The 208,444-nt window shown below is 45.0% G+C and carries 191 protein-coding genes, 2 pseudogenes, 2 riboswitches and 1 other annotated feature (1 of these 196 running past the window's edge); of the genes and pseudogenes, 41 read left to right on the forward strand and 152 right to left on the reverse strand.

What is annotated here, in order from left to right; all coding sequences use genetic code 11:
* From AC4PM4_RS23940 to AC4PM4_RS23955, 4 genes are all read right to left on the reverse strand, one after another.
* Positions 1-435, reverse strand: the 5' portion of a protein-coding gene (locus AC4PM4_RS23940; RefSeq protein ID WP_063562767.1) for a DUF6530 family protein. 45 nt of this gene lie to the left of the window's left edge; 435 of the gene's 480 nt are visible here — the first part of the coding sequence; its start codon is at positions 433-435; its stop codon lies beyond the left edge, outside the window.
* A 104-nt stretch (positions 436-539) separates the two neighbouring features.
* The gene (locus AC4PM4_RS23945; RefSeq protein WP_064637265.1) at positions 540-899 is read right to left on the reverse strand and encodes a GIY-YIG nuclease family protein; all 360 of its coding nucleotides are present in this window, start codon (positions 897-899) and stop codon (positions 540-542) included.
* Positions 900-934: 35 nt separating this feature from the next.
* A complete protein-coding gene (locus AC4PM4_RS23950; RefSeq protein ID WP_090951114.1) occupies positions 935-2,143 on the reverse strand; it encodes an MFS transporter in 1,209 nt (402 codons plus the stop codon).
* 427 nt (positions 2,144-2,570) lie between these two features.
* The gene (locus AC4PM4_RS23955; protein WP_491614720.1) at positions 2,571-3,791 is read right to left on the reverse strand and encodes an MFS transporter; all 1,221 of its coding nucleotides are present in this window, start codon (positions 3,789-3,791) and stop codon (positions 2,571-2,573) included.
* A gap of 233 nt (positions 3,792-4,024) precedes the next feature.
* Here AC4PM4_RS23955 and AC4PM4_RS23960 point away from each other — a divergent pair, with 233 nt between their 5' ends.
* Entirely contained in the window at positions 4,025-4,888 is an 864-nt protein-coding gene (locus tag AC4PM4_RS23960) for a helix-turn-helix domain-containing protein (RefSeq protein ID WP_063562771.1), read from the forward strand.
* A gap of 96 nt (positions 4,889-4,984) precedes the next feature.
* On the opposite strand, the gene AC4PM4_RS23965 is transcribed toward AC4PM4_RS23960, so the two are convergent.
* Positions 4,985-5,881, reverse strand: a complete 897-nt coding sequence (locus tag AC4PM4_RS23965; protein WP_491614721.1) for a cation diffusion facilitator family transporter — start codon at positions 5,879-5,881, stop codon at positions 4,985-4,987.
* A gap of 319 nt (positions 5,882-6,200) precedes the next feature.
* On the opposite strand from AC4PM4_RS23965, the gene AC4PM4_RS23970 reads away from it, so the two are divergent.
* Together AC4PM4_RS23970 and AC4PM4_RS23975 are read left to right on the forward strand one after the other, a co-directional pair.
* The gene (locus AC4PM4_RS23970; RefSeq protein ID WP_491614783.1) at positions 6,201-6,737 is read left to right on the forward strand and encodes a GNAT family N-acetyltransferase; all 537 of its coding nucleotides are present in this window, start codon (positions 6,201-6,203) and stop codon (positions 6,735-6,737) included.
* Positions 6,738-6,759: 22 nt separating this feature from the next.
* A complete protein-coding gene (locus AC4PM4_RS23975; RefSeq protein ID WP_072733252.1) occupies positions 6,760-7,578 on the forward strand; it encodes a MerR family transcriptional regulator in 819 nt (272 codons plus the stop codon).
* Between the two features lie 150 nt (positions 7,579-7,728).
* Here the strand turns inward: AC4PM4_RS23975 and AC4PM4_RS23980 are convergent, their stop codons facing one another.
* Entirely contained in the window at positions 7,729-8,601 is an 873-nt protein-coding gene (locus tag AC4PM4_RS23980) for a YitT family protein (protein WP_063562775.1), read from the reverse strand.
* A gap of 123 nt (positions 8,602-8,724) precedes the next feature.
* Entirely contained in the window at positions 8,725-9,081 is a 357-nt protein-coding gene (locus tag AC4PM4_RS23985) for a MerR family transcriptional regulator (protein WP_063562776.1), read from the reverse strand.
* A gap of 111 nt (positions 9,082-9,192) precedes the next feature.
* Here AC4PM4_RS23985 and AC4PM4_RS23990 point away from each other — a divergent pair, with 111 nt between their 5' ends.
* On the forward strand, positions 9,193-9,966 hold the full coding sequence (locus AC4PM4_RS23990) for an SDR family NAD(P)-dependent oxidoreductase (RefSeq protein ID WP_063562777.1): 774 nt from the start codon (positions 9,193-9,195) through the stop codon (positions 9,964-9,966).
* Positions 9,967-10,059: 93 nt separating this feature from the next.
* Here the strand turns inward: AC4PM4_RS23990 and nspC are convergent, their stop codons facing one another.
* Positions 10,060-11,187 (reverse strand): carboxynorspermidine decarboxylase, encoded by a 1,128-nt coding sequence (gene nspC / locus AC4PM4_RS23995; RefSeq protein ID WP_079693887.1) that lies wholly within the window; start codon positions 11,185-11,187, stop codon positions 10,060-10,062.
* Position 11,188: 1 nt separating this feature from the next.
* The gene (locus tag AC4PM4_RS24000; protein ID WP_491614722.1) at positions 11,189-12,427 is read right to left on the reverse strand and encodes a saccharopine dehydrogenase family protein; all 1,239 of its coding nucleotides are present in this window, start codon (positions 12,425-12,427) and stop codon (positions 11,189-11,191) included.
* Positions 12,428-13,337: 910 nt separating this feature from the next.
* Between AC4PM4_RS24000 and AC4PM4_RS24005 the strand changes: the two genes are divergently transcribed.
* Entirely contained in the window at positions 13,338-13,817 is a 480-nt protein-coding gene (locus AC4PM4_RS24005; protein ID WP_063562780.1) for an immunoglobulin domain-containing protein, read from the forward strand.
* 190 nt (positions 13,818-14,007) lie between these two features.
* On the opposite strand, the gene cydC is transcribed toward AC4PM4_RS24005, so the two are convergent.
* From cydC to AC4PM4_RS24080, 15 genes and pseudogenes are all read right to left on the reverse strand, one after another.
* Positions 14,008-15,741, reverse strand: a complete 1,734-nt coding sequence (gene cydC, locus AC4PM4_RS24010; protein WP_491614723.1) for a thiol reductant ABC exporter subunit CydC — start codon at positions 15,739-15,741, stop codon at positions 14,008-14,010.
* The gene (gene cydD, locus AC4PM4_RS24015) at positions 15,738-17,576 is read right to left on the reverse strand and encodes a thiol reductant ABC exporter subunit CydD (RefSeq protein WP_491614724.1); all 1,839 of its coding nucleotides are present in this window, start codon (positions 17,574-17,576) and stop codon (positions 15,738-15,740) included. Before cydD ends, cydC begins: the two co-directional genes overlap by 4 nt.
* Before the next feature lie 64 nt (positions 17,577-17,640).
* Positions 17,641-18,654: a cytochrome d ubiquinol oxidase subunit II gene (locus tag AC4PM4_RS24020; protein ID WP_063562783.1), complete on the reverse strand. Its 1,014-nt coding sequence runs from the start codon at positions 18,652-18,654 to the stop codon at positions 17,641-17,643.
* Positions 18,651-20,015, reverse strand: a complete 1,365-nt coding sequence (locus tag AC4PM4_RS24025) for a cytochrome ubiquinol oxidase subunit I (RefSeq protein WP_491614725.1) — start codon at positions 20,013-20,015, stop codon at positions 18,651-18,653. Before AC4PM4_RS24025 ends, AC4PM4_RS24020 begins: the two co-directional genes overlap by 4 nt.
* Before the next feature lie 583 nt (positions 20,016-20,598).
* Entirely contained in the window at positions 20,599-21,144 is a 546-nt protein-coding gene (locus AC4PM4_RS24030) for a TlpA family protein disulfide reductase (protein WP_491614726.1), read from the reverse strand.
* A gap of 32 nt (positions 21,145-21,176) precedes the next feature.
* Entirely contained in the window at positions 21,177-21,890 is a 714-nt protein-coding gene (ccmA, locus tag AC4PM4_RS24035) for a heme ABC exporter ATP-binding protein CcmA (protein WP_090807041.1), read from the reverse strand.
* Positions 21,883-22,704, reverse strand: coding sequence for an ABC transporter permease (locus AC4PM4_RS24040; RefSeq protein ID WP_491614784.1), 822 nt, complete (start codon positions 22,702-22,704; stop codon positions 21,883-21,885). Before AC4PM4_RS24040 ends, ccmA begins: the two co-directional genes overlap by 8 nt.
* A gap of 25 nt (positions 22,705-22,729) precedes the next feature.
* On the reverse strand, positions 22,730-23,305 hold the full coding sequence (locus tag AC4PM4_RS24045; RefSeq protein ID WP_491614727.1) for a nitrous oxide reductase accessory protein NosL: 576 nt from the start codon (positions 23,303-23,305) through the stop codon (positions 22,730-22,732).
* Positions 23,302-24,657, reverse strand: a complete 1,356-nt coding sequence (locus AC4PM4_RS24050; protein ID WP_491614728.1) for a NosD domain-containing protein — start codon at positions 24,655-24,657, stop codon at positions 23,302-23,304. The genes AC4PM4_RS24045 and AC4PM4_RS24050 overlap by 4 nt, the downstream gene beginning before the upstream one ends.
* A 189-nt stretch (positions 24,658-24,846) precedes the next feature.
* Complete coding sequence (locus AC4PM4_RS24055) at positions 24,847-25,500, reverse strand: response regulator (protein ID WP_063562787.1); 654 nt, start codon at positions 25,498-25,500, stop codon at positions 24,847-24,849.
* Positions 25,497-26,342, reverse strand: a complete 846-nt coding sequence (locus AC4PM4_RS24060; protein WP_491614729.1) for a sensor histidine kinase — start codon at positions 26,340-26,342, stop codon at positions 25,497-25,499. The genes AC4PM4_RS24055 and AC4PM4_RS24060 overlap by 4 nt, the downstream gene beginning before the upstream one ends.
* 28 nt (positions 26,343-26,370) lie before the next feature.
* Positions 26,371-27,099, reverse strand: a complete 729-nt coding sequence (locus AC4PM4_RS24065; protein ID WP_063562789.1) for a response regulator transcription factor — start codon at positions 27,097-27,099, stop codon at positions 26,371-26,373.
* 190 nt (positions 27,100-27,289) lie between these two features.
* Entirely contained in the window at positions 27,290-28,372 is a 1,083-nt protein-coding gene (locus AC4PM4_RS24070) for an ABC transporter substrate-binding protein (RefSeq protein WP_063562790.1), read from the reverse strand.
* Positions 28,373-28,473: 101 nt separating this feature from the next.
* Positions 28,474-29,241, reverse strand: a pseudogene (locus AC4PM4_RS24075) (ABC transporter substrate-binding protein); the annotation flags it as partial.
* Between the two features lie 84 nt (positions 29,242-29,325).
* Positions 29,326-30,087 (reverse strand): annotated as a pseudogene (locus AC4PM4_RS24080) (helix-turn-helix domain-containing protein); the annotation flags it as partial.
* 281 nt (positions 30,088-30,368) lie between these two features.
* Here AC4PM4_RS24080 and nrdI point away from each other — a divergent pair.
* From nrdI to nrdF, 3 genes are read left to right on the forward strand one after another with little or no spacing between them, the layout of a single operon-like run.
* Entirely contained in the window at positions 30,369-30,728 is a 360-nt protein-coding gene (gene nrdI, locus AC4PM4_RS24085) for a class Ib ribonucleoside-diphosphate reductase assembly flavoprotein NrdI (protein ID WP_063562791.1), read from the forward strand.
* Positions 30,715-32,799 (forward strand): class 1b ribonucleoside-diphosphate reductase subunit alpha, encoded by a 2,085-nt coding sequence (nrdE, locus tag AC4PM4_RS24090; protein ID WP_491614730.1) that lies wholly within the window; start codon positions 30,715-30,717, stop codon positions 32,797-32,799. Before nrdI ends, nrdE begins: the two co-directional genes overlap by 14 nt.
* Before the next feature lie 42 nt (positions 32,800-32,841).
* The gene (gene nrdF / locus AC4PM4_RS24095; protein ID WP_491614731.1) at positions 32,842-33,804 is read left to right on the forward strand and encodes a class 1b ribonucleoside-diphosphate reductase subunit beta; all 963 of its coding nucleotides are present in this window, start codon (positions 32,842-32,844) and stop codon (positions 33,802-33,804) included.
* 87 nt (positions 33,805-33,891) lie between these two features.
* On the opposite strand, the gene AC4PM4_RS24100 is transcribed toward nrdF, so the two are convergent.
* Genes AC4PM4_RS24100 through AC4PM4_RS24135 form a run of 8 tightly spaced genes read right to left on the reverse strand, consistent with a single transcriptional unit; the run spans position 33,892 to position 41,542 of the window.
* The gene (locus tag AC4PM4_RS24100; protein WP_491614732.1) at positions 33,892-34,935 is read right to left on the reverse strand and encodes a hypothetical protein; all 1,044 of its coding nucleotides are present in this window, start codon (positions 34,933-34,935) and stop codon (positions 33,892-33,894) included.
* Between the two features lie 12 nt (positions 34,936-34,947).
* A complete protein-coding gene (locus AC4PM4_RS24105; protein ID WP_244192953.1) occupies positions 34,948-35,739 on the reverse strand; it encodes an ABC transporter permease in 792 nt (263 codons plus the stop codon).
* 24 nt (positions 35,740-35,763) lie between these two features.
* Complete coding sequence (locus AC4PM4_RS24110) at positions 35,764-36,573, reverse strand: ABC transporter permease (protein WP_072733264.1); 810 nt, start codon at positions 36,571-36,573, stop codon at positions 35,764-35,766.
* Complete coding sequence (locus tag AC4PM4_RS24115) at positions 36,570-37,553, reverse strand: ABC transporter ATP-binding protein (protein ID WP_491614733.1); 984 nt, start codon at positions 37,551-37,553, stop codon at positions 36,570-36,572. Before AC4PM4_RS24115 ends, AC4PM4_RS24110 begins: the two co-directional genes overlap by 4 nt.
* A 58-nt stretch (positions 37,554-37,611) precedes the next feature.
* Entirely contained in the window at positions 37,612-38,787 is a 1,176-nt protein-coding gene (locus AC4PM4_RS24120; protein ID WP_063562798.1) for a radical SAM protein, read from the reverse strand.
* On the reverse strand, positions 38,759-39,865 hold the full coding sequence (locus AC4PM4_RS24125; RefSeq protein WP_491614734.1) for a glycosyltransferase family protein: 1,107 nt from the start codon (positions 39,863-39,865) through the stop codon (positions 38,759-38,761). The genes AC4PM4_RS24120 and AC4PM4_RS24125 overlap by 29 nt, the downstream gene beginning before the upstream one ends.
* Before the next feature lie 23 nt (positions 39,866-39,888).
* Positions 39,889-41,280, reverse strand: a complete 1,392-nt coding sequence (locus AC4PM4_RS24130) for a hypothetical protein (RefSeq protein ID WP_491614735.1) — start codon at positions 41,278-41,280, stop codon at positions 39,889-39,891.
* A complete protein-coding gene (locus tag AC4PM4_RS24135) occupies positions 41,267-41,542 on the reverse strand; it encodes an acyl carrier protein (RefSeq protein WP_064637210.1) in 276 nt (91 codons plus the stop codon). Before AC4PM4_RS24135 ends, AC4PM4_RS24130 begins: the two co-directional genes overlap by 14 nt.
* A gap of 349 nt (positions 41,543-41,891) precedes the next feature.
* Between AC4PM4_RS24135 and AC4PM4_RS24140 the strand changes: the two genes are divergently transcribed.
* Positions 41,892-42,770, forward strand: a complete 879-nt coding sequence (locus tag AC4PM4_RS24140) for an aminoglycoside phosphotransferase family protein (protein WP_491614736.1) — start codon at positions 41,892-41,894, stop codon at positions 42,768-42,770.
* A 510-nt stretch (positions 42,771-43,280) separates the two neighbouring features.
* On the opposite strand, the gene AC4PM4_RS24145 is transcribed toward AC4PM4_RS24140, so the two are convergent.
* The gene (locus tag AC4PM4_RS24145) at positions 43,281-44,174 is read right to left on the reverse strand and encodes an aldo/keto reductase (protein ID WP_491614737.1); all 894 of its coding nucleotides are present in this window, start codon (positions 44,172-44,174) and stop codon (positions 43,281-43,283) included.
* Between the two features lie 153 nt (positions 44,175-44,327).
* Positions 44,328-44,816, reverse strand: a complete 489-nt coding sequence (locus tag AC4PM4_RS24150) for a GNAT family N-acetyltransferase (protein WP_269055940.1) — start codon at positions 44,814-44,816, stop codon at positions 44,328-44,330.
* 159 nt (positions 44,817-44,975) lie between these two features.
* On the opposite strand from AC4PM4_RS24150, the gene xerS reads away from it, so the two are divergent.
* On the forward strand, positions 44,976-46,082 hold the full coding sequence (gene xerS, locus AC4PM4_RS24155; protein WP_063562805.1) for a tyrosine recombinase XerS: 1,107 nt from the start codon (positions 44,976-44,978) through the stop codon (positions 46,080-46,082).
* A gap of 203 nt (positions 46,083-46,285) precedes the next feature.
* Here the strand turns inward: xerS and mobB are convergent, their stop codons facing one another.
* Positions 46,286-46,831: a molybdopterin-guanine dinucleotide biosynthesis protein B gene (mobB, locus tag AC4PM4_RS24160; protein WP_491614738.1), complete on the reverse strand. Its 546-nt coding sequence runs from the start codon at positions 46,829-46,831 to the stop codon at positions 46,286-46,288.
* Positions 46,832-46,838: 7 nt separating this feature from the next.
* Positions 46,839-48,107 (reverse strand): molybdopterin molybdotransferase MoeA, encoded by a 1,269-nt coding sequence (locus tag AC4PM4_RS24165; RefSeq protein WP_491614785.1) that lies wholly within the window; start codon positions 48,105-48,107, stop codon positions 46,839-46,841.
* A gap of 173 nt (positions 48,108-48,280) precedes the next feature.
* Here AC4PM4_RS24165 and hlpB point away from each other — a divergent pair, with 173 nt between their 5' ends.
* Positions 48,281-48,571 (forward strand): HNH nuclease-like protein HlpB, encoded by a 291-nt coding sequence (hlpB, locus tag AC4PM4_RS24170; protein WP_072733272.1) that lies wholly within the window; start codon positions 48,281-48,283, stop codon positions 48,569-48,571.
* A 113-nt stretch (positions 48,572-48,684) separates the two neighbouring features.
* Here hlpB and AC4PM4_RS24175 read toward each other — a convergent pair whose 3' ends face one another.
* The 5 genes from AC4PM4_RS24175 to lpdD form a co-directional block, all read right to left on the reverse strand.
* Positions 48,685-49,431, reverse strand: coding sequence for a DUF4247 domain-containing protein (locus AC4PM4_RS24175; RefSeq protein ID WP_072733273.1), 747 nt, complete (start codon positions 49,429-49,431; stop codon positions 48,685-48,687).
* Between the two features lie 11 nt (positions 49,432-49,442).
* On the reverse strand, positions 49,443-49,949 hold the full coding sequence (locus AC4PM4_RS24180; protein ID WP_063562808.1) for a DUF4178 domain-containing protein: 507 nt from the start codon (positions 49,947-49,949) through the stop codon (positions 49,443-49,445).
* A 23-nt stretch (positions 49,950-49,972) separates the two neighbouring features.
* Positions 49,973-50,374: a DUF350 domain-containing protein gene (locus AC4PM4_RS24185; RefSeq protein WP_063562809.1), complete on the reverse strand. Its 402-nt coding sequence runs from the start codon at positions 50,372-50,374 to the stop codon at positions 49,973-49,975.
* Positions 50,375-50,469: 95 nt separating this feature from the next.
* Positions 50,470-51,141: a PspA/IM30 family protein gene (locus AC4PM4_RS24190; protein ID WP_024634017.1), complete on the reverse strand. Its 672-nt coding sequence runs from the start codon at positions 51,139-51,141 to the stop codon at positions 50,470-50,472.
* A 129-nt stretch (positions 51,142-51,270) separates the two neighbouring features.
* Complete coding sequence (gene lpdD, locus AC4PM4_RS24195; RefSeq protein WP_072733274.1) at positions 51,271-51,615, reverse strand: prenylated flavin chaperone LpdD; 345 nt, start codon at positions 51,613-51,615, stop codon at positions 51,271-51,273.
* Between the two features lie 147 nt (positions 51,616-51,762).
* Between lpdD and AC4PM4_RS24200 the strand changes: the two genes are divergently transcribed.
* Positions 51,763-52,551 carry a polysaccharide deacetylase family protein gene (locus AC4PM4_RS24200; protein WP_465116977.1) on the forward strand — a complete coding sequence of 263 codons (789 nt, stop codon included), beginning with the start codon at positions 51,763-51,765 and terminating at the stop codon, positions 52,549-52,551.
* Positions 52,552-52,683: 132 nt separating this feature from the next.
* Here AC4PM4_RS24200 and AC4PM4_RS24205 read toward each other — a convergent pair whose 3' ends face one another.
* From AC4PM4_RS24205 to AC4PM4_RS24215, 3 genes are all read right to left on the reverse strand, one after another.
* Positions 52,684-53,352 carry a 3D domain-containing protein gene (locus tag AC4PM4_RS24205; protein WP_063562812.1) on the reverse strand — a complete coding sequence of 223 codons (669 nt, stop codon included), beginning with the start codon at positions 53,350-53,352 and terminating at the stop codon, positions 52,684-52,686.
* A gap of 2 nt (positions 53,353-53,354) precedes the next feature.
* Positions 53,355-53,551, reverse strand: a riboswitch (cyclic di-AMP (ydaO/yuaA leader).
* A 285-nt stretch (positions 53,552-53,836) separates the two neighbouring features.
* On the reverse strand, positions 53,837-54,559 hold the full coding sequence (locus AC4PM4_RS24210; RefSeq protein ID WP_491614739.1) for an amino acid ABC transporter ATP-binding protein: 723 nt from the start codon (positions 54,557-54,559) through the stop codon (positions 53,837-53,839).
* Positions 54,546-56,003 carry an ABC transporter substrate-binding protein/permease gene (locus AC4PM4_RS24215; protein WP_491614740.1) on the reverse strand — a complete coding sequence of 486 codons (1,458 nt, stop codon included), beginning with the start codon at positions 56,001-56,003 and terminating at the stop codon, positions 54,546-54,548. Before AC4PM4_RS24215 ends, AC4PM4_RS24210 begins: the two co-directional genes overlap by 14 nt.
* 181 nt (positions 56,004-56,184) lie before the next feature.
* Here AC4PM4_RS24215 and AC4PM4_RS24220 point away from each other — a divergent pair, with 181 nt between their 5' ends.
* Together AC4PM4_RS24220 and AC4PM4_RS24225 are read left to right on the forward strand one after the other, a co-directional pair.
* Positions 56,185-57,360 (forward strand): M20 family metallopeptidase, encoded by a 1,176-nt coding sequence (locus AC4PM4_RS24220; RefSeq protein WP_063562814.1) that lies wholly within the window; start codon positions 56,185-56,187, stop codon positions 57,358-57,360.
* A 244-nt stretch (positions 57,361-57,604) separates the two neighbouring features.
* Positions 57,605-59,356 (forward strand): alpha-glycosidase, encoded by a 1,752-nt coding sequence (locus tag AC4PM4_RS24225; RefSeq protein WP_063562815.1) that lies wholly within the window; start codon positions 57,605-57,607, stop codon positions 59,354-59,356.
* 90 nt (positions 59,357-59,446) lie between these two features.
* Here the strand turns inward: AC4PM4_RS24225 and AC4PM4_RS24230 are convergent, their stop codons facing one another.
* The 3 genes from AC4PM4_RS24230 to glgB all read right to left on the reverse strand — a co-directional run bounded on the left by AC4PM4_RS24230 (position 59,447) and on the right by glgB (position 64,724).
* Complete coding sequence (locus AC4PM4_RS24230; RefSeq protein ID WP_491614741.1) at positions 59,447-61,153, reverse strand: right-handed parallel beta-helix repeat-containing protein; 1,707 nt, start codon at positions 61,151-61,153, stop codon at positions 59,447-59,449.
* A 74-nt stretch (positions 61,154-61,227) separates the two neighbouring features.
* Positions 61,228-62,670: a glycogen synthase GlgA gene (glgA, locus tag AC4PM4_RS24235; protein ID WP_491614742.1), complete on the reverse strand. Its 1,443-nt coding sequence runs from the start codon at positions 62,668-62,670 to the stop codon at positions 61,228-61,230.
* Complete coding sequence (gene glgB, locus AC4PM4_RS24240) at positions 62,667-64,724, reverse strand: 1,4-alpha-glucan branching protein GlgB (protein WP_491614743.1); 2,058 nt, start codon at positions 64,722-64,724, stop codon at positions 62,667-62,669. The genes glgA and glgB overlap by 4 nt, the downstream gene beginning before the upstream one ends.
* A 159-nt stretch (positions 64,725-64,883) precedes the next feature.
* Here glgB and AC4PM4_RS24245 point away from each other — a divergent pair, with 159 nt between their 5' ends.
* Positions 64,884-66,110, forward strand: coding sequence for a glucose-1-phosphate adenylyltransferase (locus AC4PM4_RS24245; RefSeq protein ID WP_491614744.1), 1,227 nt, complete (start codon positions 64,884-64,886; stop codon positions 66,108-66,110).
* A gap of 66 nt (positions 66,111-66,176) precedes the next feature.
* On the opposite strand, the gene AC4PM4_RS24250 is transcribed toward AC4PM4_RS24245, so the two are convergent.
* The 5 genes from AC4PM4_RS24250 to AC4PM4_RS24270 all read right to left on the reverse strand — a co-directional run bounded on the left by AC4PM4_RS24250 (position 66,177) and on the right by AC4PM4_RS24270 (position 71,714).
* The gene (locus AC4PM4_RS24250; protein ID WP_491614745.1) at positions 66,177-67,676 is read right to left on the reverse strand and encodes a sensor histidine kinase; all 1,500 of its coding nucleotides are present in this window, start codon (positions 67,674-67,676) and stop codon (positions 66,177-66,179) included.
* On the reverse strand, positions 67,673-68,371 hold the full coding sequence (locus tag AC4PM4_RS24255; RefSeq protein WP_063562821.1) for a response regulator transcription factor: 699 nt from the start codon (positions 68,369-68,371) through the stop codon (positions 67,673-67,675). Before AC4PM4_RS24255 ends, AC4PM4_RS24250 begins: the two co-directional genes overlap by 4 nt.
* The gene (locus AC4PM4_RS24260) at positions 68,364-69,578 is read right to left on the reverse strand and encodes a hypothetical protein (protein ID WP_143806499.1); all 1,215 of its coding nucleotides are present in this window, start codon (positions 69,576-69,578) and stop codon (positions 68,364-68,366) included. The genes AC4PM4_RS24255 and AC4PM4_RS24260 overlap by 8 nt, the downstream gene beginning before the upstream one ends.
* A 127-nt stretch (positions 69,579-69,705) precedes the next feature.
* A complete protein-coding gene (locus tag AC4PM4_RS24265) occupies positions 69,706-70,431 on the reverse strand; it encodes a phosphonate ABC transporter ATP-binding protein (RefSeq protein WP_491614746.1) in 726 nt (241 codons plus the stop codon).
* Positions 70,432-70,514: 83 nt separating this feature from the next.
* On the reverse strand, positions 70,515-71,714 hold the full coding sequence (locus tag AC4PM4_RS24270; RefSeq protein ID WP_063562823.1) for an MFS transporter: 1,200 nt from the start codon (positions 71,712-71,714) through the stop codon (positions 70,515-70,517).
* 201 nt (positions 71,715-71,915) lie between these two features.
* On the opposite strand from AC4PM4_RS24270, the gene AC4PM4_RS24275 reads away from it, so the two are divergent.
* Together AC4PM4_RS24275 and AC4PM4_RS24280 are read left to right on the forward strand one after the other, a co-directional pair.
* On the forward strand, positions 71,916-72,836 hold the full coding sequence (locus tag AC4PM4_RS24275) for an ArsR/SmtB family transcription factor (protein ID WP_063562824.1): 921 nt from the start codon (positions 71,916-71,918) through the stop codon (positions 72,834-72,836).
* A gap of 39 nt (positions 72,837-72,875) precedes the next feature.
* Complete coding sequence (locus AC4PM4_RS24280; RefSeq protein WP_072733280.1) at positions 72,876-73,640, forward strand: HAD family hydrolase; 765 nt, start codon at positions 72,876-72,878, stop codon at positions 73,638-73,640.
* A gap of 87 nt (positions 73,641-73,727) precedes the next feature.
* Here the strand turns inward: AC4PM4_RS24280 and AC4PM4_RS24285 are convergent, their stop codons facing one another.
* The 9 genes from AC4PM4_RS24285 to pdhA form a co-directional block, all read right to left on the reverse strand.
* Entirely contained in the window at positions 73,728-76,076 is a 2,349-nt protein-coding gene (locus AC4PM4_RS24285) for a type IA DNA topoisomerase (RefSeq protein ID WP_491614747.1), read from the reverse strand.
* Between the two features lie 125 nt (positions 76,077-76,201).
* Positions 76,202-76,669 carry a ferric iron uptake transcriptional regulator gene (fur, locus tag AC4PM4_RS24290; RefSeq protein ID WP_024633997.1) on the reverse strand — a complete coding sequence of 156 codons (468 nt, stop codon included), beginning with the start codon at positions 76,667-76,669 and terminating at the stop codon, positions 76,202-76,204.
* Between the two features lie 304 nt (positions 76,670-76,973).
* A complete protein-coding gene (locus tag AC4PM4_RS24295; RefSeq protein WP_024633996.1) occupies positions 76,974-78,461 on the reverse strand; it encodes a glutamate synthase subunit beta in 1,488 nt (495 codons plus the stop codon).
* A 625-nt stretch (positions 78,462-79,086) separates the two neighbouring features.
* Positions 79,087-79,575 (reverse strand): dihydrofolate reductase, encoded by a 489-nt coding sequence (locus tag AC4PM4_RS24300; protein WP_076289129.1) that lies wholly within the window; start codon positions 79,573-79,575, stop codon positions 79,087-79,089.
* 29 nt (positions 79,576-79,604) lie between these two features.
* On the reverse strand, positions 79,605-80,399 hold the full coding sequence (gene thyA, locus AC4PM4_RS24305; RefSeq protein WP_063562828.1) for a thymidylate synthase: 795 nt from the start codon (positions 80,397-80,399) through the stop codon (positions 79,605-79,607).
* 334 nt (positions 80,400-80,733) lie between these two features.
* Entirely contained in the window at positions 80,734-82,149 is a 1,416-nt protein-coding gene (gene lpdA / locus AC4PM4_RS24310) for a dihydrolipoyl dehydrogenase (protein ID WP_024630356.1), read from the reverse strand.
* Positions 82,150-82,152: 3 nt separating this feature from the next.
* Entirely contained in the window at positions 82,153-83,466 is a 1,314-nt protein-coding gene (locus tag AC4PM4_RS24315) for a dihydrolipoamide acetyltransferase family protein (RefSeq protein ID WP_491614748.1), read from the reverse strand.
* A 175-nt stretch (positions 83,467-83,641) separates the two neighbouring features.
* Positions 83,642-84,619 (reverse strand): alpha-ketoacid dehydrogenase subunit beta, encoded by a 978-nt coding sequence (locus tag AC4PM4_RS24320; protein ID WP_062325380.1) that lies wholly within the window; start codon positions 84,617-84,619, stop codon positions 83,642-83,644.
* 105 nt (positions 84,620-84,724) lie between these two features.
* Positions 84,725-85,792, reverse strand: a complete 1,068-nt coding sequence (pdhA, locus tag AC4PM4_RS24325; RefSeq protein ID WP_053780908.1) for a pyruvate dehydrogenase (acetyl-transferring) E1 component subunit alpha — start codon at positions 85,790-85,792, stop codon at positions 84,725-84,727.
* Between the two features lie 255 nt (positions 85,793-86,047).
* Here pdhA and AC4PM4_RS24330 point away from each other — a divergent pair, with 255 nt between their 5' ends.
* Entirely contained in the window at positions 86,048-86,782 is a 735-nt protein-coding gene (locus AC4PM4_RS24330; protein ID WP_063562831.1) for an alpha/beta hydrolase, read from the forward strand.
* A 158-nt stretch (positions 86,783-86,940) separates the two neighbouring features.
* On the opposite strand, the gene AC4PM4_RS24335 is transcribed toward AC4PM4_RS24330, so the two are convergent.
* Both AC4PM4_RS24335 and AC4PM4_RS24340 read right to left on the reverse strand, forming a co-directional pair.
* Positions 86,941-87,411 carry a low molecular weight protein-tyrosine-phosphatase gene (locus AC4PM4_RS24335; protein ID WP_491614749.1) on the reverse strand — a complete coding sequence of 157 codons (471 nt, stop codon included), beginning with the start codon at positions 87,409-87,411 and terminating at the stop codon, positions 86,941-86,943.
* A 1-nt stretch (position 87,412) separates the two neighbouring features.
* A complete protein-coding gene (locus AC4PM4_RS24340; protein ID WP_063563197.1) occupies positions 87,413-88,081 on the reverse strand; it encodes a trimeric intracellular cation channel family protein in 669 nt (222 codons plus the stop codon).
* Between the two features lie 187 nt (positions 88,082-88,268).
* Here AC4PM4_RS24340 and AC4PM4_RS24345 point away from each other — a divergent pair, with 187 nt between their 5' ends.
* Both AC4PM4_RS24345 and AC4PM4_RS24350 read left to right on the forward strand, forming a co-directional pair.
* A complete protein-coding gene (locus AC4PM4_RS24345; RefSeq protein ID WP_063562833.1) occupies positions 88,269-88,910 on the forward strand; it encodes a thiamine diphosphokinase in 642 nt (213 codons plus the stop codon).
* Positions 88,911-89,191: 281 nt separating this feature from the next.
* Complete coding sequence (locus AC4PM4_RS24350; RefSeq protein ID WP_053780904.1) at positions 89,192-89,692, forward strand: C40 family peptidase; 501 nt, start codon at positions 89,192-89,194, stop codon at positions 89,690-89,692.
* A 135-nt stretch (positions 89,693-89,827) separates the two neighbouring features.
* Here the strand turns inward: AC4PM4_RS24350 and AC4PM4_RS24355 are convergent, their stop codons facing one another.
* The 26 genes from AC4PM4_RS24355 to metH all read right to left on the reverse strand — a co-directional run bounded on the left by AC4PM4_RS24355 (position 89,828) and on the right by metH (position 117,249).
* Entirely contained in the window at positions 89,828-90,517 is a 690-nt protein-coding gene (locus AC4PM4_RS24355) for a winged helix-turn-helix domain-containing protein (protein ID WP_400345526.1), read from the reverse strand.
* Positions 90,518-90,690: 173 nt separating this feature from the next.
* Positions 90,691-91,740 carry a MoeB/ThiF family adenylyltransferase gene (locus tag AC4PM4_RS24360; RefSeq protein WP_063562835.1) on the reverse strand — a complete coding sequence of 350 codons (1,050 nt, stop codon included), beginning with the start codon at positions 91,738-91,740 and terminating at the stop codon, positions 90,691-90,693.
* Entirely contained in the window at positions 91,737-92,504 is a 768-nt protein-coding gene (locus AC4PM4_RS24365) for a thiazole synthase (RefSeq protein ID WP_063562836.1), read from the reverse strand. Before AC4PM4_RS24365 ends, AC4PM4_RS24360 begins: the two co-directional genes overlap by 4 nt.
* A gap of 3 nt (positions 92,505-92,507) precedes the next feature.
* Positions 92,508-92,711 carry a sulfur carrier protein ThiS gene (gene thiS, locus AC4PM4_RS24370; protein ID WP_063562837.1) on the reverse strand — a complete coding sequence of 68 codons (204 nt, stop codon included), beginning with the start codon at positions 92,709-92,711 and terminating at the stop codon, positions 92,508-92,510.
* The gene (thiO, locus tag AC4PM4_RS24375; RefSeq protein ID WP_491614750.1) at positions 92,708-93,937 is read right to left on the reverse strand and encodes a glycine oxidase ThiO; all 1,230 of its coding nucleotides are present in this window, start codon (positions 93,935-93,937) and stop codon (positions 92,708-92,710) included. The genes thiS and thiO overlap by 4 nt, the downstream gene beginning before the upstream one ends.
* Before the next feature lie 5 nt (positions 93,938-93,942).
* On the reverse strand, positions 93,943-94,512 hold the full coding sequence (locus AC4PM4_RS24380) for a thiamine phosphate synthase (protein ID WP_491614751.1): 570 nt from the start codon (positions 94,510-94,512) through the stop codon (positions 93,943-93,945).
* Between the two features lie 339 nt (positions 94,513-94,851).
* Positions 94,852-94,961: riboswitch (TPP riboswitch) on the reverse strand.
* Between the two features lie 133 nt (positions 94,962-95,094).
* The gene (locus AC4PM4_RS24385; RefSeq protein WP_491614752.1) at positions 95,095-96,645 is read right to left on the reverse strand and encodes an ABC-F family ATP-binding cassette domain-containing protein; all 1,551 of its coding nucleotides are present in this window, start codon (positions 96,643-96,645) and stop codon (positions 95,095-95,097) included.
* Positions 96,646-96,777: 132 nt separating this feature from the next.
* Positions 96,778-97,761, reverse strand: coding sequence for a hypothetical protein (locus tag AC4PM4_RS24390; protein ID WP_491614753.1), 984 nt, complete (start codon positions 97,759-97,761; stop codon positions 96,778-96,780).
* Positions 97,748-98,299 carry a hypothetical protein gene (locus AC4PM4_RS24395; protein ID WP_064637150.1) on the reverse strand — a complete coding sequence of 184 codons (552 nt, stop codon included), beginning with the start codon at positions 98,297-98,299 and terminating at the stop codon, positions 97,748-97,750. Before AC4PM4_RS24395 ends, AC4PM4_RS24390 begins: the two co-directional genes overlap by 14 nt.
* Complete coding sequence (locus AC4PM4_RS24400) at positions 98,296-98,694, reverse strand: hypothetical protein (RefSeq protein ID WP_063562842.1); 399 nt, start codon at positions 98,692-98,694, stop codon at positions 98,296-98,298. Before AC4PM4_RS24400 ends, AC4PM4_RS24395 begins: the two co-directional genes overlap by 4 nt.
* Positions 98,695-98,710: 16 nt before the next feature.
* On the reverse strand, positions 98,711-99,196 hold the full coding sequence (locus tag AC4PM4_RS24405) for a hypothetical protein (RefSeq protein WP_063562843.1): 486 nt from the start codon (positions 99,194-99,196) through the stop codon (positions 98,711-98,713).
* A gap of 55 nt (positions 99,197-99,251) precedes the next feature.
* Positions 99,252-101,318 carry a hypothetical protein gene (locus tag AC4PM4_RS24410; RefSeq protein ID WP_072733291.1) on the reverse strand — a complete coding sequence of 689 codons (2,067 nt, stop codon included), beginning with the start codon at positions 101,316-101,318 and terminating at the stop codon, positions 99,252-99,254.
* On the reverse strand, positions 101,308-103,134 hold the full coding sequence (locus AC4PM4_RS24415) for a pilus assembly protein CpaF (RefSeq protein WP_491614754.1): 1,827 nt from the start codon (positions 103,132-103,134) through the stop codon (positions 101,308-101,310). Before AC4PM4_RS24415 ends, AC4PM4_RS24410 begins: the two co-directional genes overlap by 11 nt.
* A 7-nt stretch (positions 103,135-103,141) precedes the next feature.
* Positions 103,142-103,972: a CpaE/TadZ family protein gene (locus AC4PM4_RS24420; protein WP_491614755.1), complete on the reverse strand. Its 831-nt coding sequence runs from the start codon at positions 103,970-103,972 to the stop codon at positions 103,142-103,144.
* Positions 103,969-104,682, reverse strand: a complete 714-nt coding sequence (locus tag AC4PM4_RS24425; RefSeq protein ID WP_064637143.1) for a hypothetical protein — start codon at positions 104,680-104,682, stop codon at positions 103,969-103,971. Before AC4PM4_RS24425 ends, AC4PM4_RS24420 begins: the two co-directional genes overlap by 4 nt.
* Positions 104,683-104,751: 69 nt before the next feature.
* Positions 104,752-105,774, reverse strand: coding sequence for an SAF domain-containing protein (locus AC4PM4_RS24430; protein WP_063562848.1), 1,023 nt, complete (start codon positions 105,772-105,774; stop codon positions 104,752-104,754).
* Positions 105,775-105,800: 26 nt separating this feature from the next.
* Positions 105,801-107,279, reverse strand: coding sequence for a serine/threonine protein kinase (locus tag AC4PM4_RS24435; RefSeq protein WP_491614756.1), 1,479 nt, complete (start codon positions 107,277-107,279; stop codon positions 105,801-105,803).
* Between the two features lie 179 nt (positions 107,280-107,458).
* Complete coding sequence (locus AC4PM4_RS24440; RefSeq protein WP_079693930.1) at positions 107,459-108,508, reverse strand: SAM-dependent methyltransferase; 1,050 nt, start codon at positions 108,506-108,508, stop codon at positions 107,459-107,461.
* A gap of 6 nt (positions 108,509-108,514) precedes the next feature.
* Positions 108,515-109,294, reverse strand: coding sequence for an ABC transporter ATP-binding protein (locus tag AC4PM4_RS24445; RefSeq protein ID WP_072733295.1), 780 nt, complete (start codon positions 109,292-109,294; stop codon positions 108,515-108,517).
* Positions 109,291-109,608 carry a thioredoxin family protein gene (locus tag AC4PM4_RS24450; protein WP_079693932.1) on the reverse strand — a complete coding sequence of 106 codons (318 nt, stop codon included), beginning with the start codon at positions 109,606-109,608 and terminating at the stop codon, positions 109,291-109,293. Before AC4PM4_RS24450 ends, AC4PM4_RS24445 begins: the two co-directional genes overlap by 4 nt.
* Positions 109,608-109,946 carry a cyclic-phosphate processing receiver domain-containing protein gene (locus AC4PM4_RS24455; protein ID WP_063562852.1) on the reverse strand — a complete coding sequence of 113 codons (339 nt, stop codon included), beginning with the start codon at positions 109,944-109,946 and terminating at the stop codon, positions 109,608-109,610. Before AC4PM4_RS24455 ends, AC4PM4_RS24450 begins: the two co-directional genes overlap by 1 nt.
* A gap of 20 nt (positions 109,947-109,966) precedes the next feature.
* Positions 109,967-110,815 carry a deoxyribonuclease IV gene (locus tag AC4PM4_RS24460; protein WP_491614757.1) on the reverse strand — a complete coding sequence of 283 codons (849 nt, stop codon included), beginning with the start codon at positions 110,813-110,815 and terminating at the stop codon, positions 109,967-109,969.
* Entirely contained in the window at positions 110,805-111,626 is an 822-nt protein-coding gene (locus AC4PM4_RS24465; protein WP_063562854.1) for an Fpg/Nei family DNA glycosylase, read from the reverse strand. Before AC4PM4_RS24465 ends, AC4PM4_RS24460 begins: the two co-directional genes overlap by 11 nt.
* A gap of 7 nt (positions 111,627-111,633) precedes the next feature.
* Entirely contained in the window at positions 111,634-112,443 is an 810-nt protein-coding gene (locus AC4PM4_RS24470; protein WP_491614758.1) for a TIGR01457 family HAD-type hydrolase, read from the reverse strand.
* Between the two features lie 353 nt (positions 112,444-112,796).
* Positions 112,797-113,735: a ribonuclease Z gene (gene rnz, locus AC4PM4_RS24475; RefSeq protein ID WP_400345546.1), complete on the reverse strand. Its 939-nt coding sequence runs from the start codon at positions 113,733-113,735 to the stop codon at positions 112,797-112,799.
* A gap of 73 nt (positions 113,736-113,808) precedes the next feature.
* A complete protein-coding gene (metH, locus tag AC4PM4_RS24480) occupies positions 113,809-117,249 on the reverse strand; it encodes a methionine synthase (protein ID WP_491614759.1) in 3,441 nt (1,146 codons plus the stop codon).
* 178 nt (positions 117,250-117,427) lie between these two features.
* On the opposite strand from metH, the gene AC4PM4_RS24485 reads away from it, so the two are divergent.
* Positions 117,428-117,973: a cupin domain-containing protein gene (locus AC4PM4_RS24485; protein WP_063562857.1), complete on the forward strand. Its 546-nt coding sequence runs from the start codon at positions 117,428-117,430 to the stop codon at positions 117,971-117,973.
* Positions 117,974-118,062: 89 nt separating this feature from the next.
* Here AC4PM4_RS24485 and AC4PM4_RS24490 read toward each other — a convergent pair whose 3' ends face one another.
* The 8 genes from AC4PM4_RS24490 to AC4PM4_RS24525 form a co-directional block, all read right to left on the reverse strand.
* Positions 118,063-118,737, reverse strand: coding sequence for a GntR family transcriptional regulator (locus AC4PM4_RS24490; RefSeq protein ID WP_491614760.1), 675 nt, complete (start codon positions 118,735-118,737; stop codon positions 118,063-118,065).
* 104 nt (positions 118,738-118,841) lie between these two features.
* The gene (locus AC4PM4_RS24495) at positions 118,842-120,473 is read right to left on the reverse strand and encodes an ABC transporter substrate-binding protein (protein ID WP_072733298.1); all 1,632 of its coding nucleotides are present in this window, start codon (positions 120,471-120,473) and stop codon (positions 118,842-118,844) included.
* A gap of 69 nt (positions 120,474-120,542) precedes the next feature.
* Entirely contained in the window at positions 120,543-121,412 is an 870-nt protein-coding gene (locus AC4PM4_RS24500; RefSeq protein ID WP_024630394.1) for a carbohydrate ABC transporter permease, read from the reverse strand.
* A gap of 12 nt (positions 121,413-121,424) precedes the next feature.
* A complete protein-coding gene (locus AC4PM4_RS24505; RefSeq protein WP_491614761.1) occupies positions 121,425-122,387 on the reverse strand; it encodes an ABC transporter permease in 963 nt (320 codons plus the stop codon).
* A gap of 544 nt (positions 122,388-122,931) precedes the next feature.
* The gene (locus tag AC4PM4_RS24510; protein ID WP_491614762.1) at positions 122,932-123,738 is read right to left on the reverse strand and encodes an HAD family hydrolase; all 807 of its coding nucleotides are present in this window, start codon (positions 123,736-123,738) and stop codon (positions 122,932-122,934) included.
* Positions 123,739-123,765: 27 nt separating this feature from the next.
* A complete protein-coding gene (locus tag AC4PM4_RS24515; protein WP_072733301.1) occupies positions 123,766-124,278 on the reverse strand; it encodes a hypothetical protein in 513 nt (170 codons plus the stop codon).
* 126 nt (positions 124,279-124,404) lie between these two features.
* Complete coding sequence (locus AC4PM4_RS24520) at positions 124,405-124,614, reverse strand: DUF896 domain-containing protein (RefSeq protein ID WP_024630398.1); 210 nt, start codon at positions 124,612-124,614, stop codon at positions 124,405-124,407.
* A 96-nt stretch (positions 124,615-124,710) separates the two neighbouring features.
* Positions 124,711-125,088 (reverse strand): LysM peptidoglycan-binding domain-containing protein, encoded by a 378-nt coding sequence (locus AC4PM4_RS24525; RefSeq protein ID WP_072733302.1) that lies wholly within the window; start codon positions 125,086-125,088, stop codon positions 124,711-124,713.
* A 304-nt stretch (positions 125,089-125,392) separates the two neighbouring features.
* Between AC4PM4_RS24525 and lexA the strand changes: the two genes are divergently transcribed.
* Entirely contained in the window at positions 125,393-126,019 is a 627-nt protein-coding gene (lexA, locus tag AC4PM4_RS24530; RefSeq protein WP_024630400.1) for a transcriptional repressor LexA, read from the forward strand.
* A gap of 112 nt (positions 126,020-126,131) precedes the next feature.
* Here lexA and AC4PM4_RS24535 read toward each other — a convergent pair whose 3' ends face one another.
* Positions 126,132-127,433, reverse strand: a complete 1,302-nt coding sequence (locus AC4PM4_RS24535) for an aldehyde dehydrogenase (protein WP_491614763.1) — start codon at positions 127,431-127,433, stop codon at positions 126,132-126,134.
* A 550-nt stretch (positions 127,434-127,983) separates the two neighbouring features.
* On the opposite strand from AC4PM4_RS24535, the gene AC4PM4_RS24540 reads away from it, so the two are divergent.
* Positions 127,984-128,643 carry a CatB-related O-acetyltransferase gene (locus AC4PM4_RS24540; RefSeq protein WP_491614764.1) on the forward strand — a complete coding sequence of 220 codons (660 nt, stop codon included), beginning with the start codon at positions 127,984-127,986 and terminating at the stop codon, positions 128,641-128,643.
* A 113-nt stretch (positions 128,644-128,756) separates the two neighbouring features.
* Here AC4PM4_RS24540 and glnA read toward each other — a convergent pair whose 3' ends face one another.
* The 20 genes from glnA to AC4PM4_RS24640 all read right to left on the reverse strand — a co-directional run bounded on the left by glnA (position 128,757) and on the right by AC4PM4_RS24640 (position 153,869).
* Positions 128,757-130,085, reverse strand: a complete 1,329-nt coding sequence (glnA, locus tag AC4PM4_RS24545) for a type I glutamate--ammonia ligase (protein WP_063562869.1) — start codon at positions 130,083-130,085, stop codon at positions 128,757-128,759.
* A gap of 129 nt (positions 130,086-130,214) precedes the next feature.
* Positions 130,215-130,628, reverse strand: a complete 414-nt coding sequence (locus AC4PM4_RS24550; protein ID WP_063563200.1) for a MerR family transcriptional regulator — start codon at positions 130,626-130,628, stop codon at positions 130,215-130,217.
* A gap of 83 nt (positions 130,629-130,711) precedes the next feature.
* Complete coding sequence (locus AC4PM4_RS24555; protein WP_400345728.1) at positions 130,712-131,965, reverse strand: methionine gamma-lyase family protein; 1,254 nt, start codon at positions 131,963-131,965, stop codon at positions 130,712-130,714.
* An 84-nt stretch (positions 131,966-132,049) separates the two neighbouring features.
* Positions 132,050-133,336: a GTPase HflX gene (gene hflX / locus AC4PM4_RS24560; RefSeq protein ID WP_024630468.1), complete on the reverse strand. Its 1,287-nt coding sequence runs from the start codon at positions 133,334-133,336 to the stop codon at positions 132,050-132,052.
* 115 nt (positions 133,337-133,451) lie between these two features.
* Positions 133,452-134,423 carry an AAA family ATPase gene (locus tag AC4PM4_RS24565; protein ID WP_024630469.1) on the reverse strand — a complete coding sequence of 324 codons (972 nt, stop codon included), beginning with the start codon at positions 134,421-134,423 and terminating at the stop codon, positions 133,452-133,454.
* A gap of 109 nt (positions 134,424-134,532) precedes the next feature.
* Positions 134,533-135,096, reverse strand: a complete 564-nt coding sequence (locus tag AC4PM4_RS24570) for a ribonuclease FAU-1 family protein (RefSeq protein WP_053780865.1) — start codon at positions 135,094-135,096, stop codon at positions 134,533-134,535.
* Positions 135,097-135,379: 283 nt separating this feature from the next.
* Positions 135,380-138,037 carry a transglycosylase domain-containing protein gene (locus AC4PM4_RS24575; RefSeq protein ID WP_491614765.1) on the reverse strand — a complete coding sequence of 886 codons (2,658 nt, stop codon included), beginning with the start codon at positions 138,035-138,037 and terminating at the stop codon, positions 135,380-135,382.
* Positions 138,038-138,205: 168 nt separating this feature from the next.
* Entirely contained in the window at positions 138,206-138,448 is a 243-nt protein-coding gene (gene hfq, locus AC4PM4_RS24580) for an RNA chaperone Hfq (protein WP_017687918.1), read from the reverse strand.
* Between the two features lie 234 nt (positions 138,449-138,682).
* Positions 138,683-138,904, reverse strand: a complete 222-nt coding sequence (locus tag AC4PM4_RS24585) for a hypothetical protein (protein ID WP_064637103.1) — start codon at positions 138,902-138,904, stop codon at positions 138,683-138,685.
* A gap of 235 nt (positions 138,905-139,139) precedes the next feature.
* Complete coding sequence (gene miaA, locus AC4PM4_RS24590) at positions 139,140-140,087, reverse strand: tRNA (adenosine(37)-N6)-dimethylallyltransferase MiaA (protein ID WP_371121627.1); 948 nt, start codon at positions 140,085-140,087, stop codon at positions 139,140-139,142.
* Positions 140,071-140,856 (reverse strand): class I SAM-dependent methyltransferase, encoded by a 786-nt coding sequence (locus tag AC4PM4_RS24595; RefSeq protein WP_063563082.1) that lies wholly within the window; start codon positions 140,854-140,856, stop codon positions 140,071-140,073. The genes miaA and AC4PM4_RS24595 overlap by 17 nt, the downstream gene beginning before the upstream one ends.
* Before the next feature lie 17 nt (positions 140,857-140,873).
* Positions 140,874-143,093, reverse strand: coding sequence for a DNA mismatch repair endonuclease MutL (gene mutL / locus AC4PM4_RS24600; RefSeq protein WP_491614766.1), 2,220 nt, complete (start codon positions 143,091-143,093; stop codon positions 140,874-140,876).
* Positions 143,094-143,114: 21 nt separating this feature from the next.
* Positions 143,115-145,919, reverse strand: a complete 2,805-nt coding sequence (gene mutS, locus AC4PM4_RS24605; protein WP_491614767.1) for a DNA mismatch repair protein MutS — start codon at positions 145,917-145,919, stop codon at positions 143,115-143,117.
* A 199-nt stretch (positions 145,920-146,118) separates the two neighbouring features.
* Positions 146,119-147,369: a putative amidoligase domain-containing protein gene (locus tag AC4PM4_RS24610; protein ID WP_256337911.1), complete on the reverse strand. Its 1,251-nt coding sequence runs from the start codon at positions 147,367-147,369 to the stop codon at positions 146,119-146,121.
* A 112-nt stretch (positions 147,370-147,481) separates the two neighbouring features.
* Complete coding sequence (locus AC4PM4_RS24615; protein ID WP_053780858.1) at positions 147,482-148,042, reverse strand: outer spore coat protein CotE; 561 nt, start codon at positions 148,040-148,042, stop codon at positions 147,482-147,484.
* A 75-nt stretch (positions 148,043-148,117) separates the two neighbouring features.
* Positions 148,118-149,095: an aromatic acid exporter family protein gene (locus AC4PM4_RS24620; protein WP_063563085.1), complete on the reverse strand. Its 978-nt coding sequence runs from the start codon at positions 149,093-149,095 to the stop codon at positions 148,118-148,120.
* 453 nt (positions 149,096-149,548) lie between these two features.
* Complete coding sequence (locus AC4PM4_RS24625; RefSeq protein WP_371121628.1) at positions 149,549-150,340, reverse strand: ABC transporter permease; 792 nt, start codon at positions 150,338-150,340, stop codon at positions 149,549-149,551.
* A 38-nt stretch (positions 150,341-150,378) separates the two neighbouring features.
* Complete coding sequence (locus AC4PM4_RS24630; protein WP_063563086.1) at positions 150,379-151,173, reverse strand: ABC transporter ATP-binding protein; 795 nt, start codon at positions 151,171-151,173, stop codon at positions 150,379-150,381.
* 30 nt (positions 151,174-151,203) lie between these two features.
* Complete coding sequence (locus AC4PM4_RS24635) at positions 151,204-152,208, reverse strand: ABC transporter substrate-binding protein (RefSeq protein WP_491614768.1); 1,005 nt, start codon at positions 152,206-152,208, stop codon at positions 151,204-151,206.
* 146 nt (positions 152,209-152,354) lie between these two features.
* Positions 152,355-153,869 carry a carboxypeptidase M32 gene (locus AC4PM4_RS24640; protein ID WP_491614769.1) on the reverse strand — a complete coding sequence of 505 codons (1,515 nt, stop codon included), beginning with the start codon at positions 153,867-153,869 and terminating at the stop codon, positions 152,355-152,357.
* Positions 153,870-154,094: 225 nt separating this feature from the next.
* Here AC4PM4_RS24640 and AC4PM4_RS24645 point away from each other — a divergent pair, with 225 nt between their 5' ends.
* From AC4PM4_RS24645 to AC4PM4_RS24660, 4 genes are all read left to right on the forward strand, one after another.
* Positions 154,095-154,658: a beta-class carbonic anhydrase gene (locus AC4PM4_RS24645; RefSeq protein WP_063563089.1), complete on the forward strand. Its 564-nt coding sequence runs from the start codon at positions 154,095-154,097 to the stop codon at positions 154,656-154,658.
* A 186-nt stretch (positions 154,659-154,844) separates the two neighbouring features.
* Positions 154,845-155,411, forward strand: coding sequence for a PadR family transcriptional regulator (locus tag AC4PM4_RS24650; RefSeq protein ID WP_063563090.1), 567 nt, complete (start codon positions 154,845-154,847; stop codon positions 155,409-155,411).
* A 99-nt stretch (positions 155,412-155,510) separates the two neighbouring features.
* Complete coding sequence (locus tag AC4PM4_RS24655; protein WP_063563091.1) at positions 155,511-156,014, forward strand: hypothetical protein; 504 nt, start codon at positions 155,511-155,513, stop codon at positions 156,012-156,014.
* A 5-nt stretch (positions 156,015-156,019) separates the two neighbouring features.
* Positions 156,020-156,298 carry a YxcD family protein gene (locus tag AC4PM4_RS24660; protein ID WP_024630486.1) on the forward strand — a complete coding sequence of 93 codons (279 nt, stop codon included), beginning with the start codon at positions 156,020-156,022 and terminating at the stop codon, positions 156,296-156,298.
* A gap of 152 nt (positions 156,299-156,450) precedes the next feature.
* Here the strand turns inward: AC4PM4_RS24660 and tyrS are convergent, their stop codons facing one another.
* The 4 genes from tyrS to AC4PM4_RS24680 all read right to left on the reverse strand — a co-directional run bounded on the left by tyrS (position 156,451) and on the right by AC4PM4_RS24680 (position 160,601).
* Positions 156,451-157,710, reverse strand: a complete 1,260-nt coding sequence (tyrS, locus tag AC4PM4_RS24665; RefSeq protein ID WP_063563092.1) for a tyrosine--tRNA ligase — start codon at positions 157,708-157,710, stop codon at positions 156,451-156,453.
* A 119-nt stretch (positions 157,711-157,829) separates the two neighbouring features.
* Positions 157,830-158,051: a binding site (T-box leader), on the reverse strand.
* Between the two features lie 100 nt (positions 158,052-158,151).
* Positions 158,152-158,601 (reverse strand): DMP19 family protein, encoded by a 450-nt coding sequence (locus AC4PM4_RS24670; RefSeq protein ID WP_488730358.1) that lies wholly within the window; start codon positions 158,599-158,601, stop codon positions 158,152-158,154.
* Between the two features lie 5 nt (positions 158,602-158,606).
* Complete coding sequence (locus AC4PM4_RS24675) at positions 158,607-159,083, reverse strand: Imm63 family immunity protein (RefSeq protein WP_176854450.1); 477 nt, start codon at positions 159,081-159,083, stop codon at positions 158,607-158,609.
* A gap of 48 nt (positions 159,084-159,131) precedes the next feature.
* Positions 159,132-160,601: a protein adenylyltransferase SelO gene (locus tag AC4PM4_RS24680; protein WP_400345748.1), complete on the reverse strand. Its 1,470-nt coding sequence runs from the start codon at positions 160,599-160,601 to the stop codon at positions 159,132-159,134.
* Positions 160,602-160,825: 224 nt separating this feature from the next.
* On the opposite strand from AC4PM4_RS24680, the gene AC4PM4_RS24685 reads away from it, so the two are divergent.
* Positions 160,826-161,266: a YhfM domain-containing protein gene (locus AC4PM4_RS24685; RefSeq protein WP_400345750.1), complete on the forward strand. Its 441-nt coding sequence runs from the start codon at positions 160,826-160,828 to the stop codon at positions 161,264-161,266.
* 147 nt (positions 161,267-161,413) lie between these two features.
* On the opposite strand, the gene AC4PM4_RS24690 is transcribed toward AC4PM4_RS24685, so the two are convergent.
* The 4 genes from AC4PM4_RS24690 to AC4PM4_RS24705 form a co-directional block, all read right to left on the reverse strand.
* The gene (locus tag AC4PM4_RS24690) at positions 161,414-162,730 is read right to left on the reverse strand and encodes a nucleobase:cation symporter-2 family protein (RefSeq protein WP_063563096.1); all 1,317 of its coding nucleotides are present in this window, start codon (positions 162,728-162,730) and stop codon (positions 161,414-161,416) included.
* 349 nt (positions 162,731-163,079) lie between these two features.
* Complete coding sequence (locus tag AC4PM4_RS24695; RefSeq protein ID WP_063563097.1) at positions 163,080-163,379, reverse strand: Dabb family protein; 300 nt, start codon at positions 163,377-163,379, stop codon at positions 163,080-163,082.
* A gap of 35 nt (positions 163,380-163,414) precedes the next feature.
* Positions 163,415-163,960 carry a PadR family transcriptional regulator gene (locus AC4PM4_RS24700; RefSeq protein WP_090807248.1) on the reverse strand — a complete coding sequence of 182 codons (546 nt, stop codon included), beginning with the start codon at positions 163,958-163,960 and terminating at the stop codon, positions 163,415-163,417.
* Between the two features lie 70 nt (positions 163,961-164,030).
* The gene (locus AC4PM4_RS24705) at positions 164,031-165,188 is read right to left on the reverse strand and encodes a YhgE/Pip domain-containing protein (protein WP_079693954.1); all 1,158 of its coding nucleotides are present in this window, start codon (positions 165,186-165,188) and stop codon (positions 164,031-164,033) included.
* Positions 165,189-165,285: 97 nt separating this feature from the next.
* Between AC4PM4_RS24705 and AC4PM4_RS24710 the strand changes: the two genes are divergently transcribed.
* The gene (locus tag AC4PM4_RS24710) at positions 165,286-166,539 is read left to right on the forward strand and encodes a cytochrome P450 (RefSeq protein WP_072733333.1); all 1,254 of its coding nucleotides are present in this window, start codon (positions 165,286-165,288) and stop codon (positions 166,537-166,539) included.
* A gap of 109 nt (positions 166,540-166,648) precedes the next feature.
* On the opposite strand, the gene AC4PM4_RS24715 is transcribed toward AC4PM4_RS24710, so the two are convergent.
* Complete coding sequence (locus AC4PM4_RS24715; protein WP_063563100.1) at positions 166,649-167,233, reverse strand: TetR/AcrR family transcriptional regulator; 585 nt, start codon at positions 167,231-167,233, stop codon at positions 166,649-166,651.
* 230 nt (positions 167,234-167,463) lie between these two features.
* Here AC4PM4_RS24715 and AC4PM4_RS24720 point away from each other — a divergent pair, with 230 nt between their 5' ends.
* From AC4PM4_RS24720 to AC4PM4_RS24730, 3 genes are all read left to right on the forward strand, one after another.
* Positions 167,464-168,588, forward strand: coding sequence for an NADH:flavin oxidoreductase (locus AC4PM4_RS24720; RefSeq protein WP_072733541.1), 1,125 nt, complete (start codon positions 167,464-167,466; stop codon positions 168,586-168,588).
* A gap of 205 nt (positions 168,589-168,793) precedes the next feature.
* Complete coding sequence (locus AC4PM4_RS24725; RefSeq protein WP_491614770.1) at positions 168,794-169,645, forward strand: AraC family ligand binding domain-containing protein; 852 nt, start codon at positions 168,794-168,796, stop codon at positions 169,643-169,645.
* Positions 169,642-170,565, forward strand: coding sequence for a DMT family transporter (locus AC4PM4_RS24730; protein ID WP_063563102.1), 924 nt, complete (start codon positions 169,642-169,644; stop codon positions 170,563-170,565). The genes AC4PM4_RS24725 and AC4PM4_RS24730 overlap by 4 nt, the downstream gene beginning before the upstream one ends.
* Before the next feature lie 95 nt (positions 170,566-170,660).
* Here AC4PM4_RS24730 and AC4PM4_RS24735 read toward each other — a convergent pair whose 3' ends face one another.
* A complete protein-coding gene (locus AC4PM4_RS24735) occupies positions 170,661-171,353 on the reverse strand; it encodes a pseudouridine synthase (protein WP_063563103.1) in 693 nt (230 codons plus the stop codon).
* Between the two features lie 159 nt (positions 171,354-171,512).
* Between AC4PM4_RS24735 and AC4PM4_RS24740 the strand changes: the two genes are divergently transcribed.
* The 6 genes from AC4PM4_RS24740 to AC4PM4_RS24765 all read left to right on the forward strand — a co-directional run bounded on the left by AC4PM4_RS24740 (position 171,513) and on the right by AC4PM4_RS24765 (position 178,032).
* Positions 171,513-172,382, forward strand: coding sequence for a hypothetical protein (locus AC4PM4_RS24740; protein ID WP_491614771.1), 870 nt, complete (start codon positions 171,513-171,515; stop codon positions 172,380-172,382).
* 71 nt (positions 172,383-172,453) lie between these two features.
* Positions 172,454-173,086, forward strand: a complete 633-nt coding sequence (locus tag AC4PM4_RS24745) for a hypothetical protein (RefSeq protein WP_491614772.1) — start codon at positions 172,454-172,456, stop codon at positions 173,084-173,086.
* 271 nt (positions 173,087-173,357) lie between these two features.
* On the forward strand, positions 173,358-174,566 hold the full coding sequence (locus AC4PM4_RS24750; RefSeq protein ID WP_063563106.1) for an MFS transporter: 1,209 nt from the start codon (positions 173,358-173,360) through the stop codon (positions 174,564-174,566).
* Between the two features lie 90 nt (positions 174,567-174,656).
* Positions 174,657-175,895 carry an aspartate aminotransferase family protein gene (locus AC4PM4_RS24755; protein WP_491614773.1) on the forward strand — a complete coding sequence of 413 codons (1,239 nt, stop codon included), beginning with the start codon at positions 174,657-174,659 and terminating at the stop codon, positions 175,893-175,895.
* Between the two features lie 278 nt (positions 175,896-176,173).
* Positions 176,174-177,223 carry a zinc-dependent alcohol dehydrogenase gene (locus tag AC4PM4_RS24760; protein ID WP_063563107.1) on the forward strand — a complete coding sequence of 350 codons (1,050 nt, stop codon included), beginning with the start codon at positions 176,174-176,176 and terminating at the stop codon, positions 177,221-177,223.
* Between the two features lie 71 nt (positions 177,224-177,294).
* Positions 177,295-178,032 (forward strand): HAD family hydrolase, encoded by a 738-nt coding sequence (locus AC4PM4_RS24765; RefSeq protein ID WP_072733338.1) that lies wholly within the window; start codon positions 177,295-177,297, stop codon positions 178,030-178,032.
* Between the two features lie 102 nt (positions 178,033-178,134).
* On the opposite strand, the gene AC4PM4_RS24770 is transcribed toward AC4PM4_RS24765, so the two are convergent.
* The 4 genes from AC4PM4_RS24770 to AC4PM4_RS24785 form a co-directional block, all read right to left on the reverse strand.
* On the reverse strand, positions 178,135-178,404 hold the full coding sequence (locus AC4PM4_RS24770; protein ID WP_491614774.1) for a YjfB family protein: 270 nt from the start codon (positions 178,402-178,404) through the stop codon (positions 178,135-178,137).
* A 229-nt stretch (positions 178,405-178,633) separates the two neighbouring features.
* Positions 178,634-178,894, reverse strand: a complete 261-nt coding sequence (locus AC4PM4_RS24775; protein WP_095205928.1) for a hypothetical protein — start codon at positions 178,892-178,894, stop codon at positions 178,634-178,636.
* Between the two features lie 33 nt (positions 178,895-178,927).
* Positions 178,928-179,788 carry a Cof-type HAD-IIB family hydrolase gene (locus AC4PM4_RS24780; protein WP_090951756.1) on the reverse strand — a complete coding sequence of 287 codons (861 nt, stop codon included), beginning with the start codon at positions 179,786-179,788 and terminating at the stop codon, positions 178,928-178,930.
* Between the two features lie 100 nt (positions 179,789-179,888).
* On the reverse strand, positions 179,889-180,377 hold the full coding sequence (locus tag AC4PM4_RS24785) for a GNAT family N-acetyltransferase (RefSeq protein WP_491614775.1): 489 nt from the start codon (positions 180,375-180,377) through the stop codon (positions 179,889-179,891).
* Between the two features lie 245 nt (positions 180,378-180,622).
* Between AC4PM4_RS24785 and AC4PM4_RS24790 the strand changes: the two genes are divergently transcribed.
* Positions 180,623-181,783 carry a S8 family peptidase gene (locus tag AC4PM4_RS24790; protein ID WP_072733339.1) on the forward strand — a complete coding sequence of 387 codons (1,161 nt, stop codon included), beginning with the start codon at positions 180,623-180,625 and terminating at the stop codon, positions 181,781-181,783.
* 121 nt (positions 181,784-181,904) lie between these two features.
* Here AC4PM4_RS24790 and AC4PM4_RS24795 read toward each other — a convergent pair whose 3' ends face one another.
* From AC4PM4_RS24795 to AC4PM4_RS24840, 10 genes are all read right to left on the reverse strand, one after another.
* A complete protein-coding gene (locus AC4PM4_RS24795; RefSeq protein WP_491614776.1) occupies positions 181,905-182,303 on the reverse strand; it encodes a RidA family protein in 399 nt (132 codons plus the stop codon).
* 313 nt (positions 182,304-182,616) lie between these two features.
* Complete coding sequence (locus AC4PM4_RS24800) at positions 182,617-184,059, reverse strand: 6-phospho-beta-glucosidase (RefSeq protein ID WP_072733341.1); 1,443 nt, start codon at positions 184,057-184,059, stop codon at positions 182,617-182,619.
* A 34-nt stretch (positions 184,060-184,093) separates the two neighbouring features.
* Entirely contained in the window at positions 184,094-186,004 is a 1,911-nt protein-coding gene (locus AC4PM4_RS24805; RefSeq protein WP_063563112.1) for a beta-glucoside-specific PTS transporter subunit IIABC, read from the reverse strand.
* 366 nt (positions 186,005-186,370) lie between these two features.
* A complete protein-coding gene (licT, locus tag AC4PM4_RS24810; RefSeq protein WP_491614786.1) occupies positions 186,371-187,210 on the reverse strand; it encodes a BglG family transcription antiterminator LicT in 840 nt (279 codons plus the stop codon).
* 687 nt (positions 187,211-187,897) lie between these two features.
* Positions 187,898-188,203 (reverse strand): hypothetical protein, encoded by a 306-nt coding sequence (locus AC4PM4_RS24815; protein WP_063563113.1) that lies wholly within the window; start codon positions 188,201-188,203, stop codon positions 187,898-187,900.
* Between the two features lie 21 nt (positions 188,204-188,224).
* Entirely contained in the window at positions 188,225-188,785 is a 561-nt protein-coding gene (locus AC4PM4_RS24820; RefSeq protein WP_491614777.1) for a DEAD/DEAH box helicase family protein, read from the reverse strand.
* A gap of 179 nt (positions 188,786-188,964) precedes the next feature.
* Complete coding sequence (locus tag AC4PM4_RS24825; protein WP_090807274.1) at positions 188,965-190,053, reverse strand: acyltransferase; 1,089 nt, start codon at positions 190,051-190,053, stop codon at positions 188,965-188,967.
* Between the two features lie 151 nt (positions 190,054-190,204).
* Entirely contained in the window at positions 190,205-190,732 is a 528-nt protein-coding gene (locus AC4PM4_RS24830) for a GNAT family N-acetyltransferase (RefSeq protein ID WP_491614778.1), read from the reverse strand.
* A 49-nt stretch (positions 190,733-190,781) separates the two neighbouring features.
* Positions 190,782-191,177 (reverse strand): VOC family protein, encoded by a 396-nt coding sequence (locus tag AC4PM4_RS24835; RefSeq protein ID WP_079693971.1) that lies wholly within the window; start codon positions 191,175-191,177, stop codon positions 190,782-190,784.
* A gap of 176 nt (positions 191,178-191,353) precedes the next feature.
* Complete coding sequence (locus tag AC4PM4_RS24840) at positions 191,354-194,065, reverse strand: family 78 glycoside hydrolase catalytic domain (protein WP_491614779.1); 2,712 nt, start codon at positions 194,063-194,065, stop codon at positions 191,354-191,356.
* Between the two features lie 137 nt (positions 194,066-194,202).
* On the opposite strand from AC4PM4_RS24840, the gene AC4PM4_RS24845 reads away from it, so the two are divergent.
* On the forward strand, positions 194,203-195,084 hold the full coding sequence (locus AC4PM4_RS24845; protein ID WP_491614780.1) for a helix-turn-helix domain-containing protein: 882 nt from the start codon (positions 194,203-194,205) through the stop codon (positions 195,082-195,084).
* 31 nt (positions 195,085-195,115) lie between these two features.
* On the opposite strand, the gene AC4PM4_RS24850 is transcribed toward AC4PM4_RS24845, so the two are convergent.
* The 8 genes from AC4PM4_RS24850 to zwf form a co-directional block, all read right to left on the reverse strand.
* The gene (locus tag AC4PM4_RS24850) at positions 195,116-195,709 is read right to left on the reverse strand and encodes a 5' nucleotidase, NT5C type (RefSeq protein WP_063563119.1); all 594 of its coding nucleotides are present in this window, start codon (positions 195,707-195,709) and stop codon (positions 195,116-195,118) included.
* Between the two features lie 124 nt (positions 195,710-195,833).
* Positions 195,834-197,297, reverse strand: coding sequence for a glycoside hydrolase family 1 protein (locus tag AC4PM4_RS24855; protein ID WP_063563120.1), 1,464 nt, complete (start codon positions 197,295-197,297; stop codon positions 195,834-195,836).
* Between the two features lie 59 nt (positions 197,298-197,356).
* Positions 197,357-199,276, reverse strand: a complete 1,920-nt coding sequence (locus AC4PM4_RS24860; RefSeq protein ID WP_491614781.1) for a beta-glucoside-specific PTS transporter subunit IIABC — start codon at positions 199,274-199,276, stop codon at positions 197,357-197,359.
* 144 nt (positions 199,277-199,420) lie between these two features.
* Positions 199,421-200,263 (reverse strand): BglG family transcription antiterminator LicT, encoded by an 843-nt coding sequence (gene licT / locus AC4PM4_RS24865; RefSeq protein WP_062328359.1) that lies wholly within the window; start codon positions 200,261-200,263, stop codon positions 199,421-199,423.
* 374 nt (positions 200,264-200,637) lie between these two features.
* Positions 200,638-201,738 (reverse strand): metallophosphoesterase, encoded by a 1,101-nt coding sequence (locus AC4PM4_RS24870; RefSeq protein WP_274570567.1) that lies wholly within the window; start codon positions 201,736-201,738, stop codon positions 200,638-200,640.
* Positions 201,739-202,024: 286 nt separating this feature from the next.
* The gene (gene gnd / locus AC4PM4_RS24875; protein ID WP_064637026.1) at positions 202,025-203,443 is read right to left on the reverse strand and encodes an NADP-dependent phosphogluconate dehydrogenase; all 1,419 of its coding nucleotides are present in this window, start codon (positions 203,441-203,443) and stop codon (positions 202,025-202,027) included.
* A gap of 60 nt (positions 203,444-203,503) precedes the next feature.
* On the reverse strand, positions 203,504-204,169 hold the full coding sequence (fsa, locus tag AC4PM4_RS24880) for a fructose-6-phosphate aldolase (RefSeq protein ID WP_063563123.1): 666 nt from the start codon (positions 204,167-204,169) through the stop codon (positions 203,504-203,506).
* Between the two features lie 42 nt (positions 204,170-204,211).
* Positions 204,212-205,729 (reverse strand): glucose-6-phosphate dehydrogenase, encoded by a 1,518-nt coding sequence (gene zwf, locus AC4PM4_RS24885; protein WP_063563124.1) that lies wholly within the window; start codon positions 205,727-205,729, stop codon positions 204,212-204,214.
* Positions 205,730-205,841: 112 nt separating this feature from the next.
* Between zwf and AC4PM4_RS24890 the strand changes: the two genes are divergently transcribed.
* Complete coding sequence (locus AC4PM4_RS24890) at positions 205,842-206,729, forward strand: LysR family transcriptional regulator (protein WP_063563125.1); 888 nt, start codon at positions 205,842-205,844, stop codon at positions 206,727-206,729.
* A 108-nt stretch (positions 206,730-206,837) separates the two neighbouring features.
* Here AC4PM4_RS24890 and AC4PM4_RS24895 read toward each other — a convergent pair whose 3' ends face one another.
* Both AC4PM4_RS24895 and AC4PM4_RS24900 read right to left on the reverse strand, forming a co-directional pair.
* Positions 206,838-207,509: a hypothetical protein gene (locus tag AC4PM4_RS24895; RefSeq protein WP_072733353.1), complete on the reverse strand. Its 672-nt coding sequence runs from the start codon at positions 207,507-207,509 to the stop codon at positions 206,838-206,840.
* Positions 207,510-207,679: 170 nt separating this feature from the next.
* Complete coding sequence (locus AC4PM4_RS24900; protein WP_063563127.1) at positions 207,680-208,264, reverse strand: cupin domain-containing protein; 585 nt, start codon at positions 208,262-208,264, stop codon at positions 207,680-207,682.
* Between the last annotated feature and the right edge of the window lie 180 nt (positions 208,265-208,444).

Below are 208,444 nucleotides of genomic sequence, written 5' to 3' on the forward strand. Positions count from 1 at the left end.
CTCGCCAATCATTTCATCGTCATCACTCAGAGCTTGGCTGAAAAGCTTAATATCTTCATTTATTCTCTCATTGTCCGTACAGATCTCCACGGACATTGCATCCCCTTGCAGGCCAACACGATCGATGACAGGCTGCTCTGGGTCATATAAATTCTCATATCTATAGGCCTCGCGAAAATGTTCCAAAGACCGACAGATCAGAATGGACAAATCCAGCACGCGATGGAGAGGCAGTTCCTCAGATTGTCTGGACCACTTTTCTCCAGTGTATCTCCATACTTTCGCTGAAATATCAACCTTTCCTCTATCGTTCCACTGGGCCAATCCCAGGGAAAGACCTTTTGCGTCCGTGTTTCCGGCCATTCGGCCATCAACCTTTTCATAATTATCCGAGACGATAACAGGTTTATGTTTTAACGTTGTAGGTATTTTCAATTACATTCCCTCATTCCGTTTACCTTTTTACTAATTTACTAAACGACGGTTTCATCTTATCTTGATTTTCACTGTTAGTCAAATTCGTTTCCTGTTACATTATTTTAATTCTGCGGAGGTCTATTATAGCCCTTGTCTCCGTAAGGTTGTAACTTCTGAAGCCACGGCTTCAGGATTTGTTTTTGTTCCCAACGTATATCCGTCACCTTATCGATGTCCTTCTGTTCCAGTACCTCATAAGTGAATGCGTCTTCTCCGAATTCTCTCCACTCTTTTTGTAACTCGGCATTTGCAAATCTTCCTTGATCCAGTTGCATCTGCAGCGTAAACCATTTGTTTTTCAAGTTGGGATAGCTGTCGATATAGATTTTACCGTTTACTTTGTTTTTAATTTGGGCTACACCCATATACGTCTTAATCTGCTTATATTCCTCCAGCAGCTCCCTGCGCTTGTTCATATCCATGTGTCTCTCTCCTTATCGTTTCGATTCCCTTTCCGTCATGATGATGGAGTTTCCTCGGCTTTACTTCTCCTTTCAATGACTATAGGGAGCAATAATAACGCACCGATTATCACAAAAACACCACTTGCTATAAATACACTAAACAGGGAAAACGTATCTTTGAGATATCCGGAGGTAAGCATACCAATCACCATCATTCCCATAAAAATCGGCATGATCGCTCCGGACACCCGGCCAATAAATGCCCCTTCCGTATTCCGCACAAGAAGCGTCTGAATTCCCCCCTGAATACACGGGAAGAACAAACCGCTGATGACGAGCAGAATAATGGTTAACCAAATTTGTGTTGATGCGCCCATTCCAACCGTACAGATCGCACTGACAAGTAAGCCGACTAAAAGCAATAGCTGTGGCTTTACTTTTTTAGCGATCGCCATGATCACAGCACCTCCGACCAACATGGCCGCCCCATTCGCCATCACCAGCCATTGTAAGAACTCTTTGTCCTGACCCAAATTTTCAATGACAAGAAAGAGCTGAAGCGGTTGAGTTAGTCCTGATGCCAAACCAACTGCCGAGAAGGTTAATCCAAGTGTTCTTAAGGATTTATTCGCCCCGATATAACGCAGGCCATCCGTGAGCTCTTTAAGGAAGCCGCCACTATTCCCTGATTTCTCCTCCTCTACATCTCGGGGAAGCGATAATAATACGAGCGAAGAGCCCAGAAACATAACTGCTGTCAGGATGAGGGATACGCTAATGCCAAACTTAATGAAAATAAACGTGCCGATGACCGGCCCCAAAACCATAAAAACAGCAACAAGCGTTTGGGACATGGCCATGACACCCTGCAATTGTTCGGCTGGTACATGCCGTTTGTACAGTTTCATCGCCGAAGGCTGAGAAAACTGTGACAAGCTGGCAGAAACGAAAGATCCAATCAGAAGTGCAATCCATCCACCATTCATGACCGCAAGCAATACAACACCAACGGACAAACCTGAGAATAAATCGCTCCATACCATTGTTTTTTTCGGCCGCCATCGGTCGGCAAAGGTACCGCCAATCAAGCCAAATATAAAGATCGGTGAGAATTCCGCTACCGAAATCAGTGAAATATCAACGGGATTATTATGCGTCAATTCGGAAACATAAAGAAGAACGGCATAATTCCGGATCCAGATTCCGAGCTGCAATAGAACTCGGGAAAGGATAATTGTTCGAACATATGGATTGGCAAACATTTTAATACCCCATATCCTTTAAGATTTTTGCTAACGTGCGCAGCCGTTCCCTATTCATTCCATCATAAAGCAACGGCTTCTTTCATTTTCCCCCTCCTATCCATCAACTTTTCATTTAGTAATTTACTAAATTACTAATTTACTAAATCACGGCTTCATTCTATACAGGATATCTCCCTTCGTCAACCGTTTTTTGAATGCTTCCTTTTCACTTGTGTTTTTTGAACAATAAAATGATGGATGGGAAAAAGGTGCTGTTCATCTCATTTCTACTGTAATTTTTGGGTAAGAAATGTATCCAAAAAAACAAAAAAGCCGCTAAAATTAGCGGCTTTCCGTGCTCGAACATGTATGATTATGTCGTTTCAATTTGCTACCTCAATGAAAATTCACACTTATGGAGCGAAGAAGTAGCCTTCAGGATTTACTAATTAGTACTTGGAATCGAGTAGTCTACTATAGGAGCGGTGGCTGCTTCCGGTTTCAATTGAATGGATCGCTGGCAGATCGCTGTGATCCCAAAAGCCATCAGAGCTAGGATCACAGCTACTGGTGGTACCCACTTCACACCCCCTAAACTGACAGCAAGTCCGCCAACTCCGGAACCGATGGCTATCCCCACATTTGCCGCCACGGGCAGCAGCGTGGACGCGAACGGTCTGGAATTTGGAGCGATCGCTCCGGAGACGTCGAACAGATAGAGCTGGGACGCTGCGCTCATGGATGATGACAGGCAACCGATCAGGAACAGGAACGCCAAGCCCAGCCATAGATGAGACACAGTGAAGCTGAGTCCCAAAAAGATTGCAGCTTGAATGACGAAAAGCCACTTGAGCTTGGGCAAGAAATCTCCTTTGGCTATTTTGGCACCAATCCAATTGCTTAGTATGCTGCAGGCACCGTATATGAGGAGTACAGCGCTAATCCAACGTGTAGGTATACCCATGGACTGTCCCAGTAACGGAGTGATATACGTAAAGATTACAAAAATACAACTGTTTCCAAGAACCGGAATCAAGCAGGCGAGCAATATACGCGGCTTCATAAATAGCGCCATCTGATCACTGAATGAACCGGCAATGGTCGTTGTTTGTCGCGGAAGAATCCGGAACATGAATATGAATGGCACGACCCCGATGCATGCCGTAACAACAAACGTCATGGACCAGTTCAGATGCTGTCCGATGAAGGTTCCGAGCGGGACGCCAAGCACATTGGCAATGGAAAAGCCACCCAGTATCCAGGCGATCGCTTCCCCTCTCCGTTCCCGGTTAACTGCATCGCTTGCAATCGAGATCGAAAGCGATATCGTAAGTCCGCATGCAACAGCTGAAGCGATCCGAATAACCATCAAGGAATAGAACGTCGTTGAGAACATGGTAAGTACGTTTAAGGCAAGCACGACTGCAAACCCAATTAAAATGGAGTTTCTTCGAGGAATTTTGGCCAAGAAAGCAACAGCAAACGGTGTTCCGATCGCATAGGCAATGGCGAAGCCCGATACGAGCGCACCTGCGGCAGCCAGCGATACTTTCATATAGGTTTCGATTTCCTTCAATACGCCTACAATCACGTATTCGGTTGTTCCCAATACAAAGCTAACTAAGGTAAGTGTTAAAATAAGTAAATTTTCTCTTTTTCTAGTCAAAAATAAGCCCTCACAATTCTCTCTAATGTTGCAAGCGTTTCATTTTCTTAAATAGATTCCATTCTTAACAAATTTTGCTTTCACATCCCTTCAATTCGATATATAGTACATATTATTGAATAGTGAAATTGTACTGTTAGACATGCTAGGCGACAATCAAGGTTGTTGTGATCTTCATCCAAAACATTATGTATGTTGTCATTTCAGCATAGAATCTTGAAGGGAAGACATTAATGAATACACGCCATGAGCCTCACCGACTACATGAAGATCAAGATTGCATTATTATTTATGTAGGGAAGTTGGCAGACAATCCGCATTGGAGTTTTCCGACCCACAAACATGACGATTTGCATGAGATTATTTACGTTAATGAGGGTCAGGGTTCGTTCACGATTGATGGGACAAAGCACTCAGCACGAAAAGGAGATCTTCTTGTATATAACAAAGGAACACTTCACGAGGAAAAATCGGACCCGGAATTCCCCTTATCCACCTTTTATTGCGGATTTCGTTTCAAAGAGGGTACCCGTGCCAACAACGATTGGATTATTCCTCCCGGTAGCGAGCCAGTTGTTCGTGCCAATCGTTATTCGGAAGAGATCCGTTCGTTAATGCAGACCATGTTCAATGAATTTTCAATCCGGGAAGAAGGATATGACTCTATTTCCCATCATCTGCTGAATGCCGTTCTGCTCATTATCGATCGCATGTCTCACCATCAGCGCACAGCTAGTGAGATCGTTCGGAATAATACCCTCGCTGAAAGCATCAAAGACTATTTGGATACGAACTATCGTCAAAATATTAAGCTGAAGGACTTGGCGGACCAATTCCATATCGATTTCTACTACTTGATCCATATGTATAAAAATTGCTACGGTACCTCCCCCTATCATTACCTCATTCAGCGAAGAATGGGAGAAGCGACCCGATTGTTGGTTTCGACCAAGAAAAAAGTATGGGAAATCTCCAAGTTGGTCGGGTACGAGAACCCAAACTACTTTACAATTTTATTTACCAAAACGGTGGGTGAATCTCCGAGAAGTTTCCGCAAAAGATATCAAAAGGACATGTTTGGTGACCCTTCCAACTAAAAAAACAGGTAGCCCGAGGGCTACCTGTCCTGTCATACGTCAAGAAGAGACTATGTCCATGTTTACCGGCAAGTTCTTTTATATGCCGCTTATGTTTTATACTTGACCCACTTCGCTAGGGGCTTCGTCTGGTTCAACGTGAACATGAACAGTGTACACATCATGTTCTCTTAACAATTCGTCTTCTACATTTGTTGAAATATCATGAGCTTTCTGAAGATCCAAATCCGATCGTACAAGAATTACCACATCGACAACGGCATTATTACCGTAATTCCGGGCTCTTAAGTCTTTAACCGCCTCAACGCCATCTACATTGGCAATTGTACTCCTGTATTCCTTGATGAGCTCTTCATCAAATCCATCTGTAAGATGGTGTGTTGCTTCACGAAAAATGTCCCAAGCGGTTTTACATATTAGAAAGCCCACTGCTACAGCTGTTAATGGGTCGAGCCATGGCAGGCCAAATTGGGAACCAATAATCCCTATCACTGTCCCTATACTAACCCAGGCATCCGAGATATTGTCTTTTGCAGCTGCCATAACCGCCTGGCTCTTGATCTTCAAAGCAAGTCTTTTGTTATATCTGTAAACCAGATACATCACAGCGGCACAGAAAATGCCTGTCCATGCTGCGATGATGTCTGGAGATTCGCTTTTCCCCTGGAATACGGATGTAATAGCTTCGTATAACACTTGAATCCCTACTGCCATCATTATAAAAGAAGCAACCAGTGAGGCAACGGTCTCTGCTTTCCAGTGTCCGTATGTATGATCTTTATCAGCTGGACGCTGAGCAAGTCTCAGACCGATAAGAACCGCGATCGAAGCTATAATATCGGTAGCATTGTTTAACCCATCGGCTTTCAAAGCCTCAGAATTAGACATAGAACCGATCATCATTTTAATTGCAGTCAAACAAATATAAGCAATAATACTGATGATTGCTCCCTTTTCACCCAATTTTAAGTTGTCGTACTTTATTTGCTCCACGAAAAGTAATCCCCCTGATTCCAACTGTTTTCTAGCACTTTACGATGGTATCATCACGGTGTTGTGTGGGTCTAGAGAAACGTTTTGAACCAAGTAAAACAATGTCTGTACAACGAAAGAGTTTGACCTCGGCCAAAAAAAGTTGCGATAAGTAAACTTTTAGATATTGTGAATCGCCCCCCTTATCCACTCACAATGCTCCTCTTCACTTCGGTCTGCCCTACCTTTTCCGCCATATTGCTTGACTCTGGTATCGTACCAGGGTTTATCGTTGGTTTATAACAAATAACGCTTTACAAATCAGGAGTGGATGAAGTTGATGTTACAAAAACGGTTTGACCAAGTGTTTGAAATTATGAAGCAGTCGTTTCCCGAAGCTGAATATCGGGAATATTCAGAACAGAAGAAGTTACTTTCCAATTCGAGCTATCGCCTTCTCACAGAGAAGAATGAACAGAATGAAGTGATTGGCTTTCTCGCAGGCTGGGAGTTCGAGTCGTTCAGATATATAGAGCATTTGGCTGTTTCCTCGAACATTCGTGGAGGCGGCATAGGCAAGCGGTTAATGGAACGTTACATGAAGCAGACCGCCAAGCCGGTTATATTGGAAGTTGAATTGCCAGAAGATGAGATGAAGCGGAGAAGGATCGGATTTTACGAGCGTCTGGGATTCTGCTTGGGAGATCATTCTTATGTTCAGCCGCCTCTTCGTGCTGTCGGGCAGGAAACCCTCTCATTACAGATCATGAGTTATCCAGCAAAGTTGAACCCAACACAATTTGAAATGGTGAAAAAAATGCTGTATAAGGAAGTGTATGGCGCGCCTTCAGCATACGCGCACGCATCTAATAATTAAGTGTAAACGAGGAAGAAAACCGATGAAAAACGATTATAAAATCAATGAAATTTCGAAGCTTTACGGAATAGGTGTTGACGCGCTGCGTTATTACGAAAAATTAGGGTTGCTGGTGCCTCGGCGAGACGGAAACGGGTATCGTCTGTATAGCCTTCAAGATATGTATAAACTGAATATCATCCGGGATCTGCGCCAGTTGGATTTTACCATGCAACAGATCAAAGCGTATTTGGATCAGCAAAGTGTCGAAAATACGCTTGAATTGTTATTGACTGAACAGGAACTGATTAAGGAACAAATTGCGAAGCTTATAACTACGCAGCGTATTATTCAGGGCAGAATCAAGGTATTGACTGACGCAAGCAAAATTCAGACAGGAGTTTTCTCCATCAAAACGTATCCCGACCGGCCTTGTCTGCAACTCAATACACGCATAACTAGGGATGAGGAGATGGATTATGCCATTAAGAAGCTGCACCAAAAGCATAAAAGTCACATTCCGGACTTTGGAAACCAATTATATGGTGCATCCGTGTCCCTTGAGGAACTAAAGCATGGTGTGAGGGATGTTTTTAACTCCGTCTTCTTTATCTTTAATCCTGACGAAGCCGGAAAGATCGATTACGATTACAACCTGCCAGCTGGTGAGTATCTATCCCTTTTTTATCGGGGTAACTACCGTCAAAGTTATGAAAAAATGCTTGAGGTCGTTGCACATGCCAACGAAAAAGGGCTCCGTGTAATGGGTGATCCTTTTGAGATTTATGAAATTGATAATCGTGATACGATCATTACCGAGCAATTTCTGACTGAAATACAGTTGAGGATTTGCAAAGAATGATAAATTTCAAAGGGTAGAAATTATTGAAGTTATTGGATCGAACTTGACACAATAACTTCTACCTTAAAACAAAAAAAAGCCGCTATATTAGCGACTTTTTGTATGTTATATGCTTTTCTATGCGACAGTAACTCATACTCATTTTAGTGATTAGTGAATATCTTTCTTTTTGAAATTTCCGCCCTTAACTTCGGCTACATCGTAAACTACAATAAAAGCATTGGGATCAATTTCGTGAATGATATCCTTGATTTTGCTTTCCTCCATACGGTTGATTACACAGGTAATTTCTTTAAATTGTTCATTGGTATACCCGCCGTAAGCATCGGTATAAGTTGCTCCACGACCTAACCGGTCACGAATGGTTTCGACCATGATCTCCGGTTGATTGGTGATAATTTTAAAGGTTTTGGAGCCGCTCAAACCTTCTTCAACAATATGTATCACTTTGGAAGCGATGTAATAAGCAAGTGCGGACAGGATCGCCCCTTGAAGACCAAATACAGTTGACACGACAATAAAGACAAACATGTTCAAGAATAAGATTAGATCACTGGTTCCAAAAGGTAATTTTCGTGAAAGCAGGACAGCCAACATATCGATTCCATCCAATGCCCCACCATTACGCAACGCCAAACCCATACCAAAACCGATGATAATCCCGCCCACAACGGTAATTAACAATGTATCCCCTTGAATAATCGTGGGTACATGGTGCATAAGGCTTGTACCCACAGCTAGCGAGGCAATACCGATAATGGAATAAATAGCAAAGCTCTTACCTATTTGTTTGTAGCCTAACCATACAAATGGAATGTTGATGATACCAATCAGCATCCCTAACGGTAAACCAAACAGTTGTGAGCCAACGATACTAAGACCTGTCACACCACCGTCTGATACATTATTTGGAATTAATACAGCTTCCAGGCCATATGAGGTGATAAAAGCCCCAATCATAATCAATAAAACTTTGGAGATGATTTTCAGTTTGTTCGATTTTTGCACGTTCCTTTGATTCATTCCTTTTCCCCCTTGATGAACAACCATAAAAAATAGTCTATAACAAAATTCACTATTTTGGCAATAGATCGTCATATATGTAACCACTGAATTCGCTCTGCTCGTTTCTTCGATCAGATTACATTATTTCCCGATTAATGCTCGATATGCCGTAATTTTATTCTCCAGCATCTGATCTGCTGAGTGAAGTGTGTGCATCTGCTGTTGAATCGCCTCTTTGTGCTCTTCCAGCAATTTCAAACGCTCTGCAGCCGTATGCTCACCTTCCTGAAATAACGATGCGTACTTTTTGATGATAGCGATCGGCATTTGAGTCTCTTTTAGTTTGATTACAAATTGCAGCCATTTCAGGTGCGATTCGTTGTAGCGTCTGTCTCCACTAGCATCACGGAGCGGTACGATAATCTGCTCCTTCTCATAATAACGCAATGTGTGGGTACTGATACCGAGTAGTTCAGCCACTTCACCGATCGTGTGCATGGTGATCCTCCCTTCTATATTCCGCTTGACTTAGAGTAAGCTCTAATCAGTATAATCAACTCGTACTCATATCACAATAAATAATGAACCGAAGATCCAGGAGGAATATCTATGAAGTATACAGTGATTACCGGTGCCAGTTCGGGCATTGGCTATGAAGCAGCTTTGGCTTTTGCGGCTCGCGGCAAACATTTGATCCTGGCTGCACGCAGAACCGACGAATTGGAGAAGTTAAAATCAAAAGTAAGTGAAATTGATCCTGATCTGGACATTGTCATTCGCACGGTGGATCTGTCCATCGCTGCCAATGTCCATGCATTCTATGAAAGTCTCCATCATTACTCTATCGAGACATGGATTAACAACGCAGGGTTCGGAAATTTTGCTTCGGTTGGTGAACAACATCTACCTAAAATCGAACAAATGCTTCATCTGAATATAGAGGCATTAACCATTCTTTCTTCCCTGTATGTGCGTGATTATGCAGAGGTTGAGGGCACACAGATCATTAACATCTCCTCTGGAGGTGGATATACGATCGTGCCGGATGCAGTAACCTACTGTGCAACAAAGTTCTATGTAAGTGCCTTTACGGAAGGGCTCGCACATGAATTAAAAGGCAAGCATGCTGCAATGCAAGCGAAAGTGCTCGCGCCCGCTGCAACGGAAACGGAATTTGCGGAACGTGCTTTTGATCTGGACCAGTTCAAATATGAGGGCCGTGTTCCCCAATTTCATACAGCAGAACAAATGGCTGGATTCTTGCTTGAATTATATGACAGCGAAAGCGTCGTCGGTATTGTAAATGGATTAACCTATGAGTTTGAATTGAAAGAACCGATCTTTCCGTATGCCGCAAGAGCAGCCTCGAAACCCAACGATTAATCATAAAAACAGCCGTTAACCCATCCTATGTGAAACGTCAAAAGGGAACCTGTGATCAGGTTCCCTTTTGCTCTTGCTATATCTATAAAAGTATTAAGCCAATCTCATTTTGAAGTCCTGATAGCCGAACTCACGAACCACTTCGCAATCGCCATCTTTTCTTTTCACTGCGATGGCTGGCAGCGGCATGCCGTTAAATGTATTGGTTTTGACCATGGAGTAGATCGCCATGTCCTCAAATACCAATCTGTCACCCGTTTTGAGCGGTTGATCAAATGAATAATCTCCGATCACATCACCTGACAGGCAAGTTTGTCCCCCCAGACGATACAGATGGGCTTTCTCCCCTGCTTCTCCCGAACCGATAAGCGGCGGGCGATACGGCATTTCCAGCACGTCTGGCATGTGGCATGTGGCCGAGGTATCCAGAATGGCAATGTCCATACCGTTCTTGTGGAAATCGAGCACAGACGTCACCAGGAAGCCCGCGTTCAGCGCAACCGCTTCGCCCGGCTCCAGATATACCTCCAGGCCATATTTTTCCTGCATGCGTTTGATGCAAGCTTCCAGTCTTGGAATGTCATAATCCTCGCGTGTGATGTGGTGTCCACCGCCGAAGTTGATCCATTCCATTTGTGGCAGCCATTGTCCAAACTTCTCTTCTACCGCATTCAGCGTCGTTTCCAGATCATCTGAATTTTGCTGGCACAACGTATGGAAATGCAGTCCGGAGACTCCTTCCAACAGCTCTGCACGGAAATCCTCTTGTTTGGCACCAAAACGGGAACCAGGAGCACATGGATCGTAAATCTCATGCCCCTCCTGAGTAGAGCATTCAGGGTTAATACGCAGGCCTACTTTTCGACCAGCCTGAAGCGCTTTGCCCTTAAATTTCTCCAGTTGGGAGAAAGAATTGAAGATAATATGATCTGAAATCGAAAGGATTTCATCGATCTCATCTTCGCGATAGGCCGGGGCAAAGACATGATTCTCTTTGCCCATCTCCTCATGACCCAGGCGGGCTTCATACAGCCCGCTTGCCGTTGCACCACTCAAATATTCTCCAATGAGCGGATACATCGTGGTCATGGAAAATGCTTTCTGAGCCAGCACGATTTTGGCTCCTGTACGTTGCATGACACCGTTCAGGATTTTGAGATTTCTTTCGATAAGTCCTTCGTCAACAACAAAACATGGTGTCGGTAATTGCTCAAACCGCATCTTAACGAACAAGCTCCGATTCTTTGGCTTCTTCTGGCAGTTCGTCAACGAGTACTGGGTTGAAGTCTTCAACCCATGGGAGACCCCATTTGTTCAACTCTTCCATGAATGGATCTGGGTTGAACTCTTCAACGTTGTATACGCCTGGTTTGTTCCATTTACCAGTCATCACCATTGCTGCACCAATCATGGCTGGAACACCTGTTGTGTAAGAGATAGCTTGGGAACCAACTTCTTTATAGCATTCTTGGTGATCACAAATGTTGTAAACGTAGTACGTTTTATCTTTGCCGTCTTTTTTACCTTTGAAAATGCAGCCGATGTTCGTTTTGCCCACAGTACGTGGTCCAAGGGACGCCGGATCTGGCAGTACCGCCTTCAGGAATTGCAGCGGAATGATTTGTTTGCCTTCGTATTCGATAGGTTCGATCGAAGTCATGCCCACATTTTCAAGTGCTTTCAAGTGCGTAAGGTAGCTTTGACCAAATGTCATGAAGAAACGGATGCGTTTCAGACCAGGCATGTTTTTAGCCAGGGACTCCAGCTCTTCATGATAAAGCAGGTACATGTCTTTCTCGCCAACTTCTTTGAAGTCATAGACACGTTTAATTTCCATTGGTTTCGTTTCGATCCATTCACCTTTTTCCCAGTATCTTCCTTTAGCCGAAACTTCGCGGATGTTGATTTCAGGGTTGAAGTTGGTTGCGAACGGATAGCCGTGATCTCCACCATTGCAGTCGAGAATGTCAATATATTCAATCTCGTCAAAGTAATGTTTCAGAGCATAAGCAGAGAATACACCAGTAACACCTGGGTCAAATCCACTGCCAAGCAGAGCTGTAATTCCCGCTTTTTCAAAGCGCTCTTTGTAATCCCATTGCCATTTGTATTCGAATTTTGCCGTATCTTCCGGCTCATAGTTCGCTGTATCCATGTAGTTCGTTTTCGTTGCAAGGCAAGCATCCATGATTGTCAGGTCTTGGTAAGGCAATGCCAGGTTCATGACGAGATCCGGTTTAACTTCGTTGATGAGGGCGATCAGTTCGTCAACGTTGTCGGCATCCACTTGAGCTGTCGTAATTTTTGTTTTGCCGCCGTCCAGCTTGGCTTTAAGATCGTCACATTTGGATTTCGTACGACTTGCGATGCAGATTTCCTCGAATACTTCGCTGTTTTGAACGCATTTATGAACTGCTACTGAAGCTACGCCGCCGGCGCCGATGATTAGTGCTTTTCCCATTTTCCATTCTCCTAACCCAATATGAATTTTTTTAAAATTAACTTCATTATTTTTCTCATTTTTCAACTTTTCGCCCGTTCTGAACCAACAAAAAAAGCAAGGTGAAAAATGCCCCAAACGCGCATCATCACACTTGCTTGTCGATATACATCATTAAAAAGACGCAAAGTTCCCATAACTAAAAAAGTTCAAAAGAACTCCTCCAGCGGAAAGCTTCTTCATGTATATCAATATCAGATCAGAGTCTATATAGCAAATAATTCGCCTTTACCACTCTTATTGACCGTTTCACAAGTTGATGTGCAGATGCACTGGTTGTAAAGTAACCAACTTATAAAATTTGAGCTTTTAACTCAATCAATAAGGCAACATAAGTTGCCAATCGGCGTTTGACCCGGCTGTCCGTATGGCCTTAACTTCCTTAAGAGAAGTGGTCAAAAATTATCTGCTGGAAAGACCTGATTTATGTTGATATATCTGCTTTCCAAAATCACAGGTCTTACAATATCAGATACATTAAAAAAAATCAAGCGATCTCTAAAAATTTATTTATTCATCATTTTGGAACACACATTTCGCTCTTAGGCATATCTGATTATAATGGCAAATCTTTAAATAGTTACTGCCTAATGTATCCAGCTCTTTCTCAATTTTCAAACTGACATGTCAGCGATAACGATGTGTAACAACGATGTGTAACATGGAAGTTGGATTATCCTAAAATAGATTGATTTAGGTAGAATAATCCTTTAGTTTTGTATGTCGAATATAAGTTATTACGAGAAGTTTAGAAAAAAATATAAAGCTCCCAAAAATATTTTCTTTCTACTTGAAATTTTATACATTTTTGATAGATAGATATGATATATTTGGTATGTAATTTAAAATATATCCCAGAAAAGAGGATCTTATGAAAAAAGCTGTTTTGCTGTTTGCTGCAATTTTCATGTTTTTGCTTTCCAGCGCTCCATCAGCATCTGCAGCTGGAGACCGCCTCATTTATGACATCATGTATAACAATTCGATTCCACTCGTATCCAACAACGTCAGGTTTTCACTGCAATACAGCGTCTACGGCGACCTACAGCTCTGGGATAACCGCACACACACGATGTTATGGAACACCAAGACCAATGACACGAGAATAAATCATTTCAAGATTGATTATTGGAGTGGAAAACTAGTGCTCCAGGATCCCCAAAACACACCTTACTGGACGTCAGACAACAAGGCATGGTCTACATCGTACTATGGAGCGGACAATCTGCCACCCAACCTCAGGGGTAACGTGCTCATCGTTCAAAACGACGGCAATTTGGTTCTGTACAATACAGAAACACCGAGTGCAGGCTGGTATCCTGTCTGGGCTTCCAATACAGGAGGCCATTAAGGTCTATTGTACTGGAGTACAAGCAGTTTATCGAAGCTTCAATTGACTGATGCTTACCCTCATTTCTTTACGGTAATATAAATACACTCCACACAGTATAAACGTGTGCGAGTGTATTTTTTTGTAATGTGAATGTTTAAACTGCAATGACGCATACTCTTTCATTCGTATCTGTGTGTATCTTACTCTCTTACACTCCAACTTCTCCGATCATTTGCCGCTCAATCTTCTTCATCTCATAAAAATAACCTTTTTGCTCCATTAACTCCGTATAGGAGCCCGCTTCCACTACCCTTCCCTGTTCCATCACCACAATCCGATCCATCTCTTCAAGGCCAGTAAGCCGATGACAGATCAGTAGAAGCGTATCCTCGGCTGCTTGTGCATAGAGATGTTTCATCACACGTTCTTCTGTAACGTAATCCAGTGAGGAAGTAGGTTCGTCGAGAAGCCATAATCGTCCCTTGCGAAGCATGGCCCGTGCCAGAGCCAGCCTCTGCTTCTCACCGTCCGACAGGTTTTCCCCTTTTTCATAGACTACATCAGTCAATGATGTATTGGGCAGTTGCACTTTTGCTAGCACATCCAATAGTTGCTCGTCCGAATGTTCATCATCATTCAACAGCAGGTTATCCCGGATCGTTCCCCGGAAGAAATGACTTTGCTGCAAGACAACATTGGCCGTTTGCCAAATGCTCGCCTCATCCAGTTCCTTCACCGAAATGTCATTTAAACGGATCTCCCCTGTTGTAGGCGTTCGCAGTTTAAGCAGTAGTTCAATAATCGTTGATTTGCCTGATCCGCTCGGTCCGACAATCGCCGTTTTGGAGCCGGGTAAAATATGCAGCGAAATGTCCTTTAACGCCGGTCTCCACTCCCCTTCATATTGAAACGTAACATTGGAGAGATCAAGCGAAACAGCCTGATTGCCAGATAACGCGCCTTTGGGCTGCGTAGACACAGACTGCCTATCAGAGGTCTGTATGGTTTCCGTCAGTCGCTTGGCTGCGTGTTCGCTATCCTGCTTATACAAAGGTAATGTCGCCATTGCCGCAGCCTCTTCGAAAACGGTTAGTGAGGCCATAACCAGCATTGCAAGAAACACGCCAGCAAGCGCTCCATCCATAATCAGATAAGCACCAAGTGTCAGCACGCCCCAGGAAATAAGGAACGTAACCAAAGCATGCATGGATTGCCCACGCAGTAGGTGTCCGGCAGCCCGTTGCTGCTGGACCGTCAACGCAGCAGAAGCCTGCTGCAGCTGTTGCTCCCGTTGAGCCAGTTGTCCGTACACTTTCAAATCCCGGAACCCATACAATACTTCGGTGACTTCTGTGGAAAGCAGCGCCCGTTGCTCGCGAACGTGTCCATGTATTTTCCGCTGCTTAAGCAAGACTATTCCCGGTACAACCAACGCCGTTATGAGCATACCTAATACAAACAGCCCCGCAATCCAGAATGAAAAAGTAGAAGTAAACAACACTGTCGCCAAAAAGACCATGACAACAATGATCGGTGGGTAAGCGACGCGCAAAAAATAATGTTGCAGGCTCTCCACATCCCCAACAATGCGGGCTAGCAGGTCTCCACTTCGCTTTTTGTTCAATATACCCGGCGTCAAAGGAATGAGTCGGGCAAAAAAGGATGTACGCAAACGGCTAAGCATGGAGAACGTCGCCCTGTGGGAATACAAGCGCTCTCCGTATCGGCTCGCCGCCCGAAGCAGTCCAAGCAGCTTGACCAGCGAGGTGAGTACAATTAAGGTGTACAGCGGTGGCGCAAAGACCGTTTGCGAAATCAGATATCCGCTCGCCGAGAAGAGGGCCACTCCTGCTATCCCGGCAATAAACCCACCTAGAATGGAAAGGATAATATCCTTGCGCTCCTGAATCATGGCTTTGGACAAAATCGCTAGCTCATTCATGCCAAGCCCCCCTTTCGTTGAACATCAATCATCTCGGCATACTGGGGTAGACGCACCATAAGCTCTTCATGGCGTCCCGTATCCACCAATACACCATCGTCCATAAACAATATGCGATCGGCATGTTGAATCGTATATAATCGGTGTGCCACTGTAATCATCGTCGCGGTATCTGCCAATGTGGCAATGGAACGTTGCAGTATCTGCTCCGTGCGCAAATCCAGTCCCACCGTAGGTTCATCAAACAAGATGATGGAAGGCCGCTTCAAAAAAGCTCGTGCCAAAGCAAGTCGTTGCTTTTCCCCACCAGACAGTCCTCGACCTCCTTCACCAACCAAGGTATCGAAGCCATGCTCCAATTGGGCAGCAACTTCAGCAAGCCCGGCATCCTCTGCCGCCTGCTCAATTTCAGTCCTGGACACGTTCCGGCCCGCACCAATCGCAATGTTCTCAGCAAATGTACCTGCAAAAATATACGGATGCTGTGTAATGTAGCTCACATGTTCGAACCATGCAGACTCATCATAATCGGAAAGCGGTTGTCCATCTACCAGAACCTCTCCTGATGCTGGTTTCAACAAACCCGCAATGAGATGGAGTAACGTCGTTTTCCCTGAGCCGCTTTTGCCGACAATGGCAATGTGTTCTCCCGGATCAAGCTGTGCTCGACCAGTCTTAAGCTCGAATAATTCGGGAGCATACCGAAATCGGAGATGGTTTAATATTATGGACGGCGGCATGAAACGGTCATTGGAAAGGTCCATTTGAAAAGTCCCTATCCTGTTCTCCCTTTCAATCCGCTCCATGTTAACGACCTCGTCAATTCCATCGGATGTACCTAATCCTTCTTTGCTATCTGCCGATTTGTTCTCCCCAGCTGTTTCCTCAAGCATCTGCTCTACCTTACGAACCGCTCCCATACTTGTTCGCCCGCTGTGAAAAGCTGTTCCCGTATTTTTCAACAGACTGTAGAACTCGGGAACGAGCAGCAGCACGAGAAACGCAGTGTGGAACGACATCGATTTGAATACAAGCAGCTGGATTGCTAGTTCAAGAGCAACGATACCGATGCTAAGCATTACAATTGATTCCAGCATGAACGTATTGGTAAACGCAATCCGCAAAATGCCCATCGTGGCATCGCGGTACCCCAGGCTGGTGCGTTCAATCTCCTGCTGCTGACGGTGAGCCCGTCCAAATATTTTCAACGAAACCAGCCCTTGAAGAGAGTCCAGGAACGTACCGGAAAACTCGGCCAGCTGCGCATATTTCTCCTCTGATTTGTTCTTCGTCTTCAGTCCCACCAAAATCATGAACAAGGGGATAAACGGGGCCGTAAACAGCATAATGAAGCCTGAATTGGCATGCTGCATAAACGTTACCACCAAAATCAGAATTGGAATGATGGCAGCCTCCATCATACGCGGCATATACAGACTGAAATAACTGTCAGCCTCATCCACCGCATCCAGAGCAACACTGACCTTACCGCCTGTTTGTCCACGAAGGGTTGATGGCATCGACGCATGGGTCAAATTTTGCAGCACGGCTGCCCGCATATTCGTCTTCGCATAGGAAGCCATATGCAAACCAACTTTTCCGTTCGCATAAGACAACCCTGTACGTACGACCATGACAGCCATGAGTATCCCGAGCAGCATGACGACCGACGAAAGGGAAGCCTTCTCCACGAAAATCCGTTGTACTGCTTCAGCAAGCAGCGCAGCCTGACTTACAATCGCTGCACCCAGCGCAAGTGAAATCACTGCAAGGAGCACGAGTCGTTTTCGTTGCCCAGACATTTGTTGAGAGATCAGGCTTGTTTTCCTCTTCATGTAAGCTCTCCTCCTTTCTATGAACCTGTGAGATTACTCCCTTACATCGCATAATGAATTCAATTTATTTTTTTCCCTTTACATAATCCGCATCAAACAGAAACAGTTTGAAAACCAGAATCAAGGAAGGAATCAACATACACATGCCACCGATAAACACAACCACCAGTGCGAAGCCCATCGCTGGTGAGGTTACACTGTTTTGAATTGTAATGAACGGATCAAGGATATAAGGATATTGACCAATTCCGTAAGCGAAAAAGGCACAGAAAAATTGCAGCATGATACATATAAACGCTAATCCGTAGCGGCGTCCGTTATAGATCAGCCACATCGCAATCATGAAGAAGGCAACGGAAAGCGCAAGTAGCCACCATAAATCCATCATATTTTGAAAATGTCGCTCATTGTGCTGTCCCAAATAAATAAATGCAGTCAGTGCGATGATAATCGTCGGTGTGCTCCAGAACAGGGCATAGGTCCGTACCAGCTTCAATGCAGAGTGATCCTCTGCCCGCGATGCATAAAAGGCTAGAAATGAGCTGCTAATGAACAATACGGACACAATCGCCAGTCCAACAATGCTCCATGATAACGGATTGGTAAACAGCGTCCAGTAATCCAGAGAAACCGTCGAACCCTGCTTCACGATAAAACCACCTTCAGACAGCGTTAGCGCCACTGATAGCGAAGCTGGAATCAGCAATCCTGAAGCTCCATATAGAAACAGATACACGATGTTATTTTTGGAACCATAGTTCTCAAAGGCATAAAACGACCCACGAATGGCGAGCAAAATGACCGCAATGCTTCCCGGTACGAGCAGAGCTGATCCGTAATAATACGCCGTGTCTGGAAAGAATCCAACGATGCCAATATAGAAAAAGACAAAAAATACATTCGTAATCTCCCATACCGGTGATAAATAACGGGAGATCAGACGATTAATCAAGTGATCCTGTTTCGTCAAGCGTGCATAAAAGGCAAAGAAACCCGCCCCGAAATCAATGGAGGCAACAATTAAATAGCCATACAAGAACAGCCAGAGTACCGAAATGCCAATCAGTTCGTAACTCATGTACGCTCACCCTTTTCTGTAGACGGATTGCTCTTCTCCTTCATCCATTTCTCCATCTCGACTTCTGCCGGATTATTGTTGAACAAACGTCTTAGTACGAGAACACACATGACTCCCAGAACGATGTAGAGAAGCAGGAAGAAGAAAAAGATCATTCTGATGTTGGGTGATGAAGTGGCTGCTTCCTCCACACGCATATATCCTCGGATAATCCACGGCTGTCGTCCCAGTTCAGCATAGAACCAGCCCAGCTCAACTCCGAGAAAAGCCATCGGTGCGCCTAGCGCTATGATCCCAAGCAGCCACTTATTCAGCTCATTGCGCTTTTTCCAGAATACAAACAGGAAATACAGAACTGAAATAGCCAGCAGCGTAAATCCGATTCCGGCCATTAAATCAAACAGGTAGTGAACGAGCAGCGGCGGCCATTCGTCCTTCGGAAACTCCTCCAGTCCGGTTACCTCTGCATTAAAGTCACTAAAGGCCAGGAAGCTGAGCAGTTTCGGCAGGTGAAGAGCTCCTATAATTTCATGCTCTGCATTCAGCCATCCCAATAAAATCAAATCTGCGCCACTTTCTGTCTCAAAATGCCATTCTGCCGCTGCAAGTTTCTCCGGCTGATGCTCGGCCAAAAACTTGGCGGACACATCTCCCGCTAACGTGTTCAGTAAGCCGAACAGCAGAACCACCGCCATCATGAGATTCAAGGCTTTTTTGTGGTATGCAGATGCCCCTTTTCTCAGCAGCGAGAAGGCTGCAATTCCGGCTAACAGGGCAGCTCCTGTCAAATATGCTGAGCTTAATACATGAAACACCTTGGAAAACGTCGCCGTATTCAGCATCGCCTCCACTGGGTTAACCGCTGTGAATTGGCCTGCTTCCATGACAAAGCCTCCAGGCTGGTTCATGAAGCCGTTCACCGTCGTAATAAACACAGCCGACATGCCTGCTCCCGTGACGATTGGAATCGTCAGCAGCCAGTGAATGTATGGATTTTTGAATCGATCCCACGTATACAAATAAATGCCCAGAAAGATCGCTTCAAAAAAGAACGCAAACACCTCCATGAATAACGGAAGTGCAATGACATTGCCTGCCAGTTTCATAAAATTCGGCCACACCAGGGCCAGTTGCAGTGAAATCGCTGTACCGGTCACCACACCAACCGCCACAGAAATGACAAACCCTCTTGACCACCTCTTCGCCATCAGTGTGTAATGGGGGTCCTTCTTGCGAATCCCCATGAATTCTGCAATTGCGATCATTAGAGGTATACCGACGCCAAGTGTCGCAAAAATAGCGTGGAAGCCCAGCGTCATACCTGTCACCAGCTTGCTCCACATCACCGTATCGATTGCCATTGTTTACTGCCTCCTTTCAAACTCTGTTCGATTTTCGTACTGATTTGAATCTTTTAATTATTAGGTCAGTCAGCCCTTGGACTGCGTTCTTTATCAGGTTGATAGAAGCCCCACTAGACTGGTTCAGAGTTTATCTACAAACCGTTCCTCCATCGTTGTATGTACAAAGAGAATTTTTTCACAAAGTAAGTGACGAAGGAGCTTTACCACACCATCATTGTGCATTGCTACACATAGTTATTGGACTGAGCATGGGTTGGCGAGCTGTGTTTTACCTGATACTGAAGGGCCAAAGTACTTAACAGGACCTAATAGTTAAAATTATTATATCTTTGTGAATTAGCAATTCAATCACTGACACGTCTTCGTCCCTAAATGTTCAAGAAAGGATCAACTCTTTCTGACAACTCGGTGAAAAGCATAAAAAGCACCCAAAGGGGCTATTGATTCATTAGGCACAACCGTGGTATTGCGATTTTCAATTCTACTATGCTTGCAAGATGTTCGGGAAAAATAAAACAAAAGAAGCCGCTCGTATAGTGAGCGACTTCTCGACTTTTTTTGTTCATAAGTCTGCAAAGCTTCAATTCCGTTGCTGTACGGTCTCCTCCAGCCATTGCTGCAAAGGAATATCCTTAGTCAACTCACCGAGCAAAATGTGACTGAATATACCTTCCTGATCTATGATCATGGTCGCTGGCAACCCGGTGATACGATACAGACCGGAGACCTTTCCGGTCACATCAATGATAACAGGGAAATCGAATTGCTGTTTCTCCATAAATTCACGAATGGTGCCCTTCGCTTCCCCCACGTTGACAAACAGAGCCTCTACATCGTTTTGATACGTCTGAGCAATCTGCTTAATCTTTGGCATTTCCCTCACACAGGGCGTACACCATGAAGCCCAGAAGTTAATCATGACGACTTTGCCCCGATAATCGGAGAGCTTCACCTGTTCTCCGTCTGAATTAACCGCAGTGAATTCAGGAGCAGTTGCACCGGCTTCAATGGCACCGGTTATTTTGGGCTCGGATGATGAAGTCCCCTGGTAAATTGCCCACACAGCGGTCAGTAAAGCAGCCATTCCAATCAGGATAGTAAGCAAACTTCTCATTTTCGCACTCATTTTTTTACTCTTTTTTTCCAATAAATTCACCTTCATTTTAAGCCAAGACTATGATGAAATGCAGCATGAAGCGACCCGAACTGTTGACGAAAGTCCTCAGTAGAGCCATCTCCCACATTACGTCCTTGGTTCATAAAAACAATGTGATCGGCAACATCATCTGCGATCTCAAGCTGGTGGGTGGAGAACACAACCATATGCCCTTCCTCCTTGATCTGTTTTATCAGATTTGCAAACTCCTGCATCCAGAAGGGGTCCAGTCCATTCGTCGGCTCATCCATGATCAGCAGCGGAGGCTTGGACAGCAGAGCCTGGGCAAATAACACACGCTGCCGCATACCTTTGGAAAAGGTCGTGACCCGTTTCTTTTTTTGATCGGCCAAGCCTACCATGGTTAGCACTTCCGTTACTCGCGCTTTAGGCACTTTCCTTAACGCCGCCCAGAACTGGAGCGCCTCCTCTGCCGTCAAACCCTGGTTGAAATGATAATCATCCGGCATATATCCGATCTGTTCCGAATATCGCTTTCGTTCTTTGGACCAGCGCATATTGTTTACAATGATTTCACCCGAGGTAGGTTGAAGAATACCTGCAAGCATACGCAGAACGGTGCTTTTTCCGGCCCCATTTCCGCCGCATAAGGCAAGCACATGACCGGAAGAAACGCGAAAGGATATATCTTCAACAATCTGTTGTTTTTTTATGGATTTACACAGTCCAACAATCTCTGTTTCCACGTTATCCATGGGAACGTCCCCTTTCCCATATCCCGTATACTGCCACGATAGAACATGTAATCCACAGCAGACATATCCCCATAAAGATCCAGCTCCCGCTCGATGGATGTACCCAATCTACCCACTGATAATATTCAGGTCCCAGTATCGAGCCCCCGCCAAGTTTGATCAACACAAACAAACGTACCAACTCAGCCGGATTGATGAAGGTTAGAACGGTGAGTAAGGGTTTTACCCACTGATACGGCATGAGTCCCAGCACGGAAATTAGAAGCGTGGGCCACCCGATCACAGCAAAAAACCAAACGGATACCGATATCGTTAACGCTTGCCAGCGATTTTTGGATAACGAACCGATGAACAGTGCAATAGTCAGAAATAGCAACACCAGTCCGCAGGAGAATACCAGAAACAAAAGATATGTCTTAACATCTAAAGGGCTACCCACCCATCCGCTAAGAAGTCCCATCAGGCCATATCCGAATGTAACTATCGTCATTAATACAACCGACAGCCCCAGATATTTGCCAACAATAAAAGACATCGTGCCAATGGGGTAAGTGGACAACAGCTGCCAGCTGCCCTCTTCCTTTTCAGAAGTCAACGAGAACGAGCCCAGAAAGAGGGTCATCAGCGGCAACAGATAAAGAATAAGATTTAACATGGAACCTGTAGTGCCAGAGTATCCTGCTACAAAATTCTGAGAATTGATGATTAACAAACTCAGACTAAACACGCAGAAAAGAATCAAAAATGAATATGACCATGGGTTGCGAAATCCCATTTTCATTTCTCGTCGAACGACTTGTACCATATCTCCCATCATGCATCACCATCTTCATTGGTCATTACTTGTGGCCTGATTCTTCCGTTGATTCGCTTTCCCCATGTGTTTCTTCATGCATGCCTTCACCCATCCCCTCTTCGGAATGCCCATGCTCACCCATCATATCCATCGTCTCTGTGTTTTGTTTCCAGTCGTGGGAGGCAAGGTCTTCAGCGGTCATGATCGTTCCTACACCCTGCTCGGCAACAAAAGCTTCGGCAGATGGTTTATCCTTGAAATTGAGGATGCCGTAAGCCATCGGTGTACGCAGTGAAGCATCGTATACATAAGTGGCTTTGCTGTACTCAATCCATTCCTTGTCATTATAATCACGAACAAAATCCATTCCGATGTTATCTGTTCCGTTCTCTTCTTTCCACTGATGCATACAACCAATGTCATCAAATTTATAATTTTTACCGTCTTTCGTGGTAAGCTGCGTGGCATAGGCATCATCTTTCACCTGCATTTTGCAAATGGCACAGATATCCACGTCTTCATTGATAGGCAATGCCTCGTATTTTTTTCCGCAAGCTGTTAATAACAGCACCCCAAAGAGAAACACCATAACTGTTTTCCAATGTGTTTTCATTCTCATTTTCGTAATACCCCCATATTGATCATAATAAAAGTGGCCAGGCCCAGCAGAATGCATCCGATGATCCAAACCCCGGTTATCTCTTTGACCACTTGTGTACCTACCTTCGTCGTCTGTGATACCGCTTCCATGCTCATTAATGGCGATCTGTCGCTTGTCCACTCTGCCTTGCCTTCCGTAAACAAGTTGCTCATAAAGATCATGCCTGGAGATTGAAAGAAAAGCTGATAGGCCGAATTCCGGTTGACCACTTGCTCATAAAAAGGATTAATTCCATAGGACAGTTCACTAATTCCATCATCGTTCAGGTCAAGACCTTGAAAGGAATCCCAGAAGTTTTCCTTCATCTCATTGTTACGGCTGTCCATCGCTGAAGCTTCAATCACATTCGAAACAAATTGGTTTCTGGTAAACTGATTATCCTCCGCAAGAACGAGCTGAATTCCGATGAAATTCCGGAGCACCGCATTGCCGCGAATTTCATTTCCTGAGGATTCAGCAATGTTCATGCCAACACGGTTACCTTCCACGACATTGTTATGAACCGAGGATTGCTGTACGTCATACAACAAAATCCCTTGTGAATGCACATTTTCGTTCTGTTTGCGAAAAGAGTTTCCCGATACGACCGTATTCTTGACGCCCATGACCATGGCTCCGGTACTGTTGTTCTCTCCCACATTGTCCACAATAGAAGAGCCATCGATATACATACAATGAATTCCATACCTGGTATGTAACAGCGTGTTACCCTTAACCGTAAGATTGCGACTGTTCTCCAGATATATACCATCCCGCATGCCCGTAATTTTGTTGTCTTCGATGTGGGTACGATGGGAATTGTACAGATCAATGCCATTCCCCTTTTGACCACTGGAAGCAGACTCCGGTCCAGCCCATGAAATGGTATTGCTATGTATGAGCCCATCGACGGAACCCCGCAGCACGATTCCAAAACTTTGACTCTGAATATCCAGGCCCGTGATCTCTACTCGATCTCCTTCAACCTGAATCGCTGCAGTGGGTTCATTTGTTAAGTGTCGTACCGTGAAACCCTGCAATGTCACTCCATCTGAACGAATGGTAATGGTGGATTCAGCATCCGTATTCAATACCAATACGGATGAGTCCCCTCGAATGGATATATTCTTGTCTATACTTACGGGACCAGAATAAATACCCGTCTCAAGTACAAGCACTTCTCCAGGTCTAGAACCATCAATGATTGGCTGGAGTGGAATAGCATCTTTGGTTTCAGGAGCAGCATTTGCAGTGTCCAGCGGGTAAGATAGCGGGATCAACAGTATCCCTATAAGCAGCAATATGCTCAGGACAATCCGTTCGCGAAACATCATAACCTCCTTCATGAAACACACTGCTCATAGTGTACATAAAAACAAATTTTTACCATATAGCTCAAGCTAGCTATAGAGCTGGACGTTTTGTGTCCAAATTGTGAGGTCATTGTGGTAAAAGTAGAAAAATCACATCCACTTAACATGAAAATAGAAAGAACACACGGATATAGTAAAAAAAGCTTATTACAGACGATTATGGTCTGTAATAAGCCCTTGCTCCAATGCGTAACGTGTCAGTTGAACACGATTTTGAACCTGCAGTTTTTGCAAAATGTTTTTTAAATGATTCTTGACGGTATACTCTGAAATTGTATAATTCACAGCGATTTCTTTGTTCGTCCATCCTGCAGCCACGCCATACAGAATATCCTTTTCCCTTGTCGTTAGTGGAACGTCAGGTTCTTTTTTCTCCGTGAGTGAGACATCCTTCAGGATTTGGTAAGCCACCTCGCGGCTCAATGGAGCTTCTTCTGTAACGATGGAATGAAGATATTCCAGCCACATGGAGGGTTCAAGGTTTTTGAGCAGATAACCCTGAGCTCCCCGTTTCAACGCTTCCAGAAGGTGTAGTACATCATCCGAGACGGTAATCATGACAATTTTCACATAAGGAAACGCCAATTTGATCCGCTGTGTTGCTTCAAGACCGTTCATAATGGGCATCTGAATGTCCATGAGGATTAGATCGGGAAGCCACTGTTCTGTATAATCAATCGCTTGTTGACCGTCCGACACGACGCCAATCACTTCGAAGCTGGGGTCCATGGATAAAATTTCACATATGGCTTCTCTCGCATGAGCGTGATCGTCTACAACAAGTACGCGAGTATGGCTCATAACATCTCACCATCCTTTGAAAATTCGACAACAGTAAGCTGCTGTTCCCTTCGGAATTGCATGTTATAGTTCAGCTCATTCATCCGCTCTCTCATGATTTTCAGTCCATATCGATCCTTTCGTTCAAAGGGATTCATCTCAAATCCTTTTCCATTATCTCGAATCGTGATATTCCAGCACTTCTTGTGCCCTTTTCCCTGAATCCATCCTTGAGAAGCAGATGAGTGCTTTTGAATATTAAAAAGAGCTTCCCGAATACAAGCGAGCAGTTCTACTTTCTCTTTGTCAGTAAATGCATCATCCGGGATGCTCCAATCCAGTTCGATTCGGACGGGGATATCTTTGGCAATTCTTCGAATTTGACCAAGTAGTGTGACCGATTCGTTCGTAGTGAAGGTATTGTCAACGTTAGGATCATAACGTAAATCGGCAATGGCCTGACGCACATAACGATTGACTTCATGAACCGTTTTCTTGATCGAATACACATCGTCCAACTGTTGATCCAACTTGGCTTGTTCCTCTAAACGCCCCACTTTTACCGATAATAAAAAAAGGGATTGGGCGATTCCATCATGGAGTTCCTTGGCCATCTTTTCACGAGATTCCAATGCGGCTTTGGCTTCACGCTCATGCTCCAGCTCTTTTTGAATACGTTCCAACATCAGAAACAGCCGAGTTAACAACGTTATACTCACGACATATACAATGACAGGCGTAAGCCAGTTGCCCAAATTCATTGATATGTAGGGGAGCAGAAACTGATGTCGTACATACTCCCACAGTCCAACGGTCAAGGTGGGAATGAGCAAGATCATCCACTTGATTTGTTTGTAAGACATATTCTCCTCCTGAACTGCAAGATAAGAATCAGTGAGGCAAACGAAGAATATAACCGAACCCCCACAGGGTTTGAATCAGATCTTCCCGATTCGGCACATACTCGGATAGTTTGTCACGCAACCGTTTCACATGGGTATCTACAGTCCGATAATCCAGATCTTCCTCATGCTCCACTTTCCAAACAATTCTCAGCAAATCCTGCCTAGAGAATGCGATTTCCGAGTGTGTCGCCAGATGATAAAGCAAATCAAATTCTTTGGGAGTCATATGAATCTCCACTTGTCCTACTGTGACTCTACGGGAAGTTGGATTGATTAGAATGGAGGAAATCAACACCTCGCTCGCTGAATGATCTTTTGGCGCAGGTTCGATTAATCCGTTATAACGAGCCATCATAGTTTTAATACGTAGCACAACCTCCCTCGGACTGAATGGTTTCATGACAAAGTCATCCGCCCCTGCTTTGAAAGCTTCAAGCCGATCAGTTTCTTCTGACTTGGCTGTCAGAAACATGACGGGTATGCTTAAGTTGGTCCTAAGATAATGGCATATTTCAATTCCCTTAATATCGGGAAGAATCCAATCGAGAATGATCAAGGCATAAGAACCGTGATGAAGCTGCCCAAGGGCTTGCCAGCCTAGCGAAGCCTCCTCAACGATAAATTGTTCTTTCTCCAAATACATGCGAAGAAGTCTTCGGACCCGTTCATCATCATCTACAATCAATATTCTATTTTGCTGCAGGGTCCCGTTCATGTCTTACCTCCAAATCTTTGCGATATTCTGATTATTTTCTTAGTTTCTCATTGTAAAGCCTCAAGCCAGTGAGTGAACTTGATGTAATCAGCATACCTTCAACGTACTCAAAAGGCATGACTCCATAGAGCCATGCCTTTAATAATCTATCTCTGAATTGTAGACAATGTATGAACGATTATGTCCAGGCTTATTTCTTGCCGGTGACGGCTGCTACCACATCGTCTGCCACCTTGCCGTCTGCAATTGGGCCGGACATCATCCAATGTCTGGCTGACACTTTGAACACATGGTTGTCCTTCACAGCAGGCATCGTTTTCCATACATGAAGTTTCTCGACTTCCGTTGCAACGGCACTGTTCTCATTGAACTCTTCTTCCGTGCTAATCGATCCTCCGTAGATGGCAAACACATAATCAGCTCCAATAGAAGGCAGCTTCTCTAGAGATGTAGTGACTCCCCAATCGTCCTTAGTATCCTTCTGGAATGCTGCAACGCTTTCGTCTGGATTTAACCCCAATTCAGTGTAGATAAGTGGAGCGAAGCTCGGAAAGAACACCTGCAGATCCTTGTCCGATGGACGCATGAAGACAACTGTTTTGTCCGGGCCCACAGCCGAAATGATATCTTCCTTGGCCTGTTTCAGTTTGTCGGTGTTCGCCTGAAGCACCTCCTGTGCTTTATCTTCCAAGCCCGTTGCCTTGCCTATTTCCACAATGGTTTTCTCCCAATCATCCGGTGAATAGGCAATGGTTGGCGCAATCTTGCTCAGTTCCTCATACGCTTTGTCATCAATGGCGTTTCGCTGAACCACGATAAGATCGGGCTGGGTTGCCAAGATGGCTTCCAGATTCGGATTGAAATCCGCATTTCCAGCGAGTGGGATGTTCAGTGCTTTGAGCTGGTCATCCAAGTAGTAGCCATCAAAGTCGTATGCATAGACCATCGGTACACCCAGGGACAATGTAAGATCCTCTAGACCAAATACGGCAACACGTTTTGGATGCAGCGGAACTTCCGTTTTGCCCATGGCATGTTCGATGACCTGAGTCTGAGGCTCTTCGGCAGTTTGAGTCGCTGCGCTTGCGTTTGTCTTGGTCGTTTCTGTTGTGGCTTGCTCCCCTGCTGTATTTGTTTTATTTCCGCAGGCAACAACCATAAGTGAAAGAACCAATAGCAGGAGCATCAATCCTGCAAATCCGCGTTTCCTTCCATGTGTAGCCTTTTTTGAACGATCTCTTCTAAAGAGATCATTATTTTCTGTATGAGACATGAGTTCCCCTCCGCATTTCTGTATTGAGAATGATTATCACATGATGATTATACAGATGTTCCTCAGCGAAGAAAATAGAAGAAGATGTCTACTTTCGCCCATTACCGGGCACTAAATAGCAAGTTTACTTCCTGAAGCAGAAGTTCATGCCGATTGGCTGTATGTTCCAGGATCGGTTCGCTTAACCAATGTCCTCCCTGTGTCAGAAAGACTTGTCGGTTTCGTACGGCATGCAGCTGTTTCCAGCTTTCCGCATGTTGAAGCCTCTCCCACACCATCTGGGAATGATGGTCCTTCATAACACTCACGATGATGACGTCCGCATCGAATGCAGCAAGCTGTTCGGCTTTCACGTATCTGGTAAATTCGATCTGATCCACACCCGAAGCCGCGGCAATCTTCAAATCGTCATAAAATACGGTTCCTGCTCTTCTACCCCAGATCTGAATGCCCCGGGGAGACACACTTAATGCGATTAGCTTACCTTGCTGAAACGAATGAGGAATATAATGAAGAACCGTTTCCACCTTTTCCTCATATCGAAGAAGCCATCTTTCACTTTCATTCTCCCGATCCAAAAAACGGGCTGTTCGCCGCAGATGTTGCCGCCAATCCTCTCCGTGCCAACTTAGAAACAACACCGGTGCGATGTGCCGCAGCTTCTCTTTCTCCTCTTCGGGGATCATCTCGTCCAATGCAACAATCCGGTCTGGCCTGGCCCGCATCAATGCTTTGAGGTTGAAATCATAGTCGTGGCTGAGTGCTACCTTGACATCATAACGATATTTCCGACGGTAATCATCTGTCCAAAACTGATCAATGGGCGCTGCGAAGGGGATGATTTGTAGGGTCAGCAAATGCCCGATATTGGGCCAGCTGTACGCGGCTGTTTTGCATTTCCTGTTCGCAATATATGTACGAGGCGGTAATCCCACCTGCTTTTTGAATTGGCTGCTGAAATAGTGTTGGTCCTTGAAACCTGCCAACAGAGCAATGTCCTTCAGTGGTTGTCCTGCTTCCATCAGACGTTTGGCCTCGTTGGTGCGAATCTCTGCCAGATAGTCCATCGAACTCTGACCGAACTTCTCTTTGAATGATCTCATGAAATAATAGCGGCTCATGCCCGCTTCATCGGCCAGGTTCTCGACTGTGATTGTATCCTGATAGTGATGCAGCATGTATTTCCGTGCTCTCTCGAGTGCGTTCTCGTGTTGGTTCTGCTTCTTGAACAGAAGATGCAGCAGGTCCTGGAAACCTGCTTGGCTTGCGAAACGATCTGTTGAATCACCGGTATGCCAGTAACAGACGATTTTTTCGCAAAGTTGCTGCACCTGTGCATCTGGAAACGTGATTGACCTACCAAGCTCCGTCAACAAATGCTCAGAGGACACCTTCTGTCCTTCATATGGAATGATGCCGATATGAATCCGGTATATGATCTGCTCTCCATCCGTTAAATAAACGGTCTCGACCCGTTGGCCTGGTAATACTAAATGGGCACTATTTGGAACGAACGGATGCGGTATGCCATCAATGACGATTTTGCCGTGACGATTTGCAGCAACAAGAATGACATGATCTGGTGTTTCTTCGTATACCAAACGATAGGCCTTGTCGACCGAATCCTTGAATACGTTCTTTAATCCATACCATGCGAGATCTGCTGCTGTCTGTCCTTCACCCTCTGGGTGATTTTGTTGTAAATGTGTCATCATAGCGCATCCCTCTTTTCGAATCTTCTTCAAAATTCTAAATGATAACAATTCTCAATGTCAATCATAATTCTCTCATGCACCAAATATCGTGTCTTCGAATATGGATATCTACTAAGCCACAAATTTTTTAAACCTAGTAATAGAGCCCATTCATCCGGTTTTTCACAAAATTGATACCGATAAGCATTTGACAAAGCTATATATTGATATAAAATTAAGAAATAGATCTATATATAGTGTTTGTTTTTGATCACCTTTCATTTGTCAAGGAGGATATGATAGTGCTAATTGTGTATGATTCTATAACCGGGAATGTTAAGAGGTTTATTTCCAAGCTTCAACTGCCGGCTGTTCAGATTCAGAATCAAATGACGATTGATGAACCGTACGTACTTGTGACATATACAACAGGTTTTGGACAGATACCTGATAAGGTGTCTTCTTTTTTGCAAAAAAACTCTGCATACCTGATTGGCGTGGCCGCCAGCGGTAACCGTAACTGGGGTGAGCGTTTTGCCAAAAGTGCAGATTTAATATCTGCATCTTATAACGTCCCGGTTATTAGTAAATTTGAATTATCGGGCTCCAAGAGAGATGTGGAGTATTTTGAACAGGAGGTGAGCCGCATTGCGTCATATTGAATTAAATAACATGCTGCTAAAGCGCGACTCTGATGGCTTCTTCCAGTTACATAAGGATAAAGAGGCTGTAGAGGAGTTTATGAAAGAAATCAAAGATAGAAGTATGGCGTTTGCCAACATTGATGATCAAGTCAAATTCATGATTGAACATGATTATTACGAGGATTTCTATGCTTCCTATACAGCTGACCAAGTTAGAACCGTATTTGAAATTACGCGTGGCTATCAATATACCTTTCCTTCCTATATGGCAGCTTCTAAATTCTATACTGATTATGCATTGAGAACGTATGACCGCAAAACATACCTTGAGCAATATGCGGATCGAGTAGCAGCCGTAGCACTTCATCTGGGTCAAGGACACTTTGATACGGCTTGTTTGCTGTCTCGTTCTATGATGGAACAGCGTCTTCAACCGGCAACCCCTACTTTTCTAAATGCGGGAAAAAGTCGGCGCGGTGAACTGGTTTCTTGCTTCCTGCTTGAAATGGATGATTCACTGAACTCCATAAACTATGTACTAAACACTTGTATGCAGTTATCCAAAATCGGTGGTGGAGTGGCTGTCAACCTGTCGAAGTTGCGTGCTCGTGGTGAAGTCATTAAAGGGGTTGAAGGTGCTGCTAAAGGCATCACGCCTGTTCTCAAGCTGATGGAAGACGGCTTCTCCTACGCTGATCAGATGGGTCAACGTAAGGGGTCTGGTGCAGCATACTATAATATTTTCGGTTGGGACGTTATGGAACTGCTGGATAGCAAAAAGATTAATGCGGATGAGAAAATCCGGCTGAAAACTCTCTCTATCGGACTTATTGTCCCTAATCGTTTCTATAAGCTGGCTCAAGATAATGAGCCCCTGTACCTCTTCGCACCTTATAGTGTCTACAAGGCGTATGGAACACATTTGGATGATATGGATCTGGACGTGATGTATGATACCTTGCTGGCTGACGACCGCGTGAAGAAGAAAAAATCGCTCAGCGCACGGGATATGCTGACCAAAATAGCGATGACTCAACTTGAATCCGGTTATCCCTACATCATTAATAAAACCAATGCCAATCAAGCACATGCCTTGAAAAACGTAGGACAAGTCAAAATGTCGAACCTTTGCACAGAGATCTTCCAGCTCCAAGAAACTTCTGAAATTACAGACTATGGTCAACCGGATATTATTCGCAAAGATATCAGCTGCAACCTGGCCTCCCTCAATATTGTTAATGTTATGGAGAGTGGCAAGATCAAGGAATCCGTTCATGAGGGAATGATCGCACTAACCTCCGTCAGCGACATGACACATGTAGCCAATGCTCCCGGTGTGGCAAAAGCCAATTCCGAAATGCATTCCGTTGGCTTGGGTGCCATGAATCTGCACGGTTACTTAGCCAAAAACAGGATTGCTTATGAGAGCTCGGAGGCCAAGGATTTTGTACGTACCTTCTTTATGACCATGAATTATCATTCTCTGGAGAAAAGTATGGAGTTTGCAGAGCAAACGGGTCAACGGTTCTATGGATTCGAGCAATCGGACTATGCGACTGGGGTATATTTTGATCGTTATGTGACTACGGATTACCGTCCCACCACATCGAAAGTACAAGAATTGTTTAACGCCATTGCTGTTCCGTCTCCTGAAGATTGGAACCTGCTTAAGTCTAAAGTGATGACAAATGGTCTCTATCATGCCTATCGCATGGCTATTGCTCCAACGGCCAGCATCTCTTATATCCAAAACGCAACATCCAGTGTAATGCCCATCGTGGAACAAATTGAGACACGGACCTATGCCAATTCAACCACGTATTATCCAATGCCCTATTTGCAAAAGGATAATGTCTTCTATTACAAGTCAGCGTATCAAATGGATCAATTCAAGGTAATTGATTTGATTGCGGAGATTCAGCCGCATGTGGATCAAGGCATCTCAACCATTCTGCATGTAAACAGTGATGTATCCACGCGGGAGTTGGCTCGCTGCTACCTGTATGCTGCTCATAAAGGGTTGAAATCTCTGTATTATACAAGAACCAACAAGCTGACGATGGAAGAATGCATTGCTTGTTCAATATAAATAATTTCCCTTTAGGGTATTACGATTGGAGTTTGATATACCATGCCGGCAATTCAAGCTGTGAACTGGAATCGAGCGGATGATGATTTCACACTGATGTTCTGGAATCAGAATATTATGCAATTTTGGACCGATGATGAGATTCCTTTATCCGATGATAAAATGACCTGGGGCATGCTCAGTGATATAGAAAAAGACGCTTATATGAAAGTCTTGGGCGGCTTAACCCTTCTGGATACGATCCAGGGTGGTGTAGGTATGCCGCAGATTATGGAGCATGTCGATGGACTGCAACGCAAAGCCGTACTTAGTTTTATGGCGATGATGGAACAAATTCATGCGAAATCATACAGTAGTATTTTCACCACATTGGCATCAACCGAAGAAATTGACAGTGTATTTAAATGGGTGGAAGAAAATCCATATCTGCAAACCAAAGCGACGATTATACGTCAGTATTACATGAATATTGAAACTTCAAAAGATCTGTATATGGCAATGGCTGCATCCGTTCTTTTGGAAAGTTATTTGTTCTACAGTGGATTTTTCTATCCACTCTATTTAGCCGGACAAGGCAAACTTACATGCAGTGGTGAGATCATTGATCTGATTCTGCGGGATGAAAGTATTCACGGTGTATATGTGGGGGTGTTGGCCCAGGAAATATACGCAAGCTTTGATGAAACGCAGCGGAACGATGTGTATCAAGGTTTGGTTGATCTAGTACAGCTTCTTCATCAAAATGAGTTGCAATATACGGAGGAATTATATACACCTATTCATTTGACCGAAGAAGTGGAAACCTTCCTTCGTTATAATGCTAACAAAGCCATGATGAACCTCGGTTTTGAGCCATTATTTGAAGACGAGGAAGTTAACCCGATTGTGTTAAATGGAATCAGTACACATACCAAACAGCACGACTTTTTCTCTAAAAAAGGCAATGGGTATATTCGTACTCTGAATGTAGAACCTCTGACGGATGATGATTTCAAGTTTGAATAAGTCATAAAGAATCATAATAAGGCTAACGTGTAGTCCATGAATATAAATAAAGAAGGCTGTTCCTCCCCGAGGAATAGCCTTCTTTATTTACTTTTCGAGCAACGAGATCAGTCTTTGCAGCAGAACAGGCTCTTCCTTGCGGAATTGCTCCAACCGGAGTCTTACCTTCGCAAACACTGCTTTGTCTTCACGCATTTCATGACGGATGTATTGATCCCTTAGCTTCATTCCCCTGGTGGTTATATCCTGATAACCATTCACAAGTTCTTCGTCGTAAGGGATTATCCCCTCATCGATCAAATAGGCAATCCGTTCACTCATCATTTTTTTGTGCTCCCAGAGCACATGAAGATGCCTCACATCGTTACGGTCACCGAGACGAGGATCGTTGCTCTCTACCGCATCATAGTACATTTGCAAATAGTCGTAGACGTCAATTCCGAAAGCCTGTTCGTCATCAGGAATGTAATTAATGCGATTCAGATGAGTCTCACCGTTCAGGTAATCATGCAGTTGGTCGAGTGCTACGATTCTATCGAAAGGATAAGGAGAATGCGGCTCGTATTTGTAAAAATAAGTGTGATGATCCGCGGTGAGTCCCTCTCTGAGCAGATGTCTCATGGAATGGATAGCATCAAGGAATTCCGTGAACGGAATCTGTACATTGCGGTAAACTCCCGTATGGTCGAACATGGAAGCATCAAAAATGCGTTTGTCCCAATCAAAACCGTACAGAAAAAGATGATGCGGAAACGGTTCCTGCTGATAGGCCGCCGCTGGTGGTAGCTTCGCTTCGTCCAAAAACACGATGCAATAATAGCCGCTACGAATCTGATCCGCGAAAAATTGGGGCCAGGCGTCCAGCGCCAAATGCTCCAGAATTGTATAATTCACAGAGCATGTGAGTAGAAATGGATTATTGAAATTCAGTTCGTTGGGTTGGCCCCGGAAAAAGTCGATATAAAACTGTCTGCCATCATCCAGAAAGGTTTTCTTGCAGGACAACTGAATGAAATTGCTGTAATACCAAGGAATTGTTTCCTCATGTGCACTGGTAATCGAAAGCGTGTAAGCCCACCTCAGAAATCCTTTAAGCGGCGGATTTAACACGGGCAGCTGAACAGCATTCATTCTTTCTCCCCCTTAACTGCTTGCACTACTATATCCCTTTACAGCCTGTTTCCAGAGCAAACGTATAACTGTGAAGAGTATAAGCGAAGCGACCAATGCCAGTCCTGTATAGAGCCAGCTGAGCTGTCCTAGCAGGAACATCGGCCCGAAATTGGTAATCAGGAACAGCGGAATGACAAAGGTACCAATCCGCCGGACCCAAGTTGGGTATATTGCCATTGGAAAATTGTTGGCATCCCAGGCGGAATGGGCGATCTCCGATGCAGAACCCGTCTGAACGAACCGAAATGACAGCAATGCAGGGATAATCATTAGACAGTATGTGATGATAACGGACACGAATAACAGCAGCATAAACCCGGCTAGCTGGAGAAACGTCAGGGGTATGTCCATAGCATGCCAGCCAATACCAACCATGACGAAACCAACTAAAATATCAGGGATTGGCAGGGCCAGATCGACATAACGCAAAGAAGCCATGAATTGAAGAGAAACCGGCTTCGTTAACATTAGATCAAGTGAGCCGTCCTTAATATATTCCGGAATTTTCGTAAAATTGGTGAAAAACAGCCCGACATATATTCCTGTCACTACGGTGTGCATGCCTATAAATAGTAGCAGCCCTTCTGGCGGTATGCCGTCGACGTGAAGATCGGTGCGGAACACGACGAGTACATATAACAGTTTGGCGAGCAGGTAGACGGATTCCACCAGCAGGCTCATCATGAAATTGCCTCGAAACTCCATCTGGGCAATGAGACAATTTTTGATGAACATGCCATACAAATGTGCGTATTTTCTCATGGCTCTAAACATATGGAATCTCCGCTACCCCCCAACCGCTGAATATTTCTTCATGGATATGCGCCACGTTAGACGGGATAGCCATAAGAACAGGAGTATCCACCCCAACTGGATGAGCAATCCTTGATACATCGCCGCCACTTCCGTTTTGCCGCTGAGCACATTGACCGGAAAATAAATGGTATACGGAAACGGCGTGTACTGAAGTGCCTCCACTATCGAATCCCCGAAAATCTCCAACGGAAACATACCTCCGCTCAGAATGTTCACGAGCAGACTCGTAATGACGAAAAAATAAGAGATTTCATTTAGATAAAAAGCACTTGCACAGATGCAGTAGGAAATTAAAAAATTGAGCAATAGCGCCCCCGACAACGTAACGACGAACAAGATTAGCCGTATGACCTGGAACTCAAGCACACCACCGGCAGATGATATCCAGATAATCCCGACAAGCAGCACAGCTGTAACGCCGTAATAGATCGCCTTCTGTCCGAAAAAGGATACTAGTCGATATCCGAAGTAACTAACCGGTTTGATCAAATACTTGTTGAGACCGCCGTTCTTGATGTCATCGACAATCTGGTGCTCGAACTGGGTAGCGATCAGCTTGGAAACCAAGCCCGCCAAGATCGTATACAAAATAATTTGATTATATGAATACGAGAATAGCGCCGTTTCGCCGGAATGTTGGTACACCGCTGTCCATATAAAATACTGGACAAGAATCGGAAACGCGGCTCCGAGAAGACCGAGAAAGAAGTGAAATCGGTATTCCATCGATTGCTGCACACCCATCGAAAATACAGCCGTATACAATTTGCGTCCATTCATCCGACGGATTCCTTTTGGTAGAGCATCGATATACTCTCCTCGATCGGCACATCCTCAATCGTCCAGTCAACGATTGGAAACGAATCGAGCATAGCACGCGACACTTCTTTTAGACGGTGTTTGGGCAGTTCCAGAACAACGCTGTAGTCGTCTGCGCTGATCATTTTTCCGAATTTGGCCAGCCGCTGCTCGGCAACCGGTTCCGAGAACTGCAACTTTACAATTTTGTGCTCGCCAAACAGATCATTAATCTTATGAAGATCTCCGTCATACAGAAGACTTCCTTCGTTAATAATGATTGTCCGTTTGCACAGGTCCTCCACGTCCTTCATGTAATGGCTCGTCAGCAGAATCGTGGCGCCAAACTGCTCATTATAGTATTTCAGAAATTCCCGCACCCTCTTCTGAGAGGGGAAATCCAGGCCGATCGTTGGCTCGTCAAGATACAGCAGCTTTGGTCGGTGGATCAGAGCGGCGATTAGCTCCATTTTCATACGTTCACCCAAGGACAGCATGCGAACCTGTACATCCAGCAAGTCTTGCACATCAAGCATCTCTGATAGTTCGGCAAGACTTCGACGATAGAGATCATCCTCGACGTCATATATACATTTGTTCAAATAAATCGAATCGCTCGCAGGAAGGTCCCACCAAAGTTGATTTTTCTGACCCATTACAATGGAGAACAGTCGTTTGAATTCGTTCTTTCGCTCCCAAGGTACAAAGCCAAGTACGTCGGCTTCTCCGCTTGTGGGATATAGAATGCCCGACAACATTTTGAGCGTTGTGGTTTTACCTGCTCCGTTCGGACCCAGAAATCCAACGCACTCTCCGGGGCCGATATCGAAGGAAACGGATTTAACCGCTTCCTTCACAAGTGATTTACGAGCAAATAAGTTTTTCAGTGAATGTTTGAGTCCTGCTTCTTTCCGGTAATATATGAACGATTTGTGCAGTTCCCGTACACGGATAAAGTCCATCCCCGCTCCTCCTGAATGATTGCATGTTTTCCCTTATTGGCGGCTAAAGTTAAAGCGATTAAACTCCGTTGTTATACAGAAGCACGCATTTGGAGCAAATCGGTGTCAGACCGCAGGCCAGAATCTCGCGTTGTTTTCGCAGATCCTCACCGTGGAAAATATCGGCCACACTTTCTTCGTATAAATTACCGACACTGAATTCCGGAAAAAATTTGCATGGATTGACCTTACCGTCTGGCATCACGTCCATCCGGTTCGAGATCGAGAAACACTTGGTCCGATTCATGGCTGGCTTTTCGCTACCTCGAATAAAACCTTCTACCTCTTCGGGCTCCAGCGCAGGCTGATAGCGGATACGTACATTCCACACTCGTGAATTGACTCGTTTAAATTCCTCGATTAATGTGTCGAAACGGTCCGGTGAGATGTGAAACGTGAAAGAGTGCCAGCTATTCTTGTGGTCACTCGCAAAGCGGGAAGCAAGGTGTGGAAAGTGTGCATCAAAGTAGGTGTCCATTTTTTCCGCCGTATCGGAAGGGATGTACCATGGGAAGCAGAAGTACACGGAATCAACGCCCAGCTCTTCAAAGAATTCCATCAAGCTATACAGCTGATCGACCATCTGGTCATTTACTGTCAGGGCTACGGACACTTTGCCTTTGTACAAGCCCTGCTTTTGCAGATCCAACAGCAGCTGTATGGCGTGAATCACTTTTTTGAAAGTGCCTTTACCCCGAATCGCGTCATTCTCCTTCTCGAATCCTTCCAGGCTGACCAGCATGACTAAATTTTTAGACATTTTCAAAATGGAATCCAGCTTTTGTTCAATGAGAATCGCGTTTGTGCAAATGGTCGTATGCCGGTCTTCCTTAGCCAGCAGTTCTGCCAGTTCATCGAACTTAGAGTAAAATAGCGGTTCTCCGCCCCACAGGAACACACGTGATTTGCGTTCTCTCGTTTCGGCGAGCAGTTTCTCCACGACGGGAATCTCGATTTCGTCTCTCTTCACTTCACTGGCAAAGCCGTGATGGAAGCCATCTGGATTCCATTCAAAGCAATGCTTGCAGCGCAGGTTACAGCCGTTATTAAGCTTGATTCCGATCTCATAAGGCACGGGTGCAGCATACGTCGGGTCCTCCCGGCGTTTCCTTCCCGTTTCCGCGAGTGGAACGAGGGTTCTTTTCATATTTTGGAATGTCAGCTTATCAAACGTAACTGCTGTTTTCGGCTGCATGCGTTTTCCTCCCCAAATGATTGATTTTTGATCGCTGCTCCAGTAAACGTTCGTACATTTCTTCGAGATGTTGTTCCGAGTAATCTAGGGCTTTCCATTCCGCAAATCGGATACCGAAACCACAGGATTCCCAATACTTTGAATTCTGAAGCTCATGGTCACCAAACGGCTCTAACATGACAAAAGGTATTCCGTAGGACAACGAATCGTTCAGTGTCGCTCCTCCGGGCTTGCTGATAATGGCAGCGCAATTGCGCATCAGATCCGTGTAAGCAGAGTAATCACGGAGCGGAATTGCCCGAAGAATGCCCTCTTCACGCACATATCGGTTCATTGGTGGAAACGAATGCCGCCCCTGGGCATCCCGACTCCACGGATTCCATGAAACCTCTGTTCCGAAGTAGCGTGTGCTCCCATCGTCCTCCTCCACCTCGGAAGGATCGTAGACGATCACATCCAGCAAATAACCAAATTGACGAAGCTCTGCAATCGTTGACGCGTATGTTCCTATCCCCCAGCCGCCGCCATGGATCAGAATGCGCCCGTCACGCTGTGCATAAGCCAGAAGCTCCTTTTCATCTGAGGCAATATAGAAGTCTGGAGACAACCTTGAAGGCTCGTAAAGCCAAACGTTCTCGTAGTACGGATACAAGGACTTGTGTACCTTAAACGATGGCGTATCGCACACGTCCAAGCGGATCAGTTGAATATCCAAAGGCGTGTGCGCAATGGCTTTGTACCTCTCCAGGATCGGAAGCCAAAAACCGGTAAACACAGCAAAATGAGATACCCCATCACGTATCCATGAGTCCAACAGGAACTGGACTTCCGCTTCATTCAGGGAAGAGTCTACAGGCTTGGCCAGTTTATGCCCCATAAGGGCAACGGAGAAATCGGCATGAAATGCTTTTTTGGTGGAATTAATCTTGCACCTGATTTCTTCATGATACAGGTTCTCCAGAACGTGAACGTCCGTTCTAACACCTCTATCTTGCAGGTACGTGTTTAGATGCATAGCCGGAATGTATGCACCAAGCGAATTGCCCGACGCAAGCAGGGTAACCGAAGATGAATTCATGCGCAGCCTCCGCATTCCAGAATTTAGTTGTACACTTTAATCGACAAGTCAGCGAGTACCTGCCTCAGACTTATGATCAGTTCATTACGATGTTCGTCATCACGGCCCACGACCGAGATATACAATCGTCCCTTCGGCATACCCCGATGGCTCTGGATTCCCTCGGATATACGCCGAGAGGTCAGAATATCATTCACCATTACGGTGTTAGATGAAATAGGCATAATTCCGTACTCACCTTTCCCTTTGAATAGAAGACCGGATACATGCAAAGCGTCCAGCAAACTTCCAAACGTAAAGCCTTCAGGTAGACCGAGAGACAGAAAGGTAAGCAGGCCGCTATGGCCGTACGTTTCCCAGCCTTTATCGAGATATGCATTAATGAGACCCATGGACTTGCGTGCGTTAATCTCGACAATGGGTACGATATCGCCGCCTTCCAAAATCATGGAGTCGAAACACACGAAGCCGTGGTATCCGTCCTCGAATAATATCCGAAGTGCCTTTTCCATCGTATCAAAATAACCTGCGTGCTCCAGCAGAAGGAGCAAAGCCTCATCTGCTCTAATAGACCCGCCGTAATTCTGCTGCTGATTCAGCATACGCTGAACCGAAAGGAAATCCCTCTCACCGCTCTTATGAATGAACCAATGTGAGCTGAAATCGATCTCTTTTCTCAGCAGTGGTTCCAACAGGAATTGCGAGCGCAATCCTCTTCTCTCCTGCTTATCCAGATGCTCTGCTATCCTTCGCTGCATGGCTTCATTTTCAATGAGCATATTGCCCTTGCCGGAAACACCGAATGGATCTTTCAGCAAATACGCCCCTCGCTTCAGTAACGTATTTCCGACAGCCTGTACTTCTACTACATTGTTCACTTCTGTGCCATAACACTTTTCCCCGATCCTGGTCAGCAGTCGGTTGGAGTAAAATTTGGAATTTACATACTTAACCGTCTCAAGGTCGGGCAAAGACCCCAACGACCCTTCGGCACGCAGGTACTCCTCCGTATCAGCCGTAATGGCATAAGGAGAGAGCTGTTTTACGTTGTGGGTCAACATCGCTTCACGCTGTTGATCGTCTGAAGCAAGACTGAACATGCACTGCTTAAAAACGTCCGGTTCGGGTAAGGAACTCTGTTCATCGTTCAAATCAAAGTGGTAACGGCTATGAAAGGAAAAACCTAACCCGTTCAGATACTCGTACAGCTTTGGATCAATTTTGCAGCGGGTGTAGAGGATATCGTCAGGCCCACAAAATGGAAATAACAGCTCGTCCATACACAGGACAATGGATTCCCTGTCCTTATCAGGCATAGCAGGTAGCTTGGCTAAGTCCGGATCCCTCCACCGCGTTTCGGGATCAAACGTCCCCAAAACGATCGTTGGAATTACCCCGGCCTCACTTCTGGACATCTTCGTACAATGATTGCTCTTGAGACTGGCAGCTTTTCAGAAAGGTTATAAATGTGTCGATCGATTGGAGATGCTCGTAATCGAATTCGTCATAGTCAATGATTACGTTTAACTGATCCTCGACTTTGAGCATAAACTGGATCATTTGCAGAGAATCGAGACCAATATCGTTATTCAGTTCCGTTGCTGGGGATAGGGATTGGCGTAGTTCCGGTTGGTCTTCTTTGATAGCGCACAAAATATCTACAATTTTATCGTACATGACTACACTCCTTTAAAGTGATAATTGTGTGAGGTACAACCGAAATTATTACGCTTACATATGCATTCAAATCAAACCTAAATTCGGTTTTGATTTCTCCTCCCTCTTCCAAAGTTACAATTATTATCTTTATAATGACATTTTATGTCAAGGGATAAAAACCTATGATATTCTACTCATAACAGGGCTTCTACCAACTAAAAAATCGCTAAATATAAGGGTTTTTCCGGGTCTGCCCTCCTCATTTGGTTTTAGACGATTTTCTCCCTTTGATAAGATCAAGACAAATTGTTAAAATTTATGTACTAACGTTAGAACCCATCCATTTAATAGAAAATGAGGCGAGAACATGATTGAAATTACGATTGAACTGGTTCGTCAATTAGTCGATAGTCAATTTCCGAAATGGAGAGGCTTAACGATAACACCCGTAGAAAAAAGCGGGCACGATAACCGCACCTATCGATTGGGAGACGAAATGACAATTCGTTTACCCAGTCATGAACGTTACGCCTCTGCTGTAGAAAAAGAACTGACGTGGCTTCCAGTTTTCAAGCCTCTTCTGTCCTTGCCCATTCCAGCTCCCATTGCAAAAGGTGAACCTTCGGACGACTATCCCCTTCCCTGGTCGATCAACCAATGGATCGCAGGCGAGACCGTCACGCATACCAACGTAATCGACCTAAGCGTTTTTGCAGAAGACCTCGCTAAATTTCTGAGAGAACTCGAAGCCATTGATGCTAGTTACGGCATACCCGCAGGCATTCAAAATTTTCATCGCGGCGGGAACTTAGCGGTTTACGATACAGATACAAGGACTGTCATTGGAAAGGTATCCGGCGAATACGATCCAAAGCTTATGACTGAAATATGGGAGCTTGCCCTGGCAACGAAATATCAAGCGGCACCGTTATGGCTCCATGGTGATGTTGCGGTAGGTAATCTGCTCGTGCAAGATGGACGACTATGCGGAGTCATTGATTTTGGAACTACGGGCGCGGGCGATCCTTCTAGTGATCTTGTGATGGCATGGAACTTTTTTGATGATGTAAGTCGTGATATATTCTTAAGCTCCATGAATGTTGACCAAGATACGGTTAATCGTGCCCGTGGCTGGGCTTTGTGGAAAGCACTCATCTCCTACCATTGGAATGAACCAGGCTCGGAAGCCTCGAATTGGGGAAAGCATGTCATAGATGTCATTATTCGTGACTATAAATCGCTCTAAACATATGAGCCAACCAAAACCCTATGCAGGGCGCACAGCCTCGCGTAGGGATTTCTTTCTGCTTATCCGTAGATTTGTTTTGCATTTTATTTTAGCCATGCCATTTATCCTCGAAATCATCTGGCAATATTAATTGCAAATCAGTGTTGACATGAAGCCGAGGATAAGGAAGTTCGTTATAACGAGCTGGTGAGATGGTGTAATGGAGATGCAGGTATGTACAGGGGAGCGTAAATTGATTTTTCTATTGTGAATTTTTCATATGTTGAAATAATAATATACTGTGCGAAGATAAGGTGCCGTGAGTTAACATTTGAAGATACACGTTTAAATTCCCCCTTAATTCTTGGATGGAAATATGGCGGAAGCACCCCCTCCCTATGGAGATAGCCAGTTCGCTTTTATTGTTGTGAATTTTTCATATAATGAAAATATAAGGTTGTTGCGAATAAAAAAAGCCGCCTTTGAGGCGACTTTAGGATAATCACGCTATTTTTATAGCTGAAAGAATCAAGTTCGTCCAGTCCAGTCAGTTCCCGCTATTTCTTTCCAACGTTCTCTAATCTCGCCATATAACTCCTTACTCAGAGCTCCCTTGGCGACAAGATCGGCATTTTGCTGCCAACGGTTAGGTTTTGCTGTACCCACAATCGCCGTGTCTACCCCTTCTGTACTGAGCGTAAAACGTAATGCGGTTTCAACGGCTGCTTGTGCATCTTTGCCCAGAAAACCATACCCAAGTTCGCTCAAACGTTTCCAATATACAAAGGCATATGCTTCTTCCGGAAGCGAGTCATACGTCCATGCCGCATTGGCAATGGGCCGTTTGGCAATAACCCCCATATTTCTCTTTCTCGCTTCAGGCAACGTCAGATCGATGGCTTCCTGATCGGCAATGTTCAGCGAGGTTTCCAAGCTGTCGAACACGCCTGTCTGAATCGCATAAAGGGCATCCGTCGTATCGCCGCTATATCCAATAAACCTTGTTTTCCCAGCTTCCTTGGCTCGTTGCAGCACTTCTATGACTGCTCCTTGCCGAAGTACTTCTTCAGAGCAACTATGAAGGTGAATTACATCAACGTATTCCGTTTTTAGTCTTCTAAGGCTACGGTCAATCGTTTGCTCTAATACTTTGGCGTCCCAATCTGGGCCATCTACCCCAGCGGCATGTCCACATTTGGTAAACAAATAATAATCGTCTCTGCGATGTGACAGCACATCTCCAATTAACTCTTCACTATCCCCATAACATTCAGCCGTGTCAATGACGTTTAACCCTGCATCCAACGCACTGTTAAGCAATGTTTCTACATCTGCTTTGGATACGTTCTTGCCGATCTCCGCCCCACCAAACCCAAGTGTACTTACTTTCATGCCAGTGTTTCCGTAATTACGCAGTTCCATGGATCATTTCCTCCAAGCTTCGTGAATTTGGTTACAGATAATGAAAGTACATATAGTACAAATTAGTCTTCGGTATGTATTACCCTTATGTTGGGTATTACACCCACTTGTTCATCTTACTTTATTTCCCCCAACACAGATACATCCGTTGAATCAGGTTACGAAGAACTGACTCGGGTTCCCCAGTTCAGGATGAAATTTCTCACGAAAGCGGCCTCCCGTGTATTCCCCTATGATTTTCCGCCAGAATGCTTGAGCAATGACATTGTTGCGAACCTGGGTTACTTTCCACCTTCCCGGAAAACGTTCAAACAGCTCATAAGCTGCCCCGGTACCCACTCCACTACGCCGGTATTTCTGCATTACAAAAAACTCGGTCAAATAATAGTCATTATCTTTGCTGCCTGGTTCGCAACGTTCTACTAATGCAAACCCGGCGGGTGCCTCATCACTCGTAATCAAAAAAGGAAACTTACGGTCTTCCTCTGACCAAAAAGCGTCCAATCCGGGATACTCCGGGAAAACACCGTTACCATCCACATCAATATTCAGATATTTTGTAAAATCATATAGATAAAATTGCATTAAGTGCCGAATCACCTGACTGCGTTCCCGGGGAACCAGCTCTATTTTTATATTCATCCGGTTCACCTCCTCTGCTCTACTTATAACTCATACTTTAAAGCTTTACACCGCCAAGGGCAAGGAAGCATGAATCTGCTTATTCCGGTTCGGAGAACAGGCTGTGACGATTTAAATATGGTAAAATAGGATATAGCATACTTTAGAAATTATTTTATCATGGGGGTGCCGAACTTGACCAATGTGCAAAAAGAGATTGACCGACGCAAGCTGGATGACAAACTGCCTTCCATGCCTTGGTTCGTTCAGCAATTCATTGACTATAAATTACCCGACTTATCTCCTTCTACTTTGCTTGAATATTTAAGAGATTATGAAGCCTTCTTTGGCTGGTTACGCGCAGAAGGATTATCCGAGGCAAGCTCTAATAAGGAAGTTACATTGCTTGAACTGGAAGTCCTTCGAATGGAATCAGTGACATCATATCGATTATTTTTGGCCACCAAGCGTGAAGGAGCCAACTCCAGAATCACGGTTTCCCGTAAACTTTCTTCTCTGCGTTCGCTCTTTCATTATTTAAGTCAGATTGCAGAAGACGAAGATTTCTATCCCCTGCTGAAACGAAACATTATGGCGAAAATTGAGATCAAACGTACCCATAAACCCAAAGATACAGCAGCCAAACTAAAGGGTAAACTTCTGGAAGAAGAAGAGTTACTGGAGTTTATCGGATACATCCTTGAAGGATATGCCGTGGATATGGAAAAGAACAAACAGGCGATTTACTCACATGAGCTAAACAAAGAACGGGATGCCTGTATCGCCAGCCTCATTCTGAATTCGGGTTTGCGTGTATCTGAAGTGGTGAACCTGAACGTGGATGATCTGGATCTCAACAATAAGCTGCTGTATGTATATCGCAAAGGTAATAATGATGAGACATTTAAGACGCCCGTGTATTTTAGAGAACAAGCCAAGGATGAACTCGCAACTTATATCAATCTGCGCCAGTCACGTTACCGCACACCCAAACGGGAAAAAGGGTTGTTTATCGCTCTTCGCAATGGAGATTCCGAAGGAAGTCGGATGACCAAACGGGCCATACAGGCCATGATCATGAAGTACGCCAAACAATTCGGGAAGCCGTATCTGACTGTGCATAAATTGCGTCATTCTTTTGCGACCGACTATTATTTGCAAAATGATATCTATAAAACAAAAGAACAGCTTGGACATGCTTCTACGGAAACAACCGAAATTTACGCGCATCTCACGGATAAAACGATGTCTGAAGCAATTGAACGTCGCACAGACGATGGGATGTAGCCTATTTATACACCTCAGCAAGCCGATTCATTCGATTCGTTTAGATTCGTTAGATTCTTTACAAGGTAACTTAAAAAAAGCGATTCTTTCAGGAGAATGTCCTGCGAGGATCGCTTCTTTATATTTATTTCTTCGCAAAATTAATGAAAACATACTCTTTTCCTTACATTTCATATCATCAAGTTTACATAATAATTATTTCGTCATAATTTTCTTTTCTCTTCATGACCCTCAAACGAAACCAGCCATCTTGCTATATCCTGTGTTTCATGGACAGAATGCCACACGAGGCCCTCTCTTTCCTCCATACATTCACTCTTGTCATGCGTCAGCCATGAAACAACCCCGACCACATCCTGTAACGTCTCTAATAGAGAGAGGTCTTTCTCTTCACGGACCATGACCAATTTGGGGTATGGCGCTTGTTTGTATCCCTCAATGAGAATCCAGTCGTACGCTGACAGATATTTTATCATGTCTTCCAACGGAATCGCTTGTCTTTCAATGAGTGCAGTACGTTTCTCCGACATGACAACGACTGCATCGGCCCCTGCTTGAGCAAAGCTGTAGGAATCGGTTCCTTCGTGATCCATCTCAAAATGATCATGTCCATCATGTTTTATTACAGCCACTCTTCGTCCAGCAAAGGTAAGGCATCGGGTAAGTGCAGCAATTAAGGTGCTTTTGCCTGTGTTCTTATATCCAACAATCTGCATGATATATGGTGAAGTGCTGCTTGTTTCAGACATGTATGACCTACCTGACATGACCTGTGGGAAGTCTGAGAATTCGAACCTGTTCACCAGCAGGAATGCCTTTTTTCTCGGGCGGAACAACGATTAGGCAATCGCTATCTTTAATGGTGATCATAACACTGGATTCGTCCACACGCGAGGCAGAAGGTTTAGCATACACCATTCCGTTACGTACCTCTGTCCGTCCGCGTACAAAGCGCGTGAAATTGTTGACTTTTGTATAGTCATCATCCAATATGGCTGTCCATTCCTCCAAATATGGATGAGCATCAGCCTGCATCGTACGAATCGTTGGCCGAACAAACAATCCAAAGCCGACAAAACAAGCCCCCGGATTGCCAGAAAGCGCAAATAGCAGCTTGTCATTAACCACAGCAGCCGTCGTAACACTGCCGGGACGCATAGTCACTTTGTTAAACAGCATCTCCATATTCCCTTCCCGAACCAGGTCACCCATAATATCATAATCTCCTACGGATACCCCACCTGTTGTGACCACCATATCATTATGTTCAAGCGCTTCTGCAAGCTTCGTACGTGCCGTATCCACATCATCTGCAATCGAACCATACATAACCGGCTCGCCCCCCGCTTCAACGACCAGAGAACGAAGCATATAGCTGTTACTGTTCCGAATACGCCCGGGTTGCAACGGCTCGTCCACTTCCAACAGTTCTGTACCTGTTGCAAAAATGGCTACCTTGGGGCGTTTGTATACAGGCACTTGGCCTACGCCGAATGTTGCCAGCACGGATTGTTCACCTGCCTGAATGATCGTTCCTGCCTCAAGCAGCAATTGCCCCTCATGAACTTCCAATCCAATTGGCGTAATGTTGGCCTCCGGCTGAATCTGGCGCTTCAGGGCAATCCATTGTTCCCCATGCTCTTCTTTACTTTCAGTCATCTCCATCATAACAACTGCATCTGCACCTTCCGGCACCTGAGCTCCTGTCATGATTCTAGCAGCTGTACCAGATGTAATTGTAAGATCCGATGTATACCCGCAAGGAATTTCATCAATGATACGGAGCCAAATCTGCTGTTCGCTGGATGCTTCAATCGTATCCGAACTTAGAATCGCGAACCCATCCATTCCGGAACGACGAAAGAATGGGTAAGGATGGGGAGCATGAATTGTATCAGCAAGCGTTCGACCATGTGCTTGCTCAAGTGTTACTTTTTCTATTGCACCCGAACTGACATGAGCAGCAACTTTCGCCTGCGCGTCCGGTACTTGTATAGCTTTACGGATAAATTTCGCAGTCGTCATATCCGCTGAATGTGAATTTATTTTCAATGGTAATAGAACCTCCCTGGGTCATTTGTTCATATTTAAAAAGTGTAGCCCGAAAGCTAGGTCATGACAAGTACTCTCTAACAACCCATTCACATGAAAGACGAATGGACAGACCATAATATGTAAGAGAAAAGGAGCTGAACTATATGAATCAACGATGCGCTTTATGTGGAAGGGAGCCTGTCGAGACAACAGTCCATCACCTGACACCGAAAGAAATGGGCGGAACGCACATGCCTACTGCCGATCTGTGTATCCCTTGCCACAAACAAATTCATTCTCTGTATACCAATCGAGATATTATTACCTTAGGTTTAACTGAAATACAGGCACTAAGGAAAGATGAGCGCATCGCGCCTTATATCCGCTGGATTCGCAAACAACCTGCCACAACCATTCCTCGTGTTCGAAAGTCCCATCATGTCCGCAAATCGTAAAACAAAAAGAACAGCGTCCAAGGTCACTTTCAGTGGCTTAGCTCGCTCCACCTTACCTTTTCACTGTTCTTCTGCGAATGATTTAATATTGCGGGCCCGAGTCATGATTAATGCTACCTACGCCTCATGATTCGGCCGCCGCCAACCCTTGTTTTGGGCTTTTTATAGGAGCTCTTCGGTGAATCAAACAATCCTCCAAGGCCACCACTGCTTTTATTACGATCAATTGTGCCTTTGCTTTGTTCCTTATTTCGGCTGAATAATCCTCCACCGGAGCCTACACTTGAATCCTTATCGCTGCCACGGCGGGTAATCGACCCCTTCCGGTCAACGGTAATCGGTGGAGCAACCTTTTTATCTTTACTCGTCGGTGTCCGATAAGAACCTTCACTTGGTTTGTACGTGTCCTTGTTCGTATAACCACGATACGTACCGGACCCTCTACCCCCAAACGAATCAAACAAATTACCAATTAATGTTGCGGTTAAGTAACCTTGCAAAAAGGACGAATCATAATTCTGCCGAACATATTCTTTGGAATCCACTTCAACCAAGGTGTCTTCCGCTTTATTCGGGTCTTGCTGCAAATGATAATACTGGTCCTGATATACCAGGAACATCCGCTCTGTATTTTCCGCCGAGATCTGATCCGGCTTCCGCTGTTCAGATAATTCCTGAGCGACCTCTGGAACGGTACGATCGGCAGCTCGGTACACATAGGATGTCGTGTTACCACTGCCGCTGACCGATTCAAGCGGATATGTGTCCTGAACGGAAGGTGCTCCGCACGCGGACAGCAGCGACATCACAAGGCTGAGGACCAGCATTAATTTTAATCCATGTGCCAAGCGCTTTTTCATTGGAACCTCTCCTAGCTCGAACGAATCACTTTGATATCCGCAGGAAGAATGGACTCACCCTCATACAGCGTAAATCTTCTGTCTTGCCACTCCACACGCAAAAGCATATTATCATCAGACTGATATTGCCATACTAATTGTTCCCCAGCCTGACCATAGGGTGTCCTGCCTGCAGTGGTTACCATTCCTCCGTATTCTTCCTCCAGATGATACGCACGTCCATCCAGATCCAGCAATGTGGGCACCTCATCCGGTGCATCGAGACGGCCATCAATGGGTGTATAGAGGGCATACCGGGTCATTTCCCGTTCTTCAATATGCAAATGTCGGATTGCCGTACCATCCTGCAACGTGAGGACAGCCGCATTCCGCGCTCGATGATGTACCCGCCCAACCACTTCATAGGTGACCAGCGAAACCTCACAGATATCACCTGGTGCCAGCTGAAGCATTGTTTTCTCTGCCTTAGGCGGTTCAGGTTTGGCTATTATTCCTTTAATCCGTTTCCACACACTCATACCCATTACTCCTGTTCTTTATCTTATAAACAAGCTGCAATAATTAATGCGCCCACGATATGTAGTGCACCCGAGAACAAACCGTAACCTGTCTTGCCCTGCTGTATTCCCGTATCCAGATCCAGGTTGGCCCATCTCCGAATCATAAAGTGAACCACACTCTCCAGAATTAGCAAAATGATAAATGAAACAACGGATACCAGCAACGCTTCTCCAAGATGACCCGCTGTCGAAATGGAGGTGGCGAGTACATATCCCTGAGCAAACAGCTTCATAACCATACGTGTTGTAACGGCCATATTGCCTGCCTTCACTTCGGCAAAATCCTTATACTTCGTGAACAAAGAATCCACATACATTAAGACAAACAGCAAAACCGAACCCGATAACGTCCAGACCAGCATTGCCAAAATGTTCAAATCCATTTACATAGCCCCCACATCTCAACATGAACCGCAATTAAAAGCGAAGGAGAAACGCTGGTCTCTCCTCCGCTGGTGCCCCTGCTTGCTTACAAGGTTTAGTTCTTATTTTCGTATTGCTTCATCAATGCTGCCAGTTCATCCTCAACAGCCTGATCCTTGCCCAGCTTCTCGAACTCATCATCCAGCGATTTTCCTTTGGACGACATCTCATTGCTAGCTTCAGCCTGAGCTTCCATCTGCATCATTTTTTCTTCCATACGCTTCATGCCGGCACTTGCAGTATCGGAGCCAAATCCGTTCAGCGCCTTGTTGATTTCGGTTTGAGCTTTTGCAGCGTTGTAGCGCGCAACCAATGTTTCACGTTTATTTTTCATTTGGGTCAATTGTTTGCGCATTTCGTCCAGCTTGCCACGAAGGTTATCGGCAGAAGCCTTGTTTTGATCATAGCTTGTTTTGTATTCAGCCATCTTCTCTTCAGCCACTTTTTTCTCTTCCAGTGCCCGACGAGCCAAATCCATATTCTGTGCACGCGCTGCTGTATGTGCTTGCTCCTCACGTTTCTTCACGAGAGCTTCCTGTTCTTCGAACAGCTGCTTGAATTTCTTCTCAATAGCGATCTGTGCAGCAACAGCTTTCTCCGCATCTTCCAGATCTTCCTGCATATCTCGGATATATTGATCCGTCATCTTGATCGGATCTTCTGCCTTGTCAATAATAGAGTTAATGTTAGACATTGTTAAATCGCGCAATCGTTTGAAAATGGACATTATGGTATTCCTCCTAGTCGATAGTTCATCCTTGTATATAAACATACATACGTGGCAATGTTCTACTCGTTTCAATTTTAACAAAAAAAATCATAAAAAACGATTTTAGCCTACTTAGCGTCCATCGAACTATTGAATCAGTTGACTAGTTTGGCACAGCTCCTCATCAAGCAGCTTCTCTGCAGTCTGCACAATCTCATCAATCTGCATGCGCGTAATTGCATCAAAGTGAATCCCCATAATCACGGTCACGGTTACTTTTAAATGTAGGGCGGCCTTACGTGCGAGCCTTTCACACAGCTCTTGCTCTTTATGCCCCGGAATATGCATCGTAGCCCCGCTTACCCGCTCACGGTCCGGATAAAAGGTTGCTACTGCTCCAATATGTGATCTGCCTCCAGTTACCATAAACACCTTGTCTTCCCCTGCCTCAATCACCTGTAAACGAACGGAATTTAAATCGTATGTACTCATCCTGCTCCACCTGTCCTTTTCTATATATATGGTGGAATTATGGCTCCGATTTAATGAATCAGCAATGAAACATCTCACAATATGCATAAATACGGATGGCCCCGGGCATACCAAAGAGAACGCAATTTGGGAAAAGGAGGCACTAACATGCGTATACGCCTCATAATGTTATCCATCATGGTCATTCTTCTGGGGGGAAGTTACGCTCCTGCTCAGTTATGGGCTTCTTCAAGTCCGCAAACCGAACCTGCTTCGAAGTCTGATTCTTCCGAAGAAGAACAGTTGACTCTGGGACAGCTCAGACAAAAATATGCGGATACGTTCAAAACCAATGGCCCCTCAACAAAAAAGGTCGCTCTGACTTTTGATGACGTACCTGATCCACGGTTCACCCCGCAGGTACTGGATATTCTAAAAAAATACAAGGTACGGGCTACATTTTTCATTGTGGGAAATCGCGCTGAGAAACATCCGGATTTAGTGAAACGCATGGTGAAGGAAGGGCATATTGTTGGCAATCACAGCTACAATCACCCGGAGTTCAGTAAATTGTCCATGAATGCATTTCGCAAACAAATCTTACATACCGGAGATATTATTCGTAATCTGGCGGGCTACACTCCCAAAATGATTCGTCCACCTTATGGCGACATTAATGAGCAACAGCTGCAATGGGCGGCCAAACAACATTACAGCATTGTGAATTGGAACGTCGATTCCCTGGACTGGAAGGGCCTCTCCAAAGAGGAAGTCAAACAAAACATCCTGTCGGCCGTTAAACCAGGTTCCATTGTTCTGCAACATGCAGGAGGCGGTGTCGGATCGAAGCTGAGTGGTACCATCGAGGCGTTGCCTGAAGTTATCGAGGAATTGCGAAACCGCGGGTACGAGCTGGTGACTTTGGACGAAATGCTGGAACTGCCAAAGGGTAAATAGGTCAAGATCCCTGAAGTTGGATATTCAAAAGGGTGTTCTTCCATCACATTATTGTGATGGAAGAACACCCTTTATTGTTTAATTTAGATATAGTTGGAGTCACATATGATGATGTGCAGCTACGCTTTGATTTTATTTCAAAATGTAAAGTTCAACATCCTGAATACCAAATGTGCTCACGGATTGCTTGCTGCCAGGAATAAAGATATCGATCTTGTGACCTTTAATGGCACTACCCACATCACGAGCCGTTGCGACAAATGCCTGTTTTGGCAGTCCGGGATGTGTATGACCTGTCACCAGTACCTTTGTACCCAATGGAATGATACTCGGGTCTACTGCAATGGTACCCAATTCAAGCGGATTACCGAAGTAATCCACAGCACCCCATCCTCCATTTTCGGAAGCGTCTGCGGAGTATGCTGTTGCTTTGACGTCGACAGCTTTGCTGTAATCAAACGTTTTACCCCAGGCTTGTACAACTTTACTATCTGCATTAACGTCAAGGCTTGCGGCAGTTACCGTTTTGGCCTCCGTTTTAGCTGCTGCAGCAGAAGCTGTGTTCGTTGTTTTACCAGGGATCGTAATTTTCAAACCACCATAAATGTTGTAAGCTGAAATGTCATTGTTAGCTTTAATAAGAGCGTTAAGTCCAACTCCATATTGTTTGGATAAGGTGTAGAAGGTATCCCCCTCTTTGGCCACATGAACTGAATCAGCATGAGCCGGAACGGCCTGAATGAGCATTGCTGCTGTCAGCAAAGCTGTTGCTGTTTTGGCTATACGTTTCTTGTTAATCATGGTCTTCCTCCCTCATTATGCCTGCGAAGTTAGTTGTCGGATTCGGATGGAGGAAACCACCCTATAGGTTCAATTACATTAATAATTTATGTAGCCCTAATTCACCCCAAGCCGTGTGCAAATGATTCTTCCCCAAGCACACTCTGCATCGTTACATCCCCCACACTCCCAACTCCGGAAGTTTCGGCAGGAACAAATATATCACAACTTTGTAACCAAGAGTCGTAGTAAATGTTACCATCTGGCTAATTCACTTCAATATTTTTGCTGAATTCAAGCGACTTTTTCAAAAAAATGTCTATTTGAGCTTATATCGTTGATGACAGAAACGTTACTTTTTATGTAAATCCGTGCGTATTCACACGCAACAAAACAATCCCTGCCGACAGGTCGCCGACAGGGATCTATGAGGGAATAAGAATTCTCATCCACAGTATATATTTTGCATTTTCATCCAATTCATCCTAATGATGACTCGGATGTATTAGAGCACTTTAGCAAGGAAGTCACGTGTACGTGCATGCTTAGGCTCACCAAACACTTCAGCAGGTGTTCCTTCTTCTACAATAACCCCACCATCCATAAACAGGATGCGGTCCCCTACTTCGCGTGCGAAGCCCATCTCATGCGTTACAATAACCATGGTCATGCCGCCCTCTGCAAGCCGCTTCATGACATCCAGTACTTCACCGACCATTTCAGGGTCCAGTGCTGAAGTAGGCTCGTCAAACAGCATGACATGCGGCTGCATCGCAAGCGCTCTTGCAATAGCGATCCGTTGTTTCTGTCCTCCGGACAGCTGATTAGGATAAGCGTCTTTTTTGTCAGACAGGCCAACCGTCTTCAGCAAATCTGCGCAGATTAGTTCCGCTTCCTGTGCAGATTGTTTTTTCACTTTAATGGGAGCAATCGTAATGTTCTGCTGCACCGTTTTGTGCGGGAACAGATTGAAATGCTGGAATACCATCCCCATTTTTTCACGAGTTGCATTAATGTTGTGTTTAGGGTCAGTGATCGAAACTCCCTCAAAGTCAATCTCACCGGAAGTAGGCTGCTCCAATAAGTTAAGACAGCGCAAAAAGGTACTTTTCCCCGATCCGGACGGACCGATGACCACGACAACCTCGCCTTTACCAATTGTTACGTTAATGCCCTTGAGCACATCGTTATTTCCATATGATTTGTGTAATTGTCTAACGTCTATCACTTGCACTCAACTTCCTTTCCAGTCGACCCAGCAGCTTGGACAAAATGAACGTCAGCACAAAGTAAATGGCCGCTGCAATCAGGAATGGATTCATTCCTTGGTACGTAATGTTTTTGACTACACTTGCCTGGTACATAATGTCCACCATACCAATAACCGAGATGATGGAAGATTCCTTGATAATGGTCACGAACTCATTACCGATCGCCGGCAACACCGCTTTAAACGCTTGTGGAAGCACGATGAAGCGCATTGCCGCACCTCTGCCCATTCCCAGGGAACGAGCTGCTTCCAACTGGCCTCGATCCACACCCTGTATACCAGCGCGGAAAATCTCGGCAAGATAGGCACCACTATTAATGGATAGTGTGATAATTCCCGCCTGAAGAGCCGAGAAATTAATTCCAAAGGTCAATGAAACACCGTAATAGATAATCATCAATTGCACCAGCATTGGCGTCCCACGAATGAGCTCAACATAAGCTGTTCCGATCCAGCGCAAAATGGCGATGTCATGCAGACGGAACAAACAGATGATCAGACCGATGATAACACCGAAAAATACACCAAGTGCAGAAAGCAGCAATGTGTACCCTAATCCCGTGGCATAAAAGCTTTTGTATTGCCAAAATACTTCAAAAATATTTTGTTTACTCTTCTCTGCCATCAACTGGCTTGCCTCGGTAACCAACTGATCGATTTTATTTTCGCTTTTCAGACGTTCGAGCGTTCCGTTCACTGCATTCAGCAATTCCGTATTGCCCTTACGAATCCCGATTGCCGCTTCGGCCTGCTCTTCATCCGGAATAGCCGGTGCTAATCCAATCACATCATCCAGATAACCGGCAGCCACCGTATCTTCAACGATCGCAGCATTTACACGATTGGTCTGCAATTGCAGCACGATATCAGATATTTTATCAAGTGCTGTCAGTTTTGCGCCTGGGATTCCCTGGCCAATCGTTTCCTGAATGGAGCCTTTTTGAACACCAATTTTTTCATTTTCCAGATCAGCCATGGTTGGATATTTATCTATATCCGCATTGCGAATCATGATAACTTGCTTTGATTTATAATAGGTATCGGAGAAGTCAATGCTTTGTCTACGATCATCTGTTGGCGTCATTCCCGAGATGACCATATCCACACGACCACTCTGCAACGCAGGAAGAAGTCCGTCAAAACCCATATCCTCTATTACAAGTTCTGCGCCAAGATCGGCAGCAATTTCTTTAGCAATCGAAATATCAAATCCGACAATTTGGTCTTTACCATCAATCACTTTATGGAATTCATATGGTGCAAAATCGGCACTTGTACCGAGCACCAGCTTTTTACTGCCTGAATTGCTTGTAGTTCCCGTTGCCAACGCAACAGGTGCAACCGTAGTAAGCAAGACCACAAGAGCTAGCAGCATCATGGTGTAACGACTAATCAATTTCAACCCTGTTCTCCCCTTATAATACTTTGTATGCTTTCTGTTGTTGATGCCTGAGTCATTATAAAGTAGAATGCATGATTATGCAATGAATTTCGACATTACAAATCCTGACTAGTTTCTGAAAAATAACCGCAACTATGATATAATTATTGAATTATTTTCATTTTTGCTTAAGGAGTCCACCATGACACATACCAAAACACAAATTTTAACTGTAATTGATCAATATGCTTCCCGTTTTAAAGAGATTTCATCATACATTGGTGCCAATCCGGAACTTGGTAACGAAGAATACCTCGCCTCTGCTCGGTTAAAAGAAGAACTTGCCTACCACGGTTTTTCCGTAGAAGCTCCTGTTCTTGGCTTAGATACCGCATTCATCGGTACGTATGCTGCATCCAAACCAGGTCCGACTATTGCCCTGTTATGTGAATACGACGCACTTCCGGAAATCGGTCATGCTTGTGGACACCATCTAATCTGCATGATGAGCCTCGGAGCTGCGGTAGGTCTGAAGTCCATACTGGATGAAGTGGGCGGAACATTAAAAGTATTCGGTACACCAGCGGAAGAAACGCGTGGCGCTAAAGTTCCTATGGCTGAAGCAGGTTTATTTGATGACTGTGATGTCGCGCTAATGGCTCACCCTTACTACGCCTATGAGAAATCTGGAAGCTCCCTGGCTATTGATGCCGTACAATTTGAATTCCATGGGAAATCTTCACATGCTGCTGCAAGTCCACATGAAGGCATTAATGCCCTAGATGCGGTGATCCAGACATTTAATGGCATTAATGCGTTCCGACAACAAGTGAAAAGTACGGTTCGTATTCACGGTGTTATCAATAGCGGAGGACAGGCAGCCAATATCATTCCTGACTATGCTTCAGCCCAATTCTATGTACGTGCCTCGACGAGAAAAGAGTTGAATATTCTCACTCAACGCGTAATACAGATCGCGGAAGGTTCTGCTCTGCAAACCGGATGCCGGCTTGTTACATCTAATTATGAGACTTCCTATGATGAGATGGTCACGAATGAATCATTATCTGCTGCTTTTAGTACTAATCTGCTTGAACTCGGCATTTCTCAAGAGGAGATCGTGAGTGGGAACGACCATGGTTCTATGGATATTGGTAACGTATCCTTGCGTTGTCCTGCGATCCATCCTTATATCCGTGTTGTGGACGAAGTTCATACGCTTCATTCCATTGAATTCCGTGATCTGGCGCTTCAGGAACGGGCCTTGGATGGTATGATCCTTGGAGCCAAGGCACTTGCTGCAACTGCTTATGATGTTCTTACACAGCCTGAATTGCTGCAAACCATTCAAACAGAGTTTAAGCAAGCAAGTCGCTAAGTTTTTCGCAAAATGCTGCGTCTTAACAGTAGGGTGTTCTGCAGGACCTGCATTTGGGGTCTTAAGGAGCGCCCTTTTTGTTATCATAAATACGTATATACGGACACAAGCTGGAAATGCTGTGAAAAGAAAACGTTGAAAAATGTTGAAATTTTTACATTTAGCGGCTGTACTTATGGTTCACATGCTGTCTAACTTGGTTATTTATAGCTATAACTTTATCTTAAGTTCAGGAGGTGTTGTCATGCTGCTCGAAGCGATGTACCACGTTCCCCGCGATAAATGGGCTTATGCTTATAATCCCTCGACGATTCACCTGCGTGTACGAACGAAGAGAGACGATGTACAATATGTGACTGCACTGACTGGTGATAAATACGATTGGAATGGAACCTATAAGGAAATTCAATTGGAGAAAGCGGCTTCCGACAGTATGTTTGATTATTGGGAAACGGCAGTTAAGCCCAAATTCAAGCGTCTGACTTACATCTTCCGTATCACCGCCGGTACCGAAAATATATATCTGGCTGATAACGGAATTCATTATGCTCCCCCGTACCCTACCGGAGGATATTATGAATTTTCCTACATTCATGAAATCGATGTATTTAAGGTTCCCGAATGGGCCAAAGAAGCCGTGTTCTACCAAATCATGACCGAAAGGTTTGCTAATGGCAATCCCGACCTGAACCCTGAAGGAACCCAGGAATGGGGTGGCCGACCTGAACTGGATAACTACTTTGGCGGAGACCTGCAAGGTGTGCTCAATCACCTGGATGATCTGACTAAACTCGGTGTTAATGCCATTTACTTTACCCCGCTGTTCCAAGCAAACTCCTACCATAAATACGATACCGTTGATTATAAAAAAGTAGATCCTCATTTCGGGGATAATGAAATGCTCAAAAAAGTAGCAGAACAATGTCATCGCCGCGGAATCCGTGTCATGCTTGACGCGGTTTTTAACCATTGCAGCGAAGACTTCCCTCCTTTTCAGGATGTCCTGAAGAACGGCAAAAACTCCAAATATGCAGACTGGTTTCATATCAATGAATATCCGGTACAGATCAAGGATGGTATCCCAACCTACGATACCTTTGGGTTTTATGGCAATATGCCGAAGTTCAACACGGCCAATCCCGAAGTAAAAGACTATTTGCTTGATGTGGCTGAATATTGGATCAAGGAGATCAAACTCGACGGTTGGCGACTCGATGTTGCCAATGAAGTGGATAACCATTTTTGGCGCGATTTCCGCAAAGTGGTCAAAACCGCCAATCCAGAAGCCTATATTGTAGGCGAAGTATGGAGTGATTCCCTGACCTGGCTCATGGGAGATCAATTTGATTCCGTGATGAACTACCCTTTTGCTGACAAGGTGCTTGAGTTCTTCTGTGGTTCTATGGATGGTTATAACTTCGCTAACGAGATGGGATCACTCATTATGCGTTACCCGCAACAGACGAATGAAGTCATCTTCAACATGCTGTGCAGTCATGATACCCCACGTCTGCTTACTCGGGCTGGAGAAGACAAACGCAGATTAAAATTGTCGGTTGTGTTTCTTTTCACTTATATTGGTACACCCTGTATATTCTATGGGGATGAGGTTGGTATACGCGGAGAGAGTGACCCGGATTGCCGTAAATGCATGCAATGGGATCCTGCCAAGCAAGATCAGGAGCTTTATGACTTCTACCGCCTGATGATTGATTTGCGGAAAAGTAATGAAGCTCTGCGTAAAGGTCGCTTCCGTTTTTTGAAGGCGGATCACAATGATCCATGTATCATTTATGAACGTATGGATGACACTCTTCACTTCACAGTGTGGATGAACAATACTCCGCAAGAACGTACCCTGTCACATCCGATGGAAACCAAGGACTGGAAGGATGCACTAACCGAAGATGCTGTTGTTCCCACCAATGGAATGATGAATATTAAACTTGATCCTTACGGATACCGTATTTTGTATAGACAATTGGAACCGAGTTAACTAATTTTCAGAAAACTCCTGAAATATTGAATAACTCTTTAATAATCATTGGATACTTCAGGAGTTTTCTAACGAAAAACTGAACTAAAGCTATAACTTCGTCGTTTTTAAATCCCCTTTTGCATCTATAGTTATTCTCCATCGTGTAGAATTCGGACCAAGCATGACAATTTCATTTACTAATTGATATAACGTTCCATTATTATCTTTAACCAGATCAACCACTACGTTTTTCCCATTTGTAAAGGGACTTGCGCCAAAGAGATAACGTCCCGTCGCACTTGCCGCAACCATCAGCATGTTATCTCTTATGATGTTTCCCTCCACCGTATTATTAACAATATCCAGATGCACTGCCCACCATGTCCCCTCATATTTTAAACGATTTCCAGTTATGATATTGTTCGAGCCACGTAATTGTATACATGTACCTTTTCCTGCAACTGAATTATGAGAAAAGGTACAATCATTATGCAAACTGACCATTCGGTCAGGATTGGTCGTCTCAAAGCCAGGCTCAATGATGTTGCTTGATGCAATCACTCCATTGGCAATATCCATGGCTATGCCCGCTTGGGCAATGTAATTACCTTTTACGATAATATGACCATCCGCGACAATTCCCCAGTGTTTTCCTCTTGGAATGATGATGTTGTCAGATATGATTCCGATGTCCATGCCTTCTGCACCTGCACTGGTTTTCGCTTCAATCGCAGCAGTAGCACTTGGTCTTAAAATGGTGTCGATCAGGTTGCCCTGGATTACAAACAAATGGTTGCTCAGACCGTTGGGATTGTATCGGGAGGGAAAGAAAGATACCGAAATGACAGAAGTGATCTTGATATCCTTAAATACATTGGAGGTTACAAAGGCACCTTCGAAACCGATAAGCCCCACGCCAAATGCTGTTCCATTCAGGCTGTTTCCATGTATATACAGATTTTTGGCTCCAGTCTCGCCTCCCTCATTGTTACAGGTAATCCCGCCGCCTACTGAAGGCATATTACTCACTTGTTGTCCGCCTGAAAAAGCAGCATAATCTGGATCACTGGATAATACAGGAGTGTGCAGAAAGTTATCGGTGATCGAAACATGCCATGTTCCCTTGACCAGAATGCCATCCCCAAGATATCGGTAACAGTCATTCTCACGAATCACCACAAAAACCAAATGACTCCGAACTGCAATCGGTTCTTCTCCCAAGTGATGAAGTTTATTGTTTCTTATCACGACATTTCGGGCGGGATTGTCTTGACTGCTGGAACCATTGACTCCAATGCCATCGGTAAATTTACTAATATCGTTATTTTGCAACAATACATTGCTTGAATTCTCGATGTATAAACCTGTCTTGTTTTTACTCCAAGCTGCTTGAGTCGTACGAACCAAAGTCACGCCACTAATCTCTACATGATTGCTTCCTTCAATTCGGATTCCCTGATCGGAAACCTCCAATATTGCTCCTGGCAACGCCTTGATGATGACAGATCTTCCACTAAACGTATAGAACCAGCCCGCCTTGACAACTTTATAGTGCCCTGGCGTAAATAATAAAACATCACCATCCTGTGCCGAGTCAAAAAAAGCTTTGATCTGGGCTGTCTGATCGCTTCCATCTCCCGGAGCAAAACTCCTCACATCAATAAGGCTGCCCGTCAGCGTGGATTGCACAGCGGCGATATTCCCCATGATCTGGCCAAACATTTCATTCATTTTAACGGCATTATACCCGTCGGTACTGCTTAAAGCCTGCAAATTAGGATTGTAAGTAGAGGTAAAATTAATGTAGTTGTTCATTTTAAATTCGCCTCCTCCTTATGATCGTACAAAAAAGCCGCAGTACGAATATACTGCGGCTCATTTGTGCAAATCTATTTCACAGATTCAAGCATTATGCGTCGATAAATATCCATATACTCTTCAGCTGAGACGTTCCAGCTGTAGTCTCCGCTCATTGCATTTTTCACGATCTTTTTCCAGTGCTCTGGCTGACGGTAAAATTCTTCAGCACGGCGAATGGTGTTCATCATATCATGGGCGTTAAAGCTGGTGAAAGAGAATCCATTCCCCTCACCGCTAAATTCATTGTATGCCTGCACCGTATCGTTCAGACCCCCTGTTTCCCGGACAAGTGGTACACTGCCATAACGGAGTGCAAGCAACTGGCTAATGCCACATGGCTCGAACCTTGATGGCATCAAGAACAGATCACTTCCGGCATAAAAACGGCGGGATAACCCATCATTGAAGGTGATCTGAGCAGACATTTTCAGCGGATAACGATTCGCTGCCTCACGGAACCAGTGCTCATAAGCCGGATCCCCGGTACCCAATACTGCGAATTGAATGTCGTCATAGTACAATAATTCATCCAATACACGACATACCAGATTCAAACCTTTGGAATCCACAAGCCTTGTAACCATCACCATAAGTGGAGCATCCGGACGTACAGGCAATCCTAATTCCTTTTGCAGCTCGATCTTGTTCTCGATTTTCTTGGACAGGCTGGTTCTGTATTTAACCGCAATTTTATTGTCCGCTGCCGGGTTGTAACTCTTGGTATCAATACCGTTGACAATCCCACTGAAACGATCGCCCAATGAACTGAGCAATCCATCCAGACCATAGCCATAATAGGAGGTTTGTACTTCCTTGGCGTAAGTAGGGCTGACGGTCGTCACATGATCCGCAAAAACGATTCCAGCCTTAAGGAAATTGACATTGCCATAATATTCTGCCCCGTCCACCGTAAAATACCGATCATCCAGCTCAAGCAAATCACTGAATAAATCATGTGGAAACACACCTTGATATAACAGGTTATGTATCGTAAAAACGGTTTTCATCTCACTATAAAAGGGATCATGAGCAAAGTGAGCCTCCAGCAGTAAAGGAATCATACCCGCGTGCCAATCGTGACTGTGCAGCACATCCGGCTTGAATTCAATTTGTGGCAACACCTCGAGAACAGCACGATTGAAGAAGGCAAAACGCTCCCCGTCATCCATATACCCATACACGCCATCCCGTCCAAAATAGTATTCATTGTCTACAAAGTAAACAGGAATCCCGTCATGAACCAGCATCTCTATTCCACAATAAGGTCTGCGCCAACCAAGAGGAACATCTGTCGTGATCACAGGCTCCATCGCCTCTTTATACTCATCCGGGATGCCCTTGTATTTGGGTAAAATGACACGAACATCTGCCCCACTCTTCTTTAGTGCTTGTGGTAATGCGCCTATGACGTCAGCAAGGCCTCCTGTTTTGATAAATGGATGTACTTCAGCAGCAGCAAATAGAATATTCATGCCTTCGTCCTCCTTTTGGGTTTAACTATAGTGCTTTCTTTTGTTTTACTGGTTTTAGTGGTACTGGCTTTTGCTCTGACGGATTGAACTTCAAGGGGCAGTGCATCCGTTTTCCGACGTGTGTTCTTTTTTAAAATAACTACACTTAGCGGTGGCAAAACAACTTCCAGACTATGTGGTTGCCCATGAAAAGGAATCTTTTCTGTAGTAAGCTGCATATCATTGATAATGCCTGATCCGCCGTAATCGGAATGATCACTGTTCAGTACTTCGGTATACATACCGGGACGCATGACACCAATCCGGTAACGCTCCCGCTTGACTGGCTGAAAGTTAATGAGCACAAGGAGTGTATCCGCAGATTTTTTTCCTTTGCGCACATATGAAATGACACTTTGGTCCTGATCATCCGGAGTGATCCATTCATAACCGTCAAAGGAATGATCAAGCTCCCACAAAGCTTTTTCGCCCAAGTATAGCTCGGACAGATCCCGTTCAAACTTGTGGAGTTTACGGTGACTGTCATAGTTCAGCAAAAACCAGTCCAGTTGATCTTCATCTTTCCATTCGATAAACTGGCCGAATTCTCCACCCATAAACAGCAGTTTCTTGCCTGGGAATGTCATAAAGTACCCCATGAAGGCACGCATGCCGGCAAACTTCTGCTCGTATGTTCCTGGCATCTTGTCTAGGAGCGACTTTTTGCCATGAACGACCTCGTCATGAGACAGAGGAAGCACGTAATTTTCAGCAAAGGAGTATACGACTGGGAATGTCAGCAAATGATGTTTGGAAGGACGTTCGTGAAAATCCGATTCCATGTAATCAAGTGTATCGTTCATCCAACCCATGTTCCATTTGTAGTTGAACCCTAATCCACCCTGATCTACTGGCGAAGTAACCATCGGCCATGCACTGGATTCTTCTGCCATCATCAGAGCATAGGGAAAGTACTTGAAGACCGTTTCATTCAACTGCTGCAAAAAAGCAACAGCTTCCTTGTTTTCCAGGCCACCTTCGTTATTCGTTCGGTATTGTCCTGGCTGCTTTTCGAAATCCAACTTAAGCATACTGGTTACCGCATCGACCCGAAGTCCGTCGAAATGGAACATCTCCATCCAATACAACGCATTAGAGATCAAAAACGAACGAATTTCAGGTTTAGAGTAGTCAAAGCTGAGTGTGCCCCAGCCTGGTCTCTCTGCTAACAGTGGATCTGCATATTCATACAAGGGCGTTCCATCAAACAAACGCAAGCCATGAGCATCCTTCGCAAAATGTGCGGGGACCCAATCGAGCAAAACGCCTATTCCTGCCTGATGTAGAGTATCAACTAGATACATCAGATCTTTAGGCTGCCCGTAACGGCTGGTTGGCGCAAAAAATCCTGTGTTTTGATACCCCCACGATAGGTCGTAAGGATGTTCACTTAGTGGCATCATCTCAACATGGGTATATTTCATTTCCAATAAATAAGGAACAAGCAAGTCCGCAAGTTCACGATAACTGTAGAGTGTGCCGTCCTCTTTCCGTTTCCAGGTTCCAGCATGCATTTCATAAATATGTAGAGGTTTGTTATAAACGCCTCGTTGTTTGCGTCTCCACGTGCCATCATTCCATTTGTAACCTTCGATGGAGCTGGTGACCGATGCCGTACGCGGACGAACTTCAGCCTGGAAAGCATAAGGGTCAGCTTTAAGCAATTCGGTACCCTCTTCCGTTAATATACGGAATTTGTATAATGTTCCTTCACTGATTTCCGGAATAAAACGACTCCAAAATCCAGAATCGGGTATCTTATATAAAGGTTCCTGTTCACCTTTCCATCCATTACGGTCTAAAGCCAGGCCTACTTCTGTGGCATTCGGAGCCCACACGGTAAAACGATACCCCTGACGATGATCTTCGATCGCAGGCTGTGCGCCCATTATTCGATAACTGTGATGAAGGTTTCCTTCATGAAACAAATAAATGTGCTCCGGCGAAATTTCCGGGTTTGTTAACGGTTGAATGGCCAAGAGATCACCTTCTTCTCCAGAAAATAGATATAACATTAACCATTACCCCATTCTAGCCAAGTTGAAAAGAAAAATGCGGTGTGTAAAAAAATGTTGTAATTTTTCAGGATTTTTACAGTATACATCGTTTCAATAGCTCCGCATTGCGTTTATGTATGTACTACACTGGACAAATATCTTGGGAGGGAAACGATTATGTTTAATAAAGATTGCATCGCTATGCTGTTGGCGGGAGGAGAAGGGAAGCGATTAGCCCCTTTAACCTCAAGTATCGCAAAACCCGCTGTACCGTTTGGCGGGCACTACCGGATTATCGATTTTCCTCTCAGCAACTGCGTAAACTCAGGCATCGACACTGTAGGTGTTCTGACGCAGTATCAAGCTGATTCATTACATGATCACATTGGTGGAGGAGAACCTTGGGGACATGGTACTTCAAGTGAGGCAGGAATTTCCTTACTTCCATCTTATCATACAGGAAATGACGAATACTTGGGAACCGCGGATGCTATTTATAAAAATATTGACTATATTGACCAACAAAACCCCGAAAATGTTCTAATTTTGTCGGGTGACCATATCTATCATATGAATTATCGTGAAATGCTGGAAGCTCATACAGCGAATCAAGCGGTAGCGACGATCTCCGTTATGGAGGTTCCGTGGGAGGAAGCCCATCGCTTCGGCATTATGGCAGCGGATGAGAATCTGAGAGTTACCGAGTTTGCCGAGAAACCGGCCGAACCGAAAAGTAATTTGGCTTCCATGGGCATTTACATGTTCAAATGGGAATACCTGAAGCGCCACTTGCTCGAAGATGCCGCTAATCCGGAATCCAGCCATGACTTCGGTAAAGATGTGATTCCTCAAATGTTGAATGAGAATACGCCTCTCTTCGTATATAACTTCAATGGTTATTGGAAAGACGTGGGTACCGTGAAGAGTTTATGGGATGCGCACATGGATCTGCTTCATAACGATGAAGACTGGAGCCTGCAAAAAGAAGACTGGCCGATGTTTACTCGTGACTGGAGAACTAAACCAAGTGCATACAAAGCACGTCATACACGTGCTGAGCTCCTGCACTCCATGATCCATGAATCCTGCTCCATTGATGGCCGGGCTGAACGTTCTGTTATTTTCTGCGGAGCCGAAGTTGGTAAAGGTTCTGAAGTTAAAGACAGTGTGATTATGCCAAATGCACGGGTAGGTCGCGGTGTTCACATCGAACGCGCCATCATTGGCGAAGGTGCCATTATTAAAGACGGTGCCATTGTCAAAGGTACGGCGGATGAAATCGTGGTTGTCGGACCAAATGAGATTGTCTCCGCCAAACCGGCTGTACGTACACAACCTGTACGCATGCTGAAAGATGTTTATGAAAAAAGTGGGCGTCTGCGCGCTGGTGAACTTTCTTCATAATCTTAAAGAAAAGGCGAGCCATATATGGCTCGCCTTTTTGGTGCGAAAACAATCTTTATGCAAAAATCAATTTTTTTTCGGATCAGACTCACCTTGAGTTAACTTCGTATCGAGAGTCACTTCGGCTTCATCATTCTGCATTATGGATTCCTCCACCGTCTCTTCCTCCGGTAAAGCTGGTAATGTCACCGTAACAGTTGTTCCCGTTCCGAGTTCACTTTGCATGATAATTGTTCCCTCATGCAGTTCTACCAGTTCCTGCGTAATAGCAAGCCCGAGCCCTGTTCCACCGTTCTGGTGATCGACCTGGAAGAAGCGATCACGCACCTTGATTAAATGCTCTTCACTGATACCAATACCCGTATCCTGCACAGCAGCTATAATCTGTCCGTCTTCTTCTTTGACCGATAAAAAGATCCATGAATTCTCATGGGAGAATTTGATCGCATTGTCTACAATGTTCAGGAAGACTTGTTTTAGTCTGTTACCATCCCCAAAAACATTGAAAGCACGATTTTCATCGCTTTCCAACTTGAGATGTATCTGTTTTTGCTCAGCTTTTGCCCAAACATTCAACATAGTTTCCTGAACAATCTCACGAATGCTGACGGTCCCTTTCACCAACTTCATCTGATTTTGCTGCAATTTGGAGAAATCGAGCATCTCTTCTACTAGTCCGATCAGACGCTCCGTTTCTTTAGAGATAATACTCATTCCAATCCTCGTTTCATCCGGATCGTATCCACCGGAGTCCAGCGTCTCACTCCACCCTTTAATACTGGTCAGGGGCGTTCGCAATTCATGAGAAATGGAAGAAATAAAATCGTCTTTGATCTGATTGCTGCGCACAATTTCATGTGCCATAAAATTCAGAGTGGATGCCAGTTCGCCTAATTCATGTTTGTAGTTGCCCTTAACTCTCACATCCAGACGTCCTCGGGCCATCTGAGCGGACACTGCCGTAATATTGTTAATCGGTCGTACAATGGAATTGGCCATACCTATACTAATAATCAAGACAATTGCCAGTACGCCAACACCTACTGCAATCGCAAGCATCCCCATGAACAATAACTTGGAATTCACATTTTCGAGCGATGTTAGGTATCGAATAACATACGTATTTTCGCCGCCTAGATCAAACTTGTGGGAAACGGCCATGACCTGCTCTCCCGTGGCGGGTTGTCTGCCTACCCAACGTCCCATACCGCCATTTAACGCCTGTTGAATATCACTCGTTTGCAGAACGGCACGGTCAGATTCAAATGCAGTCGAACTCGCTAACACATGACCGTTCAGATCCAGAATCTCAAGTTCTGTATTAGATAATTCCAAATTAACAAGTAGTCTGGACAGGTTATTTCCATCTTCCGAATTACTCTCACGAGCTAGAGGCTCAAAAAAATCCTTCGAATTGGAGATATGGGTACTGATTGTATTGTAGATGCTCTCATAATAATATCGTTGCACCGCCAGCATAAATACGAATTCCACCAACAGCAGAGCCAGAAAAACTACAATGAAGTAATGTAGTACAATCTGCCGTGTGATGCCTTTTTTGATCATTGATCCCGGCCCTTCCATTTGTAACCGTGACCCCATACAGTCTGCAGGTATTCAGGTTCGGAAGGATTGTTCTCAATTTTCTGGCGCAAGCGGCGAATATTTACGTCTACGATTTTGGGATCACCCATATACTCTTTGCCCCATACGTGATCCAGCAGCACATCTCGACTAAGCGGTGTGTTTTCCTTTTCCAAGAAAAATTGAATCAAGGAAAATTCGGTTGGTGTTAACTCAATTAATTCATTTTGTTTCTTAAATTGCTTGGAGATTAGATCCAGCGAGAACGGCCCTGATTGAAACGTTACCTTTGCAGCCGTCTCCCGGTGAACATTGACCCGGCGCAACAAAGATTGTATACGTGCAATCAGCTCGGTTGGACTAAACGGCTTACTTACGTGATCGTCCGCGCCAACGGAAAGCGCATATACCTTGTCCTGCTCCTGTACTTTGGCTGTGAGGAAAATAATTCCCAGACGTTCATTCGTTTCACGAATACGACGACACACTTCAAATCCGTCAATTCCAGGAACCATAACATCCAGCAAAGCCAAGTCGATATCTGGTACGGATTGCAAAATGCGAAGCGCCTCGTGTCCATCTCCAGCTTCAAGCACTTCAAACCCATTTCTTTTCAAATTAATAACAATAAAACTGCGGATGGATTCTTCATCCTCTAGAATAAGTACTTTACTCATTAAGTTCTTCCTTTCTATTCAGTTGCGGTATATTGTCAAGCAATCCATCATCGGCATCCAGTTGTGCACCGCGGGAAGCAATGACCCGATCATTCGTTCGGGTAATCTCTTTCCAACTTTTTCCTTTTTCCTGCTCCCACTGAGAAAGGGTGAAATATTTTATTTCACCTACGGTTTCATCCGTATCAATCATTTTAAAACGAATGTATTTTTCTTTTTCCGATTTAGTATCAATGGTAATCTTCCCATACCACTCTGCCTTCAGATTCAAGTGGAATAAGTCAGCATCATCCCGATATTGGAATGAGACAAATTTCTTATCATCCTTGCCATCCCATTGATAAAAGGTATAGAACCACATCCGGGAATCAAATACGTAATGTTCCCAGCCTTTAGGCGTTTCCTTCAAGCCAAACTCAATAATACCATCATTGTCGACATCACCGCTTAAAATTTTGTCATCTCTGTAGGTTTGATCAGGCGATTTAAAAGCATTCACTAACTTGTTATCTTTTACGTATATGATCTGTGAGAATGTACTACGGTCATCCAGCTCTGAATCCAGTACAATACCCACTTTATCTTTGGCAATCTGACCACCGAGAGCATTATATATCTCTTTCACAGTATAGTCCGTCTGCATTCTGTCAACTTCCTTGAAACTTCCTTCGTCGTACTGATACAACGCAATAGATGCAAATCCGCTATTGTTCAGGGATACGATTGCGAAATCATTTTTCTTGTCCCCGTTTAGATCGAGGGTGTTCCCTTGAACATCATCTATAATATATTGATTATACGGAACACCACCCAACACTTGTTCAAGTGCTCCAGCTTTATAAGAATAAGCAGTTAATGCTTTCTGTTCTTGTAAACTTACACCCAAGATAATATCCGGATTCCCATCATTGGTAATGTCCAAAACTTTGAACGATTGCAGTTCATTCCCCGGAACATCAAATGTCAACTTCTTAACCCATGAATCCCCCTGCTCTTCCAACAACATTCCATGAATTCGCACGTTCTCATTCGGGGTCTCATAGAAAACGATGGCTTCCCGAGTACCATCTCCGTTTAGGTCTTCAACACGAATCATACTGGTATTATTCATGTCTTTGGGGCGAATCAATTTGCTTTCGGGTGGCTGTTCCCGCTGAACCACATTTAATAATTTTTCCTTGTCTGTAGACATCATTGGTTTTCTCATCAAACCCTTAGGATCGCTTATGACAGTACATCCGCTAAGGACTGAACCGAGCAAGATACTTACTGCTCCCCCCGCTAACAGGCGCCCCCACCGTGAATTAAGCAAATTCATCACTCTTTTCAATAGTTTAAATCATATTTTTTTCTTGCTGTGTCAACCGACGTCCACGTATATCAAAAGCAATCTTGCCTTCTGCAAGACCCCAGATGCGGGTCGCATGTTTCTCTGCCATCTCAATCGGCAATACTGCAATTACGGTAGCCCGTTCCTCTTCGCACAATTTGCGCAGTGTTTCCAGCACCGTATCTGCGGTATGAGGATCAAGTCCGATGACAGGTTCATCCGCCAAAACAACTTTGGCACCATGCGCCAGCGCTCGGGCAATCGCAACACGCTGCTTCTCGCCACCGCTGAGTTTCTCTGCCGTCTGGTGTGCTTTATCCAGCAATCCGAGCCCTTCCAGATAATCCATCGCACCCATATAATCATCGGAACGAACCATACCTGTTACCATTCTCCATAGAGGAGTTTGACCAGAACGACCGATCAATACATTTTTCAAAGCTGTACGTCTCGGATACAATTGCGGATTCTGTTCCAAGTATGCCCATTCCCGTTTAATTTTCCGTTTTCCAGACCAACCTTCTTTTATAATCTCGGCGCCGTCCACCGTAAATCGACCACTGTCCCATTTTTCCATCATAGAAAGACATTTAAGCAGCATGCTTTTTCCGCTGCCACTTGAGCCCACTACACCAATCATTTCTCCCTGTTGCATATCGAATCGTATATCCCGCAGAACCGGAACCCGGTCCGCTCCAACGGATTTGCTTAAACCCTCAACTCTGATCATCGCGATGTCTCCTCTTGTCCATGTTTTTCCCTACTACTAGTGTACTCGGAAATGGACATCAATTTCCATGCGAACACCAGCTTCTATTTTACCACAGATTCGAGCATAGGTTTACGACGAAATAATACACCTGCTGCACCAAATAGAAGATACATGAATCCAAGCAAAATAAACATGCTTCCTGGTGAAATCCAGTTAATCACTTGCCCTCCCAGATTCGGTCCAATGATGCTTCCAATTGTAAAATGAAATGAGGCCACTACGTTCGCTGCAGGCAGCAGCACTTTTGGCAAAATATCTGCGGCATAGGCCAGGCCAAGCGAGAAAAATGAACCTACCAGACCTCCTGCTATGGTCAACAGCACAAGTGTCCACCAGAAATGTGTGCCGGCCACAGGAACCAGCATGAAGATGATACCTCCTGTAATACCAGCAAACATTAACGTTTGCTTCCGACCATAACGATCACTCAACATACCTAGAGGTAATTGCAGAAACAGACCACCTATTCCGACAAAAGGCAGCAAGGACGATATCTGATTGGCATCCAGACCAATACGCAGCCCGTATACTGGAAAATTGCTGTTCATCCCGGCTTCCATGTACCCGTACAATAACGCAGGCAACAGCGCATACCATGCCCAGGCCAAGCTGCGTCGGAAACGGCGTTCAGGCAGTTGTCCATGTTCGGCCTTTTCCGGCTTCGTATCGGGAAGCTTCATTAATACAAGCATAAGTACCGCAGCCATACATACGAATAATACCCAGAATGGAACGGCATCCCCAAACCCGAGCAGCTTGATTCCCAATGGGCCAATACTGAATCCTAAACCATAAGACATACCATATAAAGAGATGTAACGTCCGCGTTTTTCGGGTGCGGTCACCAGTAGTACCCATAGCTGGGCAGAATAATGGAGTGCACTATCACCGATTCCGACGACGAGACGCAAAATAAACCAAATTTTGATATCCGGAAAATAAGGAAATAGAATCAGGGGAATCATGACAAATAACAGTCCGCCGATAATCAGCTTTTTGAAACCAATAGCTCCCAGCAGTCGTTCCGCCACCAAGGTCATGGCAAAAGATCCAACGTACAATGCGGCTGCATTCAATCCGTTCAAACCCGGCGAGACTCCTTTTTGCTCCAAGAAAATGGAGAGCACCGGCAATAAAAGTCCCTGGCTGATCCCCGCCACAACAATAACGGTAATCAGAATGAGATAGTTTGATGTAGAATGTGATAATTTGGGGGTGGTTATAGATGACACAAAAATCATTCCTCCTGCAAGCATACAAAGAAAAATCGCCATCACTGACGACCTTTCGCATGTTATAACTATTCTATTGATCATGTATGGTTACGCCAGGCGTTTTGCCCTGGACTTGAACATTATAGTGGACAACGCCCTGCAAAACAAGCCATAATAGTACTTAAGTCGCTGCGTACATTTAGATGTGACGGGAGGATTCTGCATCATATGGCTTATCATGTTAAAATCGATGTTTCACCGATATATGAAATGCTCAACAGCTTTTTGGTATATGTAACGAAGAAGTGGATTCAACATCTGGATGTTGGCCCTGAATGGATCATTGAGGTGGAAGGCAAACTAAGTTCCAATGTTCGAGCAGCGCTCGCACCTGCTGCCACCTGGCCTTTTGATGACTTTGATGTATTATTTGCATGGGCGGCCTATCGGAACACTTCTAATGAGAATATTGATTTTCTGGATATGCTTGCTGGACTAACAGCCGAAGAGCTGTTCGCACGCGTATCTGTTCTGCTACCCCATCTTACAATAGAAGAATCTACACGTATTCGGGATAGCTATGTGCCACTTTTGCGACTCTGGGATCAGCATTACTGCCAGAATATGAGTGAGGATTATCGTACCTGGCTGGAGGAAGACGCTGAAGAGAAACGGGTACTGCTTGAAAAAATGGGGCCTGAACTCCTTATTGAATACGCTACTGCGGGTGTTCTGGTTGAACCGATGCCTGGACTGGATGAAGTTATCCTGTTTCCAACCGTCCACAACCGCCCCATTAATATGTACTGCTTCTATGAGGGCATGATGATCATGCAGTATCCTGTAGACGCACCCGAAGAGGATGAAGACCAACCACCAACCTGTCTGCTTCGTTTCACACATGCCCTGGCTGATCCGGAAAGACTCCGTCTTCTACGCTACGTGTCAGGTGAACCGAAGTCACTCGCTGAGATGTGTGAGGAGCTGGGTAAAGACGAGGATATGGTTAAAGATCAGGTTATGGCACTGCGCATCGCCGGACTGCTGCGAACCCATCTGCTCGGCAGTAATCGCAAGGAGAAATACAGTATTCGACCAGATGGCGTATCTGAATTGAATATGTTCCTGGAATCTTATATTCGCATATAAAATATGAACAACTGTGCTGCTGCAAGGAGTGAATTGGATATGAAAATAATAAAACAACATATTTTGTTTGATCTAGATGATACACTCGTGTATTGTAATAAATATTTCAACCTGGTGCTTGGTGAATTCTTCGAGAACATGCAGGAGTGGTTTGATGGACATGCCCTAACGGTTCAACAAATTAGGGAGAAACAGCTGGAGATTGATGTAACCGGGGTCAACAAACTGGGATTTGCAAGTCACCATTTCCCGCAATCCCTTATTGATACCTACCGTTACTTCTCCCAGAAGTTCTCAAAGCCAACCTCTCATCAAGAAGAGTCTTACCTCACCAAATTGGGAATGAGTGTATATGACCAAGAGGTTGAACCTTATCCTCATATGGTCGAAACGCTGGAGAATCTTAAATCAGCTGGACATGCCCTCTACCTGTATACAGGTGGAGAAACCGTAATTCAGCAGCGGAAGATTGACCAGATGAAGCTCTCGGCTTATTTCGATGACCGGATCTACATTCGGCAACATAAGAACATTGAAGCGCTCGAAGGCATTCTTTCAACTGGACCGTTTGAACGTCGTGCAACTTGGATGATTGGAAACTCACTGCGCACAGACATCATGCCAGCAGTGACGGCCGGCATCCATAGCATATATATCAAACAGCCGAACGAATGGCAATACAACATGGTGGAGCTTCAACCTAATCCAGAGACATCGATGTATACCATCACCGCCCTGGAAGAGGTACCGAAGGTCATCCATGAAAATATACAACAGCAGCAACAGAAAAGGACCCTTGGATAAGGGTCCTTTTCTTATTTAATTCTAATAGGATTTGGCGCTGGTATATCAGCCTTCACGTTCTTCTTTCTGCTTTTACATCCAATAAACTTATGCATCCTGCTTTTCCGCAGATAGTTTGCCGGTTACATTATCTTGCAAAATAATACGTGCCTTCACCGTACTTCCGTCTTTTCGTTTAAAAGCCAGTACCTGAGTACTGCCCTTTTCAATCAACGCTTTTAACATCGTACTGGTTATTTTCTTGCCGACGTACTCTTTCCATATGACAAAGCCGCAACCTTCCTTAAACCTTGTACAGCCATAACCTTTCTTGCCTTCAATAATCTGACCGGTGCAACCCGGTGAAGGACAGGATGCCAGCGTTTCACGAACGCCCGGTTGACTGGAAGTCGAAGTTCGCGTTTGTGCCGTTGAGTTCGCAACACTGCCATTTCTGGATGACGCTCCCGACGTTTGACGTGAAGGCTTCGAACCTGCAATGGTACTTGAGCCAGTACCTGATGTCTTGGTAGAAGTAGTTCTAGTGCTGGTTCTCTGGGTTTTGGCTCCTTTGCCTTTACCCCGTCCCCCACGTGTGTCTTCCCCAAAAGCATCCGCTGGTGCGGGTGCCTGCACACGTACTTTATCAATAATGGACATCGTAAATTTTTTGACGTTCTCCATAAACTTATCCTGGCCCGCTTCACCTTTGGAAATTTGGTACAATCTTCTTTCCCATTGGCCCGTCATTTCAGGCGAGGTTAACAGATCTACGCCTGCCTTACGGATCAATTCGATGGCTGTCCGACCCTTCAACGTCAATTGCATCTTTTTACCCTGCATCGTAATGTAACCCACGTTTTTGAGTCGTTCGATCGTTGCCGCACGAGTCGCAGGTGTACCTAATCCACTGTCCTTCATAGCATCACGGAGCTCTTCATTCTCGATCTGTTTCCCTGCACTCTCCATTGCTTTTAGCAACGTTCCCTCAGTATAACTCTTGGGAGGCTGTGTCGCCTTCTCCTTGAATTCACTCTTGGTACATTGAACAGGCAATTCAGGTTGAACGGCAAAGGCCTTGTCCGTCCATTCCTCTGCTTCCTCTTCTTCGTTGCTGTTTTTCTTTGTCTTTTTCTTGCCTGTCTGCTCCTGATCCGAAGTTCCCAGTACCACCTTCCACCCCAGTGACAGCAGTTCTTTCACAGATGTCTTGAACTGGTGCTTCTCAACATCAGTGAGCACGGTATGCTGCTTATACTCTGCTGGGGGATAGAAATGAGATAAGAAACGTCTTACGATCAGATCATAGATATTCTGTTCATCCTTGGATAACGTACCCGGTCGTTTCAATGTAGGCAGAATCGCATGGTGATCCTCAACTCTGGATGGGTTACATACACCCTTGTTACCTTTATGAACAAGTTCAGGTTTCGCTCCTTGCGCCAGTTCACTATAAGGTCCATTTTTAAGCAGATTCAGCGTTTTGTGCATACCTTCAATATTCTGTTCCGTAACATAGTTTGAATTGGTCCGTGGATAAGAGATCACTTTATGTTTCTCGTAAAGCGCCTGTGCAATATCCAACGTTTTCTTCGCTCCATATCCATACTTGGCATTTGCTTCACGCTGCAAAAGGGTCAGGTCATACAACCGGTATGGATACTCCTTGGTCTGTTTTGCTTCGTACTTGGTAATTTGTCCCGTCTTCCCCTTCACACTGGTCGCAATCGATTCAGCAACGGCGGGGTCGGTCAGCTTGTCTCCTTGACGTAATCCCCTGTACTCCACTCCTTCCTGACGAAACCAAGCGGCTACTTCATAAAAGGTCTGGGACTGGAACGCTTCAATCTCGATTTCCCGATCATAGATCAAGGCCAGTACCGGAGTCTGCACCCGGCCTACAGAGAGCAAGGCATTATGTCGAGTAGTGAAAGCCCGGGATGCATTCATGCCAATCAGCCAATCCGCTTCACTACGAGCCCTGGCAGCATGGGTCAAATTCTCAAATTCCGAGGCATCTTTCAAACCGTCAAAACCACGTTTAATACTCTCAGCGGTCAGGTCCGATATCCACAGCCGTTTGACAGGCTGACGCAGCTTCAACTGTTGTTGAATTAAGGCAAAAATATACTGTCCCTCTCGCCCTGCATCACAAGCATTAACGATGGCCGATGCCCTTTTTGCAAGTTCTCCGATCATTTTCAGTTGATCTTTCGTTCTGGGGTTGGGTACAATCTTGAACTGATCCGGAATGATCGGCAGGTCGCCGATATTCCAGCGCTTGTACTTTGAATCATAGGCATCCGGTTCAGCAAGTCCCAATAGATGACCAATCGCCCAGGTGATAATGTAATGCTCACCTTCCAAATAATTGCGATTGTTCTTGGCTCTTGGTTCTATGACGGCGGCAATGGTTCGGCCCATGTCGGGCTTTTCCGCAATAACCAGTGTCTTCATCCGTCCATCTCTCCTCCTTCACCGTCCAGATGACGGCAAAAAGGGGCCTTCCGCCCACGGAAGCCCCTTGCTTCTGAAACTTATTATATCAGATTTTGGTTGCGGGAGCATCCTCCCCATTGGATTTACCCTGCTGCCTGTTCATTCAAAGCCTGCTTCGCTCTGCACTCTTTGCATACGCCCTGAAAATCAAGTCGATGGTCTGTAACGGCAAAGCCGTACTGACGCTCGATTTGTTGTTCCAAACGAAGCAAACCATCCTCCATGATTTCTTCTACAGTGCCACACTCTGTGCAAATCAAATGATGATGGTGATGTGAACCATCCGTACTTCGCAGGTCAAAGCGCGCAGCACCGTCCCCAAAGTTAATCTTTTCTACGACCTGTAGGTCACTAAGCAGTTCTAGCGTACGATATACCGTAGCCAAGCCAATCTCGGGGAATTGTTCCTTGACTAGCAGAAATACTTCCTCTGCGCTAAAATGATCCTTCTCATGCTCAAGTAACACACGTACCGTAACTTCTCGTTGCTGTGTCAGCTTATACCCTTTTGCAACCAACTGTTTTTTAATGTCATCAATCTGTTCTGAAATGGATTTGTCCCGGTTACTTGCCATAAAGATTGCACCTCCGGATATTATAATTTCACAATTCGTGTAGTTTTTAATTAAGTGTCATTACGTTTCTTATTTATAATCATTATAATGTAATAATAAATCTTTATGAGATAAAAAGCAATGCTATACCTCACAGTTGTCTAAAATAATTGTAGCTGAACGTCTCATGTTATCTTAAAAACAACAAAAAAACCCCGCTAATTGCGAGAGTTTTATTGAATCAGTTATATATTTTATTAAAAAAATTGCAAATCCATATACATATACGGCTCATTATTCTTTATACGAGAACTGTAGCACCCATCAAGTATTTGTCCACTTCACGGGCAGCTTCACGGCCTTCATTAATTGCCCATACAACCAGACTTTGACCACGACGCATGTCACCTGCTGCAAATACTTTATCCACATTGGTATTGTATTTTCCGTAACGCGCCTTAACATTGGTACGACGGTCTGTTGCAAGTCCGAGTTGCTCCACAAGAGTCTGTTCCGGTCCGTCAAAACCGATAGCAATCATGGCCATTTGAGCTGGGAAGACGCGCTCTGTACCTGGAATCGGCTGATAGATCTTACGTCCCGTCTCATCTACAATACGCTCGATTTGAACGGTGTGAAGTTCTTTGAGATTACCCTCGTCGTCACCCACAAATTTGGTCGTCATGATGGAGAACTCACGCGGATCGTCACCGAACAATGCTTTCGCTTCTTCCTGTGCATAATCAAGAGTATATACGTTCGGGAATTGTGGCCAAGGGTTGTTAATGCGATCACGTTCCATAGGAGCCTGAGTATGTGTACCAAATTGTGTAATGCTTCGACAACCATGACGAAGTGATGTAGCTACACAGTCGGAACCTGTATCCCCGCCACCGATGACGATAACATCCTTGTCCTGTGCTGACAGGTAGTTACCATCCTCAAGGTTGGAGTCCAGGTAACTTTTGATGCTGCCATTCAGGAAATCCATGGCGTAATGTACGCCTTTCAAGTCACTGCCTTCAATGTTAAACTCACGTGGTTTGGTTGCACCGCCGCACAGGACAACCGCATCATAATCATCCACCAGTTGCTGCGCAGCAATATCTTTACCGATCTCCGTGTTTGTTACAAATTGAATGCCTTCTGCTTCCAACAAATCAACACGACGCTGAACGACGTTTTTGTCCAATTTCATCGTAGGGATACCATACATCAGCAAACCGCCGACACGGTCGGAGCGCTCGTATACCGTTACCGAGTGACCTGCTTTATTTAACTGAGCTGCTGTAGCCAGTCCTGCTGGACCTGAACCTACAACTGCTACACGTTTACCCGTACGTTTCTCCGGTGGCTGGGGAACTACCCATCCTTCTTCAAAACCCTTTTCAATAATGGCTTCTTCAATCGTTTTGATGGTTACAGGTTCACCGATCAGTCCCACTGTGCATGAACCTTCACAAGGAGCAGGACAGACACGACCTGTAAACTCAGGGAAATTATTCGTTTTGTGCAGACGATCAAGCGCCTCTCTCCACAAACCACGATACACCAGATTATTCCATTCTGGAATCAGGTTATGCACAGGGCAGCCCGACGTTCCGCCAGTCATATCTATACCTGTATGGCAATACGGGGTACCACAATCCATGCATCGTGCACCTTGTGTTCTGAGCTCTTCTTCAGCCATATGTTTATGAAACTCTTCCCAATCCTTAACCCGCTCCGCTGGTTGGCGGTCCGCAGGTAGCTGCCGTTTGTATTCCATAAATCCAGTAGGTGTAGACATCTTACGTTTTCCCCCATCCGTTCTTGTCTTAATCCCTTCATCTGCATGGTTCTATATGAAATGGATTACTCATGTTTGAGTTTTTGTATATTGTATCACAAAATCTTCTCGAAGATATTTCAATTATAGTAGCACTTTGCATGCTGAATATTAAATGGATTATCCGAATAATTATTTGTATTTTATACATCATATCGTCCAAGTCTACCCATGGTCAATACCCTTAAAATGGTTATTTCTAAGGTTTGGCTGTACAAAACCAGACGTTTAATTGATGAAAAAACGGACGAAACGTCATTTAAATGTGAGGTAATTTGTCATTAAAAACAACAATTTATGCTGTTTTAGGCTGCCAAATCCGAACAATAACTGATTTTAGGGCTTTACAACGGTGAATTCCCACAATTTTTATACTTTTTTACCACAGAGTGATTAAGGGGATATGTATTGCATTCATTTTTTCGTTATTTTTACGTCATATTTATGTCATTTATATGTTAATTCGTATTTATTTCATTCTATTTCTAAAAGAAAAGACGCTGTTCACGAATATTTCGCAAATCAGCGCCCCTATACTTCGTAAATAGCATATGTTTGGGCTCTTCTACTTCATCTTATGACCCTTTTACCGTTTTCGTTCGTAGAACTCAAACGTATATGCATAAACATTTTTTTCATCTTGCTCGCCTTCAATCTGTTCTGTTAGCTCCCACTCCGACCAATCCACTTCCGGGAAAAAGGTATCCCCCTCAAAATTCTCATGGATTTTGGTCACCACCAGACGATCTGCGAGCGGCAAAAACTCACGATAGACCTGGGAACCGCCAATGACGCAGAGCTCTTCGCCTTTTGTAACTTCCAGACCCTCTTCAATCGTATGCACCACTTCAGCCTGATTCGCTTGGTAGTTCAGATCTCTTGTTACAACAATATTCCGACGTTGCGGAAGCGGCTTGCCTCCAAAGGACTCCCATGTGTTACGTCCCATAATAATCGTTTTGTTCAACGTACGTTGCTTGAAAAAGGCCATATCTTTAGGCAAACGCCACGGAATGGAATTATTCAATCCAATGACACCATTCTCGCCCATCGCCCATACAAGTTCAATGCTCAAGATTTCACACTCCTTCAATCCGTGTCTGTTTATACGGCAATCGGGGCTTTAATACCCGGATGATGCTGATAGTTCTCAAACTCAAAATCATCAAACGTATAATCGAAAATGGAATCCGGCTTGCGCTTGATTACCAATTTAGGCAACGCGAATGGTTCACGCTCCAACTGCGTTTTCACTTGTTCCACATGGTTTGAGTAGATATGAACATCCCCACCGGACCAGATGAACTCTCCCACTTCAAGATCACACTGCTGCGCAATCATATGTGTCAGCAGCGCATAGCTGGCAATGTTAAATGGCAACCCGAGGAACGTATCTACAGAACGCATGGTAAGCATACACGATAGTTTACCCTCAGCCACATAGAACTGAAACGCGAAATGACAAGGAGGCAATTTCATGTTGTTAATCTCCGCCACATTCCAGGCACTAACGAGGTGACGCCGTGAATCTGGATTATTCTTGATCGAATCAATAACGGCAGCAATCTGATCGATCTTCTCCCCGTTTGGTGCTTCCCAAGTACGCCATTGTGATCCATATACCGGACCTAGGTCGCCATTTTCGTCAGCCCAATCGTCCCAGATCTTCACGCCGTTTTCCTTGAGATAGGATATATTCGTATCCCCGCTCAAAAACCACAACAACTCATGAATGACTGATTTCAGATGGATTCGCTTAGTTGTTACCAGCGGGAACCCTTCGGATAGGTCGTATCTGAGCTGTCTGCCAAATACCGACTGTGTTCCAGTTCCGGTGCGATCTCCCTTATGCACGCCAGTATCCAAGATATCCTGTAATAAATCGAGATAGTTTTTCAAATTATATTCCCCTCGCACTTCTAATTTCATAGCAATAAAAACAAACAAGAACATTCACACAACTGGTGTTTGCTCCAATTTGCCTTATTTTAAAAAAAACAGCATCGACCTAAGCCCTCCGCTGTCATATTGGTTGTTACAGTGTACCACATTAAGCTTCTGATTGCATGGTGCTTAATTGATTTAAGTGCTACTGAACCTCATTAATTCATGTCATTAACAGGCTCTCTCTTTAGGTGTTCACATAAAAAAAGGGACAGACAACGCTGTAACACGTTATCCATCCCTTCTTGATTTACGTATAATGCCGGACGAATCCGAAGCTTAGACGATATTAGCGGGAAATGATGTGGATCGGATGACCCATAACCAGTTCCGCAGCTTCCATCACGATTTCACCCAAAGTAGGGTGAGCGTGAATAGTCAGCGCCAAATCTTCCAGAGTAGCACCCATTTCAATTGCGAGACCAAGCTCAGCAATCAGGTTGGAAGCTTCCAGACCTACGATTTGGCAACCCAACACGAGGCCGCTTTCTTCGTCAGCAACGATTTTCACGAAGCCTTCAGCGTGGTTCAAAGATACAGCACGGCCATTACCCGCATATGGGAATTTGCCAGCTTTTACTTTGTAGCCTTTTTCTTTAGCTTCTTTCTCAGTGTAACCTACGCTGGAGCACTCAGGATCTGTGAACACAACTGCAGGCATACATTTGTAGTCAACTACAGATGGTTGTCCTGCGATCGCTTCAGCAGCCACTTTACCTTCATAAGAAGCTTTGTGGGCAAGTGCCAGACCGGATACGATATCACCGATTGCAAAGATGTGAGGAATGCTAGTACGGCCTTGGTGATCAACTTTAACGAATCCACGCTCGTCAACGTCTACGCCAATCAGGTCCAGACCAAGCTCTCCGTCTGTATTTGGACGACGTCCTACAGTAACCAGCAGGTAATCTGCAGTTACTTCTTTGGATTCACCATTTACGGAATATTTAACAGTTACATCTTTATCCGTTTGCTCAGCACTCTCAGCTTTTGCACCCGTTACGATTTCGATGCCTGTTTTCTTCATGTTTTTAGCTACGAGGCTAGTCATGTCTTTATCGAAACCTGGCAGTACAGTATCCAAACCTTCGATGATTGTTACTTTAGCACCGAATTTGGAGTACATTTGACCAAGCTCAGCACCGATATAACCGCCACCGATAACGATCATGCTTTTTGGAACTTCAGGCAAGTTCAGAGCTTCTGTTGAAGACAGAATGCGTCCGCCAAACGGGAAAGGTTTCAGTTCGATTGGACGGGAACCTGTTGCAATGATTGCATTTTTGAATTTGTAACGTGGAGACTCGTGATCGTTAAATACACGAGCTTCGTTTTCGTTAATGAACATGCACTCACCGTTGAAAACTTCAACTTTGTTGCCTTTGAGCAAACCAGCTACGCCGCCAGTCATTTTCTTAACAACGCCGTTTTTGAATTCTTGAGTTTTGCTGAAGTCCACTTTTACGTTCTCAGCAGAGATACCAAAAGCTTCGCCGTGCAATGCAGACTCATATTGGTGTGCAGCCGAGATCAGGGCTTTGGATGGAATACATCCGCGGTTCAAACAAACGCCACCCAGTTCGGATTTGTCTACGATCAATACGCTTTGGCCCAGTTGAGCAGCACGGATGGCAGCTACATAGCCACCAGGACCCGCACCAATTACTAATGTGTCGATATTGAGAGAAGCGTCGCCTACTACCATATCTTACACCTCCATAACAAGCAGCTCAGGGTTAGCGAGCAGCTGTTTAATGTAGTTCATAAAGTTTTGTGCTGTTGCGCCATCGATGATACGGTGGTCAAAGCTCAGGGAAAGAGCCATTACAGGTGCTGCAACAACTTCGCCATTTTTAATAACGGCTTTTTCGCTGATGCGTCCAGTTCCGAGAATTGCAACTTCAGGGAAGTTGATGATCGGAGTGAAGAACATACCGCCAGCAGAACCGATGTTACTGATGGAGATTGTGCTTCCTCTCATTTCGTTCGCGCTCAATTTGCCATCGCGGCCACGAGCTGCCAGATCACGAATGGAATCAGCGATCATCCAGATGGATTTACGATCAGCATCTTTGATAACAGGAACGATCAAGCCGTTGTCTGTATCTGTAGCGATACCGATGTTGTAGTATTTTTTGTATACAATTTCATTAGCTTCTTCATCAATCATAGCGTTCAATGCTGGGAACTCACGGGAAGCAGCAACCAGAGCTTTAACGATGAATGGCAGATAAGTTACTTTTGTACCTTTTTTCTCAGCGATAGGTTTCATGCGAGTACGGAAAGCAACCAGTTCAGTTACGTCCACTTCGTCCATGATTGTAACGTGAGGTGCTGTGTAAGCCGATTTAACCATCGCATTGGAGATCGCTTTACGGATACCTTTGAATGGTACGCGCTCTTCTTCCACACGTTGATCAGCTGCAGCAGCTGCTGGTGTTGCGGATTTTTTCTCTTCTTGAGCCGGAGTTTCGGAAGATGCCGCTGCGGAAGAACCGCCACCGTTTTTGAAGGATTCAACATCTTCTTTGGTAACTTTACCGTTGTTGCCAGTACCGTTAACTTGAGCGATGTCTACGCCTTGTTCGCGAGCAAATTTACGCACGCTTGGTGTTGCCAGAACGTCTTTGGCAGGTACTGCCGGAACGCTGTTGTTTCCGCCTTCTTTAGCTGCATCCGAGCTGGAAGCTGCTGCGGAAGAACCGCTTGTGTCAGCTCCACCTTGAGCTGCATCTTTTTCTTGTTCGCCTGCAGGAGCGTCGTCTTGCTCTGGAAGCTCACCTTCAGCGTCGATGATTGCAACAACTTCGCCAACGTGGCAAACTTGACCATCTTTTGCGAATACTTCTGTTACTGTGCCGTTAACCGGACAAGGTACTTCAACGACCGCTTTGTCATTCTGTACTTCCATGATGATGTCGTCGTCAGTTACTTTGTCACCGACTTTGATGTGCATCTTGATGATTTCGCCTTCGTGAAGGCCTTCGCCCAGTTCAGGGAATTTGTATTCAAATTTAGCCAACTGAAAAACCTCCTTGATTATGTCTCAATCCTGAAAACAACCCTTAACTCCAAGAAACAACCGTTACTGCTAATGCAATAAACTGTTACTCAAGGGGCTAATGGCTGTTTACAGTGCAGCTTGCGCTGCGGTGTGGATCACCATACTGCGCCTTGCGGCATGTCAGATGATTAAATTAGAAATTTACGACTTTGTTAACCGCAGCAACGATACGTGCTGGGTTAGGAAGCCATGTATCTTCGATTTGTGCAAATGGATATACAGTATCCGGACCAGCTACACGCAGAACCGGAGCTTCCAAGTGCAGGATTGCTTTTTCATTGATTTGTGCAATGACTTCAGCTGCAACACCTGCGCTCTTTTGAGCTTCCTGTACAACAATTGCACGGTTTGTTTTCTTAATGGAAGCAACGATAGTGTCGATGTCGATCGGGCTAACCGTACGAAGGTCGATAACTTCAACTTTGATTCCTTGTTTTTCGAGCTCTTCTGCTGCTTTCACAGAAGTGTGAACCATCATACCGTAAGTAATGATAGTTACATCAGAACCTTCACGAACAACGTTCGCTTTGCCCAGCTCAACTGTGTAATCTTCTTCAGGTACTTCTGCACGGAATGCATGGTACAAGTTCAAGTGCTCCATGAAGAATACAGGGTCGTTATCGCGAATAGAAGCGATCATAAGACCTTTTGCATCGTAAGGGTTAGAAGGCACTACCACTTTAATACCCGGAGTTTGCGTAAGCAAACCTTCAAGGGAATCTGTGTGCAATTCTGCCGCTTTTACACCGCCACCGAATGGTGTACGGAATACGATTGGAGAATTATATTTACCGCCGGAGCGGAAACGCATACGAGCTGCTTGAACTACCATTTGGTCAAGGGCTTCGAAGATAAAACCAACGAATTGGATCTCGGCAACCGGACGGAAACCTTGAACACCCAAACCAACAGCCAGACCGCCAATAGCGGACTCAGCGAGTGGAGTATCAAATACACGCTCTTCGCCAAACTCTTTTTGCAGACCTTCCGTTACACGGAAAACGCCGCCTACATTACCTACGTCTTCACCGAAAAGCAGAACGTTAGGATCACGTTTCAACTCAACGCGAAGCGCATCACGGATTGCTTCTTTCATGTTCATTTGTGCCATTTGCTTCATTTCCTCCTTAAACATTGACAGTTCACATTTGAATTCATACATGTATACCGGGACACCGGAACCCGTCCCGGATGTTTATGCTTTATCGGAAAAAACTTATTGGAAATCAGCTTTTTGCTCTTCCAAGTGCTTAGGCGTTTGTTCGAACATGCTGTCGATCAAGCCTGAAATCGTCATTTTCTCGGTTTTTTCCGCTTTTTTGATCTCTTCGTTCACTTTTGCTTTTGCTTCTTCTTTCACACGTGCTGTATCTTCTTCAGTCCACAGACCTTTTTTCTCCAGATATTTAGCAAAACGTGCGATTGGATCTTTAGCATTCCATTCAGCCTCTTCTTCTTTTGTACGATACTTAGAAGCATCGTCAGAAAGGGAGTGAGGACGGAAACGGTAAGTTACTGCTTCGATCAGAGTTGCGCCTTCGCCGTTACGACCACGTTCAGCAGCTTCCTGAACCGCTTTGATAACTGCGAAGATGTCCATACCATCAATTTTAACACCTTTGATACCTGCTGCTACCGCTTTGTGAGCGATGGACAGAGCTGCCGTTTGTTTAGCAAAAGGAGTTGTGATGGCATAACCATTGTTTTGTACGAAGAAAATAACAGGCAATTTGTAAACACCAGCGTAGTTCAGACCTTCATAGAAGTCACCTTCTGAAGAACCACCATCACCTGTGTACGTAATTACAACTTGTTTTTGTTTCTTCAGTTTGTAACCCATAGCAATACCCATTGCGTGCAGGATTTGTGCACCAATGATGATTTGCGGCATCAATACATTAACGCCATCCGGAATTTGTCCACCATGTTGGTGTCCACGGGAGTACAGGAACGCTTGATAAAGAGGAAGTCCATGCCACACGAGTTGCGGAATGTCACGATAGCCAGGACATACAAAGTCTTCTTTTTCAATTGCAAATTCACTACCAACCATTGTAGCTTCTTGACCAGATACTGGAGCATAGAAACCAAGACGACCTTGACGGCCCAGGTTTACTGCACGGTCATCCCAAGTACGGGTAAATACCATGCGATACATAATTTCTTTTAATTGATCGTCGGAAAGCTTAGGCATCATGTCTTTGTTAACGATTTCGCCGTCAGGAGACAGCACGGACAGAGCTTCTACATCCTCCGTATATACTTCATAAGGAACCTTGCTCATTTTTTTCTTCACCTCAACAAAAAATTTGAATATCAAGTTCCGCTGTTATAATATTATTATACACCTGTTTCACTGCATACGTCAAAGATATCCGTAATTTTTTTATGTTTCCTTCCGGATTGTATGTATAACAGGGGCTTAATATTGGTATAACAGCATAATACATGTTTGCGTATTTGACCTATCCCCGCACAAGGTTAATCTTACCGTATTGCGCGGTCGAATGCAAAAATTAACCGAGAAAGGTGACGTTTTATGACGGATTCCCGCTATTTGAAACGCACGATTGTAAAGGAAGAGATTGAGAGCCGCTATCTCGGAGAGAAGCGCACATTACGAATTTATCTTCCCCCAGGCTATAACGAATTGTTATCTTACCCTGTCGTATATTGTCAGGACGGTGAAGAATTTTTCAACTTTGGACGTATCGCCACCACTGCCAACCGCATCATTCTCGACGAGGGAGCCGAACCTTTCATTATAGTAGGAGTTCAGGTTGACGTGTCTGTAAGAACTCAGGAATACGCCCCTTTCGGCGATCGGTTCAAGGCGTATACCTCATGCTTCGCTGAAGAGATTATTCCCTATGTAGAAGAGAAATATCCTGTGCGCCGCTCTCCGCAGGAACGTGTTCTTGCCGGAGACTCACTGGGTGGCAGCGTTTCGCTTCATCTTGCTCTACTCTATCCAGACCTGTTTACACGTGTCATCAGCATGTCTGGAGCTTACTACTCCGCTTCCCAGGAAATCTACGCTGCAGCTGAAGACTTGTCCTGGTTATCGATCTGGATGATTGTTGGTTTGCAGGAGACTGCCTTTGAAGCCGATACCGGCACATATGATTTTGTTCAATTAAACCGGGATACCCGTGATTTGCTGGAAAAACGAGGTGCGCTTGTCTCCTATCAGGAGAAAGACGGGCATCACCAATGGGGATTCTGGCAGAACGAGCTGCCGGAAGCATTGCTTTACTTTCTTCAAGAAAATTAATTCGATTATTGAACAGGCGGCTGAAATGCCGCTTTTGTTTTACATTCACATGGTACCGCTTACATGAACGTTCAAAAAAGAAGCAGGCTCACCTGCTTGTCCGTTCCAGCTTCTTCTCTTGTATCACACAAGTCATTCCTAGAGAACACCACCGATTGTTATATCAAAGAATGTTCCTTTTCAATCCGATCCATCAACACGCCGCAGCCTGCATCAACCAGCCTGTATACTTCTTCAAAATTCCCCGTATAATACGGGTCGGGTACTTCACGGAGCGTCTCGTTCGGCAGCAGATCCATCATCTTGATAATTTCCGCATCCTCACCACCTGTTACACTTCTTACGTTAGCTGCGTTGGAATCATCCATGCATATAATGTAATCAAAATGTGTGAAGTCCGCACTCGCAAATTGCCTTGCCGCCATGTTGGCATAAGAAATTTGATATGAATCCAGCAATGATCGTGTCCCCTCATGCGGAGGTTTGCCAACATGCCAGTCTCCTGTACCTGCTGAGTCCACTGAAATCTGCTGATCAAGTCCTCTTTCACTCACTTTATGACGGAGGACAGCCTCAGCCATTGGTGAGCGGCATATGTTGCCTAAACATACAAACAAAACGTTAATCATGTTATTCCCCCTTACTCAAGGTGCGGTTAAGTGGCGCTGGTGCTGTCTGAGGTTTCACACTCTCCGTTTGTACCAGAGAACGACGAGGCAGCTTCCATTTATAATGAACAGAACACATTCGGAAGAACACAACTGCGGCGAAACATATTAACAGCCCAACGTTGGTTGTGAACCATCCCATACCTATGGCAAAACCAGCTGTTATTGCCCACACGGCATAAATTTCATCACGCAGTACCAATGGCTTCCTGCCAGCCAGCAGATCACGAATGATTCCTCCGCCTATACCGGTCATCACTGCGGCTACAATAACCGCACTAATGGGATGTCCCATATTGGCTGCGTATAACGCCCCTTGAATCGCAAATGCTGCAAGTCCAATCGCATCGAACAGCGCTTCTGTCCGCTTCCAGTGACCAATCCACTTAAGAGGTAGTACGAAAGCAATCGCTACAGATATAAGGGCGAGCATAATCAGCATTCCCTGGCTCCACAGCATCGTTACGGGTACACCAATGAGAACATTACGAATGACTCCGCCTCCAAATGCGGTCACGAGTCCCAGTACCAGTACACCCAAAATATCATATTCCTCTTCCATTGCCACGAAAGCGCCGGACATTGCAAATGCAATGGTACCTATAATGCTGAATACTTCAAAAATGTGCAAGTCCAACCTGTTCAAACCTCACTTTTCAAGTCATCTCCATGTTGCTCTACCCATTGTATCCGCGCATGCCGAAATTGTGCAACCACATTTTGTGGATTATACTGGTTTTGTGAATGATTTTTGCATCATTCTAACACCTTAATTAGAAGTGAATTGTTTCTTTATTGATTAGGAAGGATGAAATAGAATGACTAAGAAACGTATTGTTATTTTTACAGGGGGAAACCTCTCTCCTCAATTTCTAAAAGAAATCGGTAAGGATGACATCATTATCGCAGCTGATCGTGGGGCGTTGTTCTTAATAGAACATGGGATTCAACCACATATCGCAGTAGGTGATTTTGATTCCATTACCGAGCAGGAACGGGAGAAGGTACGAGATAACAGCGAACGGATAATCACCTGTGATCCTGTGCATAAGGATTTGACCGATACCGAAATGGCATTTGAAACAGCATTGGATCTTGAGCCTACTGACATTCTTATGTTGGGCGCAACGGGCACACGCATGGATCATACACTGGCTAACGTACATATTATGGTCCGCGCTATGCAGCATCATATTTCCTGTACTCTGCAGGATGAACACAATTATATGATGCTAACGACCTCCGAAGCTTTTGTGGAAGACCGCGGATATGAGTACATCTCCCTGCTCCCACTTACTAATGAAGTAACAGGTATCACACTGGAAGGTTTCATGTACCCGCTAGATCAAGCTACTATACGCATGGGACAATCTTTGGGGATTAGCAACAAACTGCTCGGAAAGTCTGGCACCGTCTCTATTGATAGTGGGTTATTACTCATTATTCAGAGCAAAGATTAACCTTCCGCCTATACTTATTACGTTTTTGTAACCTATGATTTAGATTAAAAATAAGAGCATAAAACAACAAAGACCCTTGAATATCAAGGGTCTTTTCTATTTTTGTAACATTCGAGCTTCGTCAATGATTAATTTTTTGACATTTTTAATGGTATTTTAATAAACAAACCCAAACCGTTGCGGCCCTAGGGAGAATCAGGTTCCATCCAATTTCTAGGCTGTTACAAAGCTGTTATACTCGCTCTAGCAACTAAACGAAAACGAATTTTGGAGGTACTCACATGAAAACAAACATCTTTGTCCAAAAGGCCGTAACCGTCGGGTTGTGCGCTACACTAGGTTTTGGAGCTGTATTAATGACTAATGCACCTGTCGCACAGGCAGCAAGCGCTTCTGTATCCACAGGACAACAAATCGTGAACTATGGTAAAACCTTTACAGGAACTCCATATAAATTTGGTGCGTCAACTTCTACAACCAAAAATTTTGACTGCTCTTCTTTTATGAAATACATCTTCAAAAAGTATGGTGTAGACCTGCCACGTACATCCGTTAAGCAATCCCAAGAAGGTGTAGCTGTTTCCAAAGCTAATCTGCAAGTGGGAGATCTCGTCTTCTTCTCCAGCGGTAGTCGCTCTACAGGCTCCAATATTACTCACGTAGGCGTATATGCAGGCGACGGAAAAGTTCTGCACACGTACGGATCACCAGGTGTAACTCTCTCCGACTTGAACTCGGGGAACTGGAAAAAAACATATATTAAAGCTCGCCGCGTACTGTAGCTCATATTCCGAAAATAACGAAGCGAGTAGGGCCGGATCTGATGATCCGGTCCTTTTATATTTACCCAATGAAGTTCTCTCTCCAAACAGGAGTTATGTGGAAAACAGGAACTATGTTCGGTGATACGACCTCTTTTATTGAGTATGAAGCATATAACCGATGCCACGAACGGTATGAATTAATTTGACACTCCTCCCCTTATCCACCTTCACTCGTAAATGTTTGATATATACATCCACCACATTAGTATCCATTGCAAAATCATACCCCCATACTTCCCTTAAAATAACGCTCCGGGGACACGCCTCATTCACATGACGAGCCAAAAATTCCAGCAATTCGTATTCTTTCGGAGTTAATACCAGATATTCGCCTGCACGACTTACACGACGTGAACGCAGATTGACCTTGAGGTCATGTACTACAATGACTTCTTCATCTTCCTGTGAAGCATGCGAGAACACACGTAAAAGATTCCGTATTCTGGCCATCATCACATTACCGTGAATAGGTGCTTCTATCACATCATTAGCGCCGTAATCGAGTAATTCCACAATCAATTCAGGCGATATCTTGGGAGTTATCACAAGTAATGGGGAGGTGACACCTACGTGCACAAAAGACTCTAGTCCATTTTTCAGGGTATCTTCATGACACCCTTCATTCATTAATATGATCATATTAAGATTCGTGAGTGTTAGTTCAGAAATACGGTTCAGATCTGTCCATTCCATTTTCTCAACTTGGTACCCTTCTGCACACAGTATGCCTTGAATAAAAGAAACCAGATCGCCCCTGCCAACCAGTAATATGGATGTTTTCATTTTTTCACCCGGCCTGTCTTGTACGCTGCTACATTTGTTGGTTTAAACTACACTTGGTCTCCACATCCTTGTGACCACTGTGCATCGCAGCATTGTTGTATGTTTATCATGCCGTAAAATGAAAAAGTCCATTCCCGGAAGGAACGGACGCGGAACATTCATTTGATTTTTCTCTAACCAAAGTACCGGTGAACCAGCGTACGCGCCTCTGCCGTGTCTTTTGTTCCATGAACAAGGACACGACCATCCTGAAAAATGACCATCCTGTGCGCTCCCGTTGTAAAAGAAACCAAAAATGGATTAACCTCCACTTTGCCTTCATCCAACTTGCCGAGACGATCAGCCGTATGTTGTAAATCCAGATTCATTCGCCGTGAAGGGCGAATCTGTACCGTATCCCTACCACATAATACGTCTGTTTTTTCCAGGTTTGAGGCAGAGAGGTACGGATAGTTAGCCTTTACTCCGCAGGAAGGACAATCTTCTTTTCGGGCACCGTCGACGTTAATGGATATGTATTCATTTCTCCACACATCGAATGATAACAACTTGCGTCTCAGTGCACCTGAATTACCACTGAGAAGCTTCATTGCTTCGGCAGTCTGATTAGCCGTAACCATCTGCACCGCCTGAGGGATAATGCCTGATGTGTCACAGGTATCCCCACCTAACGGAACCTCACCCAACAAGCAGTTTAAACAAGGCGTTTCTCCAGGCAGAAACGTGTAGGTAATTCCATAACTGCCCACACATCCTCCATAAATCCACGGAATACGATACTTCTGAGACATATCATTTATTAATAGCCGGGTATCAAAATTATCTGTTGCATCCATGATCAAGTCTGCGTTCTGAACCAGTTCTTCCAGTTCATCTACTCTGACGTCCATCACTTTGCCTACAACCTCAACGTTAGAATTAATGTCAGATAGGCGCTTTTTCGCTGCCATCGCTTTGGGCATTCGCTGAATGGCGTCTTGCTCAATATATAATTGCTGTCGTTGTAGGTTGCTCCACTCCACATAGTCACGATCTGCAATAGTAATATGGCCAATTCCTGAACGTACCAATGTTTCCGCAATACCCGTACCAAGCGCGCCCGCTCCAACAATTAATACTTTGCTGTTATTCAATCTATGCTGACCTTCCTTACCGATAGGTGCATACCGTTCCTGTCTGGAATAGCGGTCTCCCTGTTCAGAAGATCGTGTCTGATTAGTCATGTATGAATCATTCCTTCCGCCGGACTACTAGCTGCTGCATAGCGCTTAACGGGAATCATGCCTGCCTCATAAGCCAGTCTGCCTGCTTCAACCCCCATTCGCATGGCCTTCGCCATCTTTACCGGATCTCCTGATCCGGAGACAGCCGTATTCAACAATACACCGTCAGCTCCCAGCTCCATCGCATGAGCAGCATCTTTAGGTGCTCGAAGTCCTGCATCCACAATAACAGGAACGACGGCTTGTTCAATAATAATCTCCAGATTATAGGGATTAATAATTCCTCTCCCCGCCCCTATGGGTGAAGCCCCAGGCATAACAGCATGTACGCCGAGTAGTTGCAATCGCTTGGCCAGAATAACATCGTCCGAGATATAAGGCAGTACCGTAAAGCCCTTTTCAAGCAAGATCTCGCAAGCTTTATAGGTTTCAATTGGGTCAGGAAGTAATGTGATTCCATCGCCGATAACTTCTACTTTTATCATATCACAAAGTCCTGAAGCCCGAGCTAGTTCAGCGATTCGCACAGCTTCCTCTGCTGTTGCAGCACCCGCTGTATTGGGAAGCAGGGTATATCTTTTCAAATCCAGTGTGTCCAGAAAGTGCTGTTTGTTCCGATCTTCCAAGTTCAAACGCCGAACCGCGAACGTTAATACTTCCGTACCGGAGGCTTCAACCGCCTGGCTCTGCACTTCCAAGTCCGAAAATTTGCCTGTACCCAGCAGCAATCTAGACTCAAACGTATAATTTCCAATCCTCAACATAATTCAACCGCCTCCCACAAAATGTACAATTTCAATTCGGTCTCCGTCTCTTAACGCCGTCGTTTCATGATATTCCCGCGTTAAAATTTGCCGATTCAATTCAACCACGACGGTTTTTACTTGTAAATTAAATGAATGGAGCAATTTGTCCACACGATTTAAGCTATCTTCAATTTGCATGGTTTGTCCGTTGACAATGATGTTCACTGCAACATCTCCTTTATGTTCAAACGTTCTGGGCAAAGGTCCTGAATCCCCAGTTCTTCCGAGGTTTTGCCACAAATCAAGTCAGCCATGAGGCTGCCTGTAATTGCACTAAGCAATATGCCGTTACGATAATGTCCAAAAGCAGCGAATAAACCAGGAACACTTTCACAAGCCCCTATATACGGCATTCCATCCGGAGTCGAAGGACGTACACCAGCCCAGGCTCGGATAAAATGTGCTTCCTTCATGCCAGGTACCCAGTTTGTTGCAGCTGCAAGCAGCTTCTGAATGCCTTGTACCGAAACTTTCATGTCTGTTCTTCCAGGAAGGCTTGTTGCACCGATCCATACTTCTCCATTGGCTTTGGGAACAATATATATATCCTCTGCATACACCGTTTTGTCTGGCCTGTACCCGGCATGGTGGGGAGAAAACTGCACAGCTGCAATCTCCCCCTTTACTGGTAAAACAGGCGATTTCAGACCCACATGTCTCATCAATTCTTCACCATGTAACCCTGTAGCAATAATTACATTTCTCGATGTCATCGTTCCTATTGAAGTCTCGATTCCTTGCACACCATTCACATCCGTATGCAAACGGACATCCTGTACACCTTCCATCACCCTTGCACCCATGGCTTGAGCAGATCTGACATAAGCCTGCGTTAAGTTGACAGGAAGAACCTCGCTCTCGGAAGGTCTGTAATATGCTCCATACGTATCCCTGTTTAACCATGATGCTTCCTGCTGGACAGAAATACGATCCCACCAAATATGTTCTGTAGATAAGGTAGACGATCGATTATTTTTGTAACTGCTGACTTCACTGTATGAACGAAAAGGAGTAATAAAGCCATGCTGTTGCAGCCCCATTTCCACTCCGCTAAGCGAACTGATCCGTTCCTTCTGCTCATGAAGCAAAGCTCTGCTCTGCCGTGCAAGCTTTGCCATTACAGCATGAGTGAATTCCTCACTATCAGCCGCAAGCATGCCTGCGGCTGCACAGGAAGTTCCCCCAGCGATCCGCGCCCGCTCAACCAAAAGAACGTCATGGCCTCGAGTAGCGAGTTCACATGCGATGGCACATCCGATAACTCCTCCACCTACAATAATGGTTTCTGCATGAAGCTTGCCTCCAACTTCCGCTCCAACTTTACTTCCCGAAACTATTCCTGGATGATAGCCTGAACGATTCCTGCTTCGACTTCTTGCTTCCTCTCTCAAGATCTTCATCTCCTTGGTCCGGCGTACTTGTCTGAATCCGTGATCGCCTGTCGCAATGAAGCGGCAGCTACTTCCGGCTTATCGGTCGTCCAAATCGTTGAAATTACAGCGGCTCCTCTAGCACCAGCAGTTCGAATGGCAGCAATATTCTCAGGACTAATCCCGCCAATCGCGATCACGGGAATCGAAACATTAGAGCATACCTCAGCTAACGCACTTAGCCCTCTGGGTTCGCAATTCGGTTTACTATTTGAAGCATAGACATGCCCATAAAAGAGATAATCCGCTCCCTGTTCTTCTGCAACTTTTGCTTCTTCCAGAGAATGAACCGATATGCCTACGCGCAGCCGATCGACTCTCCTCAACTCATCCTTATCATAGCTGCGAGTAACTGCTTGACCCCAATGCACACCACCAATTGAAGCATATTGATCCAGCTGATCTGAGCCATTCATAATGATTCGGTCAGATGGAACACCTTGTGTTTTTAGACCTTGCGCCCAATACATCTGTTCTTCAAGGGTCAGCTTTTTTTCCCGAATGTGGATATAATCGACCCACCGCCATATACCCATAGCAATATTCAGAAAAGAGCCCAAGTCTCCTGTACCTGGTGAAACCACATGCAGTTCGAATGATCTTGTTATTACATGTTCGTGGAAGATTACCGTCCTATTCGCCCTCCTCTTGCATGATTTAAGCTGATATACAACAACAAAAAAGCCACTCCCGTAGGGGAGTGGCCACGAATTTAAAATTCATGGATCAACTGAATGACTGTCGCATGCAATTACTCTATACATAACGCACAACAACTATAGAAACCATCCATAGTCGCAACGCTGTATACATAGAACTGCATGATTCATCTTGCAGGCCATATCGCAAAGTCAACGATAAAGCTCTTTGTCATTAGCTGAAACGCGCCACTTCCCTACGCTGGTATGATCCAGATCAGGTACAAAGGGTCCGGAATCGCATTCTTCCATCTCAGCCGCATCGTGCGGCCCCCCTAGTGTTCATATGAAGCTGTAGCCTATGTTACCATAGACACCTTTTTTTGTCACCGTACATTTCCATGAATTACGTTGTTCACCATTGCTGAAGTCATGTAGTTAACGAAGTTGCTGTTTCTGGTGCAAAGAATTTCGTAGAAACTATTGTTTGTCGGACCAAGCTTCAACATCCCACGTTTTGGTTACCCAACCTTCATAAAATTCAGGTTCATGGGATACGAGCAGCACGGTACCCTTGAATTCCTGCAGGGCACGTTTCAGCTCTGCTTTAGCGGTTACATCCAAATGGTTTGTGGGCTCATCGAACAAAATCCAGTTACTTTCACGCATCAGAAGCTTACATAAACGAACCTTGGCTTGTTCACCACCACTAAGCGCGTTAAGCGGGCGGGTGATATGCTCATTTTTTAATCCACAACGTGCGAGATGGCCCCGGACTTCATTCTGTGTCAGATGAGAAAACTCATTCCACACATCTTCGATCGGGGTAATATTACCTGCACGTACTTCCTGTTCGAAATAGGCTGTTTCCAGATAGTCCCCCAAGAAAGTCTTACCGCTAATAGGTGGGATTTTCCCCAAGATCGTCTTGAGCAGTGTGGATTTACCTACACCGTTACATCCAACAATGGCAATTTTCTCGCCACGCTCAATCGTCATCGTCATTTTAGGCAATAATGCATATGAATATCCGATTTCAAAATCAATACCCTCAAAGACGGTTTTACTACTCGCCCGGGCATCCTTGAATTTGAATGTGGGTTTGGCCGCTTCGTCTGGACGATCAATCCGTTCAATCTTGCCGAGCTGCTTCTCACGGCTCTTGGCACGACCGGAAGTGGAAGCGCGGGCTTTGTTCCGCTGAATGAAATCTTCCTGCTTCTTGATAAACTCCTGCTGTTTCTCATAAGCATCAATATGTTGCGCCTTATTCATGTCGGCCATTTCAAGGAATTTGTTATAGTTCGCTGCATAACGCGTCAACTTGGCAAATTCCAGATGATAAATAACGTTAACGACCTCATTCATAAACTCTGTATCATGCGAAATCAGAATAAACGCATACGGGTAATCCTTCAGGTAACGCGTCAGCCATTCAATGTGTTCCACATCGAGATAGTTCGTCGGCTCATCCAACAAAAGAGCTGTGGGTTTCTCCAGTAAAAGCTTGGCAAGCAATACCTTCGTACGCTGACCACCACTAAGCGCGGCCACATCACGATCTAGACCGATGGCGGACAATCCAAGTCCATTCGCCATCTCTTCCACTTTCACATCGATCAGATAAAAATCACCTTGCTCCAATTGCTCTTGAATGTCACCCATTTCTTCCAGCAACAATTCGAGCTTGTCCGGATCGGCGTCTGCCATCTGATGCGTGATAGACATCATTTCTTTTTCCAACTCAAGCAAGGGCAGGAACGCATCCTTAAGCACATCACGAATCGTTTTTCCAGGCGTGAGCTTGGTATGCTGATCCAGATATCCATAACGAACTTTGGGGGTCCATTCGACCTTCCCTTCGTCCTTTAACAATTTCCCGGTAAGAATGTTCATCAGTGTGGACTTACCCACACCATTTGCACCAACAAGACCTACACGCTCTCCGGCAAGTAAACGAAAAGATACATTTTTAAATAACGTGCGGTCTCCAAAATTGTGACTCACGTTCTCTACTGACAATAAACTCATAAGATGAGGTTGCTCCTATCTATTGGACATTACTATCGTTCCGAAACCCTATTTTAGCACAGGTGTCGCCTTTTCTGAAAGTAATGTAAACATCTCATGCAACCTCGCTTTTATATTACAAACAAACTGCCTTTAATTTATGGAACAGTTATACTCAAAATAACCTTGTGCTGCCGCTTGTTTGGCATTTGTAAACACTTCTTCGGCTCTGTAACCATTGCTACATGTGGAAGGGTAATAGTATTTAATTCCACTTACAGGATCAACTCCGCCAACGATCGCTGTTTTCTTCACCAGTCTGCCACCACCAATGGCATAATTGTTAATCTTTTGGTTACCTACAGGTATTCCCTGAATAAACGCCATCAGCCCCGTATCATTAATCGAATTGTACCAGTCTTCCTGAGAAATCAAAGGCATGGTAAAGGTGTAGGAAACACCATTCCTTCTTGCAAACTCATTATGCCGGTTAATAACATCTGCCAAATCTTCCTGCACACTTGTCACGATCCGGCCTCGTCTGACCTGCTCAAACGTCTCGGCATTCTGAAGCAGAGGGATTTGTGTGCTGGAGGCCAGTTCTTTCTGGAAACCCTCAACCCACATGCCCAAGCCTGCATCATAGGCATACACATACCCATCGAGTGTGAAGTTAATACTGCTACCATTTGAATCAGAATATGTATAGGGCTTTTTAGGACTCCAAACTTGCCGGAATGAATCTTCAAGATCACCTGTCATCTCAGTTTCGTTCGCCAAAATGTAATAACCATCATAATCCAGCACGACCATTGCAGGAATGTAATTAAACATGGCCCGTATAGCAGCAGGATCATCCTGAATCCCCATATTTAGCGCCAGTGTTTGGGTAAAGGTAGTCAAGGCAAGCTCTTTGTCCGCTTTTACAAATTTGGTCGAATCATACCCTGCTTCATCGTCTTGCTTCTCATTTTGATGCATCACAGCCCCTGCATCCAGTACGGCAGTCTGAAGTGCCATCTTATATTGATTGCTTAAATATTGAGCCTCTTGGGCATTGTCTGTATTGTGAGAAATAACCCAGAATATAGGTAAAAAGATAAGCACAAACACAATAGAAAGATCAGTAATCTTCATTGAGCACCATACCCCCATATGTGGTAAACACGGCTGCAGCCTGTGCAGACCCGTTCAACCACTCACGAATCAACATGGCAGGTGTGCGATTGGTATTTTTGACGGTTACAGTGAAGAAATCCCCCATTGCCAGTGTATATCTGCGCCCAGGATCGTCTAAAGCTAGCACACCGGACGAAGGAAACAGCTTTGCTTTAATTTGGGCTGAATAATAGCCATCTTGTACGGTTTCATAGGTGCCAGAAAATGTGCTCTGATCCATCGGATCTGAGTAATGAGGAACATATTTTTTGTGCAAATGCTCCATGGAAATCTCATAGGCATTCCCCGTTCGGGCCATCTGTTCTTCGAATTCTGTATACATGACAGGGGATATGTATCCCTTTGTTCTGACTGCATCAACAAAACGGGTAACCGTCTGAACAACGGTCATGCGTGCCATGTCATCCTGTCGATCTGCAGTCTCTGCTGCCGGATATACATAAAGCAAAATCACTGCCAGCAAAACAGCAAGCAGCTTGGACGCAGCGTTAATCAAGGTGTACTGGCCTCCTTCCAAAATGCAATCTTCAGCAGTTCGCCAGCCTCACTTCTTATGAACTCGGGTCTATACGAAGCAGCAAGCTGGACAGGAATGGTTCCTCTTCTGTTTACAAGGGGATCAATGACATATGCAATCCCGTCCACCTCCACGCTGACCGTTGTCCCTGTCATTTGCCTCACAGTGTGTAACACTTCCGCACCACTATAACGGATTGGCTCACTTATACGCAGAGTGGTATTCAGCCGTCCTTCCATGTCTGCTGTTGTCTGCACCAAGTGATTCAAAGCGTCTGAAAGAACCCTAACATTCTGCTGCCCGTACAGGCAGGCTGTCACAAATAGGACAACCGCCGTACAGAACAACATGAGCTGCTGTGTATTCTGGGACATGTTAAACCAACTCCTGTCAGGATTGCTGGAAAATAAGCCCTCTTACCACATTGGATCTGTCTTTTACGATAATTGCTTTGAATTTACCACTTGGATTGACATATTGGTTGTCTTTTTCACTCATAGTTTGATTAATAATACCTACTTTATCATCTGGAGAAATCACTGAACCGTAATCTGCGTTATTGAGATCCTGGGATATGTTCAACTGATTGCCATACCATTGACCCCCCTTGTTTTTACCTGTAATAACTTGAATACCGAACTGATCCTTGTCCGCATATTTACGCAACGCGTTTGTGACTTGTGATCCGCTAATGGTTGTTCCGTCATACACGGTAAATGCAGCTTGGGACAACTCGGTCTGGATATCGGCAAAATTGTTCTGTGCCGTTTTGGTTGCCTCCTGAGCCGAAATAAACAATAGAACCACAATCGTAATAAGGGCGATGGTCAGAAAGATGCCTGCTGCCACCTTTAAAGCACTTGATGCATTGTTCATGATAAATCCTCCTATATCGTTTTTAATTTATTTCAGACTGTGACGTACATGGTCGTTACAGTTTCTGAATCTGTTCATAATAAATGTTCATTTGAAGGAAACTCATGCCTACCAGCGGAATGACCAGATAGAGGAAGATCAGGGCATACATCGGTGTAAACCCGATCATTCTTCCCCATGATGCTTTAACATCAATCATCTTGGTGTATTCCTGCTTCCGTTGTTCAAAATAAAAGGCCATCATACTATCCAGATCATCAAATGCCTCTCGAATCGAAATTTTCCCAAGTGCAAGTTGCAGTTTTTCAACCAAACGCTGAAATTCAGGCAGACCTGCATCTTCTTTCAATTGTTCAAGTGCATGCTCCGGCCCATGTTCAAAGTGCAACAGACATTTTTGCAGTGGTCTTTTGAAAATAACAGCAAAGCGATTGAGCCATTCCAGTATTTCCTCTACAGACATACGGTCCATCTCTCGCAAGATTGAGATAACCGTCTGAAACTGATAGATTTCATGCCTCATGTCCATGCTTCTCATCTTGCGCTGGAACATCATGAGCCAGATCGGCATGTGATAACCCGCTAAACCTATCATCATTGCAATAATTAACTCCCACCAGTGGAGATATTGCTTGTTGTAACCTTCCAGCTTCTGCAGGATGCGTGCGATAGTTTCAGTCTGTGCATCATGCTCCAGTGGAACGGGATTTACGGACTGCAATGCATTGGATATCTCATCAAAAGTTGCTCCTCGCTTCATTTCGATGCGCTCGAGTACAGCTTGATCCAAGCTTGTCTTCTCGGTAGCCTGCTTCAACTCCGCCTCTCCCATCGCGCCAAACATCCGGTCATCTCTCACAGGATCATGTAAAATATGATTTCGTTCAACCTGATGCAGCAGAAAGACACATCCAATGGTCAGCACAAAACAACTTACAAATAACATCAGCCTTCGTATCGCCAGCCATTCATATTTCAGTTCCGAGCTACTTTCCCGCATCAGTCTTACGGTTTGACTGTAATTGGTACTGCCAGGTTTGGCCACGAACAACATCGCGACTTTACGAATGAACGTCTGCCTGTATAGGAACTGATCGATTCTGGAGTGTTTGCGCCCTGTCCGATAGCGGGTTTCATCATATTGCTGAAGTCTTTGCAAAAGCAGGTAGGCAAGTATGATAATGACATAGATCGATATTTTGGTTACAAACCCGATTTTGCTGCGATAAAATTCATCCATAGTCGGAAAACTTCCTCTGGCCCAACGTTCGATTGGAGCTGTGAATAGAACGGGGGCCAGGGCGATGATATTCAACCCTTTTAACAGATAGTCCAATTTGTCCCGCCGCAAAATCTCCAGATGAATTTCCTGTGTCAGATTCCCCAAGCCTTTCAAGTAAATCGAACCCTGTGCTCTATCTTTATCCCCGAACTCCATCACCATATATGAAATACCGGCAAAACCTTTAAGAAAGCGATTTGGCGCAATCTCATAATACCGTTCCAAAGCTTCGTTCGGATCCGGAGAAGTCAATGCTTCATAGATCAACAGCACTTGCTCGGCAGCCTCTCCTTTACCTGCTTCCGCTGCTTCATAAAGTGCCTCCTCTACCATTCCATGCTGATGATACCGATGTCTCACGTCGGCAAACAGGTCCAGCATCTGTACCAACAGTCGCTTCTCCATACGATTCAGACACATATCCAGTACAAGGCTGTTTAGAACTACAGCGCAGAGTACCGACAATATAACAAAGGCGATACCCGGCTGCATAAGGAAAAGGATTACACTGATACTCCCGTATCCTCCGAAGATAATTAGAACCACGTTCATAGTCATTCGTCTTAATGCTGGTTCGTCGCCTACATGCCGGAATGAGATTCGTTTCTGTACTTGTAAAATATAAGCAGAGAATAGCGGCACTTTCATGCCCCACCGATAAGACTGTAACAGGACCGATCCCCACCGCAGCGTACGAGTGCCGTTTAGCGTAGCGATCCCGATAGATTTACTTGCATTGTCTCCTCCTCTGTGACGTAACAGGTTCAGTACAAGTAGCGTGATTATCAGGCCACCTGCACATATCCCCAACACCAACAGAAGAGCTATCTTAACGGTCATAGGTATCACCCCAATGTTGCTTGATGAACTGTTCGAACAGCGCAGCGTCCTGCAGTGTCATCTGATCCCGCATATCCGTAATGCTTCCTATGGAGATCGGAGCTGTGATGACGTAATTGCCATCCTTGTACTCGATCACATTGCGAAACGTAAATCCCGCCCGTTCCTCCACGCTATCCCCTTTATTCGCACGTGGCAGACACTCCGTAATTCGTTCGATATATCTTCGTCCCTCTGCGTCCTTTTTCATATGTACATCGAAATTAATGACACTTACTACTTGCTCCTCGGCAATATGTTCATGTTGGAACATACCTGTTTTGAGCAGTGAATTACGGAGGGAGAAAACCAAATCACGAAACGTTTTGGCATGATGGGTAAACAGGGTGAACAGACTGGCAACCTGGGACATCTGAATCATCCATGCGGCTACTTCGTCACTTGCGACCTCACCGAGAATATTTACAGTACCATCCGTCTTTTTCTGTAAGTCCAGTCCCTGTTGACCTGAGATGTGCTCCGTCTCCCGGAAGCTTAGTATGTTACGCCGACTGTATATACGCCGAAGCTGTAACTCGAAAGCCATCTCCTGTACACGCAGGGTATACGAAGCGTAAATATGCTTCACCATTGCCATAAGTAGTGTCGTTTTACCCGATCCCTGTGCTCCTGTTACAGCTGTGATTCGACTACCTTTCATCAAATATTGCAGCAAAGTGATTGGCAGATCTGCGTTGTTACCAGTAATCAACTGTTCCAGTGAAGCATTGGGAATATCAAATTTCCGGACAAAGAATGCCCATGATTCGGCAAAGGGAGGACGCACAACAACGACACGTGATCCATCCTTCATCTCGTTCACCTTGTATCCATTTGCTTCCGAAAGCTGTCCCGGATAGTTGTATTTATAAATATTTTGACATACCCTCTTCAGTTCACGGATATTGCCAAACGACAGGAAGGACAGATGAATGGACTTACCTTTATAGAAAATCCAGACACTTTCCATTCCAGTAAGTGGTTCTTCAAGGGGAGCATCTTCAAGTCCATCCGTGAGCAGATCATTCCACGAAGCTGGCTGCCGTAGCCCCATATCCTGAAGGGCATCCAACATGCCACTTACACCACCACTAACGCCATCTATTCGTTGATCTCTTATTTCATCAACCACCGAGAAGCCTTTGTAATGCTGGTAGATGCGTTGAACAATGATATCTGTTTTTTCTCTGAAGCCAAGCTCTCTATACTCACACTCAAACACATATCGGATGTCCTCCTCGGAGATATAGTAACTTCCTCCGTCGTCTGCACCTTCACCCAGCCTCAATCTGCCAAGATCATAAGTGTCAATCATGCGTGACAAGGCATCGACACCAAATTGCTGCCGGTATAGATAAAACACGATTTCGAATTGATCCTGAACCGTCAGCAACTCAGCTTCTCCAAAATATATGACCTCATCGATATTTGACTTATTCAGTCCTATACTGCGAGTAAGCAGATCACCTATCAGATTTTTGACATATGTTTTGTCACTAATGCTTCCTGATACACAACCTTTAAGCGCCTTGCGCATCTCGGCACGCTGATTGATTCTTCGGCGATATTCTTCTTCATGCAATCCTGCATCAGCAAGTTGACTATGACTAAGCTCATGAAGCGAGTTCTTTACTTTCTCTGTCAGCACTTCAATCGTGAAGGATTCGCGCTCAGGAGCACGGTTATTTTTTTCACGATGGGAAGCTCTGTATTTGAACCAAACATACGCAAGACATAACAACAAAATTAAAATTAACCATAGGGTATTCCAGAGCATCAGATGTTCAGGCTCCCCTTTCCAGCCTTTTTAGTACGGTACGCATCCCTGCCCCATCCATAATAAGACGAGCGAGTTCAGCCATACTTGCGGCAAAGCTCCCTTTACGAATATCTTTATTGTTGCTCAGACCTTCCAATTGCAAGTACGCAGCCGCATCACGACGATTGAAGGCATCCAGAAATCCGGTGGTATAAGGCAACACTGATATCGAGCCCTTGTATCGAAAACGCCGACGAATATTGGTGATGGTTGTGCGTGAATGAGGATCATACTTATTCAGCACGATGTGCAGTTTCTGATCACTCATGCTCTCGGGTCTGATTTTTTCAAAAAAATACTCCAGATCCCTCATATTTTGATTCAGGCTCACCACAACATAGTCCGCTTGATCCAGCAGAACCTGATCACTAGTGCCTGCGCGATCTGCATCGAGAAGAACCAGATCATAATATTCATTGGCTACGTGCAACAGCCTTTTTAATGTCTCCACATGCTCTTCTGTTGAACGTTCCAATCGATTAATTCTGCCAGTCAACAAATCCAGACGGTCATTGAGGAGCGGCTTGGTGTAGTCCCTCAAATTATGCTTGTTCAGACTCCCGCTGATATGCAGCCGTTCCACAGCATCCCATCCCCCCTCCTCGAATGTAAATACGGATCCCGTGTCCTCTATTTCTTTAGGTGGGAGGGCAGCTTCTGTGCTGCTCCCGACAGGACCTGTATTTACAAGCAAAATTCTTGTCCTATATTGAAGGGCCATCGCATAGGCGCCGATCAACGCACTTGAGGTGCTGCCTGTTCCTGCAAAAGGACTCCAAAACGTAATGGTGCTCATGCCCTCATCCTTTCTGCTTCTTTAATGGCCCGGCGACTCTGGACATTTTCCCATCCGGTCAACTGCTCCACTAACCTGCATAGCGATTTTTTATAGTTCCGTGACAATGGCCCCAGGCGAATACGGCGATGATGCTCATTTTCCAGTTTGACCGCTGCAGTCAGTTCATCCCAAGGCAACATCAGCGATTCCCCTGTCCATACAAATGGACTACCTTCCAGATACGCCCACAAATATCGAGCTTCCAGTTTGCAATCAACGGCATTAATCAAAATGCGCTGAAATGGTAGTTCTGCTGGTAGGGACTGCTCTTCAAGCAACCGCTTGAGCCAGCCTTTGCCCCGTTCCAGATTGTAACGTTCATAATCACTGACCCAGACACGGATATCTGCCGTGAGCCATAGATCACGTGACGCAAAGTGTGATGTTTCCATGTCGTAAAGGACGTAATCATAACTCTCCAATTTCTCGCCACTCGCTTCAAGATGACTCTCAACCGCTGTTGAAGTTACGAACTGACATGCGATATCAAAACCTTCAAATTCTGTAATACGCAGAGATTGCTGACTTTCCCCAACGCCGTATCCATATTTCTGCTGTAATGTTCCATCAACAAGCAAGACACGTTTACCGGAGGACGCCAGTATTTTGCAAAGGTACAGCATCAGGTCATTCTTCTCGCATAACCCAGCAAAGATCCATGTTTGCATAGCTATCGAATCTCCTTTTAATTTCTTTTAAACGTTGTTACATGAATAATAAATGGTTTTTCCTGCTTTTTACTCCCCGCCCGTCAGCAAGCTTTTCTGCTCATCCGCACTTGAAGCAGATGCTGAAGAATCATTGCTCCCTGTACCCGTCGTTCCGCCGCTACCAGAACCATCATTCCAGATGACCCCATCAGTAGATGAAGAGTTATTCGCTCCAGGGCGACTATTGTATGAAACGGAGGACTGTGCAACGTCCTGCTCCACACCTTGGGAGGGCGCTGAGATGGATGCGGCGAGTGAGCTTTCTAACGAACTCCGTACTTGCCGCGCTAACTCCACTTCAGCCCGACGTACAAGATTAGGATCACTCTCCAGCAGTTTTAACACTTCATTGTTAGCAGGGTATGTCGGAATCGCTGGTGTCTGGAACTGTGGTTCTACATAGGTTAAGGCATAGATTGAAGCTTTATGTAAATAGGCATCTACAATTGCACTTGAAAGGGAAAGGATCTCCTCCTCCGTCATCGTAATCCATAGTGTAGCTGCATTTAATCTTTGGACTTTCTTTTTGGACAGGAGAATGTAGTCTTGACCCGTTGGAAACTGAATACGAATATCAATGATGTCTCCCTTAGCAAGTGAAGAAGGTAATAACACAACCTGTAGTTCACGATTCCTTAGATCCGGCGGTGCCGGGGTATCTTCATACACCATTTCAGTTGTAATGGCTGTTCCCTTTTTTAATTCTATTTTCGCCACTTGACCATCCATCTGCTTGGAGCTGGACCAAAGATTCCTTGGTGCCTGTGCATCCGGAACGGCTATGAGTTTGATATCCTCGGGCAATATCGACTCTCCTGCTTCAACATCCCGTATTGTCACCCATCCCTGTGCCCCCGAGTTCCATTGTTGCATCAATTCAGCTTCTTTTTGTTCGTAGGCTGATGAGTATCGGGCCTCCACTTCAGACCTCGTATCACTCATGGTTTTGACATTGTAAATGACATATGCCCCAAACAACAAACCGATTGCTCCTGCTCCCGTCAATCCAGCGTAAATCAGTTGGCGGCTTTGTTTTCTTAATTTAGACAAAAGAGGCTCTCCTTTCGCAATCTCTTCTAATCATGTACTCTTTTTCTTGCAAAGAAAGAACGTTTCTTGGGTAGCTGCCCCATCATATGAGTCAGAATATGAGCAAAAACCTTATCCATCTGCGGTTCCCGATCAAAGGGATCGATATGTAAAGGCAGACCGTAGACACTGGAAGTGTCCAACGTTTTGCGCATGCGCTGAACTGCGTCAGCTGCTGCGAGTGGCAGGCAGTAGATCCATTTGTCTCTCGGGTACCGGTTGTGTGAACGGACAAAAGATCCAATCTCAGCTTGTCTCCATTCGGCACCGGAACCTATAACAATGGGCAAGTCAGCTCTGAGAAATTCTTCAAGCCGGTTCTGATCCTGACCACTGCCCAGATCCATCACAATGAACTGATAGCTGCCTCCCAATAAAGACAGGATGTCTGCACGTCCCGATTGTTTCCAGTAATGTACACCATCCACTGCAAACTGTCTGCCTGCTGGCACGGGTTTACCTGCATGCGCGACTTGTTGAATCCGTGCAAACGATTGGGAACGTGGCGACATCTCGATTATAGCCACTTTGAAGTTCTGCCGCTCCAGATAGTGACTGATGGCTATGGCCGTATGCGTAACCCCAACTCCGGATGATGCCCCCGTCAAAGCGATCACTCTAGTCCCTCCGCTTATCGTCACCGTCGTTTCTGAACCACCAGCCGCTATTCCCGGTCTGCGCAGCAGCTCCTTACGAACTTCATCAGCCGATTGAAAGCGCTCATTCGGGTTCAGTCGCAACAACCTTCTCGCAACGGGAATATAGGTACGTGGAACATCACTGCGAATGGAGCTCTCAACTCCCTGAATCCATTCCGTATACACTCCACAAGTCATGAGATAGAGTAGCAATGCTCCAAGCCCGTACAGGTCAGAACGCGCATCAGTCTGTCCTGAACCATATTGTTCTGGTGCAGCGAAGCCGGCCGTTCCCAATTTAACCGTATCATCGACTCTTTGTGCTTTATAGCTCCGCGCTATTCCAAAATCAATCAGTCTCACTTCATGTTCCGGTGTAATCATAATGTTGGATGGTTTCAAATCCCGATAGATGACAGGTGGGTCCAGATTGTGCAAATAACCTAATACATCCAGCAGCTGAAGCACAAACTCCGTCATATGTTCAAGCGGAATCTTCCCCCGACATTGCTTGAAATAGTCACTAAGTGTCAATCCCTCAATGTACTCCATAACAAGATAGGTATACCCCAGCTCATCCGGTACAAAAAAATCTACGATTTGCGGTAATCTGGGATGCCTCAGAGATGTAAGAAGAGCAGCTTCTGACTCCATACTGCCTTCGTATGGCATCGCCGTCACGCTTTCTTTGATCGCCCAGGTTTTGCCTGGCAACTTCAAATCCTCTGCTTCATATACATGACTCATTCCACCCGAACCGAGAATGGACACGATACGGTACCTTCCCCCCAGCAGGCTTCCACGCTCGAGCCTAGCCGGATGTCTCATATAGACTCCTCCTTGTGTGCATAACAAAAAAGGGAAAGCTTCACCGAAGCGGAACAGACCGGAAATCCGGACTCTTCGCTTCGGGATGCTTTCCCTCAACTTGTTATGGTTAATATTGGTATCATTATAGTATAGGCAATAAGGTATTGTAAAGCATAAAGTTTAATGCCTTTAATAACTTAATACTTAATCATATATAGCGTGATTTCTTCACGGTTGTGAAACAACTGTTTGGAACGCTGAATCTGCATCCGGGAGCGCTCAAATGTATCGATGACTTCTTTAATCAAAGCGAGCGGCTTCTTATGCAATAACTTCACCGTTACAACCGCTGTTCCCCCTGATTGAAGACTGTATAACAGATCCGATATAAGACGGCTCATCAGCTTGGGGCTCCAGCTCATATCACATACGAGCAGATCGAATTCCCCTTCGCGGAAACGTACATCACCGGCATTTTTTTTCAAAAAGGTCAGTTTGGGCGATTCCAGCAGGGTCGCATCCATCTTGGCCGGATCAACAGCTGTAACTTCAAGCCCGCGCTCAAGCAGGAAAGAGGTCCATCCACCTGGTGCAGCACCGATGTCCAATGCTTTGTGAAAAGAAGTAAAGTCGATGCCAAATGTCTGCTCCGCTTCAAGCAATTTGAATTTGGCGCGGGAGATTTGCCCCTCTTCCTTCTGAAAACGAACTGCTCCGCCACTCCAGTCCGATAGATTTTGATCAGGTCTGGATACACCGGCATAAAACATGTCATCTGTTACGAAGACAGATATAACATGATCCGCATCACGAACAACCCACTCACACCCAAGATCATCCAGCTTCTCAGTCAATAGCTGTTTCAAAGAAGCAGCGTTCTCCTGCCAGAAGGCACCTTCGGTTTTACGAACTTGTAATGTAACTTTAGTGCCTGTTAACTCCGTATGGTTCAACACAAATGAAATCAATTTTTCCATTGCTTGCGCTGAATCTTCCGTATTTTCCTGAAATTGAACAGGTTGAATATGACGTAAAAACGTCGGGCTTTCTTCCAAAAGCTTGATCGCTACCTCTTCTTCCGCAATCGGAAGACCGGCAAGCAGAATCTCACCTGGTACGAGTACCGTGCTCTTTACTGCCCCGAACGTACGGCGCAATTCCTCCTGAGCATAGGGCGCAAAACCATGATTGGCTGTGCAAATAAAACGGGAGAAGTCTCCTTCACCCCAAGATGACTGTGTACTCAAAATGTGTTACCCTCCAGAACGTACGCGAATCCAGGGACGTCCATCATCCCACTGGATATCAACCGGAACATCGTACGTATGCTTAATTGTATCTTGTGTTAAAACTTCATGTTTGGGCCCTGCCGCAGCAATACGTCCATCGCGGATCAAGGCCACGTGTGTGAACAAAGGTACGATCTCTTCGACGTGATGAGTCACATAAACGACAGTGATATTTCGCTTACGCAGTCGATCAATTTCGGCCAACATTTTCTCGCGTTCATACAGATCGAGTCCGGCACAAGGCTCGTCCATAATCAGCAATTTGGGATCTGCCATCAATGAACGAGCCAGCATTACTTTTTTGCGTTCCCCTTGAGAAAGGGTGCCGAGCGGATGATTAGCCAGTTTTGCAAAGCCCATTTCATCAAGCAGGTTCAATGCTTTGGCCTTCACATCATCCGGGATCGTTTGATAGAAACGCAAAAAAGCATAAGCTCCTGTTGCGACAACTTCCCACACCGGATCTCGAGGTGTCAGTTTCTCAATCAATGTCTGACTGATATAACCAATTTCTTTCCGAACCTCCCGCACGTCACATTGACCATACAGATTGCCCAATACTTCAATGCGCCCCTGACTTGGAAACATATATCCATTCATCATTTCTAGCAGCGTTGTTTTACCTGAACCATTACGCCCAAGAATCACCCAATGCTCGCCTTCTTTAACATGCAGATCGACGTCATCCAGAATCTGATTGTCTTCCCTTCTAAGAGAGACATGCTCCATCGAGATTACACTCATTTTAGCACCGCCTTTCGGATTTCCCCTAACAGATGCTCGACAGAGTTCATCCGATAGACCATTCTGGGCACATCATGTTCTCCATCAAACAGCATAACCGCAGGCACGCTCGAAATCTGAAACTGCTGCACTAGATCCGGGATATCGTGAATATTCATCTCGGTCAAAATCCCTTCGGGCAGCAAATGTTCGGCGATCTCAAGCATTCGACGTGCTGCTGCGCAGGTTCCGCATAGCGGGGTAAAGATAAATACAGCCTGAGGCATGCCTTCCCATACACCACGCATTAACATTTTCGTTGTAATTGGCTTCATCAGCTTTCTTCTCCCGCAGCAACACGCAGCATAACCTCACCCGACATCGGACCATTATGGACGGTAACAGAGTCTGGTTTATTGCTGTACAACAATTCGTACATCTGACGTTTGCCATACATGCTGGACGTGTGCAAATAGATCTGGCGTGGAAACAAACCTTCCCGGACGATCGAAGCAGCAACTTCTCCGCCATTCGGTGAATCTGGACCCAGTTCAAAATCCAAGGATAGAATGTCCACGTCACCTTCTCTAAGCAGCATCAGGCATTCTTCTGCATTGGTAGCCAGAACAAACCCTTTCGGACATGCCCGGTAATCATCCAAAAAAACATGCATTACAATCGCTCCTCTCCCATTTAAAGCCAGGAACGCATGAGTTCAATGTCACCACGGTGTGTTCCATCTTCGCCTGATTCTGTTTCCAGGACAACTACCGCTTGCTGAAATTCAGGCGCACATAACAGTTCCTGCATCGCTTTTTTCCCTATATAACCCTGTCCAATCCGTGCATGTCTGTCCTTGCATGAACCGGAAGGATATTTCGAATCATTAAAGTGAACAGCCGCAAGAGCATCCCAGTATCCCAGCAGTCTGCCTTTCTCCAGCATGGATGCCTCATTGCCTGACGTCCACATGCCTGAAGCAAAAGCATGACACGTGTCAAAACAAAAAGCAACATGTTCAGGATACCGGCTTAGCTTACGAATCTGTATCAACTCTTCCATCGTCGTACCCATGGGACCATGATCCCCAGCCTGATTTTCAAGCAGAACCTTAGCCTGTCCATCCCAATCTGCTAAAGCGGTATCCAGACAGGATATGAGATTCTGATATCCTTCAAGTGGTTCATTGCTCTTGAGATGCCCAAAATGGACTACAGTCCCTACTGAACCGCAGGCATCTGCAATATGCAGATCATTTTGTATCGATGCGATGGTTGCATGAAAACCCGCCTCTCCTCGGGTTTTGCCCAAAGCTGGATTCGTGGGATAGGGTGAGTGGGCAATGGAAGATATCCCCTGCTTCTCACACCAATCCCGACACTGTTCAGCATCTTTGAGGTCCAGTTCTTTCAAGCCAAGGCTCCGCGGGTTCTTCGGAAAATATTGAAATGCCGTAGCCCCCATCTCATATGCTCGCTTGGCTGCCTGAAGAAATCCACCTCTGGTGCTGACATGTGCCCCGATTCCGCTTTTAAGCCTCATGCTGGCAATCCGGACAGAAGAAAGCCTTCTTGCCCGTAATTTCCACGCGAGCTATCGTTCCCCCACAACGAGGACAAGTTTCCCCTTCACGATCATACACTCGGCACTGCTCGTCAAAACTTCCCGTCTTGGTATCTCCCTGCATCAACGGCATTTCCATATAACCGCCTTCCGAAGCAGCTTCCCGCAACACGGATTGCACAGAATGGTACAAACGTGCTGTGAGTTCAGACGAAGCAGCAATATTTTGCGTCTTGGAGCTTGGTCTCAGGCCTGCTGCAAATGCAATCTCATCCGAATAACAATTTCCGATGCCAGCAATAATGTGTTGATTGACCAGTGTAGTTTTGAGTGTACCCCGGCGTCCTTTCAAAAGGGCAGCAAAACGTTCTGCATTCATGCGCCGATCAAGAGGTTCAGGTCCAAGGTCAGACATGGCCTCTTCCGTCTCTTTGGAAGTAAGCAGATGCAGATATCCTAAACGGAGCCCAATAAAGAATAAAGTATATTCTCCAAACTGAATTTCCACTTGAGTGGAACGATCAGGACGTTCAGCTTCTGTGCCCCAGAAAATCATTCCGCCCAGCATAAGGTGCAGCACAAGCCGCTTGCCATTAGCCAGATGAAAAATCAAATGTTTGGCCCGGCGCTCTACAAATATGATACGATTGCCTGTCAGTTCACGGGTGAACACATCAGGATCCGTATTAATCGACTTTTCACGGTTAACCACCACACCTGTAATCGGCAAATCGAGTATTTTCTCGGACAGCAAGGTCCGGTAGTTTTCCATTTCCGGCAATTCCGGCATCGTACATCTACCCCTTCTTGGATGCTTGGCTTGTCGTCTGCGACAGCCACTCAATCAGTTTATGCAAATCTTCAAACACATGATCAGGACGAACCTTGGTCGCCTGGATGTGGCTATCCATATTGTCCCGTGTCGTTATTCCAGTAAGAACCAGCAGGGTCTCGCAACCCGCAGCTGCTCCTGCCGCAATATCTGTACGCATATTGTCTCCGATTACAGCAACTTCATCAGACTTTAAGTTCAATCGGCTAATAGCCGACTTCATAATAATACTTGACGGTTTGCCAATGACGGTAGGATGAACTCCGGTTGCTGCTTCTATCGCTGCCCCAATCGTCCCCGCTCCCGGCGTAAGCCCATCATCAGAAGGTAGCTGCAAATCAGGATTGGTCATGACAGATTTAGAGCCGCCATTGATCCAGCGAAGTGCTTTAGTCAATTTATGATAGGAAAATTCACGATCAATTCCTTGTATAACGTATTCAGGTTCATCATCTGTTAGTGTAAGCCCTGCAGCTTCTATCGCTTGCAACAGCCCTTCTTCTCCGATACAAGCCACTTTCGCACCCGGAGACTCTTGGGCCACGTATTCCGCAGCCGCCACCGCAGAAGTACATACCTGAGATGCATCGGCGGGGATACCCATCCCGTTCAGATGATATGCCACACCTTGCGGTGTACGAGAAGAATTATTAGTCACAAACAAATAAGGCATGCCTTGTTCATTCAATGTCTGAATAAGTTTATCGGCTCCTTCGATACGATGTCTGCCATGATAGAGCGTACCATCCAGGTCGATCAGATAGGCCTTAATCATATACAGCACTCCTTTCTTTATTCCATTAACATTTCATGTCCTTAACCATTTGCATCGAACTTCAATGCTAACCTATGTATACAGTACATAAAAATGGCTTGCTCACATCTGCACGCAACACGTCGAACCGAATCGAACACGGACGTCTAGCCCCGCGCGTCTTCTGTACAAGCTTGTCATTTCCTGCGCTTTCCCGGAAAATAATTGAATCATTTCCCTGCTCATATTGCCCATCCTACACGCTTTCCGGCCAGATTGCAAAAGGGACCTCGGGAGTAACTTCCCCTCAGTCCCGTGCAATTAACGGCTTGTTCTCCCGTCTTGTTTGGCTGTACTGTTTCGCACATCCACCATTAGGATTCGCTCTTACGGTGAACAACTGGAATCAGCTCGTGTTCAATCGCAAGTTTCGTATTTGGGAATATCGACTGCGCTTCTTCCAGAAGTGGCTGCAACTGATCCTCATCTTTGTAGCGAGAGCTAAAATGGGTCATGATCAGCTGTCCTGCATCTGCCGCTCTCGCCGCCTCAGCCGCTTGCTTCGAAGTACTATGATAGTACTCATGAGCCGTATCAGCCAAATCATGCAGAAACGTGGCTTCGTGTACAAGAACATCCGCATTTAGTGCAAGTGGCTGTACATTGTTACATGGGCGCGTATCTCCCAAGATGGTAATGACCATCCCTCGCTTGGGTGCACCCAACACATCTTCTGGGCGAAGGAAGTCCCCGTTGTCGAGGGTAATCGTTTCTCCCCGCTTCAAGCGACCAAATAGCGGCCCCGGCTTCAAGCCATACTCAGCCAGTTTTGCAGGGTCCAAGCTGCCTGGACGATCCTTTTCGGTAATCCGATACCCGTAACTGTCGATACGATGTTCCAGCAACGCAGATTCCACAATGAAGCTCTCATCTTCGAAAAGCACTCCGCCTGTATGTTCTACAATGCTTAGATCATAGTTTAGACGTGACTGGCTCAGCTCCATGGTTGTCATGATCATTCGTTCAGTTCCTGGCGGACCATACACCGTTAACGGTGTAGTGCCACCCTGATATGCTCTGCTGGAGAGCAGACCTGGAAGTCCAAATACATGATCTCCATGTAAATGGGTGATAAATATTTTCTCCAATTTGCTCAATTTAAGCGGAGAACTTAAAATTTGATGCTGGGTTCCTTCCCCACAGTCAAACAACCACAATGCTCTGCGCTCATCCAACATGCGCAGCCCTATGGAAGTTACATTCCGCTGAAGCGTAGGTACACCAGCGTTAGTTCCCAGGAAATATAGTTCCATCTGGATCGCACCTCTTTCTGCTGCCAGCAAAAAGCCTCCGACAATGCGGAGGGCTTTGCCTGACCTTTTACTTTTAAGCCTTATCCACGTTAAAATACTTCGCTTGCGGATGGCTGAAAACCATCGCCGATACGGATGCTTCAGGTTCCATCATGAAACCTTCAGTCAATTCCACACCAATATCCTCAGGCTGTAACAACTTGAACAGTGGCCCTTGATCTTCCAAATCGGGACAAGCCGGATATCCGAATGATACCCTAATTCCCTGATAGCGTGCTCCATGACGTTGCTTCATGGTCATCTGTGCTGGATCCGGGAATCCCCAGATATCTCTCATCATATGATGAACGCGCTCAGCTAATCCCTCTGCTACTTCAAGCGCTACGGATTGCAGAGCATGTGAGCGAAGATAATCACCTTGCTCCTTCCAAGCTGTCGATAACTCCCGTACACCGTGCCCAGCCGTTACGACCATGAAACCAACGTAATCCATTTGTCCGGATTCCACTGGCTTCAAGAAATCGGACAGACACAGGTATGGTTCAACTTTTTGACGAGGGAACGTAAATGTATGCAAGATATTACTTGTATTCTCCGGGTCATAGATGATGACGCTGTTACCGCTGGACTGAGCCGGGAAGAAACGATACATCGCATGCGCCTGAATAATCCCGTCACGAACAGCTTCCTGCATAATATCATCCACTACCGCTTTCAGGTCAGTGGCTTTTCGATCACCCGAAGCAAGTAGCTGCTCTACTGAGCCACGCAAACCAAGATGGTGACCTAGCAACATCTGCATGTTCACATACGGTAATATGTGTGATAGCGGATAGTTCCGCATAACATGTCGCTCCAGATCCGGTGGAACGAGAACCGGGTTGTCTATTGCGATATCCGAACGCTCTACCCGAGTTAGCTCGGGAAGGGATTTAACAGTTTCTGCGCCAGCTGCGTCAGCCTCTTTTTCAGCGTCCATCTCCAACTGCATCACTTCTCGAGTACTTGGGTTCATCAGCTTGTTGGCCAAATCCAGACCGTCCATCGCATCTTTTGCATATACAACCATGCCGTTATATTCCGGGCGTATACGATTCTTGGTGAATTTGCGTGTCAATGCCGCTCCACCAACCATAATAGGTACATCAATTCCTGCTGTGCGTAAGTCCTGAGCTGTAAGAATCATCTGTTGCGCCGATTTTACCAACAGACCGGATAGACCGATCGCATCGACTTTCTCTTCTCTGTATGCCTCAATAATTCGCTCTGGTGGTACTTTTATACCCAAATTAATGATCCGGTAACCGTTATTGGAAAGGATGATCTCCACCAGGTTTTTGCCGATGTCGTGTACGTCGCCCTTAACCGTCGCTAGAATAATCTTTCCTTTAACAGACGTCTCATTCTTCTCCATGAACTGTTCCAAATAAGCTACCGAAGCCTTCATAACTTCCGCGCTCTGAAGCACTTCTGCTACGATCAGCTCATTATTGTTAAACAGTCGCCCTACTTCTTCCATGCCCCGCATCAACGGGCCATTGATTACTTCAAGGGCTTTATATTTGGCGAGTGCCTGCTCCAGATCGGGCAGCAAACCTTCTTTGCTTCCTTCAACAACATACGATGCGAGACGTTCTTCCAACGACAGGTTAGAAATCTTTTCTTTTTTCTCAACCTTTTTGTTACGGAACGCCGCTACGAAGGCAGCTAGTGTTTCGTCATTCGTATTATATAACAGCTCTTCCGAGAGTCTGCGCTCTTCTGCCGGAATGGATGCATAACGCTCTAGCTTCTCTGTGTTAACGATGGCATAATCGAGACCTGCTTTGGTACACTCATATAAAAATACAGAGTTCAGCACTTCACGCCCTGCTTCAGGCAATCCAAATGAAATGTTACTGATTCCCAGTATCGTATGACATTCAGGCATCGCTTCTTTAATGACACGAATACCTTCGATTGTTTCTTTGGCCGAACCGATATACTGTTCATCGCCCGTCCCTACTGGAAACACCAGGGTATCAAAAATCAGGTCTTCTGCTTTTAATCCATATTTGTTCACCAGCAAATCGTAAGACCGCTTGGCTACCTCCAGCTTGTCCTCACGACTAATGGCTTGACCGCGTTCATCAATCGTTCCGACAACGACAGCACCGCCGTATTTATGCAACAACGGAGTGACCAGCTCGAACTTTTCCTCGCCGTCCTCAAGGTTAATGGAGTTAATTATCGCTTTACCCTGAGAGTATTGCAGTGCAAGGTCGATGACGGCTGCATCTGTCGTATCGATCATCAGTGGCACCTTTACTTTTTTGACAACAAGTTCAAGGAACTTCTCCATGTCTTCGGCTTCTTCACGGTCCGGGTCTTGAACACAAACGTCGACAACATGTGCCCCATTTTTCACCTGAGCCCGAGCAATTTCCGAAGCTTCTTCATATTTCCCTTCAACAATAAGACGCTTGAATTTCCGTGATCCAAGTACGTTCGTACGTTCCCCAACCATGTAAGGGCGATTGTCCTGTTCAACGTAGACTGGATCAATTCCCGACAATGCTGGTGGATGTGTTCCGTTCATTTCTCTTGGAGGGTACTTGGCAAGTGTATCCCGCATTGCCCGAATATGTGCAGGTGTTGTTCCACAACAGCCACCCGCGATATTCAACCAGCCCTGTTCGGCAAAAGCACCGATCTTCTGAGCAAGCGATTCAGGCGATTCATGGTAATTACCATTTTCATCCGGAAGCCCTGCATTTGGATAACAACTTACTGCAACTGAAGCCATTCCGGAAAGCGAGCGAATATGGTCACGCATGAATTCCGGACCTGTAGCACAGTTTAGTCCAACTGAAATTGGGTTAAGGTGTTCTAGGGATATATAAAAAGACTCAATGTTCTGACCAGCGAGGGTTGTACCCATCGGTTCGATCGTTCCTGAGATCATCAAAGGAAGCTTGATACCACTTTGTTCGAATGCCTGTTGAATTCCAATGCTACCTGCTTTTACATTAAGCGTATCTTGTGAGGTTTCGAGCAGCAACGCATCAACGCCTCCCTCAATTAAAGCAAGCGCTTGCTCAAAATAACTGTCGATGAGCTCTTGAAAAGTTACGCCGCCTGTTACTGACAGCGTTTTGGTTGTAGGTCCCATGGCACCTACCACATAACGTGGAGACTCCGGTGTCGAAAATCGATCCACGGCTGCTTTTGCAATTCTGGCTGCTTCGAGATTAATTTCACGTGCACGGTCCTGAATGTCATATTCAGCAAGTACAACAGAAGTTGCACCAAACGTATTTGTTTCAATTAAGTCAGCACCGGCTTCCAGATATTCCTCATGAATACGCTGGATTAGCTCTGGACGTGTAAGTACAAGCATTTCATTACAACCATCTAGGTCTTCTCCGCCAAAATCTGCGCCTGTGAGATCTACTTGTTGAATCATGGTCCCCATTGCACCGTCGAGGATCAATATTCGTTGTTTTAATGCATCATGTAGGCTAAGCTTGTCCAATATCGTCACCTCCGCAAAACGTTAAATCTTAGTTTAACAGAAACTAACTTAATGTGAAAGATCGGGTTTGATCAGTCCTTTGGCGGTTTTTATGAAGGTAGAATGAATTTGTGAATCGACAAAAATAGCGGAATCCGATATAATAGCGATTAAACCAAGTGGAAAAGAGGGAAAGAACATGGCTGAAATTGTAATCCGAAATACGAACGAACGTATCACTGGAGACGAAAATGTTCGAAATTTCTTAAACAAATATGAAGTACTATTTGAAAAATGGGACGCGTCCAAATTAAAAACTGATCTGCAAAACAACTTTGGACTCACCGATGAACAAAAAGAAGAAGTACTAAACACATTTGACTATGAAATCAGAGACTTGGCTGCACGTCGCGGGTACCAAATCTGGGATGTAATCACGCTGTCTGAACAAACACCAGATATTGAAGAGAAGCTTGCAAAATTCGAAGAGATTCATACTCATGCTGAAGATGAGATCCGTGCTATTGTAGCCGGCAAAGGAATCTTTGTCATCAAAGCTACAGATGATGTAGGTTACTTTAATGTAGAATTGTCTCCTGGAGACGTTATCTCGGTACCTGAGAACACCCCACACTTCTTCACTTTGATGGAGAACAAACAAATCATTGCCGTGCGTCTGTTTATTGAAAAAGATGGCTGGATCGCAGATCCTTACCCAGATCCAACGTTTATCAAACAAGCCTAATAAGCAAATTCTATTATTTGCTCAACAAACCCCTGTTCAATTCGAACAGGGGTTTCTGCATATTCAGATAGTATACAACATTAGATGTTCTATATAAAATAATGTGGATATTTTGCCTTCATCTTCTCTTGTTCAACAACAACTAGTCTGAGATGAGCTTCCATAACCTCAACAGCTCGCTCGGTTTCACGTTCCGTGATAAGTCGGTATATTTCTTTATGTTGTGAAATAATTACCTCTGCATCGGAATCTTCAGACAAGCGTAATAAACGAAGGCGATTAAAGGGAATATTGAGCTGCTGTAGCATTTTCCAACTTCTCATTTTTCCTGTGCCTTGAAACAATATCTGATGAAACTCTTCATCCAGTTCAAAAAGCCGATAGAAATTATTTTTCCCTATACATACTTCCTGCATGGCAATATTGGTTTCAAGTCTGAATCTGAATTCTTCCGGAAAAAAAGCACAAGCCAGAGTGACAATTTCCTTCTCCATCTTCTCTCTCATAAACCGGCCTTCTTCAACATGCTCCAGATTAATATGGGAGACAATGGTTCCACTCTGTGGAATGATATCCAGTAATTCTTCCTCGGCAAGCTTCATGAAAGCTTCACGTACTGGTGTTCTGCTTACTTGCAACTCATCCGCAATTTCCTTCTCGGAAATCTTGGTACCAGGCTCAAGTTCAAGGTGCAGAATTCGTTCCTTTATCAGATTGTATGAATAAGCCCGGGTCGAACCTCTAATCTTTTGATTAAGTGACATTCCTTAACCTCTTCCTCTCAGCCATATTCATCCATCTTAGCACAATTTGCCGTTCCACTTAAATTCCATTAATGAAACGGCAATGGGCAAATTTCAGTTTATATCTATTGTTGCTTGTTTTCTTTGTACTTCTTATATGTGTCATTGGAAAGCTGCATATACTGAGGCAAGCCTTGGCTCTCCAGCTCTTTTACAAATGCATCAAACTCAGAAAGTTTGCGTTCTCCCAAAATGAATTTAAGCGTATTTTGATCCGAAAAATCCTTAAGCGGTGTGCTAAGCAGTGTCACCTGTTCACGATCGATATCCGAGTAAGGAATTGGCGGCTCCGCAGGAACCACTTCTTTGATATCTTTCATGTCTTGCTGGAATTTCAGTTCTTCCTCACTAAACATGGAGTGCAACAAATCTGTGGTTCCTCCATAGGCAAACACACCACCGGAGAATCCATAGTCGATGCGCAAGTCCTTTGTGCCTTTTGGATTCAATCCGTTATAGTTCACATCTTCGGCCAACTTACGAACGCCATCCTGTTTGGTGAAGGTTTCGCCTTCTACACCCCATTTGGCAAATTCTTGACCTTCATCACTATAGTATAACCAGTCAATAAATTGCATGGTTGCTTTGAAATTCTCGTTGTCTTTAATTTTACCGGAAATCATGACACCGTTTTCAAGTCTGGAGCCGGACATCAATTGACCTTTTGGACCACCAGGAACTGTAATTTTGGCGATGGAGAAATTTCCTTCTCCCAACGTTTTATTCATGTCATTACGATGAAGCACTACCGTTTGCGAGTTACCATTAATAATGAAGGATTTTCCAGAAACAAACTTTTGAATAGCCTGGTCATCGTCCTGGGTGAAGCTTTCTTTATCCAACAGCCCCTCCGATACAAGCTTGTTAAAGTAAGTTAACATTTCCTTGTATTCCGGCGTAGTCGAAGTGTATACAAATTCATCTTGATCTTCTTTATACGTTAAACCATTGCCAAATCCCCACCCAGCTTTCGTTCCAAAACTGGTAGCAGCAATATTCAAGGTACTGTTAAATTGGAAACGATCTGAGAACGGAACGGAATCTGGATAGATTTCTTTTAGCTTTTTGGCGGCATCATACAATTCGTCCCATGTCTTTGGAATGGCAATGTTATTTTTCTCAAAAATATCAGTTCTCACAATAAGGGTATAGTCCGGCCAAACCTCTTCATGTAAACCTGGGAGTACATAATATTTCCCATCTTCTTGTCGAAGACCCTCAAGTTCATCCTGAAGTCCCCATTTCTCAACCTTATCTTTGAAATTGGGCATCAAATCAACATAATCACTCACTGGCAAAATCGCACCAGAGGATACAAAAGCAGATTCTTCACCCGGATAGGTTTTCGGAATAACCAGAGGGGCATCTCCAGAGCTGATCAGAAGGGATCTTTTCTGGGGATAGTCACTCATCGGAACGATGGTAGGCTCCAGCGTGACTCCGGTTTTTTCCGTGATTTTTTGGAACAGGAGCCAATCCTTTTTGTACGGGTATGCTGGCTGGTCGCTGTACAGAATAGATAGATTAAATGGTTCAGCGGCTTTGAAGGTCTCTCCTACACCATAGGATTCCATGGCCCCCTTGGATTCTGGTTCAACTTTCTCTCCACCAGCACCGCTGCTACATGCTGCCAGAACGACACTCATCATTGTTGCCAATACCATCTTGCCTACAAGCTTACGTGGTCTATGTTTCATTCATTTCTCCCCCTGCATGTGGTTTAGATTGGCCTTACAATCAAGATGTTGAACTATATCGGGTTAGGATTACTGTTTAACAGATCCCAACATGATACCGGTTACAAAGTATCTTTGAACAAATGGATAAATCGTTAAAATAGGCAAAATGGTGAGTACCATCGTGACCGATTTGATATTTGCAGAAATTTGAGTCAGATTATCCGCTGAAGCACCAGCCGAAGCACCTCCCGTTGCACCTGCAATCATGTTGCGCAAGTAGATCGTAACGGGAAACAGTTCCTTTTTGTCGAGATACAGGAAGGCAGGAAACCATGAGTTCCAGTGTCCCACAGCGTAAAACAGAACCATCGTTGCCATGACAGCTTTACTCAACGGTAGAATGATCCGTAACAAAATGCCATACGTATTCAAACCGTCAATGGCTGCCGCTTCCTCAAGCTCCTCAGGCATGTTTTCGAAAAATGATTTCATAATTAACATGTTATAAATGCTGATTGCCCCAGGCACAACCAGTGCCCACATCGTGTTATTGAAGCCCAGAGAGTTAATCAGGACATAGTTAGGAATCAAACCGCCACTGAAAAACATCGTGAACACGGCGAACATCGTCAAAAATTTTCGTCCCATCAATCTTTTCTTGGATAAGGCATAAGCGAAGATGGTCGTCATGAACATGGAAATCAAAGTACCTACAACGGTATATATAATTGTGTTTTTATAGTTGGTCCAGAACATGCTGTCGCGAGAGATGGTCTTGTAGGTTTCTACATTAAACCCTCTTGGGATAATGCTTACCTTGCCTGAATTGATATAAGCCTCGCTACTGAAAGATTGGGCCACGACATTCAGAAACGGATAGAGCGTGATGAATACCACAAGCAGCAAAAAGATGGCATTGAAAACTTTAAATACTTTGTATGATTTTGATTCCAGCATATTGCTCCTCCTTTACCACAAGCTTCGTTGTGTCAGTCTGCGTGAAATGGCATTAACCGAGAATACCAGGATCAGTCCAATAATGGATTCGAACAAACCAATGGCGGTAGCATAGCTGAAATTGCTCGACTGCAAACCTACCCGGTACAGATAAGTAGAAATCACGTCAGATGTCTCGTAGATCAGCGGATTGTAAAGGAGCAAGATTTTCTCAAATCCAACCGCGAGGAAATTACCCATATTCAAAATCAGCAATGTAACGATCGTTGGCAAAATGCCCGGTATGGTTATATGGAGGGTTTGCTTCCAACGGTTCGCACCATCGATCCGCGCAGCCTCATACAAAGAATCATCAATTGTTGTCAATGCAGCTAAATATAGAATGGCTCCCCACCCCATACCTTGCCAAACCTCAGAGGTGATATAGATTGTTCTGAACCATTCCGCACGCTGCATGAAAGGAATGCTGTCACCAGTAAAGAATGAAACCATTCCATTAATGGAGCCATTAACTGCCGTTAATTGCAGAATCATTCCGGCAACGATGACGATGGACAAGAAGTGCGGAAGATAAGATGCGGTCTGCACAAACTTTTTGAAACGTTTGCTTTTCACCTCATTCAGCAGCAATGCAAAAATAATCGGAACTGGGAAGGTGAAAAGTAACGCAAGTCCACCAAGCATAAGTGTGTTCCCAAATACTTTCCAAAAGGTTGGGTCTTGAATGAACATCTGAAAATACCTGAATCCAACCCACGTCTCTCCAAAAATACTGCCTCCCGGTACAAATCGTCTAAATGCGATTACATTACCGAGCATGGGCCCATATTTGAAAATAATAAGATAGATAATTGGAAGAATTAACAGTGAGTACAGCTGCCAATCTTTGCGAAGCAGAGCTGTAACAGTTTTTAACCTGCTTTCTTTACGTAAAGATGTCATCGATAGCGTCGTTTTAGCGGTTTCCGACTCCATATGTTATTTCACTCCGATCCTAAGCTTGATAAAATAAAAGCGTTTTCGATCAATTCTTATCATCTCTTCTTTTTGTAGAAGACAAGTAATCAGATGAACTTCACCCCCACCAGTAGAATAAAACAAATAATGTAAGCGATATCAATTATGGAGATCACTAGAGACACATATTGGTTAAGATGCTTATCCTCATTTTCTTACTAACCACTTCATGTTGTATTTCCAGAACTAAATGGTTACTTCGATTATGTAAAGCGCTTACAAACAATGTGAAAATTATAGCGAAAAACTCCCGCTTCCACTTCATTCAAGTAAGTCAACAGATATTCGCTACATTCATTCGCATACTAGTCATACTAGTATGTTAGTTATATTCTAAATCAGCAGTTCTATAATTTCAATAACTTTTAATAAAAAATTTCATCTTTTGTTATTACGGTATAGTTCAAGCTGTCCCAACACAAAAAAAACATTGTTAGGTTTTATGGATAAAATACATCTCATAAAACCTAACAATGTTTGAGTAGTACACTAAAAATACGATTTATGATGCACTCATTGAGAATTCAGCAATGATTCGTTCCAATTCGGATAAATGCTTGATTTGATGGTCAGGCACATACGATTCGGTATTCTCTTTATTCTCACGGTTAATCCAAACAGATTGAATACCTGCAGACAATGCTCCACGAATATCAGTCGTAAGCTTATCTCCAACCATCATACTCTCCTCAGGTTGCACTCCCAGCTTACTCAATGCGTGCTCGAAGATCGAAGGATCAGGTTTGCCTTTACCGAACGAACCCGAGATAATAATTTCGTCAAAAAAAAGAGCCAATTCAGGAACGCCGTCAAGCTTCTCTTGTTGTAAAGCAGGACAGCCGTTGGTTAAAAGCAAAAGCTTGAACTTCCCTTGTAGATGACTCAACGTTTCCATCGTTTCTTCATAGACATGGGGTCTTGATCTCCGCTCCGCCCCAAATTGTAAGGCGAGTTGTTCCGCCAGATCTTCACGATCAACACCCAACTTTAACAAGCCACGACGCCATGACTCTTTACGATATGCGGGTGCAAGCTGCTCCAACTGGCGAAACTCCGGCTGATCCCCACCCGTGAAGTTAGCCCAAAGACCTTCAAACGGGTTAATCCCAATCATTTTGGTAAACGAAAAAGTTTCATAAGACTCATACAGATTACGTGCCTCATTACGAACAGCTTCTTCAAGGTCTTCGGGTTTAACGCCCGTCTCTTGAGCTGCGATCAAGCAAGTCTCATGAAAGGCCTCTCGAACACTGCGCTCATCCCACAGTAAAGTATCATCTAGGTCGAACAAAATCGCTTTTAACGCCATTTCGGTCATCTTCCCCTTTATGCAAAATTACTTTTTCTCGTATGTTTCCACGGTGATCTGATGTGCTTTGGCGAATTTCAGAAGACGTTCAGTAATTGCATCAGTATCATAACGATTCAGTAGTTTGGTAAATACCCATCTCTTACCTCGTGCATTATGCTCAATCACAACCGTACCTGGCTCAATTCTGAATTTCACGATATCGTCGACTCCAATTGAACGCTCACGGTTCCCTTTTGTCGTCAAAATCCGGTTACTTCCTATTTTGACATAAGGACGACGGAGCATGAAGATGACTGCCAAAAATACATACAGCAACAAGGTCACCCAGTCCCAAGTGGTCATCGGAGCTTTGACAAGAAATGTACTCATAAAGAGGTACAGGAATGCTAGTCCGATCAGAAAAATAGGAAACAGAAGACTGCGTCCTTTAAATACGTCCTCACCTGGTGTGCCAGAAACCGGTTTACCGCTTTTTTTACGTTGCTGATTCAACTGCTTAGAATTTTTTCGAACCGTTCTCTCGAACGAACGCGACATGAGAATCCCCCTTAGATGTTCTTTGTATCGGCTTACATAACTGCAAACCAACATTTCCCCCTATAATTTGCAACCTCTAGATAACAGGAAAAAACCTAAATATCATAATGATATCATTAGGTTTCCTTAATGTTTGAGTTTGCCTTGGTGGCCTTGATCGTTCTCATCATCTACAATTTCAATCGTATCCAGTTGTTGTCTGAAATTGCTTCGAATGTTATTCAAATAGATTTCTCTAAGTTTGGCACGTTCAGCGAGCTCTTCCTCTGTCAATCCAGTGGATTTTTGCTTACGGGCCAATTCATTAATACGTGCTACCAGACTATCTATATCCAAGCTTGTCCCCTCCAAAAATACAAAGTCATATTAACTTTGACATGTTAAGGGCAGCTTGTCAAGCTGACACGCATTAGCGCGTGTGGATATGCAGCTTTAATCTGTGAATTGAGGCAGTATTAAGACTTGTCCCACCTGTATTGAAGTTGAATGAAGTTGATTCACTTTCTTGATTGCTTCTATATATACACGTGTATCCATTGTTTCAGGTTTGTGATCCAATGATATACTCCATAGTGTATCTCCTTGTGAAACTGCCATCTTCCCTCCAGGCAATAAATCGTTCTCATTGCCAGCGAACACAGTGAGTACTGTACTGCATCCAACCAGTATAATTAAGCTTACGATTATTAATTTCAAGACCCAAGTTGGGACATTACCTTTTGCAAAAACCTTCTTAAAATTCCTTATGTTAGTTTCAACCACTTCTGAACGCACCGGTTCGTAAATGCTTTGATAAGTAGAATATCTCATTAAATATCGACCCCCAAACGTTTGTTCCTATCCGTTGAAATCAATATAACACGAACACTTGTTTTGTACAATAACTTTTTAGAACAATTGTTCGCTTTTTTTGTTGCATCCTACATTCTATTATCTTTCTTCTATTGTATTGGAATTGTCATTTGCAGTATTTGATTAGACTAAAAGAAAATTTTCATCTTAATTCGCAAAAAAACATTGATTTTATGGCATTTTATTTAGAACTTATGTTTGTACGAACGGAGGTTCTATGTTATAATTTTCCCAAACGTTACTAAAATGGGGTTGATACGGTATGTCGAAGATATCCAGCAGGCAACAGGCTATTCTGGAGTTTATACGCAATGAAGTCCGGTTGAAGGGGTATCCTCCTTCCGTACGCGAAATTGGTGAAGCCGTTGGGTTGGCTTCCAGCTCTACAGTACATGGACATCTGGATCGTTTGGAGAAGAAAGGTCTGATTAGACGTGACCCAACCAAACCAAGAGCCATTGAACTTCTCAGCCAGGAAGAGTCAGAGCATTCACATCAGTTTGCTCACAGCGTTGCTCGCATTCCTGTCGTGGGTAAAGTTACTGCAGGGGTTCCGATCACAGCAACAGAAAATATCGAAGATTACTTCCCTCTTCCTACGCATTATGTAGGCGAACAGAAAGTATTTATGCTTTCGGTCGTGGGAGACAGTATGGTTGAAGCAGGCATTGTTAACGGAGACTATGTTATCGTACGTCAGCAGCAAACTGCAGATAACGGCGATATCGTAGTAGCCATGACTGAAGACGATGAAGCAACGGTAAAAACGTTCTACAAAGAGAAAGATCATATTCGTCTTCAACCGGAAAATTCGACTTTTGAACCGTTGCGTTTGAAACACGTTAGCATCCTGGGCAAAGTCATTGGCCTTTTCCGTGATATTCATTAATATGTATTGAAGTTGTACAGAAGTCTCACAATAAGATACAAAAAGAGGTTGTCCCGTTCAACGGGACAACCTCTTTTTTCTTATACAACTTATATTGTTCTACGTTAGTAGATTATTCGCTGCGTTTAAGAATGCTTTTATGATGAGAGAACACATCAAAACTCTGTTGACCATGGTAGGAACCCATTCCACTTTCTCCTACGCCGCCAAACGGAAGATAATGTGATGTCATATGAGACAATGTATCATTAATGCAACCACCACCAAAAGATACTTGATTCAGAACCTGATTCTGCAGATCCTCATCCTGAGTGAAGAGATATAATGCCAGTGGTTTTGGACGGCGAACAATCTCATCTAGCATGGGATTGAGGTCGGTATACTTAAATACAGGAAGAACTGGACCAAAGATCTCTTCTCGCATCACTGGGGATTTCCAATCCACTTCGCCCAGTACTGTTGGTTCAATGAGCAGCTGATTACGTTCAGAACGTCCACCGATCATTGCTTTGCCATCTTGGAGTAACACCGATAAACGATCAAAGTTACGTGCGTTGACAATGTGCGGGAAATCAGCATTTCTCATCACATCGTCTCCAAATTTATCCTGAATTTCTGCACCGATCAATTCCAATAATTTGTCATGTACTTCCTCGTGCACAAGCAAATAGTCTGGAGCGACACAGGTTTGCCCAGCATTCAGGAATTTACCGCGCACAATGCGCTGAGCTGCCAGCTTCAAATCTGCATCCTGGTGGACAATGACCGGACTCTTACCACCTAGTTCTAACGTAACTGGAGTCAAATGCTCAGCAGCTGCCTTCATAACAATGCGGCCAACACCTGTACTGCCTGTAAAGAAAATATAATCAAACTTTTCTTTCAACAATGCCGTACTCGTCTCGACTTCCCCTTCCATAACTGCCAGGTACTCACTAGGAAATATCTCATGAATCAAATCATAAGTCAGACGTGACACGGCTGGGGTTAATTCAGACGGCTTAATAATGGCACAGTTACCCGCAGCAATGGCTCCAATTAGAGGCCCGAAAGCCAGTTGGAACGGATAGTTCCATGGTGCAATAATAAGAGCAACTCCATAAGGTTCAGGATAAATTAAGCTTGTTCCATCAGGTATAGCAGAATTTGTAGGCACAGGTTTTGGTGTAGCCCATTCCTCCAAATGTTCCAATGCAAAATCCAGTTCACCCAACACGATCCGAATCTCAGAGCCATAAGCCTCTGTTTCAGATTTATTTAGATCCGCACGAAGTGCGTCAAGAATACGTTGTTGATATTTCTCAATTCCCTGTCTTAATTGCTGAAGAGCACGAATACGGTACTTAATAGACTTAGTCTGACCTGTATAAAAAAATGTCCGCTGTTCGGCAACCAGTTGCTTCTCTTGTTCCATATTAACATCTCCAATTAATTGTTCAAAATTTAATTTCTAAAAACATAAATGAATTATAACGCAATTATATGAAACTATCAACATATAGATACTGTAAAAACAGAGCAAACAATTAAAACGCACTCTCGCTTCAACGATCTGATCATAATTTAATTAACCATTCTATTTCTTATTGACTACATAAAAAGCCTTAACACTAATATGCCAAAAATTTATGCTACGAATGCCAGCTTCCTCTTTACATTCTTATTCCAGTCCCCGTTTTAGTCCAACATGATGTATCCATTCTTCCAAATGGTGGGCACGTGTTCTGTCTATATTTACTCTTCCTGAATTTTTTCTTCATTATATACACTTTGAGGGAGGATACTTACTGACATCTCTTTATCAGAATAGGATTGACAAAAAAAGAAGTGATTGCTACAATGGCCCTCATATCAAAAGGAAGGATGATTCAGATGATTCGTCGTCTAAAAAAACTAAAGAATGTAGCTACCGCATCACGCTTCTAAGTTACTCAGAAATAAAACTTAGAAGCGAGGAAACTAAAATGAATATAAACCAATTTAATCACTGGTCTGAAATTAAGTATTTAAAGGATATTGTAACCAATCCATTAATTGAAGTCGGCGATTACTCTTATTACTCCGGTTATTATGATAACCATTCATCTTTTGAAGACGGATGCGTGAGATATTTATGGGGAGATGACAAATCGAGAAGCTTATTCAACCCCATTGAGGAATTTGGATGGCAAATAGATCGATTGATTATTGGTAATTATGTATGTATCGCAGCCGGTGTCGTTATTCTTATGGGAGGAAATAACAATCATCATGCGGAGTGGATCACTGTTTATCCGTTCGCTGATCAAATTAGCCATTCCTTCTCACCCAAAGGAGATACCATTATAGAAAGCGATGCCTGGATCGGCATGAATACAATGATTATGCCTGGTGTTACCATTGGTGAAGGTGCGATTGTTGCAGCAGGCTCAGTTGTAACAAAAGATGTCTCCCCTTACACGATAGTAGGTGGAAATCCTGCAAAAGAGGTAAAGAAGCGTTTCTCAGAAGAAGAAATCATGAAGTTAAAAGAAATGCGCTGGTTTGATTGGAAGAGAGAATCAATTGAAGCAGTCACTCACTTACTTTCTAGTTCTTCTATTGATGAGTTATATGAGCATTATTTATCAGAAATTAAGGACTGAGCTCCTATAGACATAAAGCTAGGTAGAATAATATTCTACCCTAGCTTTTTTTATATCTCCTTGCCCATAAAAAGAAAAACCCCTCAGCGCTAGAGCGCCAAGGGATTCAGCTATTAGTACAACGTGATATATTGATCGCGTTCCCATTGGTGGACTTGTGTACGATACATGTCCCACTCAATTTCTTTCAGCTCGTAGAAGTGAGCCAGGGCGTGGTCGCCAAGAGCATCACAGATAACTTCGCTGCGGATCAATTCATTCAATGCTTCTTTCAGGTCAGCCGGCAAGCTTGGAATGCCTTCTTCCACACGCTCTTCTTCTGACATGATGTAGATGTTACGGTCAATCGGAGCAGGTAAGGAAAGCTCACGTTTGATTCCGTCCAGACCTGCTTTCAATAAAACAGCCAAAGCCAAGTATGGGTTAGCAGCCGGATCCGGATTACGAACCTCAACACGTGTACTCAGACCACGGGAAGCTGGAATACGGATCATTGGACTACGGTTACTAGCAGACCAAGCTACATAACAAGGTGCTTCGTAACCTGGTACAAGACGTTTGTATGAGTTCACAGTTGGGTTCGTAATTGCTGCAAACGCACGCGCATGCTTCAAAGTTCCAGCCATGAAGTGACGTGCAGTTTTGCTCAGACCCAGTTCGTCCGACTCGTCTACGAATGCGTTCACTTTGCCTTGGAACAAGGATTGGTTACAGTGCATACCGGAACCGTTCATACCAAACAGTGGTTTCGGCATAAAGGTAGCATGTAGACCATGCTGACGTGCAATCGTTTTAACAACGAGTTTGAACGTTTGGATCTGGTCTGCTGCTTTTAGAGCATCAGCATATTTAAAGTCGATCTCATGCTGACCTGGAGCTACCTCATGGTGGGAAGCTTCGATCTCAAAGCCCATTTCTTCAAGTGTGATAACAATGTCACGACGACAGTTTTCACCAAGATCCGTAGGCGCTAGGTCGAAATATCCACCTTGGTCATTCAGTTCGTTAGTCGGGTTTCCTTTTTCGTCTGTTTTGAACAAGAAGAACTCTGGTTCAGGACCGACGTTGAAGGAAGTGAATCCCATTTCTTCGGCTTCTTTCAGGTTTCGTTTCAAGATGCCACGCGGATCTCCTGGAAACGGATTACCATCCGGAAGATATACGTCGCAAATCAGTCGAGCAACACGGTTCTCGGCTACCCAAGGGAAAATCAGCCAAGAATCGAGATCCGGATAGAGGTACATGTCGGACTCTTCAATACGCACATAACCTTCAATGGAAGATCCATCAAACATCATTTTATTGTCCAGAGCCTTAGTAAGCTGGCTCACAGGGATCTCAACGTTTTTGATTGCTCCAAGCAAATCGGTAAATTGCAAACGAATGAATCGTACATTTTCTTCTTTTGAGATACGTAGTATGTCTTCTTTAGTAAAACTCACGATACCCTCTCCCTTTCTTCTCTGCGTATTTGGCTTGCCTGTTATATTTGTACATTAGAATATCGCATGGGTCAAGGAGTCCTCCTACCCAAAAGCAGGATTTCCCCTGACTTACGAGGTTATACGAACTTATTTTTTATTAAAGAAACGGGAAAGCTCTCCCTGGATGAGAGATACTTGTCCAGGTCTCTTACCTGACACCAGTTGTTGTTTAAGCAGACGGTGTAGTTGGGAGTCCGATAGTTCTCTACGTTTCACTTCCGTATCGGCTGTAATAACAGTCGCTTCTTCTGACTCTTTAGATACAGGATTCATCACTTGTTTAATGCCTGCAATGTTAACTCCTTTTTCAATCAGAGCCTTGATTTCCAGCAATCGTTCTACGTCATTGAAAGAGAACAAACGCTGATTACCTGACGTTCTCGCAGGAACAATCAAACTGTGCTGCTCATAATAACGAATCTGACGCGCGGACAGATCCGTAAGTTTCATTACAATACCTATCGGGAATAAGGCCATATTTCTGCGAATTTCGTCACCCATCATTCATCAACCTTCCAGTCATCTATTCTTCACTCTATTGTACATTTAGTTATTACTAAGTGTCAATGATGTGTTAGATAAACTCACAATAATTTGCGTTCTTTCATGGTCTGTAATGACATCAAAACGCCATATTTAACATGAGAGTACGTTAAACCGCCCTGCATATAGCCAATAAAAGGCTCACGGATAGGCGCATCTGCCGACAATTCAAGGCTCCCACCCTGTATAAACGTACCTGCCGCCATGATGACAGGGTGCTCGTAACCCGGCATGTCCCAAGGTTCAGGAACTACATGGCTATCTACTGCAGCAGCCCGCTGTATCCCTTGTACAAAGGCAATTAAATGCTCGGCCGAACTGAATTGAACAGCCTGAATCAGATCTGTACGCATCTCGTTCCATGCCGGTTTGGTTACAAATCCGGATGCAGCAAACATCGCCGCAGCGAATGTGCTCCCTTTAACGGCCTGTCCTACAATTGTCGGAGCCATGTAAAGTCCTTGGTAGATGCCACGAGTTGTTCCCAACATCGCGCCAACCTCACCGCCAATTCCAGGAGCAGTCAAACGATAGGCAGCCAATTGCACGTACTTTTCCTTCCCGCATATGTATCCACCGGTTTCCGCTAGACCTCCACCGGGATTTTTAATCAGTGAACCTGCCATCAGGTCTACCCCGATTTCAGTTGGTTCACGTTCCTCCGTGAATTCACCATAACAGTTATCCACAAATATGATGACATCTTCCTTGATCGCCTTTACACGTGTAACCATATCAGCGATTTCTTCAATACAGAAGGAAGATCTCCAATCATATCCTCTGGAGCGTTGAATACCAATGACTTTTGTCGCTGCATTGATACTTTTCTCTACCGCCGCCCAATCTACTCCGCCATCTTCTAACAGACCCGTCTCTTGATAGCCAATTCCGAAATCCCGTAATGATCCTGTTCCATCACCAGGCTTGCCAATGACTTTATGCAATGTGTCATAGGGCTTACCCGTAATGTACAACAACTCGTCACCTGGACGAAGTACACCGAACAAAGCTGTAGCAATAGTATGTGTACCTGATGCAAAATGGGGACGCACCAGTGCCGCCTCTGCACCAAACACATCGGCATACACTTCATCAAGCACCTCACGCCCGCGATCGTTATAAGCGTACCCCGTTGAACCCGCAAAGTGAAAATCACTGACTTTTCTACGCTGAAAAGCATTGATTACTTTCCATTGGTTATGATCGGTGATCCGGTCAATCTGTTGCAATTGCCCCTCAATCTGACGTTCAACCTGTCGTTGAAGTTCAATAATCTCTGAATCAAAGCTTACCATCTTGCTTCATTCCCCTTCATAGCACGAATCTGACGTCAAACATCAATTATCGTGTCAACTTATCATACAAATATGTCATCGATGTTACAGTTGTATGAAATCTTCAAGTAAATAACCGAATTTCTCATATTCGCCTTTTTGCAGTTCCACTTCATAAATTACATCATTATCTTCAAATGTGGTCTCAACAACATCGCCTATTTTGTAAAGTACAGATGTAAGATCGCCACGCTCAGCCGGAATACGGAACCGTTTGGTAGCGCCAGTCAATTCAGCCTGGATAAGCTCACGAATTTTCAGCAAGTCATCTGCATCCAGAGCGCTCACTTTGATATGTTCTTTATCCAAAGGAAGCATCTCAAGCTGCTCCGGTGTACAAGCATCCTTTTTGTTATACAATACCAATTGAGGCTTGTCCCCTGAACCCAGTTGCTGCAAAATCGTGTGTACAGTTCTCATCTGGTCTTCACGCATTGCAGATGATGCATCGACCACATGTAATATAAGGTCCGCTTCATTCACTTCCTCCAGCGTTGCACGGAAAGCCGCAATCAGATCATGAGGAAGGTTTTGTATAAACCCAACCGTATCTGTGAGTACGATTTCTTTACCACTTGGCAGTTCCATCGTCCGAGAGGTTGGATCCAGTGTGGCAAACAGCTGGTCTTGAATATACACATCTGCCGCCGTTAATTGTTTAAGCAAGGTGGACTTACCCGCATTCGTATAACCTACAAGGGCTACCTGAACGATCCCCGTCTTTTTGCGACGTTCCCGGTGCAGCTTGCGATGACGTGTCACTTCTTCCAGATGACGCTTCAAGTCATCTATGCGGCCACGAATATGTCGACGATCCGTCTCCAGTTTACTTTCACCTGGACCCCGCGTTCCAATTCCGCCACCAAGTCTGGACAAATTTTTTCCGTGACCCGACAAACGTGGTAACAAATAGCTCAACTGAGCCAACTCAACCTGGATAATACCTTCTCTTGTGTTGGCGCGCTGCGCAAAGATATCCAAAATCAGCTGGGTGCGGTCAATAATTTTGAGATCCAACGCTTCTTCCAGGTTACGAACTTGAGCACCGGACAGCTCCTGGTCAAAAATAGCTGTTGTTGCTCCCATTTCCTCAGCCACTGCACGAAGTTCTTCCACTTTCCCCTTACCTATGAACCATTTGGTGTCCCGGGTTTTCAGGTTTTGTGACAATACACTCAGCACTTCTACGCCTGCCGTCTCGGCAAGTTTTACCAACTCCTCAAGGGAGTACTCCGGGTTAATACCCGAACGTTTGACCTCATCGGTAACCAGACTCACCAACACGGCGCGATCCTTCTTCACCATATCTGTATCATGTGTTCCATTTGTCATCGTGTATATTCACTCCTTCTACTACGTTTCCGCATATATTCTGTGCCACCTTAGATGGCATGCTTTAAGCCGAACCGGTTAACCCGGCCGGCTGCGTTAAAAATTATATTATCGCTTACTTTTGCTCAAACTTCAAATCCTCTGTGCGGATGGTCATCAGCTCTAGTTTTCCCGGATTTCCCTGGGTATACTGTTCCAATAGTCGAACTGCCTGATGGCGAATCGATCGTTCAATGGCATTTCGGACATATCGGGCATTGCTGAACGCATGAAGAGATTCATTTTTTTCCTGAAGCAGATGCTGCTTTAGTTTGAGTATGGTCTGTGGCATGAGAATATAGTCACGTTCCTTAGCCATAATTTCGGAGATTTGAATCAATTGATCAATGCTATAGTCTGGAAATTCAACCTGGATCGGAAAACGGGAAGGTAATCCGGGATTCGTCTGTAGAAAAAAATCAATTTCTTCCGAGTAACCCGCCAAAATGAGGATAAATTGATTTTTATTATCTTCCATTGACTTTACAAGTGTGTCGATAGCTTCCTTCCCAAAATCCTTCTCGCCCCCGCGAGCCAGACTGTACGCCTCATCAATAAATAAGATTCCACCCAATGCCTTTTTGACCAAATCCCTCGTTTTTTGTGCCGTATGCCCGATGTATTCCCCGACCAAGTCTGCACGTTCCACTTCAATCAAATGACCCTTACTCAATACACCCATCTTCTGAAACAGCTTCGCAACGATTCGTGCTACCGTTGTTTTTCCGGTTCCCGGATTGCCTTTGAAAATCATATGATACACGTGCGCCCCACTTATCAGTCCAGCTTCGGTACGCATTTGGGCAATCTGTAAGAAAGCATAGATTTCAAATACTAAATCCTTGATATTTTCGAGTCCAACCAGCTGCTCCAATTCACCTTGAATCTCCTGAAAATGCGCATGTTTGGCTAAACCTTTTGCCGCTTGTATTGCCGTCTCTTCTTCTTTGACCAGCATCTGAGGTTCCTGGTTACGCAAAACAACATTAATTTGTCTGGATGGTCTGCCTCCCGGTTGCCCTCCTGCAGCCATGACCCGTCCGTTCATTCGCCATCACCTCTATTTTATCGGGCTGAACTCTCCTGATTATTAATGTATTCTATCAGGTGCTCTAATATTAGAAGGATGGCGAAGAATTCTGCGACTTTTCCATGACTTAAATCTGAATATTTTTTCTGAACTCCCCATTCTCAAACAAGGATTGTCTATGCTTCAAAGACAGTTGGAAATAAGGAAACACATGAGCATCAATGGCATGCAACAATTCCTTGGCTGTCCGGTTAGCCAGATCATAATCCCCCGTCGTAATGTGCTTACGTGAAAGAGCATCTTCAAGTTCATCCTCGTCCAGCAAAAATATTTCTCCATCCTTCAGGACAACGACATCCAGATACAGATCATCAAACCACGGAACACCCTGATCGGTTATGCCCTGGCTGCGGCATGTATCAATGTACCATTCAACGATCCGTTCCTGATCGTCAAACATGGCCGTAACAACAAAGTGCTCGCCCTTCGGATAATACTGCAACCAGGAATAACCTTTATCCGCAATGCAAAATGTACTTCCTCCATAGGTTTTCCACAAAGGCTCTTTCAAATCTTGTATCGTATACAACGTAATGTAACCCGTAAAAATTTTGGATTGAACGAACCGGCATGTAAATTGTCGGTTCGTAATCCGGCGCCAGTTCGCGCGGTCCCCGAATTTCCGTTTCATACGAACCCCTCTTTGCCGACCACAGGTCCGTGACCTGCTGATATTGGTGAACAGCGAATAACGTCCGCATTACCGATTCCACAAGTGCCTGAATCCGCTTTGCACAACGTATTACGAATAGTTACAGCTTACCATATTTAAGTTATACACTCAAAATCAAGCTTTGCCCCATCTATTAGAGAGTTATGGTTCCACTCCAATGGTTATACAAACCAAAAAACCTGCTTCCCCAATATGAGGGAGCAGGTTTTAGGTTGTAATGATTTAATGCGCCTTATTCTTGTTAACCGCCAGTTCCAGTTTGAGAATCTGTCGGTGCATTCGTTTCTCCATTGTTGCCGTTGTTTCCACTATCTGGTGGCGTGACCACTTCGCCCGGTGTCGTCACAGATCCATCATTGGAACCCTCACCCGTACCTCCAGGTTCTGTTGTTCCCTGTCCAGGCGGTGTATTTCCTTCTCCGGTCTGTCCGTTCCCTTGACCTGTCCCGCCGTTGTTTCCGTTGTTTCCATTATTGCCGTTACCATTGTTGCCATTTTCATTTCCGTTGCCATTGTTACCCTCAGAACTTCCATTCCCCGGCGAACCGTTGTCTGGATTTTCTGTTCCAGGCTGTTCTGTGCCCGGTTCCGTCCCTGGCTCCGTGCCCGTATCTGGCTGTTCCGGTTCCAATTCCTCCGCTTCAATCATCAGCGATATGATGTTGGACGGATCAGTCTCCAGTCCCGTAGCTGAATCAACAGCTGTCACATAGTATTCGTAGGTGAGACCCGGGAGTGCACCTAGATCCTGCGCACTGGTCGAACCAACCGCATCTAATAGATGGGTGAACTGTCCCTCAGATGTCTCTTTTCTGTAAATCCGATACTGTGTCGAGGAATCTCCCGTTGCAGTCCAATTCAACGATACAGTTTGCGTAGATGAATCATACGCACCATTCAAACCACTCACTGAAAGTGTTGGTTGCTCTGGTTCTTTCTCCGGTGGAGGTGTCTGGGCTCCTGCTGGAGCTTCGAAGTCTTTCACAGGAACTCCTTTCAACGCATCCCCCATAACTTTGGCAAAGAACGCCGCTGATAGCTTACTGCTATTTTTGAGCATATGGGTTGCATCAGGATTGTCGTAACCCATCCATACTGCAGCAGTCCATTCTGGCGTGTATCCGACGAACCAAACATCACGGTTAGCACTGTTGCCAGAGATACCACTTTGAACGGTTCCCGTCTTACCAGCAACTGGTCGATCCAGACGTGCTGAACGACCTGTACCGTCATTCACGACATTTTGCAGCATCTTAGTCAAGGAATAAGCATTTTGCTCAGTCATAACACGTGTTGTTTCCGATTTATCGTGTTTATAGGTCGTTTTTCCCGCGCTATCCTTAATTTCCTTAATGGAGTATGCCTGCTGGTACTCACCCAGATTGGCGAATGCACTATAGGCTTGCGCCATTTCCAGCGTATTCGTACCTTTGCTAAGACCACCCAGCGCAATCGCCAGGTTTTTGTCTTCATCCGTAAGTTGGATACCTACGCTTTTTGCAAACTGAACACCTGTATTCACACCAATTTTGTTTAGGAGCCATACTGCCGGGATATTCTCCGATTTTGTAATGGCATCAGTCATACTAATGGTTGAAGAATAACCATGCAAGTTACCCGGACAGTAATTCCCGAAGCATTGCTTTTCATTACTGAGAGCTGAGTTTGCATTGTAATTACCTGATTCAAGAGCCGGTGCATAAGTCACAATCGGTTTAAATGCCGATCCAGGTTGTCTGCGGCTCTGTGTGACCCGGCTGTAGCCTTTTGTTTGATAATCCCGTCCGCCCATCAAGGCGACGAGACTGCCATTTTCATGGTTCATAATTACCATGGAGCCTTGAACTGGCTGATCGTCTTTACTTGACTCAAACAAACTGTCATCCGAGAAAGCACTTTCCATGGCTGTTTGAGCCTGAGCATCCATCGTCGTGTAAATTTTGTACCCGCCGATATTCAGATCATCCTCCGTTTTACCAGTCACTTTTTCCGCTTCACGAAGAACATAGTCGATAAAGGCTTGATACTTTTGATCTTTCTCAGGCGGTGTATAGTCATAGTCTACTTCTTTGGCTTCATCCATTTCCGCCTTGGTGATGTAACCTTGCTCATACATCAGCTGCAATACCACAGCACGTCGTGCCTTGGAATCGTTGGGATTGCTCAGCGGGTTATAGGCAGAAGGCCCTTTAGGCATCGCTGCCAATGTGGCAATTTGCCAGATCTTCAACTCATTAAGGTCAGACACTCCAAAATAAAATTCAGACGCAGCCTTAATTCCATAACGCTGATGACCGAAGAAAATCCGGTTCAGATACATCGTCAGAATTTCGTCTTTTGAGTACTTGCGCTCCAATGCCATTGCAATGGAAACCTCTGTCGCTTTACGGAAGAAGGTCTTGTCACGGGACAAGAACATATTTTTCGCAAGCTGCTGAGTCAGCGTACTGCCACCCTCCACCATGGAGCGGGCCATGACGTCTTTAACCGCTGCACGTCCGATGGACCAGATATCCACGCCCTGATGCTCGTAAAATCGTTTGTCCTCCGTGGCAACAAAAGCTTCCTTTACTAGATCCGGAATATCTTCTTCATTGACCGGCTCCAGCTTTTGAATGGACAACTCGCCCATTAACTGTCCGTTACGATCATATACTTTTGAAGTTTCATTGATTGTTGTTTTGTCCTTGTTGGCTTTGAGCAGATTTTCCCCACTCACCATAATAAATAAATATCCACCCAGTGCACAAAATATGGCGATTGCCATGGTGAAAAACAGTGTCCATCCAACGCGTTTACCCGTAATTTTTTTCTTTTTAGAGGTCTTTGGCTTCGCTTTTTTGGTTGACTTGTTATTGCTGTTGCGATTGTTAGACCTCGACAACGGATCGTTTGGCATGTTACCTCCTGACTCCCTTTCAGTTGCATAATTTCTATTCGACTACTGGCTCAAACTCCTATAGAGCTTATTTTGCCCGGAATGAAAAGAACAACCCTTATTCAGGTTGCTCTGTTTCGATTCCTATACATGTAGACGAAATGGTTGATAAAAAGGTTTCGTAATTTTTTAAGCTTCGCCGCTATTATCTTGCTGCATCAGCGATACGCTGCGTTGCGGCGTGAACGTGGAGATGGCGTGCTTGTAGACCATTTGCTGGCGTCCGTCGCTGTCAATGACGATCGTAAAATTGTCAAATGCCTTGATCGTTCCGCGGATTTGAAAGCCATTGGTCAGATAGACCGTAGCTGGAATGTTTTCTTTCCGCAGTTGGTTCAAGAACGTATCTTGGATGTTGATGGACTTGTTCATTAGCCGTACCCCCATTGGTTCATTTGAATTCGTGTTATAAGTAATATTCAATATCGCTGAGTAGCTTTCGTGCTATTATATCATGAACGGATTCATATAATCCACAAAAACCCCTTGCCTGCTATTTTGCACCTATGCCTGAGCTTCGCTTGCAACTAGAAGACTTATCCATTATACACCGCTTGTCAGAATTGCAAAAGAGGGACAAATTCTACCCTTTTCCACGTTTCCCTTCTACTTTTCTGGATCTGTATATGTTTTCCCTTCTTCTCTGGCCAACGTCATATTTTTCCGATTCTTTCTATCATGGATTAAGAGTTTGAGGTATGTATTGGTATTGATGAGAACAATAATTAACCAAATTAATGCGACAAGACCTCCAATGGCAAAACCAATTCCAAATAATCCTGAGAAAAAGAGATATAAACTCGCTACTCCGCTCGGTTCTGCACTCATAAAATCTCCCCCTTCACCTTACAAACAAAATCAAATGGCCTGTCATGTGAATTCATTTTAATATTTATGTTATTTTTTTACAATGAATTTCTTTGCTTAAATCTGCATAGGACTCTGAATATTCCCTCTTTTAATAACATCATTTCATATAAAAAAAAGTAAAAACCTCTACCTTTTATTTCTAAAAGATAGAGGTTCTAAAGTCCTAATCGGTGGCAAATTCCACCTTCTATATTCAGTCAAACTTACGTTTGATCATCTCACATACATGGGCATAATTCCCTGCAAAATCTTCGGTATCCGTCATATCCACCCATTCAATGTCTTTCATATGCCGGAACCAGGACAATTGTCGCTTGGCAAAACGACGTGTATCCCTTTTCAGCCACTCTACCGCAGCCTCCCAGCTTACTTCACCCTGAAGATAAGCCGCAATTTCCTTATAACCGAGCCCCTGCATGGAGATATGTCCTCTCGCTACGCCGCGCTCCAGTAAAGACTTGACCTCATCTACCAAACCCTGCTCGATCATAAGATCAATTCGCTCTTCCACTCGGGCATACAGTTTCTGACGATCCATTGTCAAACCCACAATAAGCAGGTCATATGGAGACTCTTTCTTCTGGGAAGCCAGCTGCTCGGACAACTTCTCACCTGTAAGGTGATAGATCTCCAGTGCACGAACAATTCGGCGCTGGTCATTCGGATGCAGTCGTTCTGCGCTAACCGGATCAATGACCCTCAGCTTATCATGTAACGCCTGCGGGCCATGTTGCTCTGCATAACGGAACTGTTCATCCCGGAACGCTTCATCTGAGCCGCTGTCCGAGAATTGAAAGCCGTAACATACCGATTCTACATACAGACCGGTGCCACCAACAATAAAAGGCAACTTGCCGCGCTCATGGATTTCCCCAATCAGACGTGTGCAGCTCTCCTGAAATTCCGCCACGGAATAGGGGTATTCCGGTTCATGGATGTCGATGAGGTGATGAGGCACACCCTTCATTTCATCGCGAGTAATTTTGGCCGTCCCGATATCCATTTCGCGATATACCTGCATGGAATCCCCCGAAATAATCTCACAATTGAACGCCTGTGCAAGCTCAATACTCATTCTTGTTTTGCCTACCGCTGTTGGTCCAACCAGCACAAGCAGCTTCGGTTTAACTTCCGCTTTCAACATTAATCACTCCGTACAGTGTTTTTGCATTGCCCCGGTCATGTACTTCAAAACCGAGTCTTGTAAACTCCGCGCTGCCGCGCTTCTCTTTCATAACTACCCGCTTGCGGGCAACTCTTTTCGCTTCAATAATGCTCTGTTCATCCAGTGCATTTGGATTCGCATAATCTCGCAAAGGCTGAATGGCGCTTGAATCAAGCATTGGTTCACGGAACATCGGATCGAAATATACCGTGTCACAGCTTCGGTCTGGCAAGGAACGCAGCAAATCGAGATGATTCGCATGCCGCAGCTCAATGCGCCGGAAAGCTTCATTTACCGCAGGCTTAATGCTCTCGTACTGAGACATGCCTTCTACTAATAACGTGTACAGCGGCAGGGAACTTTCACAGGCGATGACCCGACCACTTTTGCCTACAGCAACCGAGAATACCAGTGCATCGGTGCCCAATCCTGCTGTACAATCGATAACGGTATCCCCTTCAAGGATTGCCCCCGCGTCCAGCATCGGATCAGCTTCTCCTTTTAACACACGTTTGGCCCGAACAAATCCCATACTGGGGTGAAACTCAAGCAGCGGTGAATCCGGACGAAACAAACGAACTTTACCCTGAAGCACAACTATAATCTCATCAATCTCATAATGTGCAATCATTGCAGGTAAAGACATCCTTTTGCGTGGTACATATGTTCCTCCCGTTGTTTCCGCAAGGTTTCGTGCACGTTCCACAAGGTGGCCTGCTTCCTTTTCACCGGTTGTAATATACATAATTTCCTCCTAAATAGCTACATGACCCGTTTAAACAATTTCTCCAGATCATAGGTTGAAAATGACACCACAATCGGTCTCCCGTGTGGACAAGTATACGGTTGACGGCAAGAACCAAGACGCTGAATCAACACTTCCGCCTCCTGATCCGTCAATTTCTGATTGGCTTTGATGGACGCCTTGCAAGAGCACATGATCGACGCCGCTTCTCGCATCTTGGCAACATCAATACTACGTTCACTCAGCACCCATTCAGACATCTCTTCAATAATGTCTTTCTCATCCCCTTTGGGGAACCAGAACGGGTGGGAACGCACCCGGAAGGTCTGCCCACCGAAATGTTCCAAATAGACACCCGCCTGCTCGAACCAAGCCAGTCTTGTTTTGAGCTTTTCTGTCTCGGATGGTGTGAACTCCAATGTAATGGGCAGCAGTAACTCCTGCGAAGCCTGAGCCGGATTGCCAAACTGCTCGTAATAATACTCATAATTCACCCGTTCATGGGCTGCATGCTGATCAATCAGATATAGACCATCTTGATTTTGTGCAATCAAGTACGTCCCGTGGTGCTGCCCAATCAGGCTTAGTTCAGGAAACGCTGGCATGGAAACATCCGATTTAACGGCAGATGCCAGCCTTGCCGGGTCAGGTAAACTTGGAGCTTTCCAGCTCCGCTCTCCTTTTGCAGCCACCGCAGATGGATTATAAGATGAACGCCCTTCTCTAACCGGAGAATTCATCGAATTGGAACGATACACAGAAGTCGGAGCCTGTGAAGTTGATAGCCCCTTATCTTCAGTTGAATGTAAGGCATCTTGCGCAGCACGAACTGTAGCAGCACCGGTACTTCCACTCACAGCAGAAGCTGAATCGCTATGGGGATTTTCGTCATCACTATAATTACGCTTCAGAACATTAGATCCTGAGTCCCCGCTCACCATACCAAATGGATCATAGGATGGTGATATCTCGGGTGGAGCTTCATGCAACGGCAGCGTCTGACCCTCACCGTTTCCATCAGGCTCTGATTGCACATCAGCCGGAGCCACATCAGCTGGGGCATCCAGATCATCGTCCTCTGAAGTCATTTTAGTGAGTCCAGCATATTTCCCCAATGGACCCTGTTGCCCATACCCTGCGGATTCCGTTTCCTCCTTTAGAGGACCTCTCGGGAACAGGAACTGTTCCTGGATAAAGGAACTGTTATCTCCACGTCTGATTTGCTGCTTGGTTACCTGTGGAATGAGCACTTCCTTCCGCAAAATTCCACGCAGTGTCGTTTCCACAAACTCATACAGCTCCGCTTCCTTGCTGAAACGAACCTCCAGCTTCGCCGGATGCACGTTCACATCGACCAGGGATGGATGCATTTCCAATTGCACCACGACAAGTGGGAACCGATTAATGGGCAGCAACGTATGATACGCCTTCAGAATAGCCTGGTTGAGCCCGTAATTCCGAATAAAGCGTCCATTCACAATGGTCGACATGCCACCACGATTGGCACGAGTCCATTCCGGCAAACTGATCAGCCCGCTCACTCGATAGTCCAGACTCTCTCCCTGAATGGGGAGCATTGCTTTGGCGGCATTTGTACCATAGATTGCTGCAACCACTTGCAGCAGATCCCCATTGCCCAGCGTCTGAAGCAGTGTATTTTCATTATGACGCAGCGTGAACGAGATGTTAGGATGAGACATTGCCATACGATAGAGAACATCCGAGATATGTCCCAGCTCGGTCTGGATCGTTTTCATATATTTAAGCCTGGCCGGCGTATTGAAAAATAGTTCTTTCACCTCAAAGTCCGTGCCTTGGGGTGAGGTTTCATCCTCATGTGAGAGAAGTTTGCCTCCCTCAATCACGATTCGTCTTCCTCGCCCATCATTCCCGCTGGCCGATAACACCTCCACTTTGGAGACAGCGGCAATACTCGCCAAGGCCTCTCCCCGGAATCCAAGACTTGTGATCTGGAACAAATCGCGGCCATGAACTATTTTACTAGTTGCATGACGATAGAAGGCCTTTTCCATATCTTCCGGCTCGATACCGGAACCATTGTCTTTGACCCGAATACGAAGCAATCCGCCCTCTTCCACCGTAACATCAATCTTGGAGGCGCCTGCATCCACCGAGTTTTCGAGCAGCTCCTTAACGACTGAAGCAGGCCGTTCGACCACCTCACCTGCTGCAATCTGGTTGGCAATATGTTCATCAAGCACATGAATTTTCGCCACAGGTTTTCCCCTCCCCTATACTCAGGATAATTGCTGTGCCTTCAATTTGAGATCATTCAGTATTTGCATCGCCTGAAGCGGTGTCATGTTCATTACATCAATATCCTTCATATTACGAATAAACTCCCGAGCAGGCTTGTCAAGGGCAACTACCTCCATTTTCGGAGTTACACTTGGCTCTTCATCTCCAAAGATGGACAATTGAACCACATCAGCATGTTTGGAGACTGCCTGCTGCTTGCCATTTTGTTTTTTGTCCTGTTGTTTCTGTACTGGAGCTTCAGTCGCAGCAGTGAGTTCGACAGGTTCTGTAGATTCCTGCTCCCGAATCAACGATGAATGATCTGTGTACTGGAACTCTGCACCGACTCGAGCATGATCACCCGATTGCTGCTTGTCATTCGCGGCAAATTCGCTGCCAACCGCAACCTGAGCCGCCGCATGCTCGAAACCGTGCAGCAAGCCATTTGCCCGCTCAATGATACTGTCCGGCAGTCCTGCAAGCCGTGCACAATAGATCCCGTAGCTGCTGCTGGCAGCCCCGGCAATCAATTTACGTAGGAAATTGACCTTGTCCCCGCTCTCCTGAACGGCCATGGAGTAATTCGCCAACTTGTCCAAACTCTCTTCCAGATGAGCAAGCTCATGGAAATGAGTTGATACCAGCGCTTTGCACCCAATGATATCGTGCACATATTCAATGACAGACTGGGCAATCGCCATTCCCTCACTGGTAGACGTTCCCCGACCCAGTTCATCGATAATAATCAGACTGCGTGGTGTTGCTTTATCCGTCATGACCTGAATGTCGGCCATCTCCACCATAAACGTACTTTGTCCACCGATGAGATCGTCTGCCGCACCAATCCGTGTGAAAATACGATCCATAATCGGTACTTCAGCTTGTCCTGCCGGCACGAAACAGCCGATCTGAGCCAGAATCGAAATCAGCGCCACCTGCCGCATATACGTACTTTTCCCCGCCATATTCGGACCGGTAATCAGCAGAATGCGCGCCTCTTCCTTCTGCATCGCAGTATTGTTGGCGATAAAAGCACCATCTCGCATCACCGCTTCAACCACCGGATGGCGCCCCTGTTCCACAACCAAATCGTAACCATCGGTCAATGTAGGCCGTACGAAATTACGCTCTGCACTGATGACGGCAAAGGATTGATACACGTCAATCTCCGCGACCAGCTCAGCCAGTTTTTGCAACCTGGCGATCTCCTGATTAAGCCGTTCCCGCAGTTCCGCGAACAAGCCGTACTCAATATCGACCATCTTGTCCTGAGCTTCCAGAATCAGCGTCTCTTTTTCTTTCAGCTCCGGTGTAATATAACGCTCAGCATTCGCAAGGGTTTGTTTCCGCTCATAACGGCCTTCTGGCAGAGAAGCCAAGTTCGACTTGGTAATTTCAATATAGTACCCAAATACTTTGTTGTAGCCAATTTTCAACGAGCGAATGCCAGTCGCTTCACGTTCTCTGGCCTCCAGTTCAGCAATCCACTGCTTGCCATTCACCGAGGCTTCCCGAAGCTCATCCAACCGCTCGTGGTATCCTTCACGAATTAAGCCACCATCACGCACGGACACAGGCGGCTCATCAACGATAGCCTGACCAATTGCATCTCGCAGATCACTGCAATCATCCATAATACCAGCAATGTGCTGTAGCGTCGTGGAAGGCGAGCCTGCACAATACTGACGTAACCCTGGAATTTTGTCTAGTGACAGCTTCAGTGCATTCAGATCCCGACCGTTAGCATTACCAAAGGCAATTCGACCCACCAGGCGTTCCAAATCGTAGATGTCTTTGAGTTCTGCACGCAGATCTTCCCTCAATATAAACTGGTTATACAGCGTATCTACCGCTTCCAGACGTTCATTGATTTTTCCTTTTTGCAGCAAGGGTTTATCAACCCAGCGACGCAGCATGCGGGCACCCATAGACGTTTCTGTGCGGTCCAGCAGCCAGAGCAGCGATCCTTTTTTCGAACGCTCACGTACCGTTTCCACCAGTTCCAGGTTACGCCGAGTAAAGGGGTCCAGAATCATAAAGTGATCCGGCTCATACGTTGAAACCTGTGTCAATTGTCCAAGTGAACGTTTCTGTGTCTCACTTAAATAGGAGAAAAGACGCGCTATGCAGGCTTGACGTTCAGGCTCCAAACGTGCCCATACCGCTTCTCCGAATTGCTGACGCACCAAATCTTCCTTGCTCTTCGTCCATGGTGTATACACCACAGGTCGACCAATTGGAGATGCCTGGGTAGCCACCGTATCAAGCAACGCAGCATCCCCCACTAGTTCAGAAGGTTCGTAGATTCCGATCTCATCCTTGAGCCACTCTTGTGAGTATGGAACAGAGGTCACGTAGAGCTCCCCTGTGGACAAGTCACAGGCAGCCAGTGCAAGTGTGTTCTGATTCCCTGTCAGGCAAACCATATAGTTATTGGACTTGTCCCCCAAGGTCTTGCCTTCCATTACCGTTCCGGGTGTTATAACTCGTACAATTTCACGCCGCACCATGCCTTTGGTTACCGTTGGATCTTCCATCTGTTCGCAGATGGCTACTTTGTATCCTTTTTCAATCAAGCGCTGTATGTAATTGTCAGCCGAATGATAAGGCACACCGCACATAGGGATTTTATCTTCTCCCCCTCCTGCGCGTGCTGTTAATGTAATCTCTAGCTCACGGGAAGCATTAACCGCATCCTCAAAGAACAATTCATAGAAATCACCTAATCTAAAAAAAAGAAAAGCGTCCTGCGCTTCGGCCTTCACTTGCAAATATTGTTGAATCATTGGCGTATACTGAGCCATGAGTATCCTCCATCCGTTCCAATGTTGTCAGGAAGAGAAGCTGTCTCGGAAGGAACAATAAGGCGGTCAGGCACCTTATTCGTGCCACCGCCTCATGTTTCGGCTTCCGCCGCTTCCCTCACAGGTTGCTGTTCCATTTCTTCCGTAACGATGATTAAAATCGACTTATTTCTCATTATACCAAAAAAGTGCCCACTCTTCATGAACCTGCTCGAATATTCCAGAGTTTACGTATATCCCGACTCTCGTCCCATGTTCTACCCTGTCTTAGCTGGCTAATTAATGGAGCGGCGTAACGTTCATAACGCTCATAACCGTCCATTTGCGTCAGGTCATCCAGCAGTGCCGGAATATGCGCCTGCATTACCTCACGGTTTCCTTCATAAAAAGCAGTATGAATAGCAGCCTTCGCCAAAGGACGTTGACGCAGCTGATGATAACCTCTCGCGATAAGACCAGCTAGAGCAACAACACCTTTGGCAACCAGAGGAGATACCAGAAAACTGGGTAACGTGCGGTATTCAAATCCACCGTAAGATTTCAGTCGAAAATCACCCAATGCCCCATAACGTGGACGCCGGCCTGAACCTCGTGGGTCCTGAAGAACGGCAAGCGGCAATGCTAGATAATTGTCAAGTGCACGCAGCAGCTCCCCATTTAGTGTAACGCCACTGAAATGGATATGTCCGCCGAGCGGCAATCCGCGCTGGGGCATTCCCCCTGCCTGCCAGATCAGCGAGTGATCACTAATACTACGAGATGCAGCCGCAAAGGCTCTCATCAGATGAGCCAGCAGTTCGCGCGGCTCAGAGCTGGGAGCGGGTCGCAGTTCGGCTACCGGATATATTCGTCGTCCACCGATCGTCACGGAATCACAGCCGGCTACGCCTGTTCGTTCGAGAAATCTGGAGGCGGGCACGATTTTGGATTCTGGCATTTGCACAAGTAGGAATTCAGGGTCCATTCCAAGTATGGGGGCTGCATTACGATGCCGCTCTTCATCCAGTTCGGACTGAAGCTGTTTCCAGCCTGCACGGTACATGGCAGAGAGATCTGTCATGCCCTTCCATGGCCTTGGGTCAATCGAGATGACAGAACAACCGCTCTTTCCTGACGCTTCCAGTCTTACAGCGCCGTGATCCAGTCCAACCGTATACAATGTTTTGGTGGCAAGCCGTTCAATACGTTTGAATAACGTTGATGCTGCTTCACGATCCAGCACACTTTCTTGCGCTCCACCCATTCCACTGGTGTCCCTACGTTTGATGCGAATCGCTTGAAGACAGCATATCTCTACATCGTAACGTACACGCAGACCCAACTCCCGGTCACGCCTGCCCTGCGAAGCCAGCACTTCAATCCCGGATCGTTTCAGGCGATCTGCTCGTTCACGAGGGAGCATGCGTTCATATCGGCGCACCGCCTCCTCGGCCTCATCTATCACATTCATCCTGTCCCTCCTCCCAATTCTCGCCCAAAATGAAAAAAGAGGGCTTACGCCCTCTTCACTGCCGCTTGCGGCGCATATGATACCTTAAGTTTATGAATCCAGATCGCTGAGCTTACAGCTCATCGTCAAGCAGGTCGGGATCGAGATCGTCATAATCTCCATCACCACTGCCGAAGTCATAATCCTTGTCTTCGTAATCTCCACAGCCATCCGTGCACACTTTCACACAAACTTTGGTCTCGGCGACCAGTTCAACAGCGAATTCCCGTTCTACCCGGATAATTACGCTGCCTCCACCTGCCGACACCGTGGCTTCCACACAGCTCGGTTCCTGCGTTGCATCCGCAGATACCTCTACAGTGGCGGCCCGGTGTTTCGGGTCCAGATAGGACAAAGGCACATGTTCTACATACGACACCGTTTCTTTGGCTACATCCGTCTGTGAATTTTTGTCATAGGAATACCAAATGTTGATATCGTAAGTACCAATAACTTCAATTCCGTCCCCCGCTGATACGGCTTCATATTGGTGGTTGATAATCCAAGCCCCCAAAATACTGGTCGGACCATGTGGCGGAGTCACGGTATGTGTTACGGTAGAGAACTTACGACCTTTCCCGCAGATCGCCTTCGTGATGATCTCTCTACATTGATGTTTATGACTCAATGACATCTTTAAACCTCCTCCATACAATCATTCTTTACAAGTGTATGCAGGGCATCCGTCTAGGGTGACAACTATTTTCTATTATTCATTTGTAGATTGGGACCGGTCCGATACCGGAGACGGAGCTTTGTCCTTCTTGGCTATTTTCAGATACAGCGCGAGTTCCCGGCACAGCTGGAGAATAGCTGAACGAATCTCGAATTCTTCCCTTGTATCCGGCAACTCCATTCGCTTGAATTCTTCTTGCACATCTGCGAGAAGTTTTTCTGTACGTCCGGTGTAAGATTCAGTGAGCACATCCTGACTGAGCTGGTCGAACAGCTCCGATACCATTTCCGCATGCGGCATCTTCTGATAGATCTGGGATACCAGATGCATCATATGCTGGATGGAATCCAATTGCGTTTTACGCATATAAAAGTAAACACTCCATCCCTCGTTCGGGTGGATGACCTGATTCTCCAATGAACGTTTGGCCGCTTCAATGCCGCCCAGTACAGCTTTGTCAGCTTCGATCAGTTCTTTCCCTGCCCACACTTCATTCGGATTACGTAGCGTAGCTGCAAACTCCTTGAAGATGACCGAGAATAACTCATCAATTCTTTTGCGAATACGCAGCATCTGCGGGTCCGCAGCCGGCATATACGCCAGATTGACAACCATCGCGGAACCGAGACCAATCAGCAACAGCCCAATTTGGACCAAAACCACATGTACGTCCATTTCACCGCCGCCAAATACCCGGAACACCACGACAGAACCAGTCACAATGCCTTCCTTGAATCCGGCCCGAACGATAACCGGAAATGCAATTAGTATGTAGAACGCCAGCACCCAATAATGGAAGCCAAGAAAGTGAAAAAGTACACTTGCAAATAAAAGCCCCACTACGGAAGCGAAAAATCTCGCAGATATGGTGCGAATACTTCTTTTCCGTGTCACATCAACGCCGAGTATGGCTAACAAGCCCGCCGATGTTGGTCCGGGCAAGCCGCACCAGTCCGCAATCAGCACAGCCATCAGCGCGGCTATTGCGGTTTTAATTACCCTAAAACCCATTAACTCCCTCTCCTCTAAGCTGCAAAAATGTCAAAGCCAGCGAGCCATACCTATCCAAGTGAGCGCTTGTCCAATGCCTGACAGCGTGTATCGTCATATATCATATCCCTAGTATTACACATCCTGCCAAAAACCATTTCTTATCTAATCAAAAGAATCATTCAGGAAGAACCGCATTTCGGAATTAGCTGCTACAGTCATAAACGGCATCAACCGACATGCATATGCATGTCGGTCTCAATAACGCGCCCCGGATGAGGGACGCTGGCAATTTGATTGATGCGACAGAAGCCTCTAGGCCCTCTTCTCCAATCGTCGCATTCATTCCGGACTGCGCGGAATATTCGTATTAGTATGGTACTTGATTTTTCGGGTTCGGGCAACGTGACACCTCTTGTGAAATTGTATACATATCATGAAGCATTCTATTTTGCACACGCATGTTTTGTAGAATTACCTGCGTCCTGCCAGCAGCTTGCGTTCTACATATACAACGAGCTGGTACATCGCTGTAGCTACAGCCGCAATAATCAACAGGCTCGATAAAACAAGGGTAAAGTTAAACACTTGAAATCCGTAGATGATCAGATAGCCCAATCCCTGCTTGGCGACCAGAAATTCACCCACGATTACACCGACCCAGGCCATGCCCACATTTACTTTTAAGGTAGAAACAATGGCAGGAAAGGAAGCGGGTAATACGACTTTGCTGAAGATCTCGGAGCGATCACCACCAAACGTACGGATAACCTTAATATAGTTCTGATCTACTTCATTAAAACTGTTATACACGACAAGTGTAGTAATAATGACCGTGATTGACAAAGTCGTCATGACAATGGCCGTAAATCCTGCACCAAACATGACGATAAAGATTGGACCCAGCGCTACTTTGGGCATGCTGTTGAACACAACCATATAAGGATCAAGCACTTTGGACAAAAAAGGAGACCACCAGATCAGAACCGCAAGCAGTGTTCCGACGAGTGTCCCCAGCAAAAAGCCGACTGCCGTTTCCCCTACGGTTACCCCAACATGCGCCCATAGTTCTCCACTGACGATGTCCTTCCAGATCTGATTGAAAATTTTGCTGGGATAACTGAACAAAAGCACATCAATCCAGCGCAGCCTTCCCGCCAGTTCCCACAGCAAAAACATAAACACCAACATGGACAGCTGCACCGCCAGCACTTTATGTCGCCATCTGGCAACCTGCTGAATATGACTTTGGTGCAGCTGTCTCATCCAATCATCACGCATTTCCTGCTTCTGGTTCGTCTGATTCACCCGTTCTTCTCACCTCCTCCGGACTGATCCAATTCACTCCATAACGCCTGAAACAGCTCATTGAACCCTGGCTGCTCCCTCGCGTGAAAAGGCTGTGCGTTCCGCAGATCTTCGGGAATGATAAACTCCTTCCGAATGCGCCCCGGATTACGATCAAGCACAATGACGCGGTCACTGACGGCAATAGCTTCGGACAGATCATGGGTGACAAGCACCGAAGTTTTGCCGGATTTCTTCAGTGTGTCTGAGACCAGATCCTCCAGTTGCAGCTTGGTTTGATAATCGAGTGCGGAAAAGGGTTCATCCAGCAACAGTATTCCCGGATCCGTAGCTAGTGTACGTAACAAAGCCACCCGTTGCCTCATGCCCCCGGATAACTCGGAAGGATACTGGCTTTCGGTTCCAGCTAAACCCATACCTGCCAGCAGCTCACGTGTGCGCTCGCGACTCTCGTCATTGAGCCCACCTGTCAATTCAAGTCCGATCAGGACATTATCCAAAATGGTACGCCATGGAAACAGATAATCCTGTTGCAACATATAGCCAATCTGGGCGGACGGACCTTCGATACGTTTACCTTTTACCTTGACCTCGCCTGCGGTTGGTGTGAGCAGCCCGGCGATGATCGACAGCAATGTCGTTTTACCACATCCGCTTGGGCCAACAAGACTAACGAACTCTCCTTGCTCGACCTGAAGATTCAAATTTTCGATAACCAGAGATGCTTCACGCTCGCTGACATAGACTTGCGAAATCCCTTCCAGTCTGATCACCGTTTCGGATTCAGGCATACATGCTCACGTCCTTTCCTGAATACCTGGTTACTTCGCTGATGCTGCTTGTTCTGCATAGGAATTATCCACAATCGTTTGAGAATCCACACGCTGTTTCAGTTCTCCCGCAGCACTCATGACGTCCAGCAAGTTATTCCATTCGTCCTCATCAATGATTGGATCGGTTGCATATGTGCCCTGTTCCTTGTAACGGTTCACACTGCTTACCAGAATGGCTGGATCAATATCTTTGAAATAAGGCTTGATGACTTCAGCAATCTCTTCAGCGGTGTGGGAATCCACCCAAGCTTGTGCTTTGTGCAAACCGTTAGTGAACTTCTGAACGATGTCCTTGTTGTCATTAATATAGCTTTGTTTGGTCATGAAAACCGTATAAGGCAGATGACCACTTTCCTTCCCAAACGAGGCTACAACTTTGCCGCGACCCTCTTTCTCAAAGATGGACGCCTGAGGTTCAAAAAGCTGCACATAATCCCCCGTACCTGAAGCAAATGCAGAAGCGATGTTGGCAAAATCCACATTTTGAATCAGTTCCAGATCATTCTGCGGATCAATGCCATGTTTTTTCAGCGTGAATTCGCCTGCCATTTGAGGCATGCCGCCTTTTCTTTGTCCGAGAAATATACTCTGTTTCAATTGATCCCAATTAAAGTCACCTTCGGGATTGCGGGCAAACAGAAACGTTCCGTCCGTCTGTGTAAGCTGGGCAAAGTTAATGACCGGATCTTCTGCGCCTTGTTGATAGACATAAATAGACGTCTCTGCTCCGACCAATGCGATATCTACTGAGCCTGCAAGCAATGCGGCCATCGTTTTGTCTCCACCAGCCGTCGTCTGAATGTCCACTTCAAGCCCCTGTTCTTCAAAAAAACCTTGGGCCACGGCCACATACTCCGGTGCGTAAAACACAGAACGTGTGACCTCACCAATCGTAATTTTGGTTTCATCCTTATCTTTATTGCAGCTGGTGAGAGCCACGATGATAATGAGCAAAATGACGATGGCCCGGATGAACCAGGGCGTGTATTTCATGATATTTCCCTCCTTCACTGGTTTCAGCTGTTCTCTCTACTATGGATATGCTGATGCCCAGCAAAAGGTTAAGAACTTGCATGCAAAAGAAGAGCCGGGCAATGATGCCCCGCTCTTCAAGAATTTGATAATAATGTTATAGCTGTCTACAGCTTGTAAATCTCAGCATATTTCGCTTCCAGATAATCGGCCAAATAGTCTGGGTTCAACTCTTCACCCGTTACGGCCACAATCAGTTCGGAAGGTGTACGGCTTTTGCCATAACGATAAATTTTGTCAGTCAACCATTCCTTGATGGGAATCAGGTTACCTTCGGCAATATGGGCATCGAACTCAGGCATTTCTTTGCGCAATGTATGTAGAATCTGTGCAGCATACATATTGCCGAGCGAGTAAGAAGCAAAGTAACCAAAGTCACCACCCGACCAGTGAACATCCTGAAGCACACCCATACCATCATTCGGCGGCACAATGCCAAGATATTCCTTGTATTTTGCATTCCAGGTCTCCGGCAGGTCCTTGACTTCCAGACCTTCGTTAAACAGCATTTTCTCAATTTCATAACGAATGATGATGTGCAGATTGTACGTCAGCTCATCGGCTTCAATCCGGATCAGAGAGCTTTCAACCCGGTTAATTGCCCGGTAAAAGTCTTCCAGCTCAACCTCGTTTAATTGAGGGAAGTGCTGTTGCAAATCTTTATAATAACGCGTCCAGAATGCAAGACTGCGGCCAATCATATTTTCCCAAAGACGCGACTGGGATTCGTGGATACCCATGGACGTTCCTTCGGCAAGAAGAGTACCAGCCAGGCTATCGTCAATATTTTGCTCATACAGAGCGTGTCCGCCTTCGTGTAGTGAACTGAAGACCGCACTCGTCACATCATCCTGCAAATAATTCGTCGTGATCCGCACATCACCTGGATTCAGGCCCGTTGCGAACGGATGAACACTCTCATCGAGTCTTCCGGCTTCAAAGTCATAACCCATTTGTCCCAGAATAAACAGACTGAATTTCTCCTGTTGATCCTTGTCAAACAGCTGGTTCAAGAACTCCGTGTTCGGCTTGTTCGCCGAAGCATTGATCTTCTCTTGCAGCGGAACCAAACGGGCTTTGAGACGGGCAAATACCGCATCCACCTTTTCTACAGTCAGTTCCGGTTCATACATGTCCAGAAGGGTATCATAACGAGTATCTTTCACACCCCAATAGTCAATGAACTCTTGTTTGAGCTTCACAATATCGGTGAGGTAGGGCGAAAAACCTGCAAAATCACTGTTATGCTTGGCATCTTCCCAAGCCGTTTCTGATTTTGCGGTAAGTACGGTATACGCTTGTACTTTTTCTGGTGGTACGGACTGACTGCGATTATATTCTTTCTGGCAATCTTCCACCTGACGACGGTCGATATCTTCCAGCTGTTCCATCACGGCTGGATTTGTTAATGTATTCAGGTAGGATTTCATCTCAGCTGAGGTTTGCAGTTTGAATGCTTCGGTTGACAGCATTCCCAGTGTTTCCGAACGTGTCGGGACACCTTTTTTGGGCGCACCTGTGCGCAGATCCCAGTGAAGCAAACCAATGGCTTCATGATAACTCTTGATTTTGCGAGCCAGATTACGGAAGGATTCCAGCTGTTCCTGTGTGTGTTGTTCCATTGTTAACGTTCACCTCTTCAAAAAAATGTTGGTTTCCCTATTGATGATACTTTTTGCAATGCGTATAATCAACTTTTAACAGATGCAAATTGCATTATTCCTCCAAACCGAGGAATAATGCAATTTGCTGACCGTGGTATAATAAAAATACCAAAGGGCGTAGGACAAGCTGCATTTGATGCAAGTGGCCGTGCTCATCGTATTGGATAACAGGAGGCAATAGACATGAACAACATTCAAGAGATTCTGGCTTACAACAAATCATTTGTCGAGACTAAAGAATACGAAAAGTATACGGCAGGCAAGTTTCCAACCAAAAAGATGGTCATCATCACTTGTATGGACACTCGTCTGGTGGAAATGCTGCCCAAGGCCATGAACCTGAAGAATGGCGATGTGAAAATCATCAAAAACGCTGGCGCAATCATTTCTCAACCTTTTGGGTCTGTTATGCGTAGTGTTCTCGTCGCCATCTATGAGCTTGGTGCCGACGAAGTACTGGTTGTTGGACACACGGAATGCGGTATGGCTTCCCTACACGCAGAGACCATGATTGGACATATGGTTGAACGGGGTGTATCTGAGGAAGTCATGAGCACACTGGAGAACTCCGGCATACGTTTACAAAAGTGGCTACGCGGGTTTGACAGCGTTGAAGAAGGGGTAAAACATACTGTGGAAGTGATCAAGAAACATCCATTGCTTCCACCTACTGTACCCGTTCACGGCATGGTCATCGACTCCTACACAGGTGAACTTGATCTTGTCGCAGATGGGTATGGGCAATAGACATCTCTCTAAATGGTTTTGGGTGCGGACCTCGAGGTCCGCACTCTTTTTTTGTCTAAATTGAGGCAGTTGTTCTGTCAGGTTGTCAAACCATACAGTTTCAGTGTACACTTTTATGAAAGCGGTCAAAGAAAGCAATTTTTATTGTTTTTGCTGGCCCAGCCCTAATATTAAGGAGACATGTGCATGAACATACTTTCCTACGGATTGCTCGGGCTTCTTACCCGCGAGGAGTCATCAGGTTATGATCTAATGCTGAAGATCCAGCCGCATTGGCAGGCTAAGCACAGTCAGATCTATCCGCTCCTCTCCAAAATGGAAAACGATGAGCTTTTAGCCTCCCGCTGGGTGCAACAGTCTGACAAACCAGACAAGAAAATGTATGCAGTCACGGAGAAAGGTATTGAAAAACTGCTGGGATGGATGATCACTCCCGTTACCGCTCCGGTTACGCGTGACGAGTTCAATCTGCGCATTTTATGTGTCGGCATTGCAGAAGACGGAAGCATGAGACGCATTCTGAATGAGCGCAAAAACTGGTTCATGGAACGCATCCGTTATTTCGAGGATTTGAAGTCCCGTATCCCTCAGGATAATCTGCGAGTAGGCAGTCGGGAATTCGGAAGTTACATTCTGGTACAAAAAGGGTTAATGAACGCACAAACGGGCATCGAATGGTGTAACTGGGTAACCCAATTACTCGATGGTCAGGCGGCAATTCAGGACCCTTGTCCAAGTATTTCAGAAAAATAAACAAAATTTGAAACGTTCCTGTAAGTTGACCGTATTACTTGAGTAAGGCCCATTTTTGGGCGAATCAAACAAATTAATCGGGGGGTTACGATCTTTACAATGAAGAAAAAATTCGGAATTAAACATCTCATGATGGTTTTCATGGCCTTTACATTACTGTTTGCAACAGTTGGAGTTGCGAATCCGGATTCTGCTGATGCTAGACGTGGTGGCGGTTTCAAATCGGGAACAAAAAGCTATACCAACACACCTAAGAAATCCGATTCCAACAGCAATGTGAGCAAATCTAATACGAATAATAACTCCAATGGAGCAGCTACAACGAACCGTGGCGGATTCTTCGGCGGTGGCGGTGGATTTATGAAAGGTATGATGCTGGGTGGTCTTGCTGGCATGATGTTCGGCGGATTGTTCGGTGGCATGGGCGCTCTGGGTAACATTCTTGGATTGCTCGTAAACGTAGCTGCAATTATGCTGATCGTGATGCTCGCGATGGCCCTGTTCAGAGCCATTACGAATCGTCGTAAACCAGCAGCAGATGGTCGTTATGACCGCAAAAATGATCGTGATGATGATGACCGTAACAGAAACGGACGGTACTAATCTCTATGGTTCTGAGCATGGATGAAATTGTCAACGCGATCTGTATTCACATGGCTGAACGCAAGGGTGTTCGCCCAACCGATGTCAATGTGGAACTGAGCTGGGAAGAAGATACGGGATATTCCGCAGAAGTCTGGATTCAAGGCCGCAGTCAGTATCTGGTCGAATCCAACATGATTGAAGCGATCCTGCGCTATCTGCACAGTGAATACGACATTCGGGCTTACCGTGAGAATGTAAGACTGGATCTGGATGAAGAGATCACAGCGATTGTGAATCAATAAATGAATAACTAATAAGCCATTTGCGGATGGAATATAAAAAGGACCGTCTCCATGATGTCATTGACATGATTGGAGACGGTCCTTTTTTGTGTTCCTTGGGAAGATGAAACCTTTGCATCTACCTTCCCAAGATTCATAATGTAATCTTATGGCTACTTCAATTTCACCAGACTGTAGTTTTTCTTGCCTTTACGGATAATGATGAATTTACCACCGATTGCGTGCTCTGCAGAGACCGTGAATTCCAGTTCCGTAACTTTCTCACCATTCATGGAAATGGCCCCTTTGGTGACATCCTCACGCGCCTGACGTTTGGATGGCTCCAGGCCAAGATCCACGAGCCAGTCTACAATATTTTTTGCTTCACCATCGGTTTCGAAGGTCGGCATTTCTTTAAAGCCCTGCTCGATTTCGTCAGCTGTAAGGGAACGAATGTCTCCGCTGAAGAGTGCTGCGGTAATGCGTTTCGCCTGCTCCAGCATGTCGTCGCCGTGAACAAATTTCGTCATTTCTTCAGCGAGTGCCTTTTGTGCTTCACGCTTGTGGGGCTCCGTTTCTACCTTTTCAGCCAAAGCTTCAATTTCTTCTTTGCTTAGGAATGTGAAGTATTTCAGGTATTTGATTACATCACGGTCATCCGTGTTCGCCCAGAACTGGTAAAATTCGAATGGAGTCGTCTTATTCGCATCAAGCCAGATGGACCCGCCTGCGGATTTACCGAATTTCGTTCCGTCGGATTTGAGCATCAGCGGGATCGTCAGACCGTAAGCTTTAGCTTCTGGCCCTTCTTTTTTACGGATCAGGTCCAGACCGCTTGTAATGTTGCCCCATTGATCGGAACCGCCGATTTGCAGCTGTACATCCTCATGTTGGAACAGGTGCAGGTAATCGAGCGATTGGAGAATCTGGTAGGAGAACTCGGTAAACGAAATTCCATCTTCCAGTCTGCTCGCAACCACATCTTTGGCTAGCATCGTGTTGAGGTTAAAGTTCTTACCGTAGTCACGCAAAAATTCAATCACATTGATTTTGTGTGTCCAGTCGTAGTTATTGACCATACGTACCTGATTGTCGCCATCCGTTACGAAAAGCTTTTTCATTTGTGCAGTCAGAGCATCTACATTGGCTTGTACCTCTTCCAACGTTTGCAGGGAACGTTCCGATTGACGACCACTTGGATCACCAATCGTTCCTGTTGCCCCACCAATCAGAATGACTGGACGGTGCCCAGCGAGTTGGAAACGTTTCAGCATCATGAACGGAATCAAATGTCCGATGTGCATGCTGTCTCCTGTAGGGTCAACTCCGCAATACAATGAAACCGACGTGGTCTCTGTCAGCTCACGCAGACCCTCCGCATCTGTCTGTTGATTAATGGCGTCGCGCCATTCCAGTTCATCAATAATATTCAAAACAAACAACCCCTTCTCTATGCATTGGTATTAGGCCATGATCTACGTTAATTCACAAGGAGCTAAGCCGGGCGAGGCTTTTTGGGACACAAAAAAATCGCCGCCTTGTCTTCAATAGACATAGGGACGATTATCATAACCGTGGTACCACCCAACTTGCACAGACAACAACTCACACGCTGTCCATACCGCTTTCAGCAAAATATCGTTTGCCATTCCGCTTGGCATTACCCAAGTACTCCAGAGTGTAATTCGCAGCCCTTGTATGTATCAGGTTCCATCAACCCCTGACTTTCTGTAACAGGGACAAAGCCGCTACTTCGCTCTATCAACGTAATTCATGTATTCAATTTATAGCCAGTATAGCCGAACGTTAATATCATTGCAAGGCCAAGTATTTAATCTTTATATAGAGCAACAGATGAATGCCTACGCCAAAGTTTATAAAGACATCTTGTTCAACTTCTCGTGGTAATATGCATAAGCCTTTTCTGCAATCTGATCTTCATTGTTCCAAAATTGCTGATCCAGCGCATCAAGATGTTGCTCCTCCTCTACTGTTAGAAACGTAGGAATATCCCACAGTTCAGCAAGTCTTTCATCCTCTCCCAAATGCTTAATGCAGCCATATGCTGACTTTATGATGTCCATTACTTGAGTCGCACCAATGGTATGTAATGCCTGCAACGCGTATAGGTATACCTCTTCGCCCCAGTTGCAGAAAAATTGAACAAAACCACCGTTAAAGACGTCCATCTCTAGCAGCCATAAAGCAGCAATTTCCTGTTCATTCGTTGTTAACGCAGCCCAGCCCTGAGCGGATTCATTCTTTTTCCCCACAAAGGTTAACGCATATTCATACCACACATCATTAATATCCTGTTCACTCATGTCAATCACCTCTCTTTTCTTGGTTCCAGCCTCTCCAGATCTTGCCGTTTACCCGTCTGATGCCAATACAAGTAAGGATCTCCAAGCTGTTGGAAAGCCTTCTCAACACTTTGGGTCAATTCTTGCGTCACTGCGTTTGTGTAATTCAAGTGTGTCTGTTTATTATCCACACCATATCGTTTCAGCAATTCCACATGCGCTGCCGTAAAAATGATATCCTCCAGCAGCCAGTAGATTACTTCTTCCGTCTGTTCCATTCTTTTTTCCAACATAACCATGCCACGCTCGTATATACGAACTATATATGCATCATTTTCAATCTCTACATAGGGAACTCCTTCCCCTTTAAAGCTCTCAAACAAGCGGTTAACATAGTCCTCAATCTGCTGCCTGCGGAAGGATGTCCGCTCAAGCAACTGAAAAAGAGTTTTTGCAATCTCTGTTTTGCTTAGTATGTTGGACATAAAATCTCCTTTTGACATGATAATGAAAAAGCTGCCAATGGCAGCCTCTTCATAACAAGTTTTCAATCAGGTTCCACAGAAAGTCCGGTAGGAGGTATCGCACTGCGTAGGCAGTTCCGCGTACTCAGCTTGTTCGGTAGAATGTGCAAACGGGTTGGAAAGAACAGCAAGAAGTTTCTCCATCACACTAAGATCTCCGTGATTCTCCGCTCGGTCCAGTGCTTCTTCCACCCGATGATTACGAGGAATCACCGCTGGGTTGCTAGTTCTCATCAATTGCTGCGATTCTTCTTTCCCTTCCTGCTGTCTGCCTAATCTTGCCTGGCGACGCTCATTCCACTCCGCAAACTCTGAAGTATCGAATAAAGGAGCTCCGTTGAGCGTATCAAAGGTCAGTGCGAGAAACGTATTTGTGTAATCTGCACTATGCTTCTCCATCAATTCAAGAAGATCCCTGATTAGCGCTTCATCCTCAGCCTCTTCATTAAACAAGCCCAGCTTGCTCCGCATTCCCGAGAGCCAGTGGTGGTGATACAATTCAGAGAATTGTGCAATCGCATCCTGAGCGATTTGTACAGCCTGTTCTTCATCCTCATGCAGCAGTGGCAGAAGCGTCTCGGCAAACCGAGCCAGATTCCAGCCGCCAATATACGGTTGATTTCCATATGCATACCGACCTTGCGTGTCAATGGAGCTAAATACCGTCGCTGGATTGTAGGCATCCATAAACGCACACGGCCCATAATCGATGGTTTCACCACTGATGGCCATATTATCTGTATTCATTACGCCATGAATGAAACCAACCTGTTGCCACTTGGCGATAAGTGAAGCCTGTCGACGAATGACTTCCTGAAGTAACTGGAGATAGCGATTATCGGCTTCGGCAATATCGGGAAAATGCCGTTTCAGTGTATAGTCAGCCAATGCCCTGAGCTCATCAATCGATCCCCATCTGGCTGCGTATTGGAAGGTTGCTACACGTAAATGACTTGAAGCCACCCGAGTCAGGATTGCACCAGGTCGCTCTGTTTCGCGTGTAATGTTTTCTCCAGTAGATACAACCGCCAGACTTCGCGTTGTTGGAATGCCGAGTGCATACATCGCTTCACTAATAATATATTCGCGCAGCATTGGCCCAACAGCAGCACGTCCATCGCCTCCGCGAGAGTATGGGGTTCTTCCCGAACCTTTCAGCTGGATATCCACTCGCTCGCCTTGTGGCGTGATTTGTTCTCCCAGCAGCAAAGCCCGTCCATCACCAAGCATGTTAAAATTACCGAATTGATGACCCGCATAGGCCTGAGCGAGAGGGTCGGCACCTTCCGGAATCAGGTTACCTGCAAACACCTCTGCTCCTTCATCACTGTTAAGAGCCTCAGCATTCAGCCCCAGGCTTGCTGCAAGCAATGTATTGAAGATGATCAACTTGGGTGATTGAACAGGTACCGCACCCTGATTTGTAAAAAAAGTCTGTGGCAAACGTCCATAACTGTTGTCAAAGTTCCAGCCTTTTTTCAGCGTTTCTTGTTGCATGGTGATCACAACTCCTTTTCTGTAACCAAGCGATATCAGGATATCCCTTCGTTTTATTTTAGCCTTGTGAACCAATGCTCATTTATGTAGTCGCATGGAAATTCAACGGAAAGAACATGTAACATGTTCATGATGAAACTTTAGCATATTTATATCCCTTTTGCATTCATCCTGCTGTAACTTTCATACCCGGGACACCGTTTAAAGATTAAGGGGTGATCAAATTGAGAAAATACATCTATTGGATTGGGTCTATAACACTTTTATTTATGTGCCTTACCGGGTGTTCAGCGGACAACATACAATCAAAGGGAAATCAGGTTATCGTTCAACAACCGGTTGAGAACTCCAATCAATACACCCTGTATAGAAAAATTACCGATCCAGCACAGGTGCAAGCCATCAGGAACATCGCCGCCTCTATCCCATCGAACAATACTATAGCGGATATGGTGCGACCTCCGGATTATAAATTCTTTTTCAAGAAAAAGAACACAGATTCCTCAGATAAAAGTGTCATCTATAACCTCTGGATCAGTCCCCATCAGGATCAGGTTGAAATCATCATTGAAAGTAAACCTACTTATGTTCAATTAACTAAGAAGAAATCTGCAAAACTTTTCGAACTCATCACAGGTGAAAAGCTTCCGGGGTATGTTGAGTAAAAATATCCAATTGTACTCTGCAGTTCACCCAAAATAAAGACCCAAGAGGTTCATTGACAAGGGGAGTCATTCCGATCATTCCACCTCAACCAATACATCTTGGGTCTGTTCCATTTATTCAGATCGCATACCTGTTACAAGACAATCTTAAGTATGTGCTTCTTGAGCTTGTACAGGCTGTACGGGCAGACTCTCTTTTTTAAATCCGAGGTTAAAGAAAACATTGAGCAGGATGGCACACAGACTGCCTGTGATAATACCATCACCAACAATAATGCGGATACTTTGAGGCAGCTGGGCAAACAGATCCGGCACAGCCGTGACGCCAAGACCGAGTGAAACCGAACAAGCAACGATTAACAGATTGGATTGCTTGCTGAAATCCACATGTTGCAGCATTTTAATCCCGGATGAGACTACCATGCCGAACAGAACAACCGTTGCCCCGCCGAGTACCGCGCTGGGAATAATCGTTGCGAATGCCGCAACTTTGGGGATCAGTCCAAGAAAAATCAGAATACCTCCGGCTGCAACAACCACATTGGTCGTTTTCACTTTGGAGAGCTGAACCAAACCGACATTCTGAGCAAATGTGTTATACGGAAAAGCATTGAAGATACCACCAAGTACAAATGCCAGACCTTCTGCGCGGTATCCTCGTGCCAAATCCTTTTCGTTAATCGGTTGATCACAGATTTTGCTTAAGGCCATAAACACACCTGTAGATTCGATAATGACAACTGTGCCGACAATAATCATGGTAATGATCGGACCGATTTCGAAGGTAGGCCATCCAAAGTAAAAGGGCTGGGGCAAATGAAACCAAGAGGCTTCCTGTACAGAACTGAAATTCACTTTCCCCATGATGGCAGCGACGAGGGTACCCACAATAATACCGAGGAGAACTGCGAGGGATTTGACAAAGCCGCGAGCATATCGATTCAGTACCAGAATGAAGAGCAATACCCCGAATGAGAGCGCCAGATTGTCCAGACTTCCGAAATTCTCACTGTTTGCTCCACCTGCCATGTTCTTGATGCCCGTTGGAATTAACGCCAGACCAATAATGGTTACGACTGTTCCAATCACAACGGGAGGAAACAGTTTGACGATTTTACTAAAGAAAACAGCACATATAACGATGAATATCCCTGCTGCTATGATGGAACCGTAAATGGCCGGAATTCCATATTGTGATCCAATCGCAATCATGGGAGTCACAGCAACAAATGAGCTTCCAAGAACCGCTGGCAAGCCAATCCCCAAATACTTCCCTTTACGTGCTTGAAGCCATGTCGCGATACCACAGGTTAACAGGTCAATCGATACCAGATACGCCAATTGTTCCGCAGTCAGGTTTAACGCTCTTCCCACAAGCAGCGGAACCAAAATGGCCCCGGCATACATCGCCAATACGTGCTGAATTCCCAGTGAAAAAATCCTCATTCTCTTGGTTTCTCTCATCCCTACCTGCCCCCTGTAATTTAGAATCACTTTACCGCTGCAAAAATCATGTTATGTTGATTCACATTATATAAACAATTGCGGGAAGTTCCATGATCCATCACATAGAATTGTTGCAGGTTATAAAGAGAACTCAATATATTGGGCATTTTGTACAAAAAGGAATGAAAACACCTCCTTCTTTTGTTATATTATCTCACATAAAATCCCGAAACACCTTTACTTCTCCCGATCATCCCCATCGAAAAACGTAAAAAGGCCAGCCAGAAAATTCTGGCTAACCTAATCATTTCAGAGCCACCGCCATGGCGACTTCTTATGCATAATATAATATGGACAATATGCAGACTCAAATCGAATAATCGACCACAATTACATTCTCCAGCCACTCATTCAGGGAGGCTACAAATGCCTGATGTGCAGGATGCGGGCCATAAGCACGCAGCGCTTCCTGATCTTCAAATGTCACTCTCAGGCCAAGTGTGAAGCCCTGAATATGATCCGTCTCCTCTGTTACATTAATACCTGCGGTGAGATCCACAATTCCAGGAATCTGTTCCTGTAACGCGAGTAATTGAGCTACCAATTCTTGCTGTTTGACCGTAGTGATTTTATCGTTCAATTTGAATGCGACCAAATGTTCATACATTATCTTTTCACCTCATTCCTTTAACGAGTAGTGATTTAGCTTTTTAATACTCTGCTCTGAACATGATGCAGAAGTTTCTGAAGCCAGATCATATCACTCTGAATGGAGTGGTACGCGTGATCTCGCATCAACAACAGTGCATCTTTCAGATCCTCCTGCACATCAATCTCCTGAGGTGTATGAGATTCAATATATTCCAGCCTCTTATTCATCTTCTCAATAATATCCTCAATCAAATACGCGATCTTCTGATTATCCACCTTATCCAAATGGACCAACGCAGCGTATAAGGACTGTACATTCGTAAACTTCTGGAACACCTTATATATGCTCTGTTCAAGGGACTGACGTCCTTTTTCGGTAATTCCATATGTCGTTTTGTCTGGTCGATTTTCACTCTGAATTGTTTCTACCTTCTCAATAAGACCCTTCTTCAGCAACACTTCAAAATTATAATAAATGGTACCTTCGGTAATCTTGGCATCCGTTTGATCCAGATGTTTCCCAATTCGCTTCTTAATATCATAGGGATAATAATTCCCTTCACTTAGTGCACCGAGTATAAATATTTGAATCGACATGTGACTGCCCCCATTCTGCTAATCGAAGGGCATAGCTTCTTCTTCATCGCCTACCCTCATATCTTCTATTTTATATCATAACGGGCTGTTGTACAGACTCCTGTGTGGTACTAGTTTGCTTGGCTTTTTTGAAATGATGAATGGCTGTATTGATAACAAAGGCTCCCACACCAACCAATGCCAGCCCAACAGCATAATGCACCGTTCGTCCCCCACCGAAGAGAATATTGTAATCCAGATGCGTTGAATAGAACATCGGTGTGATTTGACTTACGAATTTGAAATATCCTGGCATCATCTCCGGTGACATGGACGTCCCGTTTGCAATGGATTGGCTGAGTACGAATATCATATTGATCAGCATTCCGCCTTGACCCAGAAGCATGATAAAGATACTTGTAAACTCAATCGACACAAACAACTGCAAACTATGCACCATCCACAGTTTCAAAAACGCTTCCACGCCATACCCTTGCACCATAAAATAAATGCCTATCCCTACAAGTGGAGCAAGGATGGAAACAAGCAGGTTGACTCCTCGCATTGCAAAGAATGCTTTCCATTTCCCCATCTGTCCTTGCAGTTGTTTCATGCCGCCAATGCTTTGCATCGCATAGATCATGGCTCCAACATAGAGCGCCATGGTGATAAACATCGGTGCCATCTGATTTTGCATGCCTGCTGGTTGCGGGTTGCTCAGAACGATGTCGGATGATACTTTGTCCATGGTCGATTCCACAATCTGTTTCGATTGCTCCGCAGGAACCTGCATACTGCTCAGCACACCCTCAAAGCTCTGTGCCTGAACCTGAGCACCGATCTGCGCAGTGATTTGAGCAGCTACATTTTTCATAGAACTGGTGATCGTTGTTGGGTTCGATTCATTAATCAGGTACTGGAGCTGAGCTTTACCGCCTTGTTCAGACAGTTTCTCCGTAAAATCACCCGGTATACGTATGATCATATGAATATCCCGATCTTCAAGCCCTGTCTTTGCCTGTTGCAATGATTCGTTGGTTACTACCTTAAATGGCAATTGTTCTTGCAATTTTTGTACAAACTCAGTACCGGATTGCTGGTCCTCGTTGACAATGGCCACCGTAAGATTGGTTACATTTTTGGGGATTGCACTATATCCCGACATAAAAACGGTCAACATTACAATCTGATAAAAAACGATCATGAATATGCCTGCCTTGACTCCGCCGTGCTTCAGTATGTTCTTCACTCTTTACTCCACCTTGTTGTTTTAATTTAAACTACTTGAATTAAAGTACTCTTATTTGTTATATTTGTCAATGAGACCAACCAAGGAGGCGAAACGAATGACGAAGAGCTCTATTATTTCTCTGTCAGAAATCACGAATTTCCAATCGAAAGAAGAAGAATTCAGTCCCTACCGTTGGTATCGCAGCATGTTGAATCAGGAACCTGTCATCTACAATGAAGAGACCGATTCCTGGCATATATTCAAGTATGATCTTGTCAAAACCGTGCTTAATGATCACGAGCACTTCTCCAGTGTGAGAAAAAGATCAATTGTGAACGTCGGATATTCAAGTGAAGAAAAAGGTGCGGACAGTGAGCATCACATGCCGGACAAGCTGGATATTCACAATGTAGATCCGCCGGATCATCGCAAGCGGAGATCATTGCTGGCAAGTGCGTTTACACCGAGAAGTCTCAAGCTTTGGGAACCGAGAATACAGGCAGTGGCCGAAGAGCTAATTAAAGAGTTTGAGCATCAATCAGAAGTGGACATTGTTGAAGCTTATACGAGCATGTTTCCTGTCATTATCATGTCTGACCTGCTTGGCGTTCCTTCCAAAGATCGTCATTTGTTCAAGGGTTGGGTGGACACCATGTTTATGCCCACTACCGATGCCACCTTTGATCAAATTAACGAAATGAAAAAGATTGCCGGCGAAGAATATTTTAAATACTTGTATCCCTTCGTTGTGTCCAAAAGATCCAATCTGGGAGAAGATATCATATCCGACCTGATCCAGGTGGAAGTGGATGGCGAGCACTTTACGGATGAAGAGATTGTGCGAACCACCATGTTTATTCTGGGTGCTGGCATAGAAACAACAAGCAACCTGCTGGCCAACTCGTTCTATGCCCTTCTGTATGATCAACCGGAATTGTATGCCGAACTCAGGGATAACCTTGAGCTTGTTCCAGCCGCGGTAGAGGAAATGCTGAGATATCGCTTTCACATCAGCAAAATGGACCGGATGGTCAAAGAGGATAACGATCTGCTTGGTGTTAAACTGAAAAAGGGAGACGCTATCGTAGCGTGGATGAGTGCAGCCAATATGGATGAGAACATGTTCGAAGACCCGTTCACCTTAAATATTCATCGATCGAACAATAATAAACAGCTTGCATTTGGTTTTGGTACTCACTTCTGTCTGGGGGCACCACTGGCGCGTCTGGAAGCCAAAATTGTACTGACCACATTCCTAAAAACCTTCACCAGCATTGAACCCGTGGAAGGATTCAATCTGGAGGAAAACCTGACTGCCTCTGCGGCCGGACAATCTTTAACGACCCTTCCGCTGAAGCTATATACGTAAATTCATCTGACGTAAATTCATTTATGAATTGATAATCTTCACTATATTTTCGATGGATAAAATCAAAACAAAAAGAGCAGATCTCATCTGCTCTTTCTTTCTACATTCGTTAATTCAGTAAACCTGTTCCATTCATCATAAATGGCACCACTCGCTCAGCCAATTCAGCCGGGGATTCCTGTCTCTCCTCCAAATTCCAGCGATACGTCACCCCATAGATGGACCAGCTCAGCATCGTTGCCAAATACGCCAATGTTTTGGGTGGCTCTGCTCCATCTGTTTGACTCATGGCAAGCTCCAGAACGAGCTTCTCTAACTGGGCCTTAATATTTTCTTCAAAGATTGGCGCTACGGACTCATATTTCTTGATACATTGATTACTTGAATCATGATAATTACATAACGAGATCACCAGTTGCTTCAGGGTCTCTTCTGTCAAATGTGCCTCTGCATCAATCTGTTTGAGCACATATTCTTGGAAAGCATAGGACAAAACGGATTCAAGCAGTTCATATTTGTCTGCAAAATGGGCATAGAATGTGGCCCGGTTAATCGTCGCCTTTTGTGTAATATCCTGAACTGTGATGGCTGAGAAATCCTTTTTATTCAAATGATAAAAAAACGCATCCTGAATTAATTGACGGGTTCGGATCACCCGTGGATCATTGGGATTTGGAGAAAACTCACCTGACATATACAAAGTGTCCCTTCTAATCGATCTTGTAATCAAACTTCTTAATGCTCTGCTCCTATTATAAATAGCTCCTGTTAGCTCAACAAGTAATCCGGGGTTAAACCAACATTATTATGGTCGCTTCGCTTAAGCAACACATTGGATAAATCGTCGGTTGATGCAGCCACTCTCCATTGATAATATTGCACTCGTACCCCGCTTGGAGGTGCACTATTATGGAGGTGTTTGACTTGAGTAATCATCAACAACAAGTTCAATCTACGGAAAATCTGTTTCAACCTTATACGATTCATAACTTAACCCTGCAGTCTCGCATCGTTATGCCCGCTATGGGTCGGGCTTTCTCACCCGATGGTGTACCGGGTACCGATGTAGCGGCTTATTATCGCAGACGTGCCGAAAATGGCGTCGGACTTATTATTACCGAAGGTGTAACCATTGATCATCCGGCGGCAACCAGCGAACCGCGTGTTCCCCGTTTTCATGGTGAAGAAGCATTGAACGGCTGGGCAGAAGTCGTCAGACAAGTTCATGAAGCCGGGGGCAAGATTTTTCCTCAGCTCTGGCATATGGGTATGGCTCGTCCAGCGGGATCGCAGCCTCATCCGGAAGCTCCATCCATTGGACCGTCGGGTATTGATCTCGAGGGAAATCTGACGGGTGAACCGATGACAGACGAAGAAATCGCCAACATCATTCAGGCTTTTGTGGACGCAGCAGTTCATGCCAAACAGCTTGGGTTTGACGGCATTGAAATTCAAGGAGCACATGGTTACCTGGTTGACCAATTCTTCTGGGACAGAACAAATACACGGACAGACCGCTACGGCGGTGATCTTATCAAGCGTACGCAATTCGCTACCGAACTTATTCAAGCAATCCGTTCTGCCGTGGGTCCCGATTACCCGATTGCCATTCGTTTGTCGCAATGGAAAATGAGTGATTATTACGTCAAACCGCTGGACACACCAGATAAGCTGGAGTTATTCCTGAATGTGTTGGTAGAGGCCGGCGTCGATATATTCCATTGCTCAACACGACGTTTCTGGGAGCCGGAATATGAAGGTTCGGAACTTGGATTTGCCGGCTGGGTGAAAAAACTGACAGGCAAACCAACGATAGCCGTGGGTTCTGTCGGTCTGGATGATGAATTTACAAGTCTCTATACGGAAGGTAAAGGTGCAGGACACAAGGATTTAGATGATCTTCTCCTTCGTTTGGACCAGCAGGAATTTGATCTGGTTGCCGTTGGACGCGCACTACTGGCTGATCCGGCGTGGGCTGTGAAAATCCGTGATGGCCGTGTGAATGAAATTCAGGCTTTTTCGCCAGAAGCACTTGCTACGTTGCTATAACAATAATTTAGGTTCAAATTAATATTGTTATCCGTTAAATGAGCTATAATTGAACCAAAATACTCGTCATCCATCTAGTTAGGGACAGCGGGTATTTTGGTTTTTTTACATGTTTGAACAAAACAGAGCGAGCAATATCGTCCAAGAAAGTTCCTTCTTTTCATATTATAATGACATTTAACTTACCAGAAAGAAGGTGCAGCAGGTGACTCGCGAAGTGCGAACCGTCGTGTTCGATACCGATTTACAGCTCGAAGCCTATCAATTTGAAGGTATTATGCAGAAATTCCCCAATCATTTTCATGACTATTACGTCATTGGATTTATTGAGCAAGGCAAGCGCCATCTCGTATGTAATAACGAAGAATATATCCTGAACACTGGAGACATGATTATTTTTAATCCGCATGATCCCCATGCCTGCGAACAGGTGGACGGCAGAACTCTGGATTATCGCTGCATCAACATTCAACCTGAGGTCATGCGCCAATATGTGCTGGAAATTACCGGACAAGATTATTTGCCACGGTTTAATTCCCCTGTTCTCTATCAGAGCGAACATGTTACTTCTTTGCATGAGCTGCATCAGATGATCTTGGAAGAGCAAGCTGACTTTCACAAAGAAGAACTGCTGCTCTTTCTGCTGGAACAGCTGATGAGAGAATATGCCGTTGCCGAACCGCCCATTTCCGCCCAGGACGTCACCATCGAGATTAGACTCATATGCGAGTACATAGAGACTCATTATATGGAGAGCATTACGCTGAACCAATTAGTCGAGTTAACAGGGCTGAGCAAGTACCATCTATTGCGTTTGTTCACTCGGCAAAAAGGGATATCTCCCTACCGCTACCTGGAAACAATTCGCATCAATCAGGCCAAACGGCTATTGGAACAAGGCCAACTCCCGATTGAGGTTGCAGCGCAGACCGGTTTCAGTGACCAGAGTCACTTTACGAATTTTTTCAAAAAGCTAATTGGCTTGACCCCCAAGCAATACAGACGCATCTTCAACCATGAATTGGATCCAAAGCGCACAGCGGATGATCTGTCATGACAGGTCAGAACAAAATTTCCACTGGACACCTGCTAGCCTTACTTACGATCCTGATCTGGGGAACAACGTTTATCTCCACCAAGGTGCTGCTGATCGATTTCACGCCGGTGGAGATTCTCTTTTTCCGTTTCGTGATTGGCTATGTGGTGCTCTTCCTGATCTATCCGCAGTTAATGCGAATTACCTCACTCCGAGAAGAAATGCTGTTTATCGTTGCTGGATTATGCGGGGTTACGTTATATTTTCTCATTGAAAATATTGCACTGGTGTACACCTTAGCTTCCAATGTAGGTGTTATTGTTTCGATTGCCCCTTTCTTTACCGCAGTCCTTGCACATTTCTTCCTGGATGGAGAGAGATTGCAAAAGCGGTTTATCTTGGGCTTCGCCATTGCCTTGTCTGGCATTATCCTTATTGGATTCAACGGCAGTTTCATTCTGCAACTGAATCCCCTGGGGGATCTGCTCGCTTTCGTGGCACCTGCTGTATGGGCGATCTACTCTGTTCTCATGCGCAAAATAGGTGAACTTCCCTATCACACCATCGGTGCTACACGCAAAGTATTCTTTTATGGACTATTATTCATGCTGCCGGCTTTGTTCCTGTTCGAATTCCACTTCGATCTCGGGCGCTTCGCCAACATGACCAACCTCTCGAACCTTCTCTTTCTCGGACTGGGTGCCTCGGCCTTATGTTTTGTAACCTGGAACCGGGCAGTGAGTCTGCTGGGAGCCGTCAAAACAAGTGTGTACATTTATTTGGTGCCTGTCATTACTGTCGTCGCTTCTGCACTGATTCTACATGAACGGATTACCTGGATAACGCTGCTTGGCGCTCTATTAACGTTGCTCGGATCATTTATTTCAGAGAAGAAAGTACACAGAAAAGACCACCGTAGTACGTTGCCAGAACTTGAATAGTATATGGTTTCATCGTCCAAAACTCAAAGAAAGGCATTAATCCATTACGGATTAGTGCCTCTTCATTTTGCCAGGACATTGAGCAGATGCAACTTCTAATTCAACATGGACAGAAGATTCACCAGCTCCTGCTTCTCCAGATGTCTCCATTGTCCACGTTCCAGTCCATCCAGCGTAACATTCATAATTCGGATGCGCTCCAGCTTGAGCACTCTGTATCCCAAGGCTTTGCACATTCTGCGGATTTGCAGATTAAGCCCCTGAGTCAAAATGATACGAAATACGTTCTCACTATGCTTATATACCTCACACGGTTTCGTCACCACATTCATAATCTCAACCCCTTGCGACATCGCCCGTACGAATTCGTCTGTCACTGGTTTATCTACGGTTACTACGTATTCCTTGTCGTGGTTATGCTCCGAACGCATCATCTTGTTCACAATGTCCCCGTCGTTCGTCAGAAAAATCAATCCCTCGGACGCCTTATCCAGCCTGCCAATCGCAAAGATACGCGAGGGATAATTCACATACTGAATGATGTTTCCCTCCACCTGTTCGGCTGCGGTGCAGACAATGCCGATGGGTTTATTCAGAGCAAGGTAAACAGGCTCGCGATCATTGTAAGGAATCTCCTGACCATCAATGAGCACAATATCCTCAGGCTCCACGTCCGCTCCTTTTTCACATACTTTACCATTAATCGTAATGCGCCCGGCTGCAATTAATCGGTTCGTTTCCCTGCGGGAGCAGTATCCTGTTTCACTTATGTATTTGTTAATTCGCATGCTCCACCACCACTTTGTTCAATAGGTTAGTACCTTGTACTGATTTTCATCAAACATCATCTCACTTATAATGAAACGAAGCAAATAAATTGTTATTCGGAGGTACATAGGTAATCCAAAATAAACTATGGAAAGGAGTTAACCATGGACAAAAAGTGTATGAGAGTCCTTAAAAAGTTATATTTTCACGCCAATGGTGATTATGACAGAGCACGTGAAGTAATGATCTATCAAACGGATACACTTACTCCTGCCGAACAATATATACTGACTTCAGTGGGCTGGGTGGCTAATGATCTGGAGATGGTCCACCATGATGATATCATTCAACGACTAATCGCTTTCCAGCAGAATGAACGTCTATCCTGGTCAACGATTACCCAAGCATTTATTGCAGGTGTCGGGGGCAGTTATCCTCGAGGCATATCTACGCTCGCAAGCTACCATATGATGATTCACTCAGAGCCACATGCTTACGAAGAGACTGAACAGTTCCTGGCTTGCAGAGTTTGCGGTTTCAGTCATAGCGATGAGAGCTGGAAGAATCTATCCAATATCCGTTACGCCCTTCACCAGGGTTATGATTACAGTGGCACAAGCGTAGGTGCATACGCCGATCTGACAGAGTTTGTCACCATACTTGAGCAAGGACCAATTAAACCGACTCCCGAGGATATCACCACATTCAATCAACTGCTTCGCATGCTGGATCAGGCTGAAGACGAAGAGTCTCCGGGGAAATTTGAGAAACGACTCACTGCAGAGAGATTAGTCAAAGGACACGCCGGGATTCGCCGAAGTATTCTTCAAGCGCTGTCCAGAGTAGGTGTACTGCCCAATCAGGTTCTCTCCCTCAGTACAGACCATTGGACCAACAACGAGCATATCCTGAACGGTGAGTTGCTGCTTAATAATACCAAAGGCCGCTCTGATATGGAGATGCCTTGGGCTGGCTGGCAAGGTAAACTAGGCGTCGATTGGGACAAAGCACGCAAGCTGTTTGGAAATGCGATTCAAGTCAAAGACTGAACGGTCAGCCCGTCATAATTAATGTGTTGTCCGTTTAAACAGCTTAATCCAGACACAAAGAGGAGTTTACCATGCACAAAGTTAACCAGCTTTCAATTGACCCTGATGTTCTGAACCAGAATACTGGCATATGGATTGGCGGAGAAATCGCATATGTTACAGATTGGCCGCTTAATCAGGAGAGCCAACCCTTGTTGCATCTGTTCTCCATTGATTGCAATACACTTTTACAACAGATGCATGTCCCTTCGTTGCCACCCGGGAAGTACATTTCGGTCTTCTCCACCTATTTCGCTTCGGAATACTTTTTGGACCAGGTAACCTATACGGGGGATGAGCTGGAATGGAAGGAGAATATTCTCGCTGGATGTACATATGTATCCGTATCTTCAGAGCCACTAACTTCCGTATGTCCCATTCAATCCATTCCTTTATGCGGAGTAGGATTGACGGAAGTAGAGATCGAGGAACAGGATTTCCCTGCCTTTTCATTTTTCTCTTCCATGCTACCAAACGGTGTGAACGGAATTAGCCATTTGTTAGAGGACTATCAATTCGTTGGTCAGATTTATTCCGGGGATTTCCCCCATCCCTATCAGGATATACTGGGACTTTCCGATGCAAACGGATATTTGTTATTACGAACTGGCCCTGCGACTGCTCAGGCACCCTTGGATGGAATTTTCTTTGTGCAAACTGCTTAGTGGGACGACAGCTTAAGTTAAATCATATTCGGATTAATGTTTCCGAACGTCAAGAAGTTTCCTGTCTATTACAGATAAGGAAACTTTTTTTGCTTCGACACGAAATCGTTTTAGGTTGAACATTGTGTGAGAAAGATCATTCATTCGTCAAAAGTTAACATTATTTTACAATAAAAAGCATGTACAATTGCATAATTATGGTATAAGTTATATACGAAAGAAACATTATTTACATAATATAAAATTTATATCCATCTTAGGAGGACAACTTATGAGAAGAATTTTCGCTTTAAGCTGCGGTTTTTATCTGTTAATCGGCATAACCAGCGTTGTACTCGGTGCACTTCTACCCGTTTTATTGACACATTATGAGCGTGGTTATAGTGATGGCGGATTTTTGTTGTTTCTGCAGTTCCTCGGTTTTCTTGTCGGGGTGCTCGTTGCTCCTTCCATGACTGCCCGCATCGGCAGAAAATCCATGTTAACCATCGCACTGATCTGTATTGTGGCCGCCTATGCCGTTCTCGGATTCTTGCCATCCTGGACAGTTGTTCTTCTTCTAACCATTATTGTCGGGTTTGGGTCTGGTATCATTGAGCCCTCCGTTGGTGCGTTTACGATAGAATTTACGGAAAATCAGAAAGCAGTAGCAATGTCCAAGCTTGATGTGTACTTTGCCCTCGGAGCACTTCTCATTCCGGCAGTCGCTGCCTTATACATTTGGCTGGATCTTTGGCATCTTACGTTTTATACCGTTTCCGCGTTATCCCTTATTCTCATGCTGTTATGGGTGACCATGCCCACCTCCGCCGCTTCTTATCTGAAACAAGCTGGTGAAAACACCGTTGGACATGCAACGGGCAGGGCCCAGTATTCCAGAAAACATATGGGGCTGCTCACCATCTTCGTCATCTTTTTCTTCGTTTACATGGGTCTGGAGTTAGGCCTGATGAACTTCCTGCCTTCCATCCTGGTCGAACGATTGCAGTTACAGGAGTCTGTCGCTTCACTCAGCGTATCCATCCTATGGATTGCCATGATTATCGGTCGTCTTTTTTCCGGAAAAATTGCTGAAGCTGTCAACTACATGCCTTTCCTGATCTGGAGTACGGTAGGTACACTTCTGTTCGCCGTTGCCATGGTGTTCGTTACGGGCCAATGGGCAACATACCTGCTAATCTTCGGAACCGGATTGTTCATGTCAGGGCTGTTCTGTATTGCACTGGTCTATGCCAACATTTTGATTCCGGGCATGACTGAGCGCACAACCAGCATCCTGATTGCATCAGGGGGTATCGGCGGCGCCATTCTGCAGTATGTAACCGGATGGAGCATGAGTGCATGGCCTGTAGTGAACACGATCTGGATTTTGGCCGGATTTTGTCTGATTTTGCTACTCACTCTCGTACTCTCTCATCTCTGGAATGTAAGGAACAGCGCCGTAAGTGGAACTCTCGCACATCAGAGTAAAGAGATTTAAACGTTGCTTCTTGAGAGGGGTGATGCCCGCGTAATCCGAAATTATTGATCTTCGTTCAGGCTAGTACATTACATTTATGGAGGGAATCGTATGCAAACCTTAACCAAAAACCGTTTCAGAACCGGACAAGGGATTAAGTTGATTGACGATGCAGGCGTTGAATATCTGGATGGTGTGTCCGGTACGTTCAACCTGTCACTGGGCTACAATCACCCGCATGTCGTGAGCAAAATTCAGGAACAAGTCGGCAATCTGACGCATATGTCTTCCTCCTTCACAGAACCGTATGTGGATGAAGTGCTCGATCATCTGATTGAATATGCTCCAAACGACATTAATGCCGGATGGATGCGGGATATTACGGGCTCAACCGCCAATGAATGTGCCACCAAAATTGCACAGAAATACACGCAATCCACAGACATTATCAGCCTGTACCTGTCCCATCATGGTCAGACCCAGTTTGCAACAGGGATTTCGGGAAATGCCTTCCGGCGGAAACGGTTTCCAAATTCGGCTGTTGCCAACTCCGTTCATGTGCCTGCACCATACTGCTATCGTTGCCCATTCAAATCCTCAAGCGGAGACTGCGGATATCAATGCGTTGAAGCTATCTCCGATGCCATAGAATATGCGAGTTCCGGCTCAGTCGCCTGCATGATTATTGAACCGATCCTCGGCAATGGCGGCAATATCATTCCTCCTGCTGGTTATTTCAAGCGCCTGCGTAAACTGTGTGATGAGTACAATATCATTCTTATTGCCGACGAAGTACAGACGGGAATCGGACGTACCGGGTATATGTTTGCCAGCGAACTGTTCGATATCCAGCCTGACATGATTACCCTTGCCAAAGGTCTCGGTGGTATCGGTGTGCCTGTTGCTGCGGTATTGATGCAGTCCCGATTAAATGTACTGGAAAAGCATGAACATTCCTTCACCTCAGGAAGCAATCTGATCTCTGTAACCGCAGCCAAATCTACCTTGGAGGTTGTATCCGAACCCGGATTCCTGGATGACGTGAAACGCAAAGGTGAAATTTTAGGTGGATTACTGCAAGATTTGGCCATGAAATATCCAAGCATTGGTGAAGCTCGCGGAGTCGGCCTGATGTGGGGATTGGAAATGGTGGGTGACAATAATGAACCGGATACGGATAAAACCAACGCCATTATCGAACGTGCCTTCACGGATGAGCATCTGATTTTAAGAGGATCACGTTACGGCTTCGGGAACGTAGTTAAGGTCAGACCATCGCTTACCACAACAGAAGATGAGTTGGTTGAAATTGTAGAGCGACTCGATTCAGTACTTGCCAGCGTCCATTAAAACATTTCAATGCCATTGCTCGAAGTGGTCGTTTCGGTTACGAATCGTTCTTCTGATCGCTGTTATCCCCGGATTTTATTTGATTTCCCTTTTCCGAGGGAAAAATCCGTTGATAGCGTATGCTTCCGAAGCAGCTTTCTTTCAGAAAGCTTTAAGGCGAACGCTCCGCTTCTCCAGAATCGATTTCGTCTCCTTCACTACTTACGTATCTTGTCAGAAACTGTTTTTAAAATGAATCGCTATAGTTACATTTCATATTATTATAAGGAGGTTTTAACATGTTAGCATTGGTATACAAATCGGCTTGGGATGTAGCGCTTGAGGAACGGCCTGTTCCAGAAATCGCAAGAGACAATCAGGTGCTGGTTCGAATCCGGGCAACGGGTGTGTGCGGTACCGACCTCGGTATTGTTAGCGGTAAATATCATGCGGTTCCTTCCGTTATTCTGGGTCATGAGTCTGCCGGGGAAGTCATTGCCGTGGGCTCTGCTGTAACGACACTGCAACCGGGCGACCGGGTTGTCATCGATCCTACCTATTATTGCGGGCAATGCGACATGTGCAGAACAGGCAGACAAAATCACTGCACACATAAGTCGGTTACAGAGACAGGTGTGAGTGCTGACGGTACATTTACGGATTATTATGTAACCGAGGATCGCTTTTTGTATAAATTGAAGGACCATGTGAGCTATGAGGAAGCGACCTTGACTGAACCACTGAGCTGCATGCTTACAGGCATTAATCAGATCCATCTGCTGCCGAATTTTAGAACGATTATCCTCGGCGCAGGGCCGATTGGAATTCTATACAGCTACGCCCTCGCTTCCAAAGGTGTCACTGGCTGTCTCGTCGACATCTCCGAAGAACGCCTGGCTATTGCAGGTTCGATTGCACCGGATCGCTGGGAGGTTCATTCATCCTTTGAAAATGCGATAGAGTCGCTGGCACCCACAACCAATCAGGTTGATATGATTGTGGATACGACAGGCGTTGTGGGCACACAAGTGCTCTCGCAACTCGCCAGCGGCGGTTATCTCATGCTGGTCGGTCTGAGAGATGGAAACACATCGTTCAATCCCAAGGAAGTTGTGGACCGCAGTCTGAAAATCATTGGCTCCATCGACTCCCTGGGTACATTCGCAACAGCACATTACATGATTGAGCAACAGATTATCCCGGCGAAAAAAATTATCACCCATTCGTTCCCATTGGAGGATTACGAAGAGGCATTCCGCACACTCGGCTGCGATATTCAGGGGCGTACACTTCAAGCTTCTTCACATGCCATAAAAGTGGTGCTGCAATCCAGCGGCTCCAGTATCTAATGTAGCAAGTTAATCATGATTGAGATAAATTAGAGATAATTGCTTACAGAATCCTGGAGGAGGAATACAACATGGTAGCAAACAAGGAGTTTGACGGGCTGGGAGAGTCGAAGGATGACAGCATTCAGGCGGTCATTTTTGACATGGATGGCGTACTGATTGACAGCGAACCGATTTATTTCGAGATTGAACGCAGCTCTTTTGCCCATTTTGGCGCAAAAATGACGGAGGAAGAACATCACACCTATGTTGGAGTTACGCTGGAATCGATGTGGCGGCAAGTGTTGGACAAGCACCAGTTGACGGCTACCGTGGAAGAAGCCCTCGCCTACCATCAACATAATGTGATGCAGACGATGCTGGCTCACCCGAAGCTGACAGCCATGCCTTCTGTGGAACGCTGGTTAAGCTGGCTGCATGAACAGCACATTCCGATAGCCGTTGCTTCTTCATCTCCACGTGCACTGATCGATCTGATCATGGACAAGACCGGACTTGGAAAATACTTTGAGGTCCGAATGACAGGTGAGGAAGTCACGAACGGCAAACCGGCTCCAGATATTTTCCTGACTACAGCCGAGATGATTGGAGCATCCCCATCGAACTGTCTTGTCATTGAGGATTCGCGCAATGGTGTTCAGGCCGCCAAAAGTGCAGGCATGCGCTGCATCGGATACCGTAATCCGGGATCAGGTGACCAGGACTTATCCAAAGCCGATCTTCAGATTTCCAGTTACGATGAGTTATGGACGCTCAAGGATACACTTCCGTTGGAAGGCAGATCGCCAAGCTTGTCGGAAATAAACTAAGACGAAAATAAATAACCCAAACGGCTTCAATTCAATGGAATTGGAGCCGTTTGGGTTTTGCTTGCTGCAAATTTAACGCGAGAACGCAAACTCAAATATCGTCTAGACCGAAATATCCAGACTTCCACCCAAATTAGGATGAGGAGCCGGAACCGACTTTAACATTTCTGTTAGTTGTTGACCTTGCTGCTCTGCCATGTCTTTCGACATTGACATAACTTGCAAGCTCGCCGACTGCGCCACTGAGACTTGACTCATAGCCATTGATAATGCTGCAATATCCATGTTCTGCACTCCTTTCGTTTTCTGGTCAATAGGCATACCTATTTTATATCGGTCAGGTGGGAGGAAATATGTAATTCTCTCCTTCATGTCCATCAGCTTAACATTCGCCCCACCCTAAATCCCCCCGAAGATGCTATAGCAATACAAAACATCAACCAATACGTATATGTTAAAATCATGGGGGAGGGTTGTTTATGAACGGGAAAAAATTTGTTATCCTTTTATCAGTCATCGCCGGACTTTGCATCGGATTATTTGGTGGATTTATCTACTGGGCCTTGTCCGGAGTCTAGAACATTTCTATGAAAAAGAGTCCCTAACCCAAGTATTTTAATACCCCCTCCGTTTCCTTCGCTCTCAGGGTTACTTTGGCTAATAACTGTTCCGGCTGCTGAAAATCCTCTTTGATCTCTGCCATCATTTCCTTCAACATCTCTTCCAGTTGCGCTAGTGTAGTCTCTTTAGGTAAAGTACGAGTTCTTGCGATCTCATGTTTACGAAACGAATCATCGTACGATGGAACTGTTTCCTGACCGAATGCACTTATTTCTAGCTCAACTTTTATTCCTTCCGACATTGGTTTCACCTCTTCCCACTCGTTTGAAGTTGATTAGGACTCAATCAATCCATATTTCACAAAACTGTGGTACAAGCCATCTTCTTCAATAGTTCCTGTTATATCATCTGCAATGGCTTTGAGACCTGGCTTGGCATTGCCCATCGCAATCCCTACAGCACAATACTCCAGCATCTCCGCATCATTCATGCCATCCCCAATGGCAAGTGTATCTTCACGTGACATACCCAGATGCTCCAATAAATCTGCAATAGCAATGGCTTTATGAATGCCCGGGATCATCAGTTCACCGCTTCCTTCACCGAAGATGGGCACTGTGCACTGAATGACTTCAAATTTGCCTTCGAACTCCTGCTTGATTCGATTGAACGGAATCGTAGAGCTTTCCAGAAAACAAACTTTGTTTACGTCGTCCTTGTATAAATCGGCTTCACCATATGTCAAACCAGCAATAAACGGATGTGGCTTTTGTTCTTTTTTCGCTCTGGCACCGGGATCATTCTCTACATCCCCATAAATGCGACGTTCCAGATGAGATTGAAGATTGGCGCTGGCGTACAAAGCCGAATTGGATTCGAGGTAGAAGTCAATCTGGTGTTCATTGAAAAAATCGACCATATGTCGTACATCTTCTGCCGTTACCCTTTTGTGATACAGCACATCCTGACCGAATTCAACATATCCACCACCAGCACCGATCAGACCGTCAAATCCTACGTCCCAAATAGAATCATAGATTTCCGCCTTCGATCGTCCTGTACATAAATAAAGCAGATGTCCATTTTCACGTGCCTGTTTGCATGCCTGTTGTGCGGAAACCGGAATGTTGCCGTCATCATCTACCAATGTGCCATCAATATCTATAAAAACAATCTTTCGATTCGTTGTACTCATCTCGTATCCCCCATTAAAGTAATCCAAACGCATCACCCTATATTCCCCTTCGGTATCCGCAGTTCGTACATCAAAGTAATCATAGTCATAATCACTTATTTTATAGCAATTTGTCCATATGCACCGTCTGCCAATCATCGTCCTGCTCCACTACAACCACATATCCCTGACGTTTCCAGAAATCCACGGCAACAGGCAAAAAGCGATGTGTATGCAAATACAAGGTTGTGTAGTGCAGCTCTGCCACCACTTTCTCCAGTTCTCTTACGAGGAGTGAACCGATACCGTATCTGCGATATTTAGAATCCACATAACATTTTACAATTTCGGCGGCAGACTGCTCAGGATATTGTCCATTCACAGCTTCGATACGCCCATCATAAGGCAGGATACCGATGGAACCCACGATCTCATTATCTTCCGTGACCGCAACTAGAAAGACAGTAACGGCTGAATCCAGATAATGTTCTTTGAATTGCTCCAGATCTACAGGTAATTCCTCATGATCCAGCATTGGAAATACTTCTTTGCGTACACGCATGGCAAAATCAATTGCATCTTTCATTTGGTGCTCTTGAATAGCTATCACTCTCGGGACCGCCTGAAGCTGTGTCACAAAATCCACATTCCTTATTCTTAGATCCGAGCCCGTTTCAGCTCCGTATACGAACCCAACGAAACGCAAGTTCGCTCTCTGCTTACAATTCTACCGAAATAAACTCTTCCTATCAATCTATCTAAACTCCTAACCAAAATAGCAGAAAGCCCGCGCGATTTGATAGGGTTCGCATACGATAAGGCGTGTCATCAATCAAATTCGAGGGGGAAGAACATATGTGGTTATCGCTTGGAATGTCTGCTGCAGCTCTGCTGGCAATTGGGTTCGTCTATCGTTATGTGGAAGATAAACTTGCCGCCAAAAAGTTTTATCCCCACGCACCCAAGCAGCTGTTAATCAAGTTCAAGGAAGGTACGACAGCTGACGAGATGCACACTCTGCATAAAAAAGCAAAATGCAACGTAGCCGAAACGTATGAAGATCTGGGCTGGTATCGCCTTGAATCAAGAAAGAAAATGCAACGTATGTTAAAACACTACAAGGATCATGTGCTCATTGAGCACGCTGAACCTAACTACTACCTTCAGGCATCGTTTACACCAAATGACCCGTTTTTCCCTTACCAATACAACTTGCAAAAAATCAATGCTCCTGCTGCCTGGGATATTTCCCAAAGTAACAGTTCGGTGAAAATCGCGATCATTGACACTGGTGTGCAGTTAAACCATCCAGAGCTCGCTGGCAAGCTCCTTCCCGGATACGATTACGTTGATTATGATAATATTCCCGAAGACGGTAACGGACACGGTACCCATGTAGCTGGAATTGCGGCTTCTATAACCAATAACGGAGTTGGCATTGCAGGTGTGGCACCACTCGCTTCGATTGTCCCGCTGCGTGTGTTGGATAACAATGGACAAGGTACAACGGGTAACGTCGGAAACGGACTTGTTTATGCAGCCAACAACGGTATTCAAGTCGTTAACCTGAGTCTCGGTGGACCAACGGGAGAAGCCTTTCTTCAGGCTGCCGTGCAATATGCATGGGATCGGGGCGCTGTCATTATCGCGGCAGCAGGTAATGATAATACTTCGTATCCGATTGTACCTGCATCTTATCCCAATGTCATTGCGGTAGCTTCAACCAATCCTTCCGACCTCAAATCGAATTTCTCAAACTACGGATCGTGGGTAGATATGGCTGCACCGGGTGATACCATTCTGTCCACATACCTGGGTGGCTCATATGCCTATCTAAGCGGAACGTCCATGGCCGCTCCCCATGTAGCGGGAGTAGCTGCATTGCTGGCTTCCCGTGGGAAAACTAATGCGCAGATTCGTGATGCCTTATGCTTCGCATCCGATCCCGTATCCGGCTCTGGTGTCTACTGGACATATGGGCGACTGAATGCCTATCAGAGTCTGCAAGTGCCATAACACAATTACATTCACTCCTAATGGCATAGATCATCGCTATTTGCATTTCTCACGAATAAAGAAATCAAAAAAACCATGGGGCTTCATCGAAGCTCCATGGTTTAAAGAAGTTTATTTGGTTCTACACTTTTGCTGCCCATATTTCGATTTCAATTTTAATTTCGGGTAGACCTAACTCCGTAATATATCCAATTGTCATCGCAGGATAATCCTGACTGAATAATTGTCCCCACTCAGCGTATAAGAAATCCCAATCGATTTTCTCCGTCGCCCATACGTTAACTTTGATAATATGGTCAGCATCTAAATGCTCGGATTCGAGTACTGTTTTAATATTATTGAATGTATTCGTGACTTGCTCATTCAGACCGTCCGGAAAGTGTCCGCTACGATCTGCTCCAATTTGACCCGATGTCACGAATAACTCTGCATTCCTCGGAATTCTTGTAATATGCGTGTACTGTCCTACAGGAGCTGGCATATTAGCTGGATTTTTTCTAGTAATTTTGTCGGTTTTCATGTTGATTACCTCGTCATTCTTAAGATTTTTCTGCGATATTCCCTAGTTTTCTTCCTCATTTGGGCACACTTCTCCCTTGGAATAGATTCTAGAAAAAGACAGCAGTGGAGTATCCATATCCCGGAGATATAAACGCAAGTGATTTTTTCTTCATGATTGGATGCTCCTCCCTTCTTAAGTGACAAGATTCTCTTGATCTTTTCATTATATATATGAAACAAATTATGAGTCAAATTCATCCCTCATAAGCAAAGAGCAATCCCGTGTCAACGAGACTGCTCTTTGTAATATTCGAAAGGGACTACACCTGGAGTTAAAAATATTGCGCTCCATTATTGGCAATAACCTCTTTGTACCAATGGAAACTTTTCTTTTTCACTCTGCGAAGTGAGCCGCTTCCATCATTGTTCCGGTCTACATAAATGTAACCGTAACGTTTTTTCATCTCCCCTGTACCCGCGCTGACCAGATCAATCGGTCCCCAGCTCGTGTAACCCAGAAGCTCAACCCCATCCTGAATGGCTTCAGCCATCTCGGCAAAATGACGATTCAGATAATCAATGCGGTAATCGTCTTCAACGATGTCATTGTCTAGTAAAACATCCGTTGCACCAAGCCCATTTTCCACAATAAACAATGGTTTGCCATAGCGATCATACAGCTGGTTACAGGTAATTCGAAGACCCTTCGGATCAATCGTCCAGCCCCATTCGGAAGCTTGAAGATACGGGTTCTTCACTGAACCAAACACATTACCTTCGGTCGAATCCTTCAAAATCTCCGGATCGGTACTTGTACAGCGGCTGGCGTAATAACTGAATCCGATATAATCGACTGTATTCTGCATGAGAATATCTGCATCTTCCGGCTGCATATCAATCACAATTTCGTGTTCTCTGAAGAAACGCTTCGTATACCCAGGATACGCTCCTTTGGACTGAACATCGATAAAGAAGAACGACTCCCGATCCTGCTCCATGGCTTTCCATACATCGTCTGGATTGGAAGTGTACGGATAGACCATGCCTGCTGCTAGCATGCAACCAATCTGTGCACCTGAAATGATCTCGTGACAGGCTTTCACAGCCAAAGCACTAGCAACCAATTCATGATGCGCTGCCTGATAGAGAACCTGCTCTTTATTCTCACCTTCCTGGAGAACAATACCCGCTCCAATGTACGGAAGATGCAGCAGCATATTGATTTCATTAAACGTCATCCAGTATTTCACCTTGTCCTTGTAACGATCGAACAATGTCTTGGCATAAGTCTCAAAGAAACCAATCATCTTACGGTTCTTCCACCCGCCATACGTTTCGACCAGATGTACAGGGACATCAAAGTGACAGATTGTGACCACAGGTTCAATATTGTACTTCAATAATTCGTCGAAGACATCATCGTAAAACTGCAATCCCGCCTCGTTCGGCTCAGCGTCATCGCCATTAGGGAAAATCCGTGCCCATGCTACAGAGAGCCTGAAGCACTTGAATCCCATTTCCGCAAATAGTGCGATATCTTCTTTGTATCGATGATAGAAATCAATCGCTTCATGCGAAGGATAAAACTCGCCATCTTTGGGCTCATATGAATTGAGATTTCCCAAAGCAATCGGGAAGCGATTAGCCCCCGTGGGGATCAGGTCAACCGTAGTTAACCCTTTGCCACCTTCAAGATAGGCTCCTTCAAGCTGGTTCGCGGCCGTTGCTCCTCCCCATAGAAAATTCTCCGGGAAGGCTGTTAATTTTTCATACATTCACGTCTACCTCCTATCCATAATGAACGTTCATTTAACCGAGCACTGTAAGCAATTTGTCTTTCTCTTTCACAGATGCATCCTTCGTGCCTACTACATCCAGATAATTGGACGTGTTCGTAATAATAATCGGTGTAACCGTCTCATATCCGGCATCCTTGATCGCTTGCAGATCAAATTCCATGATCAGATCGCCCACATTAACGCGGTCGCCATCTTTTACATGAGCTGTGAAATGCTGACCTTTCAATTGCACCGTATCCTGTCCGATATGAATCAGCATCTCAACACCATCATCAGTGACAAGTCCAATGGCGTGTTTGGTGCGATATACCGTTTGTACAACACCCATGATTGGAGATACGACTCTGCCGCTGGTTGGACGAATCGCAATCCCTTTACCCATATGCTCTCCTGCAAAGGTAACATCATTGATCTCTTTCAGTTCAACCACTTCACCAGCCATTGGGCTGAAAATTTCATATCTGTTGTTCGGGTTTGGATCAAGTACAGGTGTTGGCGCTGGAACTGCGTCTGCTTTGTCTTTGAAACCAACAACATACGTAAGAACAAAACCAAGGATGAACGCAACCGCTGTAGCTACAAGAGCCATGTAGAACCCGGAATCAACGCCTGTTTTTGAGTTGATGAAGGTCGGATAGCCGAATACGCCAAGTCCGCCAAACATGTACATTTTCGATCCGAATAATCCTAGAATTCCGCCTCCAATACCACCTGCGATACAGCTCATGATAAATGGTTTTTTCAGTGGAAGTGTCACACCATAGATGGCTGGCTCAGTTACACCGAAGATCCCCGAGATGAAAGCTGGAATACTTAATGATTTCAATTTGGCATTCTTGGTTTTTAACATAACGGCGAGTACTGCACCAATTTGGGCAAAGGAAGCGGCGAAAGACATCGCAACCACTGGGTCAGAACCGGACGTACTCAGGTTCAGAAGCATGACAGGTACGAGTCCCCAGTGAAGACCAAACAATACAAACACTTGCCACAAACCGCCAATGACCAAACCTGTAACGAGTGGGCTTAATTCATAGATTCCTGTTGCTCCCGCACCAATCAATTGACCTGCCCATGTGGATATTGGACCAATTACAAGGAATGTTGCAGGAACGATAACCAGCAGTGTGAAGAATGGAACCAGGAACGTACTAACCACTTTAGGAATAACATTTTTGAAGAATTTCTCTATTTTCACTGCAAAGAATGTAGCGATAATGATCGGAATAACTGATGATGAGTAATTCATCAGGATTACAGGAATACCCAAGAACGTAATGTGAATTGGTGATTCAAATAATGTACCTGCGAACAACGTATACAGTGGATCACCCGCAGTCAAACCGGACAGCGTAGGATATACGAGTGTAGCTCCAATCGCCATACCGAGGAACGGTGAGCCGCCAAATTTTTTGATGGCCGTATAACCCAGGAATACCGGGAAGAAGTAGAACAGACAGTCGCCCGTTGCATTCAGCAGATGGTACGTACCTGATGTGTCCGCTATCCATCCGAAGGACAAAAACATGGCTGTAAAACCTTTGATCATCCCCGTCGCAGCCAGCAGTCCAAGCAGCGGAGTGAAGACACCAGAAATCATATCAATAAAGCGACTAAACAAACTCCCCTTGTTACCAGAACTTTCCTGTTCTTCTGGAACCTGGCCCTCAGCAGGCAGATTACCAGCTTTTACAACAGCTTTATATACATCCGGCACTTCATTGCCGATTACGACCTGATATTGTCCACCACTCTGCATGACGGTAATGACACCCGGCAGATTTTTAAGTTCTTCCGTTTTAGCAACGCTTTCATCTTTGAGTTTAAAGCGCAATCTCGTTACGCAATGGAATACACTGTTTACGTTTTTAGCTCCGCCTACACCAGACAAGATGTCTTTGGCCAGTTGATCGTAGTTCATAGTAATTCTCCCTCTCTAAGTAGACTCCCGATGCTTGTGAAACAAAGAAAACCTGAACTACTGAACATACACAACGCACCGAAAAATCCGGAAACAAGTCGTGATATTCAGCAATTCAGGTTTTGCCCTTAACGGTTGCAACCCTGTAAGGCTGTACACAGCGATATTCAGTTGTAGCATTAACAACTTCATCTTAAAGTAAGTTGCAACCCATCTTTACGGACCCAGAGTGGTCGGAAGTATCGGAATTGCCTGATTGAACAGTTACAATCCGATTGATGTATGCGCTTACTTTATGGATTCATAATATAATAACTTCTAATCTTTTGCAAGCGTTTTTTTAAGAATCTTTATTTTGTAATATCGTTACTCTGAAGTGGCATGCACCACACGCTCAATATGAATGGTTAAATACATCATTTCTTCGTTAGTCAGTTGATACGTGTAGTTATTTTCAATGAATTTTCTAATCTTCTCCGAGCACTTGTGCGCTTCAGGATACTTTTTCTGAATCATCTCGAATAACTCATCGTCTTTGTTGCTCTTATAATGCTTGCCTTTTACCAGCCGTTGGGCGAAAAACTTCAGATGAGTCACAAATCGATAATAATTCAATGAGTTCTCGTCAAAGTCCATTTTGAAATGATATTTGATGATCGTCAAAATCTCCTGCATGACCTGAGTCATGCTTCGGATGTTAGGCATCTCTTCGTTAAGTGCTGCATTTACAAAATGAAGTGCCATAAACCCCGCCTCATCTTCCGGCAAAAGCACACCAAACTGATCACAAATCATATTTAACGCTTCCAGCCCTACCTCATATTCGTCCTTGTAGAGTTGCTTGGTCTCCCACAGCAGTCCATTACGGATGGGCAGATTGTTACGATAACGTTCAATGGCAAAATGAATATGATCCGTCAGATGCAGATAGATACTCTCGTTTAGCTTTTTCCCAAGCTTCAGCTTGGCATAGGCAATAATCTCTTCAGACACTTTCATGTATTCCAGTGGTATGCTCGCGATTAATGCCTTGAAATTTTCCTGAATATTTTCATTCTGTAAAGTAAATATCTTATCAATATGCTGCTCCGACACCTCATCGCCGGCTCGCTTCTGAAAAGCAATTCCCCGGCCAATAACGATGACTTCACGTTCATCTTTAATCGCAACTACAGCATTATTGTTTAACACCTTCTCGATCTTCACTTTATCCACTCCAATATACAGAAAAAGGCAAACCGTGCCTTCCATGAGGTCACTGGCCTTGCCCATTTCACTTCAATGTTAACTATATGTGCGTTCATGGTATTACATTTTTCTACATTGTGCAACAAAAAAATCGATGATGCTTTCCACCTAAAAAAACACTTTCTGAAGGCATAAATGAATCTGTTTATCTGCTTTGTATTTTTTTCTATTTACGAATAATCATTCTGTATCTATCTACCTTCCCATTATAAGCACTCCCTTAGCATGACGCCTTATCCAGGGAATTATACTTGCACCCAGAGCTCCAGATCCAGAATTTCAATACCTGTCTGTATTAGATCTGTATCATTCAGCCTACTCCTCGCCTTCCACTTCGTCCATTAATAAACCAAAATTTATAGATACGTTCATGAACATTTTCGCGCCAGTTCAGATAAAAAGTGCTTGCACTTATTCACTATATTTTGGCTAATATGCTTCTTGAAATTCTGTTGAATTCGGATCATAAATAAACAAAAAAGCCCTCCTTAGAGGAGGACTTAATGTGTCCGAATGATGAAAAATTGCATACAAAAAAAATTAATTATCATTATTTCGTCACGCTTTTCTCACTTTTTTGCAGACATATATCATCTCTCGAATCCATTGGCACTCTATTTCTTCATTTTTCGTGTAATCGGTTCATCATGATTTATTCTTTTTGCTTTCCTTCTCCAGTTCTGCTTCGATTCTTCGATTAATGATCTTCAACTGGTCCGAATCCAAGTGTTCGATATCCGTTAACTGTTTATCGATCTGGTACTCTTCCGCTTCGCCCTTGTGCATCAATCCTAGATGATGCTTGATGGATCGAATATCCTCGCGCATACTCATGGTCTGACGATAATTGTCTGCAACAAGTGCAAATATAATCGCGCCTGCCAGAATCGTACCATATGGCATCAGAAGACACAGAACAAATCCTACTATTAAAGCCAAAATGATATACATGCTTTTCCCCTCCACTTTCAATTACAGTTTGAATCGTTCTTGGATTAGCTGTGCCACGTCTTTCGGGCTCTTGTCAGTGTTATTAATCCGAATATAATGCTCATGCGTAATTTCTCCAGGCTCGGAGTTCAATCGATATTTCTCCATACTCGAAAGCAGATCCTGCTCTGACCATTCGACATTACGCTTCGTTGCTTTGTGCAGCAGCCGATATGGGCTCTTGTTACGCTCCAATCGTTCCGCCAGATCAGCCTCCAGTTCAACATAACATACCTCTGCACCTCTGGACTCAAACAACGCACAGACTTTGCGAATGTACTCCCAATCCTCTTTCATATCGAATGCCCACACAAATGTAAAAATCAAACTGGGCAGCTCGCTCTTCGCCACTTCTTCAAAAATCTCCTGACGGAACAGATTAACAAGTCTCTTTCCTTGAGGTGTACCATAACTGAAATAAGGTGACACCAATTCAATCGTCATATGATTGTGAAACAATTTCAGATCGGTGATCTTCTCCAATTCCTGACCCACCGTCATTTTCCCTACAGCCTGTGGACCAAAAATAATGATGAACTTCATTCCACCACTCCTGACATTAACAACATGTATTCCATTACTTGAATTTTATGGACATTAGTCCATAATAACGCCTCTTCGACAAATAAAAAAGAGATATCAAGTCACCCGCTGAATGTTCAGGGCTTGAAATCTCTTTTTCGGTTTTACTTTATATTCATCGTTACACAGTCTGCCAAACGTTAACGTCCGATCAGGACCCATCCCCACTTCATTCGACGAAGTCCCATGGCAATAATCCATGAGAGCAAAATCGCCACAACATAAGACAGCATAATACCAAGACTGAAGTGTGGGGCGAGTTCCACGGTGAGTTCTCTTCTCCAGAACAAGAGCACTAATGGGTGTATTAAGAATACACCAAACGCCACCGTACCCAAAGAGTTCAGAATGCGAGTTGTCCGATTAGATCCATTCTGTTTCCATGCACCTATTCGTTCACATACGATCAGTAAGAGTAAGCAGGCTGAGAGAGTAAACAGATTACGGAATAGAAATAGCAACGTATAGGTTAGCGCCGGAGTTGCGGCGAAAGCCGTTTTTATATAAGTATTACCGTAAATAAACACTGCTCCTCCGCTCAACAATGCAGCAATCAGCACATAACGGTACGAGAACAATTTCTTCAAAGCCGCATCGAAGTTCAACCCAATCCATGCACCGAATCCAATAACAATTAGGTAACTGGGCAGCAAACTCCCCATCCGTGAGAAATGAAACTGCAAATGCAACGCGTAAAAAACAGCCTGCGTAGCAATAAAGAACAAAGGTAAATATCGATTAAACAAACGATAACGTGTTAACGATAGAAGTAGTGGAAACACCACATAAAATTGCAAAATAATCAGAAAAAAATATAAATGCGTGTGTGCAGTACCGGTTAACAATTGCTCCGAGAACTGCTTCACATGTGCCAGAGGTTCTTTGCCTGCTAGCCATTGTTTGACGATAAAATAAATGAGTGACCAGGCCAGATAAGGCACAAAAACATAAAATAATCGCTTTTTATAAAAAGCGGGCATCCAGCCCTTTTCCTTTATCTTGGAGCTGTAATTGTAGAACAACACCAATGAGGACAGAAACAGGAATGCAGGTACGGCGAATTGCAGAAAGCTGTTCCAAAAATAATAAAAGTTATGATCCAACGTGTGCTTGGGATAATGTGCAACTGCTGTTGAAGTCGCATGAATGGCGACCACTGCCATAATTGCAAAAGCACGATAGAGATCCAGATACTCAATACGCCGGGGCCGATTAACCGGTTGATTCATAATAAAACCTCACTTATGCCTGATAGGATGATAGTTTCCGGCCGCAATCCAGATTCTAACCTTTATTTTAATCAGCAGACGTGGGTATTACAATCATGATCTATATTATTTTTGTTAAATTACAACAAGATTCAGCATTATTCGACATTAGCTATTTACCTATCCAGAACCGCTCAACGATATTCCCGTCAGGTTCTACATAGTCTTGATCCTGGATGCCCCCGTTACGAAGAATAACTCTTCTGGATGCCTCATTATGTGCGTCACATACGACTAATACTTTGGGAATCCCAAGATCTTTGGTAATTTCCAAGGAAAGCTTGAGGATCTCTGCACCGTATCCGTTTTGCCTCTCGCCTGGACGAATTCCATAACCAATATGCCCTCCGCTATGGAACAGCTTCTCATTCAATTCATGTCGTATATTTACGGCTCCAACAACTTGATCACTCTCCGTCACGAGCCAGTATGTACTGTCCCTAACCCAGCCCTCAGGAATATCGATGCCTTGTTCACTGCGTTCCAAAAAAGCTAACATCTCTTCAAAAGGATAGGGCTCTTTCGAAATGACCCACGGTACCATTGATTCTCCGCTTGCAACCCAGTCTTCATAAAATGCTGCATACGTTTCTTTATATTCAGCTGAAGGTTTGACTAGTCTAACTTTCTCTTTGCTCATTCTAAATACGTCCTCCTTACTCATAATGATATTGCTATGCTCCTTCACCCTAATATACTAATTCACAGTCATGATGCTCCCAGACGTCGAACAGATTACCGTCCAGATCCTCGAATGTAAAGAACTTTCCGTATTTGCCCTCATCACTAACTTTGCCAACACGAACTTGACTAGCAGTGAGTTCAGTATGGAGTTTAACGATATCGTCTGTAAAAAAGGTGATGACCCATCTCTTCTTCTGCTTCACTTGAAATACGGCTCTGGATTCATGATCACTTTCAATCAGATCGAGAATTGGTCTATTGTCTCTAAAGAGGCTGATATAGCCTTCTCTTGGCTGTCTAATATTAAATCCAAAATGGTTCACGAACCATGCTGCTGACTGCTCTACATTTGTTACAGGAATGACATTGTAGGCAATACCTAGAATTTTTCCAGTCGTCAACTTTATCTTTCTCCCTTCATTGCATTAATATTGTGGTCCTCGTATCAAAATGAAGAAAAATTTCTCTGTCCAAGTAAAAAAAAGAGAACCTGCGTGTGCAGATCCTCTACTCGGTCCAGCTTTCGCTATTATATTAGTTCACGATCCTGCTTGCTTATTCCTCTAATGCACACCAGTTATACTGATTCCACCTGTTGTGCGTGCACTTCCTGATCTGCTTTAATTACCTTGTATGTGAATTGATAGCTTCCTGATCCCAGAGCAATTCGTACATCTGATCCCTGCGTTTGAATTTCGTGAATGTCCGCTACTTGGTCCACAGCTTTTCCGTTCTCCAGAACTGTCTGTACATCTGCTCCAGGAAGAAGGAGCGTGCCTGTCGTATTGGCAGGAATGGTCACACGAACCTCCATCTCGTTATTATCGCGGCGATACCAGTTGGATGTGACAGAACCGTACATGGTCTCGAAACTCGCTTCGACCCACTCCAGTCCTGGTCCTGGTTTGGGCTCGATGTGTACGATGCGGAACCCGGGCTGTTGCTCATCTGTGTTAATTCCGGCAACATAACGATATAACCACTCCCCTATGGCGCCGTATGCATAATGGTTGAAGGAATTCATGTCTGCACTCCACAGACTGCCATCCTCCCTGATTCCGTCCCAATGCTCCCAAACCGTAGTTGCACCTTGTGTCACTTGATATAACCAGGATGGATAGTCTTCCTGAAAGAGCAGCGTATAGGCCAGATCATGATTTCCCGTATCACTCAATACCGGATTCAGATAAGGTGTTCCAACAAATCCGGTGGTTAAGTGGTTTCCAGCGTCCGCAACCAGTTTTCCCAACTGATCAATGGTACGTTTCCGAGCTGCAGAATCCAATAGGTCAAAATGCAAAGCAAGTACATGGGCAGTCTGAGTGGGAACTGCAAGTTTGCCCGCAGGTGTCACAAATTCATCTTGAAAGGCAGCAGCAATGTTGTCATGCAGATTATCAAAATAAGTTACATCTTCCGCTTGCCCTAACACCTCAGCCGCCTTCCGTGTTAGAGAAACAGAATAGGCGTAGAATGCAGTTGCTACGAAATCCTTATCTGTAGCCCCAATATAGCTGTCCGGCTTGGAATCCAGCCCGAGCCAATCCCCGAAGTGGAAGCCAGTATTCCACAAGTAAGGATTCTCTCCTTGAGCATGAATGTAATTAATCCAGCGCTTCATGCTGTCATATTGCTCGGCCAACAGCCTGACATCACCGTACATCTCGTAGATCGTCCATGGACAGATCACCGCGGCATCCCCCCAGGCAGCGGAAGAATGATTCGTATCCCCCCATCCGTTTGACGTGGAACTTCTCAAATCAGGAACGTAGAAAGGAATGCCTCCATCCTCCCCCTGATCCGCCTGCAGATCCCTCAGCCATTTGGTGAAAAAAGGCGCCGTATTCATCAGGTATGAGGATGTTCGTATAAACATCTGCGCGTCTCCCGTCCAGCCCAGCCGCTCATCACGCTGCGGACAATCTGTCGGTACGTCAACGAAATTCCCTTTTTGCCCCCACAATATATTGTGATGAAGCTGATTCACGAGTGGACTGGAGCTTTTGAAATCACCGGTTCGCTCCATATTGGAATGCATAACTACACCTGTGAAATCCTCGAGCCGAATCTCGTCTGGGAATCCAATCAACTTCACATAACGGAATCCCTGAAATGTGAAACGTGGCTCGTACGTCTCCACTCCACCGCCTTTTAGGGTATAACGAATGCACTGCGTTGCACCACGCAGGTTGTCAGTGTAGAAATTACCCTGATGATCCAATATCTCGGCATGTAGCAACTCAACCGTATGCCCCGTTTCACCCTGAATTCTGAATCTCACCCAACCGACCATATTCTGTCCCATATCCAGCACACGTTCTCCCAGTGGAGTTGTAAGCAAGGCGATAGGTTTAATTTGCTCTATTGGCGTTACGGGAACGTTCTCTTGTGCAATAATAATCTCCTTCGAGTAATCCAGCACACGTACTGGCGACCATTGGACTGAAGATGAATCCTGCCAATCAGATTCCATACGTGCATCATACGTTTCACCCATATAAATGTCCGAGCTGCGAATGGCGCTGGGGGAACTCTTCCAGTTTCGATTCGAAATAATATGTTCTTCTGAACCATCGGTATAATGAATATGAAGTTCCAGCAGCAAGCCTGCGTTCGTACCGTATATCTCCTGCTTTTTCTCCCATCCCAAATGTCCTTTGTACCAGCCATCTCCCAGATAAGCACCGAGTATATTCTGTCCATTCTGAAGCTGATCGGTAACATCATAAACCTGATATTGCAACCGCTTACTATAACTGGTCCAGCCCGGGGTGAAGTACGCTTCGCCCACTCGCTGATTATTCAGATGAAGTTCGTACAATCCAAGTGCAGTCACATATATTCTTGCCGAAGCTACAGGCTTTTTCAATTCAAACGAGGTACGCAGTCGTGGGCAAGACTCATCCTGCTGAGAGGAAGGATCGACTGTGATCCACTCCGCCTGCCAGGCATCTTCACTACCCATGAATCCCGTCTCGAAATACGCTGTCTCCGACCAGTCTGATTCATCTCCTGCACGTTCCCAGGCACGAATGCGATAATAGTAGCGGGTTCGTGCTTCGGGCACCCAGTGCTCCAGTTCAACATGAATGGACTGATCAGAGCTTTTTTTGCCGGAATCCCACTCCATCTGAGCAAAATCTTCCGTCCGTGACAACTGAATTTGATAATCTGACTGTACACAATTTCTGTGATCGGATTGCAAATGCCAGCTTAATCTGGGTGACGTGATATCTAGTCCAATCGGATTTACTCTATACTCACAACGCAGATGACTTATGGTCAACATCAGAGAAACATCCCTTTCCATCGTGGTTTCCAATTCAAGGTTACGATATAATTATATCGATTCTGTGATCGGAAATACCCGGTAATGAGGACAGTTTAACCCGGTAATCTGGTCATTCCAACTAAGGAGGCTATTCCGTGAATCCAACCATTCAGCTGTTCAAGAGTGAATCCTTTTTCCAGAATAATCTGAAGCTGTTCGTGAACCGATGTTCCGAGGATTTTATGGTTCCCTTTCACGCACACGAGTTTGTTGAGTATAGTTATGTGGCAGAAGGAAAGGGCTTTCATCACATTGGTGACGATATTATTCCGGTACACAAAGGGATGTTATTTGTCATTCCAGTCGGCGTTCCTCATGTATTCCGCCCAGCTACTGCGAATGTATCAGAGCATCCACTCATTATCTATAACTGTCTGTTCAATTCCGAACTGATCCACACCCTGTCCATTATTATTCAGGAGCAGGAGATTCGAAACCATCTGACAGACCTGGAAAAGAATCGGGTTCCTTATGTATCCATCACAGATTACAGCCAACGGATGGAAGAATTAATGGTAAAACTGTACCGCGAATCTGCCGTTCCGGGAATCGGCTCTTCCACGATCCTGTATACGCTTGTTAGCCAACTCGTCGTGACGACTTACAGACAGATCCATCAAGCTACCTGCAAAGAGAAGGAAAATGCGACTGATATGGAACATATCCTTCATTACCTGGACCAACATGTTAACGAACGAATCCGTCTAAGCGAACTGGTGAGTATTTCTGGTTGGAGCGAAAGACATATTAGGCGCATGTTCGTGACCCATACCGGGCGGACATTTGGTGCTTATCTACAACATTTGCGCATACAAAAAAGCTGTGAATTGCTGAAGAATTCACAACATAAAGTCAGTTTAATTGCTGAACTTGTAGGTTACCGGGATGTAGATTCATTTTACGCTGTCTTTAAACGAATTACGGGAGAAACCCCGCAGAGCTATCGCAGGAACTTCAGAACTGAACCATTGAATTAAGTGTTCCTGCCTTCCGTTCCTTTTCCAGGAATCATCTCTGTAGCGAATCAAGCTTGCTATCTGCATGTTCTGTTTCAAGCAGACGATCTACATAAGCCTTTGCACCTTTCCAAGAGGTCATTAACGGAAACTGATGCTGCTCCCGTTCGTTTATATTCCAAGGATGAGGGATACAGATGACTTTTTTTCCGTCATTCATCGCGGGTATCAGATTATGTGCTCCATCATCAATTAACAGATCGAAGTTAATCAAGTTTTTCCGTTTACAGGTTATAAACTGTTCTGGAGATATGTATGGCATGTGCTTCTGAAGCCAATTCCACTTCTCCACAACCGTTTTGGGCTCAGCCGCCGTTAGGATTAGCAGATCATAGGCTTGATGGAGCTTTTCCACCTCTTCTACTACATATTCATCGTAAATCTCCAGTTCCTCAAACAGCCCTGGCCGACCGTAAAATACATCATGTGTACATTCCGGATGGCGCATATGGGATGTGTCCCAATGTATCATATCCTCATATCGCAGCGGATGGGTTGGGAAGTTGATGTTGTTATGATAGATGGCTCGCTTGACCAGATGACATATGGTGTCATCCATATCTACAGCAATAATAGGTTTCTTCATCTTTATCCCCTCCAATAGGATCACAGTATATCATCATCGTTGTAACAGCGCTATCCTTTTTGAGCTCAAAATAAAAAGCGGCCCCTGCGCCGCAATAACTGCTGCGCAAGGACTGCCCCCGAAATCAACCCAAATCTTCGCCATTCGTAGCGATGACGTTCTGATACCAACCAAAGCTCTTTTTCTTATAGCGATTCAATGTGCCTTGTCCGTTGTCGTCCTGATCGACGTAGATTACGCCATAACGCTTGGACATTTCCGAAGTGGACGCACTGATGATATCAATCGCACCCCAGTTGGTATAACCCATAAGGTCTACCCCATCCATGACTGCTTCTTTCATTTGTGTAATATGTTTTCTCAGATAATCTATCCGATAATCATCATTAATGGAACCATCGGCCTCTACGGTATCCTTGGCCCCAAGTCCGTTTTCCACGACAAACAATGGCAATTGATAACGATCATACAGCTCTTTTAGCGCCACACGAAGTCCGATCGGATCAAGCTGCCAGCCCCATTCTGTACGCTCCAGGTTCGGGTTCTTAATCGTGCTGTACAGGTTGCCTCCAGTTACCCCATATTCCTCCGGATTCACTGCGGATACCAGCGATGTGTAATAGCTGAACGAGATGAAATCAACCGTATGCTCTTTCATGATCGCTTCGTCTCCTGCTTCCATCGCAATGGAAATGTCATGTTCAGCCCAATAACGAGCCATAAAGGTTGGATAACTTCCTCGCACTTGTACATCAGTATGCAGCAGGTTCAGCTGATTATCGATCTGAGCTTGCAATACATCCTCCGGCTTCGACGTGGCCGGGTAGTGAATCATGCGCGCAAGCATACAGCCAATCTGGAAGTCCGGGTTAATCTGACGCGCCTTCTGCGTTACCAGACTGCTGGCAACAAACTGATGGTGAAGTGCTTGATAGGAAGCTTGCATCACATTATCGACACGATCTTCAATGATGCCTCCACCCGTGAATGGCTCAATAATGGTTGTGTTGATCTCATTAAACGTCAGCCAGTATTTCACCTTGTCTTTGTAGCGATTCATTACGGTCTCGGCGTATCTTACAAAATGTCCGATAACTTCCCGACCTGCCCAGCCGTTGTACTTCAATACCAATGACATCGGCATTTCATAGTGAGAGAGCGTCACGAGAGGTTCGATATTGTGTTTACGCAATTCGTCGAATACTTCATCATAGAAACGCAATCCTTCTTCATTCGGCTCTGCGTCGTACCCGTTCGGGAAAATACGCGGCCAGTTGATGGAAAGACGGAATGTCTTGAAGCCCAGCTCGGCGAATAACGCAATGTCCTCTTTGAAGCGGTGATAGAAATCAATACCGTAACGCTTCGGGTATCCCTTCGCACTGTGGTGAGCCATCGCTTTCTCAACCGTTGCACTGGTCACGTGCATCAGTTCTCTAAGGTTGGTGTAATCCTTTTTCTCAAAATAAGGAACCATATCCGCTGTGGACCAACCTTTGCCCCCTGCATCAAATCCACCTTCAGCCTGGTTGGCAGCAATTGCGCCGCCCCACAAAAAACCTTCTGGAAACCCTTGTCGATTGATCATGCGTATCTCTCCTCTTCTTATTGATGTCGTCTATTTCTTCTTAAGTTCGTCTTTAGACTTTAAATTTCAGCTTTCAATACTTCTTCACCGATTGTAATTGCACCCAATTTCACAGGCAGAACCTGCTTGTAATCTGCTGTATTCGTAACGACCATCGCCGTTGTAATGTCATATTCCTTGGAGATTTGATCAAGTTCAAACGTGAGTAACTTATCTCCGGCCTGTACACGTGCTCCCGTAGCGACATGGGCCTCAAAATACTGACCGCGCAGTTTCACAGTGTTGATCCCCACATGGATCAGAAGTTCCATTCCGTTATCACTGCGGACCACGATCGCATGTTTCGTTTTGAACACATTCATGATGGTACCTGTAACTGGTGACACCAGTTCGCCAACCGTTGGAACAAATGCCACACCTTTACCCATCAATTCATCGCCAAACGTTGGATCATTAACTTCTTTGAGTGCAATCGCTTTACCCGTCATCGGTGCAATGGCTACCGCATCACTTGTTGGTGTCGGAGCACCCATATCGTCCACGTTCACAGTTGCAGCATTGTTGGAAGATGCTGCCGCTGGTGTCGTAGAAGCGCCTGGTGAGAATTGAGCCAATGCCTCGGCATCGCCCTCTTCTTCCTTGATCCCGAACACAGTTGACATAATTGCACCCACGACAAAGGCAAGAATCATACCGCCAAAGGAGTACCAGAAGGTTTGTCCGATCAGGGATGGCAGACCCGGGAGACCACCGTTACCTGCAAGCACATAAGCTTTGGCTCCAAAAGCAAGCGCGAATCCGCCACCCACTGCACTACCAATCATCGCAGCGGCAAACGGTTTTTTATATTTCATGTTTACGCCGTACATGGCTGGCTCGGTTACACCCATCAGAGCTGTGAAGCTGGTGGACAATGCAACGGTTTTAAGCTTTTTGTCTTTTGCACGGAAGAATACGCCTAACGTCGCTCCTGCCTGTCCCATATTGGAGATGAACGTCAGTGGCAAGAATTTATCGAAGCCTAATGTAGCAATATTGCTCAGGATGATCGGTACGAGCGCATAGTGCATACCTGTCATAATAATGAGCGCCATCGCGCCGCCCAGAACAATCCCTGCAATTAATCCGCCTTCGTTCAGCAGCCAGTTAATACCACCGGACAAGCCGCTACCTACAAATGTTCCCAGTGGACCGATCGCAATCAGTGTTACCGGAACCATAACAAGCAAGGTAATCAGTGGCACAAGCAGCAACTTCAATGCTGCTGGAATAACGCGGTCAACCCATTTCTCAACATAAGACATCAGCCATACGGCAAGCAAAATCGGAATAACCGATGAGGCATAGCTGACAGCCGTTACCGGAATACCAATAAACGCAACCGATTCACCGCTGGATAGCAATGCGCCCATATCGGGATACATCAGCGCAGTACTTAGCGCAATGGCTACAAACGGATTACTGCCGAATTTACGAGCAGCACTAACTGCGATTAGCAGCGGAAGGAAGTAGAATACGCCATCCCCAATGGCGGAAAGGATACGGTACGTGTCAGTGCCTGCTGACATCCACTCCAGGGATACGAATAATGCAAGCAATCCCTTGAGCATACCCGCAGCTGTAATCGCTGGAAGCATTGGTGCAAAGACACCCGCAATCGTCTCAAAAATATTAAGAATTACATTTTTACTTTTTTCCGGTTTAGGCTGTTTATTTTCTGTACTTTGCTGTATTGCCGGATGTTCCTTCACCATAGCATCAAATACTTTGGACACATCATTCCCGATAATCACCTGGAATTGATCTCCTGAGATATTTGTTCCCATGACTTTATCCAGTTTCTTAAGTGAATTATTATCCACTTTATCGTTATTTTTCAGATCAAATCTCAGTCGTGTGACGCAATGATACACTGAGTTGATATTGTTTGTTCCCCCAACGGCTTTGATGATTTCCTGTGCCGTTTCCTGATGTTTCATGATCATTTCCTCCTCATTTTTCCAATAAAAAATACCCGAACAAATAGCCACGTCTTCTACGTGCCATTCATTCGGGTATTGCCTGACTGAACAGTAACAAGCCCATTTGATATTTAGTTAGGTTCTGGTTCATGTGCTGATATTTCATTGGTCACGCTTCGGTTTCATTAACCGCTCCAGATGAAGGGTCAGATACAACTGTTCCGAATGCGTCATATCATACTGATAGTTCTTATGGATAAAAGTCTCAATCTTGCCGATACATTTGAAGGTTTCGGGATAGTTTTTCCGTACAACCTCGTATAAATACTCCTCCGCATCGTCATGTGACGAGTGAGTAATTACCCGTTGGCAGAAATACTTCAAATGAGTAATGAAACGGAAATAGTTGACGCTATCTTCATCCAATTCGACATTGAAGTGATATTTGATAATGTTCATGATCTCTTGAAGCAGCTGCATCAAATGAGTCACATCGTTCATGGAATCATTGACTTCCGCATTGATGAAATGCAGCGCTATGTTGCATATTTCATCCTTCGGAAACTCCACATCCAGTCTTTCCTTCAGCAGGGTGAGCGCTTCCCGGGCCACGTCGAACTCGGCCTTGTAGAAATGCTGCACTTCCCAGGAGAGCGGATTGCGTGTAATCATTCCCTTTTCCAGGCGCTGGACAGCAAAATGAATGTGATCCGACAGTGAGACATAAATCCCGTCACTGATGGTTTTGTTCAATTGCGTACGTGCCAGTGTCACAATATCATCTGTCGCCTGCAGAATTTCAATCGGCACTTCCGTGACGATGGACTTGAACTTCTCATAGATCGATGCATCCTGAAGCCGGAATACTTTCTCAATCCGTTCTTCATCAATCTCATCGCCTGCCTTGAACTTAAACCCGATACCCCGGCCGAGGATCAGCAGTTCCTGGTTTTTGTCATCCACGGTACTGACAATATTGTTATTAAATATCTGTTTAATAATCATTATGGACCCACCTGTTTTTTTTGAGGATTAAAAAAGGGCAAAACCAAAATAGAAATAATAAAATCATTTCCATAGTGGTTTTGCCCGCATTACCGGTAACAAGCCTCGGGTATAATCTATCACAACCTGAAAACGGTGTCAACCCAAAATGCTACCACTGCTATTTTACTTCGTCTTGCTTTCAAGAAATATTTCCCTACAGTTCCACGTTGGAGGGTATGCAGTCTTAATATGTACATGTTAATACAGAAACAAACTGGAGAAGTCTTCTACTCAAAATGGAAATATTTTCCGTTTGGGGTAAACTCATCTGCCTTGAGCACAAATAGGAGCCCTTCTTCCGAAGGGCTCACTGTTACTTATATCGATAATTATTATTGAAACGTCACATTAATCTGTACAATCTCCGAACGACTGCTTGTACGAATCGGAGGTCCCCAGAAGCCAAATCCAGAGGTCACGATAGAGTGCATGGACCCTTTTTGCAGATAACCCCAATCATTCTCGTAGATGGCCTTAGTAATAAACTGAGCGGGTGCGATCTGACCACGATGGGTGTGACCAGACACAACCAAATCTACATGGTTTTGCTCCGCAATATCCAAATCATAAGGCTGGTGATCCATCATGATCACAGGCTTACTCAAGTCGGTATCCTCCATCAATGTCTCTACTTCTGCACGATCCTTCTCTGTCCGGTCTTTCCGTCCAATCAGCGTAATCTTATCGTCCAATGTAATTTTATCATCATACAGAACTTGCATATTACTCTTCTCCAGAGCAGCAATCAAATCCTCGATCGGACCATTATACTTGTCGTGATTGCCCAGTGAGGCGTACACCCCGTAAGGAGCCTGAATGTCGCTAATAATATCCGCAATCCCACTCTTGAGATACATATCCAGGTTATCATCGATAATATCACCAGGATACAGCACCAAATCCGGCTTCAGTGCGTTAATTTCTTCCACCATGCGTTTAGCGTGAGCAGGGCCGGACAGCAGGCCAAAGTGCATATCCGCAGCCATCACAATGTTGAGGCTGTTGACACCTTCCACTTTTTTGTCAATCTGAATGCTGTATTGTCTTACGACTGGACTATAGGCGTTATAGATACCGTAGCCCAACGTGGACAGCAAGAGCACGAGAGTGACCACCCCTGCCCATTTATGAGCGTAATGTCTTGGAATACGGGTTAGTCTAAGCAACCATAGCGTTAGATGAACCACGGGCAGAATTAATAACAGCAGAGAAAAGATTGCAAGCCAGTATGAACCAATAACACTCAGGAAGGAAATACTTCCAAACAACCTTGCCAGTATGAAAGAAATTGAAAGGAATACGAGCGCAACGATGTAAAACCAACGAAATCTCGCAGATACAACCGGCTTCATCCAGCTCCATCCGCTCCGTCCTATGTAAAACACTAATAAACCGTACACTACCAAAAACAAGATGCCTGCAAGTACGAACATGCCTCCGTTAACCTCCACGTCAATAAGTTGATTGCTGAATTTTCTCTTAACCAAATTCCAGTCCATCTGCACAAGTATAACGTAGTTAAAGGGGTGAGGACATCTGTTTCCATTCCTCAGATGCGTACAATTTATTACAATTTGGAATACTTAAATTTCAATCATATATTAGGCGATACATCGACCCATAGCCTGTCATCTGAATAAAAAAGCATTCCTGCGTCCGCTCATGACTAACTAACATCATGAACGAGCACAGGAATGCTGAATGATCTCGAATTACATATTACTCGTTGGTGTCCATCCATTGGAAGTGGAATGAACCTTCTTTGTCCACACGTTTGAATGTGTGAGCGCCAAAGTAGTCACGTTGTGCTTGCAACAGGTTCGCAGGCAAACGTTCAGTGCGGTAGCTGTCATAGTAAGACAACGCGCTGGAGAATCCAGGAACTGGAATTCCTTGAGTTACCGCAGCTGCCACGACTTCACGCCATGCACCTTGGTAGGATTCAACAATGTTTTGGAAGTATGGGTCCAGAAGCAGGTTTTTCAATTCTGCATCCTTGTCATATGCTTCTTTGATGTTTTGCAGGAACTGTGAACGGATGATACAGCCACCGCGGAAGATCATGGCGATGTTGCCGTATTTCAGATCCCAGCCATATTCGTCTGAAGCTGCACGCATTTGAGCAAAACCTTGTGCGTAAGATACGATTTTACTTGCAAACAGCGCTTTGCGCACATTTTCGATGAACGCTTTTTTGTCGCCAGAGAATGCTTCAGTTGCTGGTCCGTTCAAAATTTTGCTTGCTGCTACGCGTTCGTCTTTCATTGCAGACAGGAAACGGGAGAATACGGATTCCGTAATCATGGACAATGGTACGCCGAGATCCAGCGCGCTTTGGCTCGTCCATTTGCCTGTTCCTTTTTGTCCAGCTGCATCCAGAATGACATCAACCATTGGTTTGCCGGTTTCCGGATCGTATTTGGAGAAGATGTCTGCCGTGATTTCAATCAGGTAGCTATCCAGCTCGCCTTGGTTCCATTCAGAGAAGATTGCATGCAATTCTTCAACGGAAACATTCAGCACGGATTTGAGCAAATGATACGCTTCTCCGATCAACTGCATATCACCGTATTCGATACCATTGTGCACCATTTTCACATAGTGTCCGGCACCATCTGGTCCGATATATGTGCTGCAAGCATCGTCGCCTACTTTAGCGGAAATGGCTGTCAGAATGGGTTCAACGAGCGCATACGCACTTTCTTGTCCGCCTGGCATGATTGCCGGACCTTTCAGAGCGCCTTCTTCCCCACCGGATACACCTGCACCGATGAAGCGGAAGCCTTTGGCTTCCAGATCTTTGCTGCGGCGTTGGGTGTCAGGGAAGTATGCGTTACCGCCATCAATGATGATGTCGCCTTCGTCCAAGTGTGGCAGCAGTTGTTCAATGGTTGCGTCCGTTGCTTTACCCGCTTGAACCATGATCAGGATTTTGCGCGGAGATTCCAGGGAAGCTACGAACTCTTCAATCGTAAATGCGCCTGTCAGGTTTTTACCTTCGGCTTCTTTGAGAAGATCGTTCGTTTTCTCCGGGGAACGGTTAAATACCGATACCGAGAATCCTTTGCTTTCAATATTAAGGGCAAGGTTTTTACCCATTACTGCAAGTCCGATGACACCGATCTGTTGTTTACTCATTATGTCCTCCCAATACTCTTTATATATAGTAGGTTAAAATTCGAGATCAACAATCCGTTATTACTGAACTGTTTTTTTCCAGTCTGCTGCGAATTTCTCCATACCTTGATCTGTCAGCGGGTGTTTGGAGATTTGTTCAATGACGGAGAATGGAACAGTAGCGATATGTGCTCCTGCCATTGCTACACGTGTAACGTGGTCCGGATGTCTTACAGAAGCTGCAATAATCTGTGCATCCAGGTTATGTGTACGGAACAGCTCAGCAACTTTGGCAACCAATTGCACACCATCTTCGGAGATGTCATCAAGACGTCCCAGGAACGGGGATACATATGTTGCACCAGCACGAGCAGCTAGCAGCGCCTGGTTCACTGTGAAGATCAACGTTACGTTGGTTTTCACACCTTTTTTAGTCAGGTATCGGCAAGCTTCCAGTCCTGCAAGTGTCATTGGCAGCTTGATTGTGATGTTTTTGTCGTTGTTATTGATTTTGATCAGTTCGTCTGCTTGAGCAATCATCTCTTCAGCTGTGATCGCATCTGGTGTTACTTCCGCAGATACGGATTCAACTTCAGGTACCTCACGCAAAATTTCTTCAATGCGGTCTTCGAATTTCACGCCTTCTTTGGCTACCAATGACGGGTTTGTTGTTACACCAGACAGGACGCCGATTTTGTATGCTTTTTTGATGTCTACCAAGTTTGCTGTATCGATGAAAAATTTCATATTCAATTACCTCCAAGGGATATGTTTTATTGTTTTTTTATGTTACAGATTTGCATTAACAGCCAAAGGAACTTCAATATCATCTTCAGCCTGCTGATCGGCAGGTTGGTCAAACCACCAGTGGTGCCCTTCCGCAGCGAGCATCTCATCCGACTCTGCTGGTCCATAACTTCCCGCAGGGTACAGATGAAGTGGGAGCAAATTCTCCTGGAATGCATCCAGAATAGGTTGTACCCAAGCCCAAGACAGTTCTACTTCATCCCAATGGGCAAAGAACGTTGGATCACCATGCAATGCGTCATGAATCAAGTTCTCATAAGCCTCGGCCAGATCCTCACGATCTGGTGACAGATCGATATGAACAGGTTTGAACTCCCCTTTGTTTTGCGGGTCGCTGGCATTCAGCTGCAGCGTCATGCTCTGGTCAGGACTCATCTCAATCACAAGCAGGTTCGGTTTGGAACCGTTAACCACGTTAGCCTGTCCAGATGGTTCTTTGAATTCGATGACAATGCGAGTTGATTTCTCCTTCATTCGTTTACCGGTACGGATATAGAAAGGTACTCCGCGCCAGAAGAAGTCATCAATCTGCAATTTTGCAGCGATAAACGTATCATTCATCGTATTCTCGGCAACACCGGGTTCAGCTGCATAACCGCTAACGGATTTACCTTGAATGTTTCCTGCAGCATACTGTCCGCGAATGACACTTGCACCCACGTTTTGCTTTTGCAGTGGCTGAATCGATTCCATAATGTGTTTTTTCTTCAAACCGACTTTTTCCGTGGTGCTGTTATATGGAAGCTGGATCGCCATCATCATAAGCAATTGCAGCATATGATTCTGGAACATGTCACGCACGGCGCCTACATGATCATAATAGGATGCCCGTTCTTCCACGCCAACAGTCTCATTAGCGGTGATCTGCACATTGGAGATATAACGGTTGTTCCACAATGCCTTCATGATCGGATTGCTTTGATGCAAGGTTTCAAGACGCTGCACCATCGGTTTTCCCAAATAGTGGTCAATCCGATAAATTTCTTCTTCTGTGAACGCCTCGCTTAATTTGCGATTGAGATCACGAGCCGATTGTAGATCATGTCCAAATGGCTTTTCGATCACAAGGCGTTTCCAGCCCTCAGTTGATCCAAGTCCACTACCCTGAATGTTCTCTGCAATGGGTTCGAAGAATTCTGGACCAACCGAAAGGTAGAACAGACGATTGGATGGAATGCCAAGTTCAGCCTCTCTTTGTTCCACTAAATTTAACAGCTCTATATAATCTTCCTTATGGCTTATATTCAATACACTATAACGGAAAGCCTGCACAAATGATTTCACAACTTCAGGATCAGCAGGGCGTCTGGAAAATTCATTTAATGATTTTTCCACTTGTGCCTGAAAGAATTCATCAGACCATTCTCTGCGTCCTAAGCCAATCAGCGAGAAGGATTCCGGAAGTTTCTGCTCAATGTATAAATTATATAAGGCTGGATATATTTTTCTTTTGGCTAAATCGCCAGTCGCACCAAATAAAATAATGCTCGTTGGTTCCATCTCACTATTCTCCTTCCAAGTAACTCTGGTTTCTTTGCTGTAGTTACACTATAATACGTTTCATAGCCATACAAGTAATTAATATATTTCACAGGAGCTATAGACGATATCTATGACAACAAATTATGAATTATATAAGGTATTTTATTGGGCTGCCAAAACAGGAAGTTTGACCCAAGCCGCCAAAGCGCTATATATTACTCAACCAAGTGTCAGCCACGCCATCAAACAGTTGGAAGAAAGCTTTGGTCTCACGTTGTTTTACCGGAATTCCAAGGGAGTTGCGTTAACACAGGAAGGTGTGAGTTTGTATTCCTATATTGAACAATCCCAGATTCTGATCTCGCTGGCCGAGGAGAAAATGGCTGCATTGAAGAGTTTAGACAACGGAGAGCTAAGGATTGGTGGCAGTGATTCGCTGTTCAAGCATTACATGCTTTCCTATCTGGAAGAATTCCATGTGCTCTACCCTAACATCAAGCTGCATCTAAGTCATGGGACAACGCCGGAAGTCATTACGTTTTTGAAAGAAGGCAAAATTGATTTGGGTGTTGTGCGGATGCCCATCGTTGATCCGCAGCTTGAGGTCAGGGAAAGTATCCAGCTCAAAGACTGCTTTGTCGCGGGCGAACGTTATGCTCAACTGAAGGATAAAGTTATGACATTGGAAATGCTGCTGGAGCATCAACTGATTCTTTTCTCCAGAAACAGCCGGGTCCGAATGGCAATTACGGAGCTTTTTAACAGCTATGGCTACACGCTCAAACCTGAGATTGAGGTCGGCAGTGTGGATTTGTTAATCGAATTTGCACGTAGGGGATTGGGCATATCGTATGTCACCCGTGAATTTATTTCCAAAGAGCTGGAAGAAGGCTCTCTCTTCGAAATTCAGCTGGATGTAGCCCTGCCCCCTTCACATGTTGGCATCATGACAAAGCGTAATATGCCAATTTCACTGGCAGCCAACCGGTTTATGGATCTGATTTTCAAGGCGGATTAAGATTCGTCGGTCTACTGGTCTACAAAAAAAGTGCCTCGTCATCCCCAAAGGATGATGAAGCACTTTTTTTGCTATATTCATTTTTCTAAGTAGACAACCTACCAATTCTCATCTTAATTCAAGTTCTCTCAATCTGCTCTCAATTCTCTCAGGAATCATAGTAAACAGTTGCTGCCAAGGCATGAATAGACTCGGCTCAAGCAAAAACTCCTCAAACTCCATAGAGGGAACAAACGCCTTGGTCTGCAGAAAACTCCGCACGCTGGCGTCAATTTCTTCATTGGTCTGGAAATAACCTTTGAACATCTCGTTCACGAGCAGTCCGTCACAACCCGCATTGGCGCCTGCTGCACTATACAAATCCGGCAACAATTCAAACACCACAGGGATTGGAGAAAAAGCATGTTTGCCTGGCTGCGAGTATAGACACACATGGCGTCCAACCACATTAACTCGATCCTTCAACAATCCCCGAAGTACTCTGCCATGGAAGCTGGCTTCACAATCCACGACTTCACCGTCATGGCCCACATATATCCACACATGCTCCATTTCGTACAAATGCCCTATTTCATAATCCCACCAAATCGAAAATTCAATTACATATTGGACCGCCTCAACCGGAAAATGAATTTCCCGCTGGAATGACGGTGAAGGTCCTGATTGATCCAGAATGGAAACGCCTACAAAATCAGGGTAAAAGGGTTCATTTCGATCAAACATCAATACAGGTGCATAGCTCATCGCGGTTTCCAGCATTTCCTGCTCAGTCATGGTCATGGATCGTCCCTCCACATTCTTTGAGTGCTACTACTGTAACAAGCCAATGTTATGCCTATCTTAACAGAGAATTCGGAATGTGTTAATTGGAACAAAATTTAAGCCCGTAATCGGAAAATTTTCCGGTCACGGGCCTGAAATCGGTCATTTGATAGGAGAACGAGATAACGTTATCCCTTTGAGTTTTTGGATGATTTAGAAGCTTTGATCGCCTGATCGGAAACAGAATCCACACATCCAATCGGCGGTCCCAAAATCGCGTCATTTTTGATGGATGCCACTGCCGTCCTGTACGCCTCCTCATCAATACAGTATGCACGATGGGCAACTTCAGGCGGTGTTGCAGCCAGGAAGTCAGCCCCCAGCACAATGTCCGGCGTAGGTTGGTCAAAAATCGTCAACAAGTGCACATCATCGGTCTCCGCCACAAACCAGTGAAACCATCCTTGAGGGAATATCGAAACCTGACCTGGCTTCAAGTGATAACTTATCCGCTCCCGCTTGAACGGATCGTAGACAGAGGTGGTAATTTCCCCGTTAATTAGAACGACCATCTCGGTCACATTTGTATGCCAGTGTGGCTGCACAATAATTCCTTTGCTCATGTGTACATTGAAGAAACCATTTTTGATCGTAGGCAGCTGCGGTCCAAACAACTGGGTAATATAATTGCGCGAATCACGCTGATAATTCAACACCGCTGTCGAATCGGCCGCCAACTGAACATTCGGGGCTTGCAGAATCGGATTAGTCATACCGCTGTTTCCTCCTTATAGGCATACATCTCATTGTTGTACTGTATGCGCTAATTAGCGGAGATAATACCGAGAACACGGCTCCAATGCAATTTTTATCCGGCCGTGTAACTTCATTTGTCAATTAGGTGAAGATCATCAACTCGTAAGTAGAACACAAAAACACCCTTTTCCTGTTAA

The organism is Paenibacillus sp. MDV22-iso6 (genome assembly GCF_058408365.1).

Excerpts from the sequence above, each read along its gene's own strand:
- AC4PM4_RS24135 (WP_064637210.1), bottom strand. The coding sequence starts at position 41,542 with ATGTACGATAAAATTGTAGATATTTTGTGCGCTATCAAAGAAGACCAA.
- AC4PM4_RS24585 (WP_064637103.1), bottom strand. The coding sequence starts at position 138,904 with ATGAGTGCAGAACCGAGCGGAGTAGCGAGTTTATATCTCTTTTTCTCA.
- zwf (WP_063563124.1), bottom strand. The coding sequence starts at position 205,729 with ATGGAACCAACGAGCATTATTTTATTTGGTGCGACTGGCGATTTAGCC.
- AC4PM4_RS24670 (WP_488730358.1), bottom strand. The coding sequence starts at position 158,601 with ATGAGTGAACAGGATATTAATGATGTGTGGTATGAATATGCGTTAACC.
- AC4PM4_RS24860 (WP_491614781.1), bottom strand. The coding sequence starts at position 199,276 with ATGAAACATCAGGAAACGGCACAGGAAATCATCAAAGCCGTTGGGGGA.
- AC4PM4_RS24205 (WP_063562812.1), bottom strand. The coding sequence starts at position 53,352 with ATGATTAACAAGAAACGTATAGCCAAAACAGCAACAGCTTTGCTGACA.
- nspC (WP_079693887.1), bottom strand. The coding sequence starts at position 11,187 with ATGCGGTTTGAGCAATTACCGACACCATGTTTTGTTGTTGACGAAGGA.
- AC4PM4_RS24735 (WP_063563103.1), bottom strand. The coding sequence starts at position 171,353 with ATGCGAATTAACAAATACATAAGTGAAACAGGATACTGCTCCCGCAGG.
- AC4PM4_RS23945 (WP_064637265.1), bottom strand. The coding sequence starts at position 899 with ATGGATATGAACAAGCGCAGGGAGCTGCTGGAGGAATATAAGCAGATT.
- AC4PM4_RS24710 (WP_072733333.1), top strand. The coding sequence starts at position 165,286 with ATGACGAAGAGCTCTATTATTTCTCTGTCAGAAATCACGAATTTCCAA.
- AC4PM4_RS24625 (WP_371121628.1), bottom strand. The coding sequence starts at position 150,340 with ATGAGACAGCTGCACCAAAGTCATATTCAGCAGGTTGCCAGATGGCGA.
- AC4PM4_RS24245 (WP_491614744.1), top strand. The coding sequence starts at position 64,884 with ATGTTTAATAAAGATTGCATCGCTATGCTGTTGGCGGGAGGAGAAGGG.
- lpdD (WP_072733274.1), bottom strand. The coding sequence starts at position 51,615 with ATGAGTACATACGATTTAAATTCCGTTCGTTTACAGGTGATTGAGGCA.
- AC4PM4_RS24110 (WP_072733264.1), bottom strand. The coding sequence starts at position 36,573 with ATGAATGGACGCAAATTGTATACGGCTGTATTTTCGATGGGTGTGCAG.
- cydC (WP_491614723.1), bottom strand. The coding sequence starts at position 15,741 with ATGAATGAGCTAGCGATTTTGTCCAAAGCCATGATTCAGGAGCGCAAG.
- AC4PM4_RS24815 (WP_063563113.1), bottom strand. The coding sequence starts at position 188,203 with ATGTATATCATTTTGGCTTTAATAGTAGGATTTGTTCTGTGTCTTCTG.
- AC4PM4_RS24855 (WP_063563120.1), bottom strand. The coding sequence starts at position 197,297 with ATGATCAATCGACAAGGGTTTCCAGAAGGTTTTTTGTGGGGCGGCGCA.
- AC4PM4_RS24770 (WP_491614774.1), bottom strand. The coding sequence starts at position 178,404 with ATGAAGGAGAGAATTACATATTTCCTCCCACCTGACCGATATAAAATA.
- cydD (WP_491614724.1), bottom strand. The coding sequence starts at position 17,576 with ATGAAGAGGAAAACAAGCCTGATCTCTCAACAAATGTCTGGGCAACGA.
- AC4PM4_RS24410 (WP_072733291.1), bottom strand. The coding sequence starts at position 101,318 with ATGACCGTTAAGATAGCTCTTCTGTTGGTGTTGGGGATATGTGCAGGT.
- AC4PM4_RS24335 (WP_491614749.1), bottom strand. The coding sequence starts at position 87,411 with ATGATTAACGTTTTGTTTGTATGTTTAGGCAACATATGCCGCTCACCA.
- AC4PM4_RS24000 (WP_491614722.1), bottom strand. The coding sequence starts at position 12,427 with ATGGGAAAAGCACTAATCATCGGCGCCGGCGGCGTAGCTTCAGTAGCA.
- AC4PM4_RS24470 (WP_491614758.1), bottom strand. The coding sequence starts at position 112,443 with ATGATTAAGGCCTATCTGATCGACCTGGATGGTACGCTCTATCATGGC.
- hflX (WP_024630468.1), bottom strand. The coding sequence starts at position 133,336 with ATGACAAATGGAACACATGATACAGATATGGTGAAGAAGGATCGCGCC.
- AC4PM4_RS24465 (WP_063562854.1), bottom strand. The coding sequence starts at position 111,626 with ATGCCGGAATTGCCGGAAATGGAAAACTACCGGACCTTGCTGTCCGAG.
- AC4PM4_RS24675 (WP_176854450.1), bottom strand. The coding sequence starts at position 159,083 with ATGTCAAAAGGAGATTTTATGTCCAACATACTAAGCAAAACAGAGATT.
- ccmA (WP_090807041.1), bottom strand. The coding sequence starts at position 21,890 with ATGGATAACGTGGAAACAGAGATTGTTGGACTGTGTAAATCCATAAAA.
- AC4PM4_RS23985 (WP_063562776.1), bottom strand. The coding sequence starts at position 9,081 with ATGCACACGATCGGTGAAGTGGCTGAACTACTCGGTATCAGTACCCAC.
- AC4PM4_RS24365 (WP_063562836.1), bottom strand. The coding sequence starts at position 92,504 with ATGTTGAGGATTGGAAATTATACGTTTGAGTCTAGATTGCTGCTGGGT.
- AC4PM4_RS24455 (WP_063562852.1), bottom strand. The coding sequence starts at position 109,946 with ATGCATGTTTTTTTGGATGATTACCGGGCATGTCCGAAAGGGTTTGTT.
- AC4PM4_RS24620 (WP_063563085.1), bottom strand. The coding sequence starts at position 149,095 with ATGGGTTTTAGGGTAATTAAAACCGCAATAGCCGCGCTGATGGCTGTG.
- fsa (WP_063563123.1), bottom strand. The coding sequence starts at position 204,169 with ATGAAATTTTTCATCGATACAGCAAACTTGGTAGACATCAAAAAAGCA.
- AC4PM4_RS24330 (WP_063562831.1), top strand. The coding sequence starts at position 86,048 with ATGACGGATTCCCGCTATTTGAAACGCACGATTGTAAAGGAAGAGATT.
- AC4PM4_RS24820 (WP_491614777.1), bottom strand. The coding sequence starts at position 188,785 with ATGAAGTTCATCATTATTTTTGGTCCACAGGCTGTAGGGAAAATGACG.
- glgB (WP_491614743.1), bottom strand. The coding sequence starts at position 64,724 with ATGTTATATCTATTTTCTGGAGAAGAAGGTGATCTCTTGGCCATTCAA.
- AC4PM4_RS24350 (WP_053780904.1), top strand. The coding sequence starts at position 89,192 with ATGAAAACAAACATCTTTGTCCAAAAGGCCGTAACCGTCGGGTTGTGC.
- AC4PM4_RS24045 (WP_491614727.1), bottom strand. The coding sequence starts at position 23,305 with ATGAGAATGAAAACACATTGGAAAACAGTTATGGTGTTTCTCTTTGGG.
- AC4PM4_RS24280 (WP_072733280.1), top strand. The coding sequence starts at position 72,876 with ATGAAAATAATAAAACAACATATTTTGTTTGATCTAGATGATACACTC.
- AC4PM4_RS24100 (WP_491614732.1), bottom strand. The coding sequence starts at position 34,935 with ATGAATGCTGTTCAGCTGCCCGTGTTAAATCCGCCGCTTAAAGGATTT.
- AC4PM4_RS24145 (WP_491614737.1), bottom strand. The coding sequence starts at position 44,174 with ATGGAACTGCGTAATTACGGAAACACTGGCATGAAAGTAAGTACACTT.
- AC4PM4_RS24380 (WP_491614751.1), bottom strand. The coding sequence starts at position 94,512 with ATGGGTATATGGCGGTGGGTCGATTATATCCACATTCGGGAAAAAAAG.
- AC4PM4_RS24320 (WP_062325380.1), bottom strand. The coding sequence starts at position 84,619 with ATGGCACAAATGAACATGAAAGAAGCAATCCGTGATGCGCTTCGCGTT.
- AC4PM4_RS24640 (WP_491614769.1), bottom strand. The coding sequence starts at position 153,869 with ATGGAACAACACACACAGGAACAGCTGGAATCCTTCCGTAATCTGGCT.
- AC4PM4_RS24535 (WP_491614763.1), bottom strand. The coding sequence starts at position 127,433 with ATGGAACAAGAGAAGCAACTGGTTGCCGAACAGCGGACATTTTTTTAT.
- AC4PM4_RS24830 (WP_491614778.1), bottom strand. The coding sequence starts at position 190,732 with ATGAGCAAAGAGAAAGTTAGACTAGTCAAACCTTCAGCTGAATATAAA.
- AC4PM4_RS24005 (WP_063562780.1), top strand. The coding sequence starts at position 13,338 with ATGAAAAAAGCTGTTTTGCTGTTTGCTGCAATTTTCATGTTTTTGCTT.
- AC4PM4_RS24515 (WP_072733301.1), bottom strand. The coding sequence starts at position 124,278 with ATGTCGCGTTCGTTCGAGAGAACGGTTCGAAAAAATTCTAAGCAGTTG.
- AC4PM4_RS24615 (WP_053780858.1), bottom strand. The coding sequence starts at position 148,042 with ATGTCATTGAGTCATAAACATCAATGTAGAGAGATCATCACGAAGGCG.
- hlpB (WP_072733272.1), top strand. The coding sequence starts at position 48,281 with ATGAATCAACGATGCGCTTTATGTGGAAGGGAGCCTGTCGAGACAACA.
- AC4PM4_RS24660 (WP_024630486.1), top strand. The coding sequence starts at position 156,020 with ATGGTTCTGAGCATGGATGAAATTGTCAACGCGATCTGTATTCACATG.
- AC4PM4_RS24140 (WP_491614736.1), top strand. The coding sequence starts at position 41,892 with ATGATTGAAATTACGATTGAACTGGTTCGTCAATTAGTCGATAGTCAA.
- AC4PM4_RS24105 (WP_244192953.1), bottom strand. The coding sequence starts at position 35,739 with ATGAGAAAATACGCACATTTGTATGGCATGTTCATCAAAAATTGTCTC.
- AC4PM4_RS23975 (WP_072733252.1), top strand. The coding sequence starts at position 6,760 with ATGAAAAACGATTATAAAATCAATGAAATTTCGAAGCTTTACGGAATA.
- hfq (WP_017687918.1), bottom strand. The coding sequence starts at position 138,448 with ATGAACAAGTCCATCAACATCCAAGATACGTTCTTGAACCAACTGCGG.
- AC4PM4_RS24740 (WP_491614771.1), top strand. The coding sequence starts at position 171,513 with ATGAGAGTCCTTAAAAAGTTATATTTTCACGCCAATGGTGATTATGAC.
- AC4PM4_RS24360 (WP_063562835.1), bottom strand. The coding sequence starts at position 91,740 with ATGACTAATCAGACACGATCTTCTGAACAGGGAGACCGCTATTCCAGA.
- AC4PM4_RS24130 (WP_491614735.1), bottom strand. The coding sequence starts at position 41,280 with ATGTCCAGAAGTGAGGCCGGGGTAATTCCAACGATCGTTTTGGGGACG.
- AC4PM4_RS24125 (WP_491614734.1), bottom strand. The coding sequence starts at position 39,865 with ATGAATTCATCTTCGGTTACCCTGCTTGCGTCGGGCAATTCGCTTGGT.
- xerS (WP_063562805.1), top strand. The coding sequence starts at position 44,976 with ATGGGGGTGCCGAACTTGACCAATGTGCAAAAAGAGATTGACCGACGC.
- AC4PM4_RS24635 (WP_491614768.1), bottom strand. The coding sequence starts at position 152,208 with ATGAAATACACGCCCTGGTTCATCCGGGCCATCGTCATTTTGCTCATT.
- AC4PM4_RS24780 (WP_090951756.1), bottom strand. The coding sequence starts at position 179,788 with ATGAGTACAACGAATCGAAAGATTGTTTTTATAGATATTGATGGCACA.
- AC4PM4_RS24825 (WP_090807274.1), bottom strand. The coding sequence starts at position 190,053 with ATGAATCAACCGGTTAATCGGCCCCGGCGTATTGAGTATCTGGATCTC.
- AC4PM4_RS24450 (WP_079693932.1), bottom strand. The coding sequence starts at position 109,608 with ATGAAGCCAATTACAACGAAAATGTTAATGCGTGGTGTATGGGAAGGC.
- AC4PM4_RS24495 (WP_072733298.1), bottom strand. The coding sequence starts at position 120,473 with ATGAAACATAGACCACGTAAGCTTGTAGGCAAGATGGTATTGGCAACA.
- AC4PM4_RS24540 (WP_491614764.1), top strand. The coding sequence starts at position 127,984 with ATGAATATAAACCAATTTAATCACTGGTCTGAAATTAAGTATTTAAAG.
- mobB (WP_491614738.1), bottom strand. The coding sequence starts at position 46,831 with ATGTCTGAAACAAGCAGCACTTCACCATATATCATGCAGATTGTTGGA.
- AC4PM4_RS24025 (WP_491614725.1), bottom strand. The coding sequence starts at position 20,015 with ATGGCAATCGATACGGTGATGTGGAGCAAGCTGGTGACAGGTATGACG.
- AC4PM4_RS24175 (WP_072733273.1), bottom strand. The coding sequence starts at position 49,431 with ATGAAAAAGCGCTTGGCACATGGATTAAAATTAATGCTGGTCCTCAGC.
- AC4PM4_RS24630 (WP_063563086.1), bottom strand. The coding sequence starts at position 151,173 with ATGCCTGAATCCGAAACGGTGATCAGACTGGAAGGGATTTCGCAAGTC.
- licT (WP_062328359.1), bottom strand. The coding sequence starts at position 200,263 with ATGATTATTAAACAGATATTTAATAACAATATTGTCAGTACCGTGGAT.
- AC4PM4_RS24840 (WP_491614779.1), bottom strand. The coding sequence starts at position 194,065 with ATGTTGACCATAAGTCATCTGCGTTGTGAGTATAGAGTAAATCCGATT.
- AC4PM4_RS24275 (WP_063562824.1), top strand. The coding sequence starts at position 71,916 with ATGGCTTATCATGTTAAAATCGATGTTTCACCGATATATGAAATGCTC.
- AC4PM4_RS23960 (WP_063562771.1), top strand. The coding sequence starts at position 4,025 with ATGAATACACGCCATGAGCCTCACCGACTACATGAAGATCAAGATTGC.
- glgA (WP_491614742.1), bottom strand. The coding sequence starts at position 62,670 with ATGAATATTCTATTTGCTGCTGCTGAAGTACATCCATTTATCAAAACA.
- AC4PM4_RS24420 (WP_491614755.1), bottom strand. The coding sequence starts at position 103,972 with ATGAGCACCATTACGTTTTGGAGTCCTTTTGCAGGAACAGGCAGCACC.
- AC4PM4_RS23950 (WP_090951114.1), bottom strand. The coding sequence starts at position 2,143 with ATGTTTGCCAATCCATATGTTCGAACAATTATCCTTTCCCGAGTTCTA.
- AC4PM4_RS24185 (WP_063562809.1), bottom strand. The coding sequence starts at position 50,374 with ATGGATTTGAACATTTTGGCAATGCTGGTCTGGACGTTATCGGGTTCG.
- AC4PM4_RS24040 (WP_491614784.1), bottom strand. The coding sequence starts at position 22,704 with ATGGGAGATATGGTACAAGTCGTTCGACGAGAAATGAAAATGGGATTT.
- AC4PM4_RS24695 (WP_063563097.1), bottom strand. The coding sequence starts at position 163,379 with ATGTATGAACATTTGGTCGCATTCAAATTGAACGATAAAATCACTACG.
- AC4PM4_RS24565 (WP_024630469.1), bottom strand. The coding sequence starts at position 134,423 with ATGAACGGACGGGTCATGGCTGCAGGAGGGCAACCGGGAGGCAGACCA.
- AC4PM4_RS24775 (WP_095205928.1), bottom strand. The coding sequence starts at position 178,894 with ATGTCGGAAGGAATAAAAGTTGAGCTAGAAATAAGTGCATTCGGTCAG.
- AC4PM4_RS23970 (WP_491614783.1), top strand. The coding sequence starts at position 6,201 with ATGTTACAAAAACGGTTTGACCAAGTGTTTGAAATTATGAAGCAGTCG.
- AC4PM4_RS24070 (WP_063562790.1), bottom strand. The coding sequence starts at position 28,372 with ATGTCTCATACAGAAAATAATGATCTCTTTAGAAGAGATCGTTCAAAA.
- AC4PM4_RS24030 (WP_491614726.1), bottom strand. The coding sequence starts at position 21,144 with ATGAGTGCGAAAATGAGAAGTTTGCTTACTATCCTGATTGGAATGGCT.
- AC4PM4_RS24190 (WP_024634017.1), bottom strand. The coding sequence starts at position 51,141 with ATGTCCATTTTCAAACGATTGCGCGATTTAACAATGTCTAACATTAAC.
- AC4PM4_RS24750 (WP_063563106.1), top strand. The coding sequence starts at position 173,358 with ATGAGAAGAATTTTCGCTTTAAGCTGCGGTTTTTATCTGTTAATCGGC.
- AC4PM4_RS24490 (WP_491614760.1), bottom strand. The coding sequence starts at position 118,737 with ATGTCACTTAATCAAAAGATTAGAGGTTCGACCCGGGCTTATTCATAC.
- AC4PM4_RS24555 (WP_400345728.1), bottom strand. The coding sequence starts at position 131,965 with ATGGTAAGCTTTGATTCAGAGATTATTGAACTTCAACGACAGGTTGAA.
- AC4PM4_RS24445 (WP_072733295.1), bottom strand. The coding sequence starts at position 109,294 with ATGAGTGTAATCTCGATGGAGCATGTCTCTCTTAGAAGGGAAGACAAT.
- AC4PM4_RS24250 (WP_491614745.1), bottom strand. The coding sequence starts at position 67,676 with ATGATCAAAAAAGGCATCACACGGCAGATTGTACTACATTACTTCATT.
- AC4PM4_RS24390 (WP_491614753.1), bottom strand. The coding sequence starts at position 97,761 with ATGAAGATTACTGATCTTTCTATTGTGTTTGTGCTTATCTTTTTACCT.
- AC4PM4_RS24650 (WP_063563090.1), top strand. The coding sequence starts at position 154,845 with ATGAACATACTTTCCTACGGATTGCTCGGGCTTCTTACCCGCGAGGAG.
- AC4PM4_RS24050 (WP_491614728.1), bottom strand. The coding sequence starts at position 24,657 with ATGTTTCGCGAACGGATTGTCCTGAGCATATTGCTGCTTATAGGGATA.
- AC4PM4_RS24355 (WP_400345526.1), bottom strand. The coding sequence starts at position 90,517 with ATGAAAACATCCATATTACTGGTTGGCAGGGGCGATCTGGTTTCTTTT.
- AC4PM4_RS24745 (WP_491614772.1), top strand. The coding sequence starts at position 172,454 with ATGCACAAAGTTAACCAGCTTTCAATTGACCCTGATGTTCTGAACCAG.
- lexA (WP_024630400.1), top strand. The coding sequence starts at position 125,393 with ATGTCGAAGATATCCAGCAGGCAACAGGCTATTCTGGAGTTTATACGC.
- AC4PM4_RS24065 (WP_063562789.1), bottom strand. The coding sequence starts at position 27,099 with ATGAACGGGACCCTGCAGCAAAATAGAATATTGATTGTAGATGATGAT.
- nrdF (WP_491614731.1), top strand. The coding sequence starts at position 32,842 with ATGCCGGCAATTCAAGCTGTGAACTGGAATCGAGCGGATGATGATTTC.
- AC4PM4_RS24790 (WP_072733339.1), top strand. The coding sequence starts at position 180,623 with ATGTGGTTATCGCTTGGAATGTCTGCTGCAGCTCTGCTGGCAATTGGG.
- AC4PM4_RS24900 (WP_063563127.1), bottom strand. The coding sequence starts at position 208,264 with ATGACTAATCCGATTCTGCAAGCCCCGAATGTTCAGTTGGCGGCCGAT.
- AC4PM4_RS24525 (WP_072733302.1), bottom strand. The coding sequence starts at position 125,088 with ATGAGATATTCTACTTATCAAAGCATTTACGAACCGGTGCGTTCAGAA.
- AC4PM4_RS24180 (WP_063562808.1), bottom strand. The coding sequence starts at position 49,949 with ATGAGTGTGTGGAAACGGATTAAAGGAATAATAGCCAAACCTGAACCG.
- AC4PM4_RS24700 (WP_090807248.1), bottom strand. The coding sequence starts at position 163,960 with ATGTCGATTCAAATATTTATACTCGGTGCACTAAGTGAAGGGAATTAT.
- gnd (WP_064637026.1), bottom strand. The coding sequence starts at position 203,443 with ATGAGTAAACAACAGATCGGTGTCATCGGACTTGCAGTAATGGGTAAA.
- AC4PM4_RS24295 (WP_024633996.1), bottom strand. The coding sequence starts at position 78,461 with ATGTCTACACCTACTGGATTTATGGAATACAAACGGCAGCTACCTGCG.
- AC4PM4_RS23980 (WP_063562775.1), bottom strand. The coding sequence starts at position 8,601 with ATGAATCAAAGGAACGTGCAAAAATCGAACAAACTGAAAATCATCTCC.
- rnz (WP_400345546.1), bottom strand. The coding sequence starts at position 113,735 with ATGGAACTATATTTCCTGGGAACTAACGCTGGTGTACCTACGCTTCAG.
- AC4PM4_RS24610 (WP_256337911.1), bottom strand. The coding sequence starts at position 147,369 with ATGAATGTGATAGATGAGGCCGAGGAGGCGGTGCGCCGATATGAACGC.
- AC4PM4_RS24165 (WP_491614785.1), bottom strand. The coding sequence starts at position 48,107 with ATGACGACTGCGAAATTTATCCGTAAAGCTATACAAGTACCGGACGCG.
- AC4PM4_RS24345 (WP_063562833.1), top strand. The coding sequence starts at position 88,269 with ATGACTAAGAAACGTATTGTTATTTTTACAGGGGGAAACCTCTCTCCT.
- lpdA (WP_024630356.1), bottom strand. The coding sequence starts at position 82,149 with ATGGTAGTAGGCGACGCTTCTCTCAATATCGACACATTAGTAATTGGT.
- AC4PM4_RS24115 (WP_491614733.1), bottom strand. The coding sequence starts at position 37,553 with ATGGACTTTATCCGTGTACGGGAACTGCACAAATCGTTCATATATTAC.
- AC4PM4_RS24760 (WP_063563107.1), top strand. The coding sequence starts at position 176,174 with ATGTTAGCATTGGTATACAAATCGGCTTGGGATGTAGCGCTTGAGGAA.
- AC4PM4_RS24230 (WP_491614741.1), bottom strand. The coding sequence starts at position 61,153 with ATGAACAACTACATTAATTTTACCTCTACTTACAATCCTAATTTGCAG.
- AC4PM4_RS24755 (WP_491614773.1), top strand. The coding sequence starts at position 174,657 with ATGCAAACCTTAACCAAAAACCGTTTCAGAACCGGACAAGGGATTAAG.
- AC4PM4_RS24405 (WP_063562843.1), bottom strand. The coding sequence starts at position 99,196 with ATGAACAATGCATCAAGTGCTTTAAAGGTGGCAGCAGGCATCTTTCTG.
- AC4PM4_RS24220 (WP_063562814.1), top strand. The coding sequence starts at position 56,185 with ATGACACATACCAAAACACAAATTTTAACTGTAATTGATCAATATGCT.
- AC4PM4_RS24510 (WP_491614762.1), bottom strand. The coding sequence starts at position 123,738 with ATGGCGTTAAAAGCGATTTTGTTCGACCTAGATGATACTTTACTGTGG.
- AC4PM4_RS24060 (WP_491614729.1), bottom strand. The coding sequence starts at position 26,342 with ATGTCTTACAAACAAATCAAGTGGATGATCTTGCTCATTCCCACCTTG.
- AC4PM4_RS24055 (WP_063562787.1), bottom strand. The coding sequence starts at position 25,500 with ATGAGCCATACTCGCGTACTTGTTGTAGACGATCACGCTCATGCGAGA.
- AC4PM4_RS24400 (WP_063562842.1), bottom strand. The coding sequence starts at position 98,694 with ATGTCCCAGAATACACAGCAGCTCATGTTGTTCTGTACGGCGGTTGTC.
- AC4PM4_RS24870 (WP_274570567.1), bottom strand. The coding sequence starts at position 201,738 with ATGTTCGTACTTGCAGGCATCTTGTTTTTGGTAGTGTACGGTTTATTA.
- AC4PM4_RS24765 (WP_072733338.1), top strand. The coding sequence starts at position 177,295 with ATGGTAGCAAACAAGGAGTTTGACGGGCTGGGAGAGTCGAAGGATGAC.
- AC4PM4_RS24425 (WP_064637143.1), bottom strand. The coding sequence starts at position 104,682 with ATGCAAACATGGATCTTTGCTGGGTTATGCGAGAAGAATGACCTGATG.
- AC4PM4_RS24730 (WP_063563102.1), top strand. The coding sequence starts at position 169,642 with ATGACAGGTCAGAACAAAATTTCCACTGGACACCTGCTAGCCTTACTT.
- AC4PM4_RS23990 (WP_063562777.1), top strand. The coding sequence starts at position 9,193 with ATGAAGTATACAGTGATTACCGGTGCCAGTTCGGGCATTGGCTATGAA.
- AC4PM4_RS24200 (WP_465116977.1), top strand. The coding sequence starts at position 51,763 with ATGCGTATACGCCTCATAATGTTATCCATCATGGTCATTCTTCTGGGG.
- AC4PM4_RS24485 (WP_063562857.1), top strand. The coding sequence starts at position 117,428 with ATGGCTGAAATTGTAATCCGAAATACGAACGAACGTATCACTGGAGAC.
- AC4PM4_RS24680 (WP_400345748.1), bottom strand. The coding sequence starts at position 160,601 with ATGCAACAAGAAACGCTGAAAAAAGGCTGGAACTTTGACAACAGTTAT.
- AC4PM4_RS24800 (WP_072733341.1), bottom strand. The coding sequence starts at position 184,059 with ATGTATGAAAAATTAACAGCCTTCCCGGAGAATTTTCTATGGGGAGGA.
- AC4PM4_RS24550 (WP_063563200.1), bottom strand. The coding sequence starts at position 130,628 with ATGGGTGACGAAATTCGCAGAAATATGGCCTTATTCCCGATAGGTATT.
- AC4PM4_RS24595 (WP_063563082.1), bottom strand. The coding sequence starts at position 140,856 with ATGTATATTACAACCGGTGAAAAGGAAGCAGGCCACCTTGTGGAACGT.
- AC4PM4_RS24255 (WP_063562821.1), bottom strand. The coding sequence starts at position 68,371 with ATGAGTAAAGTACTTATTCTAGAGGATGAAGAATCCATCCGCAGTTTT.
- AC4PM4_RS24795 (WP_491614776.1), bottom strand. The coding sequence starts at position 182,303 with ATGAAAACCGACAAAATTACTAGAAAAAATCCAGCTAATATGCCAGCT.
- AC4PM4_RS24850 (WP_063563119.1), bottom strand. The coding sequence starts at position 195,709 with ATGAAGAAACCTATTATTGCTGTAGATATGGATGACACCATATGTCAT.
- AC4PM4_RS24415 (WP_491614754.1), bottom strand. The coding sequence starts at position 103,134 with ATGCTCTGGAATACCCTATGGTTAATTTTAATTTTGTTGTTATGTCTT.
- AC4PM4_RS24460 (WP_491614757.1), bottom strand. The coding sequence starts at position 110,815 with ATGAGGCTTAAAAGCGGAATCGGGGCACATGTCAGCACCAGAGGTGGA.
- AC4PM4_RS24120 (WP_063562798.1), bottom strand. The coding sequence starts at position 38,787 with ATGCAGCCGAAAACAGCAGTTACGTTTGATAAGCTGACATTCCAAAAT.
- AC4PM4_RS24690 (WP_063563096.1), bottom strand. The coding sequence starts at position 162,730 with ATGAGAGAAACCAAGAGAATGAGGATTTTTTCACTGGGAATTCAGCAC.
- pdhA (WP_053780908.1), bottom strand. The coding sequence starts at position 85,792 with ATGAGCAAGGTTCCTTATGAAGTATATACGGAGGATGTAGAAGCTCTG.
- AC4PM4_RS24715 (WP_063563100.1), bottom strand. The coding sequence starts at position 167,233 with ATGTCAGGTGAGTTTTCTCCAAATCCCAATGATCCACGGGTGATCCGA.
- AC4PM4_RS24020 (WP_063562783.1), bottom strand. The coding sequence starts at position 18,654 with ATGAGTTACGAACTGATTGGCATTTCGGTACTCTGGCTGTTCTTGTAT.
- AC4PM4_RS24895 (WP_072733353.1), bottom strand. The coding sequence starts at position 207,509 with ATGACCATGACTGAGCAGGAAATGCTGGAAACCGCGATGAGCTATGCA.
- AC4PM4_RS24265 (WP_491614746.1), bottom strand. The coding sequence starts at position 70,431 with ATGATCAGAGTTGAGGGTTTAAGCAAATCCGTTGGAGCGGACCGGGTT.
- AC4PM4_RS24225 (WP_063562815.1), top strand. The coding sequence starts at position 57,605 with ATGCTGCTCGAAGCGATGTACCACGTTCCCCGCGATAAATGGGCTTAT.
- AC4PM4_RS24505 (WP_491614761.1), bottom strand. The coding sequence starts at position 122,387 with ATGGAGTCGGAAACCGCTAAAACGACGCTATCGATGACATCTTTACGT.
- AC4PM4_RS24150 (WP_269055940.1), bottom strand. The coding sequence starts at position 44,816 with ATGAATATAAAAATAGAGCTGGTTCCCCGGGAACGCAGTCAGGTGATT.
- mutS (WP_491614767.1), bottom strand. The coding sequence starts at position 145,919 with ATGGCTCAGTATACGCCAATGATTCAACAATATTTGCAAGTGAAGGCC.
- AC4PM4_RS24270 (WP_063562823.1), bottom strand. The coding sequence starts at position 71,714 with ATGATTTTTGTGTCATCTATAACCACCCCCAAATTATCACATTCTACA.
- AC4PM4_RS24570 (WP_053780865.1), bottom strand. The coding sequence starts at position 135,096 with ATGAAACGGAAATTCGGGGACCGCGCGAACTGGCGCCGGATTACGAAC.
- AC4PM4_RS24435 (WP_491614756.1), bottom strand. The coding sequence starts at position 107,279 with ATGAGACATCCGGCTAGGCTCGAGCGTGGAAGCCTGCTGGGGGGAAGG.
- AC4PM4_RS24575 (WP_491614765.1), bottom strand. The coding sequence starts at position 138,037 with ATGCCAAACGATCCGTTGTCGAGGTCTAACAATCGCAACAGCAATAAC.
- AC4PM4_RS24385 (WP_491614752.1), bottom strand. The coding sequence starts at position 96,645 with ATGAGTTTATTGTCAGTAGAGAACGTGAGTCACAATTTTGGAGACCGC.
- AC4PM4_RS24805 (WP_063563112.1), bottom strand. The coding sequence starts at position 186,004 with ATGAACTACGATCAACTGGCCAAAGACATCTTGTCTGGTGTAGGCGGA.
- AC4PM4_RS24260 (WP_143806499.1), bottom strand. The coding sequence starts at position 69,578 with ATGAGAAAACCAATGATGTCTACAGACAAGGAAAAATTATTAAATGTG.
- AC4PM4_RS24645 (WP_063563089.1), top strand. The coding sequence starts at position 154,095 with ATGAACAACATTCAAGAGATTCTGGCTTACAACAAATCATTTGTCGAG.
- AC4PM4_RS24500 (WP_024630394.1), bottom strand. The coding sequence starts at position 121,412 with ATGCTGGAATCAAAATCATACAAAGTATTTAAAGTTTTCAATGCCATC.
- AC4PM4_RS24655 (WP_063563091.1), top strand. The coding sequence starts at position 155,511 with ATGAAGAAAAAATTCGGAATTAAACATCTCATGATGGTTTTCATGGCC.
- AC4PM4_RS24890 (WP_063563125.1), top strand. The coding sequence starts at position 205,842 with ATGACAACAAATTATGAATTATATAAGGTATTTTATTGGGCTGCCAAA.
- AC4PM4_RS24285 (WP_491614747.1), bottom strand. The coding sequence starts at position 76,076 with ATGAAGACACTGGTTATTGCGGAAAAGCCCGACATGGGCCGAACCATT.